Source organism: Lewinella sp. IMCC34183 (assembly GCF_003390915.1).
GTDB lineage: Bacteria > Bacteroidota > Bacteroidia > Chitinophagales > Saprospiraceae > Neolewinella.
This window is the reverse complement of record NZ_QMEM01000001.1, coordinates 919,889-1,149,111: the sequence shown is the minus strand read 5'-3', so window position 1 is coordinate 1,149,111 and position 229,223 is coordinate 919,889. Positions and strand designations below refer to the sequence as shown.

198 protein-coding genes and 6 tRNA genes (2 of these 204 running past the window's edge) are annotated in these 229,223 nt (G+C 62.5%); 103 read left to right on the top strand and 101 right to left on the bottom strand.

The features are described from left to right. On the top strand, positions 1–251 hold the 3' portion of the coding sequence (locus tag DQG19_RS04840; protein ID WP_116125056.1) for a YkoF family thiamine/hydroxymethylpyrimidine-binding protein. Its footprint begins 13 nt before the window's first position; only the last 251 of its 264 coding nucleotides appear in the window; the start codon falls outside the window, past its left edge; it ends in the stop codon at positions 249–251. A 16-nt stretch (positions 252–267) separates the two neighbouring features. On the opposite strand, the gene DQG19_RS04835 is transcribed toward DQG19_RS04840, so the two are convergent. Further along, positions 268–1,590, bottom strand: a complete 1,323-nt coding sequence (locus DQG19_RS04835; protein ID WP_116125055.1) for an ABC transporter permease — start codon at positions 1,588–1,590, stop codon at positions 268–270. Next, positions 1,583–2,524, bottom strand: coding sequence for an ABC transporter ATP-binding protein (locus DQG19_RS04830; protein WP_116125054.1), 942 nt, complete (start codon positions 2,522–2,524; stop codon positions 1,583–1,585). The genes DQG19_RS04835 and DQG19_RS04830 overlap by 8 nt, the downstream gene beginning before the upstream one ends. A 126-nt stretch (positions 2,525–2,650) precedes the next feature. On the opposite strand from DQG19_RS04830, the gene DQG19_RS04825 reads away from it, so the two are divergent. Beyond that, a complete protein-coding gene (locus DQG19_RS04825) occupies positions 2,651–3,565 on the top strand; it encodes a diacylglycerol/lipid kinase family protein (protein ID WP_116125053.1) in 915 nt (304 codons plus the stop codon). A 123-nt stretch (positions 3,566–3,688) separates the two neighbouring features. Here DQG19_RS04825 and DQG19_RS04820 read toward each other — a convergent pair whose 3' ends face one another. Continuing rightward, positions 3,689–4,882, bottom strand: a complete 1,194-nt coding sequence (locus DQG19_RS04820) for a hypothetical protein (protein ID WP_116125052.1) — start codon at positions 4,880–4,882, stop codon at positions 3,689–3,691. 85 nt (positions 4,883–4,967) lie between these two features. Between DQG19_RS04820 and DQG19_RS04815 the strand changes: the two genes are divergently transcribed. From DQG19_RS04815 to DQG19_RS04805, 3 genes are all read left to right on the top strand, one after another. Continuing rightward, positions 4,968–7,547 (top strand): M14 family zinc carboxypeptidase, encoded by a 2,580-nt coding sequence (locus DQG19_RS04815; protein ID WP_116125051.1) that lies wholly within the window; start codon positions 4,968–4,970, stop codon positions 7,545–7,547. Between the two features lie 76 nt (positions 7,548–7,623). Continuing rightward, on the top strand, positions 7,624–8,265 hold the full coding sequence (locus tag DQG19_RS04810) for a hypothetical protein (RefSeq protein WP_116125050.1): 642 nt from the start codon (positions 7,624–7,626) through the stop codon (positions 8,263–8,265). A 44-nt stretch (positions 8,266–8,309) separates the two neighbouring features. Further along, positions 8,310–9,512 (top strand): RsmB/NOP family class I SAM-dependent RNA methyltransferase, encoded by a 1,203-nt coding sequence (locus DQG19_RS04805; RefSeq protein ID WP_232826439.1) that lies wholly within the window; start codon positions 8,310–8,312, stop codon positions 9,510–9,512. Here DQG19_RS04805 and DQG19_RS04800 read toward each other — a convergent pair. Beyond that, positions 9,470–10,930, bottom strand: a complete 1,461-nt coding sequence (locus tag DQG19_RS04800) for an adenylate/guanylate cyclase domain-containing protein (RefSeq protein WP_116125049.1) — start codon at positions 10,928–10,930, stop codon at positions 9,470–9,472. The two genes, DQG19_RS04805 and DQG19_RS04800, sit on opposite strands and share 43 nt — an antisense overlap. Continuing rightward, positions 10,927–11,256, bottom strand: coding sequence for a DUF3140 domain-containing protein (locus DQG19_RS04795; protein WP_116125048.1), 330 nt, complete (start codon positions 11,254–11,256; stop codon positions 10,927–10,929). The genes DQG19_RS04800 and DQG19_RS04795 overlap by 4 nt, the downstream gene beginning before the upstream one ends. Positions 11,257–11,320: 64 nt before the next feature. Between DQG19_RS04795 and DQG19_RS04790 the strand changes: the two genes are divergently transcribed. Further along, on the top strand, positions 11,321–12,466 hold the full coding sequence (locus DQG19_RS04790; RefSeq protein WP_116125047.1) for a DUF2267 domain-containing protein: 1,146 nt from the start codon (positions 11,321–11,323) through the stop codon (positions 12,464–12,466). Between the two features lie 2 nt (positions 12,467–12,468). Here DQG19_RS04790 and DQG19_RS04785 read toward each other — a convergent pair whose 3' ends face one another. After that, positions 12,469–12,891: a DUF1622 domain-containing protein gene (locus tag DQG19_RS04785; protein ID WP_116125046.1), complete on the bottom strand. Its 423-nt coding sequence runs from the start codon at positions 12,889–12,891 to the stop codon at positions 12,469–12,471. Between the two features lie 2 nt (positions 12,892–12,893). Next, entirely contained in the window at positions 12,894–13,661 is a 768-nt protein-coding gene (locus DQG19_RS04780; protein WP_116125045.1) for an SDR family NAD(P)-dependent oxidoreductase, read from the bottom strand. A gap of 73 nt (positions 13,662–13,734) precedes the next feature. On the opposite strand from DQG19_RS04780, the gene DQG19_RS04775 reads away from it, so the two are divergent. Next, on the top strand, positions 13,735–14,694 hold the full coding sequence (locus DQG19_RS04775) for a hypothetical protein (RefSeq protein ID WP_116125044.1): 960 nt from the start codon (positions 13,735–13,737) through the stop codon (positions 14,692–14,694). Here the strand turns inward: DQG19_RS04775 and DQG19_RS04770 are convergent. Continuing rightward, positions 14,691–15,329 carry a DUF2911 domain-containing protein gene (locus tag DQG19_RS04770; protein WP_198661650.1) on the bottom strand — a complete coding sequence of 213 codons (639 nt, stop codon included), beginning with the start codon at positions 15,327–15,329 and terminating at the stop codon, positions 14,691–14,693. The two genes, DQG19_RS04775 and DQG19_RS04770, sit on opposite strands and share 4 nt — an antisense overlap. Positions 15,330–15,391: 62 nt before the next feature. Continuing rightward, on the bottom strand, positions 15,392–16,210 hold the full coding sequence (locus DQG19_RS04765) for an SDR family NAD(P)-dependent oxidoreductase (protein WP_116125043.1): 819 nt from the start codon (positions 16,208–16,210) through the stop codon (positions 15,392–15,394). Positions 16,211–16,327: 117 nt separating this feature from the next. Between DQG19_RS04765 and thyA the strand changes: the two genes are divergently transcribed. Genes thyA through DQG19_RS04750 form a run of 3 tightly spaced genes read left to right on the top strand, consistent with a single transcriptional unit; the run spans position 16,328 to position 19,068 of the window. Next, positions 16,328–17,233 (top strand): thymidylate synthase, encoded by a 906-nt coding sequence (gene thyA, locus DQG19_RS04760; RefSeq protein WP_116125042.1) that lies wholly within the window; start codon positions 16,328–16,330, stop codon positions 17,231–17,233. A gap of 1 nt (position 17,234) precedes the next feature. After that, positions 17,235–17,711: a YkgJ family cysteine cluster protein gene (locus DQG19_RS04755; protein ID WP_116125041.1), complete on the top strand. Its 477-nt coding sequence runs from the start codon at positions 17,235–17,237 to the stop codon at positions 17,709–17,711. 1 nt (position 17,712) lies between these two features. Further along, the gene (locus DQG19_RS04750) at positions 17,713–19,068 is read left to right on the top strand and encodes a DUF2254 domain-containing protein (protein ID WP_116125040.1); all 1,356 of its coding nucleotides are present in this window, start codon (positions 17,713–17,715) and stop codon (positions 19,066–19,068) included. Positions 19,069–19,077: 9 nt separating this feature from the next. On the opposite strand, the gene DQG19_RS04745 is transcribed toward DQG19_RS04750, so the two are convergent. Further along, entirely contained in the window at positions 19,078–19,797 is a 720-nt protein-coding gene (locus DQG19_RS04745) for a TIGR00730 family Rossman fold protein (protein ID WP_116125039.1), read from the bottom strand. 181 nt (positions 19,798–19,978) lie between these two features. On the opposite strand from DQG19_RS04745, the gene DQG19_RS04740 reads away from it, so the two are divergent. Further along, positions 19,979–20,230, top strand: a complete 252-nt coding sequence (locus DQG19_RS04740) for a hypothetical protein (RefSeq protein ID WP_116125038.1) — start codon at positions 19,979–19,981, stop codon at positions 20,228–20,230. Positions 20,231–20,232: 2 nt separating this feature from the next. Here DQG19_RS04740 and DQG19_RS04735 read toward each other — a convergent pair whose 3' ends face one another. The 3 genes from DQG19_RS04735 to DQG19_RS04725 are packed head-to-tail and all read right to left on the bottom strand — an operon-like array spanning position 20,233 to position 22,310. After that, positions 20,233–20,613 carry a hypothetical protein gene (locus DQG19_RS04735; protein WP_116125037.1) on the bottom strand — a complete coding sequence of 127 codons (381 nt, stop codon included), beginning with the start codon at positions 20,611–20,613 and terminating at the stop codon, positions 20,233–20,235. 53 nt (positions 20,614–20,666) lie between these two features. Then, positions 20,667–21,611, bottom strand: coding sequence for an L-threonylcarbamoyladenylate synthase (locus tag DQG19_RS04730; RefSeq protein ID WP_116125036.1), 945 nt, complete (start codon positions 21,609–21,611; stop codon positions 20,667–20,669). Positions 21,612–21,620: 9 nt separating this feature from the next. Next, positions 21,621–22,310 carry a hypothetical protein gene (locus DQG19_RS04725; protein WP_116125035.1) on the bottom strand — a complete coding sequence of 230 codons (690 nt, stop codon included), beginning with the start codon at positions 22,308–22,310 and terminating at the stop codon, positions 21,621–21,623. Positions 22,311–22,387: 77 nt separating this feature from the next. Between DQG19_RS04725 and DQG19_RS04720 the strand changes: the two genes are divergently transcribed. Next, positions 22,388–23,167, top strand: coding sequence for a queuosine precursor transporter (locus DQG19_RS04720; RefSeq protein WP_198661649.1), 780 nt, complete (start codon positions 22,388–22,390; stop codon positions 23,165–23,167). Here DQG19_RS04720 and DQG19_RS04715 read toward each other — a convergent pair. Genes DQG19_RS04715 through DQG19_RS04695 form a run of 4 tightly spaced genes read right to left on the bottom strand, consistent with a single transcriptional unit; the run spans position 23,160 to position 26,416 of the window. Then, a complete protein-coding gene (locus DQG19_RS04715) occupies positions 23,160–23,663 on the bottom strand; it encodes a GDYXXLXY domain-containing protein (RefSeq protein WP_116125034.1) in 504 nt (167 codons plus the stop codon). The two genes, DQG19_RS04720 and DQG19_RS04715, sit on opposite strands and share 8 nt — an antisense overlap. Continuing rightward, positions 23,650–24,564 carry a DUF4401 domain-containing protein gene (locus DQG19_RS20765; RefSeq protein WP_157974316.1) on the bottom strand — a complete coding sequence of 305 codons (915 nt, stop codon included), beginning with the start codon at positions 24,562–24,564 and terminating at the stop codon, positions 23,650–23,652. The genes DQG19_RS04715 and DQG19_RS20765 overlap by 14 nt, the downstream gene beginning before the upstream one ends. After that, entirely contained in the window at positions 24,554–25,498 is a 945-nt protein-coding gene (locus tag DQG19_RS04700; protein WP_116125032.1) for a DUF2157 domain-containing protein, read from the bottom strand. The genes DQG19_RS20765 and DQG19_RS04700 overlap by 11 nt, the downstream gene beginning before the upstream one ends. 42 nt (positions 25,499–25,540) lie before the next feature. Next, positions 25,541–26,416, bottom strand: coding sequence for an alpha/beta hydrolase (locus tag DQG19_RS04695; RefSeq protein WP_116125031.1), 876 nt, complete (start codon positions 26,414–26,416; stop codon positions 25,541–25,543). 92 nt (positions 26,417–26,508) lie between these two features. On the opposite strand from DQG19_RS04695, the gene DQG19_RS04690 reads away from it, so the two are divergent. Beyond that, entirely contained in the window at positions 26,509–28,194 is a 1,686-nt protein-coding gene (locus DQG19_RS04690) for a DUF2207 domain-containing protein (protein WP_157974315.1), read from the top strand. A 59-nt stretch (positions 28,195–28,253) separates the two neighbouring features. Continuing rightward, on the top strand, positions 28,254–29,525 hold the full coding sequence (gene rocD, locus DQG19_RS04685; RefSeq protein ID WP_116125029.1) for an ornithine--oxo-acid transaminase: 1,272 nt from the start codon (positions 28,254–28,256) through the stop codon (positions 29,523–29,525). On the opposite strand, the gene ribD is transcribed toward rocD, so the two are convergent. Continuing rightward, a complete protein-coding gene (gene ribD / locus DQG19_RS04680) occupies positions 29,526–30,584 on the bottom strand; it encodes a bifunctional diaminohydroxyphosphoribosylaminopyrimidine deaminase/5-amino-6-(5-phosphoribosylamino)uracil reductase RibD (RefSeq protein ID WP_157974314.1) in 1,059 nt (352 codons plus the stop codon). 182 nt (positions 30,585–30,766) lie between these two features. Between ribD and DQG19_RS04675 the strand changes: the two genes are divergently transcribed. Beyond that, a complete protein-coding gene (locus DQG19_RS04675; RefSeq protein WP_116125027.1) occupies positions 30,767–31,336 on the top strand; it encodes an AP2 domain-containing protein in 570 nt (189 codons plus the stop codon). Here DQG19_RS04675 and mnmD read toward each other — a convergent pair. The 3 genes from mnmD to DQG19_RS20760 form a co-directional block, all read right to left on the bottom strand. Then, on the bottom strand, positions 31,277–31,960 hold the full coding sequence (mnmD, locus tag DQG19_RS04670) for a tRNA (5-methylaminomethyl-2-thiouridine)(34)-methyltransferase MnmD (protein ID WP_116125026.1): 684 nt from the start codon (positions 31,958–31,960) through the stop codon (positions 31,277–31,279). The two genes, DQG19_RS04675 and mnmD, sit on opposite strands and share 60 nt — an antisense overlap. 3 nt (positions 31,961–31,963) lie before the next feature. After that, complete coding sequence (gene ytxJ / locus DQG19_RS04665) at positions 31,964–32,296, bottom strand: bacillithiol system redox-active protein YtxJ (RefSeq protein ID WP_116125025.1); 333 nt, start codon at positions 32,294–32,296, stop codon at positions 31,964–31,966. 93 nt (positions 32,297–32,389) lie between these two features. Beyond that, complete coding sequence (locus DQG19_RS20760; protein ID WP_157974313.1) at positions 32,390–32,533, bottom strand: hypothetical protein; 144 nt, start codon at positions 32,531–32,533, stop codon at positions 32,390–32,392. 120 nt (positions 32,534–32,653) lie between these two features. Between DQG19_RS20760 and DQG19_RS04660 the strand changes: the two genes are divergently transcribed. Further along, positions 32,654–33,637 (top strand): pyruvate dehydrogenase complex E1 component subunit beta, encoded by a 984-nt coding sequence (locus tag DQG19_RS04660; RefSeq protein WP_116125024.1) that lies wholly within the window; start codon positions 32,654–32,656, stop codon positions 33,635–33,637. 37 nt (positions 33,638–33,674) lie between these two features. On the opposite strand, the gene DQG19_RS04655 is transcribed toward DQG19_RS04660, so the two are convergent. Beyond that, entirely contained in the window at positions 33,675–34,616 is a 942-nt protein-coding gene (locus DQG19_RS04655) for an NAD(P)-dependent alcohol dehydrogenase (RefSeq protein WP_116125023.1), read from the bottom strand. Between the two features lie 86 nt (positions 34,617–34,702). Between DQG19_RS04655 and DQG19_RS04650 the strand changes: the two genes are divergently transcribed. Beyond that, the gene (locus DQG19_RS04650) at positions 34,703–35,116 is read left to right on the top strand and encodes a lipocalin family protein (protein WP_116125022.1); all 414 of its coding nucleotides are present in this window, start codon (positions 34,703–34,705) and stop codon (positions 35,114–35,116) included. Positions 35,117–35,131: 15 nt separating this feature from the next. On the opposite strand, the gene DQG19_RS04645 is transcribed toward DQG19_RS04650, so the two are convergent. Continuing rightward, positions 35,132–37,246 (bottom strand): serine hydrolase, encoded by a 2,115-nt coding sequence (locus DQG19_RS04645; RefSeq protein WP_116125021.1) that lies wholly within the window; start codon positions 37,244–37,246, stop codon positions 35,132–35,134. A 119-nt stretch (positions 37,247–37,365) separates the two neighbouring features. Here DQG19_RS04645 and DQG19_RS04640 point away from each other — a divergent pair, with 119 nt between their 5' ends. Then, positions 37,366–38,283, top strand: coding sequence for a hypothetical protein (locus DQG19_RS04640; protein ID WP_116125020.1), 918 nt, complete (start codon positions 37,366–37,368; stop codon positions 38,281–38,283). After that, positions 38,280–38,960: an ATP-binding cassette domain-containing protein gene (locus DQG19_RS04635; protein WP_116125019.1), complete on the top strand. Its 681-nt coding sequence runs from the start codon at positions 38,280–38,282 to the stop codon at positions 38,958–38,960. Before DQG19_RS04640 ends, DQG19_RS04635 begins: the two co-directional genes overlap by 4 nt. Here the strand turns inward: DQG19_RS04635 and DQG19_RS04630 are convergent. Continuing rightward, the gene (locus tag DQG19_RS04630) at positions 38,953–40,467 is read right to left on the bottom strand and encodes an FG-GAP repeat domain-containing protein (RefSeq protein ID WP_116125018.1); all 1,515 of its coding nucleotides are present in this window, start codon (positions 40,465–40,467) and stop codon (positions 38,953–38,955) included. The genes DQG19_RS04635 and DQG19_RS04630 overlap by 8 nt on opposite strands. Before the next feature lie 93 nt (positions 40,468–40,560). On the opposite strand from DQG19_RS04630, the gene DQG19_RS04625 reads away from it, so the two are divergent. The 9 genes from DQG19_RS04625 (at position 40,561) to DQG19_RS04585 (ending at position 48,950) form a co-directional block, all read left to right on the top strand. After that, positions 40,561–40,836 (top strand): SemiSWEET family sugar transporter, encoded by a 276-nt coding sequence (locus DQG19_RS04625; RefSeq protein WP_116125017.1) that lies wholly within the window; start codon positions 40,561–40,563, stop codon positions 40,834–40,836. A gap of 30 nt (positions 40,837–40,866) precedes the next feature. After that, a complete protein-coding gene (locus DQG19_RS04620; RefSeq protein WP_116125016.1) occupies positions 40,867–41,556 on the top strand; it encodes an HAD family hydrolase in 690 nt (229 codons plus the stop codon). After that, positions 41,553–42,161 carry a CatA-like O-acetyltransferase gene (locus DQG19_RS04615; RefSeq protein ID WP_116125015.1) on the top strand — a complete coding sequence of 203 codons (609 nt, stop codon included), beginning with the start codon at positions 41,553–41,555 and terminating at the stop codon, positions 42,159–42,161. Before DQG19_RS04620 ends, DQG19_RS04615 begins: the two co-directional genes overlap by 4 nt. Before the next feature lie 238 nt (positions 42,162–42,399). After that, positions 42,400–43,191: a M43 family zinc metalloprotease gene (locus DQG19_RS04610; RefSeq protein ID WP_116125014.1), complete on the top strand. Its 792-nt coding sequence runs from the start codon at positions 42,400–42,402 to the stop codon at positions 43,189–43,191. A gap of 211 nt (positions 43,192–43,402) precedes the next feature. Beyond that, positions 43,403–44,806: a DUF5723 family protein gene (locus tag DQG19_RS04605; protein ID WP_116125013.1), complete on the top strand. Its 1,404-nt coding sequence runs from the start codon at positions 43,403–43,405 to the stop codon at positions 44,804–44,806. 52 nt (positions 44,807–44,858) lie between these two features. Continuing rightward, on the top strand, positions 44,859–45,647 hold the full coding sequence (locus tag DQG19_RS04600; RefSeq protein ID WP_116125012.1) for a LuxR C-terminal-related transcriptional regulator: 789 nt from the start codon (positions 44,859–44,861) through the stop codon (positions 45,645–45,647). Between the two features lie 55 nt (positions 45,648–45,702). After that, the gene (locus DQG19_RS04595) at positions 45,703–47,127 is read left to right on the top strand and encodes a hypothetical protein (protein ID WP_116125011.1); all 1,425 of its coding nucleotides are present in this window, start codon (positions 45,703–45,705) and stop codon (positions 47,125–47,127) included. 8 nt (positions 47,128–47,135) lie between these two features. After that, positions 47,136–47,576, top strand: a complete 441-nt coding sequence (locus DQG19_RS20755) for a hypothetical protein (RefSeq protein WP_157974312.1) — start codon at positions 47,136–47,138, stop codon at positions 47,574–47,576. Positions 47,577–47,885: 309 nt separating this feature from the next. After that, entirely contained in the window at positions 47,886–48,950 is a 1,065-nt protein-coding gene (locus DQG19_RS04585; RefSeq protein ID WP_116125009.1) for a flavin monoamine oxidase family protein, read from the top strand. A gap of 62 nt (positions 48,951–49,012) precedes the next feature. Here DQG19_RS04585 and DQG19_RS04580 read toward each other — a convergent pair whose 3' ends face one another. The 15 genes from DQG19_RS04580 to DQG19_RS04525 all read right to left on the bottom strand — a co-directional run bounded on the left by DQG19_RS04580 (position 49,013) and on the right by DQG19_RS04525 (position 63,798). Continuing rightward, positions 49,013–49,447 carry a hypothetical protein gene (locus DQG19_RS04580; protein WP_157974311.1) on the bottom strand — a complete coding sequence of 145 codons (435 nt, stop codon included), beginning with the start codon at positions 49,445–49,447 and terminating at the stop codon, positions 49,013–49,015. 90 nt (positions 49,448–49,537) lie between these two features. Next, positions 49,538–49,690 carry a hypothetical protein gene (locus DQG19_RS20750; RefSeq protein WP_157974310.1) on the bottom strand — a complete coding sequence of 51 codons (153 nt, stop codon included), beginning with the start codon at positions 49,688–49,690 and terminating at the stop codon, positions 49,538–49,540. An 85-nt stretch (positions 49,691–49,775) separates the two neighbouring features. Beyond that, a complete protein-coding gene (locus DQG19_RS04575; RefSeq protein WP_116125007.1) occupies positions 49,776–50,543 on the bottom strand; it encodes a CPBP family intramembrane glutamic endopeptidase in 768 nt (255 codons plus the stop codon). 173 nt (positions 50,544–50,716) lie between these two features. Next, the gene (locus DQG19_RS04570) at positions 50,717–51,139 is read right to left on the bottom strand and encodes a hypothetical protein (protein WP_116125006.1); all 423 of its coding nucleotides are present in this window, start codon (positions 51,137–51,139) and stop codon (positions 50,717–50,719) included. A gap of 311 nt (positions 51,140–51,450) precedes the next feature. Continuing rightward, entirely contained in the window at positions 51,451–51,885 is a 435-nt protein-coding gene (locus tag DQG19_RS20745) for a CPBP family intramembrane glutamic endopeptidase (RefSeq protein ID WP_157974309.1), read from the bottom strand. A 397-nt stretch (positions 51,886–52,282) separates the two neighbouring features. Beyond that, positions 52,283–52,453, bottom strand: coding sequence for a hypothetical protein (locus DQG19_RS20740; protein WP_157974308.1), 171 nt, complete (start codon positions 52,451–52,453; stop codon positions 52,283–52,285). Between the two features lie 1,181 nt (positions 52,454–53,634). Then, entirely contained in the window at positions 53,635–53,763 is a 129-nt protein-coding gene (locus DQG19_RS21450; RefSeq protein ID WP_255418711.1) for a hypothetical protein, read from the bottom strand. Between the two features lie 185 nt (positions 53,764–53,948). Further along, positions 53,949–54,242 carry a hypothetical protein gene (locus DQG19_RS04560; RefSeq protein WP_157974307.1) on the bottom strand — a complete coding sequence of 98 codons (294 nt, stop codon included), beginning with the start codon at positions 54,240–54,242 and terminating at the stop codon, positions 53,949–53,951. Between the two features lie 152 nt (positions 54,243–54,394). After that, positions 54,395–56,572: a peptidase domain-containing ABC transporter gene (locus tag DQG19_RS04555; RefSeq protein ID WP_116125003.1), complete on the bottom strand. Its 2,178-nt coding sequence runs from the start codon at positions 56,570–56,572 to the stop codon at positions 54,395–54,397. A gap of 3 nt (positions 56,573–56,575) precedes the next feature. Then, on the bottom strand, positions 56,576–57,736 hold the full coding sequence (locus DQG19_RS04550) for an HlyD family secretion protein (protein ID WP_116125002.1): 1,161 nt from the start codon (positions 57,734–57,736) through the stop codon (positions 56,576–56,578). A 32-nt stretch (positions 57,737–57,768) separates the two neighbouring features. Continuing rightward, complete coding sequence (locus DQG19_RS04545; protein ID WP_116125001.1) at positions 57,769–58,227, bottom strand: hypothetical protein; 459 nt, start codon at positions 58,225–58,227, stop codon at positions 57,769–57,771. Positions 58,228–59,069: 842 nt separating this feature from the next. Continuing rightward, entirely contained in the window at positions 59,070–59,849 is a 780-nt protein-coding gene (gene rsmA, locus DQG19_RS04540) for a 16S rRNA (adenine(1518)-N(6)/adenine(1519)-N(6))-dimethyltransferase RsmA (protein WP_116125000.1), read from the bottom strand. 48 nt (positions 59,850–59,897) lie between these two features. Beyond that, a complete protein-coding gene (locus DQG19_RS04535; protein WP_116124999.1) occupies positions 59,898–61,070 on the bottom strand; it encodes a M20 family metallopeptidase in 1,173 nt (390 codons plus the stop codon). Positions 61,071–61,099: 29 nt separating this feature from the next. Then, a complete protein-coding gene (gene nfi, locus DQG19_RS04530) occupies positions 61,100–61,801 on the bottom strand; it encodes a deoxyribonuclease V (RefSeq protein ID WP_198661648.1) in 702 nt (233 codons plus the stop codon). Next, on the bottom strand, positions 61,798–63,798 hold the full coding sequence (locus DQG19_RS04525; RefSeq protein WP_116124998.1) for a peptidylprolyl isomerase: 2,001 nt from the start codon (positions 63,796–63,798) through the stop codon (positions 61,798–61,800). The genes nfi and DQG19_RS04525 overlap by 4 nt, the downstream gene beginning before the upstream one ends. A gap of 81 nt (positions 63,799–63,879) precedes the next feature. Between DQG19_RS04525 and DQG19_RS04520 the strand changes: the two genes are divergently transcribed. Both DQG19_RS04520 and mscL read left to right on the top strand, forming a co-directional pair. Continuing rightward, positions 63,880–64,311 carry a DUF4293 domain-containing protein gene (locus tag DQG19_RS04520; protein ID WP_116124997.1) on the top strand — a complete coding sequence of 144 codons (432 nt, stop codon included), beginning with the start codon at positions 63,880–63,882 and terminating at the stop codon, positions 64,309–64,311. 69 nt (positions 64,312–64,380) lie between these two features. Further along, a complete protein-coding gene (gene mscL, locus DQG19_RS04515) occupies positions 64,381–64,800 on the top strand; it encodes a large conductance mechanosensitive channel protein MscL (RefSeq protein ID WP_116124996.1) in 420 nt (139 codons plus the stop codon). A gap of 79 nt (positions 64,801–64,879) precedes the next feature. On the opposite strand, the gene DQG19_RS04510 is transcribed toward mscL, so the two are convergent. The 3 genes from DQG19_RS04510 to DQG19_RS04500 all read right to left on the bottom strand — a co-directional run bounded on the left by DQG19_RS04510 (position 64,880) and on the right by DQG19_RS04500 (position 68,205). Beyond that, positions 64,880–66,433 carry an Rne/Rng family ribonuclease gene (locus tag DQG19_RS04510; protein WP_116124995.1) on the bottom strand — a complete coding sequence of 518 codons (1,554 nt, stop codon included), beginning with the start codon at positions 66,431–66,433 and terminating at the stop codon, positions 64,880–64,882. A gap of 656 nt (positions 66,434–67,089) precedes the next feature. Beyond that, positions 67,090–67,887 (bottom strand): tetratricopeptide repeat protein, encoded by a 798-nt coding sequence (locus tag DQG19_RS04505; RefSeq protein ID WP_116124994.1) that lies wholly within the window; start codon positions 67,885–67,887, stop codon positions 67,090–67,092. After that, a complete protein-coding gene (locus DQG19_RS04500) occupies positions 67,888–68,205 on the bottom strand; it encodes an HU family DNA-binding protein (protein ID WP_116124993.1) in 318 nt (105 codons plus the stop codon). 203 nt (positions 68,206–68,408) lie between these two features. On the opposite strand from DQG19_RS04500, the gene DQG19_RS04495 reads away from it, so the two are divergent. Together DQG19_RS04495 and gmk are read left to right on the top strand one after the other, a co-directional pair. Then, positions 68,409–69,302 (top strand): YicC family protein, encoded by an 894-nt coding sequence (locus tag DQG19_RS04495; RefSeq protein ID WP_116124992.1) that lies wholly within the window; start codon positions 68,409–68,411, stop codon positions 69,300–69,302. Then, the gene (gmk, locus tag DQG19_RS04490; protein WP_116124991.1) at positions 69,292–69,873 is read left to right on the top strand and encodes a guanylate kinase; all 582 of its coding nucleotides are present in this window, start codon (positions 69,292–69,294) and stop codon (positions 69,871–69,873) included. The genes DQG19_RS04495 and gmk overlap by 11 nt, the downstream gene beginning before the upstream one ends. On the opposite strand, the gene DQG19_RS04485 is transcribed toward gmk, so the two are convergent. From DQG19_RS04485 to DQG19_RS04455, 7 genes are all read right to left on the bottom strand, one after another. Further along, complete coding sequence (locus tag DQG19_RS04485; RefSeq protein ID WP_116124990.1) at positions 69,870–70,400, bottom strand: hypothetical protein; 531 nt, start codon at positions 70,398–70,400, stop codon at positions 69,870–69,872. The two genes, gmk and DQG19_RS04485, sit on opposite strands and share 4 nt — an antisense overlap. A 77-nt stretch (positions 70,401–70,477) precedes the next feature. Next, complete coding sequence (locus tag DQG19_RS04480) at positions 70,478–70,921, bottom strand: nucleoside deaminase (RefSeq protein ID WP_116124989.1); 444 nt, start codon at positions 70,919–70,921, stop codon at positions 70,478–70,480. Further along, complete coding sequence (locus tag DQG19_RS04475) at positions 70,914–71,867, bottom strand: glycosyltransferase family 2 protein (protein WP_116124988.1); 954 nt, start codon at positions 71,865–71,867, stop codon at positions 70,914–70,916. Before DQG19_RS04475 ends, DQG19_RS04480 begins: the two co-directional genes overlap by 8 nt. After that, positions 71,852–73,120 (bottom strand): dihydroorotase, encoded by a 1,269-nt coding sequence (locus DQG19_RS04470; RefSeq protein WP_116124987.1) that lies wholly within the window; start codon positions 73,118–73,120, stop codon positions 71,852–71,854. The genes DQG19_RS04475 and DQG19_RS04470 overlap by 16 nt, the downstream gene beginning before the upstream one ends. Positions 73,121–73,177: 57 nt before the next feature. Further along, a complete protein-coding gene (locus DQG19_RS04465; RefSeq protein ID WP_116124986.1) occupies positions 73,178–75,196 on the bottom strand; it encodes a BatA domain-containing protein in 2,019 nt (672 codons plus the stop codon). Positions 75,197–75,319: 123 nt separating this feature from the next. Beyond that, positions 75,320–76,702, bottom strand: coding sequence for a class II fumarate hydratase (fumC, locus tag DQG19_RS04460; protein ID WP_116124985.1), 1,383 nt, complete (start codon positions 76,700–76,702; stop codon positions 75,320–75,322). Beyond that, entirely contained in the window at positions 76,699–77,799 is a 1,101-nt protein-coding gene (locus tag DQG19_RS04455) for a mandelate racemase/muconate lactonizing enzyme family protein (RefSeq protein WP_116124984.1), read from the bottom strand. The genes fumC and DQG19_RS04455 overlap by 4 nt, the downstream gene beginning before the upstream one ends. Positions 77,800–77,918: 119 nt before the next feature. Here DQG19_RS04455 and DQG19_RS04450 point away from each other — a divergent pair, with 119 nt between their 5' ends. The 3 genes from DQG19_RS04450 to DQG19_RS04440 all read left to right on the top strand — a co-directional run bounded on the left by DQG19_RS04450 (position 77,919) and on the right by DQG19_RS04440 (position 83,026). Next, positions 77,919–78,956 (top strand): chemotaxis protein CheB, encoded by a 1,038-nt coding sequence (locus tag DQG19_RS04450; protein WP_116124983.1) that lies wholly within the window; start codon positions 77,919–77,921, stop codon positions 78,954–78,956. Positions 78,957–79,264: 308 nt separating this feature from the next. After that, a complete protein-coding gene (locus DQG19_RS04445) occupies positions 79,265–79,498 on the top strand; it encodes a hypothetical protein (RefSeq protein WP_157974306.1) in 234 nt (77 codons plus the stop codon). Positions 79,499–79,729: 231 nt separating this feature from the next. After that, positions 79,730–83,026: a chemotaxis protein CheB gene (locus tag DQG19_RS04440; RefSeq protein ID WP_116124981.1), complete on the top strand. Its 3,297-nt coding sequence runs from the start codon at positions 79,730–79,732 to the stop codon at positions 83,024–83,026. Here DQG19_RS04440 and DQG19_RS04435 read toward each other — a convergent pair. From DQG19_RS04435 to DQG19_RS04425, 3 genes are all read right to left on the bottom strand, one after another. Next, positions 83,004–84,788 (bottom strand): sigma-54 interaction domain-containing protein, encoded by a 1,785-nt coding sequence (locus DQG19_RS04435; protein WP_116124980.1) that lies wholly within the window; start codon positions 84,786–84,788, stop codon positions 83,004–83,006. The two genes, DQG19_RS04440 and DQG19_RS04435, sit on opposite strands and share 23 nt — an antisense overlap. Positions 84,789–84,892: 104 nt before the next feature. Beyond that, positions 84,893–87,019: a 3-hydroxyacyl-CoA dehydrogenase NAD-binding domain-containing protein gene (locus DQG19_RS04430; protein ID WP_116124979.1), complete on the bottom strand. Its 2,127-nt coding sequence runs from the start codon at positions 87,017–87,019 to the stop codon at positions 84,893–84,895. After that, a complete protein-coding gene (locus DQG19_RS04425) occupies positions 87,016–88,227 on the bottom strand; it encodes an acetyl-CoA C-acyltransferase (RefSeq protein ID WP_116124978.1) in 1,212 nt (403 codons plus the stop codon). The genes DQG19_RS04430 and DQG19_RS04425 overlap by 4 nt, the downstream gene beginning before the upstream one ends. 130 nt (positions 88,228–88,357) lie before the next feature. On the opposite strand from DQG19_RS04425, the gene DQG19_RS04420 reads away from it, so the two are divergent. The 8 genes from DQG19_RS04420 to DQG19_RS04385 all read left to right on the top strand — a co-directional run bounded on the left by DQG19_RS04420 (position 88,358) and on the right by DQG19_RS04385 (position 96,043). Then, positions 88,358–89,659, top strand: a complete 1,302-nt coding sequence (locus DQG19_RS04420) for a hypothetical protein (RefSeq protein ID WP_116124977.1) — start codon at positions 88,358–88,360, stop codon at positions 89,657–89,659. A gap of 89 nt (positions 89,660–89,748) precedes the next feature. Further along, the gene (locus DQG19_RS04415) at positions 89,749–90,033 is read left to right on the top strand and encodes a hypothetical protein (RefSeq protein WP_116124976.1); all 285 of its coding nucleotides are present in this window, start codon (positions 89,749–89,751) and stop codon (positions 90,031–90,033) included. Then, positions 90,033–90,905 carry a hypothetical protein gene (locus DQG19_RS04410; RefSeq protein ID WP_116124975.1) on the top strand — a complete coding sequence of 291 codons (873 nt, stop codon included), beginning with the start codon at positions 90,033–90,035 and terminating at the stop codon, positions 90,903–90,905. Before DQG19_RS04415 ends, DQG19_RS04410 begins: the two co-directional genes overlap by 1 nt. An 18-nt stretch (positions 90,906–90,923) precedes the next feature. Further along, positions 90,924–91,634: a CDP-alcohol phosphatidyltransferase family protein gene (locus DQG19_RS04405; protein ID WP_116124974.1), complete on the top strand. Its 711-nt coding sequence runs from the start codon at positions 90,924–90,926 to the stop codon at positions 91,632–91,634. 31 nt (positions 91,635–91,665) lie between these two features. Further along, positions 91,666–93,294 carry a lectin-like domain-containing protein gene (locus DQG19_RS04400; RefSeq protein WP_116124973.1) on the top strand — a complete coding sequence of 543 codons (1,629 nt, stop codon included), beginning with the start codon at positions 91,666–91,668 and terminating at the stop codon, positions 93,292–93,294. 60 nt (positions 93,295–93,354) lie between these two features. After that, positions 93,355–94,992 (top strand): Ig-like domain-containing protein, encoded by a 1,638-nt coding sequence (locus DQG19_RS04395; RefSeq protein WP_116124972.1) that lies wholly within the window; start codon positions 93,355–93,357, stop codon positions 94,990–94,992. Between the two features lie 39 nt (positions 94,993–95,031). Continuing rightward, positions 95,032–95,430: a LysM peptidoglycan-binding domain-containing protein gene (locus tag DQG19_RS04390; RefSeq protein WP_116124971.1), complete on the top strand. Its 399-nt coding sequence runs from the start codon at positions 95,032–95,034 to the stop codon at positions 95,428–95,430. Positions 95,431–95,632: 202 nt separating this feature from the next. Then, positions 95,633–96,043, top strand: coding sequence for an Hsp20/alpha crystallin family protein (locus tag DQG19_RS04385; protein WP_116124970.1), 411 nt, complete (start codon positions 95,633–95,635; stop codon positions 96,041–96,043). Here the strand turns inward: DQG19_RS04385 and DQG19_RS04380 are convergent. The 9 genes from DQG19_RS04380 to DQG19_RS04340 all read right to left on the bottom strand — a co-directional run bounded on the left by DQG19_RS04380 (position 96,040) and on the right by DQG19_RS04340 (position 104,986). Then, on the bottom strand, positions 96,040–97,032 hold the full coding sequence (locus DQG19_RS04380) for a mechanosensitive ion channel family protein (protein WP_116124969.1): 993 nt from the start codon (positions 97,030–97,032) through the stop codon (positions 96,040–96,042). The two genes, DQG19_RS04385 and DQG19_RS04380, sit on opposite strands and share 4 nt — an antisense overlap. Before the next feature lie 42 nt (positions 97,033–97,074). Next, positions 97,075–98,496 (bottom strand): DUF389 domain-containing protein, encoded by a 1,422-nt coding sequence (locus DQG19_RS04375; RefSeq protein WP_116124968.1) that lies wholly within the window; start codon positions 98,494–98,496, stop codon positions 97,075–97,077. Between the two features lie 4 nt (positions 98,497–98,500). Further along, positions 98,501–99,151, bottom strand: coding sequence for an ABC transporter ATP-binding protein (locus tag DQG19_RS04370; protein WP_116124967.1), 651 nt, complete (start codon positions 99,149–99,151; stop codon positions 98,501–98,503). A 1-nt stretch (position 99,152) separates the two neighbouring features. Further along, complete coding sequence (purU, locus tag DQG19_RS04365) at positions 99,153–100,007, bottom strand: formyltetrahydrofolate deformylase (protein ID WP_116124966.1); 855 nt, start codon at positions 100,005–100,007, stop codon at positions 99,153–99,155. A gap of 114 nt (positions 100,008–100,121) precedes the next feature. Next, positions 100,122–100,580: a ferritin-like domain-containing protein gene (locus DQG19_RS04360; RefSeq protein ID WP_116124965.1), complete on the bottom strand. Its 459-nt coding sequence runs from the start codon at positions 100,578–100,580 to the stop codon at positions 100,122–100,124. 138 nt (positions 100,581–100,718) lie between these two features. Beyond that, complete coding sequence (gene mrdA / locus DQG19_RS04355) at positions 100,719–102,599, bottom strand: penicillin-binding protein 2 (RefSeq protein WP_116124964.1); 1,881 nt, start codon at positions 102,597–102,599, stop codon at positions 100,719–100,721. A gap of 9 nt (positions 102,600–102,608) precedes the next feature. After that, positions 102,609–103,133, bottom strand: coding sequence for a hypothetical protein (locus DQG19_RS04350; protein WP_116124963.1), 525 nt, complete (start codon positions 103,131–103,133; stop codon positions 102,609–102,611). Continuing rightward, the gene (gene mreC, locus DQG19_RS04345) at positions 103,130–103,948 is read right to left on the bottom strand and encodes a rod shape-determining protein MreC (protein WP_116124962.1); all 819 of its coding nucleotides are present in this window, start codon (positions 103,946–103,948) and stop codon (positions 103,130–103,132) included. Before mreC ends, DQG19_RS04350 begins: the two co-directional genes overlap by 4 nt. Further along, on the bottom strand, positions 103,949–104,986 hold the full coding sequence (locus DQG19_RS04340) for a rod shape-determining protein (RefSeq protein WP_116124961.1): 1,038 nt from the start codon (positions 104,984–104,986) through the stop codon (positions 103,949–103,951). A 291-nt stretch (positions 104,987–105,277) separates the two neighbouring features. Between DQG19_RS04340 and alaS the strand changes: the two genes are divergently transcribed. The 3 genes from alaS to DQG19_RS04325 all read left to right on the top strand — a co-directional run bounded on the left by alaS (position 105,278) and on the right by DQG19_RS04325 (position 111,340). Further along, on the top strand, positions 105,278–107,908 hold the full coding sequence (gene alaS, locus DQG19_RS04335) for an alanine--tRNA ligase (RefSeq protein ID WP_116124960.1): 2,631 nt from the start codon (positions 105,278–105,280) through the stop codon (positions 107,906–107,908). Positions 107,909–108,176: 268 nt separating this feature from the next. Next, positions 108,177–108,473, top strand: a complete 297-nt coding sequence (locus DQG19_RS04330; protein ID WP_116124959.1) for an SCP2 sterol-binding domain-containing protein — start codon at positions 108,177–108,179, stop codon at positions 108,471–108,473. Between the two features lie 167 nt (positions 108,474–108,640). Next, the gene (locus tag DQG19_RS04325) at positions 108,641–111,340 is read left to right on the top strand and encodes a gliding motility-associated C-terminal domain-containing protein (RefSeq protein ID WP_232826438.1); all 2,700 of its coding nucleotides are present in this window, start codon (positions 108,641–108,643) and stop codon (positions 111,338–111,340) included. On the opposite strand, the gene DQG19_RS04320 is transcribed toward DQG19_RS04325, so the two are convergent. Then, positions 111,327–112,217: a bile acid:sodium symporter family protein gene (locus DQG19_RS04320; protein WP_116124957.1), complete on the bottom strand. Its 891-nt coding sequence runs from the start codon at positions 112,215–112,217 to the stop codon at positions 111,327–111,329. The genes DQG19_RS04325 and DQG19_RS04320 overlap by 14 nt on opposite strands. A gap of 318 nt (positions 112,218–112,535) precedes the next feature. On the opposite strand from DQG19_RS04320, the gene DQG19_RS04315 reads away from it, so the two are divergent. From DQG19_RS04315 to DQG19_RS04305, 3 genes are read left to right on the top strand one after another with little or no spacing between them, the layout of a single operon-like run. Beyond that, positions 112,536–113,582, top strand: a complete 1,047-nt coding sequence (locus DQG19_RS04315) for a PorP/SprF family type IX secretion system membrane protein (protein ID WP_116124956.1) — start codon at positions 112,536–112,538, stop codon at positions 113,580–113,582. A 24-nt stretch (positions 113,583–113,606) separates the two neighbouring features. Beyond that, positions 113,607–114,074 (top strand): polymer-forming cytoskeletal protein, encoded by a 468-nt coding sequence (locus DQG19_RS04310; protein ID WP_116124955.1) that lies wholly within the window; start codon positions 113,607–113,609, stop codon positions 114,072–114,074. Further along, on the top strand, positions 114,055–114,264 hold the full coding sequence (locus tag DQG19_RS04305; protein WP_116124954.1) for an AtpZ/AtpI family protein: 210 nt from the start codon (positions 114,055–114,057) through the stop codon (positions 114,262–114,264). Before DQG19_RS04310 ends, DQG19_RS04305 begins: the two co-directional genes overlap by 20 nt. On the opposite strand, the gene DQG19_RS04300 is transcribed toward DQG19_RS04305, so the two are convergent. Together DQG19_RS04300 and pxpB are read right to left on the bottom strand one after the other, a co-directional pair. Next, complete coding sequence (locus DQG19_RS04300) at positions 114,248–115,108, bottom strand: biotin-dependent carboxyltransferase family protein (RefSeq protein WP_157974304.1); 861 nt, start codon at positions 115,106–115,108, stop codon at positions 114,248–114,250. The two genes, DQG19_RS04305 and DQG19_RS04300, sit on opposite strands and share 17 nt — an antisense overlap. Then, positions 115,093–115,779, bottom strand: a complete 687-nt coding sequence (gene pxpB, locus DQG19_RS04295) for a 5-oxoprolinase subunit PxpB (protein WP_157974303.1) — start codon at positions 115,777–115,779, stop codon at positions 115,093–115,095. Before pxpB ends, DQG19_RS04300 begins: the two co-directional genes overlap by 16 nt. On the opposite strand from pxpB, the gene DQG19_RS04290 reads away from it, so the two are divergent. Then, positions 115,762–116,178: a MerR family transcriptional regulator gene (locus DQG19_RS04290; protein WP_232826437.1), complete on the top strand. Its 417-nt coding sequence runs from the start codon at positions 115,762–115,764 to the stop codon at positions 116,176–116,178. The two genes, pxpB and DQG19_RS04290, sit on opposite strands and share 18 nt — an antisense overlap. Further along, complete coding sequence (locus DQG19_RS04285) at positions 116,178–117,131, top strand: lysophospholipid acyltransferase family protein (protein ID WP_116124952.1); 954 nt, start codon at positions 116,178–116,180, stop codon at positions 117,129–117,131. Before DQG19_RS04290 ends, DQG19_RS04285 begins: the two co-directional genes overlap by 1 nt. A 109-nt stretch (positions 117,132–117,240) precedes the next feature. Here the strand turns inward: DQG19_RS04285 and pckA are convergent, their stop codons facing one another. From pckA to DQG19_RS04250, 7 genes are all read right to left on the bottom strand, one after another. Beyond that, on the bottom strand, positions 117,241–118,812 hold the full coding sequence (gene pckA / locus DQG19_RS04280; RefSeq protein WP_116124951.1) for a phosphoenolpyruvate carboxykinase (ATP): 1,572 nt from the start codon (positions 118,810–118,812) through the stop codon (positions 117,241–117,243). 75 nt (positions 118,813–118,887) lie between these two features. Further along, the gene (locus tag DQG19_RS04275) at positions 118,888–119,700 is read right to left on the bottom strand and encodes an SDR family oxidoreductase (RefSeq protein ID WP_116124950.1); all 813 of its coding nucleotides are present in this window, start codon (positions 119,698–119,700) and stop codon (positions 118,888–118,890) included. Between the two features lie 30 nt (positions 119,701–119,730). Next, positions 119,731–120,741, bottom strand: coding sequence for a glycoside hydrolase family 43 protein (locus DQG19_RS04270; RefSeq protein WP_116124949.1), 1,011 nt, complete (start codon positions 120,739–120,741; stop codon positions 119,731–119,733). A 13-nt stretch (positions 120,742–120,754) separates the two neighbouring features. Continuing rightward, a complete protein-coding gene (locus DQG19_RS04265) occupies positions 120,755–122,233 on the bottom strand; it encodes an MFS transporter (protein ID WP_116124948.1) in 1,479 nt (492 codons plus the stop codon). An 8-nt stretch (positions 122,234–122,241) separates the two neighbouring features. Then, the gene (locus DQG19_RS04260; protein ID WP_116124947.1) at positions 122,242–123,378 is read right to left on the bottom strand and encodes an endo-1,4-beta-xylanase; all 1,137 of its coding nucleotides are present in this window, start codon (positions 123,376–123,378) and stop codon (positions 122,242–122,244) included. A gap of 134 nt (positions 123,379–123,512) precedes the next feature. After that, positions 123,513–124,547, bottom strand: coding sequence for a LacI family DNA-binding transcriptional regulator (locus DQG19_RS04255; protein WP_116124946.1), 1,035 nt, complete (start codon positions 124,545–124,547; stop codon positions 123,513–123,515). Between the two features lie 204 nt (positions 124,548–124,751). Further along, the gene (locus DQG19_RS04250; protein WP_116124945.1) at positions 124,752–125,759 is read right to left on the bottom strand and encodes an acyl transferase; all 1,008 of its coding nucleotides are present in this window, start codon (positions 125,757–125,759) and stop codon (positions 124,752–124,754) included. A gap of 5 nt (positions 125,760–125,764) precedes the next feature. On the opposite strand from DQG19_RS04250, the gene DQG19_RS04245 reads away from it, so the two are divergent. From DQG19_RS04245 to rpoC, 18 genes are all read left to right on the top strand, one after another. Then, positions 125,765–126,265, top strand: a complete 501-nt coding sequence (locus tag DQG19_RS04245) for a hypothetical protein (protein ID WP_116124944.1) — start codon at positions 125,765–125,767, stop codon at positions 126,263–126,265. A 7-nt stretch (positions 126,266–126,272) separates the two neighbouring features. Further along, positions 126,273–127,271: a glycosyltransferase family 10 domain-containing protein gene (locus DQG19_RS04240; RefSeq protein WP_116124943.1), complete on the top strand. Its 999-nt coding sequence runs from the start codon at positions 126,273–126,275 to the stop codon at positions 127,269–127,271. 11 nt (positions 127,272–127,282) lie between these two features. Then, positions 127,283–128,071 carry a hypothetical protein gene (locus tag DQG19_RS21150; protein WP_198661647.1) on the top strand — a complete coding sequence of 263 codons (789 nt, stop codon included), beginning with the start codon at positions 127,283–127,285 and terminating at the stop codon, positions 128,069–128,071. 35 nt (positions 128,072–128,106) lie between these two features. Beyond that, positions 128,107–128,991 (top strand): tyrosine-type recombinase/integrase, encoded by an 885-nt coding sequence (locus DQG19_RS21145; RefSeq protein ID WP_198661646.1) that lies wholly within the window; start codon positions 128,107–128,109, stop codon positions 128,989–128,991. Between the two features lie 201 nt (positions 128,992–129,192). Next, positions 129,193–129,265, top strand: a tRNA-Thr gene (locus DQG19_RS04230). A gap of 35 nt (positions 129,266–129,300) precedes the next feature. Then, positions 129,301–129,382 (top strand) — tRNA-Tyr (locus DQG19_RS04225). Between the two features lie 23 nt (positions 129,383–129,405). Beyond that, positions 129,406–129,481 (top strand) — tRNA-Gly (locus DQG19_RS04220). A 243-nt stretch (positions 129,482–129,724) separates the two neighbouring features. Beyond that, positions 129,725–129,796 (top strand) — tRNA-Thr (locus DQG19_RS04215). Positions 129,797–129,907: 111 nt separating this feature from the next. Beyond that, positions 129,908–131,104, top strand: a complete 1,197-nt coding sequence (gene tuf / locus DQG19_RS04210) for an elongation factor Tu (protein ID WP_116124941.1) — start codon at positions 129,908–129,910, stop codon at positions 131,102–131,104. A 102-nt stretch (positions 131,105–131,206) separates the two neighbouring features. Continuing rightward, positions 131,207–131,279, top strand: a tRNA-Trp gene (locus tag DQG19_RS04205). 83 nt (positions 131,280–131,362) lie between these two features. Continuing rightward, positions 131,363–131,554, top strand: coding sequence for a preprotein translocase subunit SecE (gene secE / locus DQG19_RS04200; RefSeq protein WP_116124940.1), 192 nt, complete (start codon positions 131,363–131,365; stop codon positions 131,552–131,554). A 19-nt stretch (positions 131,555–131,573) separates the two neighbouring features. Beyond that, the gene (gene nusG / locus DQG19_RS04195; RefSeq protein WP_104420361.1) at positions 131,574–132,119 is read left to right on the top strand and encodes a transcription termination/antitermination protein NusG; all 546 of its coding nucleotides are present in this window, start codon (positions 131,574–131,576) and stop codon (positions 132,117–132,119) included. A gap of 79 nt (positions 132,120–132,198) precedes the next feature. After that, positions 132,199–132,642, top strand: a complete 444-nt coding sequence (gene rplK / locus DQG19_RS04190; RefSeq protein WP_116124939.1) for a 50S ribosomal protein L11 — start codon at positions 132,199–132,201, stop codon at positions 132,640–132,642. Positions 132,643–132,726: 84 nt separating this feature from the next. Then, positions 132,727–133,419, top strand: a complete 693-nt coding sequence (gene rplA, locus DQG19_RS04185) for a 50S ribosomal protein L1 (RefSeq protein WP_116124938.1) — start codon at positions 132,727–132,729, stop codon at positions 133,417–133,419. Between the two features lie 18 nt (positions 133,420–133,437). Beyond that, on the top strand, positions 133,438–133,971 hold the full coding sequence (gene rplJ, locus DQG19_RS04180; RefSeq protein ID WP_116124937.1) for a 50S ribosomal protein L10: 534 nt from the start codon (positions 133,438–133,440) through the stop codon (positions 133,969–133,971). Between the two features lie 102 nt (positions 133,972–134,073). Further along, positions 134,074–134,454, top strand: coding sequence for a 50S ribosomal protein L7/L12 (gene rplL, locus DQG19_RS04175; protein WP_116124936.1), 381 nt, complete (start codon positions 134,074–134,076; stop codon positions 134,452–134,454). Positions 134,455–134,735: 281 nt separating this feature from the next. Continuing rightward, complete coding sequence (gene rpoB, locus DQG19_RS04170) at positions 134,736–138,560, top strand: DNA-directed RNA polymerase subunit beta (protein WP_116124935.1); 3,825 nt, start codon at positions 134,736–134,738, stop codon at positions 138,558–138,560. A gap of 206 nt (positions 138,561–138,766) precedes the next feature. Further along, the gene (gene rpoC / locus DQG19_RS04165; protein WP_116124934.1) at positions 138,767–143,122 is read left to right on the top strand and encodes a DNA-directed RNA polymerase subunit beta'; all 4,356 of its coding nucleotides are present in this window, start codon (positions 138,767–138,769) and stop codon (positions 143,120–143,122) included. A 76-nt stretch (positions 143,123–143,198) separates the two neighbouring features. On the opposite strand, the gene DQG19_RS04160 is transcribed toward rpoC, so the two are convergent. After that, complete coding sequence (locus tag DQG19_RS04160; RefSeq protein WP_116124933.1) at positions 143,199–143,723, bottom strand: hypothetical protein; 525 nt, start codon at positions 143,721–143,723, stop codon at positions 143,199–143,201. A 371-nt stretch (positions 143,724–144,094) separates the two neighbouring features. On the opposite strand from DQG19_RS04160, the gene DQG19_RS04155 reads away from it, so the two are divergent. From DQG19_RS04155 to DQG19_RS04110, 10 genes are all read left to right on the top strand, one after another. Then, a complete protein-coding gene (locus DQG19_RS04155) occupies positions 144,095–145,126 on the top strand; it encodes a GntR family transcriptional regulator (RefSeq protein WP_116124932.1) in 1,032 nt (343 codons plus the stop codon). A gap of 266 nt (positions 145,127–145,392) precedes the next feature. After that, positions 145,393–148,530: a SusC/RagA family TonB-linked outer membrane protein gene (locus tag DQG19_RS04150; protein ID WP_116124931.1), complete on the top strand. Its 3,138-nt coding sequence runs from the start codon at positions 145,393–145,395 to the stop codon at positions 148,528–148,530. A gap of 17 nt (positions 148,531–148,547) precedes the next feature. Then, on the top strand, positions 148,548–150,065 hold the full coding sequence (locus DQG19_RS04145) for a RagB/SusD family nutrient uptake outer membrane protein (protein WP_116124930.1): 1,518 nt from the start codon (positions 148,548–148,550) through the stop codon (positions 150,063–150,065). Between the two features lie 41 nt (positions 150,066–150,106). Next, positions 150,107–151,663: a sialate O-acetylesterase gene (locus DQG19_RS04140; RefSeq protein WP_116124929.1), complete on the top strand. Its 1,557-nt coding sequence runs from the start codon at positions 150,107–150,109 to the stop codon at positions 151,661–151,663. A gap of 63 nt (positions 151,664–151,726) precedes the next feature. Continuing rightward, positions 151,727–154,669, top strand: coding sequence for a glycosyl hydrolase (locus DQG19_RS04135; protein WP_116124928.1), 2,943 nt, complete (start codon positions 151,727–151,729; stop codon positions 154,667–154,669). 44 nt (positions 154,670–154,713) lie between these two features. Next, positions 154,714–158,355, top strand: coding sequence for a DUF4450 domain-containing protein (locus DQG19_RS04130; RefSeq protein ID WP_157974301.1), 3,642 nt, complete (start codon positions 154,714–154,716; stop codon positions 158,353–158,355). Positions 158,356–158,394: 39 nt separating this feature from the next. Beyond that, the gene (locus tag DQG19_RS04125) at positions 158,395–159,522 is read left to right on the top strand and encodes a glycoside hydrolase family 88 protein (protein WP_116124926.1); all 1,128 of its coding nucleotides are present in this window, start codon (positions 158,395–158,397) and stop codon (positions 159,520–159,522) included. A 49-nt stretch (positions 159,523–159,571) separates the two neighbouring features. Further along, positions 159,572–161,695: a TIM-barrel domain-containing protein gene (locus DQG19_RS04120; RefSeq protein ID WP_157974300.1), complete on the top strand. Its 2,124-nt coding sequence runs from the start codon at positions 159,572–159,574 to the stop codon at positions 161,693–161,695. 2 nt (positions 161,696–161,697) lie between these two features. Continuing rightward, on the top strand, positions 161,698–163,752 hold the full coding sequence (locus tag DQG19_RS04115; protein WP_116124924.1) for a sulfatase-like hydrolase/transferase: 2,055 nt from the start codon (positions 161,698–161,700) through the stop codon (positions 163,750–163,752). Between the two features lie 73 nt (positions 163,753–163,825). Next, on the top strand, positions 163,826–164,764 hold the full coding sequence (locus DQG19_RS04110) for a D-2-hydroxyacid dehydrogenase (protein WP_116124923.1): 939 nt from the start codon (positions 163,826–163,828) through the stop codon (positions 164,762–164,764). A 65-nt stretch (positions 164,765–164,829) separates the two neighbouring features. On the opposite strand, the gene DQG19_RS04105 is transcribed toward DQG19_RS04110, so the two are convergent. Beyond that, entirely contained in the window at positions 164,830–165,354 is a 525-nt protein-coding gene (locus DQG19_RS04105) for a lipocalin family protein (protein ID WP_116124922.1), read from the bottom strand. A 291-nt stretch (positions 165,355–165,645) separates the two neighbouring features. Between DQG19_RS04105 and DQG19_RS04100 the strand changes: the two genes are divergently transcribed. Further along, the gene (locus DQG19_RS04100) at positions 165,646–165,993 is read left to right on the top strand and encodes an L-rhamnose mutarotase (RefSeq protein WP_116124921.1); all 348 of its coding nucleotides are present in this window, start codon (positions 165,646–165,648) and stop codon (positions 165,991–165,993) included. On the opposite strand, the gene DQG19_RS04095 is transcribed toward DQG19_RS04100, so the two are convergent. Together DQG19_RS04095 and DQG19_RS04090 are read right to left on the bottom strand one after the other, a co-directional pair. Further along, positions 165,990–167,450, bottom strand: a complete 1,461-nt coding sequence (locus tag DQG19_RS04095; protein WP_116124920.1) for an alpha-L-fucosidase — start codon at positions 167,448–167,450, stop codon at positions 165,990–165,992. The genes DQG19_RS04100 and DQG19_RS04095 overlap by 4 nt on opposite strands. A 41-nt stretch (positions 167,451–167,491) precedes the next feature. Beyond that, a complete protein-coding gene (locus DQG19_RS04090; protein ID WP_116124919.1) occupies positions 167,492–168,328 on the bottom strand; it encodes an amidohydrolase family protein in 837 nt (278 codons plus the stop codon). 313 nt (positions 168,329–168,641) lie between these two features. Here DQG19_RS04090 and DQG19_RS04085 point away from each other — a divergent pair, with 313 nt between their 5' ends. Beyond that, a complete protein-coding gene (locus DQG19_RS04085) occupies positions 168,642–171,797 on the top strand; it encodes a VPS10 domain-containing protein (protein WP_116124918.1) in 3,156 nt (1,051 codons plus the stop codon). 1,001 nt (positions 171,798–172,798) lie between these two features. Here DQG19_RS04085 and ffh read toward each other — a convergent pair. The 4 genes from ffh to DQG19_RS21525 all read right to left on the bottom strand — a co-directional run bounded on the left by ffh (position 172,799) and on the right by DQG19_RS21525 (position 180,204). Next, positions 172,799–174,133: a signal recognition particle protein gene (gene ffh, locus DQG19_RS04080; RefSeq protein ID WP_116124917.1), complete on the bottom strand. Its 1,335-nt coding sequence runs from the start codon at positions 174,131–174,133 to the stop codon at positions 172,799–172,801. Between the two features lie 51 nt (positions 174,134–174,184). Next, entirely contained in the window at positions 174,185–175,300 is a 1,116-nt protein-coding gene (locus DQG19_RS04075; RefSeq protein ID WP_116124916.1) for an MBL fold metallo-hydrolase, read from the bottom strand. Between the two features lie 21 nt (positions 175,301–175,321). Continuing rightward, a complete protein-coding gene (locus DQG19_RS04070) occupies positions 175,322–177,052 on the bottom strand; it encodes a sodium:solute symporter (protein WP_116124915.1) in 1,731 nt (576 codons plus the stop codon). Between the two features lie 227 nt (positions 177,053–177,279). Then, the gene (locus DQG19_RS21525) at positions 177,280–180,204 is read right to left on the bottom strand and encodes a DEAD/DEAH box helicase (RefSeq protein WP_157974299.1); all 2,925 of its coding nucleotides are present in this window, start codon (positions 180,202–180,204) and stop codon (positions 177,280–177,282) included. Positions 180,205–180,268: 64 nt separating this feature from the next. Between DQG19_RS21525 and DQG19_RS04060 the strand changes: the two genes are divergently transcribed. The 6 genes from DQG19_RS04060 to prfB all read left to right on the top strand — a co-directional run bounded on the left by DQG19_RS04060 (position 180,269) and on the right by prfB (position 183,081). Beyond that, entirely contained in the window at positions 180,269–180,979 is a 711-nt protein-coding gene (locus DQG19_RS04060) for a CPBP family intramembrane glutamic endopeptidase (protein ID WP_116124913.1), read from the top strand. A gap of 70 nt (positions 180,980–181,049) precedes the next feature. Further along, a tRNA-Arg gene (locus tag DQG19_RS04055) sits at positions 181,050–181,126 on the top strand. A gap of 83 nt (positions 181,127–181,209) precedes the next feature. Continuing rightward, the gene (gene rpmB, locus DQG19_RS04050; protein ID WP_116124912.1) at positions 181,210–181,458 is read left to right on the top strand and encodes a 50S ribosomal protein L28; all 249 of its coding nucleotides are present in this window, start codon (positions 181,210–181,212) and stop codon (positions 181,456–181,458) included. 12 nt (positions 181,459–181,470) lie between these two features. Beyond that, on the top strand, positions 181,471–181,659 hold the full coding sequence (gene rpmG, locus DQG19_RS04045; protein WP_116124911.1) for a 50S ribosomal protein L33: 189 nt from the start codon (positions 181,471–181,473) through the stop codon (positions 181,657–181,659). Positions 181,660–181,711: 52 nt separating this feature from the next. Beyond that, positions 181,712–181,885 carry a DUF4295 family protein gene (locus DQG19_RS04040; protein WP_198661645.1) on the top strand — a complete coding sequence of 58 codons (174 nt, stop codon included), beginning with the start codon at positions 181,712–181,714 and terminating at the stop codon, positions 181,883–181,885. Between the two features lie 107 nt (positions 181,886–181,992). Continuing rightward, entirely contained in the window at positions 181,993–183,081 is a 1,089-nt protein-coding gene (gene prfB / locus DQG19_RS04035; protein ID WP_116124909.1) for a peptide chain release factor 2, read from the top strand. Between the two features lie 288 nt (positions 183,082–183,369). Here prfB and DQG19_RS04030 read toward each other — a convergent pair whose 3' ends face one another. From DQG19_RS04030 to DQG19_RS04020, 3 genes are read right to left on the bottom strand one after another with little or no spacing between them, the layout of a single operon-like run. Beyond that, positions 183,370–184,011 (bottom strand): heme-copper oxidase subunit III, encoded by a 642-nt coding sequence (locus tag DQG19_RS04030; protein ID WP_116124908.1) that lies wholly within the window; start codon positions 184,009–184,011, stop codon positions 183,370–183,372. 2 nt (positions 184,012–184,013) lie between these two features. Beyond that, positions 184,014–184,175 carry a DUF2256 domain-containing protein gene (locus DQG19_RS04025; protein WP_116124907.1) on the bottom strand — a complete coding sequence of 54 codons (162 nt, stop codon included), beginning with the start codon at positions 184,173–184,175 and terminating at the stop codon, positions 184,014–184,016. Positions 184,176–184,182: 7 nt separating this feature from the next. Beyond that, entirely contained in the window at positions 184,183–184,359 is a 177-nt protein-coding gene (locus DQG19_RS04020; protein ID WP_116124906.1) for a DUF6435 family protein, read from the bottom strand. A gap of 140 nt (positions 184,360–184,499) precedes the next feature. On the opposite strand from DQG19_RS04020, the gene DQG19_RS04015 reads away from it, so the two are divergent. Next, complete coding sequence (locus DQG19_RS04015; protein WP_116124905.1) at positions 184,500–185,840, top strand: amidohydrolase family protein; 1,341 nt, start codon at positions 184,500–184,502, stop codon at positions 185,838–185,840. 75 nt (positions 185,841–185,915) lie between these two features. Here the strand turns inward: DQG19_RS04015 and DQG19_RS04010 are convergent, their stop codons facing one another. Together DQG19_RS04010 and DQG19_RS04005 are read right to left on the bottom strand one after the other, a co-directional pair. Next, positions 185,916–186,287 (bottom strand): PRC-barrel domain-containing protein, encoded by a 372-nt coding sequence (locus DQG19_RS04010; protein ID WP_116124904.1) that lies wholly within the window; start codon positions 186,285–186,287, stop codon positions 185,916–185,918. A 211-nt stretch (positions 186,288–186,498) separates the two neighbouring features. Then, positions 186,499–189,579: a cellulase family glycosylhydrolase gene (locus tag DQG19_RS04005; RefSeq protein ID WP_198661644.1), complete on the bottom strand. Its 3,081-nt coding sequence runs from the start codon at positions 189,577–189,579 to the stop codon at positions 186,499–186,501. Positions 189,580–189,851: 272 nt separating this feature from the next. Here DQG19_RS04005 and DQG19_RS04000 point away from each other — a divergent pair, with 272 nt between their 5' ends. From DQG19_RS04000 to DQG19_RS03980, 5 genes are all read left to right on the top strand, one after another. Continuing rightward, on the top strand, positions 189,852–193,550 hold the full coding sequence (locus DQG19_RS04000) for a TonB-dependent receptor (protein WP_116124902.1): 3,699 nt from the start codon (positions 189,852–189,854) through the stop codon (positions 193,548–193,550). A gap of 38 nt (positions 193,551–193,588) precedes the next feature. After that, on the top strand, positions 193,589–197,704 hold the full coding sequence (locus DQG19_RS03995) for a hypothetical protein (protein WP_157974298.1): 4,116 nt from the start codon (positions 193,589–193,591) through the stop codon (positions 197,702–197,704). A 33-nt stretch (positions 197,705–197,737) separates the two neighbouring features. Then, positions 197,738–198,802, top strand: coding sequence for a PorV/PorQ family protein (locus tag DQG19_RS03990; protein ID WP_116124900.1), 1,065 nt, complete (start codon positions 197,738–197,740; stop codon positions 198,800–198,802). A gap of 213 nt (positions 198,803–199,015) precedes the next feature. Beyond that, positions 199,016–199,489 carry a transcription elongation factor GreA gene (gene greA, locus DQG19_RS03985; RefSeq protein WP_116124899.1) on the top strand — a complete coding sequence of 158 codons (474 nt, stop codon included), beginning with the start codon at positions 199,016–199,018 and terminating at the stop codon, positions 199,487–199,489. Further along, entirely contained in the window at positions 199,489–199,887 is a 399-nt protein-coding gene (locus DQG19_RS03980; RefSeq protein ID WP_116124898.1) for an HIT family protein, read from the top strand. The genes greA and DQG19_RS03980 overlap by 1 nt, the downstream gene beginning before the upstream one ends. Here DQG19_RS03980 and DQG19_RS03975 read toward each other — a convergent pair. Continuing rightward, on the bottom strand, positions 199,884–200,516 hold the full coding sequence (locus DQG19_RS03975) for an LON peptidase substrate-binding domain-containing protein (RefSeq protein ID WP_116124897.1): 633 nt from the start codon (positions 200,514–200,516) through the stop codon (positions 199,884–199,886). The two genes, DQG19_RS03980 and DQG19_RS03975, sit on opposite strands and share 4 nt — an antisense overlap. Positions 200,517–200,660: 144 nt before the next feature. Here DQG19_RS03975 and DQG19_RS03970 point away from each other — a divergent pair, with 144 nt between their 5' ends. The 4 genes from DQG19_RS03970 (at position 200,661) to DQG19_RS03955 (ending at position 205,363) form a co-directional block, all read left to right on the top strand. Next, positions 200,661–201,968 carry an ABC transporter permease gene (locus DQG19_RS03970; RefSeq protein WP_116124896.1) on the top strand — a complete coding sequence of 436 codons (1,308 nt, stop codon included), beginning with the start codon at positions 200,661–200,663 and terminating at the stop codon, positions 201,966–201,968. Further along, on the top strand, positions 201,965–203,080 hold the full coding sequence (locus tag DQG19_RS03965) for an ABC transporter permease (RefSeq protein WP_116124895.1): 1,116 nt from the start codon (positions 201,965–201,967) through the stop codon (positions 203,078–203,080). The genes DQG19_RS03970 and DQG19_RS03965 overlap by 4 nt, the downstream gene beginning before the upstream one ends. 18 nt (positions 203,081–203,098) lie before the next feature. Continuing rightward, entirely contained in the window at positions 203,099–203,974 is an 876-nt protein-coding gene (locus DQG19_RS03960; protein WP_116124894.1) for a cation diffusion facilitator family transporter, read from the top strand. Between the two features lie 213 nt (positions 203,975–204,187). Continuing rightward, a complete protein-coding gene (locus DQG19_RS03955; RefSeq protein WP_116124893.1) occupies positions 204,188–205,363 on the top strand; it encodes an AIR synthase-related protein in 1,176 nt (391 codons plus the stop codon). Positions 205,364–205,393: 30 nt separating this feature from the next. Here the strand turns inward: DQG19_RS03955 and DQG19_RS03950 are convergent, their stop codons facing one another. From DQG19_RS03950 to DQG19_RS03940, 3 genes are all read right to left on the bottom strand, one after another. Then, the gene (locus DQG19_RS03950) at positions 205,394–205,819 is read right to left on the bottom strand and encodes a VOC family protein (RefSeq protein ID WP_116124892.1); all 426 of its coding nucleotides are present in this window, start codon (positions 205,817–205,819) and stop codon (positions 205,394–205,396) included. Between the two features lie 69 nt (positions 205,820–205,888). Next, on the bottom strand, positions 205,889–206,431 hold the full coding sequence (locus DQG19_RS03945) for a TrmH family RNA methyltransferase (protein ID WP_116124891.1): 543 nt from the start codon (positions 206,429–206,431) through the stop codon (positions 205,889–205,891). A gap of 87 nt (positions 206,432–206,518) precedes the next feature. After that, positions 206,519–207,388 carry an RNA polymerase sigma factor RpoD/SigA gene (locus DQG19_RS03940; protein WP_099104997.1) on the bottom strand — a complete coding sequence of 290 codons (870 nt, stop codon included), beginning with the start codon at positions 207,386–207,388 and terminating at the stop codon, positions 206,519–206,521. 191 nt (positions 207,389–207,579) lie between these two features. Here DQG19_RS03940 and DQG19_RS03935 point away from each other — a divergent pair, with 191 nt between their 5' ends. Further along, positions 207,580–207,960 carry an START-like domain-containing protein gene (locus tag DQG19_RS03935; RefSeq protein ID WP_116124890.1) on the top strand — a complete coding sequence of 127 codons (381 nt, stop codon included), beginning with the start codon at positions 207,580–207,582 and terminating at the stop codon, positions 207,958–207,960. A 15-nt stretch (positions 207,961–207,975) separates the two neighbouring features. Then, positions 207,976–210,792, top strand: a complete 2,817-nt coding sequence (locus tag DQG19_RS03930) for a PD-(D/E)XK nuclease family protein (RefSeq protein ID WP_116124889.1) — start codon at positions 207,976–207,978, stop codon at positions 210,790–210,792. On the opposite strand, the gene DQG19_RS03925 is transcribed toward DQG19_RS03930, so the two are convergent. The 3 genes from DQG19_RS03925 to DQG19_RS03915 all read right to left on the bottom strand — a co-directional run bounded on the left by DQG19_RS03925 (position 210,789) and on the right by DQG19_RS03915 (position 213,912). Further along, the gene (locus tag DQG19_RS03925; protein ID WP_232826436.1) at positions 210,789–211,964 is read right to left on the bottom strand and encodes a hypothetical protein; all 1,176 of its coding nucleotides are present in this window, start codon (positions 211,962–211,964) and stop codon (positions 210,789–210,791) included. The two genes, DQG19_RS03930 and DQG19_RS03925, sit on opposite strands and share 4 nt — an antisense overlap. A 111-nt stretch (positions 211,965–212,075) precedes the next feature. Next, positions 212,076–213,062 (bottom strand): 6-phosphofructokinase, encoded by a 987-nt coding sequence (gene pfkA / locus DQG19_RS03920; RefSeq protein WP_198661643.1) that lies wholly within the window; start codon positions 213,060–213,062, stop codon positions 212,076–212,078. A 7-nt stretch (positions 213,063–213,069) separates the two neighbouring features. After that, entirely contained in the window at positions 213,070–213,912 is an 843-nt protein-coding gene (locus DQG19_RS03915) for a hypothetical protein (RefSeq protein ID WP_116124888.1), read from the bottom strand. A 206-nt stretch (positions 213,913–214,118) separates the two neighbouring features. Here DQG19_RS03915 and DQG19_RS03910 point away from each other — a divergent pair, with 206 nt between their 5' ends. Together DQG19_RS03910 and DQG19_RS03905 are read left to right on the top strand one after the other, a co-directional pair. Continuing rightward, positions 214,119–215,000: a glycoside hydrolase family 73 protein gene (locus tag DQG19_RS03910; protein WP_116124887.1), complete on the top strand. Its 882-nt coding sequence runs from the start codon at positions 214,119–214,121 to the stop codon at positions 214,998–215,000. A gap of 51 nt (positions 215,001–215,051) precedes the next feature. Then, positions 215,052–215,720 carry a DUF2490 domain-containing protein gene (locus DQG19_RS03905; protein WP_116124886.1) on the top strand — a complete coding sequence of 223 codons (669 nt, stop codon included), beginning with the start codon at positions 215,052–215,054 and terminating at the stop codon, positions 215,718–215,720. Positions 215,721–215,727: 7 nt separating this feature from the next. Here DQG19_RS03905 and DQG19_RS03900 read toward each other — a convergent pair whose 3' ends face one another. From DQG19_RS03900 to DQG19_RS03880, 5 genes are all read right to left on the bottom strand, one after another. Further along, a complete protein-coding gene (locus tag DQG19_RS03900; RefSeq protein ID WP_116124885.1) occupies positions 215,728–216,477 on the bottom strand; it encodes an SH3 domain-containing protein in 750 nt (249 codons plus the stop codon). Positions 216,478–216,490: 13 nt separating this feature from the next. After that, on the bottom strand, positions 216,491–218,347 hold the full coding sequence (locus DQG19_RS03895) for an OstA-like protein (RefSeq protein ID WP_116124884.1): 1,857 nt from the start codon (positions 218,345–218,347) through the stop codon (positions 216,491–216,493). A gap of 114 nt (positions 218,348–218,461) precedes the next feature. Then, the gene (locus tag DQG19_RS03890; RefSeq protein WP_116124883.1) at positions 218,462–219,220 is read right to left on the bottom strand and encodes an MBL fold metallo-hydrolase; all 759 of its coding nucleotides are present in this window, start codon (positions 219,218–219,220) and stop codon (positions 218,462–218,464) included. A gap of 2 nt (positions 219,221–219,222) precedes the next feature. Beyond that, on the bottom strand, positions 219,223–220,239 hold the full coding sequence (gene galE, locus DQG19_RS03885) for a UDP-glucose 4-epimerase GalE (RefSeq protein WP_116124882.1): 1,017 nt from the start codon (positions 220,237–220,239) through the stop codon (positions 219,223–219,225). A 9-nt stretch (positions 220,240–220,248) separates the two neighbouring features. Beyond that, positions 220,249–222,033: a MutS-related protein gene (locus tag DQG19_RS03880; protein ID WP_116124881.1), complete on the bottom strand. Its 1,785-nt coding sequence runs from the start codon at positions 222,031–222,033 to the stop codon at positions 220,249–220,251. Positions 222,034–222,104: 71 nt separating this feature from the next. Between DQG19_RS03880 and DQG19_RS03875 the strand changes: the two genes are divergently transcribed. After that, positions 222,105–223,151: a trypsin-like peptidase domain-containing protein gene (locus DQG19_RS03875; protein WP_116124880.1), complete on the top strand. Its 1,047-nt coding sequence runs from the start codon at positions 222,105–222,107 to the stop codon at positions 223,149–223,151. Position 223,152: 1 nt separating this feature from the next. On the opposite strand, the gene DQG19_RS03870 is transcribed toward DQG19_RS03875, so the two are convergent. The 3 genes from DQG19_RS03870 to DQG19_RS03860 form a co-directional block, all read right to left on the bottom strand. Beyond that, positions 223,153–224,202: a PspA/IM30 family protein gene (locus DQG19_RS03870; protein WP_116124879.1), complete on the bottom strand. Its 1,050-nt coding sequence runs from the start codon at positions 224,200–224,202 to the stop codon at positions 223,153–223,155. A gap of 9 nt (positions 224,203–224,211) precedes the next feature. Next, positions 224,212–224,733 (bottom strand): hypothetical protein, encoded by a 522-nt coding sequence (locus DQG19_RS03865; protein WP_116124878.1) that lies wholly within the window; start codon positions 224,731–224,733, stop codon positions 224,212–224,214. Between the two features lie 94 nt (positions 224,734–224,827). Continuing rightward, a complete protein-coding gene (locus tag DQG19_RS03860) occupies positions 224,828–225,208 on the bottom strand; it encodes a YkvA family protein (protein WP_116124877.1) in 381 nt (126 codons plus the stop codon). A 69-nt stretch (positions 225,209–225,277) separates the two neighbouring features. Between DQG19_RS03860 and DQG19_RS03855 the strand changes: the two genes are divergently transcribed. Then, positions 225,278–226,564: a Pycsar system effector family protein gene (locus DQG19_RS03855; RefSeq protein WP_116124876.1), complete on the top strand. Its 1,287-nt coding sequence runs from the start codon at positions 225,278–225,280 to the stop codon at positions 226,562–226,564. Between the two features lie 16 nt (positions 226,565–226,580). Here the strand turns inward: DQG19_RS03855 and DQG19_RS03850 are convergent, their stop codons facing one another. Then, positions 226,581–228,170 (bottom strand): M28 family peptidase, encoded by a 1,590-nt coding sequence (locus tag DQG19_RS03850; protein ID WP_116124875.1) that lies wholly within the window; start codon positions 228,168–228,170, stop codon positions 226,581–226,583. A gap of 64 nt (positions 228,171–228,234) precedes the next feature. Further along, positions 228,235–229,223 carry the 3' portion of a hypothetical protein gene (locus DQG19_RS03845; RefSeq protein WP_116124874.1) on the bottom strand. It continues 538 nt past the right edge of the window, so 989 of the gene's 1,527 nt are visible here — the last part of the coding sequence; its start codon lies beyond the right edge, outside the window — the gene reads right to left on this strand; the stop codon is at positions 228,235–228,237.

Below are 229,223 nucleotides of genomic sequence, written 5' to 3'. Positions count from 1 at the left end.
TAGAGATCTCCCTGTACCCCCTGACCGCCGACTACGAACCGCCCATCGTCGCCTTCATCCAGCGATTGCCGCGGGAGGGCATCACGGTGGCCACCAACCCCCTGAGCACCCAGCTTTCGGGGGAGTACGATACCGTGATGGCGGCGCTGACCGAGGCGATGCGTCCTACCCTGGACATGAAAGGAAGCTGCTCCTTCGTGCTCAAGATTCTGAACGTGGCGATCGAGCCGGGGAAAAATCTTGAATTTTAAAATTTAGATGTAAGACCTAGTATTTGGCCGTGATCCACTTGCCCATGTCCTTGAGGGTGGACTTCTTGCCGTAGTTCAGGATGCCGACGCGGTAAATTCTCGACGCCATCCACACCATGAGGGCGGCGAAGGCGAAGACCACCACCAGGCTGAGGCCCACCTGCCACAGCGGAGGGTCGAACGCGAGGCGAGCCGGCATAACGATGGGCGCGAAGAGCGGGAAGATGGACGACCAGACCGCCAGACTGGAGTTGGGGTTCTGAATGGCCGACATCATGATGTAGAAGGCCAGGATGACCGGGATGGTGATGGGGATGGTGAGCGTCTGGCTTTCGCCCATATCGTCGCCCATGGCGCTACCTACCGCGGCAAAGAGGGCCGAATACATGAAATAGCCGCCGAGGAAGTACAGGATGAAGCACGGCAGGATGAGCCACCAGTTGAGGTCGGCCAGGCCGCCGGTCATCCGTTCGATCACGCTCTGCATTTCTGCGGGATCCATCTCGGGGGAGTTGGGCATCTGGCTGGGCTGGGCGTCCAGTCCGAAGAACAGACTAACCAGGAAGAGCAATCCCGGAATCATGATCATCCAGGCAACGACCTGGGTAAGGCCGAGGGCCCCCACGCCGATGATCTTGCCGAGCAGGAGGGTGAAGGGGCGCACGGAGGAGATGACGACCTCCACGATGCGGTTGGTCTTCTCCTCCATGACCGACCGCATGACCATCATGCCGTATACGAAGACCGAGATGTACATCAGGAAGCCCATCACGGTACCGATGGCCGCACCGATCACGGCGGCCATGCTGCGGTCTTCGTCTTCACCTTCGGCGGTGGCCGTGAGGCTTCGGACGCTCACGTCCACGTCGGTATCCAGGCTGGCCAGGGTGGTCTGGTCGATGTCCAGGGCCTCGATCTTGTACTCCCGCAGGGCGTCCTCGACGCGGCGGCGGATGCGCGACTGGGCGTCGATGCTGAGCGTCTCATCGGTGAAGAGTTGCACGCGGAAGTTGCGGCTGCGGGCATTGGTGACCTCCGGCACGACCAAGATCCCGGCGAAGTCGCGGTCGTCGCCGCCCTCGCCACGTAACTCCTCCAGGGGCTGGTCGACGAAGCGGAAGTATAGTCCGTTCTCGTCGGGCAGGGCTCCGTCGAAGAGGTTACCGTCGTCGATGACGGCGATGCGTTTCACGTCGTCGTTCTCGTAGCTGAATACCGCGTTGGCCACCACGGCGAAGAGCGCCAGGCCGATGGGGGTCAGCAGGGTAGCCAGGATGAAGGAGCGCCGGCGTACCCGGGTCAGGTATTCGCGGCGGATGACTAGCCAAAGGTTATTCATGGGAGAGGGGTTGCGGCTGTTCGACGCGGCTGACGCGCTTGATAAAGATCTCGTTGAGGCTGGGCAGCAGCTCGTGAAAGCCCTGTATCTCTACGCCGAGCCGGAGCAGCGAACGCAGCAGGTCGTTGCCGGACTCCCCGGGGCTGAGCTGGATGTCTACCGTGGAAACGGTGGGGTTCAGGAGCTGGTGGTGCTCGGCGACCGCGGCGGGTAGCGTCCCCTGGTAGGTGAGCCGGTAGCGGTGCTCCAGGAACTGCCGGCGGATGTCCTGCACCTTGCCCTGCAGGATATTGCGGCCGTGGTTGATAAGTACGATGAATTCGCAGAGCTCCTCCACCTGTTCCATCCGGTGGGTGCTGAAGATCACAGCCGTGCCGTTGGCGTGCAGCCGCAGGATCTCGGCGCGCATGCGGTTGGCATTCACCGGGTCCAGGCCGCTGAAGGGCTCGTCGAGAATCAGCAGTTTCGGGTCGTGGAGTACGGTAGCGATGAACTGTACCTGCTGCTGCATGCCCTTGCTGAGTTCCTCCACTTTTTTCTTCCACTGCCCCTCCAGCTCGAATTTGGCGAGCCACTCGCGGGCGCTCTGCTCGGCTACCCGCACATTCATTCCCTTGAGCTGGCCGAGGTAGAGGAGTTGCTCCCCGACGTACATACTCTTGTAGAGCCCGCGCTCCTCGGGCAGGTAGCCGATCTGTGTGGGGTGGTACCCGCTGAGCGGCTGACCGGAAAAGTAGATCTCACCGCTGTCGGGAGCGGTGATGGTGGTGATCATGCGGATAAGGCTGGTCTTGCCGGCCCCGTTGGGGCCCAGCAGGCCGAGGATCGCGTCGGGCGGCATGCTGAAGGTAACGTCGTCGACGGCAACCTTTTCTCCGTAGGTTTTCCGGACGTTACGCACCTCGATGACCGGGGCGCTATGGGAAATTGACATAAGGTGGTGGGGTGGTGTGTGCGTCAATATGGCCCATTTTACGGACAATTTCCGCGGAATCGGACAAACGGACCCTCTCACCGGATAAACGGCGCTCCCCCGCGCTGCGCTTCGTACCATTGCTGTATGTCCACCGTTCCGCACTTTATCGTCAACCCCGCCGCCGCCGCCGGACGTGCGGCCCGCTGGTGGCGGTACGCCTGGCCCGTGCTGCGGCGGCGGTATCCGGGCGCCTCGTTCGGGCTGGCGGATGCACGCCATTCCCTGGCCGACCGCCTCGCGGAAGCCGGAGACGCCGGCCACCGGGAGGTCGTCGGCGTGGGGGGCGACGGGACCCACCACCTTCTCGTCAACGCCGCCGTAGCCCAGGGAAGGTGCGGGGACCTCACCTACGCCCCGCTTCCCCTCGGGAGCGGCAACGATTGGTGCCGGACGCTGGCGGTGCCCCGCAACATCCTGCGCTGGATGGATACCTACGACCGGAACCATACGGTGGCGCACCGCATCGGCCGCCTCACCTACGGCGACGGCCGGGTGCGCCACTTCATAAACATGGCCGGCATGGCCTACGACGCCGAGGTGGTGCGCCGGAGCGCGGCCGCCGGCTACAGGCACCGCCTGCTGTATCCGCTCCTCACCGCCGCGTACCTGCGCGGGTACACGCCGCCGGAGCTTGAGCTGGAATACGACGGTCACCGGATCACCGGGCGCTTCCATACGATCAATCTTGGCCTCGGGCGCTTCTGCGGCGGCGGTATGCAGCTCCTTCCGCAGGCCGACCCCACCGGCGATACCCTCGCGCTCACCTTTGCGGTAGAGCTACCTACAACACGTATCCTAGCCAACAGCTGGCGCTTTTACACCTCCTCCATTGGAAAGGTGGAAGGGGTCACTACGACACGGGCGACCAGCGTGAAGGTGGGTGGCACTACCGGCTTGGAGGCGGACGGGGAGTACCTGGGCGGCGGTCCGGTACGCGCGGAGCTGACCCCGGAACGGCTGCGGGTACAGTGCGGGGAGCAGCCTGTCTCGTCTCGGTAACGAAGCGTGGGGCGGGGACGCGGGTGCGGCGCGTACCGGGGACCCGGACCTATACAGGCCCACGACGAGGACCTCCCGCCGCCAGCACCGGGCGCAGGGGTACGCTGTACATCCGATGTGCGGTTACGTATCCCTAGGCCGAAGTTCCGTCTGGCCGGGACGTTCCGTCTTCCCCCGCCAGCGTGCCACCCGCGCAAATGTCAACGGCACGGTGGGACGGGTTTCGTCCGCCACACCGGAAAAGGTGAGGGTGAAGTTGGTGGTTAATTGCGTACCGGCTTGGGATTCCTGCATGGCCAAAAGGGCGCAGTCGCTCTGGGCGTAGAGCAGGCCGTCGTCGATCGCGGAGCGGTAGAGGGTCGGGAAGCTGGCTACGACGATGTCGTTGATCAGCAGGTCGACGCCGTAGGACGGCGTGATATCGATGCCGAATAGATAGGTGCTGTCGGGAGAGAAGGAATCGAACGGTCCCGGCCCCGGCTCCTGTCCCGCGATGCGGCGGTAGCCCCACTTAGGAATTATCCTCCGGTAGCGCACGTCGGACAGTTCGGCATGCCGTACTTCGAACGCTGCACGCCAGGACCCCCGCAGGTCGGTTCCTACGGCAGCGTAGTAGTCGTCCGTCCACGAGTAGGTGCCCGCCCACACTTTTCCCTGCCGGTCCACGTGCCGGTAGATGCCGTCGTCCGCTTCCCCGCCGAGGAGGGAGTACAGTCCCGAGCCGTCGACCTGCAGGAGGCGGTAGGGACCGACTGCGGGCCCGTAGACGCCGGTCAGGTCGACGTACTGTACGGTGTCCCGCAAACCGCTTTCGACAACCCCCCGGGAAGCGCCCGGTACGTCGGCGCAGGGGCGCGGAGGATGGACGAAGGTGCGCATACCCGGCGGCAGCAATTCCAGCGGGGTAGTAGCGAGCCGCGCGGCCGGCGTACCCCCGCGGGGGGTATCTGCCAGGACGCGGAGGGTGTAGGTACGCCCACCGGCCGATCGCAGGACGGGTGCGTCGGCGGAGCCGCGAACGGCAAAGCGCCGGTGGCCCTCGCTCATCACGAGCGTGTCGCCCCGCCGGATGAGGGGGTGTACCGTAAGCAGCCCCTGGTCGGGATAGTAAAAGTAGGCCGAATCGCGGTTGGCGAGGAATACCGAGCCCAAGTCGCAGTTGCTGTGGTGGGTCGCGCCGGAGGGGCAGGCGGTATCCTCGACCACGGCGTAGAGCACGTTGTCGCGGAGGGGGGAGTCGGCGGCGGCCCCGCCGTCCCGGCAGCCGGCGACCGGGAGGAGGAAGAGAAGGGGCAGAAGAGCGAATACGGGGCGCACGGTGCCTAAGATACTCCCCGCGGGGTGCCGGACGTAGCGCCGGGCTGTCTTATCTTCCCGGCCTAGCCAAAAACTACCGGATACCTTGAAGCTTACCTACCCACTTTCCCTGCTCCTTATCCTGTCACTCTGCACCCGCGTCACCGCCCAGGTTTACAATACGCCCGGCGACCCCGACCGGCCCACCGCCAACAGCATGGCCGACCGGCCGATCACCTACTACCTGCCGGATCTCGAATACGACCCAAGCATCCCCACCCCGGAGGAATTCCTGGGCTGGCAAATCGGCGACTGGCACATCAGCCACGACCTGCAGCAGGCCTACATGCGGGCCCTGGCCGCCAGCAGCGACCGGATCGAGCTGGTGGAGATCGGCCGTACCTATGAGGACCGCCCGCTGCTCAACCTGATCTTCACCAGCCCCGAGAACCACGCCCGCCTCGAGGAACTGCGGGAAATGCACGTCAACTGGAGCCGGCCCGACGGCGGTATGCAGGACGGCGACCTGAGCAACGTGCCGGCCGTACTCTACCAGGGCTACAGCATCCACGGGAACGAACCCAGCGGCGGCAACGCCGCGCCGCTCAGCGCCTACTACCTGGCCGCGGCGCCCATGAGCGAAGTGGGTGAGCTGCTGAACAACAATATCGTGGTCTTCGACCCCTGCTATAATCCGGACGGCTTCAACCGCTTCGCCAGCTGGGCCAACAGCCACAAGAACAAGAACATGACGCCCGACGGGCAGGACCGCGAGTACAACGAGGCCTACCCCCGCGGCCGCAGCAACCACTATTGGTTCGACCTGAACCGCGACTGGCTGCCCGTGCAGCACCCCGAAAGCCAGGCGCGTATTGCCCAGTTCCACCGGTGGAAGCCCAACGTGCTCACCGACCACCACGAGATGGGCACCAATGCTACCTTCTTCTTCATGCCCGGGGAGCCTACCCGCGTGCACCCCTCCACCTCGCCGCTCAACCAGGAGCTGACGGCACGTATCGGTACCTACCACGCGGCGGCCCTCGACGAGATCGGCTCGCTGTACTACAGCGGAGAGGGCTACGACGACTTCTACTACGGTAAGGGATCGACCTATCCCGACATCTTCGGCACGGTGGGTATCCTGTTCGAACAGGCCAGCTCCCGCGGTCACCTGCAAGAGAGCGAAAACGGACTGCTGACCTTCCCCTTCACCATCCGCAACCAGGTCACGACGGCCCTGAGCACCTATAAGGCGCTGGCCGGACTGCGCGACGACCTGCTGACCTACCAGCGCGACTTCAACCTGGAGGGCGTGACCGGCGACGGCTACGTCATCGACGCCGACGGCGACCCGGGGCGCGCCCGGGAACTGGCCGACATCCTGGCCCAGCACGCCCTGCCGGTGCAGCACGGCACCGACAACGCGGGCGGCGAGGCGTACTACGTACCTAAGACCCCCTTCAGCGAGGCGGCCTTCGAGCCGATCCTGGAATTCGAGGACAGCCTCTTCTACGACGTCTCCACCTTCTCGCTGCCCATGGCCTTTAACCTGCCCTACCGGCAGGTGAGCGGCGGTACGCCGGACGGGATGAACTGGACCGACTACGAGCGGGGCGGCGAAAGCAAAAACATCGACCGCAGTACCGCCGACTACGCCTACTTCATTCCTTCCAACGACTACTACTCGCCCCGCGCCATCTACTACCTGATGGACCACGGGGTAAGGGTGAAGGTGAGCGACAAATCCTTCACCACCGGTACCGGAACGGATAAGTTCGGACGCGGTACGGCCATGGTGCCGGTGGCCGGACAGGACATGACGCCGGAGGAACTGCACCAGCTGATCACCGAGGCCGAGGACGCCACCGGTATCGACATCCGTACGACCGGCAGCGGGGTAGTGGACCCGGGCGGCCTCAACCTGGGTTCCCGCTCGGCCTACCAGACCCTGCGCAAGCCCGAGATCGCCCTGCTGATCGAGGGCAGCACGAGCAGTCTCGATGCCGGGGAAGCCTGGCATTTGCTCGACCAGCGCTTCGGTATCCCGATCACCAAGCTGCCGATCGACGAGGTCGGCCGCAGCGATCTCAGCCGCTACAACACCATCATCATGCCCGACGGCTGGTACAACGGCCTCGACGAGTCCGTGGCCACCGCGCTGAAGGACTGGATGGGGCGCGATAAGGTGTTCATTACCCTCGAGCGGGCGGGCACCTGGGCGGCCAATAACGGACTGGCCAGCATCAAAACCCGCCGGATCGCTTCCCCCGACAGTAACATCACGCAGCGCCCCTACGCCATGGCCGAGCGCGACGGCGGCGGGCGGGTGCTGGGCGGCTCCATCTACCAGACCACGGCCGACCTGACGCACCCCCTGCTCTTCGGCATGAACCGGGAGGAGATACCCGTCTTCCGTAGCGGCACCCTCCTCTTCGAGCCGGCCAAGAACGTATACGCTACCCCCCTGCGGTACACCGACGCGCCCCTCGTGAGCGGCTACAGCCCCCGCGGGTTCGCCGAATCGGCGGCCGGATCGGCGGCCATAATCGTGAGCGGTGCCCGGGGTGGGCGGACCATCTCCTTCGCCAGTAATCCAAACTTCCGGGCGTTCTGGTACGGTACCAACCGGCTGTTTATGAACGCCATCCTGTTCGGCAGTACGATCGACGGGTCCACGGTGGAGTAGACGTATGTTCCCTCCGGTAGGGTAGGGTGACGGCCGGCGGGGCGGGAAGCCGGGCATTTTGCTATCTTATCAGAACGTGAACACCGAACGACGACCCTTTACCCCGCGCGAGCTGGCCATCCTCGGCATGCAACTGCGGGAATACCGCAACCGGGAAACACTGCGCCCCGAGGGGAAGTACGTAGTGCTGAGCCTGCTCATTCTGGCCGCCTGCCTGGGGGGCATCGCCTGGTCCGGCGGACAGGCGCTGCTGAGTATCGTGGCGCTGCTCGACGTCTTCTTTCTCGTCGCTTACCTGTACGGGCGGCCGAAAGAGCGCCGGGAGGCCGCCCGGCAGGCGGAGGAGGTGGAAGGGCTGATCGCTGCCGGCAGCCTGGAGGTGTGCTGCTTCCATTGCTCGGAGGCGCTGCTTTTCGAGCTCGACGACGATGATTGGTATATCTGGGCGCTGGAGGTCGGCCGGGGCCGGGTGCTCATGCTCAACGACTACCGCTTCGGCTACCGCCACCTTCTCCCCGCCCGCACCTTCCAGTGGGTAAAGGATCCCGTGGCTTACCGACATTTCTCGCTGGAGGTTACCGGCATCGGCGAACGCTTTCTACCTACGGTCGTTCCCAGGGAAGCCATTACCAAAACATCGATGCACTGGCTCATCACGCGCTGCGGGACCCTCCAGGATACTACCCTGGACGATATCCTCAAAAGCATGGATTCCTGATTACTGCGTCATACGTTCCCCTTCTCCAAATCTTAATTTCTCCCTTGCCCATTTACGCCGCCCACCTCCACGCCATTGCCGAAGCGCTCCAGAACATCTTCCGCGAAGGTGCCTACGCCGACCGCGAGATCGCCCGCATCCTGAAAGCGGATAAGCGGCGCGGCAGCCGCGACCGTGCCTTCATCGCCGAGCATACCTACGCCATCGTGCGGTACTACCGCCTTTACACCCACCTGGCCGGCGGGGAACCGGCCGCCAAGGCCGACTGGCTGCGCCTTATCGGCATTCACCTGCTGCTCAGCGGGGAAGACCTGCCCGACTGGCGGGAATTCGCCGGGCTCGACCGCAACGAACTCAACGCGGCCCTGCTCGAGGCGCGGGAAACGCGGGTCCTGCGGGAAAGTATCCCCGACTGGCTGGACGCCGTCGGCCAGGAGCAACTCGGCGACGACTGGACGGCCACTCTCTCCGCCCTCAACGAGCAGGCCCCCGTCGTGCTGCGCGTCAACCGCCTGAAGGGGGAAGCGGGTGACGTGATCGAGAGCCTCGGTCGCGAAGGGATAGTGGTCGAACCCCTGGAAGCGGATGCCCTGCTGGTGACCGAGCGTAAGAATCTCTTCCGCACCCGCGCTTTCCGCGCGGGACTATTCGAGGTGCAGGATTTCAGCAGCCAGCAGGCGGCCCCCGCCCTGGAGGTGGAGCCCGGACAAACGGTGATCGACGCCTGTGCCGGGGCGGGCGGCAAAAGCCTCCACCTCGCCGCCCTCATGGAGAACAAGGGGCGGTTGCTCAGCCTGGATATTCACGGCTGGAAGCTCGACGAACTCAAGCGGCGGGCGCGCCGTAATGGGGTGGCTAACCTGGAAACCCGGCCCATCACCTCCACCAAGATCACCAAGCGACTCACCGGTAAGGCCGATCGCGTACTCCTCGACGTACCCTGCTCCGGCTTGGGCGTCCTGCGCCGTAACCCGGATGCGAAGTGGAAGCTGAGCCCGGAGGTCATTGACCGGGTGGTGGAGGAGCAACAACAGATCCTGACCGATTACAGCCGCATGGTACGGCCGGGGGGGAAGCTGGTATATGCCACCTGCAGCATACTGCCGCGGGAAAACGGCCAACAGGTCGCCGCTTTCCTGGCCTCACCCGCCGGCGACGGCTGGGAACTGGAGTACGAAAAAAGCCTGCTGCCGCAGCGCGACGGCTACGACGGCTTCTTCATCAGCCGGCTTTCGCGTACGCGGTAGCGGTCCAGGGTGCCGATGTTCTTGGCCTCGAAGGTGCCGATCTGCTCGCATTCGAAGCGGTCGTCGAGCAGCGCGCAGGTGGCCCGGCTGATCGTCACCTCCCCCGGCGCGCCCGCCTGTTCCAACCGTGCGGCCTGGTTTACGGTGTCGCCCCAGATGTCGAAGGCAAACTTTTTCCGCCCCACCACGCCGGCCACGACGGGCCCGGTATGGATACCCGCCCGGGCCCGAAAATCACCGCTCTCCGCCAGGTACCGCTGGATCTCCAGGGCCGCCTGTACGGTACGGGCGGCGTGGTCGGGATCCTCCACGGGTACGCCGCCCACGCACATGTAGGCATCGCCGATCGTCTTGATCTTTTCCAGTCCGTGCCGCTCGGTAATGTCGTCGAAGGCCCGGAACGTACGGTCCAGCATCCGGACCAATTCCTCGGGGTCGCGGTTCCCGGCGACCCGGCTGAAGCCGACAAAGTCCGTGAAGAGGACCGACACCGACTCGTAGCGCCGCGCCGTGGCCTTGCCGTTTTCCTTCAGCTCGCTGGCCACGGCGCGCGGCAGGATGTTAAGTAGGAGATCGTCGCTGCGTTCCTGGGCATTCTTGATCCGTAGCTGGTACTGCTGCACCGACCGGTACCGGAAGTACAGTACCCCCAGGACCACCATCACGCCGAGGGCCAAAACGATGAAGAAATTCCGGCGTTGCCGCTCCTCGTTGGTCAGGGACCGCTGCTGCCGTAACTCAAACTGTTGCTGCAGCAGCTCCAGGCTGTCGTTGAGGGAGTGATACCGAAAACTGTCGAGCGCCAGTTCCTGCTGCTGGATGTGCAACAGCTGCCGCAGCTGACTGTCGGTGAGGGCTTCGATCTCCTGGTTCTGCAGCGCTACAATGGCGGAAAGTGCCGTTTCTTCCAGTACCTCTGCGGTGTCCGCACGCCGGCCTCCGGCCTGGCGCATCGTGCTCATTAGTGGCAGCTGGGCCACCGGGCCGTCAGCTTCGGCGACCACTCCCCGCAGTTGCGCGGCGATTGAATCCACGGCCTGGGTGAGGCCGGCGTCGGAGAAGCCGGCCGAGGCCAGCAGCAGTTCGTTGATCCCCTCCACCCGTTGCTGGGCACGCACACCGGGGTCCTCCAGCAGGGTGCGCCCGTACAGGTAGTGGCCGTAGGCTTCTACGTCGGCGAGCTGTTGTTGCCGTCCCGCGTCGATCAGGGCCTGGCTCTGCACGCGGGCCGTGGCGTACTGCGCCCGTTCGATCATGCTTTCGATCGCCGTGACCTGGGCGGCGTACACGGATTGCGCGTACAGCGGGCGCGCGAACGCGGGTGCCAGGGTAAGTACGAAAACCAGCAATACGATCCGGCAGGGATGCCGTGGGGTACGTCGGGTGCCGGGAGCTGCGCGGGGGAAGACGGGCATCATTTGGAAGGATCGTGACCCCAGTTCTTGAGGCTGTAGGCCCAGTCGGTACCGGACACGTCGCCGTCCGGTCGCTGGGCGAGGTGACGGCTGATATAGCCGTTTACCTTGCTCATGTGTTCGTAGTCTGCGTCGGTCAGCTCATCCTTGTTCTTGCGCTTGATCTTTACGATACGGCGGCCGCTGCGGTGGCCCGTGCTTTCTCCGGAGCTGGAGTCGCCCACCGATTTGCTCTCCTCGGTATCGAGCCATTCTTCCAGTTCCTTCGGTGCCATATTGACGGCGTCCTTGAATTCCTGGTAGATGTCTTCGTGTGATTTGTCGGGCATGCCGTCTTTTTTTGGTATAAGCCGGGAGTAACGATATTGGTTCGGAGGGCATCAACCGCATACCATGCCAGCAAACCGACTCTACCTTGAAAGAACGGCCGGCAAACTGTCCATCGCATACCGTTGGCGAAGCCGGGTCGCGTATTTCCTCATTCCCTTCTGCCTGTTCTGGGACGGCATTGCGCTGCTGTTTCTCTTCTCCGGCGCGGGCCTCATGATCTCGCTGCACCTCCTCACCGGTGCCCTGCTCACTTATTATACGATCTGCCTGCTCCTCAACCGGACGCGGATCACGGTTGATGCCCGTGCCGTTTCCGTTGAGCACGGACCCGTGCCGTGGTTCACCCGGGGGCGTCACCTTGATTCCGGCAGCGTCGAACAACTCTTTGTCGAACAGTTCGGCCAGTACAAGAGCGGCAACCGGGTCACGCTACTTTACCGGGTGGTCGCCCGCCTGCAGGGGGAAAAAGATATCGTGTTGCTGAGTGGGCTGGACGATCCGCAGCTGGCGGATGAGGTGGAGCGCGGCATCGAGGAGTTCCTCCAAATCGATGACCGTCCGGTGGCAAACGCCCTCCCGCAACTTGAACTTCCCGAACCCCTGCGACGATGGCTCGGGAAGCGGTTGCCCCCCGAGGTCAGGCAACGAATGGCCGCCGAGCCGGACCGCGGACTACCTTCCGAGGATCGCGAAATCGCGGGAAGCGCTCACGCGCCGGAACACGTGCACGCGCCCCATCCAACGTATTCCTTCGCCCTCTGCCACGCGCGGGTGGGGGAGCGCTTTCTGGTCGCGGACAAGTCCGCCGAGCTCCGCGCGGCGCGGGTCATCGACTGGACCGACGGTCAGGAGGATACGGCCCGCACCCTGCGGGTCGTGGGCCGGGACGGAAGTGAAGAATGGCACTTTTACGCTTGTCAGGTGCGTGGCCGCTGGCAGTACTTCGAGGAGCGGGAGCTGGACGGCGAAGAGCGCGAGGTACTCGGGTTTACGGGCAGTGAGCCCGCTGGCTCCTTCCGCAACGGGGACGACCGCTATTACGCCCACCCGCCCCAGCGGGGGCAACGCGACGGCGTGCCGGTCAACCAGTGGATCTACACCTCCTCGGGAGCGACCACCCGCTTCCGCTGCCTACGCGGGCCCGGCGACCGCTGGGAGGTTTACGTACAGGAGCCCTTCGATAGCGGGTACTTCGAGGGTGGGGGCTAGTGTTAGTCGGTAGGCCGGTCGGCGGCGTCGTCGAGGCGTGTTTCGAAAGCCTCCTTGTCGCCGCTGCGGACGGCTTCCACCTCGGCGTCGATCTCGCGCTCTAGGAAGTAGTTGAGTACCGTACGGATGGTGGCGATGGCCGCGAGTTTGCCGATCTGGTCCCAGTCCGGAGCGATGGCCGTGCTGATGATGTCGGCGGCCAGTTGAAATTCGAGGGCCACGATGAGGTAGCGCGCCAGCGACAGGCGCAGGGCCGCGAAGTCCTGCTGCCGCTTGGTAAAGATGCGGCTGGCGTACAGCCACAGCGATACCAGCACCCCCCAGGCAATGACCAGTACGCCGCAGAGCTCGACGGTGAGCTTGACCCACTCGGCGAAGTGGTAGATCGTCTGTTCTGTAACCGCGTACAGGCCTGCGTCTTCCATACTCAGTGCAGGTAGCTTGCGCCGTTGAGGTCCAGGATGCCACCGGTGGTGAAGGCCGCCTCGGGACTGGCGAGATAGAGAACGGCGCGGGCTACCTCGTCGACGGTAGCTACCCGGTTGAGCGGGCTCTGGGCGCGCACGGCGTCACCAGCTTCTCCCTGCAGGTGGGGCCGCGCCATGGCGGTCTCGATGAAGCCGGGTGCAATGGCGTGGACCGTGATATTGTCCGCGCCAACCTCCCGGGCCAGGCTCTGGCTGAGGCTGTGCAGCCCCGCCTTCGCGGCTCCGTAGCCGACCTGGCCGGCCTCGCCGCGGTAGGCACCACGACTGCCGATGTTGATGATGGTACCGCTGCCGCGGCTCCGCATGTGCTGGATCGCCTGATAGGCGGCGGCGGCGGGGCCCGTCAGGTTGGTGTCCAGCGTCCGCTGAAAGGTAGCCAGCCAGTCTCCAAAGGACAGGCTGCCGTCGACGGGGTGGGGGGTGAAGATGCCGGCGTTGTTCACCAGGATGTCGAGGTGCCCGAGGCGATCTACCGCACCGTCGACGAGGTCCCGGGCGGCGTGGGGGTCGGCGAGGTCGGCTTGCAGGATCGCGTGGCCGCTGCCGGGCAGTTCCGCGAGGAGGGCCGTGGCGGCCTCGGCGCTTTCCCGGTAGTGGATGCACACCCGGGCGCCCGCGCGGGCGAGCAGCAGGGCCGTGGCGCGGCCTACGCCCCGGCTGCTGCCGGTCACCAGGGCCGTGCGCTGGCTGAAGTCGACTGTTATCATTATGCAAATGTAGGGGCCACCGCCATACTTTACGGGGGGCGGGGGCGTCTTATCGAGGACACGTAACGAACCGATGCACTACCGAATCCTCCTTTTCCTGCTGGCGCTCACCGCCACCGACCTGTCCGCCCAGCGGGCCACCGCGCCCGCGGCCGCCGACCGTGCCGCCCTGACGGCCGCCGTTCCCCGGCTCGCTGCGCTGGCCGAAACCATCTACACCGATTCGACGGCCGAGGCCCGCTTCGCCGCCTGCCGCGACCTCATCCGGGAACTTGTCACTACGCTGGACCGGCCGAATTCCTTTTCCGTCGATTTTGGCGAAGTGCCCGGACTGAGCATCCAGTATCCGCCGGACAGTACCTTCCGCATCTTCACCTGGGAGCTCTACGTGGACCGCGACGAGTACCGGCACTACGGGGCTATCCAGCGCAATACCCCGGAACTGGAGCTGGTGCCCCTGGTCGACCGCGGTGAAACCTGGCTCGAGAACCCGGAGAACGCTATCGTGGGTCCTGACAACTGGTTGGGCTACGCCGTCTACGACATCACCCCGGGCGGGACCTACGAGGGGCGACCGTACTACTTCCTGTTCGGTTATGACAGCTACGACGGGTACCGCCGCCGCAAGATCCTGGATGTCCTGTCCTTCACGCCGGACGGGCAGCCCCGCTTCGGCCTGCCCGTCTTCGTCACCTACACCGACAGCGGCCTGCTGCTGGCCGACCGCGCGCGCCTCATCCTCATGTACGGAGCGGAAGCCACGGTAGCCCTGCGCTACGATACCGACCTGGAGGGGGTGGTGTACGAGAACCTGATCATGATGCCGGGCAGCTACGGGGAGGGTCCGGTAAATATGCCCGACGGCAGCTACCACTTTCTGCGCTACGACCCCACCGGGCGGATGTGGCACGAAGAAGAGCAGCTCTTCAACCACAAATACGAAGAAGCCCCCCGCGAGGTACCTAGACCAGACGGGGGGCGGGATATTCTCGGGCGCAGTACACCTAAAAAAGGCGGAGGCGGGGGCCGCTAGCGCGCGGCCGGAGCCACCGGAAAGCGGACGGCCAGGTCGGACCACATGAGTTCGATGGAGTCGCCGTCGAGGGCGAAATCCATGTGCTCGGCGGGGCTGCTGAGCTCCTCGGAGGAACCCTTGACGCGGACCACGTCGTCGGCCTCGGAGTAATCGTAAGCTCCCCACTGCTCGGCGGTCTTGTTGAAGATCACCGTCCAGTCGTTCTTGTCGGCGGGCAGGGTGAAGAGCGAATAGGTACCGGCCGGAAGGGTAGTGCCTTCCATACCGACTTTTACGTCCTCCTTGAAGGTGATGCGGGTCGCCTCGTTGGCTCCGGTACGCCAAACCTTGCCGTAGGGGACGAGGTCACCGTAGATGGTACGGTCGTTGACGGAGGGGCTGCCGTAGTTGATCATGACCTCTACGCCGTTGACGGTGCCGGTGAGTTCCTTGCGGGGGCTCTTGACGGTAGTATCCAGGGTGGTGATGGTGTAGGGCTTGCCGTTGTCCATTCCGGTCGTGGAGCTGTTTCCCGTAGTGGTTTGGGGATTGGCCATGTCGCCGGAAGTTTCCGAGGAACCGTTGGTGGGGGTGTTACATGCGAAGGCTACCAGGCCGATGAACAGCAGACAGCAAAGGGTGATGCGTTGCATAGTTGGTTTGAGTTAGTAAGGTATGGATGTTGAAATAACGTGTACCGCGCGCAAAGGTGAAGTTATTCTTCCGGTTTTTTGGCTTCCCGGCGAATACGATCGAGGAACTGTGGCGAGGGGGCGTAGGCGGACCAGCCTCCGTCCACCAGGAGTTGCTGTCCGCTAATGTGGCCGGCGGCCTCGCTCACCAGGAACCCCACGGTAGCGGCTACGTCGTTCGGCATACCCACGCGTTCGGTAGGGTTAAGTACGGCCCAGACCCCGGCGTAATCGGGCTCCTCCTGCTCCGTGCGTTCGGTCAGTACGGCGCCGGGGGCTACGCAGTTGATGGTAATACCGAGGGGGGAGAGATCGAGCGTGAGCTGCTGCGCCAGCATGGCGATACCGGCCTTGGACATGCCGTAGGCCACCAGGTCGGGGTAGGCGCGGTTGCCGACGTTGGAGCCGATCAGGATCACCCGCCCGCCCCGGCCTGCCGCCCGCAGGTGGCGGGCGAAGGCCTGGGTAAGGAAGAACGTTCCCTTGAGGTTAAGGGTAGTCACCCGGTCGAAACTCTGCTCGGTGAAGGCAAAGAAATCGCCGAACTCCGTCAGGCCCGCGTTCGCCACGAGAATGTCGAGCTCGGCGTCGGGCAGGGCGGCGGCCCGGTCCACGAGGCCCCGGAGGTAGGGCACCGAACCGGCATCGCCGGGGTCCGCTATGGCACGCCCGGGACCTTCGGCGTTGATTCGTTCTACGGCTTCCGCGGTTCGCGCGGGGTCAATATCGTTGAGGACAACGGTCGCGCCCTGCGCAACGAGATGGCGGGCGATACCGTAGCCGATCCCGGTAGCCGCGCCGGTAACGATGGCCGCACGGCCGGAGAGGGAAAAAGCTTGCATGGGTAATTTGGGGTTGGGAGCCGGAGGTGCTCGCGGACCCCCGTATAATAGCCGGTACGCGGCGATAGTTTTACCTTTCGGCCGGTTTTGCGGCGGGCAAGGCCGAAACGGCATCATATGACTGTCTACCAAGACCTCCTCCGGCACATTCTTCAGCAGGGTACCCCCAAGGGCGACCGCACCGGTACCGGTACGTTGTCCGTGTTCGGCCACCAGGCCCGCTACGACCTGCGCGCCGGCTTCCCCCTGCTCACCACCAAGCGCGTACACTGGAAAAGCGTGGTGCACGAACTGCTGTGGTTCATCCGGGGCGATACCAACATCCGCTACCTGGTCCGCAACGGCGTACGCATCTGGAACGAGTGGCCCTTCCAACACTACCTGCGGGCTACGGAGCGCGACGAGGTGCTCACCAAGCACGGCCCCGAATGGAAAGCGGCACTGAAGGAGTTCACGGCCCGCATCGCCGAGGATGAGGACTTCGCACGGCAGTGGGGGGAGCTGGGCCCCGTTTATGGTCGGCAGTGGCGCAACTTCAACGGCGTCGACCAGCTGAAGGACGTCGTCGCGGCCATCCAACGCAACCCCGATAGCCGCCGCCACATCGTCACCGCCTGGAACCCCGAGGAGATCCCCGAGATGGCCAAGGCCGGCCTGCCGCCCTGCCATACCCTGTTCCAGTTCTACGTGGCCCACGGCCGGCTCAGCTGCCAGCTGTACCAGCGCTCGGCGGACGTGTTCCTCGGTGTCCCCTTCAACATCGCCTCCTACGCCCTGCTTACCCACCTCGTGGCCCGCGAGTGCGGACTCGGCGTAGGCGACTTCGTCCACACCCTGGGCGACGCCCACCTCTACCAGAACCACCTGGCGCAGGCGGAATTGCAATGCACCCGCGCCCCGCGCCCCCTGCCGACGCTGTACATCGCGCCCGAAGCGCCCGGTCTCTTCGAGATCGGCTTCGACGACATCGAGCTGCACGATTACGATCCCTGGCCGTCCATTAAGGCACCCATCGCCGTCTAATATGGACGTAGAAAAAGAACTGGAGCACGCACGCAACGAGTACAAGAGCAACCGAAAACTGGTCTCCCGCCTACGTAACCGTACGCCGCGCGACCTCGACGAACGTGTACATGAGCAGCACGACGCGGCTTTTGCCCGGATCGACTGCCTCGACTGCGCCAATTGCTGCAAGACCACCAGTCCGATATTCCGAGACATCGATATCGACCGGCTGGCCCGCCACCTGAGTATCCGACCCGCGGAGCTCGTGGAGCGTTACCTCCATCTGGACGACGAACAGGATTACGTCCTCAACGTCGCTCCCTGCCCCTTCCTCGGGGCCGACAACTACTGCTCCGTATATGAGGCGCGCCCGCGCGCCTGCCGGGAATACCCGCACACCGACCGGAAAAACATGTTGCCCCTCCTACCGTTGACACTCAGAAATAGCCTCGTCTGCCCCGCCGTCGCGGAGGTGCTGCGCGGGCTGCGCGACTAGCATGGGACACATCTACCGTACGCTGCAAACCTTGATGAAGCAGGCCGTGAGAAGCGTGGCCTTTCTGCCGGTGCCGATGATTGTAGTCGCGCTGGGCCTCGCGTTCTTGTTTTACTATCTGGAGAATAATACGGACATCAGCGGCCTGACCACCGATTACTTTCCCGCCCTCGCCATCACCAGCCAGGACACCGCCCGTACTATTCTGGGTATGTTCATCGGGGGCCTGATCACGCTGACGGTCTTCACCTTCACCCAGATCATGACGCTCCTCAACCAGGTAGCGAGCTCCTATTCGCCCCGCCTGCTGCCGAAGCTCACCGGCGACCGGGCCCTGCAGTTCGTCATGGGCCTCAACCTGGCGAGTATCGTGCTGAGCATCGCGGTGCTGCTGTCGATCCGCAGCAGCGATGACTACAACATCCCCAACTTTTCCATCCTGGTCTGTACGATCCTGGGTATTTCCTGCCTTGTGCTGTTCGTGTACTTCGTCACGTCGATCACGGCCAAGATCCAGGTGGGTAACATCATCGACCGGGTGGCCCAGGACGCGATGAACGACCTGGCCGAGGAGCGCGAGTACAGCGAAGCGGGCTACGCCGAGGCGGTCATTCCCCCTGAACTGGCCTACTGGAGCGCGATCCCCAGTCCCATCAGCGGCTACGTGGGCACGGTGGACCACGACACCCTGGCCAGCCTCGGTCTTGAGTTCGACACCCGCTTCTACATCGGGGTCACCAAGGGGCAATACGTACCGCGCGGCCTGCCGCTGCTCCAGTCCGAAAGCACCCTCGATAAGGAGCAGGTGGAGCGGGTCCTGGCCGCGGTAGCCCCTATCCCGGACCAGTTCGACGACTGGTACCTGCCCAACCTTAAGCAACTTACCGAGATCGCCCTGAAGGCCCTGTCGCCTGGCATCAACGACCCCGGTACCGCCCTCACCGTCATCGACCGGCAGACGGAGATCCTGGCCGCCATGATGGAGACGCCCCTGCACAACGTGTACCGCTCGAAGGACGGGGGTGAGGTCTGGTTTGCCCGCCACGGCTACCAGGAAGTACTTTCCGCCCTGATGCAGGAGATGCGCTGCTACGGTAAGGGTGACCCCCTGCTGGTCCGGCGCCTGTTCCAGATGCTGTACCACCTGTTGCAGCTAACGGGCGACTCCCTCTCGTACCACCGCTACCTCCAGGAGGAGATTGCCAGCCTCCTGCGGGACGCCACGGATAACCTCCCCAATCCAGCGGACCGCGCCATCCTGGCGCGGGATATCCGCCATCACCGGAAAGTCTTACGGCAATACCGCCGGGTGACGGTGCTCGACCAGGTCACTCAACCGGAGATCTCCCAGGTCTGAGGAAGGGAATTACAGCTTATAGTTGGGTTCCAGGCGTCCGCCCTTCTCGTCGTAGAATTCCTGAATGATGGCGAGCACTTCTTCCGGGGTATCCACGATCGGGAGCAAGTCGATATCGCCGGCACTGATCGTTTTCTCGCGGGTTTCCATGGTCTCGAAGATCCAGTCGCGGAGGCCCGACCAGTAGTCGGTCCCAACCAGGATGACCGGTACGGGGGTGATCTTCTTGGTCTGGATGAGGGTCAGTACCTCGAAGAGTTCGTCCATGGTCCCGAAGCCACCTGGGCAGCAGACGAAAGCCTGGGCGTACTTGACGAACATCACCTTGCGAACGAAAAAGTACCGGAAATCGATGTCCTTGTCGTGGTCGACGTAGGCATTGCTGCTCTGCTCGAAGGGCAGGTCGATGTTGAGGCCGATACTGGCGCCCTTGCTGTCGTGGGCGCCCTTGTTGCCCGCCTCCATGATGCCGGGGCCGCCGCCGGTGATGATGCCGTAGCCTTCCCGGACGAGGAGGCGGCCGATCTCGGTGGCGGTCTGGTAATACTTATGGTCAGGCTTGGTGCGCGCCGAGCCGAAAATGCTGACGCAGGGGCCGATGCGGTTCATTACTTCGAAACCTTCGACGAATTCGCTGATCACCTTAAACATCGTCCAGCTGTTCTCACCGAAGGGCTCGGTGTTCCAGCGGCGGGGGGCATGACGGTTCAGCCCGTTAAAATCACTCATACTATGCGGTTATCGGCAGCGGAGACAACTCGGCCGCCCGAAGGGAATGCCCGAGGCCATCCCAGGGTTGTGTTTGTAAATATTTTTACCACGTAGGCAACGCTTGGGGGGCAATTCTCGTTCTCTCCAGCGAATATTCGCTTTTCTTCCCCGCCACGCCGTTGGCCGCCAAATGAACTCTATGACACAAGTATCCACTTCGGCGCTAGCCCAGCGCAACGCCGACCTCCTGCAAACGCTCAGTAGCGAATTCCGGCTGCCCGGCCACCGCATTCATCCGTTCACCCGCCTGCGGGAAGATCTTTTCCTGGATACCATGGATATCGAGCTCCTGGTCGCCGGCCTCGAAAGCCGCCTGGAGTACTACCTCACCGAGGAGGAAGCCAGCCAGATCGAAACCGTAGGGGACCTCCAGCACTTTTTTCTGCGGTAGCCTCAGCTTTCTTCTGCGTCGGCCTTGCGCATCCGCAGCACGAAGTAGAAGCCCTGCAGCTCCGACCGCAGGACGAGCTCTCCCGCTTCCAGTGACTCGATCTCGTAGGTCATGGCGGGCGCGACGCCCTCGGTGACCAACTCGGTGTCGTTGCGGGTATAGGTGCCCTGCTGTTCCTCGCCCATGAGGTTGGTCAGCAACTCGCCGTTGGGTCGGAAGTCGAAGTAGAGTCCGTCCAGGTTGGTCGTTTTTACGTTGTTCCGGCGGGCGTCGGTGAGCTCCCACCGGCCCTCGAGTTCGGCCGCCGCCTCGGGGGGCAGTTCCGGATCGGAGCCACAGGAGAACAGCAGGGAAAACAGTAAGACAAGGAAGGTCAGGCGCATGGTGGGGGCGGTTGCAATTCCCGAAACACGGCAGGCGCTCGATTGTTAAGCGGTCACCCCCTTTCGGCGGCCCGCCGCAGCCGGTCGTTGATCGCACGGCCCAGTCCGCGTTCGGGTACCAGTGCTACCTGGGCCGCCCCGTAGCCCGCCTCGGCCAGTTGCCGAAGGATACCGAACAGGTTGCGGGCCGCCTCTTCCAGATCGCCCGTGGCCGAGAGCGTATACTCGTGGGCGTTGCCGGCCGGCTCCCCGAACCGTACCGCCGCCCGCTCCGCCGTACCGGGCTCCGGCGCGTTTTCCGTCAGCCACAGCGGCAGTCCGGGAGAGTAGTGGTGCGTCAGCATGCCGGGGGCCTCCGGGCGGCTGCTGCCGTGGGTGCGCACCGCCACTTCCGTACCCAGTAGTTCCTCGATCCGCTCTACCGGGGTGCCCCCCTTGCGAAGCACCGTGGGCCGCCCACCGGGAAAGCCGACGATGGTGCTTTCCACGCCCACGCGGCAGGGGCCCCCGTCGAGGATGTAGTCGACCCGCTCCCCGAGCTGGGCGGCGACGTGGGCCGCCGTGACGGGACTTACGTAGCCGAAGGGATTGGCGCTCGGGGCGGCCACCGGAAATTCCACGGCCTCCAGTACGGTGCGGGTGAGGGGGTGGGCCGGTACGCGCAGGGCCACCGTGTTCAGCCCCGCCGTGACCAGGTCGGGTACGCCAGCGGCCCGCTCGAGAACCAGCGTAAGCGGACCGGGCCAGCAGGCGGCCAGGCGTTCGGCATCGGCAGGTACGCGACGTGCCCAGGCCAAAGCCCGTTCGGCACTCGACTGGTGGAGGATCAGCGGATCGAAGCGGGGGCGGTTCTTGGCCGCGAAGATGCCGGCCACCGCCGCCGGGTCGAGGGCGTTGGCCCCCAGGCCGTAGACGGTTTCTGTGGGCAGGGCCACTAGCTCTCCGGCCCGCAGGCGGCGGGCCGCTTCCTCCGGGTCGGTACCGATCGTCGCGCGCATCGCGCAAAGCTAAAAGTAAACCCAATAGCTGAGGTAGGGGAAGGGGTAAAGGTCGCCCTCGCTCAACGCCGCCGCCGCCACGCCGAAACTCCACCGGTGGCGGCGCCCCGCCAGGCCGACGTTGAGCGACGGCAGTAGCGTCAGCTGCCCCGCGTCGGCGTCCGAAACCGCCACCAGCTCCCCGAAGGCCGCCACCCGGGGGCCGAGCCGCGTACCCAGGCCCACCCGGTAGGCCGGCAGGGTGGCGTAGCCCACGGTGTACACCACGCCCACCCCCAGGTTGTAGAATTGCTCCGGGGTTCCGAGGGTGAGCAGGACGGCCGCGTCGCCGGCCACCGCTACGCCTACCGCGCCGTAGTCGATCTGCGGGAGCAGTACGCTCCGGTTGCCGATTCCCAGGTGGACCCCCGGGGACAGGGTAGTCCGGTAGCGCTGCGTGGTCAGCAGGCCCAGCAACAGGGCATTGCCGACGCCGACCTGGAAGTTTTCGTTGGGGCTCCACTCCACGACGTTGTACAGCAGGAGCGTAGACTGGGCGCGCCGCCGGGCGGGGTAGGGCAGGGCGGTGCGCAGCAGGGCCAGGTCGTCGGGTGGCGGCCCATCGGGCCAGGTGTCGGCGGTGGGGCGTTCGGCCGGCTGCGCGGCGAGGGCGGCGGTAAGTACCAGCAGGACAGCCAGGTAGCGGAAGCGAAGATGCATGGGAAGAAGGTACACTTGAAATAGGGTCAATCCCTACCTTCCGCCTTTGTCACCGTCTCGCCCTAAGATTATTTCCCTTGCGCTTCACCGACTCCGTCGTGCGGCACCGCCCGAGCCGCCTTTTCGTTTTCCTTGCGGGTTTCTTCGTGGCCAACGCCCTGGTCGCCGAGCTCATCGGCGTCAAGATCTTCGCGTTGGAGGATACGCTGGGCCTCGAACCGTGGAACTTCAATCTCTTCGGGGAGACGGGGGCCCTGCAGTTCAGTGCCGGCGTGCTGCTCTGGCCGGTAGTGTTCGTGGTCACCGACCTGCTCAACGAATACTACGGGGAGCGCGGCGTTCGCCTACTCAGCTACTTTACGGTAGTGTTGATCGGCTACGCCTTCCTGGTGATCTTCTTTGCCATACAGCTGGAGCCGGCCACGTGGTGGCGGGCGGGGGCGCAGGTGCAGGGGGTGCCCGACAACCAGGCGGCCTTCCGGGTTACGTTCGGACAGGGGCTATTCATCATAGTGGGATCCCTCGCGGCCTTCCTCATCGCGCAGCTGACCGACGTTTTCGTCTTTCACCGCATTCGCGCGCGGACCGGCGACCGCTGGCTCTGGTTGCGGGCCACCGGGTCTACCGTGGTGAGCCAGCTGGTGGATAGTTTCGTGGTCCTGTACGTGGCCTTCCGGCTTGGGCCGGAGCTGTTCGGCGGGGTCACCGAACCCTGGCCGTGGTCGCGATTGCTGGCGGTGGGTACCGTGCAGTACGTCTTCAAGTTTCTGATGGCCGTCGGCCTTACGCCCGTCATCTACCTGGGCCACGCCCTCATCGACCGCTACCTGGGCATTAAACGGCCCGGAGTTACCTAATGGGCTGTGCGTCGCCATCCCAGAGCCCTACCAGTACGGCCTGCCCGGCGGCGTCGATGCGCAGTCCTCCGTAGCGGGCGCGTCCGTAGCGTTCGCCCTGCCCCTCCTCGAAGAAGTAGCTTTCGGGCCCGAGGCGCAGGGTCCCGTTGCGCACCGCACCCGCGCGCCGCCGCACGAAACGGATGAGCCCTTCTCCCGGACCCAGTGGGTCGCGACCGGTCTGAATGCGTTGAAATTCCGCCACGCCCTGTAGATCCCGGGTGAATACGAGGTAACCGCGGGGGGGCAGCTCCTCCCGGCTCAGGTCGCGGCCGATGGTGTAGCGCAGCGCCATATAGTCCCCCTGCAGCAGCGAACGCGGATCTACCGGCGCCAGCTCGAAGAGGGTAAGCTCCCCCTCCCGCAGGATACGTTCCTTGTCGTAGGCAAACCACACGGCGTAGGCCAGTACCGCCAGGGTGGCGAGGAGCAGGATGAGTCGGTTACGCGTCTTCACGGGCGGAGCGGTTACGGCGCAGCAGGGCCCAGGCCACGAGCAGCAGGGCGCCGGCGGCCATGAGGATTAGCGACTTGTCGAGCAGCGTCCAGCGCAGGTCGTAGTAGTACTGTACCGTGAAGTAGGCCAGGCCGGCCACGCCGAGGCCCGCCCCCAGGGCGTGCTGATTGCGGAAGCTAAGCAACAGTAGGTAGAGGCTGCCCGCGAAGGGCACTACCGCGACGTTGAGGTGCCCGCCACCCGGCACCATCCATTCCCCCCAGCGAAACCAGACGAGCGTGAGCAGCAGGCCGCAGACGAGCCCGGACCGCAGCGGCGGCATCCGCCGGTCGGCGATCAGGAAGTGCTCAAAGTAGGTCACCCCGGCCACGCCCAGCGCTGCCAGGAGCACGGCCGCCCACACCCAGGCGGGCTCCCGCTGCACCAGGTGCAGGTAAAGCAGGCAGGCGGGAACCGACACCACGGCCAGGAAGACGAGGTAGTAGTTGCGCGTGCCGGCCACCGTAGCGGCCGCGATGAGCAGTACGGGCCATACGAGCTGACTGTCGCTGACCTGGGGCGGCAGGCCCACCATGATCAGTCCCACGCCGACGAGGTAGCCACAGACCGTGGTGGTAGCCAGGAACGCCTGCCGCCGCGTGCGGCCCAGGGCCAGGGTGGTCACGATGAGGGCGACGCCCAGCGGGACGGCCACGACGGGCCGCGTGAACAGGTCGGTGATCCAGAGGAATAGTAGAAAGATGAGACTCGACAGGACCCCCCCGAGGCCCGAAAGGACCCGCACCGCCTGGTCCGTATCGTCGTCGTCGCGCTGGCCCGCGTCGGCGGCGAGGGCGGCCTCGTCGACCGTGAAGGGAACGGACGCGCGGGCCCGCCAGCGTGCGATACCTTCACTCAGCACGCCAGCGCCGGTTGAGTCGATTCAGTTGCTGGGTCAGCAGGGTCACGCCCACAAGCAGGACGCCGCCGGCCAGCAGGTAGGCGTTGGCGAAGGTGGCCCAGCGAAGCAGCAGAAAGGTGAGCGTGATCAGGCTGCCGCCCCCGGTAAGCGCCAGGTAGTATACGGAGCGCTCGCGGAGCCCGAGCAGGACCCACCCGGCGTAGACCGCCGCGGCAAAGAGAGTCGTGAGCAGGAGCTGTACCGGCCGCTCGTCGAAGGCGCCCGCGCTCACGTTGACCGTCGCCACGAGGACCGCCCAGCCGGCGACGGCGCGCAGCAGCCAGTCGAATCCGGTGCGTTGCCGGTAGCGGGCCCAGAGGAACAGCCAGATCAGCAGGTTGAAGGCAAACAGCAGCATGCCGGAAACGAGGTAGGACAGCTCGATGCCAAGCTGCTGGGTATACATGATGAAGGTCACATTGACCAGGCCCGTAAAGAGCAGCCAGAGCGGCGCGTAGCCGAGCACCGCTATCCAGGGCAGGGACAGCAGCGCCCACCCCAGAAAGAAGTCGTAGGCGTTGGCGCCGGTCTGGTACACCTGCCCCAGAACGCCCAGCACGGCCCCGATCAGCGCGACGGCCGCGGTAAGGACCACCCGGCGTGCCGGAGCGGGCAGCGGGGCAAAAAGCCCCCCGAAGGCCGCCACGGCAAAGCTGCCGACCGCGCAGCCGATCTTCACGGCCGGGGCGAGCGCCACCCAGTTGTAGGCGAAGAAGAAGAATATACCGCTGAGTAAAAAGGCGGCCCCGGCTCCCAGCAGGAGGTAGTGCAGCAGGCTGCGCCAGTCCTCGGCGTCCGCGTATACTTCCCCGGCCAGGGTACGGGCGATGTCGGTCCGCTGCCAGTTGCTGTGGCGGGCGGCCAGGTGGATGAGGTAGCGCGTGGGGGCTTGCACCTGGTCAAGGTACGCTCTTTGCGGAAAGGCCTGCCCGGCGGCTCAGGCGGTGGCCTCGGTGGCCGCCAGCAGGAAGGAGCGCAGCCGCCGGTAATAGGTGTCGCCGCCTACTTCCGTCAGGTTGTCGTGCCCCGCTCCGGGTACCACGTAGAGTTCCTTGACGGCACTGCCGAGGGCGGCGTAGAGGCGGCGGCCGTTGTCCACGTCGATGCTACTGTCGGCTTCGCCGTGGATCACCAGCACCGGCTGGGTAACGTCGGCCGCGGCCCGCACCGGCTCGACTTCCCGGTGGTGAAACCCGGCGAGGCGCTCGGCGCGGTCGAGCATGAGGTCGGTCAGGGCGCGGGGGAGGGGCAGGCCCGACTGGCGGCAGGCGTAGGCGTGGGTGATCTCGCCGAGGTGGGTGAAGGCGCTCTCCACGATGCCGAAATCCAGGTCGGCGCCCCGGGCCAGCGCCTGCAGGGCTACCACACCGCCCATGCTGTGCCCGAAAACGCCGGTGGGCAGGCCCGGGGCCAGGTGGCGGAGGTGGCGGGCGGCCAGGGCCACGTCGCGCCACTCGTGGTAGCCGAAGGTGGTATACCCGCCCTGACTGCGGCCGTGACCGCGGGCGTCGTAGAGCAGCACGTTGTAGCCGAAGGGAACCAGCTGGGGCAGGTACTCCAGGTAGAGCTCGCGGGCGCTGTCCTTGCCGTGGAGGAGGATCAGGTTGCCGCGGGCGGGGACGGTGGCCGGCACGTAAAAGGAGGCCAGGCGCAGGCCCTCGTCGGTAACGAGCGTACCGGCCTCGAACGGGTAGCCGAGGTCGCCCGGATCGAGCGTGATGAGGCGGCGGCGGGGTACCACGATGCGGCGCGGCAGCGCGTAGCGGGCGGCCAGCCCGAGCAGGAGCACGATCAGGAGCAGCCAGGCGATCATGGGGACAAGATACGCATACGCAGCAGGCTCCTTCGTCGAAGAAACTTGCCCGCACGTCGGCTGGCGGCTAGATTGCTCCCAAACTCCCCACCGTGCGCATATTCCTTACGTTGTTATTTTGCTGCTTCACGTTACTGGCCACCGCCCAGGAGCGCTTCGTGGAGTGGCACGCCGACATTACGCCGCGCCCCGACCGGTCGCTGGACGTCACCGAAACCCTTACCGTAATCGCCGAGGGCGACGTCATCAAGCGCGGGATAACGCGCAGCCTGCCCACCCGTCCCCACCCCCTGGAGGTACTGTCGGTCACCCGCGACGGGGCCGAAAGCCCCTTCCATACCCGGGAGCGCGGCGGCGAGCTCACGATCTACGCCGGTGAGAAGGACGTCACCCTGTCGCCCGGGACCTATACCTACCGCATCCGCTACCGCCTCGGTCGGGTAGTGGTGCAGAAAGATAGCCTCGACGAACTGCAGTTTGAGGTGATTGGCCCCGACGTAGCACTGCCCGTCGACTCCGTTTCCGCTACCGTGGAATTGCCCGACGGCCTGTCGGTGGCGCAGTACGCCTGCTACACCGGGGCATCCGGGGATTCCGAGCGCAACTGTACCATTGCCGCTCCCGCCGATGGCCGCCTCACCTTCACCGGACGGGGCCAGTTCGGGGACGGGGAGCAACTTTCGGTGGCCGCCGGCTTCACCCCCGGTTATTTCAATCCGCCGAACGACGAGAATACGGTGCAGCCGCCGCCACCGCCCACCTGGTGGCAGCGCGAGGGGAGCTTGCTGCTCTGGTTGTTGTTGTCCCTGGGCGGTGTTTACTACGCCTATACCACCTGGCGGAACCACGGGGTAGACCCGCCCGCGCCGCGCGTGGGAAGGGTCACCGCGCCGCCGGATGGCCTGTCGCCGGCTTCCATCGGTCACCTCTCCAGCCGGTTCGGGATGGGTGCGGTACAGGAGTTTACCGCTTCCCTGCTAACCCTGGCCATCCGGGGCTACCTGAAGATCGAGGAGGAAGAGGACAAGGGCCTCCTGACTACCAGTTACCACTACGTGATCCGCCGGACCGACTCCGCACCCGATCCCGCCGGGCTTCCCGCCGAGCAACGGCAGCTGTACCGCGATCTCTTTGCCGAGGACGATACCTGGCGCCTCAAGCAATCGTACGATTCCCGCCTCAGTGAGGTACAAATGGCTCACCACAAGGCCGTAAGCGAACAGCATAAGGAACTGCGTAGCCGGGGAAACAACCTGCGTTTTTTCTGGCCACTCGTCGCCGTATACGCGGTGAGTATCTGGCCCGCCATAGTGTGGGGCAAGCATGCAGACTATGAATTCTCCATGCCGGTAGCGCTCATCTGCCTGATCGCCGGTTTGGTGGGCGTAGCCCTGTACGCCTGGCTTATCGCGCGCCCGGATCCGAAACTGGTGCGGTTGCGCGCCGAAATCGAGGCCCTGCGCGACTACCTCAACCTCTCGAAAAGCGAACGCAAGCGCACCCCCAACCTCCCGGCGATGACCGAGGAGCACTACGAGGCCCTGCTCCCCTACGCCATCGCCCTGGGCATTAACGATGAGTGGACGGGCTACTTTACCCGGCAGACCAGCGGTACATACGTATACCAGCCCCTTTGGATGGTCGGCGGCTACCACCCGGCGCGGTTTGAGAAGAGCTTCTACGGCGCCGTCAATTCCGGCACCACGGCCCCGTCGGCTTCCGGCGGCGGCGGTTCGGTAGGCGGCGGCGCGGGCGGCGGCGGCGCGGGCGGTTGGTAGGGCGCGGGAGCATTGGCACTGCGGGGCCGGCTCGCTACCTTCGTCCCAAACCCCCCACCATGACCTCCGACGCCTACATCGACCTGGAAGACCGCCACGGTGCCCACAACTACCACCCCCTGCCCGTCGTGCTCAGCGAAGGCCGCGGCGTGTACCTCTACGACGTGGAGGGCCGGCAGTACTTCGATTTCCTGTCGGCCTACTCGGCCGTCAACCAGGGGCACTGCCACCCCCGGATCGTAGACCGGCTACAGGAGCAGGCGGCGCGCCTCACCCTCACCAGCCGGGCGTTCTATAACGACCAGTTGGGGCCCTACGAGCACTACCTCACGGAGTACTTCGCCTTCGACAAGGTGCTGCCCATGAATACCGGGGCCGAAGCCGTGGAGACCGCCATCAAGATCTGCCGCAAGTGGGGCTACGAGGTGAAGGGGATCCCCACCGACGGCGCGCGCATCATCGTCTGCGGACAAAACTTTCACGGCCGCACCACCACCATCATCAGCTTCAGCTCCGATCCCAACGCCAAGGGCAACTTCGGACCCTACACCCCCGGCTTCGAGTCGGTACCCTACGGCGACGTGGAGGCCCTGCGGGCGAAGCTGGCCGGGGACCCCGCCACCATCGCCGGCGTGCTCGTCGAGCCCATCCAGGGGGAGGCCGGCGTATTCGTGCCGGACGACGGCTACCTGCCCGCGGTGGCTGCCGCCTGCCGGGAGCACAACGTGCTTTTCATCGCCGACGAAATCCAGACCGGCATCGGCCGCACCGGCGCCCTGCTGCGGGTGTGCGGAGACTGCGACTGCGCGGGACACTGCGAACGGCAGGCGACCTATACGCGGCCGGACGTCCTCATTCTGGGCAAGGCCCTCAGCGGGGGTACCTATCCCGTATCGGCGGTACTGGCCGACGACGCGGTCATGAACGTCATCGGACCGGGGCAACACGGCAGCACCTTCGGGGGTAACCCGGTAGCCTGCGCCGTGGCGACCGAGGCCCTGGAGATCGTCCGCGACGAAAAACTTACCCAGAACGCGCGGCGGCTGGGCGTTATTTTTAGGGAACGGATGCAGGAGCTGGTGGACCACTACCCCGACACGCTGACGCTTGTCCGCGGCAAGGGCTTGCTGAACGCCCTCGTCATCAACGACAGCGAGGAAGGGAAAACCGCCTGGAACCTCTGCCTGGCCCTGGCCGACCGCGGCCTGCTCGCCAAGCCCACCCACGGGAACATCATCCGCTTCGCGCCCCCGCTGGTCATTACCGAGCCCGAACTCCGCGAGGCCTGTGACATCATCGGCGCAGTGGTAGGGGAGCTGGCGGCCGCCTGATCATTTACCCGCCGCGGGCCGGAAGGTGCTCAGGCGGTCGGTCCCGATCCGCTCCTCCGAAAGCGAGCGGGCCGTGGCCGGCAGCTCCGGGGCGGGCAGGCCGTGGCCGAAGCGCTGCGGCCCGGTGAAGATGCGGGCCTCGTCCCAGAAGCCGTGGTGCAAGAACGCGTTGAGGACCACGGCCCCGCCCTCGATGGTCACGTGGCTGAACTTCAGTTCGTGCAGCTTGCGGAGGATCTTTTTGATCGCCTTTTTATTGAGGTCCTTTTCTTTCACCTCCACGGTGTCGGCCCGCAGCCGGGCGGGTTTGCGCCCGGTGAAGACCAGCGGGCGCTGCTCCCCGCCGGAGAAGATCTTCTCGCGGCCCGACAGGCGGTCGTGGAGGTCAATGATGACCGGGCGGGGGTCGGGGCCGGGGAAGAACCGGGCGTTGAGCTTGGGCTCGTCCTCGATGATCGTCCGGGCCCCTACAATTACGGCATTGGTGCAGGTGCGCCAGCGGTGTACCAGGCGGCGGCTGATGTCGTTGGTGATCCAGTATTTCTTGCTGCGGTCGCGGGGGCGCAGGAAGCCGTCGGCCGACTGGGCGTACTTCAGCAAGATAAAGGGGCGCTGCTCGGTAGTGTAGATCAGGCGGTTGCGGTTGGTGTCCTCGGTAGGGGCGAAGTCGGGGTACTCCTTGACCCGTACGCTGGCTTCCCGGAGGATGGCGGCGCTGCGGCCCGATACCTCATCGGTGGTGTCGCGCTGGGCGAAGACCACCTTACGCACGTGCTCCTTCAGGATCAGTCCCGTACACGCCGGCGTACGCCCCTTGATGCAGCAGGGCTCGAGGCTCACGAACAGGGTGGCGGCGGGGATAAGCGGCCGGTCCTCCTCGCGCACGGATGCCAGGCAGTTGACCTCGGCGTGCGCTTTCCCGGCTTGCTGGTGGTATCCCTCCCCGATGATGCAACCGTCGTGCAGCAGCACCGCCCCTACGCGGGGGTTATCGAGGACGCGGGCGTCGGCCAGGCGGGCGAGTTGGGCCGTACGGGCTAAAATGTCTGTATTTTTCACAATTTGCGGGTAATAATTGTCATACATGTGTTTTTATAGTCCCAAAAGAGGAGTTGACGCCGGATAATTTTGCCAAATGGTAGAAAAAATGCCTAAATTTGAATCACCCTTGGTGAATAACACGAACAACACGTGTCGGCTATAGTCGTTTCACCAGAAAAACACTACAACATAACCACACTATGTCACACCGTATTCCCCTGAAAAACGCCTCCGAAGCAGCCCTCCTCGACGAGCAGGTTTTTTATGACCTCGCCAAGGATCCTCATCTCAAAGAACTCCAATTTTTCGAAAACCTCCGGCTGCACTCGTCGGGGTGCGTCGTCTTCCAGAAAACCTTCAAGTGCGACGAGGCAAAGAAAGGCTACCGGACGGAAACCATCTACCTCCACAAGCTGATCGCCGAGCGCTACCTCGGCCACAAGCGGGTAGGGGAGCGTAAACTCGTGGGGTCGCTCAACGGCGATAAGCTGGACTGTCGCCTCGAAAACCTGGAGTACCGCAGCCGCTCTGTGGCCAGCCGCAAGCGGCGCTCTAGCAGCAAGATCGGCTACACCGGCGTGTACAAGGAGAACAACCGCTACCGGGCCGTCATCAGCGTTAACCGCCGCAGTGTACACATTGGTATGTTCGGAACGGCCGAGGAAGCCGCGCTGGCCTACAATAAGAAGTCGCTGGAGCTGTACGGAAAGCTAGGAAAGATCAACGTGATACGCTCGCGTAATCTCCCGCTTGCCGACCGGGCCCGGTAGGGCCTCCACCCGAAAGCCCGCCGCGCGCAGGTTGCGTTTGAACTGTCCCTTGGCGCAGTAGGTGACCAGGGCTCCGCCGGGGCGCAGGGCGCGGGTGCAGTGTTGCATCGCGTCCTGTGTCCACAATTCCGGTTGGTCCTCCGGTGCGAAGGCATCGTAAAAGAGTACATCCGCCCAGCCGGGCTCGAAGTCCGCGGTCAGGAAATCTTCCCGTTTCTTTTGAAAGGTAAAATTGGGATCGAGGCGGGCCTCGGTATCCCAGTCTGCGGTGTGCAGTTCCGCCAGTCGGTCCGACGGTACGGCGAGCAGCTCGCAGTAATTGAGCTCGGCCGCCAGGTGGGGAGTGATCGGAAAGGCCTCGTAGGTAAGGTACCGAAAGTGGATGCCCGGATGACGTGCTGCGAGCTCGCGGACGAGCAGGGCATTCAGGCCGGTACCGAATCCGAGCTCCAGCACGTGCACCGCGGTGGTGTCAGCCGCTGTAAGCAGAGGGTGCAGGCCGGCCTCCAGAAAGATATGACGGCTCTCCTGCAGGGCACCGTGCGTACTGTGGTAGGCCACGGCAAAGCGGTCGCTCCGGAGGCTGTGGCTACCGTCGGCGGTAAGGAAAGGGTGGGGCTCCACGGATCAGGCCGCCGGGCGCAGCTCGTCGACGCGGATGTCGAGGTGGCTGGCGTCGTATACACAGGCGGCGTCGCGGATCAGCAGCACCTGCGGCGACTGGTGGCGTACCCCGAATTCGGCGGCGATGAAGTTGCTGACCTCACGGTAACGCAGCAGGTCGAGGTAGTAGGTCTCGATGGCCTGCCCGTCAATGTCCCACTGCTTTTCCAGCCGGTTCTTGGCCAGGCTGCTGATGGGGCAGGTGGTGCTGTGCTTGAGGATGAGGCAGGGTACGGTGCGGCTGCGCTCGATGATGGCCTCGATGTCGTGTACGGAGGTAATGTGGTTCCAGTCCATGGCGAATGCTACTGGCTCGGCCGCCGGCGGGCTGGCTCCCGGGGAGTTACACCGCACCTGCGTCCGCGCCTGGAGATTTTTAGATAATCGGCGCTACGCGATCAGCGCCAACACGGCGGAAACAAGGTCGCTCACCGAAAGGTTGGTCGGACAACCAAAGCCCCGGTTACAGGAGGTGAGCAGTAGCAGGGGAACGGCGAGGTAGAGCGGGGACGGAGAGGGCTTGCGCAATTTCATAAGGGGTGGGGTGGGGCATATACGTATCCGTAGGAGGCTACCGCCGTGGCATTTGTTCGGCGTGGCGTACTTTTGCCGGCCGTCGGTGAACGGCGGGAGCTTCGTAAAACTAAACCATACATGGCCAGAAAAATTGCCCTACGTGACGCCCTCCGGGAGGCGATGATTGAAGAAATGCGCCGCGACGACAAGGTCTTCCTGATGGGAGAGGAAGTCGCCCAGTACAACGGCGCGTACAAGGTTAGTAAGGGTATGCTGGACGAGTTCGGCCCCGAGCGCGTGATCGACACGCCGATCGCGGAGCTGGGCTTTGCGGGCATCGGTGTCGGTGCCGCCATGAACGGCCTGAAGCCCATCGTGGAATTCATGACCTGGAACTTCGCCGTCCTGGCCTTCGACCAGATCATCAACAACGCCGCCAAGACCCTGAGCCAGTCCGCCGGGCAGTTCAGCTGTCCGATCGTTTTCCGCGGCCCGAGCGGCAGTGCCGGCCAGCTGGCCCAGCAGCACAGCCAGAGCTTCGAAAGCTGGATGGCCAATACCCCCGGCCTGAAGGTGATCTCCTGCACCGACCCCGCCGACGCTAAGGGCCTGCTCAAGAGCGCCATCCGTGACCCCGATCCCGTCTGCGTCATGGAATCGGAGCTGCTGTACGGCTACGAGGGCGAAGTGCCCGAGGGCGAGTACCTGGTAGAGATCGGCAAGGCCGCCGTGCGCCGTGAGGGCACCGACGTCACCTTGGTGAGCTACAACAAGATGATGCTGCCTACCATGGAAGCCGCCAAGATCCTGGAAGGGGAAGGCATTAGCGCCGAGGTGATCGACCTGCGTACGATCCGCCCCCTCGACCGTAAGACCATCATCGAATCCGTCAAGAAGACCAACCGCTGCGTCGTCATCGACGAGAGCTGGCCGTTTGCCGGCGTGAGCTCCGAGATCGCCTACGAGATCCAGAAGTCGGCCTTCGACTACCTAGACGCTCCCGTCATCCGCGTCAACAGCGCCGACGTGAACCTGGGCTACGCCGCGAGTTTCGTGGAGGAATTCCTGCCGAACGCCGAGAAGATCGTGCGGGCGGTTAAGGAGGTGGCTTACGTTAAGTAGCGTTTAGGCTTACTGGTTACTGGTTGCTGGTTACGAGTTACGGAATGAACACGGCCTTACCCACCGGTCCGTCGCCCGCTTCCAGCTCGCTGAATGTCTTCTTGTAATCCATTAGGGCGTATTCGCGACCGATGTGTACCCGAAGTCCGTCGTGCTCTACCAGGTCGTAGAGGCGGTGGAGTGTCGTGTGGGTGATGTCTGCCATCAGCGGTTGCCGCTTCTTGTCACTCAGCTTGTTGTTGATGTAGCTGCCCAGGTAGGAGGTCAGGCCGGGCTGCAGGTCGAGGTAGGTACCGTGGGGCGTCAGGAGATGCTTGGCCTCGGACCAGGGCAGGGTGCCCGCGGTGTCGAGGATCACGTCCCAGTTCTCGCCCAGTTGGGTGACGTCGGTGGTGGTGTAATCGTAGGTGGTGGTGGCGCCCATCTCGCGGAGAATATCCTGGTGGTGGGGGCCGGCGACCGCGGTGACGTGGGCACCGTCCATACGGGCCAGTTGAATGGCGGTGTTGCCGACGCCGCCGCTGCCGCCGTTGATGAGCACTTTGCGGCCCCGTACGTCTATCGTTTCACGCATGGCCAGGTGGGCGGTGGCGCCGATGAGGGGAAGCCCGGCGGCCTCGCTCATGCTCAGGCTGGGGGGCTTGGGGTGGATCTGGTCGGCGGTCACGACGACGGCGTCGGCCATGGCCCCGAGTTCCTTTAGGCTGATGGCTCCGAACACTTCGTCGCCGGACTTGAAGTTGGTCACCGCCGACCCGACGCGGTTGACCACGCCGGCAAACTCCAGGCCCATGCGGCGGGGCCACTGGTGGCCGTCGGCCAGTTTCATCTGGGCGTTGCGGACTTTCCAGTCGACCGGGTTGATGCCGGCGGCCCGGATATCTACGAGGATCTGATCGGCTGCGGGTTCGGGAGTAGCGACTTCGGCCAGGTACATCTTGTCGATGCCCCCGTAGTCGTCGTAACGGAGCTGTTTCATGGGTGGGTTCTTTCCCACTAGTATGTGAACCGGGCTGCCGGAGTTCGCTGCCACCACATATTCGGTCCCGGCGCGTTAGGTAGCGCATGACGCATACCCTCAGCTTCGTGACGCGCTTTCTCTCCGGCTTACTGTTCGCCCTAGTCTTTTCCGCCTGTTCATCGGGCGGTGTCGGTGACGACCATCCGCTGATCGGTACCTGGCAGCTTGATGAACAGCTTGTTGACATCGGCGACGGGTCAGGAACTTACCAGCCGGTCGATTCGGACCGCACGCTGACCTTCCGGTCCGACGGTACCGTGACCGCCAACTTCAACTTTTGCAACCCCATCGACGGGGGAACCCAATTGCGCAGCGGCAGCTGGTCGCTGGAAGAGGGCACCCTGCAACCTGATTGCCGGCCCGACCGACCGCTGCCCCTTAGCCTGGACGATAGCGTGCTTACCCTTACCCCCTTCTGTATCGAGGCCTGCGGGGAGCGGTACCGCAAGGTCGAATAGGGGGCGGGCCGTAGCCTACTTGCTCGCCACCGGCCGGAAGGGTCCGTACACCGCCCGGCGGAAGTCGTGGTGGAGTCCGATCTGGTCGTAGGGGAAGAGCTGCACGAAAAGCACGGCCGTCAGCTCATTGGCCGGATCGACCCAAAAGAGCGTGCTGGACGCGCCGTCCCAGAAGAATTCACCTACCGTGCCCGGGTTCTCCTCCGCGTTGGCGGGCGGGCGCATCCGTACCGCGAAGTCGATACCGAAGCCCACCTGTCCCTTGCTGGGCAGCCAGAGGCGCTCGGTCACCTCGTCGGCGAGGTGATTGGTCCGCATGAGCCGGACGGTTTCCGGCTGCAGGATGGTCGTACCGTTCAGGGTGCCCCCGTTGACGAGCATCCGGGCGAAGGTCATGTAGTCGTCCAGGGTGGAGGTGAGGCCGAAGCCCCCGGGGGTGAGCGGCTGGCGGTTGATGTTGAAGTCGTGCGCTTCCGCGTCGGGCAGCTGGGTGAGGACGCCGTCCGCGGCACGGTTGTAGGCGGAAGACATTCGGCTCCGGTCCGCTTCCGGTACGAAATAGCGGGTGTCGTCCATGCCGAGCGGGTCCAGGATGTGCTCTCGGACGTAGGCATCGAAGGGTTGGCCGGACAGCCGCTCCACCAGCAGGGCCTGTACGTCGACCGAGAGGCCATAGTGCCACTGGGTACCCGGCTGGAAGAGCAGGGGCAGGTCGCTAAGCTTTTCTCCCAGGTCGGAAAGGGTGTTTTTGTATCCACGCAGGTCGGCGGCCTCGTACGCTTGTTGCAGTCCGGGGGAGTCGCCGCCGTTGTAGAAGCCGGCGGTATGGCGGGTGATGTCGCGGACGGTGATGGGGCGATCCGGGGCCTCCGTCTGCATCGATCCGTCGGAGGTGCCCGAAACGTAAACCTGTACGTCACCGAATTCGGGCAGGTAGTCCGCCAGGGGATCGTCGAGTTTGAATTTGCCCGCTTCCCACAGTTGCATGAGGGCCACGCCGGTGATGGGTTTGGTCATGGAGTATACCTGGACGATGGTGTTACGGGCCATGGGCGTGCCTTTCTCCCGGTCGGCATCGCCGAAGGCGCCGGAGTAGACTTCTTCCCCCTTTTCGTAAACCAGCGCGGAGGCACCGGCTATGTCTCCCGCGTCCACGAACCCCCTGAGCGTGCTGTCGATGCGCTCCCTGGCCGTGGCGGTAACGACCTGCTTCCGCGGCCAGCTCCGTTCGGCGAGGGCGCGCGTTTTTTCCACCCCCTCCCGCGGGTCCAGGCTGTCGCCCTCGTACTCGATGCCGAGGAAGCCGTCGAAGCCGGAACCGCGGATGATGTCGAAGAGCACGTCAAAATTCATGTCCGGTTCGTCACCGTCCGCATCGAAGTTGAAGGCCTTGACGCTGACCCCGCCGGCGTAGGGCATCAGCTCCATCATGCCCGCGTAACGGTCGTAGCGGGCGGAGCATTCACCGCCGTACATACTGCCGTCGCTCCGTTGGTAGCACCAGTTGTCGAAGTCGGCCACGGTACCCACGTTCACGTCCCGCAACCGCGCGACCAAGTCGGCGAGCCATTCGCCGTTGCTGCTGATGCCGCCGTGGTTTTCGATGAGGACCTGGATACCCCGTTCGTTGGCGGCCCGGGCGAGGCGACGGATGGCGGATTCCGCCGCGTCCATTATTTCGGCGGGGGAGCCGTCGCCGTGTGCGTTGATCCGCATGGCGGGGATGCCCAGGCGGGCGGTGGCCTCCACCCACTGCAGGTGCTGGGCCACGGCCCGGTCGCGCTCGTCCGGGTCGGAAGCGCCGAGGTTGCCGGCGCCGTCGATGAGTAGCATGGTCAGTTCCACGTCGGCGGTTTCGGCGGCACGACGGAGACTGTCGAGAAAGTCCGGATTATCGGCTTCGTCACGGAAAAACTGATTGACCAGCTCGACGCCGGCGAAGCCCATCTCTCCTGCCGTGGTCACGAACTCAAAGTTGTCCATCTCCCCCGCGAAGAGGGGCCGGTGAAAGGACCACTGCCCGAGGGAGTAGCGGGGTCCGGCCGGTTCGGCCCGGGGGGCTTCGGCGACGGGCTCGGTGCGGGCGCAGGCCAGCAGCAGGAGGACAGACAGCAGGGGGAAGTAACGCATGGGGGAGTGGCAGTTGGTGAGGAGCCGGCCCGACAAGATAACGTGGAGGGGATTACCCGCGACGGCGCCGTTACGGGTTTCGTAAGTTTGGCATCCCGGTCAGCTTACCGGCCCAACCTATGCTTTTTTACTTCACGCTGCAGTACCGGCGCGCGCTGCGCCGCCTCCGCCACCTGGGCGTCCCGCCGGTGCTGGTACTGCCGCTCGGTGCCATCGGCTTTCCGTTCTTCACCGCCTATCTCTACGGACGCTTTGCGGCGGCGGGATGGATACTGGCCGTTCTGACGAGCACGGTATTATGGACCCTGGCGGCCCGCGACCGTACACGTCGGCTGCGGCAGCTGTACATTCCTGTTCGCGTTTGGATGATACGCGGCGGCGAGAATCTGGCGGTCGCGGCCCCGGCATTGGCGGCGCTCGCGTGGTACGGAGACGGCTACCCCGCCGGCGCGCTATTGTTGGCGGCGGTATTGCTGGCGCGCATCACTACCGGCGGCGCTCCACCTATGGTGTTACCTACACCGTTCCGGCGACAACCCTTCGAGTGCGTCGCGGGCTTCCGCCGTCGGTGGTGGCTGATCGCCCTGCTGTACTTGGTCGCCATAAACGCGCTGCGGGTGGAAAACCTGACCTTGGCGCTGTTCACGGTACTGCTGCTCGGTGGGGTAGTGATGAGCTGGTACGCTACGGCGGAGCCTCCCGCGCTGGTCTGGATATTCGCGCTGCCGCCGGCCGCCTTTCTGGAAAAAAAGTTGCGGACCGCCAGCGGAGCCGGGCTGCTGCTGACGCTTCCGGTACTGGCCGGCACGATTTGGGTTTTCCCGCAGCGGGTGCTGCTGATCCTTGCGGTAGGCGGACTGGCCGTAGCCTACGCTTTGATTATGGTACTAGCGAAGTACGCTACGTACCCACGCGAGATGAGCATCCCGCGCGCCCTGGCGCTGACGGTCGTCCTGCTACTGCCGCCCCTGCTACCGGCGGCAGCCTGGAAATTTTACGGAGAGTCAAAACGGCGCCTGGCGCCCCTGCTGGAATGATCGAAGTGAAATCCCTGCAGAAGTCTTACGGTCCCCTGGAAGTGCTCCGGGGCGTATCCTTTGTACTGCGGCCCGGAAGGGTGTATGGGATCGTCGGGGCCAACGGGGCGGGAAAGACCACCCTCTTTACCTGCCTGGCGGGGCTGGCCGCGTACAACGGTACGATCAATCCTCCGCCCGGTCAGCTGCGCACCCGTACCGGCTACCTGCCCACCGAGCCCGTCTTTCCCTCCTACGTCACGGGCTGGGAATACCTCAAGCTGTTGTGTGCCGCCCGCGATCTTCCCACGGAAGACTTCGCGGAACAAAACCTCTTCGATCTTCCGCTCGATCGGTACGCGGAACACTATTCCACCGGGATGAAGAAAAAACTGGCCCTCTTCGGCCTGTTGTTGCAGGGCAACGGGGTGTACCTCCTGGACGAGCCCTTCAACGGGGTAGACATTCAGAGCAATATGCTGATCCGGGAAGTTATCGGACGGCTGCGGTCGGCCGGAAAGACGGTGCTTCTTTCCTCCCACGTATTCTCTTCGCTGGAGGAGAATTGCGACGAGCTGTTCGTGCTGCGCGACGGGCGGCTGGGTCCACCGGTGGGCCGCGACGACTACGAACGCCTGAGCCGCGAACTGCGTACCGACAGCCTCGCCGGACGGGTGGACCGGTTACGGATTACCTGAGCCGGTTCTCCAGCAACAGCCCGTCGGTGGTACCCTCACGCCAGCGTCGGTTCAGGCTATCCGGCACGGACGCCGGATTGAGCGTAAAGGACCCCAGGGCGAGGTCCTCGTCGCCGTCCCCGTCGTAGTCGCCGGCCTCCAGGATCAGCCACCGCCCGTCGAGCGCCAGTGCGGTGGTGCGAAGGTGAAAGTTAAATTGCTTGGGGGTCCCCGTTCGCTCCAGGTACACGAAACTGGCTTCCGGCTGCCCGACAAAATCGGCGAAATTGCAGGCCACGGCCAGGTCCAGGTCACCGTCTGCGTCGAAGTCGCGGGCCGCTACTCGCGTGGCGCCGGGCAGGGGCAGAAAGAAAGCCTCCGTGAAGTGATTCTCCCCGTCGTTGGTATAAATACGAAGGCCGTGGTAGGGCTTGATCACGGGGGAGTAATCGGCGTTGTCGCCGTGTACGGTCAGGAGATCGCGGTCACCGTCGCCGTCCACGTCGACGAATTCGAACCAGCTCGTGCCCCATACGGGCGGAAACTGGAGCAGCGGTTCTCGCCGGAAGCTACCGTTCGCTTCCTGATACAGGGCATCGATACCCTCGTCGCCCTGGGCGTGCAGCACCAGCAGGTCCTTGCGCCCGTCGCCGTCGAGATCCGTGGCTTCTACGCGCAGCGTGCCGGCCGCGCCGAGCAGCCGACTGCGGACGTACCCGCCGCCGGGGCGAGGGCGCAGCAGCGTCAGCGCCCCGGTGTAGTTACCGTACTCGCAGACGACGATCTCCTGCCGCCCGTCGCCGTCGAGGTCCTCGGCCAGGAAATGCACCGGCCGGTGCAGGCTGTCGGCTACTACGGTACGGACCCCGTCGATGTAGCGGTACAGCGTACCGTTGCTAGCCTCGGTGGGATAGATGTTTCCGATCTCGAGCAGCAGATCGCCCGCGGAGTCAGCCTGGTAGTGCACCACCGGCAGGCGGACGTTATGCACCGGCCGCGCTGGGCCGTCCGGATCCACGGCCGCCAGTTCACCGTAGCCACTACCGGAAAGCAGGCCTGCCGGGCCTGCTCCCAGGAAGGAAACCAGGGATCCGCCGCGGTCCTCGACCGAAAAGGGCTTGACGGTGAATCCCCGCAGGCTGTCCAGCCGTAACCGGGGCGGGGCGGCCAGGGTATCGGGCGCCCGGTCGAGGATATAGGCGCGCACGTCGTGCCAGGCATCGTAGGAAAGGGTAGGGACTTCGGGATAAAAGCCGTGGGCGACGGCCAGGGCGTGCTCCCCGGGCGGCAGGGCGGCTGCCGGGTCGTAGCCCAGGGAGGGAAAGCCGAGGCGGGCGCCCATTTCCGGGAGCACCCGTCGCTCCCAGATGGCGCGCGGCAGATCGGTCGGTGCGGGCGGCAGGTGGCAGCCGCCGCAGGCCTGCGCCAGGAGGTCCGGGGGCGGCACGTCCTCCGTTGCGGGGGCACATCCCCCCGCCGGTGCAAGGGCGATAGCAACAAGGAGCAACAGAAAAAGGGTGTAGCGCATGCGTAAGATCCGGGGGGCAGCCAAGTTACGCCATGCGTGAGCCCCGGCCGGTCGGAAACCCGGTACTTTCGCACTTTACCAATGCCCCGACACATGACCCTGATTTCCCTTACCGGCGCCCTCGCGGCCTTCCTGACCACCGCGGCCTTCGTGCCCCAGGCCTACAAGACCATCCGCTACCGGGCCACCGACGACCTCTCGCTGGCCACCTTTTCCATGCTGCTCATTGGTACGATCTTGTGGTTGGTGTATGGCTACTACATCGGCGATCTTCCCCTCATGGTCGCCAATGGGATCACGGCCAGCCTGGCGGGCCTCATCTTTCTCCTCAAGGTGCGGTCGATGCGGACCGCCCGCCTGCGGCGGTAGCGTCCGCGGCCGTTGCTTACCTTCACGGGTATGCAACACATTCGCGCGATCGCCTTCGAAGCCGACGATACCCTGTGGGTGAACGAACCTTTCTTTCGCGAAGCGGAGGAGGCCTTTTGCCAATTGCTCGAGGAATACCTGCCCCATCACAGCGTGAACCGCGCCCTGTATAAGACAGAGGTGGGGAACCTGCCGCTGTACGGCTACGGAATCAAGGCCTTTACCCTATCGATGGTGGAAACGATCGTGGAAGTATCCGATGGCAAAGCCCCGCTCTCGGTCGTCGAGCGCGCCCTGCAAATCGGCAAGGACATGCTGAACAAGCCGGTAGACCTTCTCGACGGCGTCGCGGACACCCTCGCCCGCCTGTCGCCCCGCTACCGCCTGGTACTGGCTACCAAGGGGGACCTGCTCGACCAGGAGCGCAAGCTGGAAAAGTCGGGCCTCGGCCGCCACTTTCACCACATCGAGGTGATGAGCGACAAGCAGCCGGCCAATTACCGGCGCCTCATCGACCACCTAGACTGCCGCCCCGAAGAGTTCCTGATGGTCGGCAACAGCGTAAAGTCTGATATTCTGCCCGTGCTGGAACTCGGGGGCTACGCTCTCCACGTGCCCTTCCACACCACCTGGGAGCACGAGGTGGCCACGTACGACACCGACCACCCCCGCTGCCGTAGCGTAGCGGACGTAACCGAAATCTTCTCGTTGTTGCCGTGAGAACGATCGACCTGAACACCTGGCCCCGGCGCGACCACTTCCACTTCTTCCGGAATTTCGACGAACCGTTCTGGGGAATAACGAGTAGGGTGGATGCTTCTGTCGCCTACCGCCGCTGCCGGGCTGCGGACCAGTCTTTCTTCCTCTGTTACCTGCACAAGTGCCTGCTTGCGGTAAACGCCGTGGAGCCCTTCCGTTACCGGATCCGGGGAGAGGAGGTGGTGGTCCTCGACGCCGTACACGCCTCCGCCACTATCGGGCGGGCGGACGGGAGTTTCGACTTTTCCCTCATCCCCTTCGATCCCGACTTTGACGCCTTCGCGGCCGGTGCCCGGTCGGAGATCGACCGCATTCGTGCCGGTAGCGGCCTCAATCCCGGCGTCGCCGGCGATGACGTAATCCACTTCAGCGCGGTACCGTGGCTCGACTTCACCGGACTCTCCCACGCGCGCCACTACGCCCGGCCCGACAGCTGCCCCAAGATCAGCGTGGGCAAACTGACCGACGACGGTACCATGGCGGTATCCGTACACGGTCACCATGCCCTGCTCGACGGCCGCGATGTAGGAGCGCTGCTCGATGCCTTCCGGCGGGAGTTGGCGTGAGCTTACTTGCGCCCCTGCCGCAGCAAAAACTTTACCAGGAAGTAGGCCAGCACACCGAAGGTGGCGACTGGGATGAGAACGAGGAGGGCGTCGGAGAAAGTCAGGTCCATGGCGGCGGCGTTGAGCGGCCGGACCGGCCGCTGTAATGGAAAGGTGAGGCCCGTTAAATTGTTGGCTGCTGGGGCAGCCGTCGGGCGGCCGTCACGGAGCCTGTCCGGGTGGGACTACCTTTGCGGCTATGCTGCGTTTCCTTGTTTTTTTGGTCCTGCTGCTGGCGTTCCCCGGGTGGGGCGGGGCCCAGTCCGGGAAACCTGCGCGCCTCACGATCGACGACATTCAGGCGCTGCCCGACACCACCTTTGGTGTCGTCTTCCACTTTGTGGCGTTGCCGGACGGCCGCAACTACGTGGCCGACGCGCGGGACAGCCTGCTGGCCACCCACGGTAATAACGAAGTACTGCGGGCCGACGTACTGATGTGGTACCTGATCCGGGAGGTCAATAAGCGCTTTCGCACGGGGGTGATCGATTATCCGCCCAGCAAGGACACCAAGCTGCGGTTCGTCTACGCCAACGGCCCGGACCCGCTGGCCAGCGCCTACTTCTACGCACACGGCGAACGGCTGCGGCCGGTAGCGGGCGCCTTTAACGTCATCCTGGTCGATCACCCCGGGACCACCAATGCTTCCACGCGGGGGAAAGGAAGTCGCACCATTTACCTCTACAACACCCTGCCGGACTACCTGCGGGGGAGCAACAACACCTGGGACCCGGCGCGTACCCTGGCGCACGAGATCGGGCACGCCCTTTCCCTCGATCACACGTTCAAATGCGATAACCCCTGCGCGGGGCGAGGCTTCGACCCCTACGAGGAATGCTTTGGCGAGTGCGTCAACCACAATTCCGGGAGCGGCGAGGTAAGCTGCTTCGGCGGGAGTGACCGTGAACTGCTGATGGGTTACGGCTCCCAGCTCTTCCTGACGCCCTGCGAAGTGGAGCAGATATGGGACCATTTGCGAACCGCCAAATAGGTCCTGGCCACCGATTCACCAGTGTTGGTGAGTTGGAAAAAACGGTTCTCATTTTACCTTTGTAGTACACCCGGGGCGCCAGGTTGGTAGCTCCGTCCCATGACACATTACTGCATCATTACGTAAACCCGGGCGGCAAATCCCGCCACGGGGACGTGTGGTACGTCCGATTATCGGGTTCACCGCCGGCCCCGGTCTACAGTCCATCACTATGAGTATCCCCACCCGCTTTCTGTTCCTGTTTATGCTTTCCGGCCTTGCCGCCGGACTTTCCTCCCAGTCGTTTCCGGGCCTGTCCACCGACAACTTCGGCGGGGTCAACACCCTGCTCCTCAATCCCGCCAACGCGGCCGCCAACCGCGTAGGTTTCGAAATCCACCTGGCCTCCGCCAGCCTGGGCGTGGCCAACGACTACGTGGGGCTGGAGGGGTACGAGGACATCGACAACCTGGACTGGGGCAACGGGCTTTCGCGCCACCCCAGTGACGACAACCGGCTGTACACCGACGTCGATGTGCTGGGCCCCTCCCTGCTGATCGGCCTCGGGAAGAAGGCCGGCCTCGGCCTGGTGAGCCGCGTCCGCACGGTCTACGACATCGAGGGATTCGACGGCCGCCTCCTGGAGGGGCTGGAGGATTCCTTCGACGAGCTGGGCGACTACACCGCTACCCTGCGCGACCACCGCAGTGGCCTGCACAGCTGGGGCGAGCTGGCGGCGGTGCTGGGGGTCGTGTTGTTCGACAACGGCACCTCTACCCTGAAGGCGGGGGGCGCCGTCAAGTCGCTGCGCGGCGTCGGATCGGTCTATACCCGCAGTACCTCGCTAGACGTGGAGTACGACGGCAGCCGCGAGCGCCTGACCACCCGGGGAGATTTTACCTACGGCACCACCGGCGATTTTGATTTCGAGGACGCGGAACTGGATGACCAGCTCAGTTACCTCACCGAGCCGGCCGGTACCGGCCTGGGCTTCGACGTGGGCCTCGCCTTTGAATGGCGCTCCGAAGCACCCAAGCCTGGCCGTGCCTACCAGCCGTACCGGCTGCGGCTTGGGCTCTCGCTCACCGACGTGGGCAGCATCAGCTACGACGGGGGAGAAGAGGCGGCGTACGTGGCCGACGCGGTTATCCCGACCGATGACATCGAGGGAGAAGACTTGGTCGATGTCCTGGACCGCTACTACGACGGCACCTATTCGGACGGCCCCGGCAACTTCCAGCTTCCCACCGCCCTGAACCTGCAGGCCGACGTGCGGCTGGCCGGCAAGCTCTACGTGGCCGCGCTGGCGCGCACGCCCATGGGCGGCAGCGACGGTGACCCCGGCAGCACGGTGCAGACCACGCTTACGGTCGTGCCTCGCCTAGAAACCAAGTGGCTGAGCCTCTACGCGCCGGCGCGCTTTGGCGGTGTGGAGGGCACTACGGTGGGCGCCGGGCTGCGTTTGGGATTCTTCACGTTGGGCTCCACGTCCGTGCTTTCCCACCTGCTTACTGATACCAACTATTCCGTGGACGTCTACGCGGGGGTCAAGGTGCCCTTCTACCGGCGTAGTCGCCTAAAGGAGCCCCTACCCGAGGCCGAAGGCATAGAATCGCCGGTCACGAAAAATTTTTAACGGCGTACGGGGGTAACACCGGTTCGGTTTCGGGCATAAACAGTACATACGCATGACACTCGCTATGAACACGCCCTACAACGAACAGCTTATGCGGGCGGCCTTCCGCCCCGGTACCCCCCCGGCTGCCGACCCGCAACCGCTTCCCCCCATTGTTCCCGACGCCCGCTTCGAGGCCCTGCTGGCCCGTTCCGGTACCTGGTGCTACTCGGTCGATTACCGTACCGGTCGCTACCGCTACGTCAGCCCAGGTATCGAACGGATGCTGGGCTACGACCGCAACGCCTGGAAATTTGGGGGACTCACTTCCGTATTCCGCCACTTGCACCCCGACGACCGCGAGTGCCTCCGGCAGATCCACGAGGCTATCCTGGAAGAGCTGGACGGGGCCCCGCGGGCACGGCGGTCCGACCTTACCTTCACCTTCACCTGTCGCATGCTCACCGCGGACGGCCGAACCGTCCACCTGAGTCACCACCTTATCTTCTCCGACTTCGACGCCGGCGGGCAGCCGCTGTCCAACTTCACCCTGGTATCCGATATCTCCGCCCTGCGGGCCAATACCGCCTGCCTGCTCCACGTCAAGGAACGTACCGCCAGCGGGGAACGGCCGCTGCGTACTACGGCCTTCCGCTGCAAGGCCCCGGTCAAGTTCAGCCGCCGCGAACTTGAGGTACTCGACCTGGTCAACGACGGACTCAGCAGCCAGGAGATTGCCGGTAAGCTCTACATCAGCTACAATACGGTGTGTACCCACCGCAAGAACCTCCTCCGCAAGGCCGGGGTGAAGGGAACCGTGGAGCTGCTGGGGTACGCGCGGGAATTGGGGTTGGTGGGGTAGGTATTCATATTCCTTTGATCTAAGCCTCCTGATTTATTGTCCGAATACTCTAACCATGAGCCTACGCCCTTTTTGCCTGCTCCTCGGCCTCCTTTTTTGTCTGGCCGCGAGCGCCGTTGCGCAGAGCGAGTACCGTTTACCGCAGAACAATACGCGCGTTTCTTTGACGGAAGAAGACCTCAGAGATGTACTCACCGTGCAGTTCTCAAAATTTATCACCGCGAATAACTACGCGGTACTAGGCAGTTTCGCGGAAGTATCGACAACTAATGGCCTACTCGATCTAGGGGCTACATTCATCCCAAACAAGAATGTGCTGTTTACAACCAATGTGTCCGCGGGTGCTATCGACGGCGTAGCGGGCTTATTTAATAACGGCAAACTCAACAGTAAGGTGGTGGTCAATGCTGCTGCCCACCGGTTGCTCAACCTATCCAAGACCAAACTATCCATCGACCGCTTGGTGGAATACGACTTGGAGACGGAACGGGCCAAGGTACTTTCGACCTACACAGCAGATACCCTCAAATTTCATTATCAGTACCCCCTGGTTCAGGCGCGGTTGGACCGGGCAAAAGAGAGAAGGAAACTAACCGAGGTCACCGTCACCCGCGATTCACTACTCAGAATTATTAGAAGTCCTTGGCCCTCCCATCTCGCGCAAGATTCCGCCGCTTATGCCAAGGTCGAGTACAACAGGCGAATGTCGGAGGATCGGCTTGCCCTACTAGACGCAAACATTGCGGTGATGGAGGTACCGGGATACTTTGGAGTACAGAAAAGTTTCGCCGAGGACAGAAAGGAAAAGGCCCTGGCGGCAATTGACAACAAGGTCTCTCAGCAATCGGTCACCAGCCTCAATCTGTGGTGGGTCACCTTCGGGGCGGGGGTCCAGCGGGATCGATTTACTCACCTCACCCCCGGCGACACGGCCGGGATAACGCTAGTTCCTATCACCCATACCGATAGACAGATGCAATTGGCGCTCTCCTACTACAGCTACGATGACTACCTCAGTAAAGACCGCTTCCTCACAGTGGGACTTCGGTACCGCCGGGGCAACAACGTCAATTCCCTGACCTCCGCCACGGTGCGCACTACCAAAGCCGTAACCGGAGATACGACCCAGATTTACTATACCGAGCAGAAGGTGCTGCAGGGCGACTACAGAACGCGACTGGATGAGCTAACGGCTTACATTGATTATTATCAGTACCTCGAAATCTTTTCCAGTACCAGAATAGCGTGCCACCTCAATCCGGCCTACCTGGTCCGGGACGGGTACAAGCCCGAGCTTTCGCTTACGCTGGGATTGCTGTATCCCTTTCGTAAAGCGAAGAGTCCGGAGTCCATCGCGAATGTTGAGGTATTCATCCGCTTCCGGGACCTTATGAATGACCGACCGTCTGGAGACGGTACCCCGGCGGGGGCCACCCTGGGTCTGTCCGCCTCTTTTCCCATCAATTTCTTAACTAACTAGTAAGTAACATGCCAAAATTCTATGAAGTCGTCTGCAGAAGGGACGGTCGTCTCGACCGGTACACCACTCGCGAACAGGCGGATGCAGCCGCGAGAGCCCACGAAGCTAGCAACGGTAGCGGCCACGAAACCACATGGCGCCCCGCCATGGATGTATTTTCGGTGCGCTCAGCGGATTTGACTGGCTTACTAAAGGACCTTCGGTACCCCAACTTTCCCAAGCTGGATGCCCTCAAGGCAGATTATCCGTGGGAAACCGAGGATAGCGCGGACGACGGCAATTTCTACTATATCTTTTGCAAGACGCACGGTTACCGCGACATCTTTCTGACGCTGGCGGAAGCCGAATCGGCAAAGGCTCAGCACGACCGGCAGTGCATGGCGACCTGCGATTGGGGGGTGCAGTTCGGAAGTAAAACGGCTGCCTCGGAAGGAGACTCCGACAGCTAGGTTTTCCCGGACGTAGGGGCATTGCAACTCGGGGCGACATCACTCCCCGGAGCTTGTCCGGCTCATACCCCAACAGGCCCTACTAATCCTACGCAAGACAAGTCTTTCACTATCGTTGATCTGGTAGACTATTGAGGCAGTAACGGTGGCACTAAACCATTTGGCATAGGATGTTAAAAAGCTGCAAAGCGGCCGAGGTGGGCACGAAGACCTGCGGATAGCGCTTCGCCAGGTAGGCACTAATAGATCACATATGCCCTTTGTTGCCGACCTTTAGCAAGAAACCCCGGCACCCGCGCCCCCCGCCCCATGCCATACCGTACGACCGACCTCCTGATCATTGGCGCCGGCCTCACCGGCCTGACCCTCGCCTACCTGCTGCGGGATCAAGGCCTCCACGTTACGGTGCTCGAGGCTCGCAACCGCCTCGGCGGCCGTATCCACACCCGGTACATCCCCGGCAGGGCGCCAGTGGAGCTCGGCGCCACCTGGCTGGGACGTAAGCATACCGCCCTGTGGACCCTCCTACAGGAGCTGGATATCGACGTCTACCCCCAGTACAGTGGCGATTTTGCCCGCTACGAAGCGACCGTTCAGCGGCCACCGGAACTGGTACAGCTGCCACCAAACCCCGACCCCAGTTACCGCATCGCGGGGGGCAGCAGCGCGCTCATCCGGGCCCTGGCCGACCGTCTGCCTCCGGAACGTCTGATGCTGGGGCAGGCGGTGCTGAGTCTTTCGCGCACCGCATCGGGTGTCTCGGTGCGTACGCCGCTGCTGGAATGCCGGGCCGGCCGGGTCGTGTTTACGCTCCCCCCCGACCTGCTCGTGCGTGGCCTACGCTTCGATCCCGTGCTCCAAGACGACCTGATCCGGCTTAGCCGCAGTACCGATACGTGGATGGGCCACGCCATCAAGGTGGCACTGACTTACGAGCAGGGTTTCTGGCGGGACCGCGGGTGCCGGGGTACCGCGTTCAGTCAGGAGGGTCCGGTTTCCGAGCTTTACGATCACTCCGACCCCAGTGGCCAGTACTTCGCGCTACAGGGGTTCGTGGATCCCGAGCTGCGCTACCTGCCGCTGAAGCAGCGCCGCGACCTCGTACTGCAGCAGCTCGAGCGACTGTACGGACCGGCCGCCGCCAATTGCCCGGAATACGAAGAGTGCGTTTGGCACGACCAGCTCCATACCACGGCGGCGGGCACCACGGCGCTGGCGCCCCACCAGGGACTGGGACACCCGGAATTTCGCAAGCCCCTGTGGGGCGGTCGCCTGTTCCTTGCCGGCACGGAGACGGCAGATGCCTTCCCGGGATACATGGAGGGGGCGGTACGCAGCGCGCAGTTCGTGGCCCGGTCGTTGGTGGGGGAGTAATGCTTCGCCCGATCGATCCGGCAGCATTAGACAGGTCGCGCTACCGACAGCGTCGGTGATTGCTAATCCGCCGTGGCCTTCCCAGGGAACCGGCCCTCGTAAACCACGAACAGGTACAGCGCCACCGCCAGGATAGCCGGGTAGCTAATGGTTTCGGCTGTGGCCGCGGCATCCTTGCCGGAGTGTCCGAAACCGTACTCGAAGAGGGTAGCGATGAAGGTAAACACCACCGGGCCGGAGAGCAGGCAAACTACCAAGTACAATAGGTAACGAACGAAGCCGGGCAGGCGGCCGAACCAGCCGGCGGGCGCAGGTGCGGTAGTCCATCCGTTCTCGCTGCGCCGGTGGGCGTACGCGCCAAACAGGACGACAAGTAGCAGTGGTAGTTCGTCGGACCAGCCGGTGCGTAGCTCCGCCCATTCGTAGGTGCCCCGCAGCAGGTCGGGCGAGTGGGAGAAGAGGTGACCGAAAAGGATAACGGCGATGGCAACTAGCAAGACTTTGAGGTAGAACATGACAAACGAGGCCGCTCCAGGGGCGGCGGTTGGGTGATTTAATTTCTTGCTGCTGGGTAGGAGGGGGTAATGCTAGCTAGGCCGGTGATCGGCGCCATTCTGGTAGAGGAAGTGCCCGAAGGCGTGGCCGAGTTCGCCGGCGGCTTCGTAGATGAAGTTACCGAAGACGGCAACCAACAAAATAGCGATAAGTAGACGCAGTGTATCTCGTTTTATAGCGCGCACGACGGGATAGTTTCGGGGTGAGTAGATGCTAATTTACACTGATAGGAAAAAATGTCAAATTCTGGCGCGGTAAACGGGTTCCCGATTAGGCTTCTTGCTGCGCAAGGCGGAGGTGAACTTTTCTGGCGGTGTTTTTGATGATGAAGAAAGCGATTGTAGCGAATACGGTAGAGATGAGGAGGCCGACTGCCGACTCGATCAGGTGTTGATCGGTAGGTTCGCGGACCTGACTGCCGGTGCCAAGGTTAAACACCGTCCATCCCACTAAATTGATTAGTGCATGAATTACGATTACCGTTGAAAGCGATCGGGTTACGTGATATATGTACGTAAGGCCCAGCGACATACCAAATGTTGCCAGTGCGTATTTTGGCGTCGCGTGCATGGCCGAAAATAGCACGGCGGTCATCAGAAAGGCCACGGGAGTTGGAACGATCTTTTCCAACGTGGGAAATAAAAACCCTCTGAAGATACTTTCTTCCAGTATGGGGGCAATTACTACTACAGAAATAAACGCCAATACCCCCACCGGTCGAAATGGAAGATCCAACTGGATCGGAGCATTCGAAAAAACTTCCTGGGCAAGATTTAGCGTAGCGCCCTGCGCCAGGCATACCCCCAACATGAGCAGCAGGATTTTCTTGCTCAACCCTTTCGTTTCTGCCAGAGAAATCTTATCGAGCTCTCCGTACCGGTAGGCAAATACTACAAGCGGCCCGAATACCAGTAATTGGTACAGGATGACTCGGATCGGTGACGAAGGTAGCTGCAACCAGGTAATGGCGCCGTCAAAGATCCAGTACGCCAGGGCAAAAATAGCTAGTGCTGAAAGTATCAGTGTTCCTGCTTTCATGTCAGGTTTTGACTCTTTTGTGGTGATAGGTATGGGGGCTACAGGTATATCACAGGCTGACTACGCTCTCCGGTCCGGTAAGCGGCGGCGGGCGGTAGCAGTGCGACAGCGTGGCCGTCCGCTTAGCTAGCATACTTAGCGTCAGGCAGATGGTCCATGCTGGTAACCAAGGTTCAGGAGCGAGCGGGGTAGCGGACTTCGTGCACCACGAACAGGTACAGCGTCACTGCCAGCAAGACCGGACGGCTGACGGTGTCGGCTATTGCCGCGGCACCCTCCCCGGAATAGCCCAATCCGTACTCTAAGAGGGTAGCGGTGAGGGAGAACACCACCGGCGTAGCAAGCAAACCGATCACGAAGTACAGCAGGTAGCGTACGAAGCGGGGCAGATGGTGGATCCAGGCGATGGGCGCGGGTGTGGGGTCCGTCCGCTCCTCGCGGCGCTCTTGGGCGTATGCCGCAAATAGGACCGCCAGCAGTAGCGGTAGGTCCTCGTGCCATTCACTAAGCACCACGGCCGGATCGTAGGTGCCCCGCAGCAAGTCGGGCGAGTGGGAGAACAAATGGAGGGCCACGATAACGATCGCGGCGGCCACAACAGCTTTTAGGTACAACATTGCAGGCAAGGCCGCCCCGCGGGCGGCGGTTGGGTGATTTAATTTCTTGCTGCTGGGTGGGTTGGATTAAAATCAGCCGGGCTGGTGGGCGGCGGCGTTTTGGTAAAGATAGTGATTGAAGGCATGACCTGTGTTGCCGGCATTGCTTGGTGAAGCCAGTCAGCGTGATAATCACAGACTATGAGAAATGGGAACTGAAATGAGTGCATATCAGACATTTCTCCCCTAGTTTGTTGCAAAATGATACTGTATGGTGGATGTGCAAGGACTTAGTAATTAATTGCGCAGCGTTAAATTTTCGGTACTCCATCGACGGGTTGTTGGTACTTAATTTGTCGATTACAAAGATGCTTTAACCATTTAACAGTAAATATTCCCACCAAAAATGCTAAAAAAGCCAAAAATATCTGTTCTGGAAATTGAATAGAGTCCGAAGAACTGCCTCCATTTTGTTTGATAAATAGCCACGCAATCAAATTTAAGCCCATATGAAGAGAAATACTTAGGGACAATGATCGAGTCTTATAGTAAATGTAAGTTAATCCAAAACTTGAACCAAGTATCGCAACTGAATATTGAAGGTCACCATGAGCGATAGCAAAAATTACAGTAGTAGCAATTAATGCAGCTTTTGAAGAAGCTACTTCATCGATAGCTTGGTAAAATAGCCCTCGAAACATAACTTCTTCAGTAATTGGCCCGATGACAACGATGGAAAGAAACATAGTCCAAGACTTATATGAGTAAGATTGCTCTGGAAGGCCGGCTACGTTTCCATATAGACTTTTGACACTGGCAGAAGCGCTCAATGTTAGGAGCAAGACACAGCATAGCAATTTTATCCACGTACTGTAGTCTACGTTTGCAAACGTAAATAGCTTATTATCCAATAAATTAGATTTACGACCAATGACATATAGGGGGGTAAAAACTAGTCCTTGATATAATATAGTCTTAACAGGAGGTGAGGATATTTGAATTAATTGGAAAATACACGATGTAGTCCACGTAATAAATATATATGTGGATATTATGGCCAAAAGTAAAATCTCTCTTTTATTCATAGTATAAGGCAGCATTTATAAAAAATCCGACTGCGTTTTTAGCGCAGCCGGAGTAAAATTAGTTACCTGAAAACATCTTTCCTAGCCAGTTTCCAACGGCTATGAGTTCTACAATCTTTTCGCCAACCCAGTGACCGGCGGCGTTGCCGATTTCGTAGCCTGATTTAAGATCTTCAACTGCGCCGCCTCCATAGGTGGTTAGTTGAGTACTAATAGTGAGGTCAGTCATGATTCTATATTTATTAGGTTACCAGATTATTTTGTGTACTCTACAGCTTTTTCCCAAAAGCCTCTAACTAGGCCGGTAATAAAACCAGCAGTCCCCCCAACTAATAGATTGCCAGCCCGAATGTGCGCCTCCCGGTCGTAACCGGGATAGTAGCCGAAACCGCCGCAAATTTTTTGGATGTTGTTGCTAGATAATGAAGTCATGTGATAATGAATTTAGTGATGAGGTAATGAAAATAGTTTTAGATTTATTAAGGCCTAAGTATAGCCTCACTCCGCTCCCGCATCCGCTCCAGATACTCCTCCAGCGATAGGTTTTCGTTCCAGTCCAGGATGATGTGCGGTATGGAGAGGCAAGAGTCATCAGCGTCTTCGTAAAATTCAGAGGTTTTCATAGTGATGGTATTAGTGTTCACTCGCCCCGGCGAATGCAGCGCATTCGGCCGTGGCGGTGAACGGGTGGGGAATAGGTGATGGGTATAGGTGCTCCGGAAACGTTCCCGGATGATACTGCAAGATTAGGGTGGGTCAGTCCACTATTTGTGGACTGGTGTTAAATCTTGCGGTATACGTGAAAATGTCAGTCTTAAGGCGGGCAGCGTTCTGTCCGCTGATTCATACTGCAAGATTAGGGTGGGTCAGTCCACTATTTGTGGACTGGTGTTAAATCTTGCGGTATACGTGAAAAATGTCAGTCGTAGGGCGGGCAGCGTTCTGTCCGCCGATTCATACTGCAAGATTAGGGTGGGTCAGTCCACTATTCGTGGACTGGTGTTAAATCTTGCGGTATACGTGAAAAATGTCAGTCGTAGGGCGGACAGCGTTCTGTCCGCTGATTCATACTGCAAGATTAGGGTGGGTCAGTCCACTATTTGTGGACTGGTGTTAATTCTTGCGGTATACGTGAAAAATGTCAGTCGTAGGGCGGACAGCGTTCTGTCCGCTGATTCATACTGCAAGATTAGGGTGGGTCAGTCTACTATTTGTGGACTGGTGTTAAATCTTGCGGTATACGTGAAAATGTCAGTCGTAGGGCGGACAGCGTTCTGTCCGCTGATTCATACTGCAAGTTTAGGGTGGGTCAGTCCACTATTTGTGGACTGGTGTTAATCTTGAAGGTTAATAGTGGTTTGTTTCGTCCCCGGTACCTATCGTTGCGTAAATCACGGCAGGAGTCGGAAATTATGACTCCAGGAACCGATAGATATAGTCGCGAAACAGGTGGCCCAGTTGCCGGAACACCCAGCTGGTGGGGAGGGACAGCGCGCAGAAGGCAATCAGAGATAGGATATCTCGCTTATATTTTTTCATGAAGGAAGTATTTGACCTGGCATGGCAGAAGCACATCGGATGTGCAGGTGAGTAACGCGGCCCGCATAATTGGCTCCCGCGGGTATCCCGACGGCGAACCGTACAGCAGGCTGACCGAGCGGCTCGGTGATCCAGTGACCACAGTGAAGTGTGAATCTTGCATGGTACGTGGAGTAGATGATTGATCAGGAAAACGCCGAGGACCGGGCGGCCCGGGGCAGGGGGAGGGTGACGACCGTTGCCTCGTGCAGGGGCGTGGCTGATGATTTCCTTTCCGGTTGCTCCACCGCTACGAAACCTAGCTTAAGCTCGACGCTCTCGTAGTACGCGTATGTCTGTCGTTGATGACAGAAGTGCAGGGGTGCCCCCAGGTCCCGCAGTTCCGCCAGTAGCTTGAAGAGTTGGCTACGGGACACGTTAAGGCGAGCTGCGAACTGCTCCGGGGTGCCGGTCCGCCGGAATTTGATGAGGGAATGCATACGGCGTAGTTGTTCGAGGTGCTTTGAAATAGGCATATGGGAGGTGTGTTTAGGTATAGTGTCTGGCCCGGTGGTGGGCCGGTAAATTTTGGTCGTAGACAGCCGGCGGGCCGTAGGAAACGGGTGCAGCCCCCGCACCTGCGGCCGCGCCTTTAGGCTGCTAGTCGCTTGACGACCCGGCTCGGGAATTGCTTGTTCCAGAGCTCGCGGTAGGGGCCAAGGGTAGCAAGCAGTTCGTTGTGGGTGCCCTGCTCGGCGACTTTTCCGTCCTGCAGGACGACGATCCGGTCGGCGTCCATGATGGTACTGAGGCGGTGGGCGATGACGATGATGGTCTTGCCGGCGGCCCGCAGGCGGTGCATGGTCTGTTGGACGAACTCCTCGCTTGCGCTATCCAGCGCCGAGGTGGCCTCGTCCAGGATTAGGATATCCGGATCGCGGTACAGCGCCCGGGCGATAGCGATACGCTGCCGTTGCCCCCCGCTGAGGTTGGTGCCGTGCTCGCCTACGGGAGTAGCAAAGCCGGCGGGCAGCGACTCGATGAAGGGCAACAGGCCAAGTTCACGGCAGCTCGCAAGGATGCGCTGCATATCCGGCTCGGAGTCTCCAATGGCGATATTTTCCAGCAGGGTTCCGCTAAAGAGCATCAGTTCTTGGGGAACCACACCAATACGGGCGCGCAGGCTTTCGGTACTGACGTACGCCAGGTCCGTATCCCCGATGAAGATCTTTCCGCCGTTCAGGGGATAAAGCCGTTGCAGCAGGGCGGCGAGGGTGGATTTGCCGGACCCGCTGCCCCCTACCAGTCCGGTGATCTGTCCGGCCGGTAGCGTCAGGCTCAGGTTTTCGAATACCTGTTGCCGCGAACCGTAGCGGTAGGTCACGTCGCGAAACCGGATGTCGCCGATCAATTCGGGCGTGAGCGCCAGCGTCTGCGTGGCCTCCTCTTCGCCGTCCAGGTCGACGATCTCGAAAAGCCGGTCGGCCGCGATCAGGGCGTTCTGGATGGTCTTGTTCATCCCGATCAGCCCCTTGGCCGGCCCCGTGAAGTAGCCCACCAGTGCGTAGAAGCCCAGTAACTCCCCGGCGGTGATGGCACCCGCGATCACGTAGTAGCTCCCCACCCACAGCAGCAGGATGGTGAACAGCCGACTCACCAGTTCGGAGGCGTTGCCGCTGTAGATGGTAGTCAGACCGGACTGGTAGGTAGTACGCAGCAGGCGTACGAAGCGCGTTTCGGTGCGCTGGTTGGCGTAGTCCTCTAGGCCCAATTGCTTAAGGGTACGAATGCCGTTGACCGTTTCCACCAGTTGGCTTTCCAAGTCGGCGGAGCGTTCCATCAGTTCGCGCTCGCGGTTGCGATTGAGGCGGTTTGTGGCCCAGTATATCAGCACGTAGCAGGGAACGACCGTCAGCAGGACCAGCGCGAGCTTCCAGTAGTAGGTGAACATGAGCGCGAAGGAGAACACCACGATGAATACGTTCACCAGCAGGTTCACCGCCACGTCGTTGATGAAGGCGCGAATCTTCACGGCGTCGCCGATGCGCGAGATGATCTCCCCCGTCCGCATCGTATCGAAGAAGCGCTGCGGCAACCGTAGTAAGTGCTGATAGTAGCCCAGAATCAGGCGGGCGTCGATCAGCTGCCCGGAGCGGAGTACCAGCTTGGATTTCATGGCACCGATGAAGATCGCCAGGCCGAGCAGCACGATCATTGTCACGCTTAGCAGGTTCAGCAGCCGCAGATTCCGGTTGATGAGGACGAAGTCGGTGATCTTCTGCAGGTAGATGGACGTACTGAGCCCCAGCACCGTGTACACCACCGCCCCGAAGAGGGCCTGCAGCAGGGTCGAGCGGTGGGGCTGCAGCAGCGCCCGGAAGCGGGCCGCCGTGGAGGTCCGCCGGTCGCCGGTCCGGAAATCAGTGGTCGGGGCCAGCAGCAGGAGTACGCCGGTCCATTCCTCTCGCCACCGGGCCCAGTCCCGCTTCTCCAGGCGACCGCTGGCGGGGTCCATGACCTGCACGTGCTTGTCGGTCACCTTGTACACCACCACGAAGTGGTGCAACCGGCCCCGTACCACCACGTGTGCCACGGCGGGGAAGTCGGCCTCGGTTTTCAGGTGCTCCTCCTCGGCCCGCACGCCCCGGCCGCTGAAGCCGAGCTTCTCGGCGGCCTGCAGCAGGCCCAGCAGGTTGGTTCCCTTCTGGTCGGTGCTGGCCAGCTGGCGGATGCGGGCGATCGGCAGGCCCAGCCGGTAGTGGGCGGCGATGGAGGCCAGGCAGGCCGCGCCGCAGTCCGTGATGTCGTGTTGCTTGATCGTCGTTTTCATGGGCTAGTAGTAGGTGGGGTTGAGCCAGTCGTCCACGCGGTCGCGCAGCAGCTGGTAGAGGGTGCGTCGGGTGAGGGTGAAGTGGGCGGTGAGGGTCATGCCCTTGCGCAGGGTACCGCGGTAGCCGTTGGACAGGTAGAGGGCGCGGTCGTGCAGGGTGCAGAGTACGCGGAAGGCGGCCGCTCCGTCGAGCTCGGTCACGTCGGTACCGATTTCCGTCAGCGTGGCCGCGGCCAGGCCCCACTGCTGGTGGTCGAAGGCGTCGAGCTGCAACTGTACGTCCATGCCCTCCCGCAGCAGACCCACGTCGGCGGGGCTCACGAAGGCCTCCACCCGCAGCGGTCCGGCCGGCGATACCTGGGCCAGCAGCTGGCCGGGGGTAGCAAAGGCACCCGCCTGCAGGCCGCCGGTCTGGGTCAGTTCGCCGTCCACGGGGGCGGTGACGACGTATTCCTTCGCGCGTGCCCGGAGCTGCTCAAGCTGCCGGTCCAGGTCGGCCCGCTCGCGGCGCAGCCGCTGCCGGTCCTGGGTCCAGGCCCGCTGCTGTTGGTCGGTCAACTGCGCCAGTTGGCCGCGCAGCAGGTCGGCCTCGTAGGTGGCCTGTTCGGCGTCCATGCGTGCGACGGAGCCGGTGGTCAGCAACTCCTCCTGCCGCTCCCGGTGGCGGTCGGCGTGGGCCAGCCGCAGGCGAGCCTCGTCGCGGCGGCGGCGGTACTCGCGGTAGTCGCGCTGGTACACGGCGGTCCGCAGGCTGGGGTAGGTAGCGTTCGCGGTGGGGTCCAGAAGGGTTCGCAGGTCGGCCAGGAGCCGGTCTCGGTCGGCCCGCTCGCGGCGCAGGTGGGCGGCCTCGCTGCCGAGGGCGTCGGCGGCTACGATGAGCAGCGTATCCCCGGCGCATACCGCGGCGTTCTCGGCCAGGCGGGCCTCCAGGATACGGCCGCCGACCGGCACGGCTACGGGCGTGAGCTTGCGGTCGGGGCGCAGTACGCCGCGGCTGCGGGTCGTCACGTCGACGTGGATCAGCGGCAGGGCGGCGGCACCCAGCAGCAGGGCCAGCAGTACGGTGCGGTACACCGTGTAGCCGGTACGGCCGTGGCGGGCGTGGAGGCCCTCCACGCCGTCGTACAGGGCAAAGGGAAACAGACGGGGAGCGTCGATAGACACGGGGTGGGTAGTTTAGGTGTGAGAAGAAAGGATCAGGCGGCGGCACGCAGGTGCGGCGGATCGCCGGCGGCGCGGCGCGCGAGGCCCAGGGAGAAGGTGAGGAAGTGGTCGTCTTCTAGGCCGGGGTAGCGGCCCGGTGCCAGGTCGTAAGGAGCGTCGAGATCGAGGGCCTCGCGCACCCCGCCGGAGAGCGGTCCCGGTTCGGGAAGGAAAAGACATCCGTCGGACAGGTAGCGGCGGCGCAGAAAGGGCGTGAGTCCGGCCCGGTTGAAGTGGACCAGCAGCCGCCCGGTGGGGGCGTCGCGGCGGAGGTAGGCGGAGATGCGTTGCGGACAGGCGTCCGTCCGGAAGCGGCGGTCGTCGTACAGCCGTACCGCGCACACGCCGACGCCGCCGCAGTCGGGTTGCCGCGGTGATCCCAGGCGGACCTCGGCGCGGACGCCCGTGCGGCAGGCGGCCAGGTAGGCAGTGTAGGGGGAAGAAGCGTACATGGGGGATTGATAGGTGAGAAGGTGGGGGAGCGGTGCTCCCTAAGTGCTTGACAAAGTTCCCGGTACCGCCGCGGTCTTCCAAGGACGCTTTTCACCTCAGCGTTCCGCGCCTGCAGCCCGAATTATGGAAGTGTAATACGCGTACTTTTATGATTATCAATAAGTTGTGCAAAACGGGTTTTGGGCGCCCGGGGACCAGGTGCCGGGGGCAGCGGGGCCGGGCGACGAGCGGGGGCCTACGCCAATCCTTCCAAGTTCTCCTTGGGCGGTTCCGTAAATCGAGTGTTGCGGGGTGTTTTATTCGGAGATCGCAGGGGGCGTTTCCCTTACCTGCCGGTCGGGTGAGAATTGAAGCAATTTTTTTCGGTTCTGCTGAATCCGCTGCTGTCTCGGCCAACGTATCTGTCCGCGCAGCGGTGCCCCGGGCACCGCGCGATCGCTTCACCGTCGGGGGACCGGCGGTGAATACACCATGACCCATTACTCAGTACACGTGACCGATATTCTACCCTCCGCTTGGCGTGCGCTATTGCTGCTGCTCGTCGGCCACCGCCGTTCTATACCGCTCAGTGCCGGCAGGTCATTTCCCCATCTATCAGTTATCACGGGCCCCGGGCGCCCCACCGCCAAACTTACCGGTACACCGCTTTAGCCATCCTTGGTCCATGAATAGCGCCACGCCCGATCGCTAACCCGCCCGGCCCGCGGGAGCCTGTCGGGTCCGCGTACCACCGGCCGACGGCGTGCCACTACGAATACGACTGGTGAAGCAGTAACCTTCCGGTTACCCAGACTTTTACAGCGTTTCTCGCCCACTCCCGCTCCGTGCGGGGGTGGGTTTGCTATTCTTCCTCCGCCGACTGCAGGGTGAGGGCCACGAACTCTTCCACGCTCACCTGCTCGGGGCGGCGGCGGAATATCTCGCCCTCCGCGAGCGTGTCGGGGCGGAAGACGGATTTGAGGCTGTTGCGCAGCATCTTGCGGCGCTGCCCGAAGGCCGACTTGACCACGTGCTTGAAGCGGCCGTAGAGGTGGTCCGGTACCAGCGGCTCCTCCCGCCGCAGCAGCCGGATGACGGCGCTTTCCACCTTGGGCGGCGGGGCGAAGTTGCCCCGGCTTACGTTAAACAGCAATGACGGTTCGTACCGCACCTGCACGAGCACTCCGATGACCCCGTACACCTTGCTGCCGTGGCCGATGATCACCCGGTCGGCGACTTCCTTCTGGAACATACCCACCATCTCCGGGATCTGCCGGTAGTTGTCGAGCAGCTTGATCAGGATCTGGCTGGAGATATTGTATGGGAAGTTGCCCACCAGGCCGAAGGCTTCCCCGCCGAAGAGCCGGTCCAGGCGCAGCCGCAGGAAGTCGCCCTCCTGGATGCGGTCCGCCAGCTGCGGGTAGTGCACATTCAAGTAGGCCACCATGTCGCGGTCGGCCTCCGATACGGTCAGCGTGAAGTCTTCTTCCCGTTCCAGCAGGTACTTGGTGAGCATGCCCTGGCCAGGCCCGACCTCCAGGACGTGGTCGTACTTTCCGGTCCGCTGCAGGGCTTCGGCGATCTGCCGGGCGTAGTGCTCGTTGGTGAGGAAGTGTTGCCCGTAGGATTTCTTGGCGCGCATGGCGGCGAAGGTACGCACATCGGATGTCCCCCACATCCGATGTGCGGACTAGGCGCCAAGCCGCTCCAGCGCCAGCCAGGCCAGCAGGGCGCTGCCGGTGGTGAGACACCGCTCGTCGACGTCGAAGGTGTCGGTGTGTACCGGCGAGGGACTACCCACCCCCAGGCGGTAAAAACAGGCCGGCACGTGGTGGGTGTAGAAGGCGAAGTCCTCGCCCGTCATCCGGATCGGCAGGTCCACCACTTTGTCCTCGCCCAGCAGCTTGCGGGCGGCCGCCTGCGCCCAGTGGGTCAGCGGCTCGTCGTTCTTCAGGAAAGGGTAGCCGTGACCGATCTCCAGTTCGGCCCGTCCGCCCAGGGCTGCGGCGATGCCCTCGGCGGTACGGCGCAGGCGCTGGTGCAGTTCCTTACGCCAGGCCTCGTCCAGGGTGCGCAGCGTGCCCTCCAGCCGCACGGCGTTGGGGATCACGTTGGTGGCGCCGCCCTCGCTACCGATCTTTCCGAAGGTCAGGACCACCGGCAGGGTAGGGTCGCTTTCGCGGCTCACCAGCTGCTGCAGGGCGGTGATGACCTGGGCCGTGATCACGATCGGGTCCACGGCCTGGTGCGGCATGGCCCCGTGGCCGCCGCGTCCGTAGATGGTGAGGAAGAGCTCGTCCGTACTCGCCATGTAGATGCCCGGCCGGAAGCCCACGGTACCCGCCGGCAGCGGCGGATGCACATGTTGTCCGAACAGGGCCCCGGGCGCCGGGTCCTGCAGGGCCCCGTCGCGGATCATCAGGGTAGCCCCGCCGGGCAACTTTTCCTCGCCGGGCTGAAACAGCATCCGGATCGTTCCATTCAGCTTACCCTCCAGCTGCTTCAGCACCCGGGCCGCCCCGAGCAAAGAGGCCGTATGCACGTCGTGGCCGCAGGCGTGCATGACGCCCTCTCGGGTTGAGCGGTACGGAACCTCGTTGGCTTCCTGGATGGGCAGGGCGTCCATGTCGGCCCGCAGGGCCACGGTCGGGCCGGCCCCGCCGCGTACTTCCGCGATCAGTCCGGTGCCGGCCACCCGGCGGTGGGGCACTCCCATTTCGTCGAGCCGGCCGGCCACGTAGGCCACGGTTTCGTGTTCCTCGAAGCTCAGTTCGGGGTGGGCGTGCAGGTGGCGGCGGTCGGCGACCGACTGGGGGGTTGCCGCTTCGGCCAGGGCGCAGACGCGGGTGCAAAGGTCGTTCATCGGGGTAAAGATAACGGGCCCCTAGCCCGTCACCGGTCCGGACCGGCTTCCCCCCGCCGGAAGGCGTTGACGGCGAGGTGCGCTTGCCGCGTCGGCTCCGGCAGCTTGTGCCGCAGCAGGCAGTGCCGGGCGATGGCCAGGGCGCCCTCCAGGTCCAGCAGGTGCCCCGGAGACACGAAGATCGGGTTGGTCCGTGCCTTGGCCCGTACCGCGTAGCCGATCGTTTCCCCGTGATCGGTGATCGGGGTGGTCGCGCCGGGTTCCGCCCCGGGTTCCGCGTACTTGCCCGATAGGATCTTCTTGGCGCAACCCAGGGTAGGGGAATCGGTCGCCAGGCCGAAGTGGGTGGCGATGCCCATGCGGCGCGGATGCGCGATGCCGTGGCCGTCGACCATGGTCACGTCGGGCTTCGTCGACAACTTCTCCCACGCCTTAAGCAGGGTGGGGATCTCCCGGAAGGAGAGCAGGCCGGGCACGTAGGGAAAGGTTACCGTCTCGGTGTGGTAGGCCGATTCCACCACCTCCAGCGTAGCGTAGTCCAGCACCACGATGGCGGCGTAGAACACGTCCGAGTAGAGATTGAAGGAGATGTCCGCGCCCCCGATCCGGTGGACCGGTCCCGGCAGCGGCTGTAGCACGATACGCTCGCGCAGCTCGCGCTGCAGCTGTACGGCCTCCGTTGGCGAAAGGTCCCACAAGTGGTTTTGGGTAGCGGCCATGGGCTTGCTCATTCCGTGGTAATCTGCAGGATCCGACTACCCGGCACCAGCCGGTCGACGACATCCTGCCCCTCCATAACCTCGCCGAAGATGGTGTAGTTTCCGTCCAGGTGCGGGGTCGGACGGTGAGTGATGAAGAACTGCACGCCCTCCGTATCCTTCCCGGCACTGGCCATTCCTACCAGGCCGGCGCGGTCCCAGTGTAGCGGCGGGGTCTCGGTGCGTACGATGAAGTTTTCCGATCCGAAACCGTCGCCCCGCGGTCCGCCCCCCTGAGCCACGAAATTGGGCACCACCCGGTGAAACACCTTACCGTCGTAGTAGCCGCGTTTCGCAAGCTTCAGAAAACTGGACACCGTGGCTGGAGCAACGTCGGGCCACAGCCGGATGCGGATCACCCCCTCCCCGGTACGGATGCGGGCGGCGGGGGCGGGCCCGTCCGCCAAGCGATCCCAGTCGATCTCCCGCGCCCCCGCCGCGGTGGCCGGCGGTTCCGGTACCTGCGTTTCCGCCAGGGTGTTCCGGGCCGCCAGTACTTCCCGGTACGTCTCGATCTGCCGGGGCAGCTCGAGGCGCGCCAGCGCGCTATCTAGCCAGGCCACCTCCGGGAACGCGGCCCGGTAGGCCCCGGGGGAGGTCGCCAGGGCCAGACCGGCGTGGTAGGCCGGACCGGCCTCGCCGGATTCGATCAGCTCGCGCAGTAGTTCTGCCAGATCCGTCCGTACCCGGCCCGCGCTGCCCCGGAAGAAGTCCTCGAAGTCCTCCCGCTCGCTGATGGACTGCAGGGTTTCCGCTACCGCCGTGCGTACCACCGGGGAATCGGTATCCCGGTAGTGCTCCGCGAGGATGCGGTACATCCAGGGAAATTCTCCCATGGCCCGCAGGGCCGCCGCGCGGTGGTACGGGTCGGTGTCTTCGGCGTAGGTGGTCTGCAGGTTCGCGATGATGCGGTCCCGGTAATCGGTCAGGAAGGGAGACAGGTGGCGGTTGGCCGCCCGGTAAAGTTCGATCCTTAGTTCCGGGGGCAGGTCGTCCTCCGCCAGCTGGAGATAAAGTGGCGCGTCAGCGGCAGTCCCGTGCTCGATCAGGTAGTCGGTGGCGGTGCGCGCCACCAGCGGGTGGGGATCGCGCAGGGCCTCGACGACCGACTCCCGTACGGCCGCGTATTCGAAACCGGCAAAGGCGCGCAGGACCTCCACCCGCGTGCGCCAGTCCTCGCTGCTCTCGTAGTAGGCCAGCAGGGCGACCCGCGCCGGCGGCAAACCTGTCCGGCCGAGGCTACGTATCAGGCCCATCGCCACCACCGGATCCTCTTCGGCCCGGAGCTGCTGCCGCAACCTGCGCTCCGCCGCCGTATCAACCGGGAAGTCGATGCGGTAGAGGTAGTGGGCCGCGGGGTGACGCACCTCCGCCGGTAGCCCGGGATCGAGCACCGTGGCCAGCATCAGGTCGTCACCGCGTTTTGTGCGGACCCCGCGCAGGGCGCCGTAGTACAGCCCCCACCGCTGCCCCGCCTGCAGGACGGTGTCGGTGGCCGTATAGGTAGCGGCACCCGCCAGCTGCTCTAGGCGGGTAAGGTCGCCGGTGCGCCCCGTCGCCTGCAGTACCGCGGCGTCAAAGTCGGGATAGGCCCCCGTGCGGTCGAAGGCCGCCGTGAGCGCACCGGCGAGTTCGGGGCGGCCGGTCTGACCGAGGGCGTATGCGACCTGCGTCCGCACCGCCACGGCGGGATCGTCGAGGCGCGACAGCAGGGTATCCACGGTCCGGTCGGAAAGGGTAGGGAAGCTGCCCAGTCCCCTCGCGGCCAGAAAGCGCAGGTCGGTCCGGTCGTGCGCCAGGTAGGCTGCCAGACTGTCTTCGGCCCGGTGGTTCTGCAGGTCATATACCCGCTGCACCAGGGAATCGGCCAGGTCCGTCGTAACGGCGGTATCCTCGGCGGGGCCGGACGGCGGGATGCAGGCGTGGCAGACGGCGCAGAGTAGCAGGACGGTGGCAAGACGGTAGGGCATACCGTAAAGGTACAATAGCCCCTGCGGGGCCCGATCCTCGTTGCGGCTTCCTACCTTTGCGCGCCCCAACCCCTGTGCCCCATGATCCAACGCATCCAGTCCGTCTTCCTCGCCCTCGGCGCGCTCTGCTCCTTCGGCCAGTTCGGAACCGACGCCGCCGAAACGCCCACCCCCGTTCCGGGTAGCGAGGTCTTCAGCGATGCCCAGTTCAATATTTTCGACAGCCCGATCCTGATCGGCGGCGTGGTGGCCGCCGGACTGCTGCTGCTGGCAGGGATCTTTCTGTTCCGTAACCGCCGGCTCCAGACCATCCTGGCGCGCGTGGCGCTCATCATAACCATCGCTTACGTAACCTTCGGGGGCGTCCTTTATTCCGGTGCGGTCGGTACGGCCCAGGCTTCCGCCGATTTCGGCATCGTCCTGCCGGTGCTGGCCATGATCTTTGCCGTCCTCGCGGCGCGCTACATCCAGAAGGATGAAAAGTTGGTACGCAGCGCGGACCGGCTTCGGTAACGTAATTATATTGTGGGAACATTCACCACCGTCCGGCTACTTTCGCTGGAGCGGGCAACTCTCGCAATTATGTTAAAGGAATTTCGGGCCTTCATCATGAAGGGCAATGTTCTCGAATTGGCGACCGCCGTCATCATCGCCGGGGCCTTCGGGGCGATCGTGACCTCCCTCACTAACGACATCCTGATGCCGCCCATAGGCCAGTTGCTGGGCGGAGTGGATTTCTCCGAGCTCACTATCCCCCTCTCCGACACGGTGGTGGACGCCGACGGCAACGTGGTAGAGGAAGGTGCGGCCATTCGCTACGGCATCTTCATCCAGCGGATCATTAATTTCCTGATCATCGCCTGGGTAATATTTCTCATCCTGCGGTACTACAACCGGTTGACGGTGAAGCCCAAGCCCGAGGCCCCCAAGCCCGATCCCGGCCCCTCGGAAAAGGACATCCTTCTGCAGATCCGGGACGAGCTGGCCAAGCGTAACTTGTAGACAGTTAATATCCTGTAGCAAGTAGGGGGTAGGCCCGCTTTCCGGCCTACCCCCTACATGCTTTTGCTACACGCCAATGCTAGTTCTGCAGCTTGATCTCGTCGTCCTTGCTGTCGAAGAACTTGAAGGTCGTGATGGGGAAGTCGTTGTCGGACTGAATGTCCAGCCAGCGGTAGTGCTTCATGTACCACTTCATCTGGGCGCTGGGCAGGCCCCGCTTCAGGTAGGCGGAAATGTAGGGGTGTACCTTCAGTTTCAGCTTGGCCTTGGGCCGGGCTTCCATGATAAAGTTCAGGTCGCGCTCGATCTCGTCGGTGAGCAGGATGGTCGCGTTCACCTTGCCGGTACCGTTGCAGGTGGGGCACTTTTCGGCGGTGGTGATCTTCACCTCGGGGCGGACGCGTTGCCGCGTGATCTGCATCAGGCCGAACTTGCTCAAGGGGAGGATGGTGTGCTGCGCGCGGTCGTTCTTCATCGCGTTGCGCATCGTCTGGGCCAGCTTCTTGCGGTGCTCGGCGTCGCGCATATCGATGAAGTCGATCACGATGATACCGCCGATGTCGCGCAGCCGGAGCTGGCGGGCGATCTCTTCGGCGGCTTCCAGGTTGATCTTCAGGACGGCCTCCGCCTGGTTCTGGCTCGGCATCTTGTTGCCGCTGTTGACGTCGATGGTATGCATCGCCTCGGTATGCTCGATGACGACGTAGGCCCCGCTGGCCATGGTCGCCGTTTTGCCGAAGCTGCTCTTGATCTGCTTGGTGACGCCGTGGGCATCGAAGATGGGGCGGCTGGCCTTGTGGAACTGCACCAGGTTGGGGCGGTCCTTGGCGATATCCTTCACGTATTCCTTGATGGTATCGTAAAGTTCCTTGTCGTCGACGACGATCTTGGTGAAATCGGGCGTCAGAAGGTCGCGCAGCAGACCGGTGGTCTTGTCGACCTCGCTCAGCAACTTGGCCGGGGGCGTGGCTCCTTTGGCGCTGTCTACGATCGTCTGCCATTTTTCCACCAGGGCGTTGACCTCTTCGAGGAGTTCGCCTACGCCCTTGCCTTCGGCGGCGGTACGGACGATGACGCCGAAATTGGTCGGCCGGATGCTCTCGACGAGTAGTTGCAGGCGTTTACGTTCCTCGCTGGTGCTGATCTTTTTGGATACGGCCACCGTCTCGCTGAAGGGGGTGATGACCAGGTAGCGGCCCGGGATGGTGATCTCGCAGCTCAGCCGGGGTCCCTTGGTGCTGATGGGCTCCTTGAGGACCTGGGTGAGTACGACCTGCTTCTTGGTGAATACGTCGTCGATCTTGCCGGTCTTGACGATCTCCGGCTCGAATTTTACCTGATCGAGCTTGGCCGTGGGAAGCTTTCCCTTGACGGCGTTGTCGGCGTATTTCTGCAGGGTGCGCACCTTGGGTCCCAGGTCGGTGTAGTGCAGGAAAGCGTCTTTTTTGTGGCCGATATCTACGAAGGCGGCGTTGAGGGGGGCGGTCACACGCTTCACGCGGCCGAGGAATACATCCCCGACGGTGAATTGATCAGTGGACCGCTGGCGGTGGATCTCCACCAGTTTTCCGTCTTCCAGCAGGGCAACTTCTACTTCTTTGCCCGTACTCGAGACGATCATTGCTTTTTCCACTATACAGTAGGGTTGGGTGGATACACAAATACCCTCCGCCGGGTTCCGGGTCGGAGGGATGCGCGTGCATCGATTAAACTAAGGCATACCTAGGGTGGCTAGTGGGGCCGGCCGCAGGCTTGGATTCGGACCGTTTCAGGCGAGTAAAACGTACGTCAAACGGGAAAGGGTCCGGGGCAGGTCCGCCGTACGCATATCGCGACAGGTGGCGGAAAATTTCTTGGCGGTGGCAGCGGGGCGGTAAGGGCGGCCGATGCTACAACTAAAGGGGACCGTTAGGCAAGGAGGACGTAACGGGGGCGGTAGTGCCCGTAAAAAACGCGTGAGCGGGGCGAACGCATGCCGGGGCGGGCGTATACACCGGTCACGGCCGGCACACGGGAAAGACCCGTGCACCGGCCGTCAGGTATGGTGCTAGCGAATACTAGCGGTTCTTCTTCTTGTGACGGTTCTTGCGCAGGCGCTTCTTCCGTTTGTGGGTAGCAATCTTATGACGCTTCCGCTTCTTTCCACACGGCATATCGGGTAGGTTTTTTGTTAGAAATTGTGGTTATAAAACTCCCTATTACTACAAACGGGGAGCCTGATTAGTTGTGTGCAATCCGCCGGCGGCGAAAAGCGAACCGCGAAGGTAAGGATATTCCCCTTAGCAAACCCTACCGGCCGGCACTCTCGAGCAGTTCCGAGCACTTTCGTGCGTAAATATCGGCCTCTCCGGCCCGTCCCAGGTTCTCGAAGACCCGGGCCAGGGGGCATACCACGTCGGGGTTGCCGGGGTCCAGCCGGTCGGCCGTGAGCAGGCGCTCCGCGGCGCGGTCGAGCTGGTTGGTACGGATGGCGAGCTGGGCCAGGGTGATGTACACCCGGGGTTCGTCGGGGTACTGCTGTTCGAGCTCCCGCAGCATCAGGATGCCCTTCATGGGGTTGTCGGGCGGGGGATTATCGGTATAGGTGACGGCCAGGTTGATCCGGTTCTCCGCGTTGGCCGGGTTCAGGCTGATGGCGGCCTGGTAGGCGCTCTCGGCCCCCAGCGCGCAGAATTGGCGGGTCTTGTCGGGCAGTTCCTCCCGGCGGAGGCACAGGCTAAAGGTGGTGGCGGCGATCGACCAGGCCTCCTCCGTATTGCGGATCTCGGCGATCTGCTGGGCGTAGGCACCGGAGATGCCGGGCTGGCCGGCGGTGTACCACTGGCTGGCCAGTTGCTCTAGCAGCTCGACGCGGGCGCTGTCGTCCTGCTGTGATTGCAGGCGTTCCTCGAGGGTCGACACGGTGGCCGCCTGGGCGGGCGTTAGGGCGCCGTGCGCCTCCCGGACCAGGGACTGCAGGCCGGTGGCCTGCAGGGGCCGTTCGGCAAAGCCTTCGTCCAGCTCCGGGGGGCGTACGGGGCATCCCCAGTACGTCAGCAGCACGAGCACGAAGGCCAGGCCGGCGGCGATCCACTGTGTCTTTCTCACCTAGTCGAGGTCGTTGTCGTCTTCGTCGGGCAGGCTGGAGACCTTGTCCTTTACCTGCTCCACGAAGATCTTCGCGGGCTTGAAGGCGGGGATGTAGTGTTCGGGGATCTCGATGGCCTTGTTCTTCTGGATGTGACGGCCGATCTTCTTGGCCCGCTTCTTGACTACAAAAGAGCCGAAGCCACGGATGTAAACGTTCTCGCCCTCGGCCAGGCTGCCCTTCACTTCCTTAAAGAAGCTCTCCAGGGATACCAGTACATCGACCTTCGCGATGCCCGTCTTGTCGGCAATATTTGCCACTAAGTCAGCTTTTCTCATTCTGTATTTTTTGTCCCGTAGCGTGGGTTCTAAAAAGCGGTGCAAATATCTGCTTTTTACCCGCTTTAACCCAACGAACAACACTATTTCTTTTGTTATCAAGTACTTAGGAATTAATTCCTTCCCTTTAAGGTGCCCGCCCCGGCCCCGGGAGGCCCCCTAAGCAATTCCCGTTATCTTCGCCGCGCACCAACACCCCTACCATGCTCCTTTCCATGACCGGTTACGGTCGCGCCGTCCGTACCGACGGTGGTAAAACCTATACCGCCGAGCTGCGCGGGCTCAACAGCAAGCAGTCCGACCTGCGCCTGCGCTCCAACCTCAACCTGCAGGCCCGCGAACTCGAATTGCGCAAGCACGTACTCGCCGAAACCAAGCGCGGCAAACTGGAGATGTCCCTCGAGATGACCGACGAGGCCGGCACCGGCAAGGTGCGCGTCGACCTGCCCCTGCTCTCCGCCATCAGCCACGACGTCTACTTTCGCCTCAACGACCACGGCAAGCGGCCCCTGCCCGAGCACACCATGGACGGCCTCGTCCCGGCCCTGCTGCGGACCCCCGGCATCATCGAATCCGGATTGGCCGAACTCGGGCCCGGCGACTGGGAGAACATTCAGGCGGTAGTGAACGATGCCCTGTCCCGCCTGCACGCCTACCGCAACCAGGAAGGTGCCGCCCTGGCCGAAGACCTCCGCACCGGCGTCGGCGCCATCCTGGAGCTGCTCGAACGGGTAGACGATTACTCCGAGCAGCGTATCGAGGGCGTCCGCAACCGCATGGAGCGCCACCTGGCCGAGTACCTCGGCCGGCAGAACGTCGACAAGAACCGCTACGAGCAGGAAGTCCTCTTCTACCTCGAGAAAATGGACATCAACGAGGAAAAGGTGCGCCTCTCCCAGAACTGCGAGTACTTCCTGGAGATTCTCTCCAACGACGACGAAGTGAAAGGGCGCAAGCTCGTCTTCATCAGCCAGGAGATCGGCCGCGAGATCAATACGCTGGGGGCCAAGTCGTATTCCGCCGACCTGCAGAAGCTTGTCGTCAATATGAAGGAACAGCTGGAAATGATCAAAGAACAGCTTGCCAATGTCGCCTGAACCCGCCCACGGAAAACTCCTCATCCTCACGGCCCCCTCGGGCGCCGGCAAGACGACCATCGTGCGCCACCTGCTGCGCACCTTCGGTGAGCTGGCGTTCTCCGTATCGGCCACGACCCGCCCCCCGCGACCCGGCGAGGTCGACGGGGTCGACTACCATTTCCTGAGCAACCGGGAATTCCTGGACCGGGTGGCCGCCGGCGCCTTCGTCGAATACGAGGAGGTGTACCCCGGCCGCTTCTACGGCACCCTCCACGAGGAGGTACAGCGTATCCGGAAGCAGGGGCGCACCGTCGTCTTCGATATCGAGGTGAAGGGCGCCACGAACATCAAGGAATACTACCCCGAGGACAGCCTGGCCATCTTTGTCGCGCCGCCCTCCGAGGACGTGCTGTTTCAGCGCCTGCGCGACCGCTCCACCGAGGACGACGAGAGTTTGCGCGTACGCATCGCCCGGGCGGGGGAGGAGCTGGCCTACGCCAATCGCTTCGACCGGGTACTCGTCAACGACGACCTGGATACGGCACTGGCCGAGGCCGAGCTGATCGCCCGCGATTTTCTCCGCGACTAAAGGCGGCGGCCCCGTACCACACGGCCGCGGGTGTCCTCGTCGCGAATCCGTTTCAGGCTGATCATCAGGTTGGCGAAGGCATCGGCGCTCGATACGCGCCACTCCCGCCCGGCGTAGTTGACGGTGCCGCTGTTGCGGTCCCAGTCGCTGGCCAGCAGCGTGTAGCGGTCGCCGTTTTTCGGGTTGGGGCCGAAAACCAGGAAGTTCTGGTCGTCGTCCTCGAAGGAAACGGCCACCCGCTGGCTCTTGGGGCTGAATGTGAATACCCCCGGCGTATTGCGGCGGAAGACGACCTGCTCCACCTCGCGGCCGTTGATGACCTTGACCGTACCGTTGCGGATCTGGGAGCTCCCGCTGCGCAGTTCGCGCTGCAGCACCACGTCTTCGGACAGGTAGAACTGAATGCGCCGCAGGTCGGCCTCCTCCCACTGCTGCTCCTCGACCAGCTGCTGGGTGAACGGGCGCAGCCGGGGGCCGCAGCCGGTAAGCATAAAGACAGTAACTAGCAGGGGGAGGAAACGTAACATGGATGCCGGGGTATGTAAGGCCTAAGAACGGGGTCGGCGCGGCCGCGGGTGCGGTGAAAATCCGGTTTAAGCCAAGTTTAACGGCGCTGCTGAAAGAAGCTTGTCATGAGCTCGGCGCACTCGTCGTGGAGGATGCCGAATTCCAGGCGCGTCTTGGGGTGGAGCAGCTCGCGCCCGAATCGCATGAAGCCCCGCTTGTCGTCGCTGGCGCCGTACACGATGCGGGCGGTCTGCGCCCACGCCAACGCCCCGGCGCACATGGGGCAGGGCTCCAGGGTCACGTAGAGGGTGCAGTCCAGCAGGTACTTGTCGCCCAGGTGGTTGGCGGCGGCGGTCAGGGCGATGATCTCGGCGTGGGCGGTGACGTCGCTCAGCCGCTCGGTCTCGTTGTGGCCGCGGGCGATGATGCGCCCGTGGGAGACGACAACGGCCCCGACGGGGATTTCCCCCATGGCGGCGGCCAGCCGGGCCTGTCCCAGGGCCTGCCGCATGAAGTAGGCGTCGTCGTATACCTCAAGCATCCAGGATCTCTTTTACCAGGTAGTGGTTGCGGTCGGGGTTGGAGCGGGCCACCAGCTCGGCCAGAAAGCCGGTCACGAAGAGGATGGTTCCCAGTACCATGGTCGTGAGGCTGATGTAGAACCACGGGTTGTCGGTGACCAGTATGCCCGGCATATTGTTGGCCAGGGCGTAGATCTTCTTGGTACCGATCACGATGGACGCCACGAAGCCGATCAGGAACATCAGCGTGCCCAGGGTACCGAAGAGGTGCATGGGCCGCTTGCCAAACTTGCCCACGAACATGAGCGTCAGCAGGTCGAGAAAACCCGTGACCAGCCGCGAGAGCCCGAACTTGGAGCTGCCGTACTTGCGCGGCCGGTGCTCCACTACCTTCTCCCCGATCTTTCGGAAGCCGGCCCACTTGGCCAACAGAGGCATGTGGCGGTGCATGTCGCCGTATACCTCGATCGACTTGATTACCTGGTGGCGGTAGCTCTTGAGCCCGCAGTTGAAGTCGTGCAGCTGAATGCCGCTGACCAGCCGCGTGACCTGGTTGAAGAAGCGGGAGGGGATGGTTTTTCCGAGCGGGTCCTGCCGTTCCTTCTTCCAGCCGGATACCACGTCGTAGCCCTCGTCCATGATCATGCGGTAGAGGGCGGGGATCTCGTCGGGGCTATCCTGGAGGTCGGCATCCATCGTGATGATCACGTCTCCGGTAGCGTGCTGGAATCCGACGTTCAGGGCCGGGCTTTTGCCGTAATTGCGCTGAAAGCGGATACCCTTCAGGCAGGCATTGGCGGCGGCGAGTTGCTGCACGATCCGCCAGCTGTCGTCGGTGCTGCCGTCGTCGACCAGCCACACTTCGTAGGAGAAGCCGTTTTCGCGCATCACGCGGCCGATCCAGTCGGTGAGTTCCCCCAGGGATTCTTCTTCGTTATAGAGGGGGACGACTACGCTGATGTCCATAGCCGGTCGTGGTTTACCGTACCCAGGACGCGCCCGGGCAGGGAGTGCCCGAGCAGGGGGCTGTTGGTGGTCTTGCCACGCAGGTCGGCGACGGTGATCTCCGACTCCCCGGCAGTGGTAAAGAGGGTCAGCCGGGCCGGGGCTCCTTCCCGAACGACGACCGGCTCCATGCCGAGGAGCTGCCGGGGGCCCGCGGTCAGCGCCCGAATGACGGCGTCGAGCTGTTCGGGGCGGGTCGCCCAGGTGAGCTGCTGCCGCAGGGCGGTTTCCAGCCCCCGGGCACCGAAGGCGGCGTAGCTAAATTCCAGGTCTTTTTCTTCCCCGTGGCGCGCGCGGTGGTGGCTCACGATGGCCGTGATGGTCCCCTCTTCCAGGCCCATGCGGAGGGCGTCGCGGTCGGCGGTACCCCGCAGCGGCGGGAGTATCTTGAAGTTGGGATCAAACCCCGCCAGCTCCCCGTCGGTGAAGCAGAGGTGATGCGCGCCCACCGTACAGCCCGCCAGGCCGGGGCAGCTTTCGGCGTACTCGCGGACGAGGGACAGCCCCTCGGCGGAGGACAAGAGGTGTACCGCCATGCGCCCGCCGGTATATTCCAGCAGCGAGAGGTTGCGGCGCAGCGGGATCGTTTCGCAGAGGGTAGGGATCCCCCGCAGGCCCAGCTGCACGCTGATGCTGCCCTCGTGGATCTGCCCATCCTCGGCGAGCTCGGAGTCGTAGGGGGTTTCCAGCACGAGCCCCCCGAAGGAGCGGGCGTACTCGAGTCCCCGCCGCAGCAGGCTGCCGGAGGCCGGGTGTCCCGGTCCGTCGGTGAAGCCCACGGCGCCGGCGGAGTCCAGTTCCATCATCTCCGTGAGGTCGCGTCCGGCGGCGTCGCGGCTGAGTGCGGCCAGGGGCAACAGGTCCACCGCGCCGCCGCGGTTATGGGTATCGAGGTAGGCCATGTCCGCTACGGACTGGCGCACGGGGTCGGTATTGGGCAGGACGGCCACGGCCACGTAACCGCCGGCCTGGGCGGCGGCGGTCAGGCTGCGGATGTCTTCGCGTTCTTCATGCCCCGGGTCACCCAGGTAGGCGCCGATGTCTACGAAACCGGGCGAGAGGCGGACGTTTTTCCCCTCGAATACCCGCTCGCCCTCTTCGGGCGGCAGGCCTTCCGAGATGGCCGCGATGGTGCCGGCGGTCACGCGCACGTCACGGGTCTGCCCGTGGTGGGGACTGGTAGGGTCGGTGATCGTCACGGAGCGAAGCAGCATAGGCGGGCAAAGGTATCAAAGCGGGCGGAATTAGGGACCGGCGTATCCGGCCGTCCCTTATACGGACCAGAGCCGCAGGACCAGGGCTTCGCCCAGTAAGCAGAGCAGGGCCATCCAGATGAAGTAGCGCCAGAGGGGCCGGCCCTCGTTGCGGGCGCGCACGTCCTCCACCAGGGCCGCCGGGTTGTCGGTTTCCAGTACGGTGTAGTCCGGCAGGTCGGCCAGCTCGGTGGCGGAGGTATAGGTGAGGTCGGATTCCGCCCGGTCGTAGTTGAAGGCGAAAGCGTCGACCCGCTCCTCGTCGATGATAAGGTCATAGACGCCCGCCTCCGGTACCTGGGCACCGAGGCCGAGGGCCACGCGGTTCCCGAGCGCACGTTGTTCGGGGATAAACTCCCCGCCGGGTCCGCGCAGCTTGTACACGATGTCGGCACCCGCCTGCCGGCGGCTGGTCTCGATCACCTCGTCGCGTCCGATGGTGTAGGCGGCGGGCCGGCGGCGACCGCTGCTGATCCCCATTTTGTAGAGCATCGGGATGAATACCTCGGCGTTACGTGACAGGTCGCTGACCGCAGGATCGAGGGGGGCGGCGCTCAGGTACAGGTTACCGCCGCCGGCCGCGAATTTTGCCAGGGCGGTACTGCCGTCGCGGTAGGTTAGCAGGCTTTCCTGGCCGCGACCGCCGTAGCGGGTCAGGGGATAGTTGCCGGCGGTAGTGGGGAGGTTCAGGGCGGCTCGGCGGTTCTCGAACACGCCGCTGAATACAAACTCCTCATCGTTGAGTCCGCTTACCTCGCGCTGTTGCTCCTGGTAGGCCCCCAGCTCGTCGGCCGGCAGCGGACGCAGGAAGGCATTGTAGCTGCTGAGGTCGGCTCCGGCGGGCGGAAAGACCAGCAGGTTACCGCCGCCCCGCACGTACTGCCTTAGTTGTTCGGCCAGGCCCGTGCCGATGCTGGCCAGGTCGGTAAGAATGACCAGCTCGTAACTGCCGAGGCTGCCGTAGTCGATGGCCTGGGCCGTGACCCGGGTGGGATCGAAAACGTTCAGGTCCAGGGCGGCGGTCAGGTTGCGGTCGAAACGCCCGTCCCCGTCGATCTGCAGGGCGCGCACCCGGTCGGTGGTCTGGAAGGAGAGGTAGTAGGTATCGTCGAACTCCACGGGGTAGTCCGTGATGGTGAGTTGGGCCGTACCGGCGCCGCCCTGGTTGATGTTCAGGAACACGCTGTCGACGACCGCGCCGCGCGCCGGCACGGCCAGGGTGCCAACCGGCTTGGTCTGTCCGTCGTACACCAGGCTCAGCCGGACATTATCCGCGGCCTGGTCTCCGAAGTTCCGCACGCGTACGAGCAGCAGGTTATTCTGGTTGAGCTGGGGTACGGGTGCGTCGAACCAGGCCGAATCGATGGCCACGTTTCGCTCCTGCACGGCGGCCAGCGGCACCAGGTTTACCTGCACGTTGGTGTCCGGCGCTGTGAAGTCGGTCACGTTGCGCTGAAAATCGGAGATCAGGTACGCGATGCGGTTGTCGATCGTCTCCGTAGTCAGGGCCGAGGTTTGCCGGGCCAGCACGCGGGACAGGCGGCGGCTCTCCGGGCCTACGCGCACTTCCTCGATGGCGTCCAGGGCCTCGTCCCGGCCGATTAGGCGCTGGGCGCCGCCGCGGAAGGCGTTGGTAAGCACCTGGAACCGGTCGTCGGGCGCGTACGCCTCCACGATGGCCCGGGCGCGGTCGCGGGCTACCTGCAGGAGCGGGGCCCGGTCGCTCTCTGCGGCCATGCTAAAGCTGTTGTCGATGTAGATACTTACCGCCTTGCGACCCTGCAGGGCATCGTCCTCCACCGGCAGGAAAGGCTGAGCGAAGGCCAGCACTAGTGCCGCAACGGCCAGGCAGCGCAGCAGCAGCACCAGCAGGTTCCGTAGCCGGCTGCGCATGCTCGTTTCCTCCTTCACCTCCCGCAGAAAGCGGACGTTGCTGAAGTACACCTTTTTGAACCGCCGGAAATAGAACAGGTGGATGATCACCGGTATGGCGATCAGCCCCAGGGCCCAGAGGAAGGAAGGAAAAAGGAAGGACATTTAGCGGGTTGGCTGGTTGCGGGTTGCGGGTTGCGGGTTGCGGGTTGCTGGTTGCTGGTTGCTGGTTAGCTGGTTGCGGGTTGCTGGTTATCATCGGTACTACAGAACTACAGAACTACAGAACTAAATCATTTCCTCCGGACGAACCCACTCGTCAAATTCCTCCGCGGTGAGGTAGCCCAGGTCCAACGCGGCTGCTTTCAGGGTGGTTTCCTCGGCGTAGGCTTTCTTGGCAATACTTGCGGCTTTGTCGTAGCCGATCTTGGTATTGAGGGCGGTGACGAGCATCAGGCTGTTGTTCAGGTGCTCGCGGATCCGTCCGCGGTTGGGTTCGATGCCGGCGGCGCAGTTCTGCTCGAAGCTGCGGCTGGCGTCACCGATCAGCCGGGCGCTCATCAGAAAGTTGTAGATCATTAACGGCTTGAAGACGTTCAGCTCAAACTGTCCCGTCATGCCCCCGATATTGATGGCGACGTCGTTACCCATTACCTGCGCCATGGCCATGGTGAGGGCTTCGCTTTGGGTGGGATTTACCTTGCCGGGCATAATGCTGCTGCCGGGCTCGTTGGCGGGGATGATGATCTCCCCGATGCCGGAGCGGGGGCCGCTCGACAGCATACGCACGTCGTTGCCGACCTTGGTAAGGCTGGCGGCCAGTGTTTTCAAGGCACCGTGGGCCTCGACGATGGCATCGTGGGCGGCCAGGGCTTCGAACTTGTTTTCCGCGGTGCGGAAGGGCAGTCCGGTCAGGTCGGCGATTTCCTGCGCCACCTGCTCCGCATAGCCGTCGGGGGCGTTGAGGCCCGTACCGACGGCGGTCCCACCCAGGGCCAGTTCGGCCAGGTGATCGAGGGTGTTCCGGAGGGCGCGGAGGCCGTGGTCCAGCTGGCTGACGTAGCCGCTGAATTCCTGGCCCAGCGTGAGCGGGGTCGCGTCCATGAAGTGGGTGCGGCCGATCTTGACCACGTCCATCATTTCCTCCGACTTGGCGCGCAGGGTGTCGCGCAGTTGCTCCACGCCCGGGATCGTGTTCTCTACCAGGATGCGGTAGGCGGCAATGTGCATGGCCGTGGGGAAGGTGTCGTTGCTCGACTGGCTCTTGTTGACGTCGTCGTTGGGGTGGAGCGCCTTGTCCGCGTCGTCGAGCTTTCCGCCCTGCAGCACGTGGCCGCGGTTGGCGATGACTTCATTGACGTTCATGTTGGACTGGGTGCCGGAGCCGGTCTGCCAGACCACGAGCGGAAACTCATCGTCTAGCTTGCCGTCCAGGATCTCGTCGGCGACCCGGCCGATGAGGTCCGATTTCTTTTCGTCCAGCACGCCCAGGGCCACGTTGGTCCGGGCGGCGGCCTTCTTCAGTACGGCGAAGGCGCGGATGACTTCCACGGGCATTTGCTGGCCTCCGATCTCGAAATTGGTGAAGCTGCGCTGGGTCTGGGCGCCCCAGTAGCGCTCGGCGGGTACGTCTACGTATCCGATACTGTCTTTTTCCTGGCGGGTACTCATGGTGTAATGGTTATGGCGGACGAAGGTAATTGATATTCCGGGCGCAGCCGGGCGCCCAGCCCCGGGCTATCCGGAACGGTCACCAACCCACCCGGCCCGTAGGTGATCCCTCCCTCCACGGGGTCCTCGGTCTGCATCAGTGGAGTGTCGAAATCGCAAAACGCCACCCGCGCACTGCTGAGGGCCAGGTGGGCGGCGGCGGTGAAGCCGAGGCGCGATTCCAGAAAGCCGCCCACCTGGAGCGGTACGTCCGTGGTGTCGATGATCTTGCGGGCTACGTGGAGACCGCCAGACTTGCTCAGCTTGATGTTGATCCGGTCGACGGCGCCGATGGCCAGCAGGCGGCGCGCATCCTGCTCGTTCCAGCAGCTTTCGTCGGCCATCAGCGGGATCGGGCTATGGCGGCGCAGCTCGGGCAGCCGCGTCCATTCGTAGCGGTCGATGGGGGCTTCGCAGTGCTGCACGTTGAAGCGGGCCAGCCCCCGCAGGGCCGTCACGGCTTCCTCAAAACTCCAGCCCTGGTTGGCATCGAGCCGCAGTGGCACATCGTCACCCACGGCCCCGACGATAGCGCTCACCCGGTCGATGTCGCGCGCGGCCCCGTCGCCGAGCTTCACCTTGATGACCGGAAATCCCCGCTCGACGATGGTCAGGGCATCGGCCGCCATCTCGGAGGCGGTGCCGAGGCTTACCGTATAGTCCGTATGCAGGGGGCGGGGTTCCTTTCCCCCGAGATAGCGGTACAGGGGCAGCTCCGCCGCCTGGGCGGTCAGGTCGTGGAGCGCTATATCGAAGGCCGACTTGATCGCGAAATTTCCGTGCAGTGCCCGGTTCATGCGGGCGGTGTACGCGGGTGCGTCGTCGGCTGGCGTACCTAGAAGCAGGCTGCCCAGGTACCGACCGGTGGCGATGGCACCGTCCAGGGTTTCGCCGTGGATAGTTGGGAAGGGGCTGGCCTCTCCCCAGCCGGTACGTCCGTCGTCCGTACGCACCCGGACGAACAGGTTTTCGGCGTGGGTCAGCGGTCCCAGGGAGATAACAAATGGCTTCACCAGCCGGACCCGCACGGGGAAAAGCACGATTTCGGCAACGGTCATACAGGTAGTTTGGGGCACGTAGGGAGGAAACAAGACGAAGGTAACGGGGCTATGCCCCCCGAACGTTGCTATTTGTTTGTATTTTGGGACTTTCGTGTCTAGTTGCCTAACTCACCCATATGTCCTCCTTGTCACCAGATTATCGCAACGTAATCGTTGTGGGCGCCTCAGCCGGGGGCGTCGAAGCCCTGGTCGAGTTCGTCCGGGGGGTGCCCGAGGATCTACCCGCCGCCATTTGCATCGTTCAGCACATTCCCGCCTACGCCCGCAGCCGCCTCGATACGATCCTTCAGGGCCACACCAAATTCGAGGTGCGGAGAGGTGAGGACGGGGAGGCACTCCGGCCCGGACGCATGTACATTGCACCGCCGGACCATCATCTGCTGGTGGAGGGCGATCGGGTGCTGATTACGCGCGGCCCACGGGAAAACCGCTTCCGGCCCGCCGTGGATACGTTGTTTCGCTCGGCCGCGCATGCCTACCGTCAGCGTACGATAGGCATCGTGCTGAGTGGCGCGCTGAACGACGGAACCTCGGGGATGTGGACCATCAAACGGTTCGGAGGGCTGGCGATCGTGCAGGATCCCGAGGAAGCTATGTTTTCCGATATGCCGGAGGGAGTGATGAAGTATACGGAAGTAGATTACATTCGCCGGGCGGGTGATATGGGCCCCCTGCTGGACCAGCTCTGTCACCAACGGCTGAACACGGCCCTTAACGGTCGTGGCGTAAAGAATCGGGAGCTCCTGGAAATAGAACTTTCCATCGCAAAGGGTAAAAATGGACTGGAAATGGGAATTTTAGAACAGGGAACCCCCTCGCCACTGACTTGTCCGGAGTGCCACGGAGCACTCACGGAATTTGAGGAAGGCAAGCTTGTTCGGTACCGCTGCCATACCGGTCACGCCCATACGGCGGAGTCCCTGCTGGCCAGCGTAACGGTCAACGTGGAAAAGAGCATGTGGGAAGTGATGCGCGGACTGGAGGAAAGCCGCCTGGTACTTGAGCACCTGGCCGATCAGATGGACGATGGCGATGGCCTGGTGGCCAGCCAATACCGGGCGCGGGCCCGGGAGATCCAGGAGCAGGCCAAACGTGTGCAGCGATTAATTCAGTCGACCGACCTCAGCGAAACCCAACCGCGGCGGACAATCTAGTCTTTATCAAACATAATAATTTATCGAGTTTGATAAACGAGCCGTAGATTTGCCGCTACATATAATAAATTCTTGTTGAGGTTAACATTGTTCTCGCGTAAATAACTGAAATTCAATTTCTTATAAAGATGGCACGCAAGTTGTAGGGATATAGGGCCGAAATACACCTCCCTATGTCCAGTATTCGTGAAACGACTTCAGATTTTCAGCACAACACAGTAGCCTATCTTCATCGCCTTGAGTTGCAAAGTGCGCAGTCCATGGCACTAGTTGAGAAATTACCCATCCCCCTTGAGTATCGCGTTACCATGCGGAAAACCTGGTGGGGTACGCGGCAGAAGCTCGTGTACTTCCGTCAGGAACTCCAACGCGCTGACGGCGACTTTAAGTGCGCCCTCGAGCGCCTCCACCGCGAGCTGTTATCCGACGTGATTTCCTGCCTGGTCCGGCAGGGCGAGCGTATTCTTTCCGCCCACGGAGCCGGGAACCACCATATCCAGCGCTGGAATGCCATCTGGTTAAAGGAGATAGCTGCACGGTAGGTTCTCTTGCTCCTGCCCGACGCGCTATTCCTTTTACTTTAGCCCGAGCAGTTACCATTGCGGTTGCCGCAAACCCAGCAATACCTTGACGTTATTCGTTTTACGATCCGCCTTCTATCTTTTCTCCGCCGCCGGCTGCGGTCGGGTAAATCCGTTTTGAGTTTTATATTGGCCTTCAGTTTACATATGTTAGCCTGATTTCCAGAAACTCCAGACTTCAACATCTTAACCATGGCGGTCAGAATCGTCGGCATCGGTGCATCCGCCGGCGGAATTCCAGCGCTTGAAGCGTTCTTCTCCGCGGTTCCGTCGGACCTGGGTCTGGCTTATGTCGTAGTCCAGCATCTCTCGTTAGACCATATCAGCTCCATGGCGTCCATTTTGCAGCGCACTACCAATCTGAAGGTGGTTTCGCTCAACACGGTCGTGGTGCCGGAACCGGATACGGTCTACGTAAAGATGCCCGAGGTAGATGTGCGCGTAGAAGATCACGCCCTCACGGTCACCCAGCGAACGCAGGACCGCGATGCGGCTTACCTTCCCATCGACGATTTTTTATTCTCCCTCGCTCAGTCACGGACTGAGGATGCCATAGCCATTATACTTTCCGGAATGGGCACAGATGGAAGCCGTGGATTGCAGGAGATCAAGAGCCACGGCGGTATCGTGATGGTGCAGCACCCTGACTCCGCCCAGTTTGATGGCATGCCCCGCGCTGCACTGCGGCAACACCTCGCCGACATCGTACTCCCCCCGGCGGAGCTTGCCCGCCGCCTGGCACTCTTGGTGCGTTCCCGGACCGAACCGGAGGAAACCGGCAGTCTCGACGAACTAACCCAGAGCGAAATCATTCGCACCTTACTCAATCGGGTAAAGAAAATCTCCTTCATCGATTTCAATCGCTACCGTCCCGCTACCATCATGCGGCGCATCGAGAAGCGAATGCTGGTGAGCTCCTACGACGACCTGAGGGACTACATCGACTACGCGCTCGAAAATGAGGAAGAATTACTGACGCTCCGGCAGAGCTTCCTCATCGGGGTGACCCGTTTCTACCGCGATCCCGAAGCTTTTGCCCTGCTGCGTACCCAGGTCATACCCCAGATTTTCGCGAAGGATGAGGCCGAGGACATCCGCATCTGGGTGCCCGCTTGCTCCACGGGCGAAGAGGTGTACTCCATTGCCATACTCATCAAGGAGTATCTGCGGGAAAATGAACTCGATCGAAGCTTCAAGATATTCGGTTCCGACGTGGACCGGAATGCCATCATTAAGGCAGCCTCCGGGCTCTACGACGACAACATCGTGGCCGACGTGCCCATGGATCTCTTGCAGCGCTATTTTATCCACACTAATGCTGGCTTCCGGGTGCGGGACGATGTCAAGGAAAGCATCCTCTTCGCCGTGCAAAACCTGCTGCAGGATCCGCCCTTCATCCGCATTGATTTTGTCTCTTGTCGTAACTTCCTTATTTACGTAAACGGCGAAGCCCAACAGCGTATTCTGGGCGACTTTTACTTCAGTCTTAATGCTAACGGTACGATGATGCTCGGGCCCAGTGAGAGTCTGGGAGGGTTGCAGTCGGCTTTCTCGACCGTGAATCGCCGGTGGAAGGTGTACCGCAAGCGAACCGGGAACAAAGACATCCCGACCAAGGTTATCCCGCACTCTCTCGATACCGGGGTCGCCCGAAACCTGGGACTCACGATCGTTCCCCCGGAAAGCACCGACTTTCAGGACGAGCTTCCTTCGGCCAGGCCACTGCCGGTATCTACTAAATCGACCATGGATTACTACGCGCGTTTCCTCTCCGAGCGGTTCGCCCCCGCGACGCTTTTCGTGAACAAACAGTACGAGATTCTTTACCTCAGCGGTGACTTTTCCGGTATTCTGCGGTTGCCCCGCTTCAACGCGCACCTTTCCCTGCATACCGTAGTCTCCGAGCAGGCGCAGAGCTTGCTCATCACCGGCGTCGACCGCGTGTTGCGTACGGGCAAATCGGGGCAGTTCGAGCGGATAAACGTTTCCGAAACTCCCGATAATCCGCAATGGGTTCGGGTCCGGTTCAGCCTCCAGGAATTCGTGGAACTGGACCAGGCCGTCGCCATGCTGGAGTTCTTCAGCAACGAGGAAACGGAATCGGGGTCAGGCTACTCCCCGGGGGTGGACGACGAAGTATTTTCCGTTGACCGGCAACTGAAAGATAAAATTCGCGACCTGGAGTCCGAGTTGCTACGCAGCCAGCAGCGGGCCCAGAAGCTGTATACCGAGCTAGAGGCAACGAACGAGGAACTCCAGGCCAGTAACCGGGAGCTACTGGCCTCTAACGAGGAAATGCAGAGTACCAACGAAGAATTACAGTCGGTAAACGAGGAACTCTATACCGTCAACAACGAGTTCCAGCGCAAGAACGAGGAACTGAACGAGATTAATAACGACGTCAATAACCTGCTGAAGAGCACGCAGATCAGCACCATATTCGTCGATAGCAAGCTCCGAATCCGGCGCTTCACGCCCGGAGTAGGCAAGCAGTTTGACCTCCACGCGTCCGATCTGGGGCGCCCCATAACGTCCTTTTCCAATCCATTCTCGAACGTGGATATCGAGAAAATCTGCCACCAGGTACTCGAGGAAAACGCCCGGCACGATCAGGAAGTACAGGATCGTCACGGCAACTATTTCCTCTTGCGCATGCTCCCTTACCTGGCCAATCAGGATAAGCTGGAGGGCGTGGTGATCACCTTTGTCGATATCAATGATCTGGTACAGACCCGTCGCCGGCTCACGGATATGGCCCGTAAATACGAGTCCATTTTCCAGAATACCGAGGAACTCATCGTGATGGTACGGGAAAACAGCCGCATCGAAGAGATCAACCACGCGCTGGGCGGCCGGTCACGCGAGGAACTCATCGGCTCCTATTTTACGGACCTGATCGCTTCGAATCAGGACAAGGTTAAGTTCAGTGAAGGGCTGCGCACCACGTTCCAGGAAATGGAGGTGACCACCATTAAAACGATGGTCATCGGTAAGGGGGAAGAGAAATTTTACCTTAAGGTCGAAATCATCCCGATTCTCATTGAGTCTGACCAGGCCGGCATAATGCGGGACGTGGAACAGGCGACGATTATTATTCACGACGTCACCCGCTTCGAAGTGGAACGACAGGCTTCTACCCGCGTAATCGACCAGTACAAGCGGGCCCTCGGCTACCTTCCCCAGGACGCCGGAATGCTCGACATGGAGGAGCGTATGGTGCTGGTCAACCATATGCCTACCCACACCCGGCAGCCGGATGCCTACTCGAATCGGAAGCTACAGGACTTTGTTTCCGAGGAAGGCCTCAAGCGCTACCGGGAAGCGGTCGAGCGCCTGCGGCAGGGCAGTGTGGTAGAGGAAGTGGACTTTCGGGAAGAGGACCTGATCGACGATGCTCACCCCCGCAAGGTGCTATACCGGCCCATCTACATCAACGGTACCATGCACTACGTGACTTTCGAGGTCGTTACCCCGCCGGCTGGCGGCTGATCCCGAGCTTCCGCATTTTACTGAAGAGCGTCTGCGCGTTCAGTCCGAGGAGCTCGGCGGCGCCGCCCTTTCCGCTGACCTTCCCCTCGGTGAGGCGGAGTACGTGACGAATGTGGTGGCGCTGCATCTCCTCAAAATTCAGCGGCAGCAGGTCCGTCGGAGCGGCCGGATTCCCCTCGTTGGCGGGGTTCCGGTGCGTGGACCGGTCCAGCGTAATTTCCAAGGTGTCGCCGTTGCTGACGATGAGCGCCCGTTGGATCAGGTTTTCCAGCTCGCGTACATTTCCCTCGAAGTCATACTGCGTAAGCTTTTCTATGTCTTCCGGCCGTATACGAGGGGGCGGCGGTCCCGCGGGGGTATACTTCCGAATGAAGTGATTGACGAGCTCGGGGATATCTTCCCGGCGCTCCCGCAGCGGCAGGCTGTGAATAGGGAACACGTTGAGGCGGAAAAACAGGTCGGACCGGAAAGTTCCCTCCGCTACCCGTTCCCGCAGGTTGCGGTTCGTGGCGGCAATGATGCGAACGTCGGACTGCACGCTTTCAGTAGCCCCGAGTGGGGTGAACTCACCGTCCTGTAGCACGCGGAGCAAGCGGGTTTGCAGTAGCATCGGCATTTCCCCGATTTCGTCCAGGAAGAGGGTTCCCTCGTCGGCGAGCTCGAAGCGACCCAGGTGATCGTTGCGGGCCCCGGTGAACGCTCCGCGACGGTAGCCGAATAATTCGCTCTCGATGAGTTCGGCGGGCAGGGCACCGCAGTTCAGGATCAGCAGGGGGCGCCCGGCGCGGAGGCTTTTGGCGTGAATGGCACGGGCAATGAGTTCCTTACCGGTGCCGGTCTCACCCGTAATCAGTACCGTACTGTCGGTGCTGGCGACCTGGTCGATCTGCTGGAGCACACGGGTGTAGGCCGGACTGCGGCTGATGATGCGGGAGTCCTCGCCGGTCCCGTACTTGTGTTTGATCAGGGCGCTACGACGCTCCAGCTGCTTGGTCAGGCGTTCGACCTCAAGCTCCAGTTCCTGCCGGGTGCGCTGGTCCGCACGATGCTCGGTAAGGTCGTAGGCGGTGACGAGGAACTGGTCTTGGTATTCTACTTTCCGGATCGGCTTGATTACGACCCGCACCGGGGTGAGGGTACCGTTCTTTCGCTGGAAGAGCGTGTCGTAGGTGGCTGTGCCCCGCGAAAGCGCCCGGACCATATGCTGCTTGAGGGTATGCGCGTCGTTTTCGACGTCGACCTGGTCGAGAACGGGGAAGGTTTCCGAGCGCTCATAGCCCAGCTCGATGAGCAGCGGCGTGTTGACGAAGATGGCCCGTCCGTTACTTTCGGCACGGATCACGTAGGTGTCCACCTTGTCCAGCAGGGTATCGTTGTCGTCGTCGTAGCTGTTACGGATGATCTCTTCCCCCACCTTCGTCCGGCTGATGATGCCGCAGAGGCATTCGCGACCCTCGTAGGTGATGCGACTGGCAAAGAGTACCAGCGGCCGGTTGGAGCTGCTCAGGCGTCCCAAGGGCAATACGAGTCTCCGGGTGGACCCGCCGTGCTTGAAGCTCTGCAGAAACCCCCGGTACTCCGCCGGATTGTGAAATATTCCGAGTCCGAAGACGGAGCGGTCCATTTCCACCAGGTCCGGCTGCCCGGATACCTTCAGCAGCGCCTTGTTTGCGTTGACGATACTCCCGTCCTGCAGGGCAATGAAGCCCGGGAAGGGTACGGTTTCCAGGATTTGGGCTATTTCGTGCGTAGGTGACGCCACATGAGAAGGGTTCAGACAACTGCCGGCACGTCCCGGGGGGCGGGTCGGTCAGCCGATAAAATTCTTAAATATAACAACAACTCGAATAGGGCGTACGCTGAATTTTACGGGGTAAGCGCGTCCGGTTCGAGGCGCTGGAGGTACCGGGGTACGGTGAAGCGCTGGCCGTAACGTTCTTTCAGTTCGCCGCACCGCTCCAGGAAATGCTGTTTCCCGTAGCTGTGAATGTACCGCATCACGCCCCCCGTGTAGCCCGGGAATCCCCAGCCGTATACGCTGGCCAGGTTGGCGGCTTCGATGTGGCTGATGACCCCTTCCTGCAGGCACCACCCCGCTTCGATGACCTGCGCGAAGAGAAAGCGGTCCTTCATCCGGGTGCGGTCGTAGTCATCCTTGGTGACGGGAAAGTGCTCCTCGAGTCCCGCCCAGAGGCGGTAGTTGCCGTCGCTGTCGTAGTCGTAGAAACCGGCGCGTTTCGCGCGGCCGCTGCGCTCGAGCTCGTCGCGCATTTTGGTGAGGGCGGGGGCGGCGGGATGCTGCTTGTAGCGTTTGCCGTAGTGTTCGGCGGCCTGCTGCTCGTAGCGCAGTACCAGCTTAAAGCCCAGGTCGTCGGCCATGGCGAGGGGGCCCGTTTTCATACCCGCCTGCCGGCCCATGTTTTCGATGAGGGCGGCGGGGTAGCCCTCATTTAGCATGGTCACGCCCTCGAGGATATAGGTATTGAGTACCCGGGCCGCGAAGAAGCCCCAGGAGTCCTTGACGACGATCGGCAGCTTGCGGATGGCAATGGCGAAGTCGAAGGCCCGTGCCACGGTTTCGTCGCTGGTGCGTTCGCCGACAACTACTTCCACCACCGACGTCTGCTCGGCGGGAGAGAAGAAATGTAGCCCCACGTAATTTTCGGGGCGGAGACTTTCCCGGCCCAGCTCGGTAATGGGGATCGAGACGGTGTTGGTAGCGAAGACGGAGTACTCGTCAAGGTGCTCCTCCGCCTCGCGGGTGACCTTGGTCTTGACCGACTTGTTTTCGAAGACCGCCTCCACTACGATGTCGCATTCCTTGAAGCGATCGCTGGCGTTGGTCGGGGTGATGCGGTTGAGCAGCCGGTCGCGGTCCTCCGGCTGGAACGTGCCGCGCTCGATGTACTCGTCGATCTTTTCGGCGACGTAGGCCTTGCCCCGTTCGGCGATGGGCTGGCTCACGTCCTTTAGGATGACCTCCAGGCCGTTGCGCAGGCACAGGAAGGCGATGCCCGAGCCCATCATGCCGGCCCCGATCACCCCGACCCTTCGAGCTCGGAATTTTCCGAATCCCTTGGGGCGCCCCACGCCGCCCCGGACGGCCTGCTTGTCGAACCAGAAGGTTGAGATCATATTTTTCGTCACGGGGTTGGTGGCTACCCGGGCGTAGTAGCGGCTGTCGAGGCGGTAGGCGGTGGTGAAGTCGAGCTTACTGCCCTCGGCCAGCAGGTCGATGATGGCCCGTTTGGCGGGGTAAAGGTCATTGGTCTTGGCCGACAGGCGCGCGGTGAGCAGGCGGATGCGGTGACCCAGGTTTGGGTCGGCCGCCGTACCGCCGGGTATCTCGCCGTCGGGGTCGTCCCAGGTGCGGTGTACGTCGTGGTGCGACAGCAGCCACTTCTTGGCCTTGATGAGCATATCGTCCCGGTCGGTGGCGAGGGCATCGACGAGTCCGACCTTCAGGGCTTCCTGGGGGCTGTACCTCCGGCCTTCCAGCAGCAAGGGATAGGCCCGTTCGATACCGAGCAGCCACATCAACCGGATGATGGCACCCCCGCTGGGGATCAGTCCGATCTTCACCTCGGGGTGGCCGAGCCGCAGGTCGTTGTCGGCCACCACAATGCGGTAGTGACAGGCCAGCGTCAGCTCGAATCCGGTGCCCAGGGCATCGCCGTTGATGGCCGCGGCGACGGGAACGCCGGGCACTTCCAGGTCGCGCAGGAATTGCTTGAGCGACTGCGAGGCCTCGAAGGCGCGGGCCGGGTCGTCCAGCTTATAGAGGTAGTCGAGGTCGCCGCTCTCGAGGAAGTCCTTTTTGGCTGAAGTGATAATTACTCCGTTGAGCTTGCCACTGGCTTTTTCCTGCTTGAGGTGTTCGATGACGGGCGCGAAGGCCGCCACGATCTCGTGGTTGAGCAAGTTGCCCGATCGCCCGGACATGTCCAGGATCAGCGTGGCTATGTTGTCGGTGTCCTTGCGGTAGTGGATCATAGTCGTTCAATAATGGTGGAGACGGCCAGCCCCGCGCCGGCGTCGATGGTCAGGCTGCCGAAGGTCAGGTCGCGACGCTCCAGCTCATCCAGGATCTGACAGAGCATCATGCCGCCCACCGCCCCGAGCGGCTCGCCGAGGGCGATGCTGCCGCCAAGTACGTTGATGCGGTCCGGGTCGATGTCCAGGCGCTGCTGGAAACGGATGGAGGGGGCGGCAAAGCTCTCGTTGAATTCCCAGAGGTCGATATCGTCCCGCGTCAGGCCCGCTTGCTTGAGGACCAGGTCGCTCGCGTTGACGCCACCGGTGAGGAGGGTGGCGTCAACGGCCGACATGGCCACGGCCCGGATCCGCGCCCGCGCCTTGAAGCCCAACCGGTCGCCCGCCGCCCGGTTGCCCAGCAGGCAGAGGGCGCAGCCGTCGGCCGGCGGGCTCGTATTACCCATGGTGTGGTTGTGACTGACGTGATCGACCAGCGGGAAACGGTGGAGGGCCATCTCGTCGAAGCCGGCCAGGCCCATCTCCGCGAACCGGGGCGGCAGGTCGGCCAGGGCCTCCAGGTCGAGGGAGGCATCGGGCAGCACGTCGCGGTCGAGAATCGGCAGCCCGTTCTGGTCGGTGATCTTCTCCAGGCTGGGAGCGAAGTAACCGGCTTCCTGGGCCGCCGCCGCGCGGGCGTGGCTTTTGAGGGCGTAATTGTCCAGGGTGGTGCGGTCCAGGCCGTGGGTACTGGCCACGAGGTCGGCCGCGACGCCCTGCGGGATGTAGTGACTATTGATCACCGTAGCCGGATCGTTCATCATAGGCCCGCTGTTGAGGTAGGTGGGTACCCGCGACATCACCTCTATGCCCCCGGCGATGATCGTTTCGCCGTAGCCGGCGGTGATGCGGGCCGCGGCCAGGTTGATGGCCTCCAGTCCGCTGGTGTTGAAGCGGTTGACCTGTAAGCCCCCGCGCGCCTGTCCCCAACCGGCGTAGAGCAAGGCCGCCCGCGCAATGTTGTAGCCCTGGTCGCCGGCCGGCGTATTGCAGCCGATGACGAGGTCGTCGATCTCGGTGGGCAGGTCGTCCCGGCCGCTGCGCCGCTGGAATGCCCGCAGGCACTGGGCCAGTAGCTCGATGGGCTTTATCTCGTACAGGGCGGCGGGGTGGACGGCGCGGCCGCGGGGACTGCGCAGGGCATCGTAGATGAAAGCTTCGGTGGGCAACGGTAGCGGGCTTGAGTGAATGGACGGCAATATACAAGGGTTGAACGCGCTAGGGTGCGGCACGTTCTCGCCCGACCCCATCCTTTCCCCCCGTCCGGCTACCTTTAGGGCCTGGCAACCCCTACCGCCCGTGCACCATCCCCCCGGTCCCTACCGCTACCTGCTTTATCTGCTCGCCTATTTCGGATGCTTCGTGCTGACGTACTACGGCCTGTACAGCCTGGGCTATCTGGACCGTCTGCCCACGGAGGAAGGGCTCGTCAAGTGGGACGCAGGTTTCTACCGGTCCATCGCCGATAAGGGCTACGAGTACGCCGGCGGACAGCCCGCCAGCGCCGGATTCTATCCCCTGTTCGCGTACATCTGGCGCCTCACCGGGCTCTCCGGCGTGGGCATCAGCCTCCTCAACGCGGGCGTATTCCTGGCCGCGCTCTGGGGGCTGTGCGTGACCCTGCGTCCGCATCCGCTCACCCTGGGACTATATTTCTCCCTGCCCTTCGTGTTCTTTTTTTACACGCCGCTGTCCGAAGCCTGGTTTTTCGCCTTCGCCACGCTGGCCATCGTCGGGCTGTTGCGGCAGCAGCGGTGGGTGGTGTTTGCCGGCCTTCTGCTGTCCGGCCTCACGCGCCCCACCTTCCTTTTTCTCATTCCCGCCCTGGTCGGGATGGAGTTGATGCTCCGCCCGCCGCGGGAAGCCCTGGGGTGGGCCGTCTGGCGGAAGATCCTGTCCTGGTACCTGCTTCCGGTGGGCCTGGCCGCCGCCACGGTGGCGGTGATCCAGTACCTGCAGGTGGGTGATGCCTTCGCCTACTACCGCACCCAGTCGGAAGGGTGGGGGCGGCAGTTCGGTCTCCCGGTGTTTCCCCTGGCGGGCGGCGGGGAAAACTTCCTTTCGCGCCTGCGTACGGCCAACGTCTGGATCGGCGTGCTGGCGGCGGCTTTCGGACTAACCTGGCTGGTGCGCTGGCTCGTCCGCGGCCGGATCGGTACCGACCTGCGGCCGGTGGAACTGGTGGCCGTCATCTACCTGTGCATGTGCCTGGTCAGCATCCTCTTTTTTAATCCCGAATGGAAGTGGATGATGGAGGGGGAGTACGGGGCCACGGTGCTCACGGGCATCAACCGCTACCTGCAACCCAATCCCTTCCTCTTCATTTTCATGATTTTCCTTTTCGATCGCCCGCGCGGTCCGCTGCTGTACCTCGTTCCCCTGCTCCTGCTTACCCACCTGCTGTGGTTCGCCTTCGATTTCGATTATTACGAGCACATCCGCAAGTACCTGGTCATCTCCTACGTGACCTTTATGATCCTGCCCTACTGGGCCTACTACTACCTGCGTTGGAAACCCCTGGGGTACGCCATCATCCCGGCCGGTCTTTACTTTCAGTGCCTGATGTTCGTGATGTTCATGGGGGGGGTACACGTGGACTGACGCCCGCTCGTCGCCCGGGACCTTGCGTTGGTAGACTTACCTTTGCACCTGCGTCCCCGCCCCCTACCTTAGGAAAAAATTAGCCCGCCATGCCCCGTACCCGCCTGACCGCCTTCAGTCGCTTTTTGCTGTTTCTGCTCATCGCCCTGCCCATCGTCTACTTCGGGGCGGCCTGGTACAACGGGGAGGATCCCGTGGCCAACGTCCGCGGCTGGCTGGGCATGACCGACGAGGGCCTCGTAAACGAGCAAACCTACGAGGAACCCGCCGCCCGCGACCGGCCTGCCACCTTCGAGAACGTACAGGAACTGCGGGCCGAAAACGCCCGCCTGCGGGCCGACCTGGAACGCTGTCGTAGCGGAAAAGAGATCTGATGAAACGCGATCGCCTAACGAAATTCCGCTACGGCGTCCACGAGTTTTTCTATACCCTGCTCACCTTCCCGCGTGCCTGGCGCTTCATGCTCAATCACCGGCTGTGGAACGGGCTGCGGCAGTACGGCTGGGTAGCCCGCGGCCTGGTGGTCACCGGAGTGCTGATGGGGCTGTTCATGATCGGGGAGGTCGTGGACTGGTGGCAGAAGCATACCGACGACCCGATCTACAGCCTCGCGATCGGGGGCGACAGCCTGCTCCTCCGACTGGTGTACGATGCCTACGACAGCCTTTCCGACGGGGCGCTCAACTACGTCGTGCTGGTACTGCTGGAGGTGGTCACCTACCATTTCATGCGCCGGACGCTGCAGATCATCATCCAGAAGGACGTCGAGGAAGCCCACCTGTTCCGGCCGTTCCTGCAGGCCCAGATTCGCATGTTCAAGGTGCTGACCATGGGACTGATTCTGCAGACCATCATCGTGGACGTATTCGGTGAAATGCTGCCGGGTTCCCTGCAGGGCCTTTTCGCCGTGTTGGTGGAGGCCACCATCCTCGGTTACGCCATCGCCGACAACTACAACGAGCAGTTTGACCTGGGCATCCGGCAGAGCCTGCGGCACCTGTGGCGCCACCACGTCGCCATCTGTATGGGCCTGGGTATTCCCCTGTTCATCATGCTGAAGGTGCCGTTGTTCGGTACGGTTCTTGGTCCCCTGGTCACTTCGGTCGCGGCCGGTATCGTGCTGCGGGAGAAGAGCGACCTGCATCTGGTGGGCTACCGGATGAGCGCGAAGGAGCAGGAAAAGGCAGATCGCCGGGCCGCCAAGCGGGCGCGTAAGGAGGAGAAGGCCGCCCGCTCCCTATCTTGAGCCGTCTAAGCCACCTCCATGAGTAAAATTGCCGCCTGGTCCGTACACGTATTCACCGCTACCGGCCTGCTCGCCGCCTTCATGGGGCTGCTGGCCGTAAGTGCGGGGGAGTACCGGCTGGCGATGCTCTGGATCCTCATTTCCCTCGTCATCGACGGGGTCGACGGTACGTTCGCCCGCCTCGCCCGGGTGGAGGAGGTACTGCCCCGGGTCAGCGGCAAACAGATCGACTACGTCATCGATTTCTTTTCCTACGCCATTCTGCCGGCCTATTTCTTCTACGCGGCCATCGATCTGGCGTACTGGCCCCGCCTGCTGTGCACCTTTGCCATGCTGCTCTCGGGGGCCCTGTACTACGGCCTGGAAGGGATGGTGAGCGCCGACGGGAAGCACTTCGTGGGCTTCCCTGTGATGTGGAACATGGTGGTCTACCTGCTGGTCTTCGTGACGCCCGGCCTGCCGGGCTGGGCCCTGGTGGGCATCGTGCTGGCCTTTGCCCTGATGCACTTCCTGCCCATCCTTTTCGCCTACCCAAGCCGGGGCGGGCGCTGGTGGGTAGCGACCCTGCTGGCCACGGTGGCCTTTATCTCCTCGGCCGTCTTCAACGTGTGGTACTACCCCGAGCCGAGCCCGCTGTGGCGGGCGGTGTGCGGGGTGAGCGTCGCCTATTACGCCCTCCTGGCGGCGGTGGATACTTTCGGCGGCGGCGGCGGCGCGCGGGTGCAGTGAAGGTTAGGCAAAAGCGAGTACCTTGGGGTGCATGGCGCTGATCCGCTTCACGGTGGTATTTCTCTTTCTCCACGGGCTGTTGGCCGCGCAGGATGAGCCTTTTTTCATCAATGGCGCGGCGCGGCAGGTGAACGACAGCTGCTTCCAGCTCACCACCGCGGAAGAGATGGCCTCCGTCGGCAGTATCTGGCATCCGGAGAAGGTCAATCTCCGCAACAGCTTCGATCTGGTCATGGAGATGAACTTCGGCTGCGTGGACCTGCTCGGCGCCGACGGGATCGTCTTCGGACTGCAACCCGTGAGCGCCAGTATCGGCCAGCCGGGGGAGGGGTTGGGGATCGGGGGAATACGGCCCGCGCTGGGCGTTGAGTTCGACACCTACGAAAACGTTAACCGCCTCGACCCCGCCTACGATCACGTCGCCGTCATGGCCAACGGGGCGGTGACGCACTCCGGCGCCGATAACCTGGCCGGTCCGGTACGCGCACGCGCCGGCGCGGACAACATCGAAACCTGCACCTCCTTCCCCCTGCGCGTCACCTGGGACGCACCCGCCACGACCCTCCGCGTATACTTCGACTGCGAACTGCGCCTGGAGTATACCGGTGACATCGTCACCACCATCTTCGGGGGCGATCCCCTGGTCTATTACGGCTTCGCCGCGGCGACCGGCGGGTTCACGAACGACCAGCAGGTATGTTTCACCTTCAACTCCTTCGCGGACCGGCTGGCCGACGTGACCGTATGCCCGGGGGGACGCGCGCTGCTCGAAGTGTCCGGGGGGGAATCCTACGCCTGGTCGCCCGCTGCGGGCTTGTCCGACCCCACCGCCGCCAGCGTGGAGGCCAGTCCCGACACCACTACCCTGTACAGCGTTAAGATCTTCGACGCCTGCGGACTGCCGCTCCTCGATACGGTACGGGTGACCGTGGCCGGGGACAGCGCCTTCATCGACCTGGGATCGGATACCACCCTCTGCCCCGGCGAGAGCCTGGCCATCGATGTGACCGTTCCTACGGCAACCTACGCCTGGAGCGACGGCAGCACCCGCGGCGCGGTGGCCACGCTGACCGAGCCGGGCACCTACACCGTGACCGCCACCCGCACCGACACCGCCTGCACGACGGTGGACCGCCTTACCCTTGACCGGTATACGGTGCCCGAGTTACGCGTGCCGGCCGATACGAGCCTGTGCGACGGCCAGCACCTGCGGATAGCGGCGGACTTTCCCGACGCCAGGGCCTACACCGATGACGGTGTATTTTTCGATACCCTGGACCTGCAGCGCACCGGCCGCTGGCGGATCACCCTGGAGCATCCCTGCGTGGTCCAGTATGCGGACGTGGCGGTGACCGTCGCCTCCTGCCGCGCCTACTACGTGCCCACGGCCTTCTCCCCCGACGGTAACGGGACGAACGACCGCGTCTATCCGCAATCCAACGGTGACCTGTTGCGCATTCACCGCTTTGCGGTCTACGACCGCTGGGGCGGACTGGCCTTCGACGGCGGCGGCGGGGTGGCCGACGACCCCGGACTGGGCTGGGACGGCAGGGTAGGGGACCGCCCCGCGGCGGCCGGGGCCTACGTGTGGGTACTCGATGCCGACTTCCGCGACGGCAGCCGACGGACCGAACGGGGTTCCTTCGTGCTCATTCGCTGACGGGGCCAACCATGCACCGCTTCCGCGCGTCATTGTAGCTAGCCCTCAAGCTCCGCCCCCTTGGACCGTACCGTACTCTTTCCCCTGCTCTTCGTGCTCGCGTTTGTCGCCCAGTTTTTCGGCCTGCAGCGGTGCGCTACTCCTTCACCGCCCAACGGGGGCCCCCGGGACTCCCTCGGCCCGGTGCTGGTCCTGGAGGAGTCGACACCGAACTTTCAGACCAACTTCCGGCCCGAGCGGATCGAGCTCACCTTCGACGAGTGGGTGGAGCTGGACCCGCAGCAGCAGATCATCATCAGCCCGCCGCTGGACTACGCCGAAGGCCAGCGGCCCGAGCTGCGCCGCCGTACCCTGGTCATCCCCCTGGAGGGGGTGCCGCTGCGGGACAGCGTCACTTACGTGGTCAACATCGGTGCGGCGGTGAAGGACCTTAACGAGGGAAATCCTACCGAAAACCTGCGCTTCGTATTCGCTACCGGGCCCGAGCTGGATACCGCCTCGGTAAGCGGGCAGGTGGTGGACGCCTATACCGGCGACCCCCTGGAAAACATCGCCGTTACCCTGTACGATAACCTGGCCGATTCAGCGGTCTTTATCGAAAATCCGACCTACTTCGCACAGACCACTTCGTCGGGGGCCTTCACCGTGAGTAACGTCCGCCCCGGTGCGTACCGGGTGGTCGCCCTGGAGCGCAACCCGGCGGCGCGTGGGTACTACGCGGACTTCGGCGGACTCTTCCCGCCGCTGGCGGTAGGCTTCCTAGACAGCATAGTCACGGTGGCCGGCGGTGATACTCCCGTGGGCACTATCCGGGTCTCACCTATTGCCCGGGCCGTACAGGTGCAGCAGGCAAGCATCCAGAATTACGGCCTCATCAAGCTTGCCCTTAATCAGCCGGCCGCAAACGTCGATCTCCGGATCGGACGCACCTATCTCCGGGACAACTTCAACGATACCCTTCGGCTCTTCTACCGCGAACCCGCGGCCGATACCCTGTTGCTGGGTCGCAACGGCGAATGGACCGATACGGTGATCGTGGATGGACTGGAAGCCGGGGACGCCCCCCGGGAGCCGTTTACCGTCGTGGATCGTACGAGCGGGCGGGTGAACCCGGGAGAGGGCATCCGCCTTGTCTTCAATCGGCCGGTGGAGACGGCGGATACCGGTCTGATCCGGCTGTACCGCGATACGTTTCCGGATCCGGTGCCCTACACCATTGAGGTGGACACGGTGTACCCGGCGGAGATCCGCCTCCGCGCCGGTTGGGGGGATGCCGCCCCCTACCGGCTCGAGATGCTACCGGGGGCCGTAACCGACTGGTACGGACAGACCAACCAGGATTCCATCGTTCGCACTCCGACCGTAGACGCCCGGGAGAAGTTCGGTGACCTGACGATCACCCTGGAAAACCTGAACCCCACCATCGACTATCTGCTCCGCCTGGTGAACGAGAGCGGGGAGGTCATCCTGGGAACGCGACGGTACATCCACGAGCGTTTCGATTACGTCGCCGAGTACCTGAGCCTGCAACCCGGCACGTACCGCATGGAGCTCATTTACGACAGCAACGGCAACGAGCGCTACGATTCGGGCGATCTGCGGTTCGGGTTGCAGCCCGAGGCCGTGGAACGGTTCGAGATCGAGCCGCTACGGGCCAACTGGACGGTGGAAAAAACGATCGACCTCGAGAACAACTAGGTAGGTCCTCCGTTGGCAAGCCATACCAACGCACGTACTATGACGCTTCAGGAAAAGTATCGCTCCGTTCTCAATATGGGTGAGGACCTCAACGCCCGCAACGGCTACGTCGAGGAAGCCGACGGGAAGCTCCGGATGGGCGGTACCGTGGAAACCCAGCGGCAGAAGGACCTTATGTGGGATGAGATAAAGCGTATCGGTGGAGAAAATCCCCGCGATATTGAAGCTGATATCAAGGTGAGCAACACGAGCTATTACGCGAAGCACACCGTGAAAAAGGGCGACAGCCTCTCCAAGATCGCCAAGGTGTACCTCGGTGACGTGATGGCCTACAAGCAAATCTATCAGGCAAATACCGATGTCCTGGACGATCCGAACAAGATCTATCCCGGTCAGGAACTGAAGATACCCTTCCCCGAAGGCCGTACCCCTTCCTAGTTCGATTCAATACGACTATCCATAAAGCCCCTTCGGAAGCATTTCGGAGGGGCTTTTATCATCAGGCATTAGCCGAAGGTGTCAATATGGCACTCGAACCTGTTTTAGGGCGACAAAATGGCCGATAGCTGTAATTCTCATCTGCTGGTCCACCGTTTGCTTATGGCTTGGCGCGATATGCACCAATCTAAACTAGCTTACCATGCAACTGATGAATTATAACCGTCCCTTCCCGGCTTCCTTCCGCTTCTTCGACGACGCGGCCACTCAGGCCGCCCAGCGTACGCGCCCCGCGGTGAATATCAAGGAAACGGACGAAAACTTTCTCCTGGAACTGGTAGCTCCCGGTCGTGTCAAAGAGCACTTTTCCGTTGACTTCTTCGATGGCGTACTGGAAATCAGCTACACCACCGAAAAGACCGGTGAGGAAACCAAGGACGCCTACGTTCGGCACGAATTCTCCCTCCAGGACTTCAGCCGCAAGTTCAAGGTCAACAACGACGTGATCGACGACGAGGCTATCAACGCCACCTATGCCGATGGTATCCTGCGTTTGACGCTTCCGAAGCGCGAGCAGGCCGTCAAGACCGTCCGGCAGATTGCCGTAGCCTAAGCGGACGGTTCTTTCTTTTCGCCAGCCGCTCCCGACAGGTCGGGAGCGGCTTTCTTTTTCCTGCGCTCCCCGGGGGGTAGATTTTCGGCTTCCGAGTTGGGCGTATCGTCGAATTCCACCCGGATGGGAATGTCCCGTTCGCTACCGTACAACTTGATCTCGGTGATGTCGGCGGGCAGGTTGTAGTGATTGCTGTCGATGGTATTCTTGATGTCGCGGATGATCTCACCGCGGACCTGCAGGGCGCCGGCGCGGAAGTCCTTGGTGTCCAGCCAGAAATACACCTTGAGGTTGACCGTACTCGCCGCGAGCTCTTCTTCGGCCACAAAGCTTATGTGGTCGGGATCGCGGATGATCAGCGGGTGGGTGTCGAGGAGGGTCTGGATGACGTCCTTGGCACCCTGGATATCGTCTTCGTAGGCGATACCTACAATGAAGTCGTAGCGGATGAAGCCGTCGGCCGTATAGTTCTGGACGGGTTGGGTAAGGACGTCGGAGTTCGGGATGTAGACGTCCTTTCCGTCGAAGGTCTTAATGTGGGTGTAGCGGAACTGCAGACTCTTCACCTTGCCGAAGTGCTCCACTACCTGGATGGTATCGTTAACGTTGAAGGGGCGGTTGAAGGCCAGGATAATACCCGAAATGAAGTTTTCGCCGATGTCGCGGAACGCAAACCCCAGAATAACGGCGCTGGCACCCAGTGCGCTGAAGAGGGCGGTAGCGATACCGCTGAGGCCGGCGGCGCGCAGGGCCAGCAGGATAGCTCCGATAAGGATGAGGATGCGCAGGGTGGTGACCAGGAAGCGGCCCATCAGCGGATCGTCCATGCGGCTGAGGATCCGGCTGCCGAAGAAGCGGGCAATGGCCCGGGCGGCAAAGAGGCCTATGATGACGATAATCAGGCCAAGGAGCAAACCGGGGATGGCTTCGAGAAAATGATTCCACGCGTCGATAAAGACGCTGCTGAGGTCGCGTACCTGGTCTTCCATGGTCCCACAACTCCGTCCCGGCGTTCGGTGTTTGCGGAAACCCTAGCGGGACTCCCGGAGAATGACCAGGGTGTCGAGGCTGAGCTGAAGGCGGATGAAGGTATCCAGCCGCCGAATGGCTTCCGCTTCCAGGCGGGTCGTACCCTCCGAGAGGGCTACGAGGGGCAGGCGGTCGGCGTAGGCCGGGGAGCCGTCGGGCTCCTCCCGCTGTACACTCTGCGTGCGCCCGAGCCGGATACCCCTGAGTTCGGGATACAGCACCATTAGCTGGCGAGAGAAGCGGACGAAGTCGACGCTGTCGATGCGGTAGCCGCTCAGGTCGCTGAGGGCGCGTTCGCCGCGGACGTTGGATTCCTCCAGCGAACGGAGCCGCGTATCGATGTCGTTCAGGGACGCCAGGTCGCCCTTGATCGAGGCGATATCCGAGGGGCTGAAGCTGGTGTCCACCACGACACGCGCGCCCTCCACATTGTAGGGTGGGGCCTGGAGTATCTCGCTGTAGATGGAAAGGCTATCCAGCGGCACCTGCCGGTCGGTCACGGGAAAGATAAGCAAAGGCTTGCGGGGATTGCGACGATCGAAGACCGAGGAGCTCGCGCTGGCCGCGAAGTAGCGGTCGGTAAACTTTTCGACCGCGCGATCCGCCCGCTGCCGGTCGAGTACGTCGCGTAGGATGAAGTACCCGGGCAGGATCATCAGCACGCTGATGACCCCGATCACGATCTGGCTGCGGCGGCTGTCCTGCTTGTTCATGTACTTGCGCGAGGGAAACCGCAGCAGGCGGATGATCAGGTAGGCAGTAGCCGCAATGAAGAAGGAGTTGAGAAAGAACAGGTAGAACGCCCGCCAGAACACCGAGAAGGTGCCCCCCGGCTGCAGGCCGAGCGTGAGGCCATAGCCGGCCACGCACAACGGGGGCATGAGGGCGGTCGCGATCGCTACGCCCGGAATGGCATTGGTCTTTTCGGCGCGGGTCACGGAGATGATGCCTGCCAATCCTCCGAATACGGCGATGAGCCCGTCAAGTACGGTGGGCTCGGTGCGCGAACGCATCTCGGAGGTGAAAATGTCGAGTGGGGTGAACAGGAAGTAGACCGAGCTGGTCACGAGGGCGATGAGAATCGCGATGCCGAAGTTCTTCACCGCGATCCAGAGCAGGTGGCGGTCGTTGGTACCTACCCCCAGCCCAATTCCGAGAATGGGGTTCATGAGGGGCGAGATCAACATGGCACCGATGATCACCGCACCGGAATTGAGGTTGAGTCCGAGACTGGCGATCATGATCGAGCAGACCAGCATCCAGGCGTTGCTGCCGCGCATGAGTCGCCCGCTCTGAATGGATTCCACGGCCCCCTCGCGGTCGGAACCCTCACGCAGGTCCATGAAATCGCGGAACCAGCGGGCGATGCCGCCCTCGCCTGGTGTGGATTCTTCCTTGGAGGGGGATGTCTTGCCTTTTTCCATCCGGTTACATCAGGATGCCGTCACTCATCTCCAGGCGGCGGTCGCTCATCTGGGCGAGTTCCTCATTGTGGGTGACGATGATGAAGCTCTGATTGAAATCGTCGCGTAACCGGAAGAGCAGCTCGTGCAGGTCCCGTGAACTGACGGAATCGAGGTTCCCGCTGGGCTCGTCGGCGAAGACGATGGCCGGCTCGTTCATCAACGCGCGCGCCACGGCCACGCGTTGTTGCTCCCCGCCGCTCATCTGATTGGGTTTGTGGGTAAACCGGTCGGCTAAGCCAAGGTAATCCAGCAATTCCTTGCCCCTGCGCTCCGCCGCCTGGGGATCGCGGCGGCCGATGTAGGCGGGAATGCATACGTTCTCGAGGGCGGTGAACTCCGGGAGCAGGTGGTGGAACTGGAAGACGAAACCGATACGCTCGTTGCGGAAGGCTGCCAGGCGCTTGTCGCGCATGGCAAAAACATTCTCTCCCCCGATAAGCAGCTCACCGGTATCGGGCCGGTCGAGCGTGCCCAGGATATGCAATAGGGTGCTCTTGCCGGCGCCGCTTTTGCCCACGATACTGACGACCTCGGCGCTGCTGATGCTCAGGTCTACACCGCGCAAGACTTCCAGGTCGCCGTAGCTTTTTCGAATGTGGCTGGCCTCTAGCATATCAGTTAAAGATAATGGTACGGTTTCCGAAGGGGAGAATCAGGTGGCGGAGGTGAAGGTACACGGCCTGGCTGAGCACGCGCTTCTCCACGTCCTTGCCGATCCGCTTGAGGTCCTCGACCGTATGGTGGTGGGACACCGGTTCTACTGACTGGGCGATGATGGGCCCCTCGTCGAGGTCGGCGGTCACGTAGTGGCCGGTGGCGCCGATGAGCTTCACGCCCCGCTCGAACGCCCGTTGGTAGGGGCGGGCACCCTTAAAGGCCGGCAGAAAGCTGTGGTGGATGTTGATCACCCGATGAGACCAGGCGCGGCAAAAATCGTCGGACAGCACCTGCATATAGCGGGCGAGCACAATAAAGTCGGTCTCCAACCCGCGCAACAGTTCAGTGGTGCGGGCTTCCTGCTCCGCCTTGGTCTCGCGGGTGATGGGAATGTGGTGAAAGGGAATGGCAAAGCGTTCGGCGATGTACCCCAGCTGTTGGTGGTTGCTGACGATCGCCGTGATCTCGCAGTCGAACTCACCGGTACCGTGGCGCTGCAGGAGGTCGTACAGGCAGTGACTGGCCTTGCTCACGAAGATGGCCATCCGCGGTCGCTGGGCGGTGAAGTGCAACTGCCACTCCATGGCGTAAGCTTTGCCGATGAGGGTTTCGAAGTAGTCGTTGATCTTATCGGGCGGGATAAGAAACTCCGCCAGCTCCCACTCGATGCGCATGAAGAACTGTCCGGCATCACGATCAACGTGCTGATCGAGGTTGATGATGTTGCCCCGGTTGCGGTGTACGAATTCCGTAACCTGGGCCACCAGGCCGGGTTGGTCGGGACAGTGAATAAGTAAAATGGCGCTGTTCATCGGAGAGTCCGCTTCATTGGGGCCGCAAGATACAGCGTGGGCGGGGGCCTAAACTACAGAAGCCCCTTCACCGATCGGTGAGGGGGCTTCTGTAATCAGTAGCGTCTGGTGAGACTATACGTTCTTGTAGGTCATCTTGAGCTGCTTCAGTTCGGCGACGGTGCGCTCGAACGTTTCCAGCTGACGGGTGATCACCTGACGGGCATCGCTGGAGTAGCTGGTGTCCTTCAGTACGTCACGGTAAGTTTCGGCGGCGCTTTCGTCACCCCGGATGCACTCCTGGAGTACGGATGCTTCGTCCTGGGTGGCGAGGGCCGACTTGATGTCGATCCAGGCGCGGTGCAGGGCGGCACCGGTACTGCCTCCTTTGTCGACCTTACCACCGAGCTGGGTGATAAAGGGCTTGATCTCGTGGCCGAAGTTGTAGCGCTGCTGGCTCAACTCGCGAAACTTGGTAGCGAGCGATACGCTATCGACTTCTTCAGCGGCTTCCTTGTAGCCTTTTTCGCCGTCGTAAAGCGTGGTGATAAGTTTGTTGAGGCCTTTGGTCTGTTCGTTGCTGACGGTATCCATGGTGATAGTTTGTAAGGAGAATGCACTCCAGTTATATAGAAAATTAAAATATGTAAAACCCTGTATTCACAAGGTTTGTACTTCTATAACAGGGAATTACCGTCAGACGTTCGGTGAGAAGACAAAAAATTGCGGCGGCTATTTCACGCGGATGGTACTCTCGCCACGCTGGGTCATGTCTTTTTCGAGCATACGCTGCTCCACCCATTGCCGCTTATCGCTGATCTCGCCGTGGAGGTATTTCTCGATCATCAGGCTAGCGATGGGGGCGGCCACGGTACCGCCGAAGCCTCCGTTCTCGACGTAAACCATGATGGCGATCTTGGGATCGTCGGCCGGAGCAAAGGCTACGAAGCTGGAGTGGTCGCCGTGGGAATTCTGGATGGTACCGGTCTTGCCGCAGACCTCGATGCCGGGTACGTCGGCGATGCGTGCGGTGCCTTCGGTGACGGTTTTGCGCATGCCACGGACCACTGTTTCAAAGTGCTCCCTCGAAATATCGATGTCGTGCCGCTCCGGATCGAGGCGCCGCGCAAGGCCCTGATTGCCCTCCTGTACTTCCTTGACGAGGTGGGGGGTGTACCAGTGGCCGCGGTTGGCTATGGCGGCGGCCATGTTGGCGGTCTGGAGGGCGGTAAGTTCGTATTCTCCCTGGCCGATGGCGAGGGAGCGGATCCAGATTGCGCGCCAGAACTGGTCGCGGGCAAAGCGCTTGGTGTAGTATTCGGAGGTGGGCACGTTACCGGCGACCTCGCCGGGAAAATCGATGCCGAGCTTGTTGCCCAGTCCAAATTGGTACAGGTAGTCGTTGAACTCGTCGAGCCCGCGTTCGGGCGTCAGGCCGCCGTAGCGGTTGATGTTTTCCAGCCAGGCGGTCACGAAGTAGCCATTGCAGCTCTGGGCGATTGCGTCCTCCACGGTCCGGCACATCGGGTGGTTGTGACAGCCCAGCAGTACGCGCCCACCGCTGGTGAAGCCCCCATAGCAGGCGATCCCGCGGTCGGGAGTAAGGGTGCCCGTCTCCATGGCGATGAGCGCTACCAGCGTTTTGAAGGGAGAGCCCGGCGGGTATTTGCCGTTAATGGCCCGGTTGAGCAGGGGCTGAAGGGTATCGTGCTGAAGTTCCACGAAGGAACGCCCCCGGTCGCGACCGATGCGCAGGGAGCGCGGGTCGTAGGTAGGGGCCGAGATCATACTGAGTATCTCTCCCGTAGCGGGCTCGATGGCCACGATGCTTCCGATCTTGTTGACCATCAGCTTTTCGCCGTACTCCTGCAGGTCCAGGTCTATGGTGGTCACGAGATTGGTACCGACCGTGGCGTCCTCGTCCAGGGCACCGTCAAGCACTTCTCCCGCCTCCCGGCCTAGTCGGTCACGGTACACCAGGCGGCGGCCCTTGTCTCCGCGTAGTACGGATTCGTACTGGTATTCCAGTCCGGATATACCGTGGTAATCGCCGGATACGTACCGGCCGGCCCCCGCATCGATGGTGCGCTGGCTCACTTCGCCCATGTAGCCAAGGAGGTGGGCGGCCACGGAGTGGGGGTAGTTGCGGGAGGAGCGGAGGGTGGCCGAGAAACCAGGGAACTGAAAAAGGTTCTCCTGAAAGGTAGCATACACCGAGGGGGAAACGTTCGCCAGGAACGTGAAGGGTTTGGAGGGACTATACTTGCCGCCCCAGGTGTCGGGAATCGCCTCCTCGAAGTAGCGGCGGGTGATGCCCAGCAATTCACAGAAGCGGGTGGTATCGAAGGTCGCCGCACGCGGAGAGAACTGGTTGTAGGTCAACTCGATCTGGTAGATCGGTTCGTTGATGGTCAGCAACTTCCCGTTGCGGTCCAGCATCAGCCCGCGGGCGGGATACTGGTCGATCTGGCTGTTCCCCACGCTTTCGGCCCGGGTGCGCCAGGCGTCACTGACCACCTGCAGGTGGAAAGCCTTGCCTAGCAAGAGCAGCATCGCCGCAACCAGGATGGTTCGAATACTGACTGTGCGAACGTCTAGCGGGGAAGCAGGCATGAAGAAACGCTAAGCTTTAGGATTGAAGATGAGTACCAGTACCGCCATCACGACCAGGCTGGCCGGTAGGGAAAATACGGTTTTGAGCAGGATATCCGCGGCAAACACCAACGAGAACGCCTGCAACAGGAAAAAAGCTGAAAGGTGGGCCAGCAGCAGGAGACCAAGATAACGAAACATCCGGCCGGTTCCCAATCCCGCTACGCTCGGCGTGGTCTTTATATTGTAGCCGTCGCGGGGCTCCAGGATCCGCAGCACCAGCGGCCGGCAGTAAGCGGTGAAGGTGAGTGCCCCGGCGTGGAGGCCGAGCGTTTCGCTGAAGAAGTCGATCGACAGTCCCAGCAGAAAGCCCAGCAGGATAACGAGGGGGCGCGGCGTCCGCAGGGGCAGCATAGCCACGAAGAGGGGGTAAACGAAAACGAAAAGGTAGTCACGTCCGCCCCAGCCCCAGGCTACCTGGTTGAAAATGAATACCTGCAACAACAACAGTCCGACGAACCGCAGGGCGCTATTTACCAGGGCCGTAGAGGTCATTTTACCGTATTCAGCTGATCTAGTTCGTCCTTGAACAGGTCCCGCACGATGTATCCGTTACCGGCCATGAGGGGATCGTTGAGCAGCACGACGGTCAGGTCCTGACTCCCCGTTCCGGGCAGCGGCTCGCTCGACTCGACCGTACCGATGGGCAGTCCGGTGGGAAAGACGTTGGAGTAACCGGTGGTAAAAATGGTGTCGTTCGGGGCCACCGGTACGTAATCCGGTACGTCGGTGAGGGTGACCCGGCGGGGGTCGCGACCGTCCCAGCGGAGGGTGCCGAAAGCCTGGTTGTCGAGGCCGGCGCTGATGCGCGTATCGAGGTGGAGGATGCTGAGCACGCGGGCGTGGCGGGGGGTCACCTCGCTCACGATGCCGAGCAGTCCGCCGTCGGCCACCACCCCCTGCCCCCGTTCGACGCCCAGGTTGGCGCCGCGGTCGATGACCAGCGTGTTGTAGGGACCGTAGGGCGACTTGTTGACCACCCGGCTGGCCAGGTAGGTGAAGCGTTGCTGCAGCATCGAATCCTGGAAGGAGGCCGTATCGACCGAGGTATTGTAGCCGGAGCCGGGAATGCGGGCCAGCAGGGCCGCGTTCTCGCGGCGCAGGATCTCGTTCTCGCGGGCCACGTCGAGGAAGGCCAGCTTGTCTGCAATGAATTCGGAGGCGGAGGAGCCATAGACCGATTTCGTTTCGGCCCAGATGCGGCGCTGGGAATCGTTGTGATTAACGATCAGGTAAAGACAAAGGAGTTGTAGGACGGCGAAGGTGAATAAGCCGCTGCTGTTGATCAGTATTCTCAGCAGTCTCCCCATCTAGCTGACACTGCTGGCGGGTACGAGAATGGCCTTGTAGCGTACGGTGTCCTGCAGGGCCTTGCTGGTGCCCCGGACGACCGCCAGGAGGGGGTCCTCGGCGACGTGGACGGGCAGCTGGGTCTTTTTGCTGAGGCGCCGGTCGAGGCCGCGCAGCATGGCGCCGCCGCCGGTGAGGTAGAGACCGGTGCTGTAAATATCGCTGGCCAGCTCGGGCGGGATGGTTTCGAGGGCCCGGATGACCGCGTCCTCTATCTGTACGATGGCCTCGTCGAGGGCACCGGCGATCTCCTGGTAGGTGACGGTGATCTGCCGGGGAATGCCGTTGAGCAGGTCGCGGCCGTTGACGGAGAAGTCGGCCGGGGGGTCGTCGAGCTCGGGCAGGGCACTGCCGACGTGGATCTTGATCTGCTCGGCGGTGCGCTCGCCGATCAGGATGTTGTGCGTCTTGCGCATGTAGTTGACGATGTTCTCCGTCAGCTCGTCGCCGGCGATGCGGATCGACTGATCGCTCACGATGCCGGAAAGGGCGATGACCGCGATCTCGGTGGTACCGCCCCCGATGTCGATGATCATATTACCGACGGGCTCCTCCACGTCGAGGCCGATGCCGAGGGCGGCGGCCATGGGTTCGTAGATGAGGTAGGTCTCCTTGGCGTCCACCCGGGCGGCGCTCTCGAAGACGGCGCGTTTTTCCACCTCGGTGATACCGGAGGGGATGCAGATCACCATCTTGAGGTGGGAAAAGAAGGCGCGGCGGCGGCCGATCATGTCGATGAGGCCCTTGATCATCTGCTCGGCGGCCCGGAAGTCGGCAATGACGCCGTCCTTCAGCGGGCGGACCGTCTGGATGTTTTCGTGGGTCTTCTCGTGCATCTGCATGGCCCGACGGCCCACGGCGATGGTTTCTTCCGATTTCCGGTCGATGGCAACAATGGAGGGCTCGTCGATGACGACCTGCCCGTTCTGCATGATGAGTGTATTCGCTGTGCCGAGATCGACGGCCAGCTCCTGCTTGAAAAAGTTTAAGAATGCCATTCCCCTAAGTTGCAGACCCGTGAGGGTCAGAGTTTCAATCGCAAAGGTCGTAAAATAGTCCGGGAGATAGGTAGTGAACTAAGCCTAATTACCCAGGCTTATTTCTTTGGGTTTCCCACCGGCTTCGGTGGTTTCCGGTTTACAAACGGGGCCGGCCCCCGTTTAGTACGGCAAGCCCGCAGAGACTGACGCCCCCCCGTACGGCACGGGGCCATGAATCATCCGGACGGGCGACCAGGCTGCACCATCCCGGCCTACCACCATTCAGCCCGGCAACGATACCTTTGCGCCATGACCGCAACCGAGATCCGCAGCGCCTTTCTAGATTTCTTCCGGGAGAAAGCACACAAGATCGTGCCCTCCGCGCCCATCGTCAATAAGGACGACCCCAGCCTGATGTTTACCAACGCGGGCATGAACCAATTCAAGGACTACTTCCTTGGCGACCGGGTGCCCCAGCAGCGGCGGGTAGCCGATACCCAGAAGTGCATGCGGGTGAGCGGCAAGCACAACGACCTCGACGACGTGGGCCGCGACGGTACCCACCACACCATGTTCGAGATGCTGGGCAACTGGAGCTTCGGCGACTACTTCAAGGATGAGGCCATCGCCTGGAGCTGGGAGCTGCTCACCGACCGCTTCGGCATCGACCCCGAGCGCCTCTACGCTACCGTTTTCGAGGGGGCTCCCGAGGAGGGCATCCCGACCGACGACGAAGCGAAGAACTTCTGGCTCCGCTACCTACCCGAGGACCGCATCCTCTACGGCAATAAGAAGGACAACTTCTGGGAAATGGGCGAGACCGGCCCCTGCGGCCCCTGCACCGAGATCCACGTCGATACCCGCTCGGCGGAAGAACGCGCCCAATCCCCCGGCCGCGACGGCGTGAACGTCGACGGCAGCGGCGTGGTGGAGATATGGAACAACGTCTTCATCCAGTTCAACCGCAAGGCCGACGGCAGCCTGGTCAACCTGCCCGAGCGCCACGTCGATACCGGCATGGGCTTCGAGCGCCTCACCATGGTGCTGCAGGACAAGTCCGCCACCTACGATACCGACATCTTCACCCCCATTCTGGCCGAGATCGAGCGGCTCACCGGCAAGTCCTACGGTGGCAGCTACGCCCCCGCCGCCAAGTCCGACATGGCCATGCGGGTGGTGGCCGACCACCTGCGCGCGGTGGCCTTCACCATTGCCGACGGGCAGCTGCCCGGCAGCGGCGGGGCGGGCTACGTCGTGCGCCGCATCCTGCGGCGGGCGGTGCGCTACGGCTATTCCTTCCTCGACCAGCAGCAGCCCTTTATCCACAAGCTGATGCCCGTGCTCGTCCGGGAGATGGGGCAGGCCTTTCCGGAGCTCGCGCGGCAGGAAGAACAGATCACCCGTATCATTCAGAGCGAGGAGCGCTCGTTCCTGCAGACGCTCGAGAACGGACTGCAGCGCTTCGCCGCCCTCGATACCGACGGTAATACAATTGCCGGCCAGGATGCCTTCGAACTCTACGATACCTTCGGCTTCCCCATCGACCTCACGCGCCTGCTGGCCGAGGAGCGGGGCCTGACCGTGGACGAGGCCGGCTTCACCGCCGCCCTGCAGGAGCAAAAGGCCCGCAGCCGTAAGGACGCCGCCAAGGAAGTCGGCGACTGGCACGTGCTCACCGACGAGCCGTCCGTCTTCATCGGTTACGATGTACTCTCCGACTCCGGCGCCCGGATCACCAAGTACCGTACCGTAAAGGTGAAGGACAAGCCGCAATACCAACTGGTCCTCGACCGCACGCCCTTCTACGGGGAAAGCGGCGGTCAGGCCGGCGACCGTGGACTGATCCGGGTAGGGGAGGAGCGCCTGGAAGTCATCGACACCCAGAAGGAGAACGACCTCACGGTACATGTGGTAGACAAGCTGCCGGCCGACCCCCAGGCCGACGTCTACACCGCCGTCACCCCCGAGGAGCGGCAGGCCGTGAGCAACAACCATACTGCCGCCCACCTGCTGCACGCCGCCCTCCACGAGGTGCTCGGCGAGCACGCCGTCCAAAAGGGGCAGGACGTGCGGGCCGGCAAGCTGCGCTTCGACTTCAGTCATTTCGAGCGGCCCACCGACCAGGAACTCGAACGGATCGAGCTGCTGGTCAACGCCAAGATCCGCGAAAACATCCCCCTGCTGGAGCGCCGCGACGTGCCCATCGAGGAGGCACGCAAGTCCGGGGCCATGATGCTCTTCGGCGAGAAGTACGGCGATACGGTGCGCATCATCACCTTCGACGAGGACTTTAGTTCCGAACTCTGCGGGGGCACCCACGTCAAGCATACCGGCGAGGTAGGACTGTTCAAGATCACCAGCGAAAGCGCCCTGGCCGCCGGCGTGCGACGCCTGGAAGCCGTGACCGCCCTGAAAGCCGAATGGTACGTCCGTGGCCGGCTGGCTGCCCTCCGTGAGGTACAGGAACTGGTCAAGGGCGCCAACCCCTCCGAGGCCGTCCGCAGCCTGCAGGACGACAATCGCGCGCTCAAGAAGGAACTCGACAAGCTGCAGGCCGAGCGGGCCGGCGACCTGAAGAGTGACCTGCAGCAGTCCTTCGAGGACATCGGCGGCGTCAACTTCCTGGCCACCCAGGTCCCGCTGAACGATGCGGCCGCCATTAAGAACCTGGCCTTCCAGCTCACCGGCGAAATCGAGAATGCCTTCGTCCTGCTGGCCAGCGAGTCCGACGGCAAGGCCCTGCTGACCCTGGCGATCAGTAAGGGGCTGACGGACGGCGACGGGGCGCTGAACGCAGGTGCCATGATCCGGGGCCTGGCGAAGCACATCCGTGGCGGCGGCGGCGGGCAACCCTTCTTCGCTACCGCGGGGGGTAAGGAGCCGGGGGGCATCCCCGCGGTGCTGAGCCACGCCCGTGAACTGGTGGCTGGTAGGGAGTAGGGACTGAGGGACTGAGGGATTGGGGAATTGAGGGACTAGGGATTGAGGGATTGAGGGATTGAGGGATTGAGGGATTGAGGGATTGAGGGATTGAGGGATTGAGGGACTAGGGATAGCCCGTACTCTATTTCTCACCGTCCCTAGTCCCATCTCCCCGTGCCCCTAGTCCTCAAGTCCCCATGTCCCCTTTCCCAAGTCCCCACGTCCCACGTCCCGCACCCCACAACCCGCAACCCAAAAACAGCTACCTTGCCGCAAATTCACGATCATGACCTTCCAGGAACTCAATGACGGCGTAACCAAAGCCGCCCAGAACGCACCCAACCTCGGCAAGAGCCTGAAGCTTCAGCTGGACGAGGGCGTCATCTTCATCGATATGACTACGGACCAGGCTCAGGTGAGCAACGAGGACAAGGAGGCCGATACCGTGGTGACGACCAGCGTCGATACCCTGGACCAGCTGCGCAGTGGCAAGCTCAACCCGATGATGGCCATGATGAGCGGCAAAGTGAAGATCAAGGGCGACATGGGCCTCGCCATGAAACTTCAGTCTCTGCTGAGTTAGCGCAAGGGGGAGACAATTCGGCCCGCTGGTGGGTACCGGCGTCAAGCAATTTCCCGATTTATGCGTTACTTCCGGTAAGCGGCCTGAGGGGTCGTGCCCAGATCAACTGACCGCCCATGCGCCCGCGCCTGTTACTTGCTTTGCTTGCCTTTTTACCCGCCGTAGCCATGGCTACGCACAACCGCGCAGGCGAGATCATCGTCCGCGCCGCAGGAGACTGCGGCAATCCGGCGGACCAGTTGCGGGCCTGTGCCACCATCATAACCTATACCGAGACGGCGCAAACGCAGGTGGACCGCGACAGTCTGCTCCTGGATTGGGGCGACGGCACCGTGGAAATGATCGGGCGTACCGCCATCATTCCGACCACTACCCCCGGCATTCAGCGGAACGAGTACACTTTCTGTCACGTCTATCCGGCCTTCGGACGCTACGTGCTGAGTTTTCAGGACGTGAACCGCGTGCGGAACGTGCGGAATATCGGTGCGCAGTCCGTCAACATTCCCTTCAGCGTCTTTACCTCCTTCGCCCTGATCAACCCGATCCTCAACGGCTGCAACAGCAGTCCGGAACTGGCCCAGGAACCGATCGACAACGCCTGCATCGGATCGGTATGGACCCACAACCCCGGGGCCTTCGACGTGGACGGCGACAGCCTCGCCTTCGAGTTTACCACCCCCACCTTCGCCCTGCGCGCGCCCATCCCCAGTTACGTGCTGCCCAATATGGTGAGCGGCGGCGGCGGCAGCCTGGAGATCGACCCGCAAACCGGGCAGATTACCTGGGACTCTCCCGTCATACCGGGGGAATATAACCTGGCGCTGATGGTCAAGTCGTTCCGCAACGGCATCGCGCTGGATACCGTGATCCGCGACATGCAGATCTTCGTCGACGACTGTGCCAACCAGCCTCCGGTCATCGATATCGCCCGGGAACAGATCTGTGTAGTTGCCGGCGAACTGATCGAGCTCGACGTGGTGGCTACCGCTCCACTCGACGAGGATCAGCGCGTGACCCTCACGGCCAGCGGCCGCCCCTTTAACCTCACGGACAACCCGGCCACTTTCCTGCCGCAGACGAATACGCCGCAGGACGATCCCGTGCGGAAGACGTTCCGCTGGCAGACGAGTTGCGCCGACATCAGTAACCAGGAGTACTTCGTCGTGCTGCGGGCCGTGGATACCGGCGACCCCCGGCCGTCGGGCTTGGCCACGCTGCGCACCATTTCCATCAAAATCGTGGCCCCGCCGCCCACCGATCTCCAGGCCGGGGTAGGGGAGGATGAGATCACCATAAGCTGGGAGAACCCCTACGCCTGCCAGGACAGTAACGACCCGGATTTTCTCGGGTTTACCGTCTGGCGCCGCGAGGGAAGCAACGCATTCGTACCCGACACCTGTGAAACGGGGCTGGCGGGCCGGGGCTACACCGAACTGACTACCACCGAGATCTCCGACGTGGACGCCGACGGCCGCTATACCTTCACCGACCCCGACGTAATGCGCGGACGGACCTATTGCTACCGCGTACTCGCCGTGATGGCCCGACGGGTGCAGACCACCGGCCTGATCTTCGAGGAAATCGAGTCCATCCCCTCCGAGGAGATCTGCGTGCAGCTCGCCCGGGACATTCCCCTCCTGACGCGGGTCGATGTCCTGAGTACCGACGCGACCAACGGACAAATCGACGTCTGCTGGATCCTGCCGGACGCCACCAGCCTAGATACCTTGCAAAATCCCGGACCCTACCGCTACGTACTGAGCCGCGCGACGGGACAGACCACCGACCCCGCCGCCTTCGAGCCGATCGAGACCTTTACCGGCACCAACTTTGCCGACCCCGTCGATACCTGCTACACCGATGCCAACCTGAATACGACCGGACAAGCCTACAGCTACCGCATAGAGCTGTTCGTAGCCGGAGAGAACGAACCCATCGGGGAGGCACAACCCGCCAGCAGCGTCCGCCTCGGAGCGGCACCCACCGACCGCGCGGTCGACCTGGACTGGACCGAGCTCGTACCCTGGACCAACCAGGCGTACGATATATTCCGCAGGCTGCCCGGCGCGACCACCTACGACAGCCTTACCACCGTCACGGACATGAGCTACCGCGATGAGGGGCTGGAGAACGGGCTGGAATACTGCTACTACATTCGGTCCGTCGGAAGCTATAACCTGGACGATATCCCGTCGCCCCTGCTCAACCGCAGCCAGGAGGTCTGCGTAGTAGCCGTCGACAACGTGGCCCCCTGCCCGCCCATCGTGGACGTGGAGTCGGTCTGTGACCGGGGCGTCGACTGCACCAACGACGACAACCTGTACAATACCGTGCGGTGGACGAGTTCGCTGGACGTCTGCGGGGACGAGGACGTCGTGACCTACCGGATTTTCTTCAGCTCCGACAGCAGCACCGCACCTGCGCTCGTCGCCCAGATCGAGAGCACTGATGTGCTCTCCTTCGACCATTACCCACCCACCGGCATCGTGGGGTGCTACACCATGACGGCCGTGGACGCGAACGGCAACGAGAGCGAACTCAGCAACCAGGTGTGCGTGACTAACTGTCCGATCTACGACCTGCCCAACGCATTCACTCCGAACGGCGATAATCAGAACGACCTATTCGTGCCACGCGGCCTGTGCTTCGTGGAGCAGGTAGAGTTCAAGATATTCAACCGCTGGGGCCAGTTGGTCTTCGAAACCGAGAACCCGGCGATCGAGTGGGACGGCACCAACCTGAACGGAGATGCCCTGCCGTCGGGCACCTACTACTACGTAGGTAAGGTATTCGAGCGGCAGCTGGATGGGATCGTGCCCAGTGATACTCCCGTAAGCGGCTACATCGAGCTCATCACCAATCAGTAAACTCCCGTCGCAGGTGCGACCAGCCCTCCGGTTTGACGAGGAGACCGTACAGCAGCGCCGTCCAAAACGTAAACATGGCGTAAACCAGCGCCGGTTTCAGGGCCTGCTCGTTGTCGAGGAAAACGCCGGCGATCAGGAAGGCCAGGGAGGTGTTCTGGATGCCTATCTCCACCCCGAGGGTGAGCTGGTTGTCGCGGCTTACGCCGAAGAGCCCGCCGACGATCCGGCCCAGGGAAAGCGCCAGTACGTTGATGAGGAGGGCGGCGGGCAGTAACCCCACTACTTCCTGGAGGGTGATAGCACTGCCGCCGTGCTCGGTGGGTGCCCCGACCTTTAATACGAATACGACACCCAGCAGGACCAGCGCTCCGCGGCGGAAGTACGGCTGCAGTCGCGCCGCGTACCTGGGAAGCCAGCCCCGGAATAGCATGCCCGCTACCACCGGCAGCAACACGATGAGAAAAATTCGGAAGGCCGTGGGAACCAGGGGAAGATGAGCCGCCGCGCTTCCGGGGAAAAAGCGATCGAGGGCGAGATTGACAATGAAGGGGACGGTAAACAGCGCCAGGGTGGAATTGCAGATGGTCAGACTGATTGCCAAGGCGGTATTTGCCCGAAGCAGGTACGAGATGAAATTGCTGGATAATCCGCCCGGACAGGCCGCCAGAATCATAAAGCCAAGGGCAAAGGAAGGGGGGAGGGGAAGGACGGTCGTTACGGCCAGTACGAGGGTAGGAAGCGCCACTAACTGGAGACAAAGGCCCAGGCTCAGAACGCGGGAAGTCCGAAACAGCCGGCGGAAATCGGCGGACCGCAGGCTCAGCCCGATCGAAAACATGATCAGGGCCAATACCGCGGTAATTAATGTATCGACCATTTTTTTTCCAGGGATTTTTCGGATTCAAAATTTCCAACTAACTTTGTTCCAACTTCGATGAGTAAGTTGTGTCGGCCAGCCAACATGACTTGCTTGCGGAGGGCACCCGAATCCGGGTGCCCAAATTAGAATAATAGGGTTTTAGGTGTTTATTTCCGGACCGGCTGCGCTTGCGCGACCGGTCTTTTTTTGCCCGAAAGACTAATCCGCGACGGGGCGGCGTTACATTGCGAAAGCGGGGTCGGGCCCGGAATTCTTTCGTTTTTTGTGTTGCCCTTCGGCCCCTGTCTTTCAAAAAAGCTCAATCCGCCTGCCAATATGAAGTTAATCCGTACGCTGCTGCTGCTTTTCTGCTGCGCGACCGCGCTCCAGGCGCAGGATATACATTTTTCTCAGTTCTATATGTCACCCCTCAACCTGAACCCGGCGATGACGGGCGTGATGAACTGTAACAGCCGGATCGCGGTCAACTACCGCAGCCAGTGGGCTTCGGTACTTGGCAATAATGCCTTCCAGACCTACAGCGTGAGCTACGATCAGCGGATCGCCGTGGGGCGCAACGATTTCTTCGGTATCGGGGGCACCTTCTGGGGCGACCGGGCCGGGGAGGCCAACTTCGCTACCACCACGGGTAAGGTGAGCGCCAGCTACTCCAAGAAGATGGGCGGCAGCCGCAAGTTCGGCAACTACCTCGTGGCCGGTGCCGAAGTGGGTGCCGCGCAGCGCAGCCTCGACTTCCTGGCCCTGCGCTGGGGATCACAGCACGACGGTGACGGTGGCTTCGACCCCACCGCGCCGAGCGGGGAGAACGGTCTGGACCGCGATCAGTTTCTCTTTGCCGACATGGCCGTAGGACTGCTCTGGTTCATGGTCTTCGACGAAAACAACAGCCTCTACGCCGGGGGATCCTTCCACCACCTCAACCGGGCCAACCAAAGCTTCGACAACGAGGGGGAAGATCTCCTCTACAGCCGCTTTACTACTCACGCCGGCGGTGAGTTCATGCTCAACCGGCGCTTCGGCCTCGTACCCGGCGTCATTATCATGAACCAGGGGCCGAGCTTCACCGTCAACGCCGGTACCAACCTAAAGTTCCTCCTCGACGGGGGCCGCGGCGATGCCGACCAGTCGTTCCAGGTAGGTCTGTGGACCCGCGTCAGCAACCGGCTCGACAGCAGCGTCCTCACGGATGCTCTTATTCTCAGCACTCGGTTTGACTACGAGAATTTCGCGTTGGGCTTCAGCTACGATATCAATACCAGCGACCTGAAAGTAGCCACGGATGGTAACGGCGGGTTCGAGCTTTCGCTCCAGTACAAGATCTGCGGATCACAGCGCCGCGGTGTCTACTGTCCCACTTTTTAGCCTTTCACCCTACGACTATCTCTCATGTTTGGAAACGGAAAAGAACATAGTAAGCCTGCCAATCGCTCCACCGGTGCCGCCCCCGCGTCCGGCGGCGTGAATACCATCGATGCCCACACGACCATCAAGGGCGACGTCGAGGCCGGCGGGGATATCCGCATCGACGGCAAACTGATCGGTAACCTGAGTTGCCGCGCCAAGGTGATCATCGGCGAAACCGGCCACGTAGACGGCGACATTGACTGCGATCAGGCCCTCGTGGAAGGCACCTATACCGGCAATATCGTAGTGCGTGAATTGCTCACCATCAAGGATACCGCCCGCCTGAGCGGCAGTATCCGCGCCAGCAAGATGGCCGTGGGCTCCGGTTCCCTGATCGACGGCCGCTGCACCATCACCGGCAGCGCCGAAATCACTTCTGCCCCTCCCAAACCGCTACCGAAGCCGGAAAAGGAGACTAAATCCACCAACGGTGTCTCCGTCGGGGCCTAAGGGCAACGACGCCCGCGCCTGGACCAAGTACATGGGCATCGGCGCGCAACTGATCGGTACGATCGGGGTGTGCGTATTTATCGGCCTCTGGCTCGATGGCCAACTCGGCACCAACCCCTGGATAACCATCGTCCTCAGCCTGGTCGGCGTCGTCGGCGGGCTGTGGATCAGCGTCAGGGATTTACTGTAAGCCCCGCGAAGTGCACCCTGCCCCCCGGCAGCAGCTGAAACACCCCGTCGGGTAGCGGCGCGGCCAGCAACAGACGGGGGTACCCCCCTACCGTTTGCGCGTCCGGCCCGAGGAGGACCGGCCCCGTCGGTGTCCACTGTACCGTACCCGGCAGCACCGGCGAGCTGATCAGCTCGGGCAAATTCAGTTCCGGTAGGTGGTTACATTCCAGCCGGACGCCCTGCCGGTCCGAAGCCGTACCGACCCGGTATTCACTTTCCAATACCTGTTCACCTTGCCTGGCGGTTAGTAGGCGCCACTCCGGACCCGGTACTACCGGAATGGCTACCCGTTGCGGAAATTCCCCGGCCTCCGTCCAGAAAAGCCGGTAGGGCGATTCCGATTCCGACCGGACCGTGAAGCGGGTCCCGCGGGCCGGCTCCACCGCGCCGGGCAGCCCGGGCGCTACGCTTCCCAGGACCCGGGGCAGGTCCCACATTCCCCGGATCGCTACGTAGGCGCGGCAACCGCCGCGGGTCGTACCGCCGCGCAATTCGTGCTGCCCGTCGAGGAAGATGGTTTGGTAGCGCGCTACGGGCCGGCCGTCCAGCTGCCAGTTCACGTCGGCACCCGTGAGCGCAAGCTGGCCGCGACCGCTCAGGAGCCAGTGCCCGCCGGTAAGCGTCCCTTCGATACAGCAGGTGAATGCTTCCTGCCCCAGGATGCGGTTTGCCGCGGCCGCGCTCCCGCGGTCGGCCGCCTCGCCGCCCCCGATCCCTAGGTGACGGTAACCGGGCCGACCCCCGTCGACGAAGCGGATACCCCGCCCGTGGCCGGCGCACTCTACCGTCAGCGTGCGGGCCACGGCGCGGAAGTTTGGTGGTGGTGGAAAGCCTCCTCCTCGATGGGGAAGAAGCGTACCCGGTCGCCCGCCCGGAAGCGGGGTTGCCCCTGCGGGTCCAGCAGGGGCCACGGGCAACGACCGATCAGTTGCCATCCGCCGGCGCAGCCGGCGGGGTACACGCCCGTCTGCCGTCCCGCCATTCCCACCGATCCGGGTGGTACCCTGACCCGCGGGGTCGTACGGCGGGGGACCTCGAGCCGTGGCGGCGTAGGGCCGAGGAAGGCAAAGCCGGGCCGGTAACCGAGCAGGTATACGAGATAGTCCGTCGCTCCGTGGTGGCGAACGACCTCCTCCGGTGAGCAGCCGGTAACCTCCGCCACCGTGTCCAGGTCCGGCCCCGCCCCGCCCCCGTACACTACCGGTACCCGGTGCAGGTACCCATCGGCGGTGGGAGCGGCCGACGGGCGGAGCGCGTACACGTATTCCCGCAGGGAAGCGGCGGTGGTGCGGCCGGTATCGAAGGTGAGCAGCAGGGAGGCATAGCCGGGAACGCACTCCCGGACGCCCGCCTGCTGCCGCAGGGCTGCCGCGAAGGCGTGTACGCCGCGACTGATGGCCGGGTCGATCCGGGCCTCCCATTCCAGCAGGAGCCCGTCGGGACCAAAGGGGCGGATATGACGGGGGAGGCGCACCCCGGCAAGGTACGGATTACCCAAAAGGTCGTACTTTTCGCCCTGACCAGCCCGCCGACCGCCATGCCCAACGATCCCGATGAAGACGACCTGAAACGCTATTACTCGATCGGTGAGGTGGCCAAGAAACTGGGCGTGAACACCTCCCTCATCCGCTTCTGGGAGAACGAGTTCAGCCATATCAAACCGAACAAGAACAGCCGCGGCGATCGCCGTTTTACAAAAGAGAATATTCAGCAGCTCCGCGAGGTGTACCACCTGGTCCGCGAGCGCGGCTTCACCCTTGACGGTGCCCGGCGCGAGATCGCCTCCGCCGGCAAGCCGCAGGCCGGCAAACAGGAAGTGATCGACCGGCTGCTGGCCGTGCGGGGACGGCTGAAGGCCCTGCGGGATGCGTGATGGGGTACCTGCTGTACTACCTGGTCCTACTGCCCCTGAGTTACCTGCCCCTGCGTGCCCTCTACGGACTCGGCTCGGCCCTTCGTCTGCTTAACCGCCACGTCATAAAGTACCGCCTCGGGGTCGTCCGTGAGAACCTGCGTGGGGCCTTCCCCGATTGGAGCGAGGCGGAAGTAGAACGGCAGTCGCGGCGGTATTTCTCCTACTTCTTCGACAGCATTGCCGAATCCATCAAGCAGTTCAGTATGACCGAGGCGACGGCGGTGCGCAGGTGCCGGGTCGTCAATCCGGAAGCCGTGGCCCACTTGCGCGCGCAGGGAAAGAGCTACATCGCCTACGGGGGCCACTACGCCAACTGGGAAATGGCCGGCCTGTCCTTCCCCTCCCAACTGGCGGGCTTCGGACTCATGGCCATTTACGCCCCGCTCAAGGACGCCGTCATGGACCGCCTGATCACCGCCAACCGCGGCCGCTTCGGGGTGCACCTGCTGCCTCGCCGCAAAGTGGACGATTACTATGCCGCACCCCCGGAACAACCCATGGTGGAGTTCTTCGTCGCCGACCAGTCGCCCAGCAACGCCGTCTGGCAAAAACTGCACCATACCACCTTTCTGGGCCGTCCGACCGCCTTTCTCGCCGGCCCGGAACGCTACGCCGTACGCTACGACCGGCCGGTGTACTATATGACCCTGCGCCGGCAGGCCCGGGGCTACTACACGGCCAAGCTGGTTCGTATCACGGACGATCCCCGCTCCACGCCACCCGGTTTCATTACCGAGGCCTTCGCCCGCCGGCTAGAGCACGAGATCCGCCGGGACCCGGCCCCCTGGCTGTGGAGTCACCGGCGGTGGAAGCGGCCGGTACCCGAGGAGGTAGAACACCGTCTCCGGGGAGCGGGCTTCGTACCCCCGGTATACGACCGGGATTTGCGCAACGACGACTCCGACGAATAAAGGGCACCGTAACTAGCTGGGTGACACCTCTAAACAGCGGAGCGGCCGGGCCACAGGCCCGACCGCTCCGATAAATCGTACGTCAACTTTTACTGTACCTGCGGTGAGGCTAGACCTCCTGGGGTCCGGCCTCGACGATGGCCTCGTCGGCTTCGCTGGCGTACTTGGCGAAGTTCTTGTGGAACAGTTCCGCGAGGCGGGTGGCGGCCACGTCGTACTGGTCCTCGTTGCGCCAGGTATCGCGCGGGTTGAGGATAGCGTTCGGTACGTCCGGGCAGTGGGTGGGCCGGCTGAGTCCGAAGACGGGATCGGTCACGTAGGTCGCATCGTCCAGGGCCCCGGTGAGGGCGGCCTTGATCATGGACCGGGTGAACGCCAGCTCGATCCGGGAACCGTCCCCGTAGGCACCCCCGGTCCAGCCGGTATTGATGAGCCAGACGTTGATGGGCTCGCCGTCCTGCTCCGATTGCTTGAGCTTGTTGCCCAGCATACCCGCGTAGTGGGTAGGGTGCAGGGGGATGAAGGGGGCGCCGAAACAGGCGGAAAAGGTAGCTTGCGGTTCGGTAATGCCCGCCTCCGTACCGGCGATCTTGGCGGTGTACCCGCTGATGAAGTGGTACATGGCCTGCTCGGGCGTGAGCTTGCTGAGGGGCGGCAGGACACCGAAGGCGTCGCAGGTGAGGAAGAAGATATTCCGGGGCAGATCCCCCCGGCTGTTGTACATGATGTTGTCGATGTGGTAGATCGGGTAGCTCACGCGGGTGTTCTGGGTGATACTATCGTCTTCGTAGTCGGGGGTGTGCCCGTCCTCCTTCAATCCGATATTCTCCAGCAGGGCGCCGAACTTGATGGCGCGGTAGATCTGCGGCTCCTTGGTTTCGCTGAGGTCGATGACCTTGGCGTAGCAGCCACCCTCGAGGTTGAACACGTTGGCCTGGCTCCAGCCGTGCTCGTCGTCGCCGATCAGGCGCCGGTCGGGGTCGTTGCTCAGGGTCGTCTTACCGGTACCGGAAAGCCCGAAGAAGAGGGCGGTGTCGCCCTTGGTACCCACGTTCGCGGAGCAGTGCATGCTGAGCACCTCCCGGCGGGTGGGGAGTACGTAGTTGAGGACCGAGAAGATGCCCTTTTTGATCTCACCGGTGTAGGCCGTGCCGCCGATGAGGATGGTCTTCTCGGTGAAGTTGATGATGCTGTAGTTCTCCTGCCGGGTGCCGTGAACGGCCGGGTCGGCGGTCACGCCGGGAAAGGCGTAGATCGTCCACTCGTCGGTCAGCAGGTTGGTGATCCGCTCGCCGTCGGGGCGGAGAAACATGTTGTAGGCAAACATATTCTGCCAGGGGTACTCGGTGAATACCCGGATGTTGATCCGGTACTTGCGGCTGGCGCAGGCGTAGGCATCACGTACGTACACCTCGTCCAGCGACTTGGCGTACTCCAGGGTCTTGGCCTGGAGCTTTTCGAAGGTGTCGGAGGTGATCGGAATGTTGATATTCCCCCAGTCGACGGTGTCGCGGGTGATGTCGTCCTCGACGATGTAGCGGTCCTTGGGCGAGCGGCCCGTGAAGGATCCGGTATTGATGATAAGTGCTCCGGTGTCGCTCAGGTGGCCCTGTCCCTTGGTGATGGTATCTTCCACCAGGGCGGCTACCTTGAGGTTCTCGCGCAGATTATGGTGTTGCATGAACGCAATGCTTTTGTGGTTAGGGGACCACAAGGTACGTATTGCCGTTCGAGAACTCCCAGGCCCGGGCTGCGATCATACGCCCGAGAAGGCGCTGAAGCCACCGTCGACGGGTACGACGATGCCGGTCACGAAGCTGCTGGCGTCGGCGCAGAGGTACACGAGGGTGGTCATCAGTTCGTCCGCTTCGCCAAACCGGTTCATGGGCGTAGCGGCGATGATGGTCTTGCCGCGGGTGGTGAGCGAGCCGTCCTCCTCGAGCAGCAGGCGGCGGTTCTGCTCGCCGATGAAGAAGCCCGGGGCGATAGCGTTTACCCGAACCTTTCCATCGTACTTGCGGGCCATTTCCACGGCCAGCCACTTGGTGAAGTTGTCGATTCCGGCCTTGGCGGCGCTGTAACCCACTACGCGGGTGATGGCGCGGTCGGCGGCCATACTGGAGATGTTGACGATGGTGCCGCCGTTTTCGGTGAGTAGCTCGCCGAAGATCAGGCAGGGGATCACCGTACCGTCGAGGTTGAGCTTACTGACGCCGGCGAAGTCCTCGAGGCTGAGGTCGAAGAAGCTTTGGTCCGGACCGATGGTCGCGCCCGGCCGGTTTCCGCCGGCGGCGTTGACCAGAATGTCCAGCTTGCCCCACTTTTCCCGGATCTCGTCGCGGGCCGCCTCGAGCGAGGCCCGGTCCGTGACATCGCCGCGGAGTAGGATCACCGCACCTGCGTCCCCGTCCAATTCTTCCGCCGCGCTTTTGAGGTTGTCGGGGTTGCGGCTCAGCAGGGCGACGCGCGCACCGGCTTTGAGTAGCCCCTGGGCCATAGCGGTACCGAGGGCGCCGGTACCTCCGGTGAGCAAAGCGTTTTTGCCGGTCAGGTCGAATAAGTCGGGCATACGGGTATCAGTGCTGAAGGGTTCGAATAACTAGTTCCCCGGATAGGGGTCGAGGGTGGCGATGCTGCCGTCCGCGCGGTGGGTGATTTCGGCCATCTTGACCGAGCGCAAATGGGTTACGCCGCGGGAAAGTACGGAATCGTGGTAAAAAAGGAACCACCGGTCCTCGTAGGCGCAAATGGAGTGGTGGGTGGTCCAACCGATCACGGGGTCCAGTATGCGTCCGCGGTAGGTGAAGGGGCCGTACGGTGAATCGCCCGTGGCGTAGCAGATGTAGTGGGTGTCGCCGGTAGAGTAGGAGAAGTAGTAGGTGCCGTCGTGCTTGTGCATCCAGGCGGCCTCGAAGAAGCGCCGGTCGTTGTCGCCGGCCCGCATCGGAACGCCGTTCTCGTCTACGATATTGATCTCGCGTACCTCTTCGGCAAATTCCAGTAGGTCGTCGGTGAGCTTTGCCACGAGGGGACCCAGGGCACGGGCGTCGCCTTCCGGTTCCTTGTGGTCGGGATGGAAGGTATTGTCGCGGTATTCCTGCAACTGCCCGCCCCAGAGACCGCCGAAGTACATGTAAAACGCGCCGTCGTCATCGGCAAAGACGGCCGGGTCGATGGAGTAGCTGCCGCGGATGGCCTCCGGCTGGGCGGTAAAGGGGCCCTCGGGGCGGTCGCCGGTGGCTACGCCGATGCGGAAGCGACCCTCCTGGTCGCGGGCGGGAAAGTAGAAGTAGTAGGTGCCATCCTTCTCGGTGGCGTCCGGGGCCCACATCTGCCGGGAGGCCCAGGGCACGTCGTCCACGTGCAGTGCCACGCCGTGGTCGGTGGTTTCGCCGAAGGGGGCGTCCATCGACAGCACGTGGTAATCCTCCATGCCGAAGTGGTCGCCATTGTCGTTGAAGGGGATGCCGGCATCGATGTCGTGGGATGGGTAGATGTAGATCTTGCCTTCAAAGACGTGGGCCGAGGGGTCGGCCGTGTAGATGTGCCGGACCAGCGGGGCGGAAAGCGCCCGGGTCTCGAGTTGGTTGTAATCGGGTTCCTGTTCCATAGGAGAAATAATTTTAGGCCACGTTCTTTGCGCGGCTGACGAGCAGGTCCTGTTCGATCTGGTCTTCCATTTTCTTGTCTATTTCGTAGAAGTACAGCAGGCCACAGCCGATCAGGAAGGGTAGGGAGGCGAAGAGACTCACCAGCAGCCGGATGCCGGCCACGGTGTCGGGCGTCTGCTCCGCCGCTCCGGCCTGGTAGCCGTAGGCCGACAACAGTATGGCCACCAGTGCGCCGCCGATCGCCAGGCCGACCTTCAGGCCGAAGATCATCGCGGAGAAGATAATTGCGGTAGCCCGGCGGTTGTTTTTCCATTCCGAGTAGTCGGCTACGTCGGCAATCATCGCCCAGAGCAGCGGTACCGTGACGCCGTAGGCCAGTCCGTGGCCGATCTGTGCCAGGAACACCAGTCCTACCGCGTCGGGGGGCAGCACGATGTAGACCAGCAAAAAGAGCGTGGAAATGAAGAGTCCGATGCCGAACACATTGCGCTTGCCGAAGCGGTCGGCCAGTCCCTTGCTGAAGAAGATGCCGATGATCTGGCAGATGATGCTCGTGGCATTGTAGAGGCTGAAGGCCGAGGTGGCGGGATCTTCCGGCCAGCGGAATTCAGTGAGTCCCATCCCCGTCAGCATGCCGTTGAGGCCGTCGATGAAGCCGTTGAAGCCGATCTGTTGCAGGAATGCGACGAGGGCGGGCTCGTTCATGTACTCCGAAAAGTAGTAGACGTAGGAGCCGCCCTTCAGGGCCAGGGCCACGAACACCAGGGTCGTCAGGGCCAGCATGATGAGCCAGGGGCGATTGTGCACCAGGTCCTTGAGGTCCGCCTTGACGCTGGATTCCTGTTCGGGGCGGGGGATCACCCGTTCCTTGGTGGTCAGGAAGGTGATGAAGAACATGACGACACCGGCAACGGCCAGGATGGTCATGGTGCGCTCGAAGCCGACGGCCTTGTCCCCGTCGCCCAGGATCAGCACAATGGGCAGTACAAGCACCTGGATGATGAACTGGGCGATCATCACCGCCACGAAGCGGTAGCTGGAAAGGCTGTTACGCTCGGACATACTGCCGGTGAGGACACCACTGAGGGCGCTGTACGGGAGGTTGTTGGCCGAGTAGATCATCACCAGCAGGAGGTAGGTGATGCCGGCGTAGATGAGTTTGCCGGTAGGAGCGAAGTCGGGCGTGGCGAAGGTGAGCATCACGATCACGCCGAAGGGAATGGCCGTCCACAGCACCCACGGCCGGAATTTGCCCCAGCGGGTGCGGGTACGGTCGGCGATCGCCCCCATGATGGGGGTGAAGACCGCGCCGCCCAGAATGCCGGCCCAGAAGATGATGAAGGCCGCCCAGCCGGCCGGAATACCGTACACGTCGGTATAGAAGAAGGCTATGAAGGTCACCAGCGTCTGAAAGATCAGGTTGGCGGCCAGGTCACCGAGGGCATAGCCCACCTTTTCGGTGACGGAAAGCTTGTGGTTTTCGATCGACATTGGGGGGATCAGTTATCCTTGAGGGTAAGAAGACGGTCGTAGGCTTCTTTGGGACGCGATTCCCGGTCGAAGAGCAACGGATAGTTGGTGCGTCCGCGAATGGGCCAGTTGTTCAGCCAGGTCTGGGCGTCGTTGATGCCCCAGAGCGTCACCCGGGTCACCGCCTCGTCCTTGCGCAGGAAAAGGTCGAACAGATCGGCGTAGCGATCGGCAATCTTAGTAGAGACCGAATCGGGGAGCCCGTCGGGGTAGGGGTTCATTTCCGGACTGTTCTCGAAGTCCTGATTCACGTCGGCCCCGTCGAGGTCCCAGGGATTGGGGAGGGTGGTGAGGTCCAGCTCGGTAATCATGACATTTACGCCGGTGCCTGCGTAGGCATCGATGCTGGCCTCCACTTCCGCGATCGGCGGTCCGTTGAGGTTGTAATGGCCCTGCATGCCGACACCGTCGATGCGCACGCCGTTGTCCTGCAGCAGCTTGACGAGGCGCAGGACGCCCTGCCGCTTTTGGGGATTATTAAGGTTGTAGTCGTTGTAGTAGAGCTGGGTATTCGGTGCCGCCTCGGCCGCCAACCGGAAGGCGTCTACGATATACTGCTCGCCGAGGACTTTGTAGAATACCGACTCGCGGTAGCTGCCGTCTTCGTTGAGCGCCTCGTTGAGCACGTCCCAGCCGTCGATCCGGCCCGCATAGCGGCCGGCCACCGTGCGGATGTGGTCCTCCATGTAGGCACGCAGCTGGTCCGGGTCCGTGGTTTCCCGGACGTACGCCGGTAACTGGCTGTGCCAGACCAACGTGTGGCCGATGATCCACATATCCAGGCGCTCGCCGAGCTCCACGTAGCCGTCGGCCAGTTCCCAGGTGTAGGTGTCGGGCCCGGGCTGGATCTCCTCCCACTTCATCACGTTCTCGGGGGTAATGGAGCTGAAGTCGGAGGCGAGAAGGCGCAGCCCGGCAGTATCCCGACCGGAGATCTGACGCGCATTGACCGCCGCACCGATGTAGAAATTATCGGCGTACACCTCGGCGAGCGAAGGCGCGCCCGGGGTGGCGGGTGCGTTTGACGCGACGTTGGTGCCCGCACAGGCGGCCAGCACGGCAACCAGTAAGGCGGACAACAGGGAAAGGAGGGGGAATTTTGGCATGTCGAGCGTTTTAAGGAAACCGGATGCGACCCGGGCGGGCCGAAGGAATCGACAATGTAAGCGTTTATCTTTATTCACGAAATCGATTGTGTAGGAGACCACCGGATCAGGGCGATCAAATCCCGCCGAGCTGTTTAGTGGCCGGTCCGCAGGGAAGAGGCGCGTATCACCAGTCCGGTAGCTAAATTGACCTCGCTGGCGGGGGGCGGCTTCTTGGGATTGGCGAGACGGAGTGCCTGTTGGAGGGCCTTGCGCCCCATCTCGGTTGCGGGATGGGACATGGATGAAAGCCCCGGTTCGATGATCTCGCACACGGGGTCGTCGTTAAAACCGATTACGGCCAGCTGCTCGGGGATGCAGATACCGGCCGAACGGGCGTATTTCATGGCCCCCACCGCGGCAATGTCCATGGTACTGAAGAGGCCGTCCGGGGCAAGGTTTTCGTCAAACAGGTGGCGGGTAAATCGGTAGCCTTCCTCCTGCCCCAGCTGCCCGGAGGCCAGGATGAGCCGCTCATCGATCTCGATCCCGTTTTCCTGCAGGGCGGTTCGGTAACCGGATTCCCGCTCGTGGTAGATTACCTGATTCCGGGCACCCCCGAGGAGAGCTATCCTGCGGCATCCCTGGTCGATTAGGTGCTGGGTGGCAACCCGGGCGGTACTGAAGTTATCGATCATGACCCGGTACCCTTCGATTTCCCAGGGTATCCGGTCTACGAAGATCACCGGGGTCCCACTCTGGATGATCTCGGTGATGTGGTCGTAGTGGGTGGTTTCCATGGCCAGCGACACGATAAGTGCGTGGATTCGGCTGCTGAACAGGGCCCTGGCATTAGCCACCTCGTTCTCGTAGGAATCCTGGGACTGGGAGATGATGACCTCGTATCCGGCAGCCCGGGCCTCGGCTTCGATACCGGCGATCAGGTTGGAGATGAAGGGGTGGTTGATCCAGGGTACCAGCACCCCGATGGTGGTCGTCTGCTGCTTCCGCAGGTTGCTGGCCATGGTGTTCGTGCGGTATCCACGTTTTCTGGCCAACTCTTTCACGGCCGCGATCGTTTCCTTACCGATACTACTGTGGTCCTTCAGCGCCCGGGATACCGTCGACGGAGCCACCTTCAGTTCGGTGGCCAGGTCGTAAATGGTTACTTGCTTTTTTCGCTTATTCATATTCAAGGGGCGCGATCGATATACTACACCGGGTGGTCCGGGAGCAGGATAAAAGTAGACCATTTGTCACAACTTGCATTCGGCGCGGTGCCGCCTGCCGGAGTCGCTTTCTCCGGGCCGGCGCGTGCTTCGGGGCAAGTCCAGCAAATGATAATTGTGTAAATATAAAGTCGTTTTGCCGGACTGAGTAGGCAGCCGCCTCGTTCAAATGTCCCCGACCAGAAGATTGCATCCGCGCACGTCGGAAGCATCCAGCCGGCCAAGCACCTCAAACGTACCGTCTGCAAAGACCCGCCCCAGGTCGTCACTGGCAATGAAGCTCACGGTGTCGAGGTTCGCCAGGTCGGTCAGGTTCAGGGCCGCGGTACGGCCGCGGGGAGCGGGGGTAAAGGGGTCCGTCACCTCGCGGGGCGTCACCGATAACGTGGCAGCGGGATGAAAGCGGCCGGCGCGGGGAGCGTAGGCCTGCGACAGGAGCTCGGTCATGCCGTACTCGCTGTGGATCACGGGAACCTCGAAGGCCGTCGCCAGAACGGCGTGCAGCTCGGGGCGCGTCAGTTCCCGCCGCCTTCCCTTCATACCGCCGGTTTCCATAACGATTGTCTTGCCCAGGGGCTGCGGAAACCGCTCGGCCAGGTCGAGCAGCGCGAAGCTGACCCCCAGCAACAGGGTAGGCGTACCGGCGGCGTGGAGCTCCGCCAGCCGGGTGGCGAGGCCGGGCAGGTCATCGAGGAAGAATCCGGAGCGCTCATCACCGCTGCGCGCGATGAATTCCCGGGCCATATATACGAGGCTGGATCCTTCGCGCTCCAAATAGGCTGGCAGGAGCGCCAGCACGACCCGCCCGGGCAGGGGGCCGTACCGGGCCTCGAAGGTGCGGATGGTGCCGGTGCGGTACCAGTCGTCCTGCCGCAGGTCGTGGCGGCTCGTGGCCGTACCGGTGGTACCGCTGCTGCGGAAGGTGCGCGCCGGTTCCCAATCGCCGCTGCGCAGGCGGTGGGTCTTGAACAGACTGATGGGCAAGTGGGGAATGTCGGTCCGGCGGGTTACGGCTAGCGGATCCACACGCAACAATTCGAGGTATTGGGCGTAGATTAGGTTATTGGCCGCCTGGTACCGGAACACCTCCAGGGCCAGGGCCGCGAAGCCGGCGGGGGTCACTCCCTCGATGCGCTGCGCGAGCCGGTCGCGCGTTTTTTTCAAACCGTTCATCTGCCATGCTATACACCCGTTTCGCCCTTTGGTTGCTTGCCGTCGCCTTTGTGCTGGGCTCCTGCGTATCTCCGCCGGACTATCCCGACGAACCCGTCATCCAGTACGAGAGCATCAGCAAGAATACCCTGTACCAGTTTACGAACGGGCCGGCCGACAGCGTGGTAATTCAGTTTTCCTTCACCGACGGCGACGGCGACATTTCGGTGCAGGACAGTAGCGATATCTTTTACGTCGACAGCCGGTTTCCGGAAGTACCGCCGACGCCGCTTTCCCTGCCCACCGTACCCTCCGAGGGTACCGGCAACGGCATCAGCGGCGACGTCTTCTTTACGCTGATCAATACCAACCAGATATGCTGCAAATTCAACGATCGCTTCTGCATCGCCGATCCCGCCTATCCGGTGGATACCTTTTCCCTGTTTATCTATATGGTCGACCAGGCGGGGCACATCAGCAATACTATCCAGACGGAGCAGATCCAGGTTCCCTGCCTGGGGCAGTAGGTTGCGCATGGTTTCTGTCCTGCACGATCTCCGCACCTGCTTGCAGCGTCGGCGGACCATTCGCCACCAAGCCCGCCAACTTGCGCACCACGGCTTCGCCTGCTACAACTGGTGGCGCCGTGAAGACCCGGCAACTTTCTGGTTCTACCGTTTCCTTCAGCGCCCCCGCCTGCAGATGGCCCGGTTGCCCGCACGCATTGGATTCTACTCCGTATTCGGTGACCGGGACGCGGTGAACCGCACTCCCCGCGACGTGCGGATTTTCTTTACCGGCGAAAACCTCGACCGCTTTCCGCAGTACACCGATCACCTGCTGCCCGAAGTCGATCTCGCGCTGGGCTTTGATGCCCTGGCCGACCCGAAGTACCTGCGGTTTCCCCTGTGGCTGCTTATCTGTTTTCCACCGGACGCCACCGTAGCGGACCTAAGCCGAATCCTGTCCGCCTGGCAGGATGCCAACCGGGATACGGTGCGGCGCCCCCCCGCTACGGCCAGCCTCGTTGCCCGCCACGACGATTTCGGTATCCGGGCCCGCCTTGCCGCGGTGTTCGCCCGTCACGGCACGGTTCATTACGGGGGGCACTTTGGCAACACCGGCCCTCCCGTTATCGGCGCTCAGTGGTCGGACAAACTGGATTTCCTGCGGCAGTATCCCTTTACTATATGTCCCGAGAACAGTGACCGCGCCGGTTACGTGACGGAGAAGCTCTTTCACGCCGTCGCTGCCGGCTGCGTCCCTATATACTGGGGTGCCGCCGGTGCGCCCGAGCCGGAAATACTGAATCCCGCGGCCATCCTTCACTACGATGCCGCAAATTTTAAGGACCAACTGCTGCCGCTGCTGAGCAGCCGGTCCGCGCTGGACGAGTTCGCGCGGCAGCCACGTTTTCGCCCCGGGGCAGCCGAGGCGATTCACGGCTACTACCGCCGCCTTGAGGATCGGTTACTGGCGCTGGCCGACGCGGCGGGGCCGCAGGTGCGGCGCAGGCCGGGTAGCCGGAGCTAATTTGGTGCTGTATGACCCGGATCACCCTGCTTAATTACGCCGACGACAATTTCCGATCTGCCCAGCGCAAGAACTCCCGTTCAGGAAGCGAGGTAGGGGGCTTTGACCGTGTCGTTTCGTACGGGCCCGGCGATATCGAGCCCACCTTTCGCGCGCGCTGCCATTCTATTTTACGGCACCCGCGGGGCGGCGGCTACTGGCTTTGGAAACCCTACTTCATCGCGCGTACGCTGGATGCCATGCCGGATGGGGAATGGTTATTCTACTGCGATTCCGGGAGCTACTTCCTGCGAACGGTTCGCCCCTTTATCCGAGATGCGGAACGACGGGGGCTCGAGGTAGTCTGCTTCGAAACCCAGCATCCGGAGGAAGAATATACGCGGCGCGCGCTGCTGGACGCCCTGGATGCCAATCGACCGGAAATAACGCACACCAGGCAACGCCTCGGCGGATTCAGTATCTGGCGCGCCGGGCCGGATGCCCGCCGCCTGGCCCGCCGCTGGCTGGAGATCTGTTGCGATCCGGCCCTGCTGCTGGATGGAGCGGCAAGCGACCCTTCGGAGGCGACCGGCTTCCGGGAGCACCGCCACGATCAGTCGGCCTTCAGTGTAATCACCAAACTGGCCGGTATCGAGGCGCACCGCGATCCGAGCCAGTTTGGCAACCGGGCAAAGGGCGCGTACGGCAATTCCCCTTACGCCCAGCTTATCCAGTTGACGCGCCAGCGGGATATTCCGCTGGTGAAACGGGTAAGGCGCAGGCTACGGCGCTTCCTACAGTACCTGGGAATCAAGGAGTAGGGACGGCTCGCCGCCATCTTCTTACCTTTGGAGGGATGCAAACGGAGGAATTTCTTTCGCACCTGACCCACCAGCGCCGGCTAAGCGCGCATACGGTAGACGCGTACCGCAGCGATTTACGGCAATTCGCTGCGTACTGCGCCGCGGTCTACGAAACGACACGGGCCGGTGACGTATCCCGCGAGATGGTTAAGAGCTGGCTGGCAATGTTGGTAGAGGAGGGTAGGGCGGCCACTTCGATCCGCCGGAAGCTCTCCGCGCTGAAGGCCTTTTACCACTACCGGCAGCGACGCGGGCAACAGCAAGACAACCCCACCGTACGGATACCCACGCCGCGGGTGGGACGCCGGCTACCCGCCACCGTCCCCGCGGAGGATCTGCGGGCACTCTTCGCCGACTTTCCGGATCCGGAGACGAACGACAATTATCAGTTGCTGCAGGACCATCTGCTCCTGGCGCTGCTTTACCAGGCCGGTTTGCGGCGGGCCGAGCTGATCGGGCTGGACTGGAACGACGTCGACCTGGACAAGCGTCAGCTACGCGTACGCGGGAAGGGGGACAAGGAGCGGTTGTTGCCCTTCGGGAGCCGACTGGCCGAATTACTGGAGCGGGCCCTGCACCTGCGCCCCGCGCCGGCCGTTTCCGTATTCATCACGCCTTCCGGTAAACGATTGTATCCCAAATACGTATACAATACCGTGCGCAAGTACCTGACGGTAGCTACGCGGGAAGAGAAAAAGAGTCCGCACGTGCTCCGGCACAGTTTTGCCACTCACCTGACCGAGTCCGGTGCCGACCTGAATGCGGTAAAAGAGCTGCTCGGGCACGCCAGTCTTGCCGCCACGCAGCTGTATACCCACAACAACCTGGAGCGGCTGCGGGAGGTCTACCGGAAATCCCACCCGGGCGGCGGTGAATAACCTTAGTTAAAATTTCGTGGGTAGTCGCTTTGTCAATTGTATCAAACGACTTACCTTTGCAATCGCTTTGGGAAAACGTCCTGAGGCAGACTTGAAAAATTGCCAAAAGATCCCTGCAAAGCGGCCGTTGCGGTTCCTCTTTCCGGCCTAGGTCGGGAAGCCGGAGTTGCGACAGGAGCCGCACAAGCTACCGAACAGCAAGCCGGTGTAGCTCAGTTGGTAGAGCAGCTGATTTGTAATCAGCTGGTCGGCGGTTCGAGTCCGTCCATCGGCTCTAGCAGGCCAGGAGATCTTTGACAACCAGAATAGGGGGGTGCGCCACAGTTGGAGAGGTGGGCTGGACTGTAAATCCAGTGTTTCGGCTGAGTAGGTTCGAATCCTACCACCCCCACACCTTTGAAATTTTATTTTTTTGCGGAAGTAGCTCAGTTGGTAGAGCATCAGCCTTCCAAGCTGAGGGTCGCGGGTTCGAATCTCGTCTTCCGCTCCACGGAATCCACAACGGTGGATTTTCGCAATGAATAACGGAGTAGCTCAGTTGGTAGAGCGGTTTATTTGTGGGCTAGTTTTTGGGGCCCCCGCCCCTAAAACCGCATAACCTACAAAACGCATTAAACTGAGGGTCGCGGGTTCGCCCCGACCGAAGGGAGAGCAGCGAAGCTCATCTCGTCTTCCGCTCCACGGAGTACCACAACGGTGGTGGTCCGCAACTTTATTACACATCAACCGTGTTGCCGACGTAGCTCAGGGGTAGAGCACTTCCATGGTAAGGAAGGGGTCGTGAGTTCAAATCTCACCGTTGGCTCAAGGGTAATACTTCTCCGTGTTCTTCGGAAGCGGAGATAGGGGCGGCCGGGGTTGCGGTCGGCACCCTGAATAAGCACCATTTTTTAATTTTTAAATAGGTTATCCTAAGATGGCTAAGGAAAAATTTGAAAGAAATAAACCCCACGTCAACGTGGGTACCATCGGTCACGTCGACCACGGTAAGACCACCCTCACCGCAGCTATCACCACCGTACTATCGGAGGCCGGTGGCGCCAAGAAGATGGACTACGACACCATTGACTCCGCTCCCGAGGAGAAGGAACGTGGTATCACGATCAACACCGCTCACGTAGAATACGAAACGGCTAACCGCCACTACGCGCACGTTGACTGCCCGGGCCACGCCGACTACGTAAAGAACATGGTAACCGGAGCCGCCCAGATGGACGGCGCTATTCTGGTTGTTGCCGCTACGGACGGTCCCATGCCCCAGACCCGCGAGCACATCCTCCTGGCCCGCCAGGTAGGTGTACCCAACATCGTGGTCTTCATGAATAAGGCTGACCTCGTCGACGACGAAGAGATGCTCGAACTAGTGGAGATGGAAGTACGCGAACTGCTCAGCCAGTACGAGTACGACGGCGACAACGCCAGCATCATCATCGGTTCCGCCCTGAAGGCCCTCGAAGGAGACGCCGACGGTAAGCAGCAGATCCTGGACCTCATGGCCGCCGTCGACGCCGACATCCCCGAGCCCGAGCGTCTGGTAGACCAGCCCTTCCTGATGCCCGTTGAGGACGTCTTCTCCATCACCGGTCGTGGTACCGTTGCTACCGGTCGTATCGAGCGGGGTGTCATCAACGTAGGTGACTCCGTAGAGATCCTCGGTATGCAGGCTGCTGAAGCCAAGCCGCTGACCTCCACCATCACGGGTGTAGAGATGTTCCGCAAGCTGCTCGACCGCGGTGAAGCCGGTGACAACGCCGGTCTGCTCCTCCGCGGTATCGACAAGGAAGCCATCAAGCGCGGTATGGTAATCTGTAAGCCCGGCAGCGTAAAGCCCCACAGCCACTTCAAGTGTGAGGTATACGTACTGTCGAAAGAGGAAGGCGGCCGTCACAAGCCCTTCTTTAACGGCTACCGTCCCCAGTTCTACTTCCGTACCACGGATGTAACCGGCGATATCAGCCTCCCCGAGAACGTGGAGATGGTAATGCCCGGTGACAACGTTACCCTCGAGGTAAAGCTCCTGAACACCATCGCCATGGAGAAAGGCCTCCGCTTCGCTATCCGCGAAGGTGGTCGTACCGTAGGCGCCGGTCAGGTAACTGAAATCCTCGAGTAGATACTAACCTTCAGGGACTGAAGGTTTGAAGGATGGAAGGATTGAAGGTGGCTCTGTTCCCTTCAATCCTTCGTCCATTTTCGATCCTTCGATCCCTGACCCACGGGTGTAGCTCAATTGGCAGAGCACTGGTCTCCAAAACCAGGGGCTGGGAGTTCGAGTCTCTCCACCCGTGCATTACTTTACCGGACCGGCGGTAGTTCGGACTTTGTCCTTGCGTTCATCGGTCCTTCTTCTCCCTCAATCCCTATTACAGAGATGGACAGATTCTCAATCTACCTCCGGGAAAGCTACAACGAACTGGTACACAACGTTACCTGGCCGTCGTATTCGACCCTGCAGACCAATACGATCATGGTGCTGACCGGTTCGGCAATCTTCGCGCTGCTGATCCTCCTGATGGATTTTGTCTGGAAGAACGTAGTGGACTTTATCTACTCGGCAGCGTAGGCAACACCTCAAGTATAGCATGGCAGATAATAAATGGTATTCGCTGCGGGTCATCAGCGGCAAAGAAAAGAAGATCAAGGAGCGCATCGAGAAAGAGATCGAGCGTAACGACTGGGGCAGCCACGTCACCAAGATCGTCGTGCCCACGGAGAAGGTCTACAAGATCCGTAGCGGGAAGAAGGTAATCTCGGACCGTAATATTCTGCCCGGATACATCCTTGTGGAAGCCGATCCCTACGCGCTCAACGCCGAAGTGGTCGATGCCATCACCAGCCTGCCAAATGTGATCCACTTTCTAGGCAAGAGCGAGCCCGTCCCCATGCGGGAGTCCGAAGCCAACCGGTTGCTCGGGAAGGTTGACGAAAGTCTCGAAGCGGGCGATACCATGATCGAGCCGTTCATCGAGGGAGAAACCGTAAAGATCATCGACGGACCGTTCAACGAGTTCGTAGGCGATATTCAGGAAGTGAACGAAGAAAAGAAGAAGCTGAAAGTGATCGTAAAGATCTTCGGCCGTGGCACGGAAGTCGAACTGAACTTCATGCAGGTCGAGAAGCAGTCTTAAACGTATATAATCATACCACACGTCGGAGGGTGGGGGAGCGAAAGCGCCACATCCGCAAGTACGACACAAATAAGTCAGTATGTCTAAGGAAGTAGAAACCTTCATCAAACTACAGGTCCGCGGTGGAGCGGCCAACCCGGCGCCCCCCGTCGGTCCCGCACTGGGTGCCAAGGGCGTCAACATCATGGAGTTCTGTAAGCGCTTCAACGCCGCTACCCAGGACAACCAGGGCAAGATCCTCCCCGTGGTCATCACCGTCTACAAGGACAAGTCCTTCGACTTCGTCATCAAGACGCCCCCGGCCGCCGTACAGCTGCTCGAAGCCGCCAAACTGAAGAGCGGATCCAAGGAGCCTAACCGCAACAAGGTGGCCAAGGTGAGCTGGGACCAGGTACGCACCATTGCCGAAAACAAAATGCCCGACCTCAACGCCTTCACGGTCGAGAGCGGCATGAAGATGGTAGCCGGCACCGCCCGCTCCATGGGAATCACCATCGAGGGCACCCCGCCCTGGGAGGCCTAACCGTCGCCCCCGCCATCCAAATTTTCATAATCAAGTAGGGAGCAGGCCGTAACGCCTGCGCTATAAACCTCAAAATCATTACTCATGGCTAAACTTAGTAAGGCGCGCAAAGCCGCCACTGAGAAAGTCGATGCTACCAAGCAGTACAGCCTCGAGGAGGCGCTGGCCCTCGTCAAGGAGGTCAATACCGCGAAGTTCAATGCATCGGTCGACGTACACGTACGTCTGGGGATCGATCCCCGCAAAGCTGACCAGGCCCTCCGCGGTACGGTCACCCTTCCCCACGGTACCGGTAAGACCAAGCGCGTACTCGCCTTCGTCACCCCCGACAAAGAGCAGGAAGCACTGGACGCCGGTGCCGACTTTGCCGGTCTGGACGATCTGGTAGCCAAGGTGAACGACGGCTGGACGGACTTCGACGTTGTGGTCGCTATGCCGCAGACGATGGCCAAAGTAGGTCGCCTCGGTCGCGTTCTGGGCCCCCGCGGCCTGATGCCCAACCCCAAGACGGGAACGGTTACGATGGATGTCGGCAAGGCCGTATCCGACGTCAAGGGCGGTAAGATCGCCTTCCGCGTAGACAAGTTCGGCATCATCCACAGCAGCATCGGTCGCGTAGAGTTTACGCCCGATCAGTTGAAGGAAAACGCCAACGAACTCCTCGGTACGCTGGTGCGCATGAAGCCCAGCAGCGCCAAGGGCATCTACATGAAATCGGTGACTGTTGCCTCTACCATGAGCCCCGGTATTAAGATCGATCCGAAGACCATCGCCTAACCGTCCAAACTAAGAATCATGAATAAGCAAGAAAAAGCGACGGCCATCGAATCTCTGAAAGAGCGCTTTCAGAACAACGAGTACTTCTACATCGCCGACGCCTCGACCCTTTCGGTCGAACAGGTAAACAAGCTGCGCGGCATCTGCTTCAAGCGGGGTGTCAGCATGCAGGTCGTCAAAAACACCCTGGCTAAGAAAGCCCTCGAGCAACTGCCCGAGGAGAACAACTATGCCCCCCTGTTTGACGCCCTGAAAGGCCCCACGGCCCTCATGTTCAGCGAAGTAGGTAACGCTCCGGCCAAGGCCATCAAGGAGTTCCGCGATGAGAAGGGCGAGCGCCCCATCCTCAAGGCGGCCTACATCGCGACTTCCATCTACAGCGGAGACGACCAACTGGACGTACTCGCTAAGCTGAAGTCGCGCGACGAAGTGCTGGCCGACATCCTGACCCTCCTCCAGAGCCCCATGCAGAACCTGCTCAGCGGCCTCAAGGGACAGGGCAGCAAGCTTGCCGGTGCCCTCAAGACGCTCGAGGAGCGGGAGCAGGCCTAGCCCGCAACCGCAACCGGTACCTACCGTACCACACTACTAAACCAAGGCTTCCAAGCTGATACGCGATACTCTATCGTACATCACTATTAAATACTTTTTATTATGGCAGACGTAAAAGCAATTGCCGACCAGCTCGTAGAACTTACCATTAAGGACGTTACCGAGCTCCTGCAGATCCTCAAAGAAGAACACGGCATCGAGCCCGCAGCCGCCGCAGTAGCGGTAGCTGGTGGCGGAGGTGGCGAAGCCGCCGGCGCAGCCGCGGCCGAGCAGACCGAGTTCGACGTTATTCTGGAATCTGCCGGCGGCAGCAAGCTCAAAGTCGTGAAGGAGGTCAAGACCCTGCTGGGTCTCGGTCTGAAAGACGCAAAGGAAATGGTCGATGGCGCTCCCGCCACGCTCAAGTCCGGTGTCGATAAGGCAGAAGGCGAAAGCATCAAAGCCGCCCTTGAGGAGGCAGGTGCTACCGTTGTCCTGAAGTAATTCAGGGCCTTTGCCCCTTCTTAGGATATAAGCGCGGGGGCGGTGCTCCGGTATCGCCCCCCGCTTCTTCCTTTTGTTTTAGGCTTAGCGGACAACGGTCCGGCTGGGCCATTCGCGTATAAGAAATCGCCTGCGGGCTGCAACTTTGACGGGCTCGTCCTGTTAACATACTTCGCAGTACCCCATACCTCCGGGAATTTTATTGCCGGAATCCATAATTATATCGTCCGGGCTCACGCCACCGCGGAAGGCCGCCGCCCGGAGTAAACCAAGGAATGCTAATGACGTCAAACGGCCAAATTCTTAATGCCGAAGAGCAACGGGTGAGCTTCGGCAAGATCAAGCTAACCGATCATTCTCCCGATCTACTTGAAATACAACTAAAATCTTTCCAGGAGTTCTTCCAGCTGGAAACCACCCCCGAGAACCGGGCCCACGAAGGGCTCTACCGGGTGTTCCAGGAGAACTTCCCCATTTCCGATACCAGGAGCATCTTCAATCTGGAGTTTCTGGATTATTTCGTTGACCCCCCCCGGTACACCATCGAAGAGTGTATGCAGCGCGGCCTGACCTACAGCGTACCGCTGAAGGCCAAACTCCGCCTGTCCTGTAACGACGAGGAGCACGTGGACTTCAAAACCATCGTGCAGGACGTCTTTCTGGGCAACATTCCCTACATGACAGGTAAGGGCACCTTCGTCATCAACGGCGCGGAGCGGGTCATCGTCTCCCAGCTGCACCGTAGTCCCGGTGTATTTTTCGGACAGAACTTCCACCCCAACGGTACGGCTATCTACTCCGCCCGCGTGATTCCCTTCAAGGGAGCCTGGATGGAATTTGCCACCGACATCAACACGGTGATGTACACCTACATCGACCGGAAGAAGAAGTTCCCCGTGACCACCCTGCTGCGGGCTATTGGTTACGACTCCGATAAATCCATTCTCGATCTGTTCGACCTGGCCGACGAGGTGGCCAACACCCGGGAGGCACTGACCGCCGCCATCGGCCGCAAGCTGGCCGCGCGGGTACTGCGCGCCTGGACGGAAGACTTCGTTGACGAAGACACCGGCGAGCTGGTGATCCTGGAGCGTAACGAGATCATCCTCGAGCGCGACACCGTGCTTACCGAGGACAATATTGAAGACATCCTCGCCGCCGACGGCATCGAAAACATCATCCTCCAGAAGGAGGACGTGGCGATGGACTACTCCATCATCTACAATACGCTGCAGAAGGACCCCTCCAGCAGTGAGATCGAAGCCGTACAGTACATCTATCGCCAGCTGCGTGGCAGTGATCCGCCCGACGAAGAAACCGCCCGCGGCATTATCGACAAGCTGTTCTTCAGCGACAAGCGCTACAACCTTGGTGAGGTAGGCCGCTACAAGATCAACCGCAAGCTCAACGCCGGCGCCGATGACGAAACCCTTGTACTGACCAAGGAGGACATCATCGCCATCGTCAAGTACCTCGTGGGCCTGATGAACCAGCGCGCCGAGATCGATGATATCGATCACCTGAGCAACCGCCGTGTACGTACGGTAGGCGAGCAGCTGTACGCCCAGTTCGGTGTCGGTCTGGCCCGTATGGCCCGGACGATCCGCGAGCGGATGAACGTGCGCGACAACGAGGTCTTTACGCCGATCGACCTGATCAACGCGCGGACTCTGTCGAGCGTCATCAACAGCTTCTTCGGTACCAGCCAGCTGAGCCAGTTCCTCGACCAGACGAACCCGCTCTCCGAGATCACCCACAAGCGGCGGATTTCCGCCCTCGGACCTGGAGGCCTGAGCCGCGAGCGCGCGGGCTTCGAGGTACGTGACGTGCACTACAGCCACTACGGCCGCCTGTGTACGATCGAGACGCCGGAAGGACCGAATATCGGCCTCATCTCCACGCTCTGCGTACACGCCAAGGTGAACAAGATGGGCTTCCTTGAAACTCCCTACCGGGCCGTTGCCGAGAGCCAGGTCGTCATGGACGGCGACCCGATCTACCTGAGCGCCGAGGGTGAAGACTTCAAGAAGATCGCCCAGGCGAACGCCACCATCGACGAGAAGGGAGCCTTCACCGGCGACCGCGTCAAGGCGCGCGACCACGGTGACTTCCCCGTACTCGAGCCCTCCGAGATCGAGTTCATGGACGTAGCTCCGAACCAGATCGTCGGTGTCTCCGCCTCCATGATCCCCTTCCTGGAGAACGATGACGCCAACCGCGCCCTGATGGGCTCGAACATGCAGCGCCAGGCCGTTCCCCTGCTGAAGCCGACCAGCCCCATCGTGGGTACCGGCCTCGAGGGTAAGGTGGCCCGCGACAGCCGCATGCTCATCAACGCGGAAGGCGCCGGTACCGTCGAATACGTGGATGCCAACGAGATCATCGTACGGTACGAGCGCAGCGAGGAAGACCGTCAGGTCAGCTTCGACGACGATACCAAGACCTACCGCCTCACTAAGTTCCTCCGGACCAACCAGGGAACCTGCGTCAACCTAAAGCCGATCGTCCGCCGCGGACAGCAGGTGAAGAAGGGAGACATCCTCTGTGACGGCTACGCTACTGAAAAGGGCGAGCTGGCCCTCGGACAGAACCTCAAAGTGGCATTCATGCCGTGGAAGGGGTACAACTTCGAGGATGCCATCGTGCTCAGCCAGCGGGTCGTTCGGGAAGACATCTTCACCAGCCTCCACATCGAGCACTTCGAACTGGACGTGCGCGATACCAAGCTCGGCGAGGAAGAACTGACCAACGACATTCCGAACGTAAGCGAAGAAGCCACCAAGGACCTTGACGAGAACGGTATCATCCGCGTCGGTGCCTGGGTCAAGGAAGGTGACATCCTCATCGGTAAGATCACGCCTAAGGGCGAAAGCGATCCTACTCCCGAGGAGAAACTGCTGCGCGCCATCTTCGGTGACAAGGCCGGTGACGTAAAGGATGCCTCGCTGAAGGCCAGCCCCTCCCTGAAGGGCGTGGTGATCGGCAAGGATCTCTTCAGCCGCACCAAGAAGGAGCAGTCGCAGAAGGACGCCGAGAAGCTGGAACTCCAGAAGCTGGAGGACGAGCACAAGGTGAACCTGAACAACCTGAAGACCGTGCTCGTCGACAAGCTCGACAAGCTGGTCCGCGGCCGCGCCAGCCAGGGCGTCAACACCATCTACGGCGAGGTCGTCGTGCCGAAGGGCGAAAAGTTCACGCAGAGCCTGCTCCGCGAGATAGACTACACGACCATCGATTACAGCGGCTGGACCACCAGCGACGAGCTGAACGGCCTCATTGCCCGCCTGCTGCACAACTTCAGCATCAAGGTGAACGAGGAAGTCGGTCGCTACAAGCGCGAAACCTTCAACATCAGCGTGGGTGACGAACTCCCCGCCGGCGTACTGAAGCTCGCCAAGGTGTACCTGGCCAAGAAGCGCAAGCTGAAGGTGGGTGACAAACTCGCCGGTCGTCACGGTAACAAGGGTATCGTAAGCCGCATCGTCCGCGATGAGGATATGCCCTTCCTCGAGGACGGAACCCCGGTCGACATCATCCTGAACCCCCTCGGCGTACCCAGCCGGATGAACCTCGGACAGATATTCGAAACGGTTCTCGGATGGGCCGGTGAGAAGCTTGGCATGAAGTTCGCTACGCCGATCTTCGACGGTGCCAGCCAGGACGAGATCGAGGAGTACATCCAGAAGGCCAAGTTGCCCAGCCTGGGTCAGGCCTTCCTCTACGACGGTGAAACGGGCGACCGCTTCCACCAGCAGGCTACGGTAGGCGTGATCTACATGCTGAAGCTGAGCCACATGGTGGACGACAAGATGCACGCCCGCTCGATCGGACCCTACTCCCTCATTACGCAGCAACCGCTGGGTGGTAAGGCGCAGTTCGGTGGTCAGCGCTTCGGTGAGATGGAGGTGTGGGCCCTCGAGGCCTTCGGCGCTTCCAATATCCTGCAGGAGCTGCTAACGATCAAGTCGGACGACATCCAGGGACGGGCCAAGGCATACGAGGCCATCGTCAAGGGCGATAATCTCCCCGAGCCGAATATCCCCGAGTCGTTCAACGTACTGGTGCACGAGCTCCGCGGCCTGGCACTGGACGTGAAGTTCGACTAGCCTACCTGAACCCCCGTCTTCCAAATGCGGATGACGCTTTGTTGAAAATCAAGTTGCCCAAAGCTCAGTACGCGGATTGCTGAGTTGGTGCATTACCGAATTGGTGCGTTGGCCCGCCGGGTCTAACGCACCAATTCAATCATTCAGTAATTCACCAATCGACCTTGCACCCGCGCGCCGCCGGCAACTTCTCTATAAAATAAACTATGGCATTTAAGAAGAGTACCAACCTCCAGAAGCAGGACTTCGATGCGATCACCATTAGCCTGTCGAGCCCGGACGATATCCTGGAGCGCAGCTACGGTGAAGTACTGAAGCCCGAGACGATCAACTACCGGAGCTACAAGCCGGAACGTGATGGTCTGTTCTGTGAGCGCATCTTCGGCCCGGTGAAGGATTACGAGTGCTACTGCGGTAAGTACAAGCGTATCCGTTACAAGGGCATCGTCTGTGATCGTTGTGGAGTAGAAGTGACCGAGAAGAAGGTCCGCCGGGAGCGCATGGGACACATCCGTCTCGTGGTGCCCGTCGTGCACATCTGGTTCTTCAAGAGCCTCCCCAACAAGATCGCCTACCTCCTCGGCTTCAGCTCGAAGCACCTGGAAAGCATCATCTACTACGAGCGTTACGTGGTCATTAACCCCGGTATCCGGGAGAGTGAGGAGATCATGCACAAGACGCTCCTCACGGAGGAGCAGTACCTCGATATCCTCGAGACGCTGCCCCCCGAGAACCAGCAACTGGAAGACGGTCACCCCGACAAGTTCGTCGCCAAAATGGGCGCTGAGGCTATACGTGACCTCCTGGAAGGCCTCAAACTGGACGAGCTCAGCTTCCAGCTGCGCCACCAAGCCAACACCGAAACCAGCCAGCAGCGGAAGAGCGAGGCCCTGAAGCGGCTCCGCGTAGTGGAAGCCTTCCGCGACGCCCAGGATAACGTGACCAACAAGCCGGAATGGACCATCATCCAGTACCTGCCCGTCGTTCCGCCGGAACTGCGCCCGCTGGTACCCCTGGACGGTGGCCGCTTCGCGTCTTCCGACCTGAACGACCTGTACCGCCGGGTCATCATCCGTAACAACCGCCTCAAGCGTCTGCTGGAGATCAAGGCCCCCGAGGTCATTCTCCGCAACGAGAAGCGGATGCTGCAGGAGGCCGTCGACAGCCTCTTCGACAACAGCCGGAAGTCCAACGCCGTCAAGGCCGAGGGCGGACGCGCGCTGAAGTCGCTTTCCGACATCCTCAAGGGTAAGCAAGGCCGTTTCCGTCAGAACCTGCTCGGTAAGCGTGTCGACTACTCCGGTCGTTCCGTAATCGTGGTAGGTCCTACCCTGAAGCTTCATGAGTGTGGTCTGCCCAAGGGCATGGCCGCCGAGCTCTTCAAGCCGTTCATCATCCGCAAGCTCATCGAGCGCGGTATCGTGAAGACGGTGAAGTCCGCCAAGAAACTGGTCGACCGTAAAGAGCCCGTCATCTGGGAGATCCTGGAGAACATTCTGCGCGGACACCCCGTGCTGCTTAACCGGGCCCCCACGCTGCACCGCCTCTCGATCCAGGCGTTCCAGCCGAAACTGATCGAGGGCAAAGCTATCCAGCTGCACCCGCTCGTCTGTTCGGCCTTCAACGCCGACTTCGACGGTGACCAGATGGCCGTGCACGTGCCGCTGAGCCAGGCCGCTATCCTGGAAGCCCAGGTGCTGATGCTCTCGGCCCACAACATGCTCAACCCCCAGAACGGTACGCCCGTGACCCTGCCCAGCCAGGACATGGTACTCGGTCTGTACTACATCACCAAACAGCGCCGTACCGAAGGCGAGAAGAAGGTGCAGGGTGAGGGCCGCAAGTTCTACAGCTCCGAAGAGGTCATGATCGCCTACAACGAAGGCAAGGTCGACCTCCACGCCGTCATTCACTGCCGCGTACCCGTGGAGCAGGAGGACGGATCGCTGAAGATGAAACTGATCGAGACCACCACCGGCCGCGTGATGTTCAACCTGTCCGTTCCCGAAGGCATGCCCTTCCAGAACGTGCTGCTGACCAAGAAGAACCTGAAGCTGGTCATCGCCGATATCCTCGAGCGGTCCAATTTCGCCATCACGGCCACCTTCCTGGACAAGATCAAGGATATGGGCTTCACCTGGGCCTTCAAGGGAGGTCTCTCCTTTAACCTCGGTGACCTCATTTCGCCCTCGGTCAAGCAGAACGTGCTTGACCAGGCCCGTACCGAGGTGGACGAGGTGATGGACAACTTCAACATGGGTCTGATTACCAACAACGAGCGGTACAACCAGATCATCGACAAGTGGACATACGCCGATAACCAGATCACCAACACGCTCATGCAGGAGCTGGCCACGCACAAGCAGGGCTTCAACTCCGTGTACATGATGCTTGACTCCGGTGCCCGGGGTTCGACCCAGCAGATCAAGCAGCTCTGTGGACTGCGGGGACTGATGGCCAAGCCGAAGAAGTCCAACGACAGCGGCCCCGCCGTCATCGAGAACCCGATTCTCTCCAACTTCGTCGACGGTCTATCGGTACTCGAATACTTCATCTCTACCCACGGTGCCCGTAAGGGTCTGGCGGATACGGCCCTGAAGACGGCCGACGCCGGTTACCTGACGCGTCGCCTCGTCGACGTGGCGCAGGACGTGGTAGTCATGGAGAACGATTGTGAAACCCTCCGCGGTATCGATACCTCGGCCCTAAAGGAGAACGACAAGGTCGTGGAGAGCCTGACCAGCCGGATCGCCGGCCGGTTTGCCCTGCACGATATCCTGCACCCCGTCACCGACGAGCTGATCGTGAAGGCCGACGAGTACATCGACGACCGCACCGCGAAGTACATCGACGACGAGGGCATCGAAGAGGTGACCATCCGCTCAGTCCTCACCTGTGAGGTCAAGCGCGGGGTCTGTGCCAAGTGCTACGGCAAGAACCTCGCCACCGGCCGCCAGGCCGAGATCGGCGACGCCGTCGGTATCATCGCCGCCCAGTCGATCGGTGAGCCGGGTACCCAGCTGACGCTGCGGACGTTCCACGTAGGTGGTATCGCCTCCGTTACCCGCCAGGAAAGCGAGCTCGTATCCAAGTTCAACGGCAAGCTCGTCTTTGACGGCGTGCGCGTCGTGACCGCCGAAAACGAGATGGGCGACAAGCAAGACGTCGTCCTGTCCCGCTCCGGCGAGATCAAGATTGTCGATCCCGAAACCGGCAAGGTCTACGCCAACCATCACCTGCCCTACGGTGGTACCATCCACGTAAAGGATGGTCAGGATATCAAGAAGGGCGACGTGATCGTGGAGTGGGACCCCTACAACGCCGTAATCATCTCCGAATTCAAGGGTATAGCCCGCTTCTCGGATATCGAGGAAGGCGTGACCTTCCGCACCGAGCGCGACGACCAGACCGGTTTCGAAGAGAAGGTGGTCATCGAGACCCGCGACCGGAAGAAGATCCCGACCATCTCCATCCTGAGCAAGGACGGTGAGGAACTGCGGAGCTATAACCTGCCCGTAGGTGCCTACATCAGCATTGAGGATGGCACCGAGGTAGTCGTTGGCGAGAAGATCGTCAAGATCCCCCGGAAGCTGGGTAAGATCGCGGATATCACCGGTGGTCTGCCGCGGGTAACGGAACTCTTTGAGGCCCGTAACCCCAGCAACCCCGCCGTTGTCTCCGAGATTGACGGTGTCGTCACCTTCTCCAAGAAGATCAAGCGCGGTAACCGCGAGCTGATCGTCGAAGCGAAGGACGGACAGAAGCGCAAGTACCTCATCAACCTGAGCAAGCACATCCTGGTCCAGGACCAGGATTTCGTCCGGGCCGGTATGCCGCTCTCCGACGGTGCCATCGCCCCCCGCGACATCCTCGACATCAAAGGCCCCTTCGCCGTACAGACCCACCTGGTCAACGGCGTACAGGAAGTCTACCGTTCGCAGGGTATCACGATCAACAACAAGCACATCGAAGCCATCGTCCGCCAGATGATGCGCCGGGTGCAGATCGTGGACAGCGGCGACACCAGCTTCCTCGAAGGGGAGGCCGTCGAGCGATACGAATTCTTTGAGCAGAACGACTGGATCTTCGACAAGAAGGTCATCACCGACGCCGGTGAAAGCGAGAAGCTCAAGGAGGGACAAATCGTCACCATGCGCCAGGTGCGCGAGGAGAACAGCTACCTGAAGCGTAACGACCTGAAAGGCGTAGCCTTCCGCGACGCCCAGGCCGCTACCAGCTTCCCGCTGCTGCAGGGTATCACCAAGTCGAGCCTCGGTACGCCGAGCTGGATCAGTGCCGCCTCCTTCCAGGAGACGACCAAGGTGCTCTCCACCGCCGCCATCGCCGCCAAGCGTGACTACCTCGAAGGCCTGAAGGAGAACGTCATCGTCGGTAAGCGGATCCCCGCCGGTACCGGTATGCGTCGCTACGACCGCCTCTTCGTCACCACGAAGGAGCAGCAGGAAGCATGGGAGGCCCGCCAGGCCGCCTTCGCCGAGGAGGAAGCCGCCGCCCGCGCCGCCGAGGAAGCCGAACTGGCCTCCGAGGAGCCGGCCGAATAGGTCACTCCCGACTGAATAATCAACGCCCCGCCGGAAGCTTCCGGCGGGGCGTTTTTGTTTGACCGAATGGAGTGCTCTAGTTTATCCGCGTAAGGATGTACGTCCCGGTTTGTTCTTGCCGTTGCGGAGCGCCGTTCGCTTCGATTTCATGGGTGTAGACGAAGTCGAGCACCAAGTCAGTTTCGTCGAGGGCGACGATCTGTAGCAAGCTTGTGCCCCCCTGGTTATTCCTGATTTCGATCCGTGAACCGACCCGTTCGTACGGGCCGGTCATACTCGCCCCGGACACGCTGACTTCCTCGGTAGACGTTTGACCATTGAAGGTGGTGGTGACGCTCTGGGTCATGCTGCCCTCGGCACGGAGCTCAGTCGCTGAGAGGAAGACGAAAGAATACTCGGTCGGTTGTATAGTCTGCAGGGTGTAATCGGCCCGGTATTCCATCCCCTGATAGGAAGATACCGTCGAACCGGTCGCCGTGTAGGACTCCAGGTGCCAGGTCCCCAGCAGCAGGTCGTCACCAACGGTGGTTTCCTGGCCGGGATCGCAGGAAGTCAGCCCCAGTAGCAGAGGGGCGAAAAATAGAAGAAAGAAAAATCGCATTAGGAAGTTTGTTAAATGAGGTGAGTGGCGGAAAATGACCTCCGGACCGGCGGGAACGGGGGCGTGGCAGTAAAAGGTGATGGGAGAAGGCGGGGAAGGCAACGGCTGACCAGGCGCTAAACAGCGTGACTATGCCGGCAACGCATACGCGTCGGTGAATGGGTGTTAGCTAGTGAGTCTTCGTAAATCTACGTATCCCAGGAGATTTTTTAAAGCGGTGCGGTTGGCCTGCTTTGTCCGAGGGGTATCCCTGGCGATAGCGGCTTCCGACTGGCGGCCAAATTGTGTCAACCCGAATCCATCCGTTACTTTACAACTTCCGGTAGGGTAGCCGACACCGCCCCCCGGCAAGCAGCCTATATACGCACCCTATGGCAACCCCGACCGACTGGAAGATCGTACTGGATGACTACTCCAAGACCCCCAAGTACCTCCAGCTCGTCAATTCGATCCGCCATGCGATCGAGGACGACCTGCTGCAGGTCGGTGACCGCCTGCCCTCGGTCAACCGCCTCCTCGTCGAGCTCGACATTTCCCGGGTTACGATCGTGCGGGCCTACGACCTGTTGAAGAAGAAGCAGATCATCGAGAGCGTACCGGGAAAGGGCTACTACGTCAAAGCCAAGGAGAACGGCAAGCGACCCCGTATCCTGCTGCTCTTCAATAAGCTGAGCGCGCACAAGAAGATCATCTACGACGCCTTTTCGGAAACCCTCGGGGAGACGGCCAGCATCAACTTTCACATTTACAACAACGACTTCAAACTCTTCAAGCGCATCATTCAACAGTGCCTGCAGGAGGACTACACCCACTACGTGCTCATCAGCCATTTCCTAGAGGGCGGGGAGCACGCGCTGGACGTGATCCGGCAAATTCCGCCCGACCGGCTGGTGATTCTCGACAAGAAGGTCGAAGGCTTGGGCGGAGCGTACGCCAGCATCTACCAGGATTTTGAGCGCGATATCTTCCAGGCCCTTACCGAACTCCGGGATGAGCTGGTCCGGTACGACCGCCTGACCCTTATTTTTCCAAAACATACCTATCACCCGCGTTCGATCCGTGACGGATTCCTGCGGTTCTGTGCCGAATACGCCTTCACGGGTACTATCGTGCCGGACATCACCAAAAGCGCCCTGCAGCCCGGTACGGCCTTTGTATGCCTGATGGAGGATGACCTCGTCACCCTGATCAAGCGCGCCAAGGAGCAGGAGGTACGCGTCGGGCATGACATCGGCATCATCTCCTACAACGAGACGGTGATGAAGGAGATCCTCCTGGACGGTATCACGACGGTGTCCACTGACTTTTACCTGCTGGGCAAGACCGCCGCCAGCTTTATCCGCGACGGTCGCAAGGAGCACATCGCCAATCCCTTCCACGTCAAGTTGCGCAATTCCCTGTGACCACCGCACCCGCGGACGCGCCCCCGATGGTGGATGCCCCGGCGGGACCGCAGTTGCGGTAATGCGGGGTAGGGCGGTGCATACCGGTACCCCGGGAGCCGGCTTTCGTACCCGCTGGCAGGGACCGGAAAGCCGGGCGAGGACAAAATTCGCAAGAACAGTGCGGAACAGTTGTTAATGGGTGTCAAAGTAACTTGTATTCAAATTATATTTTGATTCCGGGAAAATAGGCACCGTTTGTGCAACCGGATTAAATTCGACATGCAATGAAAACACGCTTTACCCAACTCTCGAGGTCCCTCGCGTGGGCGGCCCTCTTGCTCGGCCTGCTCACCGCCGCCGGGGGGCTTTCCGCCCAGCGAACGGTGACCGGCACCGTCTACGATGAAGAAACCGACGACCCGCTCATCGGAGCCAGCGTGGTAGTTCCCGGACAAGCCAGCCTCGGAACGGTAACGGATCTGGACGGTACCTTCTCGATCGAGGTGCCGGACGGCGCCGAGGAACTAGAAATCTCCTATACCGGGTACAGCGCCCAGCGGGTCTCCATCGCCGGGCAGTCCGCGATCACGGTCAGCCTGAGTAACGGGGCGCTGCTGGACGAAGTGGTCGTGATCGGCTACGGTACCCAGAAGAAGGCGGACGTGACCGGCGCCATCGCCAGTTACGACGCGGAGAACCTCATCGAGCGGCCGGTGACGCGGGTAGACCAGGCCCTCGTGGGGCAAATGGCCGGCGTGCGCGTCCAGCAAACGAGCGGGGTGCCCGGTGCCGGCTTCAGCATCCAGATCCGGGGTACCGGCTCGATCGGGGCCAACAACGAGCCGCTCTACGTAATCGACGGCTTTCCCCTCGATGTGGCCGGGCAGAACAGCGGCGGCGGCTTCGGGCAGGGCAACCCGCTCGACAACATCAGCCCCAACGACATCCAGTCGATCGAGGTCCTGAAGGACGCGGCGGCCGCGGCGATCTATGGCTCCCGGGCGTCCAACGGGGTAGTGCTCATTACTACCAAGCAGGGCCGGCAGGGTAAGGCCCAGATCTCGCTGAATTCCAGCTACGGCTTCAACAACACGGCTAAGAAGCTCGACGTCCTCTCCGCCGAAGAGTGGGTGGACCGGGCCTCCGAGGTGATCGACCACAACTGGGTCACTTCCGGCGAGGGGCGTACCGCCGACCAGACCTCCGCCGAGCGGCTGGCCATCCTGGGCGCTTTCAACAACAACCTGATTAAGGACGAGCGGTGGGCCATTCCGGGGCACCCGGGGCTCACCTACGTGGACTGGCAGGACGAGATGTTCCGCACCGGCGCCATTCAGAACCACAGCCTCTCCGCCCGCGGGGGCAACGACGCCGTACGCTACTACGTGAGCGGCGACTACCTCGACTCCGAGGGCATCGCCATCGGCGTCGGCTACAAGCAGTACTCGGCGCGGGCCAACCTGGAAGTTTCCGCCAGTGACCGCCTGACCCTCGGCGTGAACGTGGCGCCCTCGTACTCCATCGCCAGCGATCCGGGCGTGGAGGGCAAGGACCAGCAGATGCACATTGCGGCCGGTATGGCTCCGGTGGTGGAAGACACCGTCGGACTGAACGCCAACGTAGGCCCCTACGACGTGTACCGTTGGGGAGCCTCCCGCCCGAGCCCGGTCCGCGTGATCGAGAACTCCATCGGCGACACCAAGATCTTCCGCACCATCGGTACCCTATTCGCCGAGTACCGCCTGGCGGACGGCATCCAGTTTCGTACCTCCTTCAACCTGGACAACTCCGACGAGACCCGCAAAAGCTACACGCCGGCCTTTGTGACGCGCAACCGCACCGCCGGGGGCAGCTACTCCGGGTACCGCCGGCAGACCTTCGTCAACGAGAATACGGTATCGCTCGACCGCACCTTCAGCGGCATCCACAACGTGTCGGCCGTGCTGGGTACCTCCTACAACACCTCGAAGTTTGACGACTTCGCCATCCGTACTTCCGGCGGCTTCAACTCGGAGGTGATCACCACCCTCAACGCGGCCAACATCAACCCCTCGAGCACGTACACCGCCGAGACCCGCAATACGCTGGTAAGCTTCTTCGGCCGGGTACAGTACAACCTGATGGACCGCTACCTGCTTACCGGATCGCTGCGCCGCGACGGCTCTTCCCGATTCGGTCCCGAGACCAAATGGGGCGTTTTCCCCTCGGTATCCGCCGGCTGGCGCGTCTCCGAGGAAGCGTTCATGCAGAACGTACCCCTCATCAATACCCTCAAGCTCCGGGCGAGCTGGGGCATCTCAGGCAACAACGGCATCGGCAACTACTCCCACGTTGCCATTCTGGGTTTTGACAACTACAGCTTCGGCGGGGCCCTGGCCCCCGGGCAGGTGCCCGGCAACTTTGCCAACTCGGCGCTCAGCTGGGAAAAATCGGAGACCGTCAACGTGGGACTGGACCTGGGCTTCTTCGAAAACCGGATCTACACCTCCTTTGACTACTACACGAAGCGCAACTCCGACCTGTTGCTCAGCATTCCGATCCCTACCGCGGTAGGCTTCTCTTCGGCACTGACCAACATCGGCGAAGTGCTCAACAAGGGCTGGGAGGTAGAGCTCACCACCCGCAACCTGACGGGCGACTTCCGCTGGACCACCAACCTGAACTTCAGCCACAACCGCAACGAGGTCGTGCAACTCGGTCCCGAGAATACGCCCATCCTGGGCGGTGCCTTTGACATCGCGCACAACATCCTGAAGGTAGGCGAGCCGATGTACAGCCTGTACGTGGTGCAGCAGGACGGCATCCTGAGCCGCTCCGACATCGAAGCCGGCGTGGCCCTCTACGGCAACCAAGAAGAGGGGGATCCCCGCTACGTGGATGCCAACGGCGACGGCGTCATCGATCCCGACGACCGCGTGCTTTCCGGCCACCCCAATCCGGACTACGTATGGGGGATCACGAACAGCTTCTCCTTCAAGGGATTCGACCTGAGCGTGCTCATTCAGGGACAGTGGGGCGGCAAGATCTACTCCACCTTCGGCCGCGGCCTGGACCGCACCGGCATGGGATTCGTGGAAAATACCCTGGGGCTGCACCGCGATCGCTGGCGTAGCGCCGAGGATCCGGGAGCCGGACTGCGCGGCAAGGCGTACTCCTCCTTCGGCCGCATCAAAAATACCGACTGGCTCTATCCCAGCGACTACTGGCGCGTACGCAACATCACTCTGGGGTACGACCTGGGGCGGGTGGTCAGCGTCCGCGGCGTCAGCGGAGCGCGCATCTTCACCAACATCGAAAACTACTTCGGGGGAGACAAGTACGACGGTGGGTACAACCCGGAGGCGATCAACAGCAGTGGCGACGACTACGGTGCCTTCCCGCTGTCGAAGACCATCACCTTCGGCCTGAACCTCACCTTTTAACCCTTACCCCGATCGACATGCAACATACTAAGCTAATTCTGCTACTCCTTACCCTCAGCCTGGCGACCGGCTGCGAGGATGAACTCAACCTGGCCCCGATCTCCGAAGTGGGCAGCAACGGCTTCTTCGCCAGCGCCGGCGACTTCGAGCAGGCCATCAACGGCGTATACGCCAGCCTCGGGGTATCCGGTGGGGGCGACTACCCGGCCATGTACGTGATCCTTGACGAATCCCGCTCCGACAACATCTACGCCCCCGGGGAATCCGGGGTGCGCGACTGGAACGCCATCAACAACTTCCTGCCGACCCTGGCTACCCTGGGATCGGTGGAACGGGCCTGGAACCTCAACTTCAACGCCATCATGCGGGCCAATACGGTGCTCGACCAGCTGGCCGAAAACAGCGGCGTGGTCGGCGACGCGGACCTAGCCACCCGCTTCGAGGCGGAAGCCCGCTTCCTGCGCGCGTTCTACTACTTCGACCTCGTCAAGTGGTACGGCCGGGTGCCCCTCTTCGAATCCTTCGTGACCCCCGACGAGGCGCTCACTATTGCCCGCGCGCCGGTGGCCGATGTCTACCAGCTGATCCTGTCCGATCTGCAATTCGCCGTGGACAACCTGCCGGTAAGCTACTCGGGGACGGACCGCGGCCGCGCCACCTCCCTGGCCGCCCGGGGCATTCTTGCCCGGGTGTACCTGACCCGGTCGGGCCCCGTGCTGCACCCGGAGGGACCCTGCCTCGCCACCGGGGAGTACGACGAGGCCGCCACCCAACTCGACGCGATCATCAACAGCGGGCAATTCGCCCCCCTGGACGACTACGGGGCCATCTTCGCCTACGACAACGAAGGGAACTCCGAGATCGTTTGGGACGTACAGTTCATCTCCGGCGGCGTCGGGGCCGGTGGTTACTACCCGACCGAGTATTACGACGAAGGCTGGGCCCGCGTCAACCTGCCCTTCCCGGGCGGTAATCCCGGCGACGGGACCAAGCGAGTTTCCGACGACCTGCTGGACAGCTACGAGGAGGGTGACCTCCGCGTCGCGGAGACCTTCCTGCTCAACTACGTCAACGGCAACGGAGAGGAAGTCGACGCCCAGTTTTTCGACAAGTTTACCGACGTCTCCATGGCGGGCGGCGACCGCTTCGACTGGTCGCTCAATTACCCGATCATGCGCTATACCGATGTCCTGCTGCTGCGCGCCGAGTGCACCCTGCAGGGCGCCTCCGGTTCGCAGGAGGACGTGGATGCCGCGGTCAATGCCGTGCGGGAACGTGCCGGTCTCGACCCCGTTTCCGGAGTCACCCTCGATATGCTGCTCGAAGAGCGTCGGCGGGAGTTCGCCGGCGAGAACCTCCGGTGGGACGATCTGGTCCGTACCGGCCGGGTGGTCTCGGTGATGAACGACTTCATTGCCCGCGAGGACGACAGCAACAAGATGCAGACCGTCACCGCGGACGACATCGTCTACCCCGTGCCCCAGAGCCAGCTTGACGTCAAGCAGGGCCTCTACGAGCAGAATTCCGGCTACTGATCGCCCGTACCACCGCCGGATTTCCTAATTTTTGTCGACCTATGCCCACCACCACCCGCTTCCTACTGCTTACCCTTCCGCAACTGCTGATGAGTTGGGCGCTCGCCGCCGCCGTCAGCCTGCCCGATATCTTTACCGACCACCTGGTGCTCCAGCGTGAGCAGGTAGTACCGGTGTGGGGAATGGCCGCACCCGGGGAAGCGGTGCGGGTAAGTTTCGGCGGACAGGAGCAACGGACTATCGCGGACGAGGAAGGAAAGTGGCGGGTACACCTGTCGCCGATGGAGGCGTCCGCCACCCCCCGCGACCTCACCGTGTCGGGCAAGAATACCATCGTGCTGACCGACATCCTCGTCGGGGAGGTCTGGCTGCTCACCGGGCAGTCGAACATGCAGTGGCGAGTCCTGGAATCGGACGGCGGGCAGGAAGCGATCGAGGCCGCGGACTACCCGGAGATCCGGCTGTTCAACGTAAGCCGCGAGGTCAGTTTCGGCCGGCGACCGGGGAAGCTAGCGACCTGGGAGCGCTGCTCCCCGGAGACGGTCCCCGAATTCTCCGGGGTGGGGTACTTCTTCGGACTGGAACTCTACCGCAAGCTGGGCATTCCCGTAGGACTCATCAACTCCTCCTACGGCGGCTCCCAGGCCGAAGCCTGGACGCCCCGCTCCTACCTGGCCGCCGACGAGGACCTGGCCCCCACCATCGCCCGCGAGGAGATGTGGGCGGCGGAACGCCCGCAGGTGCAGCGGGACTACGACGCGGCGGTGCGGGCGTGGCAGGCCGAACGGGACGCAGCGGAAGCCGCCGGGACGCGCGTGCCGCGGGTCCCGCGGACGCCGGATGCCCTGCGCGACTACCGTATCGCGGGCTCCATCTACGGAAACATGATCGAGCCCCTCATTCCCTACGCCATCCGCGGGGTTGCCTGGTACCAGGGGGAATCCAACGAGGACCGCGCCGAACAGTACGAGGAACTGCTCACTACCATGATCCGCGCGTGGCGGGACCGCTGGGAGCAGGGGGCGTTCCCCTTCGCTATCGTGCAACTGCCCAATTTCCGCGCCACCGATCCGGAACCGCAGGACCTGGCCTGGAGTCACCTGCGCGACCGGCAACGCCGGGTAGCGAACGACGTGGAAAATGCCGGGCTCATCGTGACCATCGACGTCGGGGAGGCCAACGACATCCACCCTACCAATAAGCTCGACGTGGGCCAGCGACTGGCCCGGTGGGCCCTCACCGACGTCTACGGCGAAGCGGTCCCGGCCGGCGGCCCCGTTTACCGCGACGTGACCTTCGCTGACGGCGCGGCTACGGTCGTCTTCGACCGGGTAGGGGAGGGGCTACGCCTTACGGAAGGCGATGCACCCCGCGAATTCGCCGTCTCGGGGGCGGATGGCCGCTGGTACTGGGCGGAGGCCCGCATCGCGGGGCGCGACCGCATCGTCGTTCGTTCCCCCAAGGTGCCGAAACCGGTGGCCGTACGCTACGCCTTCAACAACAACCCCGAGCACCCCAACCTGACCAATGAAACCGGCATACCGGCCGGCCCCTTCCGCACCGACGACCGTCCCGGACCCACCCACGGCCGGCGCTGATCCGTCCGGCCTTTGTCGCGGGCAGCGTCCGGGTGTCCCGCCGCTCTCGCTAACCAAGAACCTATGATGCGTTACCTACGTCTTTTTATTCTGACCCAGCTCCCGCTGCTTTTACTCCCCCTCCTTGCACCCGCGCAGGGCGCCTCCCCCGCTCCGTTCGACTGGCCAGAGGCCGATAGCGACGCCCGTATCTGGACCCGCTGGTGGTGGCACGGCAGCGCCGTGGACGAAGCCGGCATCACTAGTGAGCTGGAAGCCCTGCGGGACGCGGGTTTCGGTGGGGTGGAACTGACGCCCATCTTCGGCGTGATCGGGGAAGAGGAAGACTTCGTGGAGTACCTTTCCCCGCGGTGGGTAGTTCTGCTTGAGCATACGCTGTCCGAGGTAGCCCGTCTGGGTATGCAGGCCGATATGGCCACCGGCACCGGCTGGCCCTTCGGTGGCCCCTGGGTCACCTCCGAGGATGCGAGCAAGTACCTTGCCCACACCGTATACGAACTCAGCGGCGGGGAGCGCCTCACCGAGCCGATCACCTATACCCAGGAACCAATCTTGCGCCGGATTACCAACGGCGCGCTGGCCCTCTACCGCGCCGCGGAGGCGAGCGGTCGGGAGATGGCCGAACTTGATACGGCGGCGGTACTGCGGGATGCCCGAAGCGTGACCCTCGACGATCTGAACCGCGATATCGGGGCCAATCAGGACCTGCAGGGCCTGGCGCTCGACCAGGTGCGCTTTTCGGAAGCGCTGCCGCTGGTGTCGCTGATGGCGTATCCCGAAAAGGGGGAACCCAAGGAATTGACGGACCGCGTCGGCCCGGACGGGCGGCTAGACTGGACCGCCCCGGCGGGCAAATGGACGCTGTACGCGCTCTTCGAGGGGCTCCACGGCAAGATGGTGGAACGGGCGGCCCCGGGCGGAGAGGGCAACGTGATCGATCACTTCTCGACCCCCGCCATCCGCCATTACCTGGCCCGCTTCGATACCGCCTTCGCGGGTCACGTGACGGGTGGGCTGCGGGCCTATTTCAACGACAGCTACGAGGTAGACGACGCGTCGGGACAGGCCAACTGGACACCGGAATTCTTTCAGGGATTCCGCGACAAGCGCGGCTACGACTTACGGCAGCACCTGCCGGAACTCTTCGATACCACGGCGAGCGAGCAGCACGTACGGGTACTCTCCGACGTACGCGAAACCTTCTCCGAGCTCCTGCTGGAAACCTTCACCCGCGAGTGGGGCAGCTGGGCCACGGAGCGCGGAGCGCGCATCCGCAACCAGGCCCACGGCTCCCCGGCCAGTATCCTGGACCTGTACGCCGCCTCCGACATCCCCGAAACGGAGGGGACCGAGCCCCTGCGCATCAAATTTGCCACCTCGGCCGCCCACGTCACCGGCAAGCCGCTGGTGAGCGCCGAGGCCGCGACCTGGCTGGGGGAGCACTTCGTGTCCGACTGGTCCGACCTGAAACGTAACCTGGACGGCTACCTGGTCAACGGCGTGAACCACCTCGTGTACCACGGCAACGCCTACTCGCCGGCGGGAGACGATTACCCCGGGCGCCTGTTCTACGCCGCCTTCCACGCCAACCGGCGGCACTCCATGTGGGAAGACCTGGGCGCGGTGAATACCTACGTTGGACGCGTGCAGTCGCTGCTGCAGGAGAGCGAAACCGACAACGATATTCTGCTCTACTTCCCGATTTACGACCGCTTCGCGATGCCGGGAAGGGAACTGCTACAGCACTTCGACGGCCACGGGGCGGCACTGGATACGACCGCCGTCGCCCAAATCGGGGAAGAGCTGCTGGCCGACGGCTATACCTTTGACTTCATCTCCGACCGGCAGCTGGCCGCTACGGAGTACGCGGACGGGATCCGCACCGAGGGCGGCGCTACTTACCGTACCGTCGTGGTGCCCGCCACGCGATATATGCCGGAGGCTACGCTGAAGGCGCTGCTGGACCTCGCCCGGGGCGGCGCTACGGTGATCATGGAGGGCGGCCTGCCCGCTTCCGTGCCCGGCCTGCACGACCGCGCGGCGCGGGAAGCGCGGCTGAAGAAATTACTGGGCGAGCTGTCCGGAGCGACCGAAACGTCCGCCGTTGGCAAGGGCCGGGTGATCGTGACCGATGACCTGCACGCCACCCTCGCCGAAATGGATATTCAGTCGGAGAAAATGGTCACCCACGGGCTGACGTTCGCCCGGCAGCGGTACCGCGACGGACGGCTGTACGTGGTTACGAACTGGTCGGATGACGACGTGGACGGCTGGGTTCCCCTTACCGCCGCCGGCGAAGCGGCGGTCCTCTACGATCCCATGACCGGCCGGCGCGGGCTGGCGCGTACCCGCACCACCGCCGACGGCGGACTGGAGCTACGGATGGAACTGGACCGGGGAGCTACGGCCCTGGTATGGGTCACCCCCACCGCGCTGACCGATGCCCCCTGGCCCTATATGGACGGCTCCGGGCCCGAAACCGCGCTCGCGGGTCCCTGGTCGCTGACCTTCGTGACCGGCGGCGCCGAGCTGCCGGGCGACGTGGCCCTCCCGCAGCCGGAACCGTGGACCAGCCAGGAGGGGGACGCCTACCGCTTTTTTTCCGGTACCGGCAGCTACCAGACCACCTTCGCACGTCCCGTTGGGGACGCCCCGGGCTACACGCTTGACCTAGGAGAGGTGTACAGCTCCGCGCGCGTCTACCTTAACGATGAACTGGTGGCCACCCTGATCGGGCCGACGTACAGGGTGTACCTCCCCACCGACCGCCTGCGGGAATCGAATCAGCTTCGGGTCGAGGTGTCCAACCGGATGATCAACCGCATCATCAAGCTGGACCGGGACCGGGTATTCTGGAAGAAATTCTACAACACCAACTTCCCCCCGCGCCTCCGCGAAAACACCGGGCCCCTGGGTATTTTCGATGCGGCCCACTGGGAGCCCGTGCCCGCCGGCCTGGCCGGACCAGTCACCCTGATCGCCAGTCGGGCGGAAAGCGAGGAATAGTTCCTCCGGCCGCTCCTCCACCCCCAACTCCCAATTCGTATCCCTTGCGTCCGTTGCCCGTTTACCTGCTACTCCTTCTGTCGTTTCCGCTCTGGCCGGGCGGGGCGGCGGCGGTGAGCGCCCAGGAAACGGCGGAGGACTACTGGCACGGGATCGAGCGCAGCCTGCGGTACCGGCCGGACGGACGCGCGATCGTGATCCGCAACGGGGATCGCCGCTTCAACCGCGCCCTCTACGGCGGCCCCAGCGGCTTCCGGGTCGAGGCCGGTGACCTGCCCGAGGTGGCCCTGTACCGCCCGCGGCTGGCCGGTACGCTGCGCTTCGGTCTGCTGGGCAGGGATAGCCGCTGGCTGATCGAGACCGACGACATTCGGACTACCTACGACCCGGGCATAATGCGCTACGCGATCGCCGATCCCCTGCTGGGCGGCGCGCGCCTGGAACTGGAAGTGCTGGCCCTCCGGGAAACGGACGGCCTGATCTACCGCTTCCGCAGCCAGGGCGGGCAGCCGGCGGCGGACCTGCTCCTGGCCTTCGGCGGGGCGTCCAATGAGCGCTTCAGCCGGGAGGGGGACATCGGTGCGGACCCCGAATCGGTCTTTTACCTGGACCCGGAACACTGCAGCAACAACGACTTCACGCTACGGGAATCCACCTTCACCCTGCACTATCCGGCCCGGGGCGACGGCGCGCAGGTGCCGCGTAACGCGCTGACGGGGGCGGTGCCTCCGGGCAGCATCCTCCGCCTGGTGGATGCCACGCAGCAGGAAAGCCCGGCCGCCCTGTGGTCATCATCGTCCGACAGCCTGCCGGTCCTGGCCGCCCGCGTCCGGCCGGGGGCGGAGTGGCAGTACGGCGTGATCCGTATGGGGACGGAGGACGCGGTGACACCGGCTTCCCTGCTGCCCGGCCTCTTTGCGCAGGCGGATACGGCACGTAAGCTGGTCGCGGATCGGGTAACCATTACTACCCCGGACTCCTTCCTCAATACGCTGGGCGGGGCCCTGGGCATCGCGGCCGACGGCATCTGGGAGGACCCCGCCTACCACCACGGTGCCATTGCCTGGCGGCAGCAGCTGGTCGGCTGGCGGGGTGCCTACGTGGCCGATCCCCTGGGCTGGCACGATCGCGGGCGTACCCACTTCGAGGCCTACGCCAAATCCCAGCTGACCGCCCCGCCGGACGGGCCCGTGGTGCCGGATACCTCCCGCAATCTCGCGCGGCAGGTCGAGGAGCTCGGCACGGCCGTGTTTACCGAGGGCTACATCTCCCGCTACCCGGGCGGGGAGCGGCTGCGGGCCCACCACTACGATATGAACCAGGTGTACATCGATGCGCTGCTGCGCCACCTGGACTGGACCGGTGACCTGGAGATGGCCCGGGAAATGTGGCCGGTCATCCGGCGGCACCTGAGCTGGGAGAAGCGCAACTTCGACGCCGACAACGATGCCCTCTACGATGCCTACTGCAGCATCTGGGCCAGCGACGCGGTGCAGTACAGCGGGGGCGGCGTCACCCACGCTTCCGCCTACCACTACTATGCGAACCGCCGCGCCGCCGAACTGGCCACCCTGCTGGGGGAAGACCCCGCCCCCTACCGCACCGAGGCCGACCGGATTCATGTTGCCCTCAACAAGCAACTCTGGATGGACGACGCCGGCATGTACGCCGAGTACCGTGACCTGCTGGGCCTGCGGATGCTGCACCGGTCGCCGGCCGTCTGGACCATGTACCACGCCCTGGACAGTGAGGTGCCGGACCCCTTCCAAGCCTACCGGATGACGCGGTACGTGGACCGGGAAATCCCCCGGATCCCGATCCGCGCACGCGGGTTGCCGGACACCTCGCTCTATACGATATCGACTTCCAACTGGCTGCCGTACACCTGGTCGGTGAATAACGTCGCGCTGGCCGAGGTAATGCACACCGCCCTGGCCTACTGGCGGGTCGGGCGGGCGGACGCGGCCCACCGGCTGTGGAAGAGCGCGCTGATGGAGAGCATGTACCTGGGTGCTTCCCCCGGGTCGTTTCAGCAGCTGTCCTTCTACGATGCCATTCGCGGGGAACTCTACCGCGACTTCGCCGACCCCATTGCAATGGTGACGCGAGCCACCATCGAGGGACTCTACGGCATACGCCCCGATCTCCTGCACGGCCGGCTGGTGATCGCGCCCGGATTCCCGGCGGCGTGGGACCACGCCGCCCTGACGACGCCGGACCTCACCTTCGCTTTTGAACGGACCGGCAGGACCGACCGCTACGAACTCTCCGCCGAACTGCCCGGACTGGACAGTTGTGAGTTGCATATTGCCCCCCGGGGCCCCGTAGCCGCGGTGATCATGAATGGCCTGCCCGTGGAATGGGAGCAGGAAACAGAGGCGGTGGGCCGCCCCCTGCTATCCGTACGTTTTGCCGCTGGCGGAGCGGCGCGTATTGAGGTCCGCTACCGGTCCGTGGGGTGGGGGGGACTTAACCTCGGGGATAAGCTACTTACGCGTACCGGGTACAGCTGGCCGCAACGTGACCTGAATATTCGTGACGTATACGACCCGGCGGGGGTCTGGCAACGGATCAGCGTTACGGGAGACACGCTGGCGGGCACCGTGGGTACTACCGTAGGAGAGCAAACCTTCTTCGTGGCCGTCGGGCAGGACGGGGCGCGCTGGTGGGAAGCCGTGACCGTGACGGTCGTACCCCCGGTCGACCTGCAAGCGACCGCTACCGGCTGGACGATCACCAACCACAGCCCGGAACCCCGCGACGTGAGCCTGTTTGCCGGACCGGGAAGCGAGCGGCCGCTGCGGGACCTTCGGTTGCCGCCGGGCGGGGAAGAGCACCTGGCCGCCGAAAGTACGGGACCCACGTACGGGACCACGATTCTGCAGGTACGTGGCGCGGAGGGGGGGGCGGTATCGGTGGCACGTACGGACTGGTCGGGCTCCCTGCCGCCCGGGTCCAGGATGGACCTGCTTGATCCCACCCGCTACGTCAATGCCCGGGTGACGGACATATTCCAGCCGGTGTACTACGCGCCGCGACCAAGCTCACCGACGGTGCAGCTGCCGGTCACCGGTATTGGCAACTGGTGTTACCCCAACGTGGTGGTGAACATTGACGATTCCGGATTACTGGCGGCGGCGGGGGACGATAACGTCTTTAAGCTGCCCTCCGGCCTGCCCTTCCGCCTGGCCGACGACCCGGACACGCGCAACATCGCCTTCACTTCGCAGTGGGACTATTACCCCGATTCTCTTACGGTGCCGCTGGAAGGTCGGGCGGAGCATGCTTACTTCCTGCTGGCCGGCTCTACTAATCCGATGCAGAGCCAGCTCGATAACGGGGAGGTGACGATCCGCTACACCGACGGCACGGTAAGCCGGCTGCCGCTGCGTAACCCCGATACCTGGGTGCCGATCGAGCAGGACTACTACCTCGACGGCTACGCCTTCCGCGCCGCACGGCCGCGGCCGCCGCGCGTCCACCTGAAAACGGGGGAGGTGCCCACCGACTTCGATGCATACGTGTCAATCAAGGGCTTTTCCGAAACCGGCATCGACGGGGGGGCGGCCACCGTACTCGACCTACCCCTGAACCCCGGAAAAACCTTGCAATCACTTACCCTGCGCACCCTCGCCAATGACGTGGTGATCGGGCTGCTGGCGGCCACGCTCCTGCGCCCCGACTAGTCTCCCTCACCGTTCGCCAAAGACACCAAAAATTGTACCATGAAATACCTCCTCGTTCTTCTGCCCCTTTTGTTCTGTACCTGTCACCGCCCGGCCGAACTACCTCCGCCCGATACTACCCTGGAGCAGATGCGCCGCGCCAACGCCTACTTCATGGAGAAGTGGCCGGATACGGGCAAGCGAATCGTGACTAACCGTTCGCGGGCCAGTAATATCTGGACCCGGGCCGTCTACTACGAAGGACTGATGGCACTCTACGCGATCGACCCGCAGCCCGAATACTACAGCTACGCGACCGACTGGGCCGATTTCCACAAGTGGGACCTGCGCGACGGAGAAACCTACACCCGTAACGCCGACAACCAGGCTGCCGGGCAGACCTACCTCGAGCTCTACGAGATCGACCCCCAGCCGGTCCGCGCCCGGGCCATCCGTGCCTCCGTCGACAGCATGATGCGCACCGACCGGGTGGATGACTGGACGTGGATCGACGCCATCCAGATGGGCATGCCGGTCTTCGCCCAGCTCGGCGTCCTGTACGATGAGCCGGCCTACTTCGAGCGCATGTACGAAATGTACCACCACACCAAAATGGTAGAGGGCGGCAACGGCCTCTACAATCCGGAAGACAAGCTCTGGTGGCGCGACGCGGACTTCGACCCACCCTACACCGAGCCGAACGGCGAGGACAGCTACTGGTCGCGCGGCAACGGCTGGGTAGTGATGGCCCTGGCACGCGTACTCGAAATCCTCCCCGAAGACAATCCCCACCGGGCGGAGTACATTCAGGACTTCCGGGACATGATGGGCGCGCTTAAGGAGGTGCAGCGGGAAGACGGCTTCTGGAACGTCAGCCTGCACGATCCTACCCACTTCGGCGGCCCGGAAGCCTCGGGTACCGCCATGTTCGTCTACGGCATGGCCTGGGGCATCAACCATAAGCTACTGGACCGCGACAGCTACCTCCCCGCCCTCCGCCGCGGCTGGAACGCCCTGGTAAACGAGAGCCTGCACGACAACGGATTCCTCGGCTACGTACAGAGTACCGGTAAGGAACCCAAGGACGGGCAGCCGCTCAGCTACGAGAAGATCCCCGACTTCGAGGACTACGGCCTCGGCGCCTTCCTGCTGGCGGGATCGGAGATCTACCGCCTGCAGGCCCGCTAACCACGCATCAATCGGTGGCAAGCCCACCTCACACGAAAACCGAAAAATTATGTACCGAACACTTCTTACCTGCCCCGCCCTGCTCACCGGGCTATTATTACTCGTTTTTTCTTGTTCTTCGGTCCGGACGGCCGGCGCCGACCAGTTGGGGGCCTCGGTGACGGTCGCCGAGAACGGATTTCCACGCATCGCCCTGGCAAATCCGGGAGGTGACTCCGTCGTTATCGCTCCCGTCTCCGCCTCGGTGGGCAGCATCGGATTCGAGCGGGGGGGCACTACCACTTGGGTCACGGGCGCGCCGCTCACCGAAGTGAACGGCGACGAAAGCATCACCTACCGGTGGCGGACCGATGCTGGCACCGTCACCCTCGACCTGTCTTCCACCGAAGGGGAGGATATGATGCTCCACCTGTCTACCGACAGCGACCTTGAGGGACACAACCAGTGGCACGTCAACCTGGCCGCGGCACCCGACGAGTACTACACCGGCATCTTTGAGCGGGTCGTGGATGGCGGACAGGATCAGAGCTGGGCCGACGGCATCACCACCGGCCTGAATTTGCGGGGCGAACGCGTGGAAATGCACCTCAAACCCACCGTTTCGGCCTACGCGCCCTTCTACCTCTCCTCCGCCCGCTACGGCTTCTTCGCCCACGGTACCTGGCCCGGGGTGTTCGACTTCGCCAGCGACGCCCCCGACGCGGTACAGGTTTCCTTCGAGGGCCCCGAGCTGGAGGTGCAGCTGTACCTCGGCAAGGGCGTAATGGACATCGTGCGGGCGCATGCCCTGGAAACCGGTCCCTCGCTGGTACCCCCGGCCTGGGCCCTCGGTCCCTGGCGCTGGCGCGACGAGCACTTCAACGAGGACACGTACTACGACGGAACGCCGCGGGAAGCGCCCTACAATACGGACATTGTGGAGGACGTCCTGCTGATGGAAGCCTACGACATCCCGGTCACTGCGTTCTGGATCGACCGGCCGTGGGGACCCGGCGTTCGCGGCTTCGACGATTACGAATTCGACGAGGAGCGGCTGCCGGAACCGGAGAAGATGATCGACTGGCTCAACCGCCACGGGATCGAGCTGATGCTCTGGATCGGCCCCTTCGTGATGGGCGACATGGCGGATTACGCCGAGGATAACGACTACGACCTGCAGAGCCACCGCTGGAAGGACAGCCGGCAGGTACTCATGGACTTCACCAATCCCGAGGCCGTCGCCTGGTGGGGAGAGCACGGACCCGGCAAGCTGGCGCGCATGGGCGTCAAGGGCTTTAAGCTCGACCGGGCCGACGGAGAGAAACTGCAGGATTCCCTGCACTTGAGCACTCATGCCGGTACCACCTACCGCGAGAACTTCAACGACTACCCCCGGCAGTACGTGGAGGCCACCCACGCCGCCGTGGCGCCGGTCCTCGGTGATGACTTCGTGCTCTTCCCCCGCGCCCAGTACACCGGCAGTGCCAAGTACGGCAGCATGTGGGCGGGCGATACCAACGGCAAGCCCGAAGGACTCCGGTCGGCGGTTATCGCCATGCAGCGCTGTGCGGTGATGGGCTATCCCGTCTGGGGGTCCGACATCGGCGGCTACTGGGGCGACTACTCCCAGGAAACGACGAAGCGGTGGCTCGGACTGGGCTGCTTCTCGCCCATCATGGAAACGGGTCCGACCAACAACGAGGGCTTCTGGAACAACCCCGACGCCCCCGTCTACGACGAAGACCTGATCGCCACCTGGCGACTGTACTCCAAATTGCGGATGCAGCTCGTTCCCTACGTACGCAAGTACGCCCAGCACGCCCGCGATACCGGTACGCCCATTTCCCGCCCGCTCTTCCTCCAGTACCCCGAACAGGAGGAAGCCTGGAACGACTGGTCGAGCTACCTCTTCGGTCCCGACTTGCTGGTGTCGGTCGTGTGGGAAAGTGGCGAGACCAGCCAGCGCGTCTACCTGCCCGCGGGCGAGCGGTGGATCGACGCCTGGGATACCGACCGCGTCTACGACGGCGGGCAGTACGTGACTGTCGATGCACCGGCCCACCAGACACCCGTTTTCATTCGTGAAGGTTCCGGGATGGAGCTCGGTGACCTTGATGCCCTGTACCGGGAGTCGCTCGAGATAGCCGCCCAAAAGCCCGACCTCTCCGCCCTCGAGGCCGCCGAAAGCTGGTAACCATGCTGCGCTCTACCCTTTTCCTCTGTTTGTGGTGCGTTACCCTGCACCTGCGCGCCGCCGCCCCGCCGAATATTCTCTTCATCCTGGCCGACGATCTCGGCTACGGGGACCTTGGCAGCTACGGGCAGCGGACTATCCGCACGCCCCACCTCGACCGGTTGGCCGCAGAAGGAACGCGCTACACCCGCTGCTACGCGGGGTCGACCGTCTGCGCCCCCTCGCGCTCCGTGCTCATGACCGGTCAGCACACCGGCCGCACGACCGTGCGGGGCAACAACGGGGTAGGGGGCGTCGTCGGGCTGGGCGGGGCCGCAGGTCGCGTGCCGCTGCGGGAAACCGACATCACCGTGGCCGAGCGCCTGCAGTCCGCAGGTTACCGCACCGGCATGGTCGGCAAGTGGGGGCTCGGCGAACCCGGGACCAGTGGTACGCCCGACCGGCAGGGCTTCGACTACTTCTTTGGCTTCCTGAACCAGCGGCGGGCCCATACCTACTTCCCGGACTACGTCTGGCGGGATACCCTCCGCATCGACCTGCCGGGCAACGCCGACGGGGGGCGGGAGCGCTATATCCAGGACGACTTTCTGAACGAATCCCTGGCGTTCCTGTCGCGGGACCGGGAGCAGCCCTTTTTTCTCTACCTGCCCTTTACGCTGCCCCACGACGACTACGAAATCGATACGGTAGGTCGCTTTGCCGATTCCACCCACTGGACGGCGGACGAGCGGACGTACGCGGCCATGGTGGAGCGGCTCGACCGGGACGTGGGACTGATCCTCGACCGACTCGCGGCGGAGGGACTGGCCGAAAATACCGTGGTCTTTTTCACCTCCGACAACGGAGCTGCGCGCCGGTGGGAGAGGCGGTTCGACAGTTCGGGCGCCCTGCGGGGGCATAAGCGGGATATGTACGAGGGCGGGATCCGCGCGCCCATGATCGTACGCTACCCCGGGCACGTCGCTGCGGGGGAGGTAAGTGACCTGCCGTGGTCCTTCGCCGACGTGCTGCCCACGTTGTGCGCCGCGGCCGGTATCCCACCGGTGGCAGATACCGACGGGATCAACCTGTGGCCCGTGCTGCTGGGTGAACCTGTGACGGACCACGTGGCGGGCGACCGAATGCTCTACTGGGAGTTCCACGAGGGCGGCTACCAGCAGGCTATCCTACATGGCGACTTCAAGGCCGTACGCACCGCAGTGGACGCGGTCTGGGAACTGTACGACCTGGCGAACGACCCCGGCGAAACGACCGATCTGGCGGCGGAACGCCCCGCCCTTACCGACCAACTGGCCCGGCAAGCGCAGACAGCCCACCAGCCGTCGCCGTACTTCCCGGTCGTGGGGAAGGGGCGCCGGAAGCTGCTCCTCATCGGAGACTCGACGGTCAAGTACGGAAGCTCCGACTCTACCCTCTGCGGTTGGGGGGAGGTGCTGGACGAATACGTGGACGACGGCCGTCTGGCGGTGGTCAACGCTGCGCGGGGCGGGCGGAGCAGCAAGACCTACTACCAGGAGGGCCTGTGGGAAGCGGCACGGGCCGGCCTGCGGGAGGGTGACCTGGTACTCATGCAGTTCGGACACAACGACGGCGGGCCCGCCTTTACCGGAAAAGAACGCGGCTCGCTACGGGGCGTGGGCGATACGGTAGCCGTGGAAATCCTCGGCTCTACCGGCCGGCCCGACACGGTGCGCACCTACGGGTGGTACCTCCGGCAATACATCCACGACGCCCAGGCCGTCGGGGCCATTCCCGTGGTCTGCTCCCCGGTACCCCGCAACCGCTGGGTAGACGGGCGTACCGAGCGCGCCGCCGGTAACTATGGGGGCTGGGCGGAAACGGTGGCCCGCGAGGAGGGTGCCCTTTTTCTGGACCTAAACGAGCGTGTTGCGAAGGTCTACGACATCCTGGGCGAGGAAACCCTGTGGGCTTCCTACTTCGGAGAGGACCATACCCACACTACCTGCTACGGCGCGCGCCTGAACGCCCGCACCGTGGTCGAGGGCTTGCGCGACCTCGACCTGGGGTTGGGCACGGCCCTGCGATTGCCGGAGTAGCCGGTTGGGATGGTAGGTAGGCGTTGACAAAGTGCGGCCCGGCGGCGTTAGGCTACCCACCGACAAATCTGTTATGAAGCTCTACATCGATCTTTCCCTATCCGCGGCCGATGCCGCTTACCTGCGGCAGCGCGTCACAGCCGACGAGCTGATCTTCGGCCAGGAGTTACCGGAAGACGAACGCGAGGCGGCGGCCCGCCGGGCGGAAGTGATCATGGGCGGTCCGCCGGTAGCCTGGCTAAGAAACAATACCGTTCTGCGGTGGCTGCACCTGAGTTCCGCGGGCTTCAATGCCTACGTCGGACTGGCCGACGCGGAGCCGGCTTTCACGGTCACCAACAGCGCCGGATTGTTCGGTACGCCGGTAGCCGAGACGGCCGTGGCGGGGGTACTGGCGCTGCTGCGGGGAATTCCGAAATTCGTGGAGCTGAAGGACCGCCGGAAATGGAGGGGCGCGGAGGTCCGTCCGGAACTGGGTAAGCTTTCCGGACGCTACGCGATCCTGCTGGGACACGGCTCCATCGGCGGTACGCTGGCCACCATGCTGGCCGGATTCGGCTGTCGGGTGGAAACGATGGGCCGGACCGGCGATGCCACCTTCCACACGAACGAAGAACTGGATGTCCGCTTACCGAAGGCCGATCTGGTGGTGGCTACGCTTCCGGAAACCGACGAAACCATCAACCTCTTCGACGCCCGCCGGCTGGAGCTGCTGTCGCCCGACTGCATTTTTGTCAACGTCGGGCGGGGAAGCCTGGTCGACGAGGCCGCCCTGCTGCAATTGCTCCACGCCGGCCGGATCGGCGGTGCGGTACTCGACGTCACCCGCGCGGAGCCACTGGCAGACGATGATCCCTTGTGGTCCGCGCCCCGGACCCTGCTCACGCAGCACAGCGCGGGCGGCGCGGCCGACGAGAAACGTGTCCTGGTAGACGGCTTCCTGGACAACCTAGCGCGCTACCGCGACGGTAAGCCGTTGGCGCACGTCGTCGACCTGGACCGCGGGTACTGACCACCGACACAAACGCCCCACCGGAGCAATCCGGCGGGGCGTACTGGCTCCTGTTGAGAGATGCTCTAGTTGCGGTGGAGGATATAGATCACCCGTTGTTCTTCGTCGATGCGGTGTCCGTTACGGCTTTCGGTCGTGAAAACGTTTTGGTATTCCATGACGAGTTCGGACTCGCTGAGGGTCACGATTCGCAGTTGGATTTCTTCCGGGTGGTCGGTGCCCATGGACAGCTGCCGGCCCTGCAACTTCCACACGCCGGCGCCCACGAGCTTTTTCTCCTCGCGGATCCGGGTGGATGTTTCGCCCTGGAAGGTCCCCGTCACTTCTTCCGTGAACGTACCGGTACTGAATACCCGGCCCTGGGGGGTAAAGGTGAGGGCGTAATCGGTCGGGGATACGGTGCGGGTGGAAAAGGTGGCGGGCACTTCCTCCCCCTTGTAATGGGTGACGTTGTGGCCGGTGCCGGTGGCCGACTCCAGTTCCCAGGTACCTTCAAGGCTGACGAGCGCGTCGGGGTTGAGGGGCTCGGGTGAGCAGGAAGAAAGTACGCACAGGGCAAACCCCAGAAGGGTAGGGTAAAAGAATTTCATGTTGTTCAAGTGTTAGTGTTTCAAAAAAAACTGGCGGCCGGCCCCATCAAGGAGCAACAAACAAGGCCGCAAAGGCAAACGTAAACTTCCGGAAACAGGCCTCAGGCCGGACAACCGGGGGCACCGCACGTGCGGGCAGGGAAAGCAGAAAGAGGGATTGGGCTAGGGATGATCCACGCTAAAAAGAGTGGTCACCGCCGGACGCAATAGCGTATTTAAAGGTGATTGTTCAATAGTGTCAACGGGTCAAATATACGATAGGTTCGTTTATTGTGCAAAACAGAAAATTTTATGCCCCGCCAGTACTTTCTCTGCGACCTGCGCGACGACGCTGCCGCCCAATCGGCCTACCGCCGGTACCACGCCGCCGGTGCCGTCTGGCCCGAAGTGCTACGCAGTATTCGCGGGGCGGGGATCACCGGCCTGGAAATTCACCTGGCCGGTAACCGGCTGCTTATGGTCATGGAGACCGATGCGTCCTACGATGCCGCTGCCCGGGCCGAACGGGACGCTGCCGACCCGGTGGTGCAACGCTGGGAGAACCTGATGGACACCTTTCAGCAGCGATTGCCGTTCGCGACCGATGGCGAGAAGTGGGTGCCGATGGAGCGCATTTTCGACCTGCACGAGCAGCCTTAGTAAACCGCGACCCGCGAAAGAAGGGGCGGGGCCAGCGACTCGGTCACTTCGACGGTAATGCGGTCGGTAGAGACGCGGTCTACCAGCAGGATACGCTTGTAGCCGATGGTCTCCCCGCTGCCGATCTCGCGCATTTCCCCGTCGACCAGCGCGCTGATGCGAAAGCCGGCCACGCGCTGCCCGAGCCGGATGGGCTCCTGGAGCAGGACATATCCCAGTTCACGGGCCTCAGGCAGTTGAATGGTGAAGGAGCCGGTGGTAGCTCCGTCGTCGGTGGCCCAGTACGTCTCAGGGTCGTCGTCGAGTACCTGCGCGGGGCCGTAGTCTTCGTGCATACCCCGGTAGGCCTCCCCATCGGCGGAGGCATCGGTGGCCAGGTTGTCGGCGAAGGTCGAGTCGATCATCTGCCGCCAGCCACGCAGCGATGCGACGTCCGTCTCGTGGATGCGGCCGCGGCGGTCGGGTGGGATATTGAGCAGGAGTTGCGAGCCGCGCCCGACAGAGGTGAGGTAGATCTCGAAGAGTTGCTGCGGCGTCTTTACCAGACTGTCTTCTTCGGCGTGGTAGAACCAACCGGGGCGGATGGACACGTCCACCTCGGCCGGCATCCAGGTGTCGGCGCCGGGGGTGCCGTGGTTGAGTAGGTCGGTGATTCCGGCCTTTCCCGCATAGAGGGTGTCCGGGTTGATGGTGTTCCAGTTAGGGTCGCCCACGACGCCACGTTCGTTGCCTACCCAGCGGATGTCGGGACCGGCGTCGCTGAAGATGATGGTCGAGCTGTCCGGCTGCAGTTCGCGCACCATGTCCAGGGTGGTGGGCCAGTCGTAGTAGTGCTGTCCGTCGATGCTGCGCCGCTCGTCGGCCCCGCCGTAGTAGCCGTCGCCGCCGTTGGCCCCGTCGAACCACATCTCGAAGATGGGTCCGTAGTTTTCAAAGAGTTCCGTAAGCTGGTTGCGGTAGTAGGTGATGTAGGTGGAGTCGCCGTAGTCGGACCGGTTGCGGTCCCAGGGGGAGAGATACACTCCGAATTTCATGCCGTGGCTGCGGGCCGATTCCTCGACCATTCCGACGATATCTCCCTCGCCGTTTTTCCACGGGCTGGCTTCCACCGAATGGTCGGTGTACTCGCTCGGCCACAGCGTAAAACCGTCGTGGTGCTTGGAGGTAAGCACCACGCCCTTGAAGCCGGCGTCGCTGAGTACCTCCATCCACTGGTCCACGTCCAGGTCGGTGGGATTGAAGATCTCCGGGCTCTCGTCGCCGTAGCCCCATTCCTTGTTCGTGAAGGTATTTGTCGTGAAGTGAATGAAGGCGTTGGTCTCCATCTGCTGCCACTCCAGCTGCGCCTCCGTGGGCAGGGCGCCGTAGGGGGCGGGTGCTTCGGGGGGCGGCGGGGCGCAGGTGCCGAGGCTGATCAGGCAAGCCAGGCCGGCGGGTAACAGCGGAAAGCGTTTCATGGGGCGGGGAGTGGTTCTGCCGCCAAGCTAGCAAAATCGGGTCAATCGCCCTCGTCCAGGCCATAAAAGCGCGCGGCATTTCCTCCGAAGATCAGCACGCGATCGGCTTCGGATAACGACGCGAGTGCCCTGCGGTATACCTCCAGCTGTGCTTCGTAGGTGGCGGCCACCCGGCACACCGGCCAGTCGGAGCCGTAGAGTAGCCGGCGGGGTCCGAAGGCATCCAGGACGGTGGTGACGTAGGGCAGCAGTTGCTCGTAGTCCCAGCAGTACCCGGGTGCCTCTGTGACGAGGCCGGAGAGCTTGCAGCTTACGTTTCCGCATTCGGCCAGGGCGCGGATGCCGTCTTCCCAGGCCGGGTCTAGCTGGCCGTCGGCTACCGGCTTGGCGAGGTGGTCGAGCACGAAGGGCTGCTCCGGGAAGGCGCGGGCCAGCAGTAGGGCCTCAGGCAGTTGTCCACGGTGAATGAGGATATCGTAGGTGAGGCCGTGGTCCCGCAGCAGGGAAACGCCCGCCTGGAAATCACGGTCCAGCATGAAGCCGGCGCTTTCCGCCTGCACGACGTGGCGGACGCCCACGAAGGCGGGATTCGCGGCGTAGCGGTTAAGCTGGGCGGCGGCTTCCTTGCTCCGCAGATCGACCCAGCCTACTACGCCGCGCACGAAATCGTGGCCGCGGGCCAGGCCCAGCAGGAAGTCGTTCTGGGCCAGCGACTGGTCGGCCTGTACGGCCACGCAGCCATCGATGCCGCGGGCTTCCAGCTCGGGCCGGAGGTCTTGCGGCAGGAAGTCGCGTTGGATGGCGGCCATGGATTCATCGATCCAGGCGTCGCGTACGGGGTCGAAGTGCCAGAAGTGTTGGTGGGCGTCGATGATCATGGGGCCAAGGTAGCGGGTAGGGGCTGCACATCGGATGTCATCGACATCCGATGTGCAGCGAGCTAGGAAAATATTGGGCTATCGTAATTGTTGATGTCGAGTGCGATTGTATAATGATTTTCAGTGTAAAATAAAGCCGTTATAGCCAAGCTGCTTGAGACTTGGACATCGGATGTGCACTCATGAAACTGGCGAAAAGGCACTTCCTGCGCGGCGACCATTCGACCCGCTCACCCGCACATCGGATGTGGAGCACATCCGATGTGCGGGGCCGCAGTTCCTATCTTGAGCCCTACCTAAACGTATTTCTTGTATGCGCTGCCTGCTCTACCTGCTTGCCCTTACCTGTACCGCTTCCTTGCTGGCGCAGGCCCCGGCCGACTCCTCCGAAGTCACTGAGTTCTTTGCTCCCGTCAAGTTTCGCAACATCGGCCCCTTCCGCGGCGGCCGTTCGGTAACGGCCACCGGCGTGGCGGGTAACCCGCTGGTCTACTACATGGGTACGACCGGCGGCGGATTGTGGAAGACCACTGACGCCGGCCAGCGTTGGACAAACGTGACCGACGGGTATGTAGGTACGGGCTCCGTCGGGGCCGTAGCGGTCTCCCGTAGTAATCCCCAGGTCGTTTATCTCGGTATGGGCGAGCACGCCCCCCGCGGGGTCATGACGTCCCACGGCGACGGGGTCTACCGGTCTAACGACGCCGGCAAGACCTGGAAGCACCTCGGCCTGACCGAGACGCAGCACATCTCCCGCATCATCATTCACCCCGAGGATCCGGACATAGTGTACGTAGCCGCCCAGGGGCAGCTTTACGGCCCTAACGAAGAGCGCGGGGTTTACCGGTCCACCGACGGGGGGCATAACTGGGAAAAACTGCTCTACGTCAATGACCTCACCGGTGCCGCCGAGTTGAGCATGGATCTTTCCAATCCCGACGTGCTCTACGCCGCCATGTGGGAACACCAGCGGCTGCCCTGGCAGGTAGTTAGCGGCGGCGCGGGCAGCGGCCTCTACAAATCCACAAACGGCGGCGATAGCTGGACCGAGCTCAAAGATGGACTGCCCGAGGAAAAGGGTAAGATGGCCATCACCGTAGCCCAGTCGGAACCCGATCGTGTCTACGCCCTCATTGAGAGCGACTCCGAGTTGGAGAAGGGCGGGCTCTTCCTCAGCACTGACGGTGGCAAAAGCTGGTCGCGGGTCAGCAAGGATCACCGCCTCGTGCAGCGGGCCTGGTACTATCTGGAGGTGTTCGTGGACCCGACCGACTCCGACGTGGTTTACGTGCTGACCGCCGATGCCCTGCGCTCGACCGACGGGGGAGACAGCTGGGAAGAGTTGTCCGGCACCCACGGCGACTACCACGACCTCTGGATCAACCCCGACAATCCACGCAACCTCTGTATCGCCAACGATGGCGGCGCGGCCATTAGCTTTAACTATGGGGAGGATTGGTCCACCCAGGATAACATGCCGACCGGGCAATTCTATCGCATCAACACCGACAACCAATTTCCCTACCACATCTACGGCGGGCAGCAGGATAACACCTCCGTCAAGATCAGCAGCCGGGTCATGAACGGTTCCGGTATTACGGGGTCCGACTGGGAACCTTCCGCCGGCGGGGAGAGTGCCTTCCTGGCCTTCGACCCCGACGATCCGCGTTACGTGCTCGGCGGCAGCTATCTAGGGACGATCGAGGTGCTCGACACCAGAGCCGGTGCGAGCACCAATGTGATGGCCGCCCCGATCCAGTACCTCGGACTGGCCGCCAGAGACATGAAGTACCGCTTCAACTGGAACGCGCCGATCATCTGGTCGCGACACGAGGAGCCGAACACGTTCTACCACGCCTCCCAACACCTGCTGCGCACGCGTGACCTCGGACAGACCTGGGAAAAAGCCAGCCCCGACCTCACGCGCAATCAGGATGACAAGCAGGGTAAGGGCGGGGGCCCGTACACCAACGAAGCGGTAGGCGCCGAGAACTATGGAACGATAAGCTACGTGACCGATTCCCCCCAGGAGGCTGGCATCCTGTGGGTGGGTACCGACGATGGAAAAGTGCAGCTGACGCGTGATTACGGCGACACCTGGACCGACGTCACACCCGCCGGACAAGGGGAGACCCTGGTCAATGCAATCGACGTATCCCCCCACGACGCCGGTACGGCCTTCATCGCGACCACCCGCTACAAGTGGAACGACCATACCCCACGGCTCATGAAGACCACCGACTACGGACAAAGCTGGACCGAAATCACCGGCGATCTGCCCCCCACTGCCTACACCCGGGTGGTGCGGCAGGATACCGAACGCGAAAACCTGCTGTTCGCCGGTACCGAGCTGGGACTGTTCGTCTCTTTCGATGGTGGGAATCACTGGCGGCGTTTCAACCAGAATCTGCCGATCACGCCGATCACCGACCTAAAGGTGGCCCACGATGACCTTATTGTCGCTACCTCCGGCCGCGCGTTCTGGGTGCTCGACGACCTTGAAATGGTGCGGCAATTCGATGGTGTCCCCGAGACGGTGCAACTGTACGTTCCGGCCGAGTCGATCATCGGGGGCGGGCGCAGCCCGCTGGACGGCAACGGTTCGGTATTCGAGGGCGTGGAGCCGCTCAACGGAACCAATCCCGCCGGCGGCGTCGTGGTCTACTACTACTTGCCGGAAGCGACCGACTCCACGGAAGTGACCCTCACGGTCACCAACGATGAGGGGAAGGAGGTTCGCTCGATCACGAACCAGCGGAATGAAGACCAGAAGACGTACGCCGGGGGCCCGCCCGCACAGACGCTACTGCCGGCCAAAGCAGGTATGAACCGCTTCGTATGGGACATGCGGTATCCGGAACTGACGGGGGCACCGTCGGCCTACATCGAGGGCAGCTTTCGGGGACACAAAGTGGCTCCGGGGACCTACCAGCTTACGTTGAGCGACGGGAACACCACGCGGAGCGAATCGGTAACCATCGCAGAGAACCCGCTATACGATCTCACCGCCGAAGACTACGCCGAATACGACGCCTTTATGCGGGCGGGAGAGGCCTCCGTCAACGAGATGCACCAACTGGTGAATGACCTCATGTCCGTACAGGAACAACTACAAAAACTAGTCGGCAAGCTCGATCGCGAGGCGCACCCCGAGGCCTACCGGATGGCGGATAGCCTCCTAAGTGATTTGAAACAGTGGGATGGAAAAATGATCCAGCGCAAGTCACAGGCTTACGACGACGTCGAGAATTTCGAGAACAAGTTTACCGCGAATTACCTCTTCGTACTCAATCACGCCGAGAGTGGTCTGCCACGCGTCAACGAACCGACGCGCGAGCAACTGGAGGAAATGAAGGTCCGCTGGCAGACACTCAAGCGGCAGGGGGAACTGCTGCGCGACGAGCGGGTAGGGGCATTGAACGAGAAACTTTGGGAGGCGGGTGTCGGCGCCCTCTGGAAGTTCGAATAGTGGAGCCGATACCGGTTTCCGAGGTGCGACCAAACCAACTAAGTGGGCAGGGCGTGTAAACCGGCATCGGCGATCAGAGACACTATGAACAGCAATCGGCCCGACGAAAAGAAGCTACATGGGTGCCGGGTAAGTAAAATGGGGCAAGAACAATTTGCCGGGGGGAGAGACACTTACAGAATCAAAGGTTCGCATACACACTTCTCGAAATTGCTTTTACCTACGCGTGTCGCGACGCGATCGGTTTCACGCATATCGAATAATTTATAATGCGGGGAAATTGTCCGGGTTGGCGTACAGCGTCGTATCGCTTCGCTTGAAGTGGAACAGGGACAATCAGAGGAGGAGATAGCGGAGTCGGTGCCCTATTCAGGACAAAAATCCTATACGGAAGGGCACCGACACTAGAGAGACACTATGAACAAACACAAAACATACGTTGCCGATGAACGAGATGTTAGGCACTCGTCAGCCATCGGATATTTTCTTGGGATAGGTGGTATGCGGATCGTGACCAAGGTAGTCGTGATCTGCTAATACCTCGGCACCTGCGGGCCCGGCAAAGCGAATTACGCATGGCTCGCACGAAACGAAATCAGCTGGTTGAGAAGCGGTTGATCCCCACCGTAGGGAGCAGCCACATTCGACCGTCCGACGGATCAGCGGGGTAATTGAGGTGATAGTGGAGCCGGTGCTCTTCCCCAGGATAATAGGCCTATAGGGAGAGCACCGACACTAGAGAGACACTATGAACAAACACGTGGCTATCGTTGCAAAAGCGTTGATAACCGGACTCCACATTTGCAGAAATCTGACCTTAAAACGGGACCTCCGAACCGATTATTTTCCAATTGCTAAGGGAATTTCCAGATTTGGGAAAAACAGAAACAAAGTAAAAAAAGTAGCCCCCGTAACAGTATGATAATCATACTCCTACGAGGGCTAAAGAATCTTCTGTAAAGTTGGTACAATAAACGTTCCTGCACCCGATCGCGGTGGGTCTACCGCTTAGCCTTGAAGTTGCCGGCCATCTGGGCCATCATGGGGTTGTTGGACAGCTTGTGCATCATCTTGCGCATCTGGTCGAACTGCTTGATGAAGCGGTTGACGTCGTCCATGCCCTGTCCGCAACCGAGGGCGATCCGCTTCTTGCGGCTGAGGTTGAGCAGCTCTGGGCTGGCGCGTTCCTCGGGGGTCATGCTGTAGATGATGGCTTCCACGCGGGAGAAGGCGCTGTCGTCGATGTCGATGTTCTTCATCGCTTTCGACATACCGGGAATCATGTTGAGCAGGCTCTTCATGTCGCCCATCCGCTTGAGTTGCGCCAGCTGACTCAGGAAGTCGTTGAAGTCGAAGCGATTCTTCTTCATCTTCTTCTCGAGGCGCTTGGCCTCCTCCTCGTCGAACTGATCCTGGGCCCGCTCAACGAAGGAGATGATGTCGCCCATGCCCAGGATGCGCTGGGCCATGCGGTCGGGGTGGAACACATCCAGGGCGTCCATCTTCTCGCCGGTGCTCACGAACTTGATGGGCTTGCCTACGGTGTACTTCACCGAAAGGGCCGCGCCGCCGCGGGTGTCGCCGTCGAGCTTCGTCAGGACCACACCGTCGTAATCGATACGCTCGTTGAATACCTTGGCGGTATTGACGGCGTCCTGTCCCGTCATGGAATCGACGACGAACAGGGTCTCGTTGGGGTTGATAGCCTGGCGAACGTCGCTGATCTCCTGCATCATCTTTTCGTCGACCGAGAGGCGGCCGGCGGTGTCGACGATGACCACGTCAAACTTGTTCTGCTTACCGTAGTCAATCGCCTTCAGGGCGATTTCGACGGGGTTCTTGTTTTCCGGTTCCTTGTAGATCTCGGCACCAACCTGACCGGCCAGTACGGTGAGCTGGTCGATGGCCGCCGGGCGGTACACGTCACAGGCCGTGAGGAGTACCTTGGCCTTGCGCTTCTCCTGCAGAAACTTGGCGAGCTTGCCACTGAAGGTGGTCTTACCCGAGCCCTGCAGGCCGGCGATCAGGATCACGGCCGGATTGCCTTTGGCATTGATCCCGACGGACTGTCCGCCCATCAGTTCGGTCAGCTCGTCCTGGACAATCTTGACCATAAGTTGTCCGGGCTTGACGGCCTTGAGCACGTTCTCGGTCCCGAGGGCCTTCTCCTTTACCTTATCGGTAAATTCCTTGGCTATCTTATAATTAACGTCGGCGGCCACGAGCGCGCGGCGGATTTCCTTGAGGCTGGTGGCGACGTTGATTTCGGTAATCTTGTTGTCGCCGGTCAGGGATTTGAATGCGCCTTCCAGGCGGTCGCTGAGGTTGTCGAACATGGCTTATCGGTTTACCGCGCAAAGGTACGAAATCCCCGCGGCGCTGTACGATTACTGCTTTTCGCGGAGCAGCCCCTCGTCTTCCCACCACCGCTGGCGGCAGGTAGAGAAGTCGCTGACATCCACCCGCTGGCCGATCAGGGGGGTGATGACGCACTGGCTGCTGTCTGCGGCCAGGATCCGCTGGACCGGATCGTACCAGGGGTGGTCCGAGAGGCTGAAACCACCCCAGTGGATGGGTAGGAGCCGCCGCCCCCCGAGTTCGCGGTTCGCACGCAACGCCTCCTCCGGCTGCATATGTACGTTCTTCCACCGGTCGTGGTACTGCCCTGAGTCGAGCAGCGTAAGGTCGAAGGGCCCAAAGCGTTCGCCGATCTGGGCGAAGTGGCGGCCGTAGCCGCTATCGCCTCCGAAGAAGATGCGGTGGTGGGCCGTCTGAAGCACGAATCCGCACCAGAGGGTCTTGTTGCGGGTAGAGGGACTGCGGCCGCTGAAGTGGCGAGCGGGCGTGGCGGTGACCGTGAGGCCGCCGTGCTCGACGGTTTTCCACCAGTCGATCTCCGTGATCTTGTCCGGGTCGACACCCCACGCCCGCAAGTGCGCCCCGATACCCAGGGGGACCAGGTAAGCGTGCGTCCTGTCCTTAAGTGCCATCAGGGTGTCGTAGTCCAGGTGGTCGTAGTGGTCGTGGGAGAACAGTATCAGGTCGATGTCGCCCAGCTGTTCCAGGGGGTGATATTCCTTGTACGGGAAGCGGTGCCCGAGGAAGGGTACGGGGGCCACCCATTCGCCGAGCATGGGATCGATGAGGATGGTCTTTCCCCCCGTTTCCAGGCGGACGGCCGAATGCCCGTACCAGGTAATGTAATCGTGTTGGGGGTCGGGCCGGTCCAGCCCGTTGGCCACCGCCACCGGCAGCGGGGCGCTTGGCTGGGTATTCTTGGCCTTCAGATAGCCCATCAGATCTCCGAGCAGGCTGCGAAGATCCTCCTGCAGTCTGGTCTTGTCGAGGTTGCGGAACCGGCCCATTTTCCAGGCTACCGTGCCTTCGTAGTCGTCCTCCTTCATTTCCGTCAGGCCGGCTCCGAATTGCGGGTCGTTGCGCAGCTTGCGGGCAACGTAACCGACGGGAAGAAGGGCGAGACCGACGAGCCAGTGGGGTTTCATAGCGGTTAGCTTGCTTGCTAGTTACAGCAGGTCGTTTTCGGGAATGGTCACGTCAGTCGCGTCGTCAGACCCCTCCAGGGCGAGGGCGAACAGTACGGTGAGTACGCAACCGATCAGGTTGAGCCACAGGAAGGCGAGATTAATGTACTCCATCCAGCTGGCGACGAAGGTCGCGGTCACGAAGGCCTGCCCGATCAGGGCCGCCTTGAAGACCGCGCGACCGCCAACCCGCTTGAAAAAGAAGGCTACGACGAATATACCCAGTATTACCCCGTAAAAGAGCGAACCGATGATGTTTACGGCCTGGATAAGGTTGTCAAAGAGATTGGCTACCGCGGCAAAGCAGAGCGCGATCACGCCCCAGCCTACGGTGAGCCACTTACTGGCCGCCAGGTAGTGGCGGTCGTCCCGGTCGGTAACCAGCGAGCGCCGGTAGATGTCGACGACACTGGTGGTTGCCAGTGCGTTGAGTTCCGAACTGGTACTCGACATGGCCGCCGAGAAGATCACCGCAAGCAGCAAGCCCACCAGCCCCACCGGCAGGTAGTTGATGATAAAGGTGATAAAGACGTAGTCGCGGTCTTCCGTGATCAACTCGGGATCGTAAGTAGCGATGAGATCGTCCACCGACTGCGCTACCTCGTCGCGCTTGGCAAGCGTGGCCTCGATCTGACTGCGGGCCGCGGAGATCCGGGCTTCATTGTCGCTACGGAGGGCCTCAACCATTTCCAGGGTGGCCGTGGTATTGCGGCCGTTGATCTCCTTGTTGCGCGCTTCCAGCTCGGCCAGCTCGGTGCCGTACGGCGAGGCCCGCAGCTTGTCGAGGTTCGCGGAATTGAAGTGTACGGGCGGGGCGGTGAACAGGAAAAAGACGAATACCAGCACGCCCACCAGCAGCACCAGGAACTGCATGGGAACCTTGAATATGCCGTTGAACAACAAGCCCAGCCGGCTCTCGGTGAGGCTCTTGCCCGATAGATAGCGCTGTACCTGCGACTGGTCCGTCCCGAAGTACGAGAGGAACAGGAAGGTGCCCCCCAGCAGGGCCGACCAGATGTTGTAGCGATCGTTGAGGTCGAATTCCAGGTCGACCACCTGCAGTTTGCCCAGGTGCCCCGCCACGTCCATGGCATCGCCGAACGACAGGTTCTGCGGCAGTTTCAGCACCACGACAACCCCCGCGGCAAACATGCCCAGCAGGATGACAATCATCTGCTGTTTCTGGGTCACCGAAACAGCCTTCGTTCCCCCCAGTACGGTATAGAAGATGACCACCACCCCGATGATGGCGATGGTGAGGCTAAGCGACCAGCCCAGGATCGTCGACAGTACGATGGCCGGTGCGTAGATGGTGATGCCCGCCGCCAGGCCCCGTTGTACCAGGAAGAGCAGGGCGGTCAGGGTCCGCACCCGCAAATCAAACCGCCCCTCCAGGTATTCGTAGGCGGTGTACACCTTCAGCCGGTAATAAATGGGCAGGACGAAGATGCACAGGATCACCATGGCGATCGGCAGGCCGAAGTAGAACTGGGCGAAGCCGAGGCCGTCGTTGTAGGCCTGTCCGGGCGTACTGAGGAAGGTGACGGCACTGGCCTGGGTGGCCATGACCGAAAGCCCGATCGTCCACCACTTGAGGTCGCGGTCGCCCAGCAGGTAGCTCTTGACGTTGTCAACCTTCCGTGTCATGTACACGCCGTAGAGTACGATGCCGGCAAGGGTGCCGGTCATGACCAGCCAGTCGAGGGTACTCATAAGTCAGCGTTGTGCGCAGGTGAGGCGGCGAAAACTAGTACGTGTAGGCACGTGAAATAAGGTAAAAGCAAATGATCAGCACGGAATGTAGAACCAGTACGACGAGATACATATTTTTCCAATTGCCAAGAATCGGCGGATCGTCGATCTCCAGGGGCTCTTCCACGATGTGGTTCTCGGGCTTCATTCCCGCAAGGTAGGTAATTGGGACGTCGCGCGCGGCGGGGTCAGGTGAGCAGGTAATCGATCTCGCCCGGCTCCAGGTCCAGCCCCTCGCCGCCGCCGATGATTTCCGTCGCCAGGCGCTTTTTACGCTGCTGCAGCAGGTGGATCTTCTCCTCCAGCGTGCCCTTGGTCAGGAATTTGCGGGCGAACACCTTGCCCCGCCGGCCGATCCGGTGGGCGCGGGCGATCGCCTGGTCCTCCACCGTCGGATTCCACCAGGGGTCGAGCAGAAACACGTAATCCGCCGCGGTCAGGTTCAGGCCCGTCCCCCCGGCGCGGATGCTGATGAAGAAGGTACCCACCGTGGGGTCCTCCTGGAACCGCTCCACCTCCCGCGCCCGCACATCGGCCGGCACGTCGCCGGTGATCCAGGCGTAGGGGTGTCCCCCGGCCGCCAGCCGGTCGCGGTACAGCGCCAGGTGCTTCACCATGGAGCTGAATACCAGTACCTTATGCCCCGCCCGACGCAGGGTGTCCAGTTCTTCGTACACGACGGCAAACTTGCCGCTGTCGTGGACGTAGTCGGCGTCGGCGATCACGGGGTGGTTGGCCAACTGGCGGAGCCGCGTCAGCGCCTGGATCACCCGCAGCTTGTAGTCGCCCCCCGCGCCCTCGGTGGGCAGTCCGAGCAGGGCGTTGCGGGCCGCCGCCCGCTCGCGGTCGTAGCGCCGCGCCTGCTGCGGGGTCATCTCGCAGTAAAACACCTGGGTGTCCAGGTCCGGCAGGTCGGGGGCCACCTCGGCTTTCGTGCGGCGCAGCAGGTAGGGCGCCACCAGCTCCCGGAGCTGCTGCTTGCGTACCGGGTCGTCGTGCTGCTCGATGGGCTGGATGAAGTGCTTGCGAAAGAAAGGGAAGCTGCGCAGCAGCCCGGGATTGAGGAACTGCATCTGCGCCCACAGGTCGGACAGTGAGTTCTCGATCGGCGTCCCGGACAGGCTGATCCGGTGGCGGGCCGAAAGACTGTTCAGCGCGCGGAATACCTTGCTTTGGCGGTTCTTTATTTGCTGGCTTTCGTCGAGGACGATGTATTCCAGGTCGGTGGCTTCCAGGATGTCGCGATCGCGCAGCGCCGTCTGGTAGGTGGTCAGGATCACGTCGTACCGCCGCAGCACGCGGGCTTCCCGGTTGCGCCGGCTGCCCACGTTGGCCACCACCGTCAGGCGGGGGGCAAACTTGCCCAGCTCGGTCAGCCAGTTGTACACCAGCGACGCGGGCAGGACCACGAGCGCCCGCAGCGGGCGAATGAAACTTTCGTCCTCCGCGGCTGCGCTGAACAGGTCAGGCGGGGGTCCCGCCGCGGGAGCCGCGGCGTCCAGTTGCTCCTTGGCGTACAGCAGGGCCGCGATGGTCTGCAGGGTCTTGCCAAGGCCCATGTCATCTGCCAGGCACGCCCCGAGCCGGTCGTGGTAGTGCTGCACCAGCCACCGGGCCCCCTCCAGCTGGTAGGGCCGCAGGGTAGCGCGCAGTCCGGGGCCGGGCGTGTAGGGGATGGTAGAGGCGGGTACTTCCGCGGCCGCCTCCGCGGCGGCGATCTTGACGCCCATGGCCGGCAACAGCGGGGCGTGGCTCCGGGTAAGGCATACGGCGTTCCCCTCCACCTGCGCGAAGGAAAGCCCCGGTCCGTAGCGCGCGAACCACGCTTCGGGGATGAGAAACCAGCGGCCGTCGGGCAGGAGAAATTTTCGTTCGCCCTTGCGCAGGTACGTTACCAGTCGCGCGAAGGGTAGCGGCTGATCGCCGACGACCACGGTGCCCCGCAGGTCCAGCCAATCGCCCCGCTCCTCGGCGGCGATCTCGATCCGACCACTCTCGGCCGTGAAGGAACGGCTCTCCGCCTCCGGGGTCTCCACCCGGCAACCGATTTGCTCCACGGCCTCGCGGTGCTCCAGGATCCAGGCCAGGTTTACGTATTCCGCCGGGTCTTCGTCGATACTCAGTGCCCGCCGCTCACCGGTTTCCCGCAACCCCAGCGCGTACAGGGGAGCCAGCAGTTCCGACTCCGCTCCCCGGTCCCGTACGGTGCGGGTGACGGCGTAGGGCTCCCGGTCACGGAAATCCACCGCTACTTCCTCCGGATCGCCGAGCTCGAAGGCGCGCGCGCCGTAATGCACGGTGGCCCGCAGAAGGTAGGTCCCGGCAAAGGGGTGGGGCTCGGCCCGCAGGGACAGTCCCGTAGGCCGCAACTGCTCGGCGTAGGTAAAGCCGTGGGCCTCGATGGGCAGCCGGCGGGCGGCGCGGGCCACGAATTCCCGCACGTACTTACCGACGTCCTCCGGGGGGATGCGTACCACGTCGCGGCTCAGGAAGGGCCGGAGCGCGTCGCCGCGGAGCCCGGTGAGGCGGCCGAGGCGGCTGCCGATCTGTACCCAGCCCGGTGCCGGGCGGTTGGTGAGGATGCGGGGGTCGAGGTGACGTACTTCCCGCTCCTCGCCTCCGGGGCCGGTCAGCCGCAGCCGGTACTCCATGCCTTCCCCGGACAGTGTGAAGATCAGCCGGGCCCGCCAGTCCTCGTCCGCGAACGCCAGCAGGTGGCCGTAGGGGGAGGCGCGGGGGTCGAGGTTGGCGGTAACGAAGAATCCGTGCGTCCGGCAGAGCGTAAGCAGCTCGTCCGTACGGGCGTGTACGTAGCGCAGGACGTCCGCTCGGTCGCGGCTGTCGGAGGCGATCAGTCCCGCCAGGGTCGGCCGGGAACGGGTGCGTTTACGGAAGTGCTCGGCGACGGAGCGATCGCGCAGGTCGGCGGCGAGCTGCAGGCTGCGGGCCAGCGCGGGTGCGGGGTCGATACCGTAGACGGCCAGCACTTCGGGCGTTGCCGTCTGGTGGACTTCCCGGGGCCGCCCGCCCGCATCTAGGCCCACGACGTAGGCCTTGGGCAGCCACACGCCCGTGCGGTATTCGTAAAGGTTGAAGAGGAGGGCGGCGGGCAAGGGGGGATTCGTTGGGTCAGCGGGCAAAAGCCGCCAAAGGTAACGCGGAGCCGTATTTTGCGCCGTGCCCCTTGCCCTCCATATCCTCTTCCTGCTGCTCGGCGTGGTTTTGCCGGTGCTGCTCTTCGTCAACGCCCGCCGCCGGCCCGCCCCGCGGCGGATGCAGTGGCCCGCCGCCCTCAAGATCCGCTTATACTACGGAAATGGTCTGTTGTTGCTCGGCCTGGCGGCGCTGGTCCTGATCGTCTGGTACGTTACGGGGCGGCCGTTCGCCGAGCTCGGCCTGGGGTGGGGCAGTCCGCCCTACGACGGCGTGGCCGTCGGCATCCTCTGCGCCTTTCTGCTGCTCTACGGCGTGGACCTCTACGCCGAGGCCGGGAACGCCGAACGGCAGCGCGAAACGCGCAACCGCTTCCGCGAGCTGGGTTTTCTGCCGGTGACCGGCAGTCAGTACCTGAGCTTTCTCTTTTTGTGCGTGTGCGCCGGGGTGGGGGAGGAGATTGTCTACCGCGGCTTCCTCATCACCTATTTGCAGGATCTGCTCGGTACCGCCCCGTGGGCCGCCGCGGTTACCCTGCTGGTGCCGGCCATCTCCTTTGGTCTGGCCCACCTGTACCAGGGCGGGCAGGCCGTGGTCAAGATCGTGGCCATGGCTCTGCTCTTCGGTTTCTTCTTTTATCGCACCGGAAGCCTCTGGCCCCTCATGCTGCTCCACACGGGGATCGATGCCGTCGGAGGGCTGCTCAGTTGGCACTTGGAAGAACGTCAAGTATAAATTCTTGTCCGTGGGTTTGGTGTAATTAAAAACTGTACGTACCTTTGCGACCGCTTCGCAAGAGGCGCATGGCTGCGTAGCTCAACTGGATAGAGCACTTGACTACGAATCAAGAGGTTTCAGGTTCGAATCCTGACGCGGTCACCATCACATTTCGAGCAGGCTGCGGTCTGCTTTTTTTTTCCCCACCCCCGAGGTGCGGGTATTTCTGACAGCAACGCCATCTCGCTATGTCCAAAGTTTGCAAACTCACGGGAAAGAAGCCGATCAGCGGCAATAACGTATCCCACTCCAACCGGAAGACCAAGCGTCGTTTCGTGCCGAACATCCAGAAGAAGCGCTTCTTCGTTCCCGAACTGGATAAGTTCGTTACCCTGCGGGTATCCACCAGTGCCATGCGCACCATCAACAAGCTCGGCGTGTACACCTACATCAAGAAGCTGGAGAACAAGGGCATCGAAACCGGCGTCAAGCTCTAATTTATATCCCCCATGGCTAAGAAAAGCAAAGGCAACCGCAACCAGATCATTCTGGAGTGCACCGAGCAGAAGGAAACCAACGTGGCCGGCACCAGCCGCTACGTGACCGAGAAGAACCGGAAGAACACGCCCGGTCGCCTCGAGCTCAAGAAGTACAACCCCAACCTGCGCCGCATGACGGTGCACCGGGAAATCAAGTAACTCTTTCAACCCTGCCCGCCCCCGGGCCGTTAGTTGAAAAAATGCACCAATCATGGCAAAGGTATCAAAGAACTCACGCGTAGGTAAGCGCGCTGCCAACGCCGGCAGCGGCCGCGACTTCGTAAAGGTCGTTCAGTCCATCAAGAATCCCGAAACGGGCAGCTACTCCTACAAGGAAGTAATGATCCACAAGGACAAACTGGACGACTTCATGAAGGACAAGTAATTTTCCCGTCCTTCCCGCCGGAAGCCCGGTCTGCCTAGCGCGGGCCGGGCTTCCGTGCGCCAGCTCCCCGCTGCCCGCTCCATTTCCTACCGTCCTTTTCCTCCGCCATGACAAACGATCAACTCAAAGAACTGCAGGCCCGCCTATCGCTCCTGCGCGGGTACCTCGACGTAGAGGCGCGCTCCTTCAAAATAGAGGACCTGACCCAGCGCAGCCTCGATCCGAATTTCTGGAACGATTCCACCCAGGCCGAGGCGATTATGAAGGAGCTGCAGACCCACAAGCGATGGGTGCAGCAGTACCAGCAGGTAGCCGACCGGGTCGATGACCTCGAGGTACTTCAGGAGTTCCTCCGGGAGGGCGAAGGCACCGAGGAGGAGGTCGACCGGCGGTACGACGAGACGCTCGCCGTACTGGACGACGCGGAATTCCGCGCCACCCTCAACCGACCCGAGGATGAGCTCGGCTGCATCCTGGAAATCAACGCCGGGGCGGGGGGCACGGAGAGCAACGACTGGGCCGAGATGCTCATGCGCATGTACACCATGTACGCCGAAAAGTATGCCGACTACCGCGTGAGCCTCGCCAGCGAGACGGCCGGCGACGTGGCCGGTATCAAATCCGCCACCCTGGAGATCATCGGCGAATTCGCTTACGGCATGATGAAGGGGGAGAACGGGGTGCACCGCCTCGTACGGATCAGTCCCTTCAACGCCCAGGGAAAACGGCAAACGAGCTTCGCCTCCGTCTTCGTCCATCCGCGGGTCGACGACAGCATCGAGGTGGAGATCAACCCCGCCGATATTCGCTGGGATACCTTCCGCGCCTCCGGGGCGGGCGGTCAGCACGTCAACAAGACCGAATCGGCCGTCCGCGTAACCCACGAGCCCACCGGTATCGTCGTGGAGTGCCAAGAAGAACGCAGCCAGCACCAGAACCGCGAACGCGCCCTGAATATGCTCCGCAGCCGCCTGTACGAGCGCGAGTTGGAGGCTCAGCGGGCCGCAAAGGACGAAATAGAGGCCGGCAAGACCTCCAACGAATGGGGAAGCCAGATCCGCAGCTACGTACTGGACGACCGGCGCGTAAAGGATCACCGTACCAACTGGCAGACCAGCCAGACCGATGCCGTCTTAAACGGAGACATCGAAGAATTTCTTAAAGCGTATCTTCGTTGGAGCGGGGAAGCCCGATAAAATAAAAGCACCCAGCCGGAGGCTAGGTGCTTTGGATAATAGGGTTAGGCTAATGCCTATGTGTGTCGTTCAATGTGTCGTAATGTAGCCATCAACGTAAAACGTGTCTCTTTAACAAATTCGACAGAAATTAATAGGGGTCTCAAGCGTGTACTGTTAGTTTACAAATTACGTGCCAAAATTGCAAAGATCTGATAATCAGACGAATGTGATTAATCGCTATAAGTAGGAAATGAAATACAGCGGGCTATTTATTAATATTGATAAGCCAATTAAATATAATAACACTTAAATGGCTTGCCACAGTAACTGGTTGATCAAGAAGAAGATAACCAGATATATCCAAAGCCCGTCGAGGAAGTGCCAATAGATGGTGAGCAGCCGCAGGTTGAGTCGCTTGTCCGGATCACTGAAGTATACCAGTACGCTCACCGGTTCGCGCATGTATTTGCGGGCGCGGTATAGAAAAAGTCCAAGGAATGGAAGTCCTCCGATCACGTGGGCGAAGTGCAGTGCGGATATCACGTATAGGTAGCCCGCCGAATTATCGCTGTTGACGTAGATCTGTTGGCTGAAGAGTTGGTACCAGGCCACCAACTGCATGGCCATAAAGAAGAGCGAGAGGTACAGGGTGTACCACAGCATGCGTTGGTACTGCCTGGTATTGTCCGCGAGGTAGGCCCGCTTGGCGGAAACCATCGTATAGCTGCTGGCGAGCAGGATGATCGTATTGAGGTAGAACAGCACCGGCAACTGTATGGGCGGCAGGTCGCTCTGTACCCGCGTGTACACGAAGGCTGCGGTCATGGCCAGAAACAGCATGCTGAGGCTGAACAGCAGCAGCGACAGGTAGATGTTCTTGGGGTGAAACGCGAAGTTGTCCTGGGTGTCGTCGATCGGACGCTCGATCTCGTGGGGGCGTTCGTACATGCTTATTCCTGTTTGTCCTGCGGAGCTTGCCCGCGCTGCCGGCGGCACCGCTCGGAGCAGTATTTAACCTCGTCCCACACCCGTTCCCATTTTTTACGCCAGGTGAACGGGCGGCTGCAGACCGGGCACACTTTCTCCGGCAGGTTAGGCTTACGGTGGGCCATCGCGGGCTTACTTTTTGTTCTTGCGCAACTCTTCGATTCGGTCCATGACGGCTTCGGCTTCGGCAGATTTGGCGGCGTAGCCGCGAATGTCGCCCCCGCGTTGGAGGGCCATTGCTTCCTCCAGCAGGCGACTGTAATCCTTTTCTAATTGCTTTACGGGGTCCTTCTTGAATAGTCCGAACATGGTGGGGGCTTTGTGATGTAACGGGCCGTACCGACTTAGGTTGCGGTCCGACCGCCCGGGTATGCTCCGCATTCGTTATGTTCGTTGCGCCGCGCGGCTCCGGGTCGCCGGGTAAGCTTTCTCCACCTCAATCCTTTGCCATGCGCAACCTGTACTGCCTGCTGCTCGCCCTCCTCCTCTGCACCTGCGCTACGGCGCAATCCTCCTCCGGGCTGAAGGCCCTGGTGGGCGGTACGCTGATCGATGGCTTCGGCGGGACACCGATCTACAACAGCGTGATCCTGGTGGAGAACGACCGCATCACGGCCGTGGGCACCCAGGACGAGGTCGCGATCCCGGAGGGAGCCGAGGTGATTTCGACGGAGGGGATGAGTGTCCTCCCCGGCCTCTGGGACATGCACGTCCATCTGATGATCAACGGCCACAGCGACTACGCCCACTGGGACTCCATGTACCCCCCACAACTGGCCGAGATCATCATGCCCGCCGGCGCCAAGCAGCTGCTGATGGCCGGCGTGACCAGTGCCCGCGACCTCGGTGGCCCGCTGGAGGAGAGCATCAGCGTACGCGACCGCATCAATGCCGGTGAGCTGCCGGGGCCGACCCTCTACATGAGCGGCCCCTTCCTGCAGGCCGCGCCCTACCCGGGGACGGAAGACTTCCGCTGGGGGATACAGAGCGTGGAGGAGGCCCGCAGCAAGGTGCGGGAACTGGCCGCGGCGGGCGTGGACTGTATCAAGGTGGTCGACCAGGACGATATCCCCCGCGAGGCCTTCTTTGCCCTGGTGGATGAGGCCCACCGGCACGACCTGCCCGTCGTGGCCCACGCCCACCGGCCCGAGGAGATCCGCCTCGGGCTAGAGGCCGGCGTAGACTGCTTCGAGCATACCGGCCTGAGCTCCGCACCGGCCTATCCGGAAGACGTGATGGAGATGATCCGCGAGCGCACCGCCCAGATGAGCCTGGGGCCGCTGTACTGGACCCCGACCGTGGAGGGACTGTACAATTACGAGTATACCCGCGACAATCCGGAAGCCCTCGACAACGACTGCTGGAAGGAGGGACTCACCCCCGAGATCGTCGCCGATATCGAGGCCAGCCTGCAGACCCCGGGGCAGCTGCCCTATTTCCAGCTCACCCCCATCCGCCGGCCCACCCTCGAGCGCAAGGTGAACCAGCTGCGGGAAGCCGGCGTGGTGCTGATGGTGGGTACGGATTCGGGTATCCCGATGAAGTTTCACTGCCAGAGCACGTGGAACGAGCTCGACGTCTGGACGAACGAATTCGACTTTCCGGCCATGTATACCATCAAGGCCGCTACGTACTGGCCCGCCAAAATGATGGGGGTCGACGCTGACTACGGCACCGTATCCGTCGGGAAGTACGCCGACATCATCGCCGTTAAAGGCGATGTACTCCGGCACATCAGCCTGCTCCAGGGGGTAGACCTGGTGATGAAGCACGGCAAGCGGGTGAAATAAAAAAAGCCCGCTGCAGCGGGGCTGCAGTGGGCTTTGTAGGGTCTGGTGTTAGGGGCTTTAGGTCAACCGGCGTAGTTAGGCGGGTTGATTACTGTTCACGAAGGAACGGCGCTTCACGCCATAGTGACTGTACAGGTCATTCCAGTAGGAATGATTGCTGGTATCAGGCCAGTTGTTCTTATCGAAACCAGGTGCGTTCTCGAGTCGGTCCTTGGTTACGTTCAGGACCCACTTTTCGGTAGTGGTGTTAACACTGAAGGCCTCGAAGGGCACGGCAAAGTACTTGTCGCCGAGTCCGAGAAATCCACCGAAGGACAGTACGGCATAATTTACGGTACCGTTGTCGGTGTCGATCATCAGATCGTGAATCTCGCCGAGGTTTTCACCTTTTGCGTTGGTTACGTTGGTTCCGGTAATGGAGGTCGAGGAAAGAATGAGGTTGTTCATTATGTTATTGTTTAGGGGCGGTACTACTATACTTGCTACTTACTATTTCCCGCGATTATCAAATCAAAATACACTAATATAACAACGCGAATACGCAAAAAGTTTACTTTGTAACCAATTAATTTAAATTTATCCCCAATATCCGACACAATCCATAGGTCAATGCCACCGGGTAGGGTAACGGGCCCTAACCCGGTGGCACTGATTGCGCTTACTGAATGCGTACCGGATACCCCCGGCTCTGCCGCCCGTCGGCGCCGAGCAGGTGCAGATAATAGAGTCCCGGGGACAGATCGCGAAGCGGGACGCTCAATCGTTCGTGGCTCCCCGCGCGGTTGCTGACCCGACGGTCTACCGCGGTGCGGCCCGTGGCGTCGTACAATCGTACGCGTACGTCTCCACTGCTGACGGCCCGGTAGGCGAGGTTGAGCTCAACGGTGGCCGGATTGGGGTATACCCGCAGGTCCGGAAAGGCAAAGTCCTCCCGCACGCTAGTAAACACGTCGGTACCAAACTGGATCCGGTCGATCTCCAGCGTACCGTCGAAGCCTCCCGTCTCGGGGTCCACGTAGAAGACGAGGCGGGCGATGCGGCGACCGTCCACCGGGCAGGGCTGGGTTTCCTCGGTGCAGGCCGTTCCTCCGTACCCGCCGTCGGCGTAGCCGCCCGCGTAATCCAAACGGTACGTCTGGAAGGCTTCTCCGCTGACCTGTACCGTGCGGCCCGCGAGGGTGGTGTGGAAGTTGTTCTGGTCGACGAGGTCGATGCGTAGGTCGACCGGCCCGTCACCCGCCGCGCGGGCGCGTATGTAGAGCAGGTCGCCGGAGCCGATTGCGTCCGCCAGCGCGGCATCGCCGTTTTCGTCGCGCAGGTCGTAAGCAAAGTTAGGGTAGGGGCCGGAGGTGCCGTCGCCCACGACGGTCAGCACGCCATCGGTAAGCGTATAGGTGAGGCCGGCCGGGCTGCCGGTAAAGCGGTCGCCGGCGCCGTCCAGGTTGTCGCTGTAATTGACGATCCCGGTTGGGCCTTCCCCGCCGCCGTCAAGCGCCTCGCCAAAGCTCAGGTAATCGATCTCCACCGTGCCGGAGAACCCTCCGGTGGGGGCTTCGAGGTAGAAGGTAAGCGCGACGATACGGTTGCCGTCGACGGCGCAGGGAGCGTCGTCGCAGCCGGTTCCGCCGTAGCCACCGTCCTGGTAACCGCCGGTGTAATCGATCTCATAGGTCATAAATTCGGTTCCCTCCACGGTGATGGTGCGGCCCGCCACGGTAGTGGCCAGTTCTTTTTCGTCGACGAGGTCGACGCGCAGGTCCACCGGTGCGCCGCTCAGGGTACGCGCCCGCAGGAAGAGCAGGTTGCCGGAGTTGCCCACATCGGCAAGCAGGGAATCGGGAAGCGTATAGCGAAACGTCTGGTAGCTGGGGGAGGTACCGTCGCCGCTGATGGTCAATATCCCATCGGCAACCCCGTAGGTGATCCCCACCGGCGAGCCGGTAAAGCGCTGCGCCGCGGTATCCAGCAGGTCGTAGTAGTTCACGATGGCGTTCGTGTCCGCGGCTACGCGGGTAAAGGTCAGGGAGTCAAGATTGAAGGCTTCCTCACTCGTAAAGTCGATCCGGATCACCTGCTCGCCGGCCTCGAGGTTCAGCCGCCCGGGGGTGGTCACTTCTTCGAAGGTCTCGTAACCTCCGGTGCCGTCACCGGACACGCGGAGCGATACGCTGGAGGCGTTCAGGGAATTGCTGACCAGCATGCTGCCCCCTCCGACGGCAGACGCTACGGCCGCGGTGACGGCGTAGCTGCCCGCGCTGTCGACGATGACACTAAACTCCAGCCACTCCCCGCGGGCCACGTAACCCACGGCAAAGCCGCCATCACCGGCGGCTCCGATATCCACCCCTTCTTCGGGCCGGTAGCCGCCGGGGATGTTTTCGGATTCGGAGTCGTGGTAGGCCACACTCTCGCCGCCCCGGTCGTAGTCCTCCGCCTGCAGGGTCCCGGGCAATACCGCCGGGGCGGAACCAAAGGGTTCTTGGGGACCGGCGGATACCAGCACGCGGGCGGGGTACGATTGCAGTTCGGTGCCGTCGTTACGGGACGTTACGATGCGGTAGGTGTAAAAGGTACCTTTGGTAACGGCAGTATCCGTGTACGTCTCGGCCGTTCCCGCCAGATCGACCAGGGGGGCAAACGCTTCCTCTCCCCTGCGCCGCTCTACGGTGATTCCGTTGCCGTCGGCCCGGTTGGTCCAGCTAAGGGCCACGCTCAGGTTCAGGGTATCGGCCGGGTCGGAGGCCGTGGCGGTAAGCGTGGTCGGCGAATCGGTGTAGGTGTACAGGAGCACGTCCTTCACTTCCGGCCAGCTGTTGTCCGCGCGGTCGAGAATGCCGAACATTCCTCCATCGTCCCAGACGGAGAACGCGAAGCCGTGGCGCAGGGCGGCTTCCACGTAGGCCGCGTACCAGCGCATGCGCGAGTTGTAATCGGCCTGCAATACGGCGCCGAACTCGCTGAGGTGGACGGGCACGTCGTTGGCCTGAGACCAGCTGTCGACCCGCTGAAGCTTATTCTCCAGGGCCTGGTAGTCGGCGGCGGTGCCCCAGGTACCCGTACCCTCTCCCGCGAACGACCAGGGGTCATAGGAGTGAAAATAGCCGATCACGTAGTCGTCTTCCGGCACCGCGGCCACCACCAGTTCCTCGGCGTTGGCGTACTGGTTGCCGCCGAAGATGACGAGGCGGGTGGGGTTATCCGCGCGGATGATGCCGAGAATACGGGCGTTGAGCTCGTCCACCTCCGCCACGGTCATCCCGAAGGGCTCGTTGATGATCTCGAAGAGCAGCTTTTCGGACTTATCGCCGAAGCGGTTTACGATCTGCTCCCAGATCGCGTCGAAGCGCGCGCGGAGGTCGGGGTCGGCGTAGCCATTCTTCAGCCAGTCCTCGTGGTGGGTGTTAAGGGTGATGTACAGGCCCCGGTCGAGGCCCCAGTCGACCACTTCTTCCACCCGGTCCATCCAGGCGGCGTCGACGGTGTAGGGGGCGCTGTCGAGGGTATGCTCATCCCAGCGGACCGGTATCCGGACGTTGGTAAAGCCCGCGTCGACGTAGGCGTCGAAGTAGCTTTCCTCGGCCGGGCCGTTGTTCCAGTCGCCCTCCATCGGGGGCTCAAGGGTGTTGCCCAGGTTGATGCCACGCGCCATTTCGGCGACGGCCGTGGCGGGTGTGAGCTGGGCGGCCAGCGGAGAACAGAGCAGGGTGAGGAGGAGGTAAATGGGTAGGCGTGTTGTCATAGCTTGATCGATGTTTGTAAGGGGACGGTCCCCCATAATCAGGTGCGGGAACGCGGGTGCCGGGGATATCCGGTCTCGTAAGATAACCGGCTTTTGCCCGCTTTCCCGCGCATATTTACCTAACAGCCTGCCGCCGGTGTGCCGGGCGGGGAAGCTTCTGATTTTTGTCGCATATGGTACCCCCCTCCCAATGGGGGTGAAAGTTCGCCGTGCGTTTTGCAAATTTGTAGCCACTGTCATCCCGCGGAAGCCCCGCCGCGCAACGCCACCGCATGAAAAGACCGTTACTCCTACCTTTCTTTCTGCTTCTTGCGTGGTGTGCGACCGCCCAGACCGCCCTTTCCGGTAAGGTTACCGACGTGGACGGCGGTGGGGAGCCACTTTCTTTTGCCGCGGTTTCCCTGTTTAAAGAGGGGAGTTTTTTTCAGGGAACGACTACGGACCTCAGCGGCAACTTCTTCTTCTCCAACATCGACCCCGGCACCTACGACATCGAGGTGAACTATACGGGCTATCCACCCACCCGGCTTACCGACATTCCGGTGCTGCCGGGGCGGACCAACGTGGCCGACGTGGAGGTAAGCAACGAAGGCGGCGTGAACCTGGAGACGGTGGTCGTCACCGGCTACGACGTGCCCCTGATCGAGGTCGATAACACTACGTCCGGCCAGACGATCACGGCCAGCGAGATCCAGCGCCTGCCCACCCGAAACATCAACCAGCTGGCTTCCATCACGGCCGGCGCCGCGTCGGCCGACGAAGGGTCGGCTATCACCATCCGCGGATCACGCGCCAACGCCACCGATTACTACGTCGACGGCGTCCGGGTGCGCGGCAGCCTCCTGCCCGAGTCGGAGATCGAGCAGCTGCAGGTCATCACCGGTGGTCTCGAGGCACGCTACGGCGACGTGACCGGCGGCATCATTTCCATCACGACCAAGGGGCCCAGTTCGGAATTCTTCGTCAACGCCGAAGCCGAGACCAGCGAGGGACTCGACGACTACGGCAACAGTCTCGTAGGGGTGGCCGTCTCGGGGCCGCTCATCAAGCGGGGCGCCGACCGGGCCATCCTGGGCTTCCGCCTCAGCGGTCGCTACACCTACCGACGCGACGACGACCCCAGCGCCGTACCCATCTACCGGGCCCGGGAGGACGTGATCGCCGACCTCGAGGCCAACCCGGTCATCCTGCGCGGCGGCCAGCCCTTCGTGGCGGCCGATTTCCTCACCAACGACGACGTGGAAGCCCTGCGTACGCGTCCGTTCGAAGCCTCCAACTCCCTGAACCTGAACGGCAAGATTGACGCGCGCATCAGCGACGCGATCGACGTATCGCTCTCGGGCTTTTACGGACGCGACAACAACCAGTTTACCCCGGGCGAGGGTGGGGGGATCACCTGGCGCACCTACAACGCCGCCCGCAACCCCACCGTGGCCGGTGAGGACTACCGGGCCAACTTCCGCTTCCGTCACCGGCTGTCGGGGGCCGGCGCGGCCGGGGAGCAGGGCAACAACCGGAGCCTCATCCAGAACTCCAGCTACATCCTGCAGCTCGGGATCGAAAACAACCGGGGCGAGATCGCCGATCCGGTTCACGGCGACAACTTTTTCAATTACGGCTACGTGGGCCGCTTCGACATCGATTATATCCCCGTCTTCGGGGTGGAGTACGACGCTGACGGGGTACCGCTGCGGGCCGTCCAGGCCGACTACCGCGAAGTGCTCCGCAGCTTCGACCCCAGTACCTCCGTCAATCCGGTACTGTCCAACTACAACAATTTCCTGGGCTACGGGGAGGATCTCATTTTTACCGACGACCGCTACGGCGAACTCGGGGTGCAGCAGCAAACCGCCGACGGGGAGCCCATTCCCACCCTGGACCAGTTCGCCGCCGTCAACGGCCGCACGCAGACGCTCTACCGTGACAGCTGGGGATTCCACGCCAACGTGGGCTCCGTTTATAACAGCTACGCGTTTTCCGACAACGATACCTACACCTTCAACGGCAACGCCACCTTCGAGCTGGTGCCAGGAAACTCCGACAAAAGCCGCCACAGCGTGCAGCTCGGGGTGGTCTTCGAGCAGCGCGTCAACCGAAGCTATAGCATGGCCCCCGGTGGACTGTGGACGGCCGGGCGGCAGCTCATCAACCGCCACCTCAATACCGTGGACACCCTCAACCGGGTAGTTTCTACCGTAGACGTCGACCTCGGCACCGGCGACCAGCGGTACGTAGGGCCCGCGACCGTGGTGGCACCCACGGTACAGTCCGACGCCGGCACCTTCTACCGCCGGGTCCGCGAGGACCTGGACATCCCCATTGACCAGTACGTAAATATAGACGGCCTGTCGCCCGACCAGCTTTCGCTCGATCAGTTCAGCGCCCAGGAGCTCACCTTTGCCCAGCTGGTGGGCTACGTGGGCTACGACTACCTCGGCAACGAGGTGAATGGCACCTTTGACGACTTCTTCGCCATCGACCCCGTGACCGGCGAGCAGCGGTTCACGGTAGCGCCCAACCGGCCGGTGTACGCGGCGGCCTACCTCCAGGACAAGTTCACGATCAACAACATGATCTTCCGCGTGGGGGTCCGCGCCGACCGGTACGACGCCAACACCAAGGTGCTGCGCGACCCCTACAGCCTCTACGAGATCGCCGGAGCGGCGGACTTCCACGCCAACTTCGGCGGGGAGCGGCCCGGCAACATCGGGGAAGACTTCAAGGTGTACACCGTCGCGGAGAACAGCGACCAGGTACGCGCCTACCGCTTCAACGACAACTGGTACCAGGCGGATGGTACGCCCACCAACGGACCGCAGGAGATCGAGGGCGTCCGTACCGGGCTGGTGTTCCCGAGCTACGCCAGCGAGCAGGTGCGGGAATCCAATAACTTCATCAAGTCACCGGATTTTACGGTGGAAACCTCCTTCGAAGATTACCAGGTGCAGTACAACATCATGCCGCGCCTGGCCTTCTCTTTCCCGATCTCCGGGGAGGCCAACTTCTTCGCCCACTACGACGTGCTGGTGCAGCGACCCGCCAGCAACACGCTGGCCACGGCCCTCGACTACTACTACTTCGTGGAGCGGCCCGGTTCGCCCGGCAGTCCCTTCAACAACCCGGCCCTTCGGCCCGAACGGACGATCGATTACGAGGTGGGCTTCAAGACCAAGGTGAGCAATTCCTCGGCCATTACCCTGGCCGCTTACTATAAGGAACTGCGCGACATGATCCAGTTGCGCACTTACTTCCCCGTGCCGATCGTCAACCAGTATACCACCTACGACAATCAGGATTTCGGTACCGTCAAGGGCTTCAGCTTCACCTACGACCTGCGGCGCACCAGCAACGTCACGGTCAACGCGAACTATACGCTGCAATTCGCCGACGGCACCGGCTCCAATTCGACCAGCCAGCGCGGCCTCACCAACCGGGGCAACCTGCGTACGCTCTTTCCCCTGAGTTTCGACGAGCGGCACCGCATCAACCTGGTCCTCGACTACCGCTTCGACAGCCGCAGCGGGACGCCCCGGTGGCTCGACAATTCCGGTTTCAACCTGCAGACGGTTGCCGTTTCCGGCCGGCCCTACACCGCCACCTTCATCCCCCTGGAGCTGGGCGGTTCGGGCACGCGCGGCGCCATCAACGGCAGCCGCAACCCGTGGAACTTCACCCTGAACGGACAGATCGAAAAGAACTTCCAGATCGCCGGGCGGGCGGGCCTCAACGTGTACTTCCGCGTCAGCAACATCCTCGACCGCCGCAACATCATCGGGGTGTACTCCGCCACGGGGTCCCCGGAAGACCCGGGTTTCCTGCAGAGCAGCTTCGGGCGCGACCAGCTGGAGAGCATCGAGGGGGGCACCCGCCCGGTCGCCTCCTACCTCGACAGCTACCAGTGGCGCGTACTCAACTCCGATTTTTTCAGTTTACCGCGCCGGATGTACATCGGTGTCCGCTTTGGCCTATGATGCTCCCTCTCGTCCGCACCCCCCAGAACCGCTTTCCCATGCGCCTCCCTTCCTGCACCCTAGCCCTTCTCGTGAGCCTGGTGGCCGTATTGCCCCTCTCCCCGGCCGCCGCCAAGGGGCCGGGGCCGAAGCGACCCGCCCGGCCGACGCCCTCCGCGCAGCAGCAGATCGACTTCCGGGAAGCCTGCGACAACGCGACCCGGCAGACCGACATGGAGATCAACAACGTGCGTGCCCGCCTGACCACCGGCGGTGACGTTTGGTGGGACGGCGAGAACGGCCGCTACATCGTACCGAAGGTGCCCCCCGGCGTGCCGGAGGTAAGCTCCATCTACGCCGGCGCCGTGTGGCTCGGCGGCCGTGACCCGGGGGGCGGGCTCAAGGTGGCGGCCCAGGATTACGGGCGCGGTACCGGCAATTTCGACTACTACCCGGGGCCCCTCACCTCCCAGGGAACCGTGCAACGGGATACGTGCCAGCGGTGGGACCGCTTCTTTACCGTCCGGGGAGAGAGCATCCGGGCGCTGCGGCTGGCCTACCAGACCGCGCTGGACAACGACGAGCTGCCCCTCGACCCGGACGACGTACCGCGCGACGTGCTTGGCTGGCCGTCGGTGGGTAACCCCTACTTCTCGGAGGTGAACGGTTTCGACCTCCCCAACCCCAGCGAGGGCGGCGGACTGGCCGGCTTCTGGGACGAAAACCTCGACGGGCTCTACAATCCCACCGAGGGGGATTATCCGATCATCGAGATCCGCGGCTGCGGCGAGACTCCGCAGTTTCCCGAGGAGATGACCTTCTGGATCTACAACGACGCCGGCAACACCCACCGGCAGTCCAACACCCCCCTGCAGATACAGATGGAGGTGCAGGTACAGGCCTTCGCCTATACCACTTCGGACGATATCAACAGCATGACCTTCCAGCGCTATAAGCTCATCAACCGGGCGCAGGAGGACATTTTGGATACTTACTTTGCCATGTGGGTCGATCCCGACCTGGGGTGCGCAACCGACGACTACATCGGCAGCGATACCACCCGGTCGCTGGCTTACGTATACAACGAGGACGAACTCGACGGCGCCCAGGGTGCCGGCTGTACCTGCGACGGCGGCGTGGCGACCTACTGCGACGAAATCCCCATCCTCGGGATCGACTACTTCCGCGGGCCCCGCGCCCCCGTGTACGACCTCGACGGGGTACAGATCGGCGAGCGGGAACTGGGCATGAGTTCCTTCGTCTACTACAACAACGCCAACGTCGGTGGCCCGCCCCAGCCGACCACCGACCCCAGTACGGCGGCCGAATACTACAATTACCTCCAGGGCCGCTGGCGCGACGGAACCCCGCTGCAGAACAGCGGTGACGGCTACGACGAGGGGGCCGCGCCGACGACCCGCTACGCCTTCCCCGACGCTCCAAACGTCAACGGCTGGAACATGACCACCGAGGAGCTGCCCTACGGCGACCGCCGTACCATCCAGGCTTCCGGTCCTTTTACGCTGCAGCCCGGTGCCGTGAACGAGCTCATCATCGGCGTGGTATGGGTCCCGGACCAGACCTATCCCGCTCCCTCCATTCAGCGCCTGCAGCAGGCCGACGACCTGGCCCAGTCGCTCTTTGACAACTGTTTCGACCTGCTGGACGGCCCCGACGCTCCCGATGTTGACCTGCTGGAGCTGGAGCGTGAGGTCGTACTGCTGTTCTCCAACAGTCCCATCAGCAACAACTACCTCGAAGGATACCAGGAGGAGGGCCTCGGCATCCCGCGGGGAGAGGACAGCCTCTACCGCTTCGAGGGCTACCGGGTCTTTCAGTTCGCCGGACCGGACGTTACCCTGGCCGACATCGGCGATCCGGAGCGCGTCCGGGAGGTTGCCACCTACGACCTGGACAACGGCGTCACCCGCCTGTTCAACTGGACCGGTATCTCCGCCGACGAGCCCGACCGTAACCCCCTCAACCAGACCTACTACGTGCCGGAGCTTCGGGTAGCCGGCGACGACAGCGGCATCCGCCACAGCATCAGCATCACCCAGGATGCCTTTGCCAACGGCAACGACACCCGCCTGATCAACCACCGGCGCTACTACTTTACCGTGGTTGCCTACGCCTATAATAATTACGAGACCTACGACCCCTTCGACCCCGACAGCCCCGGGCAGCCGGTACAGTACATCGCCTCCAGCCGCAATATCGGCGACCCGCTGACCGGCAACGCCTACTATACCGCTATCCCGCGGCCCATCCTGGACCGCGACCTGATGGCCGACTACGGCGACGGGGCCACCATTACCCGCCTAAGTGGCCGGGGAAACAATGGCAATTTCCTGGACCTTGACGCCGAAACGGTGGCCGGACTGGAGGCAGCAATCGCGGGAGGACAATCCACCACGGGCGAACTGACCTACGCGCAGGGTGCCGGTCCGATCGACATCTTCGTGGCCAATCCGCTGAACGTGCAGGACGGGGAATACGAGATCACCTTCGTCGACGGCGACATGTCCGACGACGAACTCACCGCCCCCGTGCGGTGGACGCTGCGGTGCCTCAACGACTGCAACGTCCCCACCGTGGTAAGTGAACGCCCCATCAGTTCCAACAACGAACAGATCGTCAATGAATTCGGCTTTTCGGTACGGATCGGCGACGTGCCCGAGCCGGGTACTTCGGGTACCGGCAGCAACGGGGCCATCGGCGCGGCCGTGCAGTACGACAGTACCGATCAGGAGCCGTGGCTGCTGTTCGTACCGGACAATTATCAGCTGGGCTTCCGCGACGCCGTGGAGTTCGACCAGTCCATCTTCGACTACTTAGCGACCGACGACTTTCAGGACCGCTTCTACGACCTCGACCAGGACCGCGGCCTGTCCGATCTGTACCCGGGCATTGCACCCTACCGGCTGCTCGACCACCGCGAGATCGTAGGGGGGATTCCATTTATTTCCCCCGTTTACCTCTCGGAGTTCCGGCTGAACGACGTCGTTATCCGCTCCCAGACCCTGCAGGAGCTCAACAACGTCAATATCGTTTTCACCGCGGATAAGTCCCTGTGGAGCCGGTGCCCCGTGGTCGAGACCAGCAACTACTTCTACGACGACCTCTTCTACCGTGGGCAGCCGATCAAGCCGGAGGGCGCACGGAATATGTTCGATACCCGCGATGCACCCAGCGTCACCCGGGAAGCAGGTCCGGACGGCCTGCCGGCAGTGGACAATGACATCGATCCGCAATACGCTACCGGTATGGGCTGGTTCCCCGGGTACGCCATCGACGTCGAGACGGGGGAGCGGCTCGAGATATTCTGGGGCGAGAACAGTCTCTACGACGGCCGCCGCCTGGGCGATCAGTACGTAGCACCCGCGAACGGCAGCGACATGATCTTCAACCCGTCGAGCACGATCTTCCAGAAATCTCCCCTGCTGGGGCTCAACGTGTACGACTTCCCCGCGGGTGGTCAGCATTTCTTCTACGTGACCGATCAGCCCTACGACGGGGGCGTCCGGCTTTACAATCGCCTGTTCCCCCGCAGCGTGGCAAACTCCACGGCCAAGATCCGGGGGCTGCAGGAGATCACCTGGGCGGGCTTTCCGCTCCTGGCCCCGGGGACGAACCTGTTGTCGTACGCCGATGGCATCATTCCTGCCGACGTGACGATCAAGCTGCGCGTTAACAGCGCCTTCGACTACGCCGAAGGGGTGCCGGAAGCCAACGGATACCCGACCTACCGCTTCCGCCTGGAAGGCCGGCAGGCGACCACGGAATTGGACGAGTCGCTCACCAACCGCGCACTCGACATGATTAACGTGGTGCCGAACCCCTACTACGGGTTCAGTACCTACGAGGACAGCCAGTTCGAAACCAACGTGAAGATCACCAACTTGCCGGCACGGGCGACGGTAACCATCTACTCCCTCGACGGTAAGTTTATCCGACAGTACGAGCGTGACGAGACGATTACCGTCCTGCGCGGTGCCAACCGACCCGTTGGCTACCGCCAGATCTCTCCGGCCCTGGAATGGGACCTGCGCAACCAAAAGGGTATTCCCGTAGCCAGCGGGGTTTACCTCATCCACGTCGACGCTCCCGGCCTCGGGGAACGCACGCTCAAGTTTTTCGGGGTCCAACGGCAGTTTGATCCTTCCGGACTTTAACCCCGCACCTGCGTCCCCGCAAAATTCTCCCGCATGAAGAAGTTCTACCTGTTGCTCGCCTGTGCCGGATTTTCCCTGGCCGCGTTTGCCGGTAATCCCGACCGGCAGGGCGAGGCGGGCGCCACCCAGTTGCTGATGAACCCCTGGGCTCCCTCCGCAGGCCTGCATTCGCTGGGCACGAGCTACGTGACCGGCGTGGAGGCCATGCGCCTGAACCCCGCCGGGGTAAGCCGCTTTGCCGGCACCCAGGTCATGCTGGGCTACGCCAACTACCTGCAGGGCACCGACATCTCCATGCAGGCCATCGGGGTGACCGCCCAGGCGGGCAAGAACGGGGCCTTCGGGTTCAGCGTGATGAGCCTCGACTTCGGCGACATTCCCATCACCACCACCGAACAGCCGGAGGGTACGGGCGCGCTGCTCAACCTGAGTTTCATCAACGTAGGGCTGACCTACAGCCACCAGTTCGAGAACCGGGTATCGGTGGGCATCACCCTGCGGGGGGTGAGCGAATCCACCAGCGACGTCAGCTCCTTCGGGTTTGCCATCGATGCGGGGGTACAGTACGTGACCGGCCCGGAGGATGCCTTCAAGTTCGGCCTCAGCCTGCGCAACGTAGGCTCCCGTATGGCCTACGGCGGGCAGGGCCTGGCAACCACCGCCGACAACCCCGACAACTCCGCGGACTACAAGCTGACCTATGCCCAGCGTGCGGCGGGCTTTGAAATGCCTTCCATGCTGAATATCGGGGCGAGCTACGATTTTTTGACCCACCTGGAGGACCAGCGGGTGACCCTGGTGGGCAACTTTACGGCCAATAGCTTTAGCCGCGACCAGGTGGGAGCGGGCGTGGAATACGCCTTCCGAGAGCAGTTTCTGGCGCGGGTTGGGTACCGCACGGACCTGGATGCGGCGGACGAAAGCGAGGGTGCCTCGGCCGACGAGTCGCCCCTCTACGACGGCATAAGTGCCGGGGCCAGCGTTCGCGTCCCCTTCCAGCGCGGAGATACCGACCGTCGATTCAGCGTGGACTACGCCTACCGGAGCACCCGCATTTACGGCGGAACCCATAACGTGGGACTAAGCCTCTCATTCTGACGCCGTAACCCCCGACGGGCAACCAGAAATTCCCTATATTTGCGGTATAACCTTAACGCCGCAGACGTTCCTACAACCGTAGGGGCGTCGCTTTTTTTTATTGCCTTCCCGCCGCCCGACTACTGCGGGGGCCATCATCCACCTCAGGCAGTCCACCACCGCTCCCACGCCGGGAAGGGTACCGTCGACTGCGCTGACGAAAACATAAACACCATGGCAGGAACACACTATCTGTCGCAAGAGGGCTACGACCGCTTACGGTCCGAGCTCGAGGAACTGAAAACTACCGGCCGCTCCGAAGTAGCCCAGGCCATTGCCGAGGCCCGCGAGAAGGGAGACCTGTCGGAGAACGCCGAATACGATGCCGCCAAGGACGCCCAGGGGCTACTGGAAATGAAGATCAACGAGCTGGAGAAGGTAATGGCCAACGCACGCGTGCTGGATTCCAGCCAGCTGGATACCAGTAAGGTGACGGTCATGAGCAAGGTCACCATCCGGAACGTGAAGAACAAAGCCACCATGGTGTACCACCTGGTAGCCGAAAGCGAGGCCAACCTGAAGGACAAGAAGATATCGGTCAACAGTCCGATGGGGCAGGGCCTGCTCGGTAAAAAGGTGGGCGACGTAGCGGAGGTGAAGACTCCCAACGGAGCCATCCAGTTCGAGATCGTAGACATATCCCTCTGATGGCCTCCATTTTCTCACGCATCATCAGCCGCGAACTGCCCGGCTACATCGTAGCGGAAACCGACGAGTTTATTGCGTTTCTGGACGTGCGGCCCATGGTGGAGGGGCATACCCTCTGCGTACCCAAACGGGAAGTGGACTACTACTACGACCTCACCGACGCGGAAATCAGCGGTCTGACCCTGTTCTCCAAACGCGTGGCCCGCGGACTCAAGCAGGCCATTTCCTGCCGGCGTATCGCCAACGGGGTGCTGGGGCTGGAGGTGCCGCACGCCCACCTGCACCTGGTACCGGTGCAGCAGGAAGGTGACTTTCGCTTCGGTAAGGTCACGGACGTCAGCGAAGCGCGGATGGCCGAGCTGCGCGACCGGATCGCCGCGGCGATCGCGGAGCACTAAAAATTAGGCGGCTTCAGGTTCTGAAAATGCCCGTTCATTTCCGCGCGCGCCTGCAGCCGGCGGCCCTCCCCGAGGCGTGGATCGACCTGCTCGAGGTGCTCCAGCAGGAATCGCTGCCGCTCCGTGGCGTCCAGTAAGGTGAGGAAGGTGTATTCCTGCTCCAGGGTGAAGCCCACGTAGTGGGCCACGTCGTAGGTACGGAAGCCGGCGGCTACCGACGGTACTTCGCGTTTAATATTCAGCTTGCGATAGATGTCGCGGGTGAGGACCACGATCCGTGCATTGATGGCGACGTCCTCGGTTTCCTCGCGGGGCAGGAAGGTTACGTCCGCTCCCGGGTAGGGCTTGTCGGGCAGTTCCCGGTAGAAGCGATCGATCCGGAAAACCCGTTCTCCTACCGCGCGGATATCGCTTTCGCCGTCGGGGTAGCGGCGGGCCACCTCCGTCAGCCGGACCTCGGTGGCCAGCGGCCGCAGGTCACCCTCCATAACGGTGGGTACGCCGAAGGTAATACCCTCACCCTCAGCGTCCTGTATCAATTTTCGGTAGCGGGGTTCAAAAATGTGTAGATTAAGCGTCTCGCCCGGAAATACAACGAGCTGAAGCGGAAAAAGAGCTAAGGATTGCATACTGTGGGAAAACACCGAACGCCGACAATGTGCTTACTTTGCTGATAATTAACTATTCCCCACCTTACCCTGTCGCGTCAACACCATTTTTTACTCACTTACTTCCTGCGCAAGCTTCTGTACCTGCCGTTGGGGTTATTCCTGTTGAGTCTGGTAACCTTCGGGCTGAGCCGGCTGACGCCGGGGGATCCCGTACGCCAGCGGATGGTCGTGGAGGGGGAGCGCACGACCGGTGACGATCTGCTCGCCTACGAGCAAAGCTATGGGCGCCTTGCGAAAAGACTGAACCGCGACCTGCCGGCCTTCTACTTCACACTGAACAACGCCGCCCTCCCCGATACCCTGTACCGCATCGTGATGGAGGACCGCCGCCGTGCAGTCCGTGAGTTGGCCCTGACCTACGGTAACTGGCCCCGGGTACAGGCGTACTACCGGGAGTTGCTCACGGCGCGCACGGCGACGAACGCGCAGCTGCAGACCGCCGCGCGACGTCTGCTGGTGCGCGGCGACGCCGACTACCTACGCCGTCAGCTGCTGACGCTCGACGGCCTGCCCGCAGCACGGCCCCTGCGCGAGGCCTACGCCGCCATGGTGGCCAATCCGTGGCCCTACCGCGTGCTGCTGCCCCGGTTGCACTGGCACGGATTGCGTAACCAGTACCACTACTATCTGCGCGGGGTACTGCACGGTGACCTGGGGGTATCCAACATCAATGGCCAGTCCGTGGCCAGGAAGATTGCCGTGGCCCTGCCCCGAACGGCCCTGGTGAACGGGGTGGCCCTGCTGTTGGTCTACCTGCTCGCCGTACCGCTGGGGCTATACATGGCCCGGTACCGGGGCAGTCGCTTCGACCGCTGGGCCACGTTCATCACCTTTCTTGGATTTGGTGTTCCTGCCTTCTGGATCGCCACCCTGCTGTCTACCTTTTTTACCAATTCCGCGTACGGAATGAACTGGTTCCCCAGTATGGGTTTTGCCCAAATCCCCCGGGGCATGGGTTGGTGGAGGGCTCTCGGTGAGCATATCCACCACCTGGCACTTCCGGTACTGTGCCTGGCCTACCCGAGTTTTGCCTATGTGGCACGGCACCTGCGCGCCGCCGCCCTGGAAGAACTGGGCAAGCCCTACGTCAAGACCGGCCTCATGAAGGGATTGTCGGGCTCGCAGGTGCTGTGGCGACACGTGTTCCGCAACGCGGCCTTCCCGCTGGTGACCCTGCTCGGGGGGCTGTTGCCGGCGCTCCTGGCCGGGAGTGTACTGATTGAAAGCATATTCAATTTGCCGGGGATGGGGCGGTTGCTGTTTACGGCCGCCACCGCCGAGGACTGGCCGGTAGTGACGGCCCTGGTCCTTATCAACGGTGCCCTGACCATCCTGGGGCTGGTGCTGGCCGACATAGCCTACGCGCTCATCGACCCCCGGATCCGTCTGGGCAAAACCCCGCCGCGATGAAGGTACCACGCTGGGCATACCTGTTTCTCGGGGGCTTGCTGCTGGTCACGCTCTTCTCCGGAGCCATCGCCAACGACCGGCCGCTGCTGGCGTACGACGGCGAACGCCTGCACGTTCCCGTGTTGAGCAAGCAGCCGTACCGGCCCCAGGAGGATGAATGGGCGGTGTGGCCCCCCATTCCCTTTGCCGCTACGACGGCCGACCTGAACGATGCTACTTACTTGCCCCCACTGACCATGACCCCCGACGGCCGGCACTGGTTGGGGACGGACTACCTGGGCCGCGATATCGCCGCCGGGCTGGTGAGTGGTACGCGCGTGGCGGTGTACGTGGGATTGGGGAGCGTGGTCGTTTCGCTCCTGCTCGGGTTGCCACTGGGAGCCGTGGCCGGATTTTTCGGCGATCACGGCCTGCGGGTGCCCAGGCGAAGCGTCCTGGCTTGGGTAGTGGGTACGGTTTGCGGCACGGCGTACGCGCTGGCCTGTCTGTCGGCCGTGACGAACGGCCTGCCCGAATTTTTGCTGCTGCTTATGCTGAGCGTGGGGGTGGGAATTTGCCTGTGGGACATTCTGCTGCGGCTGCCGGCACGTTATAGCGCCTGGCTGCGGCGGCCGGTTGGGGTGCCGCTGGATCGGGGGGTCGTCCTACTGCTGGAACTTACGGTGGGCATACCCACGCTGGTGTTGCTGATCGCCCTGCTGGCCTACCTGCAGGAACCCTCGCTGCCGGCGATCGTCCTCATCATTGGACTGGTGGGGTGGACGCCGGTGGCCCGCTTTCTGCGGGCAGAGCTGATCCGGGTCCGTGACCTGCCGTACATCGCCGCCGCGCGGGTGGGGGGAGTGGGGGAGTGGCGGCTGCTGTTCCGCCACGCGCTGCCCAACGCTATCGGTCCGGTCGTGGTAGTAGCTGCGTTCATGGTGGGTACGAGCATCCTGGCGGAGGCTACCCTGAGTTTTCTGGGGGTGGGGGTGCCGTCCGACCAGGTTACGTGGGGCAGCATCCTGCAGGAGTCGCGTAATCAGACGAGTGCATGGTGGCTGGCCGTCTTCCCCGGCCTGTTGCTCACTACGACCGTGTTGGCCTGCAACAGTATCCGGGTACGCAACTAACGGTAGGTATCTTTGGGCATGCGCAACGAGGACGTAGCCATCCGAACGATCTACTTCAGTATTGGCGGCAATTTTATGCTTGCCATCATCAAGGGAGTGGCGGGCGTGCTCGGGAATTCCTTTGCGCTGGTGGCCGATGCCATCGAGTCTACGGCCGATATCTTTTCCTCCATCATGGTCTGGATGGGGTTGCGCTACGCCCGCCGGCCGGCCGACGAGAATCACCCTTACGGGCACGGCAAGATCGAGCCGCTCATCACCTTCGGCGTGGTGGCCTTTCTGGTGTTTTCGGCAACGGCCATCGCCTACGAAAGCCTTAGCAACATCCGCACCCCGCACGCGGTCCCGGCCTCCTGGACGCTGTACGTGCTGGGGGGCATCATCCTGTGGAAAGAGCTCTCCTTCCGGTTCGTAATGCGGCGCAGCCGCGCTACCGACAGCAGTTCGCTGGCCGCCGATGCGTGGCACCACCGCAGCGACGCGATCACTTCGGTAACGGCCTTCGCGGGGATCACCGTGGCGCTGATCGGTGGTCCGGACTACGCCAGTGCCGATGACTGGTCGGCCCTGGCGGCGTCAGGCATCATTCTGTACAACGCCTGGCTGATCTTCCGGCCCGCCCTGGGGGAGATCATGGACGAGCACGTTTACGACGAGCTGATCGAAGAAATTCGTGCGCTGGCCCAGAACGTACCCGGCATCCTGGGAACCGAGAAGTGCTACGTGCGCAAGTCCGGCATGCGCTACCACATCGACCTGCACGCGCTGGTCCGGGGCGACCTGACCGTCACCGAGGGCCACGATCTGGCGCACCGGCTCAAGGACTACCTCAAGGAACGGCTGCCCAACCTGGGGCAGGTGCTTATTCACGTGGAGCCGTTCGGTCACCATTAGGGGTTCTCACCCTCCCGCTCCCGGACGCTCCCCGACATCGGATGTCGCCGACATCCGATGTCGGGGGTGAAAGTGGACCGATAGGCGCTAACCGGTTCATAGCCAGCTCCCTAGGCGGGGCGAGCGCAGGTGCCGGGAGAAAAGCCCGCAGGACCACATCGGATGTGGGCCACATCCGATGTGGTCCTGCGGGCTAGGTGCTACCTTTGCCGCATGGCAAGCAAATACGAGCAGCGCGGGGTGAGCGCCACCAAATCCGAGGTACACGAAGCCATTGCAGGGCTGGAGAAGGGACTTTTCCCGAATGCCTTCTGCAAGATCCTGCCCGACGTGGTCGGCGGCGACACCGCCTGGTGCAACGTGATGCACGCCGATACGGCCGGTACCAAGACCAGCCTGGCCTACCTGTACTGGCGGGAAACAGGCGACTTGAGCGTCTGGGAAGGCATCGTCCAGGACAGCCTGGTGATGAACCTCGACGACATGGGCTGCGTAGGCGCGGTCGACAACATCCTGATCTCCAGCACCATCGGCCGGAATAAGAACCGCATCTCCGGCGACGTGCTCAAGACCATCATCCGGGGCGCCGAGAAGTTCAAGGACCGCATGGCCGAGCACGGCGTAGGCCTCCACCTCACCGGTGGCGAGACCGCCGACGTCGGCGACATCGTGCGAACCATCGACGTCGGCTACACCACCTTCGCCCGGCTGCGGCGCGATCAGGTGATCGTCAACGATATCCGGCCCGGCAACGTGATCGTAGGACTGGCCAGTTACGGGCAGGCTACTTACGAGGACGCCTACAACGGCGGCATGGGCAGCAATGGACTGACCAGTGCCCGCCACGATGTCTTCAAGAAGGAGTACGCCGACAAGTACCCGGAAAGCTTTGACCCGGAAGTGCCGCGGAAGGTTATCTACTCCGGCAGCCGTTCGCTCACCGAAAAGATCACCGTGGACGGACAGGAGACCACCGTCGGCAAACTGGTCCTGAGCCCCACCCGCACGTACCTGCCCGTGCTGAAGCAGCTGCTCGATCGGGTAGGGCCCGGCCTCAGCGGCTTGATCCACTGCACCGGCGGTGCCCAGACCAAGGTGGTCAAGTTTATTGATCCGGACGTGCGGGTGGTCAAGGACAAGCTGTTCCCGGTGCCCCCGCTCTTCGAGCTCATCCGCAAGGAAAGCGGTACCGACTGGCGGGAGATGTATCAGGTCTTCAACATGGGCCATCGCCTCGAAGCCTACGTTGGCGAGCGGGATGCGCAGACGGTCATCGATGTCGCCAAGTCATTCGGAATTGACGCGCAGGTGATTGGACACGTTGAAGCCGGTGAGCGGGCCGAGGTTCGGGTCACCACGCCGCAGGGGGTAGAAGCTTACTTCGAGTAGCTTTCAAACGTGAAATTTCACATGTAATATTTATCCGTTCAACTGCTTCGCGAATAGGCGCGAGATGTCCTTGAAGGCCTTGAATTCCAGGGCGTTGCCGGCCGGATCGTAAAAGAACATGGTATTTTGCTCGCCGGGCAGTCCCACGAAGCGGACGTAGGGCTCGATCTCGAATTTGACGTCCTGCCCGCGCAGTCGCTCGGCGAACTGCTCAAATTGCTCCCATTTCAGTACTACCCCGAAATGGGGGACGGGGACGTGCTTACCGTCGACTTCGTTGCGGTGGTCGGCCGCCTCCTTCTTGGGGGCTAGGTGGGCGACGAGCTGGTGTCCGAAGAGATCAAAGTCGATCCATTCCGAGTCCGTGCGGCCCTCGGGGCAGCCCAGGACGGTACCGTAAAAGTGGCGGGCGGCTTCGAGGTCGTCAACGGGGACGGCGAGGTGGAAAGGCTGCATAGGAAATGTGGGTTAGAGGGTGGTTGATTGGGAGGGGAAGATAGCCTGCCGCGCGGCAATCGCCAGACCTCACGGGCGCAGCTGACGGCTGAGTGCCCACAGGGCGATTCCGGCGCTTACCGCCACGTTAAGGCTGTGCTTGGTACCAAATTGCTCGATCTCGATGGTGCCGTGGGAGCGGTCGATTACGGATTGGTCAACCCCGTTCACTTCGTTACCTACCACCAGCGCGAGCGGCTGTGCCGTATCTACCCGGAAGGCGGAGAGCGCGGTGCTTCCGTGCGTTTGCTCCAGGCACTGCACCTGCGTACCCGCCGCCACGAGCCCCTCGACCAGCGTGCCGCAGTTTTCGTGGTGCGACCAGCTAACGGTCGACGTGGCCCCCAAAGCCGTCTTGAGGATATCCCGGTGGGGTGGGGTAGCGGTGATGCCGCAGAGGTAGACATGGCGGAGCGCAAACCCATCGGCCGTACGGAAAAGGCTACCGACGTTGTTCGCCGAGCGTATATCGTCCAGGATCAGCGAGAGCGAGATCTTCTCGGTGGCGGCAAACTCAACCGGCGACGGGCGGTCGAGCTCGGTCAGGCGCTTTTTGGTGCGTGGTGCGTCCATAGGTGCGCAAAAATAGAAACCCTCCGACGCGCGAAGACGGCGGAGGGTGTCTACAGTAGTACAGTACTAAAATTCTACGGTACCAAATCAGTTCCCCAGGTAATTCTTAAGCAGCTTGCTGCGGTTCGCACCGCGCAGTTTGTTGATGGCCTTATCCTTGATCTGACGGACGCGCTCGCGGGTGAGGCCGAACTTCTCGCCGATATCCTCGAGGCTCATGGGGTGCTCGACGCCGATGCCGTAGTATAGCTTGATGACGTCACACTGCCGCTCGGTAAGGGTGCCGAGGCTGCGGTCGATCTCGCGGCGCAGCGACTCCTTGTATTCCAGGGCGGAGTCGGTGCCGGGGGTAGCGGTGTTGGCCAGGACGTCGAGGAGGCTGTTGTCTTCGCCTTCGACGAAGGGGGCATCCATACTGACGTGGCGAGCGGCCACGCCGAGGGTGGTTTCCACCTCGTCGGCGTTGATCTCGAGCTGTTCGGCGAGTTCTTCGCTGCTGGGCTCACGCTCGAAGGTTTGCTCGAGCTGGCTGAAGGCCTTGTTGATCTTGTTCAGGCTACCCACTTTATTGAGGGGCAGGCGGACGATCCGGCTCTGTTCGGCGAGGGCCTGCAGGATAGACTGCCGGATCCACCAGACGGCGTAGGAAATAAATTTAAAACCGCGGGTCTCGTCGAAGCGCTGCGCGGCCTTAATGAGGCCGAGGTTTCCTTCGTTAATGAGGTCGGAGAGGCTGAGGCCCTGGTTCTGGTATTGCTTGGCTACGGAGACTACGAAGCGAAGGTTGGCCTTGGTCAGCTTCTCGAGTGCGATCTGATCACCCTGCTTGATCCGCTTGGCGAGATCGACTTCCTCTTCGGGGGTCAGCAGATCGACTTTACCGATTTCTTGCAGGTATTTTTCGAGCGACTGACTCTCGCGATTGGTAATCGACTTCGTTATCTTAAGCTGTCTCATTTAGGGGACGTTTTCTGAAATTGGCCGCAAAATTACGGGCTACACGGTTGTAAATCAAGCCCCGGGAGGCTCACTGGGGCATAACGAGTAATTAACACGTGAGAAAACAATAGGTTGGAAGGCGATAAACTTTTGGTAATCTCGCTTTATTTACCTTATTTGCCCGCTACCACTTTTGCCAACCGCCTGATATGGAACGAGTTAAGTTTACCTCGGAGTTTATCTTTCGTGCCTCCCCGAACATTGTCTACCAGTTTCTGACCGATCCGGCGTGCCTGACGCGGTGGTTCTGCGATGAAGTTGATATTAACGACAGCACCTACACCTTTGTTTGGAGCGGCGCCCCCGAGGCGGCGGAACTCATCGAGGACAGCGAGGGCGACATGGTGCGCTTCGCCTGGGAGGATGCCGACGACGAGGATGAGTACCTCGAGTTCAACATCACCAAGAGCCCCGTCACCGGCGAAACCATCGTCTACGTCACCGACTTTGCCGACGACGACGAGGTGGACGACCAGAAGGCGCTCTGGGAAACCCAGCTCACCCGCATGCGCGCCGAGATGGGCGGCTAGCCACACCACCGCTATATGATCAAGATCTACCTGGGTCTCAGTTTCGCGGGCCCCCTACTGCCCGAACCCGCCCCCGTGTCCGTGGACGAGTGTTACCTGGACTATCCCGGTCTTCTTCGTTACCTCGAGCAGTTCTACGCCCTGTCGCGCAACCCCGCCAACCGGGAGGCCCTGCGCACCGAGCAGTACCGGCAGGTGATCGATCGCCACCGGGAACTGGCCACCACGACCACGCCCTTCTACGCCGCGGCCTTCGCCGCCGACCATACCGCGACCGCCGAGGACCTCCTGGGCCGCCGCGACGAGTTGTTCGAAGCCGGCTACCGGCTTGCCGACGATGCCCCCGCCGGCACGCCCGAGCGCCTGGCCGTACTCCACGACCTCGAAGCGCTGCTGCTGGATGAAGGCCAGCAACTGGAGCTGTTGCCCGGCCCAGCGGACCGCCTCACGGCGCTGCTGGCCGCGCTTCCGGACCGACGGCACCCCCGGCTCGCCGTAATGGTGCACGAACCGGCGGACCTGCTGCCCCCCAGCCTGCTGCGGTTGCTGGACCGCCTGCGGGCGGGCGGCGACCGGGTGACCCACGTACCCCCGCCCGCCGCTCCCGATACCCGCACCGATCTGGGCCGGTGGCAGGAGAAACTGCAGGCCCTCCTGGCCCCCGATTCCGGGCAGCCCGCCGCCCGCCCGCTGCCCCTGCCGCTCTCCGGCGACGGCAGCCTCGTGGTACTACGCGCCGAGCGCGAGACACACATTGCCGCCTACCTGGCGCGGATGGTCCGCGACAATCCCGAATGGCGGCCGGGCGTACTGATGACCGTACGCAATCAGACCCTGGACACCGCCTTTACCACGGAGGGACTTCCCAGCATGGGTATATCCTCCACGAGCCTGGCCCGTCCCAGTCTGCAGGTCCTGAAGCTGGTCACCGCCTTCCTCTGGGAGCCGGTGGAGGTGCAGCGCATCATGGAGTTCGTCAGCCTCGTCACCAAGCCCCTGGAACGGCGGCTGGGGCAGCGGCTGGCCGTACATCTGGCGGATACGCCGGGGCTGTTCGGCAACCGGTGGGTGTACGCCGTAGAGCAGACCTTCCGGGAAATGGACGCCAATCCGAAAATCTCCCCGAACCGCGTCCGCAAGGCACGCGAGCAGTACGACTTTTGGTTCCGCCGCCGGCGCTACCAGCGCGAAGAGCGGGTACCGAAGGCGGAGGTGCGCGGGCTGTTCGTATTCCTGCGGAATTGGGCCCTGGAGGCCTACGAGGAAGATAAGGAGCAGACCGGCCTGCTGGTGCTCTCCGCCCAGGCCGAGCGCGCCACCGAGCTGCTGGACGCGCAACCCGAGGCCGACCTGAGTTACCTGGATATCGAACGCCTGGTCCGGACCGTTTACCAGCCGGCACCGACGCAATTCCTGCCCGCCGAGCGGGGGTCCTTGCCGGTGACCTTTGCACCCGCGTCCACCGCCCGCCTCCCCGGCAGCGGGCAGCCGGAACTCGGACGGCTGATCTGGTGGGATTTCGTAGAGAACGATCCTACCTACTTCTTCAGCCGCTACTACCCGGACGAGCTTGCCTTCTTGCGCGAACGCGGGTGCGGGGTGTACTCCCCGGAGCAACGAAACCGGCTGCAGCTCTGGCAAAACCTCCGCCCCCTATTGACTACGCGGGACCAACTGATCCTGTGCATCCCGCAACGGGTCGACGGTACGGAGATGGAGCCCCACGCCCTCATGGGGGACCTGGAGGCAGCCTTCCGCGAGGCGGACCTGCCCGCCATCACCGTAGACATCGACGCCGCCGGATCGCCCGCCGGGCTACTCGCCGACCTGCGGCTGCCGAAGTTTCGGCCGGTGCCCCTTCAGCTGCTGTCCACGCCCCGGCCGCACGTACGTATGGAGCGCCCCGCCGCCCTCGTGCCACGGGAACGGGAAACCCCCTCGTCGATGGACGACCTGCTGTACTACCCCCACAAGTGGGTATTCCGGCACCAGTTGAAGCTGCGCAAGGCTCCCCTGTTGTCGATCGCCAGCGAAAACCGCCTGCGGGGCAACCTCGGCCACCTCTTCGTCGAGCGGCTACTGGAGGAGATTTCCGCCGCGGATGCCCCCTTCACCCGGGACCAGGTATACCAGTGGATCGACCTCAATTCCCGCCGCCTGCTCCAGCAGGAAGGCGCCGTACTGCTCGAGTACGGACAGGAGCCGGAGCAGGTACAGTTTCTGCTTACCATCAAAAAATCCGCCTGGACGCTCGTCAACTTCATCCAGCAAAACGGCTGGTCCATCCGGGGATCGGAGGAAGAGCTGGAGGGCGGGCTCGGAAGCGAGGAGGGCCAGCTGATCCGGGGCCGGGCCGACCTGGTCCTGGAGCGTACGGCCGCGGACGGGGAATTGGAAACCGCCGTGGTCGACCTCAAATGGCGCGGCAAAAGCGTGTTCAGGACCCTGCTGATGAACGCCAGGGACATTCAGCTGGCGCTCTACGCCGACCTGCTCCAGCGGGCCGGTAGCGGGCGGGTGTTTACGGCGTACTACATCCTGCGCGATGCCGTGCTGATCACCCGCAACGAGCTGGCCTTCGCGGGCGCCCAGACCGTCACCTCCGCCGACGACCACACGGTAGTGCAGCGGGATACCCTTCGGAAGATCCTCAATACCCACGACTGGCGCTGGGAGCAATTGGGAGAAGGTCTGGTGGAAATTCGCTGCGCGGATACGAGTCCCGAACTTGACGATCTGTACGTGCACCTGCCGCACGACTCGCTGCTGGAAATGAAGACCGACGATGCCAGCTTCGACGATTACCGCAGCCTCATCGGGCTGGTGCGCTAGCCGACCGGTATTTCCATAAAGCTGCCGGTGGTCAGGTAGCGCATTACGTACACCAGGGCGATGCTGACGGCGAGACCGAACGACACCTTGCCCAGGTCACTGAAGATGTTGCGGAAGGCGGCCATCAGGTTTTTGCGGCCCGGGACCGTTTCAAGGTAGGCGACCGCGGCCCGGGCCACCATGACGACGGCCATCACAACGATCACCAGGTTGTTGATGTCGTCACGCAGGTAGACCACGTAGCCGATCAGTACCAGGATGAGGACGTTTAGCGCCATCCCGAGGTAGTAAGGGACAACGGCCCGGTCCCGGTCGCTCGGCTCTTCGTCCAGTTCCAGGCGGTACCGGATCGCGATCTCCCGGCCGGCCAGCAGGCCGAGGAAAACCCAGGTGGTGGACATCGGTACGTTGCTGAATTCCTTGAAGAACAGCAGGATGATGCCGTAAATAAAGTCGATGATGGTAGCCGAACGGATGTCGGTGGTATTCGTCTTGGCCTTCACGATCTTCTGGATGTTGCCACCCTTGCTGTAAAAGATCACCGCCAGCATCGTGAGCAGCACCACGAGGGAAGCCGAAATTTCCAGGATATGGAGCGAGCGGGGCAGGTACACGAAGATGTTGGCAAAATCCTGGATCAGCCACTGTCCCCAGAGGAAGCCAGTGGAGCCCCACTGTAGGATCGTCCAGAGGCGGGTCTCCTGCTCCTTGATGGGCTGGTTGATGAAGCGCTTGTCGAGCCAGCGCGTCACGAGTTGCCAGACGATGATCGCCGCGCAGAAGGCCAGGGCGTAGCCGAGGATGGACTTCATCGTCATGTCGATCAATCCCTTCGGCTTAAAGAACGTAAGGATCAGAAAGGAGGTGGACACCGGTATGCCGGTCCGCGTCAGGAGCATCAGGACCAGCGGGGGCAGTAGGTAGGGCCAGCCCATGTCCGCGACGTAGTTGTAGCTCTCCAGGCGTCCGTAGCTGACGTCGCCGTCGTAGGCCGACCAGCCGTAGAGTAGGGTGATGGCCAGGATGGTCCCGGCGAAGGCCCACAGCACGTACCAGGGTTTGTCTTCGTTCGATGAGAGGAAGGTACCCAGCGTCTGGATCGAGTCGTTACCGACAACGGCGTAGCCGGCCAGGATAAAGCCGGTCCACATGATAATCAGGGATGCATCCATACGGGAGGTCTGGGTGGGGTATAAGCGGAATTAACGATGCAAGTTCATAACAGGGTGTGAACTGTACGTTAACTCGCGCCCCGCGCCCGGCGGGTGCAGCGGCGGCGGCGCCTAAATGGCGAGGATGCTGGCCATGCGGATCAGTTCGTCGCGGGGGATCTTGTGAAGATTGATCGCATCGTCGAAGGGGTGGGCGGTAACCTCGCCGTTGACGATGCCCACGGCGATATTCTCCTCTCCGCCCAGCAGCAGTTCGACGGCGGCGAAGCCCAGGCGGCTGGCGAGCAGGCGGTCGGCGGCGGTCGGGGCACCGCCGCGTTGTAGGTGACCGATGACGGTGACCTTGGGCTCCATGCTGGCAAGTTCGTGCTGGATCTTTTCGGCGATTCCGGTGGCGCCGCCCATGGGGTGGCCTTCCGCGACGATGACGACGCTGAAGAGCTTGCCGCGGGCCTTGTTCTTCCGGAGGACGGACTTAAGGTCCTCCAGGTCGGTCTCCGCCTCGGGGATGAGCACGCTGCTGGCCCCCGAGCCGATGGCCGTGTAGAGGGCGATATAGCCGGAGTTGCGGCCCATCACTTCCACGAAGAAGAGGCGGTTGTGGCTGTCGGCCGTATCGCGGATCTTGTCCACGGCGTCGATGGCGGTATTGACCGCGGTATCGAAGCCGATGGTGTAATCCGTACCGTAGAGGTCGTTGTCGATGGTACCGGGAATGCCGATGAAGGGGATGTTGTACTCCTCGCTGAAGACCTTGGCGCCCGTGAAGGTGCCGTTGCCGCCGATGGCGATACAGGCGTCGATATCGTAGGCCCGCAGGTGCTCGTAGGCGGCGGCCCGTCCCTCGGGGGTCATGAAACGCTTGGAGCGGGCGGTGCGCAGCATGGTACCCCCCCGCTGGATGATATTGGCCACGTCGCGGCGCTCAAGCCGCTGGAAGTGCCCGTCGATCATACCTTCGTAGCCGCGTTCGATACCGTACACGTGCAACTTGTTCCAGGCGGCCGTGCGTACTACGGCCCGTAGGGCGGCATTCATGCCGGGGGCGTCTCCGCCCGAAGTGAAAACGGCGATGCGGCGAATGTCCTTTCTTTCCATAAGGGGGCTACTTGCCTGCGTGGTAATCGGCGAGGGCCTCGATCGGCTTGTGCACGAAGTGCCCGGCGACCATGTCCCGCTCGTGGAGCGCGGCCAGCAGGATGGATTTGAAGTGGAAGGCGATGCTGCCGATGAAGTGAATAGGAACGTCCAGGTGGCCCTTGTACTTACGTACGTGGCGGTCCAGGAATTCGGCGAAGCTATCGAATACGATTTTCTGGATCAGGGGATGCTGCTGGTGCTCCCCCATGAAGCGGGTAAAGCCGGCCAGGTAGGTATTGGGCATCTCCGATTCGTAGATGTTGTTGATGACCGTCATGCGGTCGATGCTGGTGAACCGCTCAAAGGCCGCATTGAGATCGGCGTCGAGCTCCCGGTAGAAGTAGGCGCGGAGGAAGGCCTTGCCCAGGTGGGAGCCGCTGCCCTCGTCGCCCAGCATGAATCCGAGGTTGGTCACGTTGTCGATCACCTCGGTGCCGTCGTAGAGGCAGGTGTTGCTGCCCGTTCCCAGGATGCACGAAATACCGGGATCGTTGCCGCAGGTAGCGCGGGCGGCACCGAGCAGGTCGTGCATGACGTCCACGGTGGCGTTGGGCCAGGCGTCGTTAATGCAGTCGAAGATCACCTGTTTGCGGCGCGAGTCCCAGCAGCCGGCACCGTAGTAGTGGACGGCCTCGACGCGGGCGTTCGGCAACAGGTCCTGCGAGAGCTTATTGACCTCTTTGTGCAGCAGCTCCGCCGGGTGCACGACCGGATTAAAGCCGCGGGTATTGACGTAGACGTGCTCGCCTTCCTCGCCGATCAGTACCCAGTCGGCCTTGGTAGATCCGGAATCAGCAACTAAAATCATGACGGAAATTTTGACCCCGCGAAGGTAGTGTAAAGTTAACACTAAGCGCTTGCGGCCTGCTCGGCAACCGGGAAGCCGAGAAGTAGTGTGATTTACAAACAAATTGTTGGTTATTAACCGAGGGTGTGTATCTTTGTGTCACGGCTACGGCCCCCTTACAGCAGGTTCCAACATATTGATGCCTTCACGTTAGAAATTCCTCCCGGATGCCTGCTTCCCCTGAATCCCCCCAACTCTCCGCCGTCGCCCAGCGCGCCGGCCAACTTATCGACGGTGCCCTGCGCTACAGCGTGGAGATCGTGCTGTTGCTCCTCATCGTTTACCTCTGCGTCACCCGCGGACTATTGGTAAGTGTCGACGTGCACGAGCCGGCGGAGGTACCGCTCCCCGCCGCCGCCGTGTCGGAAGCCGGTCTCGGTGGCTGGCTGTCGGCGGTAGGGCAACAGGTCGTTGCTACGGTCTTCTCGACGCGTGAAGCTCAGGTCATCCATGACCTCGCTCCGGCCCAGCCGGTCCACGAGTCCTTTACCGACGTGGCACGCACCGACGATCCCGCCCCCCACATCAGCAACCTGACCCTGGTGCTCAGCCCCGATTATGGAGAGCGCAAGGGATTGTCACCCGCCGTGATCGCCGCCAAGCGACGGCGCGTGCGCGACTACGTCAACCGCCACGCCGAAGCCGCGCGGCGCGAGATGCGTACCCACGGCGTACCCGCCAGTATCACCCTGGCCCAGGCGCTGTTGGAGAGCAATGCGGGCGACAGTAAGCTCGCAGTGAATTCCAACAATCACTTCGGCATCAAGTGCCGGAGCAAGTGCCTCGGCTGCACCTGCCGCAACTACGGCGACGATACCCGCTACGATATGTTTCGGGTATTTGATTCCGTTGGCGATTCGTTCCGGGAGCACAGCATCCTGCTCAACACGCCCCGCTACGCCCGCCTGCACACCTACGGAACCGATTACCGGAAATGGGCGCACGGCCTGCGGGCCTGTGGCTACGCTACCGACAAGCGGTACGCCCAGAAGCTGATCACGATCATCGAGAACCTCGAGCTCGACCGCTTCGACCGCGCCGGCGTCTGACTCCGCGGGTTTATAGGGGGTTTGATACATTTGGAGCTCATCGCCCCCCTTATGATTATTCTCCGTCGCGGCTGCCGCTGCCTGTTTTTCCTGCTATTCGTGCTGCCGGCCACTGCCTTCGCCCAACCGGCGGACCTTGGAAACTGGATGATCTATTTCGGTAATAAGGATCTCGGGGAGCGCTGGAACCTCCACCACGAAGTGCAGTACCGTAACTACAATGTTGTCGGTGACCTCGAGCAATTACTGCTCCGCACCGGTATCGGCTACGACCTCACCGACAACCTCAACGTGTTGCAGGGCTACGGCTATATCCTGTCCAAAAATTACGTGGGAGGGGCCACCGACAAGATCAGCGTGGAGGAACACCGGCTGTACCAGCAAGTGATCACGCGGCAGCGCGTGGGCCGCGTCGGCCTGCAGCACCGCTACCGGTTCGAGGAACGCTTCGTGGAGGGCAACTTCAACTTTCGCTTCCGCTATTTCCTGTCGCTCAACGTACCGCTGGGGACCGATCGGGAGACGAGCCGATTCTACTTGTCCGCCTACAATGAGGTGTTCGTTACCGCCACGGAGTCCCCCTTCGACCGCAACCGGCTCTACGGTGGCTTAGGCTACCAGGTTCGGCCTGGGCTGCGCTTCGAGGCGGGATACATGAACCAGTTCTTCGCCTTCGGCGGGCGCGACCAGCTCAACCTCATCACTTCGGTCAGTTTCTGACGCCGGCTCAGATGATCTCGATCTCCGACCGGGTCACATACCCCTGGCGGCCGTCGGGGAGCTGCACCTTCAGGTAGCGGTTCACGCGGTCCGTGATGCGCAGCTTGTGGCCCTGTAGCAACTCCGCTTCCACCGAGCCCTCTTCCGCGGGCGCTACCCGCAGGGAGGCATCCTCCACAAGCACCGCTTCGTCGGTCGATTGCAGGAAGGCGGACCGCGACCCTGCCAGTAAAAAGAGCGTCAGGCAAAGGACCGCGCAGACCCCCGCCCCGGGCAGCAGGGCAAACCGCCGCTTCTCTTCCATCTGCTGCCGGCGCAGAAACCACCATACGACGCCGCCCACCGCCAGCCACCAGCAGAGCAGGCTCAGGGCGTAGGCGACGTCGGTGCCGAGCCACGCCCCAACCCGCCGCCAGAGCTGTAGCAGGAAAAAGTCAGGCAACTCGGGCGTGGTGATCCCGGCGGACTCCCGTACGTACCGCAGGTTGTTTTTCAGGTCCCGATCTCCGGGGCGTAGCCGCAGTCCCCGTTCGTACGCCAGGATGGCGCGTCCGGGTTCGCCGGTTTCGAAGCGGGCGTTGCCCAGTGCGAGGAAAAATTCCGGGCTCACGGCGCCGCCTTCTAGGCTATCGAGAATCGCGGCTGCGCGTACGTAATCGCCCGCCCGCATCCGTTCTTCGGCACCGGCGAGCGAGAGGTCGTCCTGTGCTTGAAGCGACAGGCTCGAAAGAAAAAGGAGTACGGATAGCTTCCACATACTGCAAAAGTAATCACCCCTCCCCGGGTGCCACGAGCAGAATGTCCGCCGGCGGGCGGCTAACCCGCTCGCCGAAAAGATCTTCCAGCGTCTTTGGCTTGCGTTCGGGTTCCCACCGGAAGCCGTCCAACCGGAAGGTGCTGTGGTCCACGGCATTCATGGGGTCCAGGCGACCGGAGGGAGCACTGAGAAATTTGATACGGTGGACCCCGCCGTTCTCGAAGTACAGCACCATCGAGCTGCAGGCCGATTTATTTACCCCTATGTAGGCGTCGACCTCGTCCTGGGCGTAGTATATCGCTTCGGCATTACCGGTCACTTCGGTGCGTTCGAGCTGACTGCTGTCGAAGAAGGCCACGATCTGCCGGCCCCGTACCTGGTTGAAGAAGATCAGGTCCGGCGATGTAACCACCAGTGCATTCCTTCGCAGCACCACCCGGTCCGGCGAATCGTTGCGGATATAGAGGTCGATGGTGTCGGCCGTCAGCTGGCTGGTGTCCTGCCAGAGGATCGGGTTCTGGTAGAGCGTGAGTACGCTGTCGACGGTGTTAAAGCCCAGGGAATCGGCCACCGCCTGTATGTCGGACTTCAGGATGCGCACGTCGTGGTACGCGGCTAGGTAGCGGATGGTGTCGCCCGAGGCGTCCACGGAGTCGGACCGTACGGAAAGCAGGGTGTCGGCGGCCATGTAAAGCGTATCCTGTTCGAGCAGGGTGGTGAGCAGGGCGCGACCGCGCTCTCCGCCGTACGCTTTCAGGTAACCGGTCGTCTGGCTGTAGTCGGCCTCGCCCGCCTCGATCCGCAAATCGGCGGAGGTGTCCTGCCAAACGATATTTCCGATGGCGCGGCCCAGGCCGGTGGCCTCGTCGGAGTACATCCGGTCGGCTACCATAAGCATCGGAGGATTAGAAACCTGCGGTCGACCGCCGCTCACGGCGTACGATTCAGTTGCGGCATTGTAATCGATGGTGTCGCCCCTGACCGTCTGGGCGGAGTCTATCACCGTCGCGTTGCCCTCCAGCCGGTACCGGTCGAGGGCGCGAAAGTAATCGATGCGGTCGGCCGTCGCGCGCTGAAATTCTCCCTCGGCCACGTAGGCGTCCCCCCGCAGCACGTAGCGCTCGTCCTGTCCGAAGTACTGGATCGAGTCGGCCGCGGCCAGCCGTTCGCCGCTGCGGTACTGGGCGTTTTGCCGGAAGACGGCCCGGTCCAGTGCCACGTCGTAGTAGCCGGCCTCGCAGTATATGGTGTGGGTATCGCTGCGGATGACGGTGGGTCCCAGGAAGTGTACAATCTCGTTGCCCAGGTCGTAGCGCAGCGTATCCGCGCGCATCTCGAAGCGGTCGTCCACCACCACCACGCTGTCACGAAAGTAGACGTTGCGGTCCTCGGCGTAGTAGTAGCCGTGGGTACTGCTCAGCTCGGTCGTCCCGTTGGTGACCCGCCCGCCGGTGTGGTAGGTGGCCAGCTTGGTACTCAGGTCGTAGTCCAGCGCGTCGGTGAATAGCTCCGTTTGTCCGCGTTTCAGGACCACGTCCGTCCGCAACTTGGCCAGCAGGGTTTCGGCGTTGTAGTCGAGGTACTCCGAGAAGGCGGCAATGCTGTCGCCCTGTTGGATGGTCACGTTCTCGTAGGCGTACACTTGTACTTCCCTGACCAGTTCGGCGCTGTCGCAGTACATGAAGATACTGTCCTGGCTCAGCTCTACCTCCCCGATCAGCCGCTGCGCCGTGCCCTGCTGCAGGAAGCGCAGTTCGTTGGCGTGGTCGATGCTCACCGTCTCCCGCTCCACCGGGTCGGGGCGGACCTGGCCGTAGCCGGAGGCCGTGGCCATCAGCAAAAGAAGCAGGAAAGAGAAGCGCAGGATCATAGGGGACGCAAAGGTAACACGCGGGGTCGGCTGGGAAACGACGCGCCACGCCCGGACGCGGACCCATCCTGTCCCTTTAACGGGCCGTTAACGCACCCGCGCCGGACGGTTTGCCTATACCTCCAGGCGGAGCCCGTCGTAGCCTACTTCGACCCCGTCGGGCAGGCTCTCGTTAAACTCGGCGTGCGGCCCCAGCCGGTGACTCAGGTGAAAGAGTACCGCCCGCCGCGGCTGCAACCGCGCGACGTAGGCCAGCGTCTCTTCCACTGAGAGGTGGCTGTGCGTCCCGTGGTAATTGAGGCAGGAAATGATCAGCGTATCCAGGCCGGTCAGGGCGTCCAGGGTAGCGTCGGGCAGGGTCTTTACGTCCGTCAGGTAGGCCAGGCCGCCCACGCGGAACCCCAGGATCGGCAGTTTTCCGTGGTTGACCCGCAGCAGGTGCAGCTGCTTGCCCCCGAAGGGCAGGGTGGTACCGAAGTCGACGGGGCGCACGTCCAGTTTCGGCACCCCCGGGTAGTTGGTGAAGGCGTAGGCGAACCGCTCGCGCAGCTCGGTGGCCACGCGGTCCAGGCAGTACACCGGCATATCCATCTGCTGCATAAAACAGAAGGGGCGCACGTCGTCGATGCCGGCGGTGTGGTCGTTGTGCTCGTGGGTGAGCAAGATGCCGTCCAGCCGTTCCACCCGTGCACCCAGCATCTGGGTACGGAAATCGGGGCCGGCGTCGATACTTAGCCGCTCCTCTCCGGCGCACAGCACGGCGCTCGTCCGGAGGCGTTGGTCGCGTGGATCCGTAGAGGTGCAGGCCGCGCAGTGGCAGCCGATAACCGGTACCCCCTGGGAGGTGGCCGTTCCGAGCAGCTGCAAGTACATGGCTACCGCTTCTCCTCCCACGCCCAGGCGGTGCGCATGATGTCGTCGACGTCGTACTGCGGCTCCCAGCCGAGTTCCTGGCTGGCCTTGGTCCGGTCTGCGTACACGGCTACTACGTCTCCCGCCCGGCGCGGGCCGACCTCGTAGTTAAGCGACTTGCCGCTCACCCGCTCGAAGGCATGGATCACTTCGAGTACGGTGAGCCCCTCGCCGATGCCGAGGTTGAAGAGGCTGGGGTTTTCGGTGCTGCGCCCCTCCATCAGGAACTGGAGCGCCAGCGTGTGGGCGTGGGCCAGGTCGGAAACGTGGATGTAGTCGCGTACGGCGCTCCCGTCGCGGGTATCGTAATCGCTACCGAATACGGTAAGTTTTTCCCGCTTTCCGGCCCCTACCTCGGTGATGACGGGCACCAGGTTGCTGGCGGGGTTGGCGGCGTCCTCGCCGATCCGGCCGCTGGGGTGTGCCCCGGCCGGGTTGAAGTAGCGGAGCAGTACAGCCTGGAAGTCGGTATGCTTGGCGCAGAAATCGTACAGGATGTCCTCGCCCATCTGCTTGGTGCGGGCGTAGGGGCTCTCGGCCGGCTTCCGGGGGGTCGATTCGCGCACGGGCAACTCGTCGGCGTTGCCGTACACCGAGCAGCTCGAGGAGAAGACCAGGTTGCTGCTTCCCTGCCGCCGCAGTCCGTCGATCACGTTGAGCAGGCTGTTCAGGTTGTTCCGGAAGTATTCCAGGGGCTTGTCGACGCTTTCGCCCACGGCTTTGTAGGCGGCGAAGTGGATGGCCCCGTCGAACTGGTGCTTTTCGAAGAGCTTGGCGGTCGCTTCGGCGTCCGCGAGGTCTACCGTATGGTTGACCACCCGTACGCCCGTGATCGCCTCGATGCCGTCAAGTACGCCGGCCTTGCTGTTGTGGTAATTATCGGCGCTCACTACGTCGAAGCCGTTCTCGATCAGGTCGACGACCGTGTGACTGCCGATATAGCCGGTTCCGCCGGCCACCAGAATTTTTCCTTTGCTCATGGGTGATGGTTAGTCGTGGGTAAGTTTGATGTCTTCGGGGTCGATCCGGATGCCCATGCGGGCCATCAGGGCGGTAGCGTTGAAGCTACGGCTTACCCCGCGGTGTAGTTTATAGTCGAAGACCAGCTCCCCGTCCCGGGTCTGTACTTCCATCGCGTAGTTCTCCACGCGGCCGGCTTCCGGACCGCCCTCGTGTTCCAGTACGGCCAGGTCAAGGTCGTGGGTGGCGATGATGCCGGCGCCCCGCTCGTGGATGAGCTGCCGGATCAGCGCCCGCGAGCCCGTGTGCCGGTCACGGCTGTTGGTCCCCTTCAGGATCTCGTCGAGCAGGAAGAATACGCGCTGTTCCGGGTCGGCGACGGCCTCGATGATGGCCTTGAGGCGCTTGAGCTCCGCGTAAAAGCTGGACGTGCTTTCGCTCAGGTCGTCGTGGGTGCGCATGGATGTCCACACCTGCAGGGCGGCGGTGCGCAGGTGCCGGGCACACACGGGGCCGCCGGCCCGGGCCAGGACCAGGTTGGTGCCCACGGTACGTAGCCAGGTCGATTTGCCGGCCATGTTGCTGCCGGTCACCAGGTGGATGTGGCCGTCGGTGCGCATATGGATATCGTTCGTCACCCGTACGCCGGGTGCCAGCAGGGGGTGGCCCAGGGCCTCTCCTTCCAGGACGGGCTCTTCGGTCAGTTCCGCCTCCGTCCACTCCGGCCGGTTGAAGCGGAGGGTCGCCCACGATATCCGGGCGTCGGCCGCGGCGAGCTCGTCGAACCAACAGCGCAGGTCGCCCCGGTGAGTTTCCCGCCACCGATCCAGGAGGTAGAGCCACTGCACACTCCACAGTCCCGTTATTTCCAGCAGGAATACGAACGGGTTATACCGAACGTCGAGCTGGCTGGCGTAGTAGGCCAGCCGGTCGATGGCCGGGGCCGCCGCGCCGTCATTGGCCGGATAGCGGCTTTCCAGGTGGCGGAACAGGGCCGCGTAGCCGGTGAGTAAGCGGCCGGCGTTGGCGGTGTAGGTATGTTCCGCGGTGGCGGTTTCGGCATAGCGGCGCAGCACCACGAAGGCCGGTACGAGGAACAGCAGCCCCACCTGCCACGGTTGCTGGGTGAAACACCACCACCCCGCGATCAGCGCCAGGGGTACGGCGGCCCAACGCATAAGCCGCGGCAGGCTTCCGGTGATCACCGGGGGCCGGTCCACCCAGTCGAGCAGCCGCCGCGCGTAGTCGGGGTCGTCGGCCAGCCCGTGGCCGAGTTGCCGGAAGGTGAGGCACCAGTCCGGGTCGCCGACGAGTTCCCGGGCGGCCGTACGGCGGGTGGCCGCGGCCCCGGGCGCGGCGGGGAAGAGCAGGTGATCGGCCAGCCGCCGTCCGCCGATGGCGGTCACCGTGCGGTTGAGGAACTGGTACAGGGAAAAGGAGCCGAACAGGTCGAGATCGGTAGCGTAGGGGTGCATGGGGTCCGCGTACTGCCGGCCGTCGGGCCAGTGGGCGAAGTCGTGCTGCAAGCCACGGATCTCAGCTTCCGCGAGTTCGTACCGCACCTGCGCGCCGTCCGCCCGCTGTCCGATGCGGTGGTGGGCGCGTACGCCCCAGGCCACCGCGGGCACGATCAGCAGGGTAGCGAGCAACCCGGGCCACGCCCCCAGCGACCAGGCTACGATGAGTGCCGCTACCGCTCCGAAGAAAACAACGAGGCGCACGATCGCCAGGCGGTCGTAGCGCTGTCGCAGCGCCCAGGCGAGGGCGGCCTGATCGGCCGATACGCGCCGGTAGTAGGGTAGGGGAGCTTCCACGGTGCAAAGATGGGAATTCCAGCGGCGACGGGCCCGTTTTCCGTACCTTGGCAACGCAAAAACTGCCGTCCATGCACGTCATTCAGGTCGCTACGCCCTTCAGCACCGGTACCGGTACCTACCTGCCCGGCCCCGGACTGGTGGTGACCAACGAACACGTGGTGCGGGACAATGCCCTGGTAGTAATCGGCCGGGAAGGGGTGGAGGAGCAGCTGGTACCCGTGGTTTACCTGGATCCCGTTTACGATCTCGCGTTTCTCCAGTTACCGGAAGCGATCGACTTTGCCGACCTCAATCTGGTAGACCACCTTCCGGCCCCGGAGACTGAAGTGATCTCGGTCGGACAGCACTTCGGAGAGCATCGGCGTACGGCCCGCGGACGAATTCTCGAGACCGACCGCGAACGCCACGGCGTCCGCTACCTGGTCCACGATGCCCGCGATGGCAATACCCTCTGCGGCAGCGGCCTCTACGATACCGCCGGCGGGCTGCTGGGGATCAACATGCAGGACGCGCCGGAAGGGGACGACCGGAGCCTGGCGCTGCCTTCCGTTACCCTCCTCACCGTGCTGGCGGAGTTCAGTGCCGGCGGCGGCACCCCGGCAGCGCGCTGCCTCGACTGCCGAAGCATCACCTTCGAAACCCCCGGGCAACGCCCGCAGGGCCGGTGCCCGCACTGCGGCGCCGACCTGACGCTTCCCTCGATGGTAGAGGATCCGGCCCCGGTGGGCGTAAGCGCCACCATCGAGGAGATCATCCGGGTGGGCGGTCACGATCCCCGGCTGGCGCGTCGCGGGCCGAATCTCTGGAACATTACCCGGGGCAGTGCCACCATCCAACTGGCCTACCACGAGGAGAGCGGGCTGGTGACCGGCGATGCCTACCTCTGCCAAGTACCGGAGGCGCCTTCCGCAGACCTTTTTGCCTATTTACTGCGGGAGAATGCCACGCTGCGGCAGCTGAGTTTTTCCACGTACGGGCGCGACATCATCCTGAGCCTCCTGATCTACGACCGCTACCTGACGGTCGACACCGCCCTGCCGCGCTTCGAGTACCTGTTCGCCCAGGCCGATGCCTACGATAACGTATTGGTGGAGCAGTACGGCGCGGGCTGGTAGGCTAGCTGAAGAACTGGTCGTATCCGGATTCCGAATTGCCGCGGGCCTGGGGGTCGGGCCGGCGCTTCAGCTCGTCGAGGTCGAGCTCGGCATCGGGGGCGGCGGTGGTGGTGGTGCCGGGCCGGTCTTCGAGATCGAACTCCAGGTGGCCTTCACTCAGGAGCAGCTCACTCTTCTTTTCCCATTCTTCGAGCATGCGGAGCCCCTCGTCGGCGAAGACACCGTTTTGCAGGTCGACGCTGTCCATGAAGCTGCTGCTCAGTTCCATCATGCGCTCCATCTCACCTACCTTGGTGGCCACGTCCTCGGCGATCGACTCCATGGCCTGGTCGAACATGGCGCGCTGGTCGGGATTGCCGTTGATGACGCTCATCGCGGACTCCATGGCCCCGTGGCTGGCGCGGATGGCCTTGCGTTCCTGGATGCGGAGATCGACCTGGTCGCGGGTATCTTCCAGGAGCACCTCGCTGTTCTGGTGCATCCGGTTCAGCACGCGGTTGAGGACCTCCATTTTGGTCAGTAGTACCTGGTACTTCTGGTTGCTTTCGCGGAGGCGGGCGGCGCGGCGGCTGCTGAGGACCATCTGCTGGTTCTTCCCCTTTTCCTTGGCCAGGGCCGCCAGTTTGAGTTGTTTCTTGACCTCGGCTTCGTTGGTCTCCATCAGGGTCGTAAGGTGGCGCATCTGACCGCGGATCTTCCCGATCTGTTTACGCATCTCCTGCAGGTTACGCTCCAGTTCTTCGACGTAGGTCTTGAGGATGCCGATCGGGTCGATGTTGACAAACAGCCCGGTGACCTTCCGCATGGCACTCTTGTACATATAGCTCAGGAGGGTACGGGTTCTCGGATCGACAATAGCGAAAACAACGGCGAGCAGCGTGAGGGCGGCGACGACCAGTCCGATGGTGGTCGACAGGAAGGGGACGATCACCCCGGCGAAGGTGGTGAACAGGAAGCCGAGCCCCGCGAGCAGGGCCACCAGGAAAATGAGGCCCGTGACGCCTTCGGGGCGTTGCCAGAACGATTTGTCTTTTTTGGGGGCCGGTAACATGGGTGTGGGTTAGGAGAGGACCCGGCGAATATCGTCCACGTCCTGCTTGATGGTATTGGTGATCACTTCGAGGGCCTCGTCGAAGCCCTGCTGGTTTTCCTCGGCCTTGGTGCGCGCGGCGTTGATCTGGCTATCGGCCGACTCGATCTGGGTGCGGGCCGCGTCTATCTGCTGCTGCAGTTCGGCGATCTTGGCCTCCCAGGTGGCGATCTTCTTTTTCAGCTCGCCGGTCTGCTTGGCCTTGCCTTCCACGTTTTCGGCCAGGTGCTTGTCCAGGCTGCGCATGAACTGCGCCTTTTCGTCCTGGAGTACCTCGGCGTAATAGTTGGCCGTCTTGATGAGTTTGTCCTTGGTGAGGCCCACCGACGAACCGGTAATGAACGCGGAATTGATGGCCGTGTCCAGGTCCATGCCGATCTCGGTCAGCCGGCCCACCGATTGCTTGAACTCAAGGTAGTCGAAGCCTTCCAGGTTCTTCTTCTCGAGGGCCTTCATCAGGGCATTGGCGAATCGGTTATTGGAGCCGGACATTCAGATGGATTTAGTGGGGCAAAGGTAAGGTTTGACAAGTTGCGCGATGGTCCGCATCGACCGGCGGCCGGAATTGCGCGATCGACGGGGACCGTCAGAGGTCGTCTTCGATCGCCTGCACGTCGGCTTCGGCAGCGTCGGGCAGCCACTGGCCGAGCTTGGCCCGTGCCCGGTCGCGGACGTCGCGGTTGATGTACACGGCCACGGTAGCGAGCCCCACAGCCAGCACGCCCAGGTCGTCGGTGTACCCCAGGATGGGGGTCAAATCGGGCACGGCGTCGAGCGGCATGAGCAGATACCCCAGCACGCCGAGAATCGTCCGTTTGGCCCACGCCGGCGTGTCCTTGCGTTCGTAGGCGTAGTAGAGGAGCAGGGCGGAATAGACGGTCTTCGTGCCGGCGGCACGGGCGATGCTCCCGAGGCGAGCCCAGAACCGTTTGGGAGTGAAGTAAGACGGGAAAGAGGGCATATTCATGACGGAGGTCGGTGAAGGGGTGCTGCCAATACAAACGCGCAAACCCGGCCCGGGGTTATCTTTACCCCGATGTACCCAACCACGAATTCGGCCGATCTGCTGACCCAAACGGAGAGCTACGTGGAGACCTACCTGCGAAAGAACATCGATCCTCGCTATGTCTACCACAACTTTCAGCACACGGTGGCCGTAGTCGAAGCGGCCGAAGAGCTGGCTCAGGACTACGACCTGAGTGAAAGCGATCTCCTGGCCCTGCGCCTGGCCGGCTGGTTTCACGATACCGGTTACGCCGGAGGATACGCCGGGCATGAAGAGCGAAGCGCGGAACTGGCGCGGGACTTCCTGCACTCCAACGGCATTGACGACCCCGGCCTCTTCGCCGCCATTCGCGGAGCCATCATGGCCACCGGCATGCCCCAGCGCCCGCAGTCGCTGCTGGAAGAGTTGCTTGCCGACGCCGACCTCAGCCACCTGGGCGACGTCAGTTACTGGGACCGCTGCGGTCGGGTGCGCCAGGAATTCGCCCTTACCCGCGACATGGTCATGTCGGACCAGCAATGGATCGATTTCGAGTTGGCCTTTATGCTCGACCACGAGTACCACACCGAGGCCGCGCGTGAACGCTACGGGCCGCTCAAGGGCAAGCACGTCAAGCAGCTCTACAAACGCAAGAAGGCGCTGTTGCCCGACGCGACCCCGAGTACGCTGGCGGAATTCAAGCAGGACAAGAAGAACAAGAAAAAACGGAGCCGGAGCAAAAAGGACCCAGGCAACCGCGATCCCGACCTCAAGCCCGGCCGCGGCGTGGAAACCATGTACCGCACCACCTACCGCACCCACATCAACCTGAGCAGCATCGCCGACAATAAGGCCAACATCATGCTTTCGGTCAATGCCATCATCCTAAGTATATCGGCGGCCAACCTCTTTCCCAAGCTCGACAGCAATCCCCACCTGACCCTGCCGTCCATCATCCTGGTCGGCGTCTGCCTCGGCTCGCTGTATTACGCCATCCAGGCCACCCGCCCGAAGGTGACCGAAGGAAATACCGGCCTGGAGGATATCCAGAACCGCCAGAGCAACCTGCTCTTCTTCGGCAATTTTTACAATATGAAGCTGGATGACTTCCACTTCGGCATGATGGAGATGATCCGCGACGAGGAGTTTCTCTATTCCTCCATGACCCGCGACCTTTACTTCCTCGGCGTGGTACTGGCTAAAAAGTACATGTACCTGCGCATCTGTTACAACGTGTTTCTCTACGGCATCATCCTGGCGGTAGCGGCCTTTATCGCGGCCTCGCTCTACGACAACCACCAGCACGGCGCGGCCCAGGTATTCGATCTGTTTAACTGAGCCGCCCCGGCCGGAACTACTTTACGTCTACCTCGATGCGCTTGTCCTGGTTGGCCAGCTGCCAGGCGTTGTAGAAGATCAGTTGCCCGATGCGGGCCATCTTCTCGAAGTTGATCTTTTCGATCGTATCGGTATCCCGGTGATAATCCGCGTGGGTACCGTTGAAAAAGAAGATACTGGGGATGCCCTTCTCAGCGAAGTTGTAGTGGTCCGAACGCTCGTAAAAGTTGTTGGGATCGTCCTTCGCGTTGTACTTGTAGTCCAGGTCGAGCTGGGTGAAATCGCGGTTCACCGCTTCGTTGATGTCGTGGAGCTCGGTACTCAGGCGGTTGCTGCCGATCACGTAGATGTAGTTGGGGTTGCCGGCGTGGGCGTCGTCGATACGGCCCACCATGTCGACGTTGATGTCCGCTACGGTGTTCTCCAGCGGGAAGACGGGATGGGTGGAGTAGTATTCGGAACCCAGCAGCCCTTTTTCTTCGCCACTAACCCACAGGAATAGCACACTGCGCCGCGGTCCCCGGCCCTCCTGCTTGGCCAGGGCGAAGGCCTCCGCCAGTTCCAGCACCGTACTGCTGCCCGAACCGTTGTCGTCGGCCCCGTTGAAGATGGCGTCGCCGCGCTTACCGATGTGATCGTAGTGGGCGCTGACGACCACCACTTCGTCCGACAGGTCAGGGTCGCTGCCTTCGAGAAAGCCAAGCACGTTCTCCCCGATCAGTTCCCGGCTTTCCTTATCCTGGTAAATGCGCAGGTCGGTCGGCACCTCGACCGCCCGGAATCGCCCGGTACGCTCCAGCCGCTTGCGGGCCTTGACGACCTTGCGGTAGTCCTTGCCCAGGATCTCGCGGGCCAGGTCGGAGGTTATGAATACACTATTGGCTTCCTGCCGCTCCGCCTCCGTAAAGTCGGTCATCCGCAGGCGTCCGTCCAGGGTCTCCCGGCGGACGTCCTGTACGTTTTTCCGGAAGGAGGGGTCGATCACGAGTACCGTTTCCACGCCGTGGTCGCGGGCGATCCGGAGCTTGCTGCCCGTGTCGAGGCTGTATTCGCTGGGGTCCTTCGATCCGGAAACCAGAAAATTGCCGTCCCGGCCTTTGGGCTCCCCCGAAAAGATCATAATCGTCTTTCCGCGCAGGTCGCGGCCGGCGTAGTCGCTGTATGCCGGATCGTCAATCCCGTAGCCGAGGAAAGTAATGGCGTCGATGGCAACGCTGTCGCGGTCGGTGTTCCGGCTGGGAGCACTGTAGAACTCCCAGAGGTGGCGCAGGTCGCGGCCGTTAAGTTTCATGCCAATCGTGTTCCACTTCTGCCGACTGAATTTGATGGTCTGGAAGTATCCGCCGTTCTCGCCGATAGCGGGGTATCCCAGTTCGGCCAGTTGCCCGGCGAGGTACGCCGCGGCCCGTTTCTGGCCGGGCTCACCCGTTTCGCGCCCTTCCATGTCGTCGGCCGAGAGAACGGTGAGGTGGCGGCGCAGGTCGTCGGTCACGATGGTGGCGGCGATCTCCCGCGCTTCTTCGTCGGTGGTGGGTAGCGGCGAGCGATCCTGGGCCGATACGGCGAGGGTCAGGAACAGGGCTCCCGTGAATAGCAGTCTGGTCATGGTCGGAAAACGTTGGCCCGGCGGAGCGGGGTTGGCGCACTAAGATAAGTTTAACGCCCGGGCCCTACTTATTCGATAGCCGCAGCCGGGTACCGAACCGCAGCATGGTGTTGTGGATACGGTCCTCGAGGGGCCCCTTCCCGCCGTCGGTTGCTCGCACGGTAACGAGCCGGCTGACCGTCGGAGCGAAGTAGAGGCTCCAGCGATCGGTCAGCAACCGCTCCACCCGAAGGTTGCCGGCGAGGTAAAGGCTGCTGTTCTGAAAGATCGAGCCGCCCTGCAGGTACCCCACGGAGGGATACAGAATGTTGCGGCGGCTGTTGGAGGCGCGTCCGTCGGTACTCACCTTATTGACGGCGACGAAACGGTCGATCACGCGCTCCAGGTCGTCCTTCGTGTAGTTGTCGGCCAGCTGGAATTCGGAGGCCAGGATGATATTCATCGACATGCCAACACCACCGGTCAGGCGCCACTTGTCGTTGGCGAACAGCTCGCGCTCGTAGTTGAGGGGCAGCGACAGGGTGCGGTAAGTAAGGCGGCCGTAGCGCACGTTCTCGTCCTGAGGGGTGAAGGCGGAGTCCTGCTCGATCCGGAGTATTTCAGCGGGGACGTAGGAACGGTTGCCGTAGATCAGTCCGATCTGAATGCCGTTCTTGCCCTGCGTCACGTCCAGCAGCGAGCCGACGCTGTAGCCTAAAGACAGTTTGCGCTGGGCCTCAATGCCGAGGCGGGCGTTTTCCTGGGTGATCACCTGGTTGAGGTCCACCGGCGAAACGAACAGGTTGAGGTAGTAGCGTGCCGGTTCACTGCCGAACAGGCCTGCAAGCTTAAGGGGGACAAAGGGGCCCTGATCTTCCCGGGTCACCTCGTAGTCCAGTCCGTTCACGCCCGCGACCGCCATTCCCGCCAGCGACGGAGCAAGCAAGGGGGCGTCTCCGAGCGTGAGTGCCGCGATGGGTGAAGCAGGCAGCGGCGAAACGGCGCGCGTGCCGGAATTTTGGGTCGGCGGAACAGCAATAGCATCGGTCCCGGTGGCCGCGGATTCGGGCAATT

What these genes read in the sequence shown, in the direction of transcription:
- gmk (WP_116124991.1), top strand. Translation starts at nt 69,292, where the DNA reads ATGTCGCCTGAACCCGCCCACGGAAAACTCCTCATCCTCACGGCCCCC.
- DQG19_RS04120 (WP_157974300.1), top strand. Translation starts at nt 159,572, where the DNA reads ATGTACCGAACACTTCTTACCTGCCCCGCCCTGCTCACCGGGCTATTA.
- DQG19_RS04465 (WP_116124986.1), bottom strand. Translation starts at nt 75,196, where the DNA reads ATGTCCTTCCTTTTTCCTTCCTTCCTCTGGGCCCTGGGGCTGATCGCC.
- DQG19_RS04260 (WP_116124947.1), bottom strand. Translation starts at nt 123,378, where the DNA reads ATGCCAAAATTCCCCCTCCTTTCCCTGTTGTCCGCCTTACTGGTTGCC.
- DQG19_RS04835 (WP_116125055.1), bottom strand. Translation starts at nt 1,590, where the DNA reads ATGAATAACCTTTGGCTAGTCATCCGCCGCGAATACCTGACCCGGGTA.
- DQG19_RS04090 (WP_116124919.1), bottom strand. Translation starts at nt 168,328, where the DNA reads ATGATCATCGACGCCCACCAACACTTCTGGCACTTCGACCCCGTACGC.
- DQG19_RS21450 (WP_255418711.1), bottom strand. Translation starts at nt 53,763, where the DNA reads ATGAAAAAATATAAGCGAGATATCCTATCTCTGATTGCCTTCTGCGCG.
- DQG19_RS20745 (WP_157974309.1), bottom strand. Translation starts at nt 51,885, where the DNA reads ATGTTTCTTTCCATCGTTGTCATCGGGCCAATTACTGAAGAAGTTATG.
- DQG19_RS04520 (WP_116124997.1), top strand. Translation starts at nt 63,880, where the DNA reads ATGATCCAACGCATCCAGTCCGTCTTCCTCGCCCTCGGCGCGCTCTGC.
- DQG19_RS03995 (WP_157974298.1), top strand. Translation starts at nt 193,589, where the DNA reads ATGCGCCTCCCTTCCTGCACCCTAGCCCTTCTCGTGAGCCTGGTGGCC.
- DQG19_RS03925 (WP_232826436.1), bottom strand. Translation starts at nt 211,964, where the DNA reads ATGGATGCATCCCTGATTATCATGTGGACCGGCTTTATCCTGGCCGGC.
- DQG19_RS04525 (WP_116124998.1), bottom strand. Translation starts at nt 63,798, where the DNA reads ATGCCCTACCGTCTTGCCACCGTCCTGCTACTCTGCGCCGTCTGCCAC.
- DQG19_RS04400 (WP_116124973.1), top strand. Translation starts at nt 91,666, where the DNA reads ATGGCGCTGATCCGCTTCACGGTGGTATTTCTCTTTCTCCACGGGCTG.
- tuf (WP_116124941.1), top strand. Translation starts at nt 129,908, where the DNA reads ATGGCTAAGGAAAAATTTGAAAGAAATAAACCCCACGTCAACGTGGGT.
- DQG19_RS04825 (WP_116125053.1), top strand. Translation starts at nt 2,651, where the DNA reads ATGTCCACCGTTCCGCACTTTATCGTCAACCCCGCCGCCGCCGCCGGA.
- DQG19_RS04415 (WP_116124976.1), top strand. Translation starts at nt 89,749, where the DNA reads ATGCCCCGTACCCGCCTGACCGCCTTCAGTCGCTTTTTGCTGTTTCTG.
- secE (WP_116124940.1), top strand. Translation starts at nt 131,363, where the DNA reads ATGGACAGATTCTCAATCTACCTCCGGGAAAGCTACAACGAACTGGTA.
- DQG19_RS04315 (WP_116124956.1), top strand. Translation starts at nt 112,536, where the DNA reads ATGAAGTTAATCCGTACGCTGCTGCTGCTTTTCTGCTGCGCGACCGCG.
- DQG19_RS04660 (WP_116125024.1), top strand. Translation starts at nt 32,654, where the DNA reads ATGGCCAGAAAAATTGCCCTACGTGACGCCCTCCGGGAGGCGATGATT.
- DQG19_RS03950 (WP_116124892.1), bottom strand. Translation starts at nt 205,819, where the DNA reads ATGCAGCCTTTCCACCTCGCCGTCCCCGTTGACGACCTCGAAGCCGCC.
- DQG19_RS20755 (WP_157974312.1), top strand. Translation starts at nt 47,136, where the DNA reads ATGCCAAAATTCTATGAAGTCGTCTGCAGAAGGGACGGTCGTCTCGAC.
- DQG19_RS04430 (WP_116124979.1), bottom strand. Translation starts at nt 87,019, where the DNA reads ATGATCCACTACCGCAAGGACACCGACAACATAGCCACGCTGATCCTG.
- DQG19_RS04085 (WP_116124918.1), top strand. Translation starts at nt 168,642, where the DNA reads ATGCGCTGCCTGCTCTACCTGCTTGCCCTTACCTGTACCGCTTCCTTG.
- DQG19_RS03955 (WP_116124893.1), top strand. Translation starts at nt 204,188, where the DNA reads ATGGCAAGCAAATACGAGCAGCGCGGGGTGAGCGCCACCAAATCCGAG.
- pfkA (WP_198661643.1), bottom strand. Translation starts at nt 213,062, where the DNA reads ATGGAAAGAAAGGACATTCGCCGCATCGCCGTTTTCACTTCGGGCGGA.
- thyA (WP_116125042.1), top strand. Translation starts at nt 16,328, where the DNA reads ATGACTGTCTACCAAGACCTCCTCCGGCACATTCTTCAGCAGGGTACC.
- DQG19_RS04015 (WP_116124905.1), top strand. Translation starts at nt 184,500, where the DNA reads ATGCGCAACCTGTACTGCCTGCTGCTCGCCCTCCTCCTCTGCACCTGC.
- DQG19_RS04040 (WP_198661645.1), top strand. Translation starts at nt 181,712, where the DNA reads ATGGCAAAGGTATCAAAGAACTCACGCGTAGGTAAGCGCGCTGCCAAC.
- DQG19_RS04005 (WP_198661644.1), bottom strand. Translation starts at nt 189,579, where the DNA reads ATGACAACACGCCTACCCATTTACCTCCTCCTCACCCTGCTCTGTTCT.
- fumC (WP_116124985.1), bottom strand. Translation starts at nt 76,702, where the DNA reads ATGAGTACCCGCCAGGAAAAAGACAGTATCGGATACGTAGACGTACCC.
- DQG19_RS04115 (WP_116124924.1), top strand. Translation starts at nt 161,698, where the DNA reads ATGCTGCGCTCTACCCTTTTCCTCTGTTTGTGGTGCGTTACCCTGCAC.
- DQG19_RS04600 (WP_116125012.1), top strand. Translation starts at nt 44,859, where the DNA reads ATGACACTCGCTATGAACACGCCCTACAACGAACAGCTTATGCGGGCG.
- DQG19_RS04240 (WP_116124943.1), top strand. Translation starts at nt 126,273, where the DNA reads ATGGTTTCTGTCCTGCACGATCTCCGCACCTGCTTGCAGCGTCGGCGG.
- DQG19_RS04575 (WP_116125007.1), bottom strand. Translation starts at nt 50,543, where the DNA reads ATGAAAGCAGGAACACTGATACTTTCAGCACTAGCTATTTTTGCCCTG.
- DQG19_RS04585 (WP_116125009.1), top strand. Translation starts at nt 47,886, where the DNA reads ATGCCATACCGTACGACCGACCTCCTGATCATTGGCGCCGGCCTCACC.
- pckA (WP_116124951.1), bottom strand. Translation starts at nt 118,812, where the DNA reads ATGCAACACCATAATCTGCGCGAGAACCTCAAGGTAGCCGCCCTGGTG.
- DQG19_RS04140 (WP_116124929.1), top strand. Translation starts at nt 150,107, where the DNA reads ATGCCCACCACCACCCGCTTCCTACTGCTTACCCTTCCGCAACTGCTG.
- DQG19_RS04105 (WP_116124922.1), bottom strand. Translation starts at nt 165,354, where the DNA reads ATGAAATTCTTTTACCCTACCCTTCTGGGGTTTGCCCTGTGCGTACTT.
- nusG (WP_104420361.1), top strand. Translation starts at nt 131,574, where the DNA reads ATGGCAGATAATAAATGGTATTCGCTGCGGGTCATCAGCGGCAAAGAA.
- DQG19_RS04390 (WP_116124971.1), top strand. Translation starts at nt 95,032, where the DNA reads ATGACGCTTCAGGAAAAGTATCGCTCCGTTCTCAATATGGGTGAGGAC.
- DQG19_RS04495 (WP_116124992.1), top strand. Translation starts at nt 68,409, where the DNA reads ATGCTCCTTTCCATGACCGGTTACGGTCGCGCCGTCCGTACCGACGGT.
- DQG19_RS04000 (WP_116124902.1), top strand. Translation starts at nt 189,852, where the DNA reads ATGAAAAGACCGTTACTCCTACCTTTCTTTCTGCTTCTTGCGTGGTGT.
- DQG19_RS04650 (WP_116125022.1), top strand. Translation starts at nt 34,703, where the DNA reads ATGACGCATACCCTCAGCTTCGTGACGCGCTTTCTCTCCGGCTTACTG.
- nfi (WP_198661648.1), bottom strand. Translation starts at nt 61,801, where the DNA reads ATGAGCAAGCCCATGGCCGCTACCCAAAACCACTTGTGGGACCTTTCG.
- rplJ (WP_116124937.1), top strand. Translation starts at nt 133,438, where the DNA reads ATGAATAAGCAAGAAAAAGCGACGGCCATCGAATCTCTGAAAGAGCGC.
- DQG19_RS04560 (WP_157974307.1), bottom strand. Translation starts at nt 54,242, where the DNA reads ATGCATTCCCTCATCAAATTCCGGCGGACCGGCACCCCGGAGCAGTTC.
- DQG19_RS04735 (WP_116125037.1), bottom strand. Translation starts at nt 20,613, where the DNA reads ATGCGCCTGACCTTCCTTGTCTTACTGTTTTCCCTGCTGTTCTCCTGT.
- rpoC (WP_116124934.1), top strand. Translation starts at nt 138,767, where the DNA reads ATGGCATTTAAGAAGAGTACCAACCTCCAGAAGCAGGACTTCGATGCG.
- DQG19_RS03875 (WP_116124880.1), top strand. Translation starts at nt 222,105, where the DNA reads ATGCACGTCATTCAGGTCGCTACGCCCTTCAGCACCGGTACCGGTACC.
- DQG19_RS04830 (WP_116125054.1), bottom strand. Translation starts at nt 2,524, where the DNA reads ATGTCAATTTCCCATAGCGCCCCGGTCATCGAGGTGCGTAACGTCCGG.
- DQG19_RS04630 (WP_116125018.1), bottom strand. Translation starts at nt 40,467, where the DNA reads ATGCGCTACACCCTTTTTCTGTTGCTCCTTGTTGCTATCGCCCTTGCA.
- DQG19_RS04325 (WP_232826438.1), top strand. Translation starts at nt 108,641, where the DNA reads ATGGCTACGCACAACCGCGCAGGCGAGATCATCGTCCGCGCCGCAGGA.
- DQG19_RS04340 (WP_116124961.1), bottom strand. Translation starts at nt 104,986, where the DNA reads ATGGCATTCTTAAACTTTTTCAAGCAGGAGCTGGCCGTCGATCTCGGC.
- DQG19_RS04095 (WP_116124920.1), bottom strand. Translation starts at nt 167,450, where the DNA reads ATGAAACGCTTTCCGCTGTTACCCGCCGGCCTGGCTTGCCTGATCAGC.
- DQG19_RS20760 (WP_157974313.1), bottom strand. Translation starts at nt 32,533, where the DNA reads ATGAAATTGCGCAAGCCCTCTCCGTCCCCGCTCTACCTCGCCGTTCCC.
- DQG19_RS03980 (WP_116124898.1), top strand. Translation starts at nt 199,489, where the DNA reads ATGGCCTCCATTTTCTCACGCATCATCAGCCGCGAACTGCCCGGCTAC.
- DQG19_RS03910 (WP_116124887.1), top strand. Translation starts at nt 214,119, where the DNA reads ATGCCTGCTTCCCCTGAATCCCCCCAACTCTCCGCCGTCGCCCAGCGC.
- purU (WP_116124966.1), bottom strand. Translation starts at nt 100,007, where the DNA reads ATGAACAGCGCCATTTTACTTATTCACTGTCCCGACCAACCCGGCCTG.
- DQG19_RS04385 (WP_116124970.1), top strand. Translation starts at nt 95,633, where the DNA reads ATGCAACTGATGAATTATAACCGTCCCTTCCCGGCTTCCTTCCGCTTC.
- rpmB (WP_116124912.1), top strand. Translation starts at nt 181,210, where the DNA reads ATGTCCAAAGTTTGCAAACTCACGGGAAAGAAGCCGATCAGCGGCAAT.
- DQG19_RS04145 (WP_116124930.1), top strand. Translation starts at nt 148,548, where the DNA reads ATGCAACATACTAAGCTAATTCTGCTACTCCTTACCCTCAGCCTGGCG.
- DQG19_RS04155 (WP_116124932.1), top strand. Translation starts at nt 144,095, where the DNA reads ATGGCAACCCCGACCGACTGGAAGATCGTACTGGATGACTACTCCAAG.
- DQG19_RS04125 (WP_116124926.1), top strand. Translation starts at nt 158,395, where the DNA reads ATGAAATACCTCCTCGTTCTTCTGCCCCTTTTGTTCTGTACCTGTCAC.
- DQG19_RS04780 (WP_116125045.1), bottom strand. Translation starts at nt 13,661, where the DNA reads ATGATAACAGTCGACTTCAGCCAGCGCACGGCCCTGGTGACCGGCAGC.
- DQG19_RS04255 (WP_116124946.1), bottom strand. Translation starts at nt 124,547, where the DNA reads ATGAATAAGCGAAAAAAGCAAGTAACCATTTACGACCTGGCCACCGAA.
- DQG19_RS04610 (WP_116125014.1), top strand. Translation starts at nt 42,400, where the DNA reads ATGCTGCGTTTCCTTGTTTTTTTGGTCCTGCTGCTGGCGTTCCCCGGG.
- DQG19_RS04765 (WP_116125043.1), bottom strand. Translation starts at nt 16,210, where the DNA reads ATGCAAGCTTTTTCCCTCTCCGGCCGTGCGGCCATCGTTACCGGCGCG.
- DQG19_RS04475 (WP_116124988.1), bottom strand. Translation starts at nt 71,867, where the DNA reads ATGGACATCAGCGTAGTCGTCCCCCTCTATAACGAAGAAGAATCCCTG.
- DQG19_RS04010 (WP_116124904.1), bottom strand. Translation starts at nt 186,287, where the DNA reads ATGAACAACCTCATTCTTTCCTCGACCTCCATTACCGGAACCAACGTA.
- DQG19_RS04535 (WP_116124999.1), bottom strand. Translation starts at nt 61,070, where the DNA reads ATGAACGACCTTTGCACCCGCGTCTGCGCCCTGGCCGAAGCGGCAACC.
- DQG19_RS04410 (WP_116124975.1), top strand. Translation starts at nt 90,033, where the DNA reads ATGAAACGCGATCGCCTAACGAAATTCCGCTACGGCGTCCACGAGTTT.
- DQG19_RS04020 (WP_116124906.1), bottom strand. Translation starts at nt 184,359, where the DNA reads ATGTTCGGACTATTCAAGAAGGACCCCGTAAAGCAATTAGAAAAGGAT.
- DQG19_RS04455 (WP_116124984.1), bottom strand. Translation starts at nt 77,799, where the DNA reads ATGACCGTTGCCGAAATCGTGCTTTTCCCCGTGCGGGTCCGGCTGGTG.
- DQG19_RS03940 (WP_099104997.1), bottom strand. Translation starts at nt 207,388, where the DNA reads ATGAGACAGCTTAAGATAACGAAGTCGATTACCAATCGCGAGAGTCAG.
- DQG19_RS04285 (WP_116124952.1), top strand. Translation starts at nt 116,178, where the DNA reads ATGGGGTACCTGCTGTACTACCTGGTCCTACTGCCCCTGAGTTACCTG.
- rpoB (WP_116124935.1), top strand. Translation starts at nt 134,736, where the DNA reads ATGACGTCAAACGGCCAAATTCTTAATGCCGAAGAGCAACGGGTGAGC.
- ytxJ (WP_116125025.1), bottom strand. Translation starts at nt 32,296, where the DNA reads ATGGACTGGAACCACATTACCTCCGTACACGACATCGAGGCCATCATC.
- DQG19_RS03975 (WP_116124897.1), bottom strand. Translation starts at nt 200,516, where the DNA reads ATGCAATCCTTAGCTCTTTTTCCGCTTCAGCTCGTTGTATTTCCGGGC.
- DQG19_RS04375 (WP_116124968.1), bottom strand. Translation starts at nt 98,496, where the DNA reads ATGGAAAAAGGCAAGACATCCCCCTCCAAGGAAGAATCCACACCAGGC.
- DQG19_RS04075 (WP_116124916.1), bottom strand. Translation starts at nt 175,300, where the DNA reads ATGAAACCCCACTGGCTCGTCGGTCTCGCCCTTCTTCCCGTCGGTTAC.
- DQG19_RS04370 (WP_116124967.1), bottom strand. Translation starts at nt 99,151, where the DNA reads ATGCTAGAGGCCAGCCACATTCGAAAAAGCTACGGCGACCTGGAAGTC.
- DQG19_RS04310 (WP_116124955.1), top strand. Translation starts at nt 113,607, where the DNA reads ATGTTTGGAAACGGAAAAGAACATAGTAAGCCTGCCAATCGCTCCACC.
- DQG19_RS04545 (WP_116125001.1), bottom strand. Translation starts at nt 58,227, where the DNA reads ATGTACGCTTCTTCCCCCTACACTGCCTACCTGGCCGCCTGCCGCACG.
- rocD (WP_116125029.1), top strand. Translation starts at nt 28,254, where the DNA reads ATGACCTCCGACGCCTACATCGACCTGGAAGACCGCCACGGTGCCCAC.
- DQG19_RS03860 (WP_116124877.1), bottom strand. Translation starts at nt 225,208, where the DNA reads ATGAATATGCCCTCTTTCCCGTCTTACTTCACTCCCAAACGGTTCTGG.
- DQG19_RS04745 (WP_116125039.1), bottom strand. Translation starts at nt 19,797, where the DNA reads ATGAGTGATTTTAACGGGCTGAACCGTCATGCCCCCCGCCGCTGGAAC.
- greA (WP_116124899.1), top strand. Translation starts at nt 199,016, where the DNA reads ATGGCAGGAACACACTATCTGTCGCAAGAGGGCTACGACCGCTTACGG.
- DQG19_RS04360 (WP_116124965.1), bottom strand. Translation starts at nt 100,580, where the DNA reads ATGGATACCGTCAGCAACGAACAGACCAAAGGCCTCAACAAACTTATC.
- mreC (WP_116124962.1), bottom strand. Translation starts at nt 103,948, where the DNA reads ATGGGGAGACTGCTGAGAATACTGATCAACAGCAGCGGCTTATTCACC.
- DQG19_RS04350 (WP_116124963.1), bottom strand. Translation starts at nt 103,133, where the DNA reads ATGACCTCTACGGCCCTGGTAAATAGCGCCCTGCGGTTCGTCGGACTG.
- DQG19_RS04405 (WP_116124974.1), top strand. Translation starts at nt 90,924, where the DNA reads ATGAGTAAAATTGCCGCCTGGTCCGTACACGTATTCACCGCTACCGGC.
- prfB (WP_116124909.1), top strand. Translation starts at nt 181,993, where the DNA reads ATGACAAACGATCAACTCAAAGAACTGCAGGCCCGCCTATCGCTCCTG.
- DQG19_RS04275 (WP_116124950.1), bottom strand. Translation starts at nt 119,700, where the DNA reads ATGCCCGACTTATTCGACCTGACCGGCAAAAACGCTTTGCTCACCGGA.
- DQG19_RS04070 (WP_116124915.1), bottom strand. Translation starts at nt 177,052, where the DNA reads ATGAGTACCCTCGACTGGCTGGTCATGACCGGCACCCTTGCCGGCATC.
- DQG19_RS03915 (WP_116124888.1), bottom strand. Translation starts at nt 213,912, where the DNA reads ATGATTTTAGTTGCTGATTCCGGATCTACCAAGGCCGACTGGGTACTG.
- DQG19_RS04320 (WP_116124957.1), bottom strand. Translation starts at nt 112,217, where the DNA reads ATGGTCGATACATTAATTACCGCGGTATTGGCCCTGATCATGTTTTCG.
- DQG19_RS04450 (WP_116124983.1), top strand. Translation starts at nt 77,919, where the DNA reads ATGTCCTCCTTGTCACCAGATTATCGCAACGTAATCGTTGTGGGCGCC.
- DQG19_RS04555 (WP_116125003.1), bottom strand. Translation starts at nt 56,572, where the DNA reads ATGAAAACGACGATCAAGCAACACGACATCACGGACTGCGGCGCGGCC.
- DQG19_RS04025 (WP_116124907.1), bottom strand. Translation starts at nt 184,175, where the DNA reads ATGGCCCACCGTAAGCCTAACCTGCCGGAGAAAGTGTGCCCGGTCTGC.
- DQG19_RS04150 (WP_116124931.1), top strand. Translation starts at nt 145,393, where the DNA reads ATGAAAACACGCTTTACCCAACTCTCGAGGTCCCTCGCGTGGGCGGCC.
- DQG19_RS04625 (WP_116125017.1), top strand. Translation starts at nt 40,561, where the DNA reads ATGACCCTGATTTCCCTTACCGGCGCCCTCGCGGCCTTCCTGACCACC.
- DQG19_RS04790 (WP_116125047.1), top strand. Translation starts at nt 11,321, where the DNA reads ATGCCAGCAAACCGACTCTACCTTGAAAGAACGGCCGGCAAACTGTCC.
- DQG19_RS20740 (WP_157974308.1), bottom strand. Translation starts at nt 52,453, where the DNA reads ATGACTGACCTCACTATTAGTACTCAACTAACCACCTATGGAGGCGGC.
- DQG19_RS03870 (WP_116124879.1), bottom strand. Translation starts at nt 224,202, where the DNA reads ATGTTACCGGCCCCCAAAAAAGACAAATCGTTCTGGCAACGCCCCGAA.
- DQG19_RS03890 (WP_116124883.1), bottom strand. Translation starts at nt 219,220, where the DNA reads ATGTACTTGCAGCTGCTCGGAACGGCCACCTCCCAGGGGGTACCGGTT.
- DQG19_RS03905 (WP_116124886.1), top strand. Translation starts at nt 215,052, where the DNA reads ATGATTATTCTCCGTCGCGGCTGCCGCTGCCTGTTTTTCCTGCTATTC.
- mrdA (WP_116124964.1), bottom strand. Translation starts at nt 102,599, where the DNA reads ATGCCTGCTTCCCCGCTAGACGTTCGCACAGTCAGTATTCGAACCATC.
- DQG19_RS04030 (WP_116124908.1), bottom strand. Translation starts at nt 184,011, where the DNA reads ATGTACGAACGCCCCCACGAGATCGAGCGTCCGATCGACGACACCCAG.
- ffh (WP_116124917.1), bottom strand. Translation starts at nt 174,133, where the DNA reads ATGTTCGACAACCTCAGCGACCGCCTGGAAGGCGCATTCAAATCCCTG.
- DQG19_RS04470 (WP_116124987.1), bottom strand. Translation starts at nt 73,120, where the DNA reads ATGCTGCTTCGCTCCGTGACGATCACCGACCCTACCAGTCCCCACCAC.
- mscL (WP_116124996.1), top strand. Translation starts at nt 64,381, where the DNA reads ATGTTAAAGGAATTTCGGGCCTTCATCATGAAGGGCAATGTTCTCGAA.
- DQG19_RS04605 (WP_116125013.1), top strand. Translation starts at nt 43,403, where the DNA reads ATGAGTATCCCCACCCGCTTTCTGTTCCTGTTTATGCTTTCCGGCCTT.
- DQG19_RS03935 (WP_116124890.1), top strand. Translation starts at nt 207,580, where the DNA reads ATGGAACGAGTTAAGTTTACCTCGGAGTTTATCTTTCGTGCCTCCCCG.
- DQG19_RS03945 (WP_116124891.1), bottom strand. Translation starts at nt 206,431, where the DNA reads ATGGACGCACCACGCACCAAAAAGCGCCTGACCGAGCTCGACCGCCCG.
- DQG19_RS21150 (WP_198661647.1), top strand. Translation starts at nt 127,283, where the DNA reads ATGACCCGGATCACCCTGCTTAATTACGCCGACGACAATTTCCGATCT.
- DQG19_RS04800 (WP_116125049.1), bottom strand. Translation starts at nt 10,930, where the DNA reads ATGATGCCCGTCTTCCCCCGCGCAGCTCCCGGCACCCGACGTACCCCA.
- DQG19_RS04445 (WP_157974306.1), top strand. Translation starts at nt 79,265, where the DNA reads ATGCGGAAAACCTGGTGGGGTACGCGGCAGAAGCTCGTGTACTTCCGT.
- DQG19_RS03855 (WP_116124876.1), top strand. Translation starts at nt 225,278, where the DNA reads ATGTACCCAACCACGAATTCGGCCGATCTGCTGACCCAAACGGAGAGC.
- DQG19_RS03930 (WP_116124889.1), top strand. Translation starts at nt 207,976, where the DNA reads ATGATCAAGATCTACCTGGGTCTCAGTTTCGCGGGCCCCCTACTGCCC.
- DQG19_RS04755 (WP_116125041.1), top strand. Translation starts at nt 17,235, where the DNA reads ATGGACGTAGAAAAAGAACTGGAGCACGCACGCAACGAGTACAAGAGC.
- DQG19_RS04675 (WP_116125027.1), top strand. Translation starts at nt 30,767, where the DNA reads ATGTCACACCGTATTCCCCTGAAAAACGCCTCCGAAGCAGCCCTCCTC.
- DQG19_RS03990 (WP_116124900.1), top strand. Translation starts at nt 197,738, where the DNA reads ATGAAGAAGTTCTACCTGTTGCTCGCCTGTGCCGGATTTTCCCTGGCC.
- DQG19_RS04730 (WP_116125036.1), bottom strand. Translation starts at nt 21,611, where the DNA reads ATGCGCGCGACGATCGGTACCGACCCGGAGGAAGCGGCCCGCCGCCTG.
- DQG19_RS04500 (WP_116124993.1), bottom strand. Translation starts at nt 68,205, where the DNA reads ATGAGAAAAGCTGACTTAGTGGCAAATATTGCCGACAAGACGGGCATC.
- DQG19_RS04655 (WP_116125023.1), bottom strand. Translation starts at nt 34,616, where the DNA reads ATGAAACAGCTCCGTTACGACGACTACGGGGGCATCGACAAGATGTAC.
- rsmA (WP_116125000.1), bottom strand. Translation starts at nt 59,849, where the DNA reads ATGCGCGCCAAGAAATCCTACGGGCAACACTTCCTCACCAACGAGCAC.
- DQG19_RS04485 (WP_116124990.1), bottom strand. Translation starts at nt 70,400, where the DNA reads ATGTTACGTTTCCTCCCCCTGCTAGTTACTGTCTTTATGCTTACCGGC.
- DQG19_RS04160 (WP_116124933.1), bottom strand. Translation starts at nt 143,723, where the DNA reads ATGCGATTTTTCTTTCTTCTATTTTTCGCCCCTCTGCTACTGGGGCTG.
- rpmG (WP_116124911.1), top strand. Translation starts at nt 181,471, where the DNA reads ATGGCTAAGAAAAGCAAAGGCAACCGCAACCAGATCATTCTGGAGTGC.
- DQG19_RS04265 (WP_116124948.1), bottom strand. Translation starts at nt 122,233, where the DNA reads ATGTCGATCGAAAACCACAAGCTTTCCGTCACCGAAAAGGTGGGCTAT.
- DQG19_RS04440 (WP_116124981.1), top strand. Translation starts at nt 79,730, where the DNA reads ATGGCGGTCAGAATCGTCGGCATCGGTGCATCCGCCGGCGGAATTCCA.
- DQG19_RS04135 (WP_116124928.1), top strand. Translation starts at nt 151,727, where the DNA reads ATGATGCGTTACCTACGTCTTTTTATTCTGACCCAGCTCCCGCTGCTT.
- DQG19_RS03900 (WP_116124885.1), bottom strand. Translation starts at nt 216,477, where the DNA reads ATGTGGAAGCTATCCGTACTCCTTTTTCTTTCGAGCCTGTCGCTTCAA.
- DQG19_RS04770 (WP_198661650.1), bottom strand. Translation starts at nt 15,329, where the DNA reads ATGCAACGCATCACCCTTTGCTGTCTGCTGTTCATCGGCCTGGTAGCC.
- rplL (WP_116124936.1), top strand. Translation starts at nt 134,074, where the DNA reads ATGGCAGACGTAAAAGCAATTGCCGACCAGCTCGTAGAACTTACCATT.
- rplK (WP_116124939.1), top strand. Translation starts at nt 132,199, where the DNA reads ATGTCTAAGGAAGTAGAAACCTTCATCAAACTACAGGTCCGCGGTGGA.
- DQG19_RS04245 (WP_116124944.1), top strand. Translation starts at nt 125,765, where the DNA reads ATGCTATACACCCGTTTCGCCCTTTGGTTGCTTGCCGTCGCCTTTGTG.
- rplA (WP_116124938.1), top strand. Translation starts at nt 132,727, where the DNA reads ATGGCTAAACTTAGTAAGGCGCGCAAAGCCGCCACTGAGAAAGTCGAT.
- DQG19_RS03895 (WP_116124884.1), bottom strand. Translation starts at nt 218,347, where the DNA reads ATGATCCTGCGCTTCTCTTTCCTGCTTCTTTTGCTGATGGCCACGGCC.
- DQG19_RS04480 (WP_116124989.1), bottom strand. Translation starts at nt 70,921, where the DNA reads ATGCTTGAGGTATACGACGACGCCTACTTCATGCGGCAGGCCCTGGGA.
- DQG19_RS04330 (WP_116124959.1), top strand. Translation starts at nt 108,177, where the DNA reads ATGACCTTCCAGGAACTCAATGACGGCGTAACCAAAGCCGCCCAGAAC.
- DQG19_RS03960 (WP_116124894.1), top strand. Translation starts at nt 203,099, where the DNA reads ATGCGCAACGAGGACGTAGCCATCCGAACGATCTACTTCAGTATTGGC.
- DQG19_RS04380 (WP_116124969.1), bottom strand. Translation starts at nt 97,032, where the DNA reads ATGGAAGACCAGGTACGCGACCTCAGCAGCGTCTTTATCGACGCGTGG.
- DQG19_RS04100 (WP_116124921.1), top strand. Translation starts at nt 165,646, where the DNA reads ATGCCCCGCCAGTACTTTCTCTGCGACCTGCGCGACGACGCTGCCGCC.
- DQG19_RS04750 (WP_116125040.1), top strand. Translation starts at nt 17,713, where the DNA reads ATGGGACACATCTACCGTACGCTGCAAACCTTGATGAAGCAGGCCGTG.
- DQG19_RS04635 (WP_116125019.1), top strand. Translation starts at nt 38,280, where the DNA reads ATGATCGAAGTGAAATCCCTGCAGAAGTCTTACGGTCCCCTGGAAGTG.
- DQG19_RS04290 (WP_232826437.1), top strand. Translation starts at nt 115,762, where the DNA reads ATGACGGGGGAGGCGCACCCCGGCAAGGTACGGATTACCCAAAAGGTC.
- DQG19_RS03965 (WP_116124895.1), top strand. Translation starts at nt 201,965, where the DNA reads ATGAAGGTACCACGCTGGGCATACCTGTTTCTCGGGGGCTTGCTGCTG.
- DQG19_RS04725 (WP_116125035.1), bottom strand. Translation starts at nt 22,310, where the DNA reads ATGCATCTTCGCTTCCGCTACCTGGCTGTCCTGCTGGTACTTACCGCC.
- alaS (WP_116124960.1), top strand. Translation starts at nt 105,278, where the DNA reads ATGACCGCAACCGAGATCCGCAGCGCCTTTCTAGATTTCTTCCGGGAG.
- DQG19_RS04775 (WP_116125044.1), top strand. Translation starts at nt 13,735, where the DNA reads ATGCACTACCGAATCCTCCTTTTCCTGCTGGCGCTCACCGCCACCGAC.
- DQG19_RS03850 (WP_116124875.1), bottom strand. Translation starts at nt 228,170, where the DNA reads ATGACCAGACTGCTATTCACGGGAGCCCTGTTCCTGACCCTCGCCGTA.
- DQG19_RS04620 (WP_116125016.1), top strand. Translation starts at nt 40,867, where the DNA reads ATGCAACACATTCGCGCGATCGCCTTCGAAGCCGACGATACCCTGTGG.
- DQG19_RS04110 (WP_116124923.1), top strand. Translation starts at nt 163,826, where the DNA reads ATGAAGCTCTACATCGATCTTTCCCTATCCGCGGCCGATGCCGCTTAC.
- DQG19_RS04695 (WP_116125031.1), bottom strand. Translation starts at nt 26,416, where the DNA reads ATGATCGCCTGGCTGCTCCTGATCGTGCTCCTGCTCGGGCTGGCCGCC.
- DQG19_RS04640 (WP_116125020.1), top strand. Translation starts at nt 37,366, where the DNA reads ATGCTTTTTTACTTCACGCTGCAGTACCGGCGCGCGCTGCGCCGCCTC.
- DQG19_RS21145 (WP_198661646.1), top strand. Translation starts at nt 128,107, where the DNA reads ATGCAAACGGAGGAATTTCTTTCGCACCTGACCCACCAGCGCCGGCTA.
- DQG19_RS04740 (WP_116125038.1), top strand. Translation starts at nt 19,979, where the DNA reads ATGACACAAGTATCCACTTCGGCGCTAGCCCAGCGCAACGCCGACCTC.
- DQG19_RS04595 (WP_116125011.1), top strand. Translation starts at nt 45,703, where the DNA reads ATGAGCCTACGCCCTTTTTGCCTGCTCCTCGGCCTCCTTTTTTGTCTG.
- DQG19_RS04645 (WP_116125021.1), bottom strand. Translation starts at nt 37,246, where the DNA reads ATGCGTTACTTCCCCCTGCTGTCTGTCCTCCTGCTGCTGGCCTGCGCC.
- DQG19_RS04785 (WP_116125046.1), bottom strand. Translation starts at nt 12,891, where the DNA reads ATGGAAGACGCAGGCCTGTACGCGGTTACAGAACAGACGATCTACCAC.
- DQG19_RS04250 (WP_116124945.1), bottom strand. Translation starts at nt 125,759, where the DNA reads ATGAACGGTTTGAAAAAAACGCGCGACCGGCTCGCGCAGCGCATCGAG.
- DQG19_RS04795 (WP_116125048.1), bottom strand. Translation starts at nt 11,256, where the DNA reads ATGCCCGACAAATCACACGAAGACATCTACCAGGAATTCAAGGACGCC.
- DQG19_RS04270 (WP_116124949.1), bottom strand. Translation starts at nt 120,741, where the DNA reads ATGGAACAGGAACCCGATTACAACCAACTCGAGACCCGGGCGCTTTCC.
- DQG19_RS03865 (WP_116124878.1), bottom strand. Translation starts at nt 224,733, where the DNA reads ATGTCCGGCTCCAATAACCGATTCGCCAATGCCCTGATGAAGGCCCTC.
- galE (WP_116124882.1), bottom strand. Translation starts at nt 220,239, where the DNA reads ATGAGCAAAGGAAAAATTCTGGTGGCCGGCGGAACCGGCTATATCGGC.